General features: G+C 34.4%; 225 protein-coding genes and 2 tRNA genes (1 of these 227 cut by a window edge). 101 read left to right on the plus strand and 126 right to left on the minus strand.

The genetic code is table 11. The annotated features are described in order from the left end of the window. Positions 1-127 precede the first annotated feature (127 nt). Complete coding sequence (locus FVB9532_RS00005) at positions 128-2,857, plus strand: FIDD domain-containing protein (protein WP_150543161.1); 2,730 nt, start codon at positions 128-130, stop codon at positions 2,855-2,857. Positions 2,858-2,913: 56 nt separating this feature from the next. Here the strand turns inward: FVB9532_RS00005 and FVB9532_RS00010 are convergent, their stop codons facing one another. From FVB9532_RS00010 to FVB9532_RS00030, 5 genes are read right to left on the minus strand one after another with little or no spacing between them, the layout of a single operon-like run. Continuing rightward, positions 2,914-4,002 carry a glycosyltransferase family 9 protein gene (locus FVB9532_RS00010; RefSeq protein ID WP_317132278.1) on the minus strand — a complete coding sequence of 363 codons (1,089 nt, stop codon included), beginning with the start codon at positions 4,000-4,002 and terminating at the stop codon, positions 2,914-2,916. Positions 4,003-4,056: 54 nt separating this feature from the next. Further along, complete coding sequence (locus FVB9532_RS00015; RefSeq protein ID WP_150543162.1) at positions 4,057-4,668, minus strand: DUF4254 domain-containing protein; 612 nt, start codon at positions 4,666-4,668, stop codon at positions 4,057-4,059. 5 nt (positions 4,669-4,673) lie between these two features. Then, positions 4,674-5,672: a DNA adenine methylase gene (locus FVB9532_RS00020; RefSeq protein ID WP_150543163.1), complete on the minus strand. Its 999-nt coding sequence runs from the start codon at positions 5,670-5,672 to the stop codon at positions 4,674-4,676. Next, positions 5,669-6,307: a hypothetical protein gene (locus FVB9532_RS00025; protein WP_228482222.1), complete on the minus strand. Its 639-nt coding sequence runs from the start codon at positions 6,305-6,307 to the stop codon at positions 5,669-5,671. The genes FVB9532_RS00020 and FVB9532_RS00025 overlap by 4 nt, the downstream gene beginning before the upstream one ends. Then, a complete protein-coding gene (locus tag FVB9532_RS00030; protein ID WP_228482223.1) occupies positions 6,304-7,233 on the minus strand; it encodes a DUF6427 family protein in 930 nt (309 codons plus the stop codon). The genes FVB9532_RS00025 and FVB9532_RS00030 overlap by 4 nt, the downstream gene beginning before the upstream one ends. 48 nt (positions 7,234-7,281) lie before the next feature. Between FVB9532_RS00030 and FVB9532_RS00035 the strand changes: the two genes are divergently transcribed. Beyond that, on the plus strand, positions 7,282-7,512 hold the full coding sequence (locus FVB9532_RS00035) for a DUF6341 family protein (RefSeq protein WP_150543166.1): 231 nt from the start codon (positions 7,282-7,284) through the stop codon (positions 7,510-7,512). 3 nt (positions 7,513-7,515) lie between these two features. Here FVB9532_RS00035 and purD read toward each other — a convergent pair whose 3' ends face one another. Further along, on the minus strand, positions 7,516-8,790 hold the full coding sequence (gene purD, locus FVB9532_RS00040; RefSeq protein WP_150543167.1) for a phosphoribosylamine--glycine ligase: 1,275 nt from the start codon (positions 8,788-8,790) through the stop codon (positions 7,516-7,518). Between the two features lie 79 nt (positions 8,791-8,869). Here purD and FVB9532_RS00045 point away from each other — a divergent pair, with 79 nt between their 5' ends. Both FVB9532_RS00045 and FVB9532_RS00050 read left to right on the plus strand, forming a co-directional pair. Then, positions 8,870-10,177, plus strand: a complete 1,308-nt coding sequence (locus FVB9532_RS00045; protein WP_150543168.1) for a phenylacetate--CoA ligase family protein — start codon at positions 8,870-8,872, stop codon at positions 10,175-10,177. After that, positions 10,174-11,346, plus strand: coding sequence for a glycosyltransferase family 4 protein (locus FVB9532_RS00050; protein WP_150543169.1), 1,173 nt, complete (start codon positions 10,174-10,176; stop codon positions 11,344-11,346). Before FVB9532_RS00045 ends, FVB9532_RS00050 begins: the two co-directional genes overlap by 4 nt. On the opposite strand, the gene FVB9532_RS00055 is transcribed toward FVB9532_RS00050, so the two are convergent. The 29 genes from FVB9532_RS00055 to FVB9532_RS00195 form a co-directional block, all read right to left on the minus strand. After that, positions 11,343-12,692, minus strand: coding sequence for an undecaprenyl-phosphate glucose phosphotransferase (locus tag FVB9532_RS00055; protein WP_150543170.1), 1,350 nt, complete (start codon positions 12,690-12,692; stop codon positions 11,343-11,345). The genes FVB9532_RS00050 and FVB9532_RS00055 overlap by 4 nt on opposite strands. A gap of 3 nt (positions 12,693-12,695) precedes the next feature. After that, positions 12,696-13,688, minus strand: coding sequence for a UDP-glucuronic acid decarboxylase family protein (locus FVB9532_RS00060; RefSeq protein ID WP_150543171.1), 993 nt, complete (start codon positions 13,686-13,688; stop codon positions 12,696-12,698). 20 nt (positions 13,689-13,708) lie between these two features. Beyond that, entirely contained in the window at positions 13,709-15,127 is a 1,419-nt protein-coding gene (locus tag FVB9532_RS00065; RefSeq protein WP_150543172.1) for a UDP-glucose 6-dehydrogenase, read from the minus strand. 4 nt (positions 15,128-15,131) lie between these two features. Further along, positions 15,132-15,881 carry a WecB/TagA/CpsF family glycosyltransferase gene (locus FVB9532_RS00070; protein WP_150543173.1) on the minus strand — a complete coding sequence of 250 codons (750 nt, stop codon included), beginning with the start codon at positions 15,879-15,881 and terminating at the stop codon, positions 15,132-15,134. Further along, complete coding sequence (locus tag FVB9532_RS00075; RefSeq protein ID WP_150543174.1) at positions 15,871-17,046, minus strand: hypothetical protein; 1,176 nt, start codon at positions 17,044-17,046, stop codon at positions 15,871-15,873. Before FVB9532_RS00075 ends, FVB9532_RS00070 begins: the two co-directional genes overlap by 11 nt. Then, positions 17,024-18,283 (minus strand): O-antigen ligase family protein, encoded by a 1,260-nt coding sequence (locus tag FVB9532_RS00080; protein WP_150543175.1) that lies wholly within the window; start codon positions 18,281-18,283, stop codon positions 17,024-17,026. Before FVB9532_RS00080 ends, FVB9532_RS00075 begins: the two co-directional genes overlap by 23 nt. A 5-nt stretch (positions 18,284-18,288) precedes the next feature. Then, positions 18,289-19,275: a polysaccharide deacetylase family protein gene (locus tag FVB9532_RS00085; protein ID WP_150543176.1), complete on the minus strand. Its 987-nt coding sequence runs from the start codon at positions 19,273-19,275 to the stop codon at positions 18,289-18,291. Between the two features lies 1 nt (position 19,276). Continuing rightward, positions 19,277-20,143 carry a sulfotransferase gene (locus FVB9532_RS00090; protein WP_150543177.1) on the minus strand — a complete coding sequence of 289 codons (867 nt, stop codon included), beginning with the start codon at positions 20,141-20,143 and terminating at the stop codon, positions 19,277-19,279. Continuing rightward, positions 20,113-21,351: an O-antigen ligase family protein gene (locus FVB9532_RS00095; RefSeq protein WP_150543178.1), complete on the minus strand. Its 1,239-nt coding sequence runs from the start codon at positions 21,349-21,351 to the stop codon at positions 20,113-20,115. The genes FVB9532_RS00090 and FVB9532_RS00095 overlap by 31 nt, the downstream gene beginning before the upstream one ends. Before the next feature lies 1 nt (position 21,352). Continuing rightward, on the minus strand, positions 21,353-23,275 hold the full coding sequence (locus FVB9532_RS00100; RefSeq protein ID WP_150543179.1) for an alginate lyase family protein: 1,923 nt from the start codon (positions 23,273-23,275) through the stop codon (positions 21,353-21,355). A gap of 23 nt (positions 23,276-23,298) precedes the next feature. Further along, a complete protein-coding gene (locus tag FVB9532_RS00105; protein WP_150543180.1) occupies positions 23,299-24,549 on the minus strand; it encodes a phenylacetate--CoA ligase family protein in 1,251 nt (416 codons plus the stop codon). Positions 24,550-24,551: 2 nt separating this feature from the next. Then, positions 24,552-25,613, minus strand: coding sequence for a glycosyltransferase family 4 protein (locus FVB9532_RS00110; protein ID WP_194716448.1), 1,062 nt, complete (start codon positions 25,611-25,613; stop codon positions 24,552-24,554). An 11-nt stretch (positions 25,614-25,624) separates the two neighbouring features. After that, positions 25,625-26,845, minus strand: coding sequence for an O-antigen polymerase (locus tag FVB9532_RS00115; protein WP_150543182.1), 1,221 nt, complete (start codon positions 26,843-26,845; stop codon positions 25,625-25,627). Further along, complete coding sequence (locus FVB9532_RS00120; protein ID WP_150543183.1) at positions 26,842-28,155, minus strand: flippase; 1,314 nt, start codon at positions 28,153-28,155, stop codon at positions 26,842-26,844. The genes FVB9532_RS00115 and FVB9532_RS00120 overlap by 4 nt, the downstream gene beginning before the upstream one ends. Before the next feature lie 133 nt (positions 28,156-28,288). Then, on the minus strand, positions 28,289-29,050 hold the full coding sequence (cysQ, locus tag FVB9532_RS00125) for a 3'(2'),5'-bisphosphate nucleotidase CysQ (protein ID WP_150543184.1): 762 nt from the start codon (positions 29,048-29,050) through the stop codon (positions 28,289-28,291). 13 nt (positions 29,051-29,063) lie between these two features. After that, a complete protein-coding gene (locus FVB9532_RS00130) occupies positions 29,064-30,320 on the minus strand; it encodes a sulfate adenylyltransferase subunit CysN (protein WP_150543185.1) in 1,257 nt (418 codons plus the stop codon). A 142-nt stretch (positions 30,321-30,462) separates the two neighbouring features. Further along, positions 30,463-31,368 (minus strand): sulfate adenylyltransferase subunit CysD, encoded by a 906-nt coding sequence (cysD, locus tag FVB9532_RS00135; protein WP_150543186.1) that lies wholly within the window; start codon positions 31,366-31,368, stop codon positions 30,463-30,465. Continuing rightward, positions 31,361-31,966 (minus strand): adenylyl-sulfate kinase, encoded by a 606-nt coding sequence (gene cysC, locus FVB9532_RS00140; protein ID WP_150543187.1) that lies wholly within the window; start codon positions 31,964-31,966, stop codon positions 31,361-31,363. The genes cysD and cysC overlap by 8 nt, the downstream gene beginning before the upstream one ends. A 32-nt stretch (positions 31,967-31,998) precedes the next feature. Continuing rightward, complete coding sequence (locus tag FVB9532_RS00145) at positions 31,999-32,430, minus strand: DUF2061 domain-containing protein (protein ID WP_150543188.1); 432 nt, start codon at positions 32,428-32,430, stop codon at positions 31,999-32,001. A gap of 17 nt (positions 32,431-32,447) precedes the next feature. Then, entirely contained in the window at positions 32,448-33,656 is a 1,209-nt protein-coding gene (wecC, locus tag FVB9532_RS00150; RefSeq protein ID WP_150543189.1) for a UDP-N-acetyl-D-mannosamine dehydrogenase, read from the minus strand. A 45-nt stretch (positions 33,657-33,701) separates the two neighbouring features. Further along, positions 33,702-34,829, minus strand: a complete 1,128-nt coding sequence (gene wecB / locus FVB9532_RS00155) for a non-hydrolyzing UDP-N-acetylglucosamine 2-epimerase (RefSeq protein WP_150543190.1) — start codon at positions 34,827-34,829, stop codon at positions 33,702-33,704. Further along, the gene (gene rfbD / locus FVB9532_RS00160; RefSeq protein ID WP_150543191.1) at positions 34,830-35,681 is read right to left on the minus strand and encodes a dTDP-4-dehydrorhamnose reductase; all 852 of its coding nucleotides are present in this window, start codon (positions 35,679-35,681) and stop codon (positions 34,830-34,832) included. Further along, positions 35,678-36,226, minus strand: coding sequence for a dTDP-4-dehydrorhamnose 3,5-epimerase (gene rfbC / locus FVB9532_RS00165; RefSeq protein ID WP_150543192.1), 549 nt, complete (start codon positions 36,224-36,226; stop codon positions 35,678-35,680). The genes rfbD and rfbC overlap by 4 nt, the downstream gene beginning before the upstream one ends. 1 nt (position 36,227) lies before the next feature. Next, positions 36,228-37,079: a glucose-1-phosphate thymidylyltransferase RfbA gene (gene rfbA, locus FVB9532_RS00170; protein ID WP_150543193.1), complete on the minus strand. Its 852-nt coding sequence runs from the start codon at positions 37,077-37,079 to the stop codon at positions 36,228-36,230. A gap of 16 nt (positions 37,080-37,095) precedes the next feature. Then, entirely contained in the window at positions 37,096-38,106 is a 1,011-nt protein-coding gene (gene rfbB / locus FVB9532_RS00175; protein WP_150543194.1) for a dTDP-glucose 4,6-dehydratase, read from the minus strand. Beyond that, positions 38,107-39,081 carry a hypothetical protein gene (locus FVB9532_RS00180; RefSeq protein WP_150543195.1) on the minus strand — a complete coding sequence of 325 codons (975 nt, stop codon included), beginning with the start codon at positions 39,079-39,081 and terminating at the stop codon, positions 38,107-38,109. It abuts the gene before it with no gap. Next, on the minus strand, positions 39,082-40,761 hold the full coding sequence (locus FVB9532_RS00185) for a DUF6909 family protein (RefSeq protein ID WP_150543196.1): 1,680 nt from the start codon (positions 40,759-40,761) through the stop codon (positions 39,082-39,084). 24 nt (positions 40,762-40,785) lie between these two features. Then, positions 40,786-42,279: a GH3 auxin-responsive promoter family protein gene (locus FVB9532_RS00190; protein WP_150543197.1), complete on the minus strand. Its 1,494-nt coding sequence runs from the start codon at positions 42,277-42,279 to the stop codon at positions 40,786-40,788. A 1-nt stretch (position 42,280) separates the two neighbouring features. Next, positions 42,281-43,147: a M23 family metallopeptidase gene (locus tag FVB9532_RS00195; protein WP_150543198.1), complete on the minus strand. Its 867-nt coding sequence runs from the start codon at positions 43,145-43,147 to the stop codon at positions 42,281-42,283. Positions 43,148-43,267: 120 nt separating this feature from the next. Here FVB9532_RS00195 and FVB9532_RS00200 point away from each other — a divergent pair, with 120 nt between their 5' ends. Then, positions 43,268-43,465, plus strand: coding sequence for a twin-arginine translocase TatA/TatE family subunit (locus FVB9532_RS00200; protein ID WP_190324958.1), 198 nt, complete (start codon positions 43,268-43,270; stop codon positions 43,463-43,465). Between the two features lie 69 nt (positions 43,466-43,534). Here the strand turns inward: FVB9532_RS00200 and FVB9532_RS00205 are convergent, their stop codons facing one another. From FVB9532_RS00205 to FVB9532_RS00215, 3 genes are all read right to left on the minus strand, one after another. Continuing rightward, positions 43,535-44,515, minus strand: a complete 981-nt coding sequence (locus tag FVB9532_RS00205; protein WP_150543199.1) for a DUF4837 family protein — start codon at positions 44,513-44,515, stop codon at positions 43,535-43,537. An 18-nt stretch (positions 44,516-44,533) separates the two neighbouring features. After that, a complete protein-coding gene (locus tag FVB9532_RS00210) occupies positions 44,534-46,150 on the minus strand; it encodes a lytic transglycosylase domain-containing protein (RefSeq protein ID WP_228482224.1) in 1,617 nt (538 codons plus the stop codon). A gap of 107 nt (positions 46,151-46,257) precedes the next feature. Beyond that, positions 46,258-47,445, minus strand: a complete 1,188-nt coding sequence (locus tag FVB9532_RS00215; RefSeq protein WP_150543200.1) for a phosphoglycerate kinase — start codon at positions 47,443-47,445, stop codon at positions 46,258-46,260. 87 nt (positions 47,446-47,532) lie between these two features. On the opposite strand from FVB9532_RS00215, the gene FVB9532_RS00220 reads away from it, so the two are divergent. Further along, a complete protein-coding gene (locus FVB9532_RS00220) occupies positions 47,533-48,681 on the plus strand; it encodes a DNA polymerase III subunit (protein ID WP_150543201.1) in 1,149 nt (382 codons plus the stop codon). Between the two features lie 51 nt (positions 48,682-48,732). On the opposite strand, the gene FVB9532_RS00225 is transcribed toward FVB9532_RS00220, so the two are convergent. The 8 genes from FVB9532_RS00225 to FVB9532_RS00260 form a co-directional block, all read right to left on the minus strand. Continuing rightward, complete coding sequence (locus FVB9532_RS00225) at positions 48,733-49,287, minus strand: OmpH/Skp family outer membrane protein (RefSeq protein WP_150543202.1); 555 nt, start codon at positions 49,285-49,287, stop codon at positions 48,733-48,735. A gap of 217 nt (positions 49,288-49,504) precedes the next feature. Beyond that, positions 49,505-50,359, minus strand: a complete 855-nt coding sequence (locus FVB9532_RS00230) for a class I SAM-dependent methyltransferase (RefSeq protein WP_150543203.1) — start codon at positions 50,357-50,359, stop codon at positions 49,505-49,507. Next, positions 50,359-50,844: a hypothetical protein gene (locus FVB9532_RS00235; RefSeq protein WP_150543204.1), complete on the minus strand. Its 486-nt coding sequence runs from the start codon at positions 50,842-50,844 to the stop codon at positions 50,359-50,361. Before FVB9532_RS00235 ends, FVB9532_RS00230 begins: the two co-directional genes overlap by 1 nt. Positions 50,845-50,860: 16 nt before the next feature. Continuing rightward, positions 50,861-51,361, minus strand: coding sequence for a hypothetical protein (locus FVB9532_RS00240; RefSeq protein ID WP_150543205.1), 501 nt, complete (start codon positions 51,359-51,361; stop codon positions 50,861-50,863). A 32-nt stretch (positions 51,362-51,393) separates the two neighbouring features. After that, entirely contained in the window at positions 51,394-53,265 is a 1,872-nt protein-coding gene (gene mnmG / locus FVB9532_RS00245) for a tRNA uridine-5-carboxymethylaminomethyl(34) synthesis enzyme MnmG (RefSeq protein ID WP_150543206.1), read from the minus strand. A 14-nt stretch (positions 53,266-53,279) separates the two neighbouring features. After that, positions 53,280-53,699: an rRNA maturation RNase YbeY gene (gene ybeY / locus FVB9532_RS00250; protein WP_150543207.1), complete on the minus strand. Its 420-nt coding sequence runs from the start codon at positions 53,697-53,699 to the stop codon at positions 53,280-53,282. After that, positions 53,692-57,234, minus strand: a complete 3,543-nt coding sequence (locus tag FVB9532_RS00255; RefSeq protein ID WP_150543208.1) for a DUF4175 family protein — start codon at positions 57,232-57,234, stop codon at positions 53,692-53,694. The genes ybeY and FVB9532_RS00255 overlap by 8 nt, the downstream gene beginning before the upstream one ends. A 176-nt stretch (positions 57,235-57,410) precedes the next feature. Beyond that, positions 57,411-58,136 carry a class I SAM-dependent methyltransferase gene (locus FVB9532_RS00260; protein WP_150543209.1) on the minus strand — a complete coding sequence of 242 codons (726 nt, stop codon included), beginning with the start codon at positions 58,134-58,136 and terminating at the stop codon, positions 57,411-57,413. Positions 58,137-58,262: 126 nt separating this feature from the next. Here FVB9532_RS00260 and gltX point away from each other — a divergent pair, with 126 nt between their 5' ends. Next, positions 58,263-59,786: a glutamate--tRNA ligase gene (gene gltX, locus FVB9532_RS00265; RefSeq protein WP_150543210.1), complete on the plus strand. Its 1,524-nt coding sequence runs from the start codon at positions 58,263-58,265 to the stop codon at positions 59,784-59,786. 216 nt (positions 59,787-60,002) lie between these two features. Beyond that, complete coding sequence (locus FVB9532_RS00270; protein ID WP_150543211.1) at positions 60,003-61,010, plus strand: SPFH domain-containing protein; 1,008 nt, start codon at positions 60,003-60,005, stop codon at positions 61,008-61,010. A gap of 72 nt (positions 61,011-61,082) precedes the next feature. On the opposite strand, the gene FVB9532_RS00275 is transcribed toward FVB9532_RS00270, so the two are convergent. The 4 genes from FVB9532_RS00275 to FVB9532_RS00290 form a co-directional block, all read right to left on the minus strand. Next, the gene (locus FVB9532_RS00275) at positions 61,083-61,313 is read right to left on the minus strand and encodes a DUF6327 family protein (protein WP_150543212.1); all 231 of its coding nucleotides are present in this window, start codon (positions 61,311-61,313) and stop codon (positions 61,083-61,085) included. After that, entirely contained in the window at positions 61,310-61,714 is a 405-nt protein-coding gene (locus FVB9532_RS00280) for a phage holin family protein (protein ID WP_150543213.1), read from the minus strand. The genes FVB9532_RS00275 and FVB9532_RS00280 overlap by 4 nt, the downstream gene beginning before the upstream one ends. Before the next feature lie 3 nt (positions 61,715-61,717). After that, positions 61,718-62,095: a YtxH domain-containing protein gene (locus tag FVB9532_RS00285; protein WP_150543214.1), complete on the minus strand. Its 378-nt coding sequence runs from the start codon at positions 62,093-62,095 to the stop codon at positions 61,718-61,720. 196 nt (positions 62,096-62,291) lie between these two features. Further along, on the minus strand, positions 62,292-63,968 hold the full coding sequence (locus FVB9532_RS00290; protein WP_150543215.1) for a glutamine--tRNA ligase/YqeY domain fusion protein: 1,677 nt from the start codon (positions 63,966-63,968) through the stop codon (positions 62,292-62,294). Between the two features lie 234 nt (positions 63,969-64,202). Between FVB9532_RS00290 and FVB9532_RS00295 the strand changes: the two genes are divergently transcribed. The 4 genes from FVB9532_RS00295 to FVB9532_RS00310 all read left to right on the plus strand — a co-directional run bounded on the left by FVB9532_RS00295 (position 64,203) and on the right by FVB9532_RS00310 (position 66,750). Then, positions 64,203-65,495, plus strand: a complete 1,293-nt coding sequence (locus FVB9532_RS00295) for an APC family permease (protein ID WP_150543216.1) — start codon at positions 64,203-64,205, stop codon at positions 65,493-65,495. After that, positions 65,485-66,246 carry a DUF4397 domain-containing protein gene (locus tag FVB9532_RS00300; protein WP_150543217.1) on the plus strand — a complete coding sequence of 254 codons (762 nt, stop codon included), beginning with the start codon at positions 65,485-65,487 and terminating at the stop codon, positions 66,244-66,246. The genes FVB9532_RS00295 and FVB9532_RS00300 overlap by 11 nt, the downstream gene beginning before the upstream one ends. Before the next feature lie 25 nt (positions 66,247-66,271). Further along, positions 66,272-66,628 (plus strand): dihydroneopterin aldolase, encoded by a 357-nt coding sequence (folB, locus tag FVB9532_RS00305; RefSeq protein WP_150543218.1) that lies wholly within the window; start codon positions 66,272-66,274, stop codon positions 66,626-66,628. A gap of 51 nt (positions 66,629-66,679) precedes the next feature. Beyond that, positions 66,680-66,750: transfer RNA gene (locus tag FVB9532_RS00310), tRNA-Cys, on the plus strand. A gap of 35 nt (positions 66,751-66,785) precedes the next feature. Here the strand turns inward: FVB9532_RS00310 and FVB9532_RS00315 are convergent. The 3 genes from FVB9532_RS00315 to rnr all read right to left on the minus strand — a co-directional run bounded on the left by FVB9532_RS00315 (position 66,786) and on the right by rnr (position 70,631). Next, entirely contained in the window at positions 66,786-67,487 is a 702-nt protein-coding gene (locus FVB9532_RS00315; RefSeq protein WP_150543219.1) for a LysE family translocator, read from the minus strand. A gap of 52 nt (positions 67,488-67,539) precedes the next feature. Beyond that, positions 67,540-68,214, minus strand: a complete 675-nt coding sequence (locus FVB9532_RS00320; RefSeq protein ID WP_150543220.1) for a head GIN domain-containing protein — start codon at positions 68,212-68,214, stop codon at positions 67,540-67,542. Positions 68,215-68,426: 212 nt separating this feature from the next. Further along, positions 68,427-70,631 (minus strand): ribonuclease R, encoded by a 2,205-nt coding sequence (gene rnr, locus FVB9532_RS00325; RefSeq protein WP_150543221.1) that lies wholly within the window; start codon positions 70,629-70,631, stop codon positions 68,427-68,429. Between the two features lie 400 nt (positions 70,632-71,031). Between rnr and FVB9532_RS00330 the strand changes: the two genes are divergently transcribed. From FVB9532_RS00330 to FVB9532_RS00350, 5 genes are all read left to right on the plus strand, one after another. Further along, positions 71,032-71,271 (plus strand): putative signal transducing protein, encoded by a 240-nt coding sequence (locus FVB9532_RS00330; RefSeq protein ID WP_150543222.1) that lies wholly within the window; start codon positions 71,032-71,034, stop codon positions 71,269-71,271. A 530-nt stretch (positions 71,272-71,801) separates the two neighbouring features. Next, positions 71,802-72,233, plus strand: coding sequence for a ribose 5-phosphate isomerase B (rpiB, locus tag FVB9532_RS00335; protein ID WP_150543223.1), 432 nt, complete (start codon positions 71,802-71,804; stop codon positions 72,231-72,233). A gap of 4 nt (positions 72,234-72,237) precedes the next feature. Next, on the plus strand, positions 72,238-73,140 hold the full coding sequence (locus FVB9532_RS00340) for a cation diffusion facilitator family transporter (RefSeq protein ID WP_150543224.1): 903 nt from the start codon (positions 72,238-72,240) through the stop codon (positions 73,138-73,140). Between the two features lie 3 nt (positions 73,141-73,143). Further along, positions 73,144-73,587, plus strand: coding sequence for a GNAT family N-acetyltransferase (locus FVB9532_RS00345; protein ID WP_150543225.1), 444 nt, complete (start codon positions 73,144-73,146; stop codon positions 73,585-73,587). 79 nt (positions 73,588-73,666) lie between these two features. Next, positions 73,667-75,202 (plus strand): SulP family inorganic anion transporter, encoded by a 1,536-nt coding sequence (locus FVB9532_RS00350; protein WP_150543226.1) that lies wholly within the window; start codon positions 73,667-73,669, stop codon positions 75,200-75,202. Between the two features lie 342 nt (positions 75,203-75,544). Here FVB9532_RS00350 and FVB9532_RS00355 read toward each other — a convergent pair whose 3' ends face one another. Together FVB9532_RS00355 and FVB9532_RS00360 are read right to left on the minus strand one after the other, a co-directional pair. Continuing rightward, positions 75,545-76,216, minus strand: coding sequence for a TIGR04283 family arsenosugar biosynthesis glycosyltransferase (locus FVB9532_RS00355; RefSeq protein ID WP_150543227.1), 672 nt, complete (start codon positions 76,214-76,216; stop codon positions 75,545-75,547). 134 nt (positions 76,217-76,350) lie between these two features. Beyond that, positions 76,351-77,178, minus strand: a complete 828-nt coding sequence (locus FVB9532_RS00360) for a DUF547 domain-containing protein (protein ID WP_194716449.1) — start codon at positions 77,176-77,178, stop codon at positions 76,351-76,353. A 476-nt stretch (positions 77,179-77,654) separates the two neighbouring features. On the opposite strand from FVB9532_RS00360, the gene FVB9532_RS00365 reads away from it, so the two are divergent. Together FVB9532_RS00365 and FVB9532_RS00370 are read left to right on the plus strand one after the other, a co-directional pair. Next, positions 77,655-77,849: a helix-turn-helix transcriptional regulator gene (locus FVB9532_RS00365; RefSeq protein WP_150543229.1), complete on the plus strand. Its 195-nt coding sequence runs from the start codon at positions 77,655-77,657 to the stop codon at positions 77,847-77,849. Positions 77,850-78,054: 205 nt separating this feature from the next. Next, the gene (locus FVB9532_RS00370) at positions 78,055-78,267 is read left to right on the plus strand and encodes a helix-turn-helix transcriptional regulator (RefSeq protein WP_150543230.1); all 213 of its coding nucleotides are present in this window, start codon (positions 78,055-78,057) and stop codon (positions 78,265-78,267) included. A gap of 2 nt (positions 78,268-78,269) precedes the next feature. Here FVB9532_RS00370 and FVB9532_RS00375 read toward each other — a convergent pair whose 3' ends face one another. The 8 genes from FVB9532_RS00375 to FVB9532_RS00410 form a co-directional block, all read right to left on the minus strand. Continuing rightward, positions 78,270-79,094 (minus strand): DUF1853 family protein, encoded by an 825-nt coding sequence (locus tag FVB9532_RS00375; protein ID WP_150543231.1) that lies wholly within the window; start codon positions 79,092-79,094, stop codon positions 78,270-78,272. After that, positions 79,084-79,566: a nucleotidyl transferase AbiEii/AbiGii toxin family protein gene (locus tag FVB9532_RS00380; RefSeq protein WP_150543232.1), complete on the minus strand. Its 483-nt coding sequence runs from the start codon at positions 79,564-79,566 to the stop codon at positions 79,084-79,086. Before FVB9532_RS00380 ends, FVB9532_RS00375 begins: the two co-directional genes overlap by 11 nt. Further along, the gene (locus tag FVB9532_RS00385; protein ID WP_150543233.1) at positions 79,559-79,744 is read right to left on the minus strand and encodes a hypothetical protein; all 186 of its coding nucleotides are present in this window, start codon (positions 79,742-79,744) and stop codon (positions 79,559-79,561) included. Before FVB9532_RS00385 ends, FVB9532_RS00380 begins: the two co-directional genes overlap by 8 nt. Next, positions 79,741-81,369 carry a S41 family peptidase gene (locus FVB9532_RS00390; protein ID WP_150543234.1) on the minus strand — a complete coding sequence of 543 codons (1,629 nt, stop codon included), beginning with the start codon at positions 81,367-81,369 and terminating at the stop codon, positions 79,741-79,743. The genes FVB9532_RS00385 and FVB9532_RS00390 overlap by 4 nt, the downstream gene beginning before the upstream one ends. Positions 81,370-81,380: 11 nt before the next feature. Continuing rightward, entirely contained in the window at positions 81,381-81,743 is a 363-nt protein-coding gene (gene rnpA, locus FVB9532_RS00395; RefSeq protein ID WP_150543235.1) for a ribonuclease P protein component, read from the minus strand. Between the two features lie 289 nt (positions 81,744-82,032). Continuing rightward, the gene (locus FVB9532_RS00400) at positions 82,033-83,886 is read right to left on the minus strand and encodes a M1 family metallopeptidase (RefSeq protein WP_150543236.1); all 1,854 of its coding nucleotides are present in this window, start codon (positions 83,884-83,886) and stop codon (positions 82,033-82,035) included. Between the two features lie 93 nt (positions 83,887-83,979). Continuing rightward, a complete protein-coding gene (locus tag FVB9532_RS00405) occupies positions 83,980-85,653 on the minus strand; it encodes a S8 family peptidase (RefSeq protein ID WP_150543237.1) in 1,674 nt (557 codons plus the stop codon). A gap of 8 nt (positions 85,654-85,661) precedes the next feature. Further along, on the minus strand, positions 85,662-86,522 hold the full coding sequence (locus tag FVB9532_RS00410) for an MBL fold metallo-hydrolase (RefSeq protein WP_150543238.1): 861 nt from the start codon (positions 86,520-86,522) through the stop codon (positions 85,662-85,664). Between the two features lie 180 nt (positions 86,523-86,702). Between FVB9532_RS00410 and FVB9532_RS00415 the strand changes: the two genes are divergently transcribed. Continuing rightward, the gene (locus FVB9532_RS00415) at positions 86,703-88,595 is read left to right on the plus strand and encodes a cation:proton antiporter (protein WP_150543239.1); all 1,893 of its coding nucleotides are present in this window, start codon (positions 86,703-86,705) and stop codon (positions 88,593-88,595) included. Here the strand turns inward: FVB9532_RS00415 and FVB9532_RS00420 are convergent. Further along, entirely contained in the window at positions 88,592-89,353 is a 762-nt protein-coding gene (locus FVB9532_RS00420; RefSeq protein WP_150543240.1) for a YebC/PmpR family DNA-binding transcriptional regulator, read from the minus strand. The genes FVB9532_RS00415 and FVB9532_RS00420 overlap by 4 nt on opposite strands. 228 nt (positions 89,354-89,581) lie before the next feature. Here FVB9532_RS00420 and FVB9532_RS00425 point away from each other — a divergent pair, with 228 nt between their 5' ends. Further along, complete coding sequence (locus FVB9532_RS00425) at positions 89,582-90,160, plus strand: hypothetical protein (RefSeq protein WP_150543241.1); 579 nt, start codon at positions 89,582-89,584, stop codon at positions 90,158-90,160. A gap of 57 nt (positions 90,161-90,217) precedes the next feature. Here FVB9532_RS00425 and lepA read toward each other — a convergent pair whose 3' ends face one another. Further along, entirely contained in the window at positions 90,218-92,014 is a 1,797-nt protein-coding gene (gene lepA / locus FVB9532_RS00430; protein ID WP_150543242.1) for a translation elongation factor 4, read from the minus strand. Between the two features lie 163 nt (positions 92,015-92,177). Between lepA and FVB9532_RS00435 the strand changes: the two genes are divergently transcribed. After that, positions 92,178-94,580, plus strand: coding sequence for an outer membrane beta-barrel family protein (locus tag FVB9532_RS00435; protein ID WP_150543243.1), 2,403 nt, complete (start codon positions 92,178-92,180; stop codon positions 94,578-94,580). Between the two features lie 154 nt (positions 94,581-94,734). Then, complete coding sequence (gene dusB / locus FVB9532_RS00440) at positions 94,735-95,727, plus strand: tRNA dihydrouridine synthase DusB (protein WP_150543244.1); 993 nt, start codon at positions 94,735-94,737, stop codon at positions 95,725-95,727. On the opposite strand, the gene FVB9532_RS00445 is transcribed toward dusB, so the two are convergent. Together FVB9532_RS00445 and rbfA are read right to left on the minus strand one after the other, a co-directional pair. Further along, positions 95,724-96,926: an ABC transporter permease gene (locus FVB9532_RS00445; protein ID WP_150543245.1), complete on the minus strand. Its 1,203-nt coding sequence runs from the start codon at positions 96,924-96,926 to the stop codon at positions 95,724-95,726. The genes dusB and FVB9532_RS00445 overlap by 4 nt on opposite strands. A 1-nt stretch (position 96,927) precedes the next feature. Then, the gene (gene rbfA, locus FVB9532_RS00450) at positions 96,928-97,323 is read right to left on the minus strand and encodes a 30S ribosome-binding factor RbfA (protein ID WP_150543246.1); all 396 of its coding nucleotides are present in this window, start codon (positions 97,321-97,323) and stop codon (positions 96,928-96,930) included. 60 nt (positions 97,324-97,383) lie between these two features. On the opposite strand from rbfA, the gene mce reads away from it, so the two are divergent. The 3 genes from mce (at position 97,384) to FVB9532_RS00465 (ending at position 98,215) form a co-directional block, all read left to right on the plus strand. Beyond that, positions 97,384-97,788 carry a methylmalonyl-CoA epimerase gene (gene mce, locus FVB9532_RS00455; protein ID WP_150543247.1) on the plus strand — a complete coding sequence of 135 codons (405 nt, stop codon included), beginning with the start codon at positions 97,384-97,386 and terminating at the stop codon, positions 97,786-97,788. Positions 97,789-97,841: 53 nt separating this feature from the next. After that, a tRNA-Ile gene (locus FVB9532_RS00460) sits at positions 97,842-97,915 on the plus strand. A gap of 120 nt (positions 97,916-98,035) precedes the next feature. Then, positions 98,036-98,215: a hypothetical protein gene (locus FVB9532_RS00465; RefSeq protein ID WP_150543248.1), complete on the plus strand. Its 180-nt coding sequence runs from the start codon at positions 98,036-98,038 to the stop codon at positions 98,213-98,215. 2 nt (positions 98,216-98,217) lie between these two features. Here FVB9532_RS00465 and FVB9532_RS00470 read toward each other — a convergent pair whose 3' ends face one another. Further along, positions 98,218-98,805, minus strand: a complete 588-nt coding sequence (locus FVB9532_RS00470; RefSeq protein ID WP_150543249.1) for a riboflavin synthase — start codon at positions 98,803-98,805, stop codon at positions 98,218-98,220. A gap of 53 nt (positions 98,806-98,858) precedes the next feature. Between FVB9532_RS00470 and pdxA the strand changes: the two genes are divergently transcribed. The 9 genes from pdxA to FVB9532_RS00515 all read left to right on the plus strand — a co-directional run bounded on the left by pdxA (position 98,859) and on the right by FVB9532_RS00515 (position 106,724). Next, positions 98,859-99,908: a 4-hydroxythreonine-4-phosphate dehydrogenase PdxA gene (gene pdxA / locus FVB9532_RS00475; RefSeq protein ID WP_150543250.1), complete on the plus strand. Its 1,050-nt coding sequence runs from the start codon at positions 98,859-98,861 to the stop codon at positions 99,906-99,908. 71 nt (positions 99,909-99,979) lie between these two features. Continuing rightward, on the plus strand, positions 99,980-100,522 hold the full coding sequence (locus FVB9532_RS00480; protein ID WP_150543251.1) for a YceD family protein: 543 nt from the start codon (positions 99,980-99,982) through the stop codon (positions 100,520-100,522). Between the two features lie 11 nt (positions 100,523-100,533). After that, on the plus strand, positions 100,534-100,731 hold the full coding sequence (rpmF, locus tag FVB9532_RS00485; protein WP_027885726.1) for a 50S ribosomal protein L32: 198 nt from the start codon (positions 100,534-100,536) through the stop codon (positions 100,729-100,731). Between the two features lie 211 nt (positions 100,732-100,942). After that, a complete protein-coding gene (locus FVB9532_RS00490) occupies positions 100,943-101,947 on the plus strand; it encodes a beta-ketoacyl-ACP synthase III (RefSeq protein WP_150543252.1) in 1,005 nt (334 codons plus the stop codon). Positions 101,948-101,966: 19 nt separating this feature from the next. After that, positions 101,967-102,476: an acetyl-CoA carboxylase biotin carboxyl carrier protein gene (accB, locus tag FVB9532_RS00495; protein ID WP_150543253.1), complete on the plus strand. Its 510-nt coding sequence runs from the start codon at positions 101,967-101,969 to the stop codon at positions 102,474-102,476. An 87-nt stretch (positions 102,477-102,563) separates the two neighbouring features. Further along, on the plus strand, positions 102,564-103,922 hold the full coding sequence (accC, locus tag FVB9532_RS00500) for an acetyl-CoA carboxylase biotin carboxylase subunit (RefSeq protein ID WP_150543254.1): 1,359 nt from the start codon (positions 102,564-102,566) through the stop codon (positions 103,920-103,922). Between the two features lie 115 nt (positions 103,923-104,037). After that, the gene (locus FVB9532_RS00505; RefSeq protein WP_150543255.1) at positions 104,038-105,012 is read left to right on the plus strand and encodes a hypothetical protein; all 975 of its coding nucleotides are present in this window, start codon (positions 104,038-104,040) and stop codon (positions 105,010-105,012) included. A 570-nt stretch (positions 105,013-105,582) separates the two neighbouring features. Then, positions 105,583-106,278, plus strand: coding sequence for a monofunctional biosynthetic peptidoglycan transglycosylase (gene mtgA, locus FVB9532_RS00510; protein WP_150543256.1), 696 nt, complete (start codon positions 105,583-105,585; stop codon positions 106,276-106,278). Next, a complete protein-coding gene (locus FVB9532_RS00515; protein WP_228482225.1) occupies positions 106,275-106,724 on the plus strand; it encodes a GreA/GreB family elongation factor in 450 nt (149 codons plus the stop codon). Before mtgA ends, FVB9532_RS00515 begins: the two co-directional genes overlap by 4 nt. Here FVB9532_RS00515 and FVB9532_RS00520 read toward each other — a convergent pair. From FVB9532_RS00520 to FVB9532_RS00535, 4 genes are all read right to left on the minus strand, one after another. Continuing rightward, a complete protein-coding gene (locus FVB9532_RS00520; RefSeq protein ID WP_150543257.1) occupies positions 106,717-107,055 on the minus strand; it encodes a DUF6686 family protein in 339 nt (112 codons plus the stop codon). The genes FVB9532_RS00515 and FVB9532_RS00520 overlap by 8 nt on opposite strands. Before the next feature lie 62 nt (positions 107,056-107,117). Continuing rightward, a complete protein-coding gene (recJ, locus tag FVB9532_RS00525) occupies positions 107,118-108,809 on the minus strand; it encodes a single-stranded-DNA-specific exonuclease RecJ (protein WP_150543258.1) in 1,692 nt (563 codons plus the stop codon). 43 nt (positions 108,810-108,852) lie between these two features. Beyond that, positions 108,853-109,425, minus strand: a complete 573-nt coding sequence (locus FVB9532_RS00530; protein WP_150543259.1) for a uracil-DNA glycosylase family protein — start codon at positions 109,423-109,425, stop codon at positions 108,853-108,855. A 12-nt stretch (positions 109,426-109,437) separates the two neighbouring features. Then, the gene (locus FVB9532_RS00535; protein WP_150543260.1) at positions 109,438-109,710 is read right to left on the minus strand and encodes a hypothetical protein; all 273 of its coding nucleotides are present in this window, start codon (positions 109,708-109,710) and stop codon (positions 109,438-109,440) included. Positions 109,711-109,824: 114 nt separating this feature from the next. On the opposite strand from FVB9532_RS00535, the gene FVB9532_RS00540 reads away from it, so the two are divergent. Both FVB9532_RS00540 and FVB9532_RS00545 read left to right on the plus strand, forming a co-directional pair. Continuing rightward, positions 109,825-110,253 (plus strand): hypothetical protein, encoded by a 429-nt coding sequence (locus FVB9532_RS00540; RefSeq protein WP_150543261.1) that lies wholly within the window; start codon positions 109,825-109,827, stop codon positions 110,251-110,253. A 142-nt stretch (positions 110,254-110,395) separates the two neighbouring features. Then, positions 110,396-110,791, plus strand: coding sequence for an ankyrin repeat domain-containing protein (locus tag FVB9532_RS00545; RefSeq protein ID WP_150543262.1), 396 nt, complete (start codon positions 110,396-110,398; stop codon positions 110,789-110,791). A gap of 54 nt (positions 110,792-110,845) precedes the next feature. On the opposite strand, the gene rsmI is transcribed toward FVB9532_RS00545, so the two are convergent. Continuing rightward, entirely contained in the window at positions 110,846-111,517 is a 672-nt protein-coding gene (rsmI, locus tag FVB9532_RS00550) for a 16S rRNA (cytidine(1402)-2'-O)-methyltransferase (RefSeq protein ID WP_150543263.1), read from the minus strand. After that, on the minus strand, positions 111,517-112,611 hold the full coding sequence (locus tag FVB9532_RS00555) for a DUF8457 domain-containing protein (RefSeq protein ID WP_150543264.1): 1,095 nt from the start codon (positions 112,609-112,611) through the stop codon (positions 111,517-111,519). The genes rsmI and FVB9532_RS00555 overlap by 1 nt, the downstream gene beginning before the upstream one ends. Before the next feature lie 101 nt (positions 112,612-112,712). Here FVB9532_RS00555 and FVB9532_RS00560 point away from each other — a divergent pair, with 101 nt between their 5' ends. The 9 genes from FVB9532_RS00560 to FVB9532_RS00595 all read left to right on the plus strand — a co-directional run bounded on the left by FVB9532_RS00560 (position 112,713) and on the right by FVB9532_RS00595 (position 123,734). Next, positions 112,713-113,306, plus strand: coding sequence for a thymidine kinase (locus tag FVB9532_RS00560; protein WP_150543265.1), 594 nt, complete (start codon positions 112,713-112,715; stop codon positions 113,304-113,306). 43 nt (positions 113,307-113,349) lie between these two features. Further along, complete coding sequence (gene alr, locus FVB9532_RS00565; protein ID WP_150543266.1) at positions 113,350-114,456, plus strand: alanine racemase; 1,107 nt, start codon at positions 113,350-113,352, stop codon at positions 114,454-114,456. Between the two features lie 38 nt (positions 114,457-114,494). Next, positions 114,495-116,363 (plus strand): T9SS type B sorting domain-containing protein, encoded by a 1,869-nt coding sequence (locus FVB9532_RS00570; protein WP_150543267.1) that lies wholly within the window; start codon positions 114,495-114,497, stop codon positions 116,361-116,363. Positions 116,364-116,438: 75 nt separating this feature from the next. Further along, a complete protein-coding gene (mscL, locus tag FVB9532_RS00575; protein WP_150543268.1) occupies positions 116,439-116,873 on the plus strand; it encodes a large conductance mechanosensitive channel protein MscL in 435 nt (144 codons plus the stop codon). A gap of 189 nt (positions 116,874-117,062) precedes the next feature. Continuing rightward, entirely contained in the window at positions 117,063-118,049 is a 987-nt protein-coding gene (locus FVB9532_RS00580) for an aspartate-semialdehyde dehydrogenase (RefSeq protein ID WP_150543269.1), read from the plus strand. 181 nt (positions 118,050-118,230) lie between these two features. Then, on the plus strand, positions 118,231-118,512 hold the full coding sequence (locus FVB9532_RS19360; RefSeq protein WP_194716451.1) for a hypothetical protein: 282 nt from the start codon (positions 118,231-118,233) through the stop codon (positions 118,510-118,512). A 215-nt stretch (positions 118,513-118,727) separates the two neighbouring features. Further along, positions 118,728-121,115, plus strand: a complete 2,388-nt coding sequence (locus FVB9532_RS00585) for a TonB-dependent receptor (protein WP_150543270.1) — start codon at positions 118,728-118,730, stop codon at positions 121,113-121,115. A 394-nt stretch (positions 121,116-121,509) separates the two neighbouring features. After that, positions 121,510-122,628: a DUF4625 domain-containing protein gene (locus FVB9532_RS00590; protein WP_150543271.1), complete on the plus strand. Its 1,119-nt coding sequence runs from the start codon at positions 121,510-121,512 to the stop codon at positions 122,626-122,628. 68 nt (positions 122,629-122,696) lie between these two features. Next, the gene (locus tag FVB9532_RS00595; RefSeq protein WP_150543272.1) at positions 122,697-123,734 is read left to right on the plus strand and encodes a succinylglutamate desuccinylase/aspartoacylase family protein; all 1,038 of its coding nucleotides are present in this window, start codon (positions 122,697-122,699) and stop codon (positions 123,732-123,734) included. Positions 123,735-123,790: 56 nt separating this feature from the next. Here the strand turns inward: FVB9532_RS00595 and FVB9532_RS00600 are convergent, their stop codons facing one another. The 7 genes from FVB9532_RS00600 to FVB9532_RS00630 all read right to left on the minus strand — a co-directional run bounded on the left by FVB9532_RS00600 (position 123,791) and on the right by FVB9532_RS00630 (position 131,206). Further along, on the minus strand, positions 123,791-125,254 hold the full coding sequence (locus FVB9532_RS00600) for a sigma 54-interacting transcriptional regulator (RefSeq protein ID WP_150543273.1): 1,464 nt from the start codon (positions 125,252-125,254) through the stop codon (positions 123,791-123,793). 58 nt (positions 125,255-125,312) lie between these two features. Beyond that, positions 125,313-125,684, minus strand: a complete 372-nt coding sequence (locus FVB9532_RS00605; RefSeq protein ID WP_150543274.1) for an endonuclease domain-containing protein — start codon at positions 125,682-125,684, stop codon at positions 125,313-125,315. Positions 125,685-125,734: 50 nt separating this feature from the next. Then, positions 125,735-126,856, minus strand: a complete 1,122-nt coding sequence (locus FVB9532_RS00610; RefSeq protein WP_150543275.1) for a vWA domain-containing protein — start codon at positions 126,854-126,856, stop codon at positions 125,735-125,737. 64 nt (positions 126,857-126,920) lie between these two features. Beyond that, positions 126,921-128,075 (minus strand): Fic family protein, encoded by a 1,155-nt coding sequence (locus FVB9532_RS00615; protein ID WP_150543276.1) that lies wholly within the window; start codon positions 128,073-128,075, stop codon positions 126,921-126,923. Positions 128,076-128,270: 195 nt separating this feature from the next. After that, positions 128,271-129,599: an MATE family efflux transporter gene (locus FVB9532_RS00620; RefSeq protein ID WP_150543277.1), complete on the minus strand. Its 1,329-nt coding sequence runs from the start codon at positions 129,597-129,599 to the stop codon at positions 128,271-128,273. A gap of 14 nt (positions 129,600-129,613) precedes the next feature. Then, entirely contained in the window at positions 129,614-130,126 is a 513-nt protein-coding gene (locus FVB9532_RS00625; RefSeq protein ID WP_150543278.1) for an acyl-CoA thioesterase, read from the minus strand. A gap of 93 nt (positions 130,127-130,219) precedes the next feature. Then, positions 130,220-131,206, minus strand: a complete 987-nt coding sequence (locus FVB9532_RS00630) for an HU domain-containing protein (RefSeq protein ID WP_150543279.1) — start codon at positions 131,204-131,206, stop codon at positions 130,220-130,222. 99 nt (positions 131,207-131,305) lie between these two features. On the opposite strand from FVB9532_RS00630, the gene dprA reads away from it, so the two are divergent. After that, a complete protein-coding gene (dprA, locus tag FVB9532_RS00635) occupies positions 131,306-132,403 on the plus strand; it encodes a DNA-processing protein DprA (protein ID WP_150543280.1) in 1,098 nt (365 codons plus the stop codon). 80 nt (positions 132,404-132,483) lie between these two features. Here dprA and trpS read toward each other — a convergent pair whose 3' ends face one another. Further along, positions 132,484-133,455 carry a tryptophan--tRNA ligase gene (trpS, locus tag FVB9532_RS00640; protein ID WP_150543281.1) on the minus strand — a complete coding sequence of 324 codons (972 nt, stop codon included), beginning with the start codon at positions 133,453-133,455 and terminating at the stop codon, positions 132,484-132,486. Positions 133,456-133,528: 73 nt separating this feature from the next. Here trpS and FVB9532_RS00645 point away from each other — a divergent pair, with 73 nt between their 5' ends. Further along, on the plus strand, positions 133,529-134,275 hold the full coding sequence (locus FVB9532_RS00645) for a lysophospholipid acyltransferase family protein (protein ID WP_150543282.1): 747 nt from the start codon (positions 133,529-133,531) through the stop codon (positions 134,273-134,275). 73 nt (positions 134,276-134,348) lie between these two features. Here FVB9532_RS00645 and FVB9532_RS00650 read toward each other — a convergent pair whose 3' ends face one another. The 4 genes from FVB9532_RS00650 to recA form a co-directional block, all read right to left on the minus strand. Continuing rightward, positions 134,349-135,875 (minus strand): hypothetical protein, encoded by a 1,527-nt coding sequence (locus FVB9532_RS00650; RefSeq protein ID WP_150543283.1) that lies wholly within the window; start codon positions 135,873-135,875, stop codon positions 134,349-134,351. Beyond that, entirely contained in the window at positions 135,872-136,420 is a 549-nt protein-coding gene (locus FVB9532_RS00655; protein ID WP_150543284.1) for an RNA polymerase sigma factor, read from the minus strand. The genes FVB9532_RS00650 and FVB9532_RS00655 overlap by 4 nt, the downstream gene beginning before the upstream one ends. Positions 136,421-136,426: 6 nt before the next feature. Further along, positions 136,427-136,849, minus strand: coding sequence for a hypothetical protein (locus FVB9532_RS00660; protein WP_150543285.1), 423 nt, complete (start codon positions 136,847-136,849; stop codon positions 136,427-136,429). A gap of 120 nt (positions 136,850-136,969) precedes the next feature. Beyond that, entirely contained in the window at positions 136,970-137,983 is a 1,014-nt protein-coding gene (recA, locus tag FVB9532_RS00665) for a recombinase RecA (protein WP_150543532.1), read from the minus strand. A gap of 391 nt (positions 137,984-138,374) precedes the next feature. Here recA and trhO point away from each other — a divergent pair, with 391 nt between their 5' ends. The 7 genes from trhO to FVB9532_RS00700 all read left to right on the plus strand — a co-directional run bounded on the left by trhO (position 138,375) and on the right by FVB9532_RS00700 (position 145,450). Beyond that, entirely contained in the window at positions 138,375-139,406 is a 1,032-nt protein-coding gene (trhO, locus tag FVB9532_RS00670) for an oxygen-dependent tRNA uridine(34) hydroxylase TrhO (protein ID WP_150543286.1), read from the plus strand. A gap of 132 nt (positions 139,407-139,538) precedes the next feature. After that, positions 139,539-139,760 (plus strand): hypothetical protein, encoded by a 222-nt coding sequence (locus FVB9532_RS19365; protein ID WP_194716452.1) that lies wholly within the window; start codon positions 139,539-139,541, stop codon positions 139,758-139,760. A gap of 175 nt (positions 139,761-139,935) precedes the next feature. Then, positions 139,936-141,096, plus strand: a complete 1,161-nt coding sequence (locus tag FVB9532_RS00680) for a PSP1 domain-containing protein (RefSeq protein ID WP_150543288.1) — start codon at positions 139,936-139,938, stop codon at positions 141,094-141,096. Then, a complete protein-coding gene (locus tag FVB9532_RS00685) occupies positions 141,089-141,571 on the plus strand; it encodes a gliding motility lipoprotein GldH (RefSeq protein WP_150543289.1) in 483 nt (160 codons plus the stop codon). Before FVB9532_RS00680 ends, FVB9532_RS00685 begins: the two co-directional genes overlap by 8 nt. A gap of 19 nt (positions 141,572-141,590) precedes the next feature. After that, a complete protein-coding gene (locus FVB9532_RS00690) occupies positions 141,591-143,927 on the plus strand; it encodes a penicillin-binding protein 1A (protein ID WP_150543290.1) in 2,337 nt (778 codons plus the stop codon). A gap of 109 nt (positions 143,928-144,036) precedes the next feature. Further along, a complete protein-coding gene (locus FVB9532_RS00695) occupies positions 144,037-144,738 on the plus strand; it encodes a CoA transferase subunit A (protein WP_150543291.1) in 702 nt (233 codons plus the stop codon). A 58-nt stretch (positions 144,739-144,796) separates the two neighbouring features. Continuing rightward, positions 144,797-145,450, plus strand: a complete 654-nt coding sequence (locus FVB9532_RS00700) for a CoA transferase subunit B (protein ID WP_150543292.1) — start codon at positions 144,797-144,799, stop codon at positions 145,448-145,450. A 255-nt stretch (positions 145,451-145,705) separates the two neighbouring features. Here FVB9532_RS00700 and FVB9532_RS00705 read toward each other — a convergent pair whose 3' ends face one another. Further along, on the minus strand, positions 145,706-146,572 hold the full coding sequence (locus tag FVB9532_RS00705) for a sterol desaturase family protein (protein ID WP_150543293.1): 867 nt from the start codon (positions 146,570-146,572) through the stop codon (positions 145,706-145,708). A gap of 94 nt (positions 146,573-146,666) precedes the next feature. On the opposite strand from FVB9532_RS00705, the gene FVB9532_RS00710 reads away from it, so the two are divergent. Then, complete coding sequence (locus FVB9532_RS00710) at positions 146,667-147,167, plus strand: SRPBCC family protein (protein ID WP_150543294.1); 501 nt, start codon at positions 146,667-146,669, stop codon at positions 147,165-147,167. 26 nt (positions 147,168-147,193) lie between these two features. On the opposite strand, the gene FVB9532_RS00715 is transcribed toward FVB9532_RS00710, so the two are convergent. Next, entirely contained in the window at positions 147,194-148,879 is a 1,686-nt protein-coding gene (locus FVB9532_RS00715) for an ABC transporter ATP-binding protein (RefSeq protein WP_150543295.1), read from the minus strand. A 134-nt stretch (positions 148,880-149,013) separates the two neighbouring features. Here FVB9532_RS00715 and FVB9532_RS00720 point away from each other — a divergent pair, with 134 nt between their 5' ends. Beyond that, positions 149,014-149,229, plus strand: a complete 216-nt coding sequence (locus tag FVB9532_RS00720; protein ID WP_150543296.1) for a hypothetical protein — start codon at positions 149,014-149,016, stop codon at positions 149,227-149,229. An 85-nt stretch (positions 149,230-149,314) separates the two neighbouring features. Further along, entirely contained in the window at positions 149,315-152,413 is a 3,099-nt protein-coding gene (locus FVB9532_RS00725; RefSeq protein ID WP_150543297.1) for a GEVED domain-containing protein, read from the plus strand. Between the two features lie 49 nt (positions 152,414-152,462). Here the strand turns inward: FVB9532_RS00725 and FVB9532_RS00730 are convergent, their stop codons facing one another. From FVB9532_RS00730 to hemA, 15 genes are all read right to left on the minus strand, one after another. Continuing rightward, a complete protein-coding gene (locus FVB9532_RS00730; protein WP_150543298.1) occupies positions 152,463-153,176 on the minus strand; it encodes a 3'-5' exonuclease in 714 nt (237 codons plus the stop codon). 134 nt (positions 153,177-153,310) lie between these two features. Further along, the gene (locus tag FVB9532_RS00735; RefSeq protein WP_150543299.1) at positions 153,311-154,450 is read right to left on the minus strand and encodes a serine hydrolase domain-containing protein; all 1,140 of its coding nucleotides are present in this window, start codon (positions 154,448-154,450) and stop codon (positions 153,311-153,313) included. Between the two features lie 35 nt (positions 154,451-154,485). Then, the gene (locus FVB9532_RS00740; protein ID WP_150543300.1) at positions 154,486-154,959 is read right to left on the minus strand and encodes a methylated-DNA--[protein]-cysteine S-methyltransferase; all 474 of its coding nucleotides are present in this window, start codon (positions 154,957-154,959) and stop codon (positions 154,486-154,488) included. After that, complete coding sequence (locus FVB9532_RS00745; protein ID WP_150543301.1) at positions 154,940-156,052, minus strand: CNNM domain-containing protein; 1,113 nt, start codon at positions 156,050-156,052, stop codon at positions 154,940-154,942. The genes FVB9532_RS00740 and FVB9532_RS00745 overlap by 20 nt, the downstream gene beginning before the upstream one ends. A gap of 147 nt (positions 156,053-156,199) precedes the next feature. Further along, positions 156,200-157,192, minus strand: a complete 993-nt coding sequence (hemB, locus tag FVB9532_RS00750; RefSeq protein ID WP_150543302.1) for a porphobilinogen synthase — start codon at positions 157,190-157,192, stop codon at positions 156,200-156,202. Between the two features lie 106 nt (positions 157,193-157,298). Further along, on the minus strand, positions 157,299-158,201 hold the full coding sequence (hemF, locus tag FVB9532_RS00755) for an oxygen-dependent coproporphyrinogen oxidase (RefSeq protein ID WP_150543303.1): 903 nt from the start codon (positions 158,199-158,201) through the stop codon (positions 157,299-157,301). Then, the gene (locus FVB9532_RS00760) at positions 158,198-158,602 is read right to left on the minus strand and encodes a hypothetical protein (RefSeq protein ID WP_150543304.1); all 405 of its coding nucleotides are present in this window, start codon (positions 158,600-158,602) and stop codon (positions 158,198-158,200) included. Before FVB9532_RS00760 ends, hemF begins: the two co-directional genes overlap by 4 nt. Before the next feature lie 2 nt (positions 158,603-158,604). After that, positions 158,605-159,075, minus strand: a complete 471-nt coding sequence (locus FVB9532_RS00765; protein WP_228482226.1) for a DUF6973 domain-containing protein — start codon at positions 159,073-159,075, stop codon at positions 158,605-158,607. Between the two features lie 33 nt (positions 159,076-159,108). Beyond that, positions 159,109-160,137 carry a uroporphyrinogen decarboxylase gene (hemE, locus tag FVB9532_RS00770; RefSeq protein ID WP_150543306.1) on the minus strand — a complete coding sequence of 343 codons (1,029 nt, stop codon included), beginning with the start codon at positions 160,135-160,137 and terminating at the stop codon, positions 159,109-159,111. A 101-nt stretch (positions 160,138-160,238) separates the two neighbouring features. Next, complete coding sequence (locus tag FVB9532_RS00775; protein WP_150543307.1) at positions 160,239-160,790, minus strand: transposase; 552 nt, start codon at positions 160,788-160,790, stop codon at positions 160,239-160,241. A 416-nt stretch (positions 160,791-161,206) separates the two neighbouring features. Further along, on the minus strand, positions 161,207-161,854 hold the full coding sequence (locus FVB9532_RS00780; RefSeq protein ID WP_150543308.1) for a uroporphyrinogen-III synthase: 648 nt from the start codon (positions 161,852-161,854) through the stop codon (positions 161,207-161,209). Next, the gene (locus FVB9532_RS00785) at positions 161,832-162,536 is read right to left on the minus strand and encodes a potassium channel family protein (RefSeq protein ID WP_150543309.1); all 705 of its coding nucleotides are present in this window, start codon (positions 162,534-162,536) and stop codon (positions 161,832-161,834) included. Before FVB9532_RS00785 ends, FVB9532_RS00780 begins: the two co-directional genes overlap by 23 nt. A gap of 12 nt (positions 162,537-162,548) precedes the next feature. Continuing rightward, positions 162,549-164,294, minus strand: coding sequence for a TrkH family potassium uptake protein (locus FVB9532_RS00790; protein ID WP_150543310.1), 1,746 nt, complete (start codon positions 164,292-164,294; stop codon positions 162,549-162,551). Beyond that, on the minus strand, positions 164,294-165,208 hold the full coding sequence (hemC, locus tag FVB9532_RS00795) for a hydroxymethylbilane synthase (protein WP_150543311.1): 915 nt from the start codon (positions 165,206-165,208) through the stop codon (positions 164,294-164,296). Before hemC ends, FVB9532_RS00790 begins: the two co-directional genes overlap by 1 nt. A 1-nt stretch (position 165,209) precedes the next feature. After that, positions 165,210-166,466 (minus strand): glutamyl-tRNA reductase, encoded by a 1,257-nt coding sequence (gene hemA / locus FVB9532_RS00800; protein WP_150543533.1) that lies wholly within the window; start codon positions 166,464-166,466, stop codon positions 165,210-165,212. A 202-nt stretch (positions 166,467-166,668) separates the two neighbouring features. Here hemA and FVB9532_RS00805 point away from each other — a divergent pair, with 202 nt between their 5' ends. The 11 genes from FVB9532_RS00805 (at position 166,669) to FVB9532_RS00855 (ending at position 177,068) form a co-directional block, all read left to right on the plus strand. Then, positions 166,669-167,568, plus strand: coding sequence for an AraC family transcriptional regulator (locus tag FVB9532_RS00805; protein WP_150543312.1), 900 nt, complete (start codon positions 166,669-166,671; stop codon positions 167,566-167,568). Positions 167,569-167,575: 7 nt separating this feature from the next. Then, positions 167,576-168,289, plus strand: a complete 714-nt coding sequence (locus FVB9532_RS00810; RefSeq protein WP_150543313.1) for a ThuA domain-containing protein — start codon at positions 167,576-167,578, stop codon at positions 168,287-168,289. 65 nt (positions 168,290-168,354) lie between these two features. Continuing rightward, a complete protein-coding gene (hemH, locus tag FVB9532_RS00815; protein ID WP_150543314.1) occupies positions 168,355-169,392 on the plus strand; it encodes a ferrochelatase in 1,038 nt (345 codons plus the stop codon). After that, positions 169,392-170,771, plus strand: coding sequence for an MATE family efflux transporter (locus tag FVB9532_RS00820; RefSeq protein ID WP_150543315.1), 1,380 nt, complete (start codon positions 169,392-169,394; stop codon positions 170,769-170,771). Before hemH ends, FVB9532_RS00820 begins: the two co-directional genes overlap by 1 nt. Before the next feature lie 35 nt (positions 170,772-170,806). Next, positions 170,807-171,082 (plus strand): hypothetical protein, encoded by a 276-nt coding sequence (locus FVB9532_RS00825; RefSeq protein WP_150543316.1) that lies wholly within the window; start codon positions 170,807-170,809, stop codon positions 171,080-171,082. Then, positions 171,072-171,359 (plus strand): type II toxin-antitoxin system RelE/ParE family toxin, encoded by a 288-nt coding sequence (locus tag FVB9532_RS00830; protein ID WP_150543317.1) that lies wholly within the window; start codon positions 171,072-171,074, stop codon positions 171,357-171,359. The genes FVB9532_RS00825 and FVB9532_RS00830 overlap by 11 nt, the downstream gene beginning before the upstream one ends. Beyond that, positions 171,360-171,908, plus strand: a complete 549-nt coding sequence (locus FVB9532_RS00835) for a CopD family protein (RefSeq protein WP_150543318.1) — start codon at positions 171,360-171,362, stop codon at positions 171,906-171,908. A gap of 60 nt (positions 171,909-171,968) precedes the next feature. Continuing rightward, positions 171,969-173,423, plus strand: coding sequence for a sensor histidine kinase (locus tag FVB9532_RS00840; protein WP_150543319.1), 1,455 nt, complete (start codon positions 171,969-171,971; stop codon positions 173,421-173,423). A 4-nt stretch (positions 173,424-173,427) separates the two neighbouring features. Next, a complete protein-coding gene (locus FVB9532_RS00845) occupies positions 173,428-174,210 on the plus strand; it encodes an enoyl-CoA hydratase/isomerase family protein (RefSeq protein ID WP_150543320.1) in 783 nt (260 codons plus the stop codon). A gap of 122 nt (positions 174,211-174,332) precedes the next feature. Beyond that, a complete protein-coding gene (locus FVB9532_RS00850; protein ID WP_150543321.1) occupies positions 174,333-175,919 on the plus strand; it encodes a hypothetical protein in 1,587 nt (528 codons plus the stop codon). 75 nt (positions 175,920-175,994) lie between these two features. Beyond that, positions 175,995-177,068 carry a PA0069 family radical SAM protein gene (locus tag FVB9532_RS00855; RefSeq protein ID WP_150543322.1) on the plus strand — a complete coding sequence of 358 codons (1,074 nt, stop codon included), beginning with the start codon at positions 175,995-175,997 and terminating at the stop codon, positions 177,066-177,068. 2 nt (positions 177,069-177,070) lie between these two features. Here the strand turns inward: FVB9532_RS00855 and FVB9532_RS00860 are convergent, their stop codons facing one another. The 5 genes from FVB9532_RS00860 to FVB9532_RS00880 all read right to left on the minus strand — a co-directional run bounded on the left by FVB9532_RS00860 (position 177,071) and on the right by FVB9532_RS00880 (position 180,710). After that, positions 177,071-177,670 (minus strand): porin family protein, encoded by a 600-nt coding sequence (locus FVB9532_RS00860; protein ID WP_150543323.1) that lies wholly within the window; start codon positions 177,668-177,670, stop codon positions 177,071-177,073. 73 nt (positions 177,671-177,743) lie between these two features. Further along, entirely contained in the window at positions 177,744-178,397 is a 654-nt protein-coding gene (locus FVB9532_RS00865) for an HD domain-containing protein (protein WP_150543324.1), read from the minus strand. A gap of 4 nt (positions 178,398-178,401) precedes the next feature. Further along, entirely contained in the window at positions 178,402-179,394 is a 993-nt protein-coding gene (locus FVB9532_RS00870; protein WP_150543325.1) for an acyl-ACP desaturase, read from the minus strand. Positions 179,395-179,404: 10 nt separating this feature from the next. Next, entirely contained in the window at positions 179,405-180,142 is a 738-nt protein-coding gene (locus FVB9532_RS00875; RefSeq protein ID WP_150543326.1) for a lysophospholipid acyltransferase family protein, read from the minus strand. A gap of 157 nt (positions 180,143-180,299) precedes the next feature. Further along, entirely contained in the window at positions 180,300-180,710 is a 411-nt protein-coding gene (locus FVB9532_RS00880) for a BrxA/BrxB family bacilliredoxin (RefSeq protein WP_150315813.1), read from the minus strand. Positions 180,711-180,923: 213 nt separating this feature from the next. Between FVB9532_RS00880 and FVB9532_RS00885 the strand changes: the two genes are divergently transcribed. Together FVB9532_RS00885 and FVB9532_RS00890 are read left to right on the plus strand one after the other, a co-directional pair. Beyond that, positions 180,924-181,673 (plus strand): TerB family tellurite resistance protein, encoded by a 750-nt coding sequence (locus tag FVB9532_RS00885; RefSeq protein WP_150543327.1) that lies wholly within the window; start codon positions 180,924-180,926, stop codon positions 181,671-181,673. A 179-nt stretch (positions 181,674-181,852) separates the two neighbouring features. Further along, complete coding sequence (locus FVB9532_RS00890; protein WP_150543328.1) at positions 181,853-182,608, plus strand: UDP-2,3-diacylglucosamine diphosphatase; 756 nt, start codon at positions 181,853-181,855, stop codon at positions 182,606-182,608. A gap of 104 nt (positions 182,609-182,712) precedes the next feature. Here FVB9532_RS00890 and FVB9532_RS00895 read toward each other — a convergent pair whose 3' ends face one another. Further along, a complete protein-coding gene (locus FVB9532_RS00895) occupies positions 182,713-183,687 on the minus strand; it encodes an ABC transporter ATP-binding protein (RefSeq protein ID WP_150543329.1) in 975 nt (324 codons plus the stop codon). Positions 183,688-183,771: 84 nt separating this feature from the next. Between FVB9532_RS00895 and FVB9532_RS00900 the strand changes: the two genes are divergently transcribed. The 5 genes from FVB9532_RS00900 to FVB9532_RS00920 all read left to right on the plus strand — a co-directional run bounded on the left by FVB9532_RS00900 (position 183,772) and on the right by FVB9532_RS00920 (position 190,258). Further along, the gene (locus FVB9532_RS00900) at positions 183,772-184,674 is read left to right on the plus strand and encodes a M28 family metallopeptidase (protein WP_150543330.1); all 903 of its coding nucleotides are present in this window, start codon (positions 183,772-183,774) and stop codon (positions 184,672-184,674) included. Between the two features lie 259 nt (positions 184,675-184,933). Further along, positions 184,934-186,487, plus strand: a complete 1,554-nt coding sequence (gene amaB / locus FVB9532_RS00905; RefSeq protein ID WP_150543331.1) for an L-piperidine-6-carboxylate dehydrogenase — start codon at positions 184,934-184,936, stop codon at positions 186,485-186,487. Positions 186,488-186,587: 100 nt separating this feature from the next. After that, entirely contained in the window at positions 186,588-187,478 is an 891-nt protein-coding gene (locus FVB9532_RS00910) for a helix-turn-helix domain-containing protein (protein WP_150543332.1), read from the plus strand. A gap of 146 nt (positions 187,479-187,624) precedes the next feature. Continuing rightward, positions 187,625-189,109, plus strand: a complete 1,485-nt coding sequence (locus FVB9532_RS00915; RefSeq protein ID WP_150543333.1) for an alpha/beta hydrolase-fold protein — start codon at positions 187,625-187,627, stop codon at positions 189,107-189,109. A 282-nt stretch (positions 189,110-189,391) separates the two neighbouring features. Beyond that, complete coding sequence (locus FVB9532_RS00920) at positions 189,392-190,258, plus strand: tetratricopeptide repeat protein (RefSeq protein ID WP_150543334.1); 867 nt, start codon at positions 189,392-189,394, stop codon at positions 190,256-190,258. An 8-nt stretch (positions 190,259-190,266) separates the two neighbouring features. On the opposite strand, the gene FVB9532_RS00925 is transcribed toward FVB9532_RS00920, so the two are convergent. From FVB9532_RS00925 to FVB9532_RS00940, 4 genes are all read right to left on the minus strand, one after another. Next, a complete protein-coding gene (locus FVB9532_RS00925; RefSeq protein WP_150543335.1) occupies positions 190,267-190,851 on the minus strand; it encodes a PhnA domain-containing protein in 585 nt (194 codons plus the stop codon). A gap of 59 nt (positions 190,852-190,910) precedes the next feature. Continuing rightward, positions 190,911-191,462, minus strand: a complete 552-nt coding sequence (locus tag FVB9532_RS00930) for an autotransporter domain-containing protein (protein ID WP_150543336.1) — start codon at positions 191,460-191,462, stop codon at positions 190,911-190,913. Positions 191,463-191,475: 13 nt separating this feature from the next. Further along, complete coding sequence (locus tag FVB9532_RS00935) at positions 191,476-192,204, minus strand: metallophosphoesterase family protein (RefSeq protein ID WP_394349642.1); 729 nt, start codon at positions 192,202-192,204, stop codon at positions 191,476-191,478. Positions 192,205-192,339: 135 nt separating this feature from the next. Further along, the gene (locus tag FVB9532_RS00940) at positions 192,340-192,813 is read right to left on the minus strand and encodes a hypothetical protein (RefSeq protein WP_150543338.1); all 474 of its coding nucleotides are present in this window, start codon (positions 192,811-192,813) and stop codon (positions 192,340-192,342) included. 231 nt (positions 192,814-193,044) lie between these two features. Here FVB9532_RS00940 and FVB9532_RS00945 point away from each other — a divergent pair, with 231 nt between their 5' ends. Further along, a complete protein-coding gene (locus FVB9532_RS00945) occupies positions 193,045-195,009 on the plus strand; it encodes a peptide-N-glycosidase F-related protein (protein ID WP_150543339.1) in 1,965 nt (654 codons plus the stop codon). Positions 195,010-195,064: 55 nt separating this feature from the next. On the opposite strand, the gene FVB9532_RS00950 is transcribed toward FVB9532_RS00945, so the two are convergent. Further along, complete coding sequence (locus FVB9532_RS00950; protein ID WP_150543340.1) at positions 195,065-196,198, minus strand: ATP-binding protein; 1,134 nt, start codon at positions 196,196-196,198, stop codon at positions 195,065-195,067. A gap of 1 nt (position 196,199) precedes the next feature. After that, a complete protein-coding gene (locus FVB9532_RS00955; RefSeq protein WP_150543341.1) occupies positions 196,200-196,952 on the minus strand; it encodes an SDR family NAD(P)-dependent oxidoreductase in 753 nt (250 codons plus the stop codon). A gap of 173 nt (positions 196,953-197,125) precedes the next feature. Between FVB9532_RS00955 and FVB9532_RS00960 the strand changes: the two genes are divergently transcribed. The 12 genes from FVB9532_RS00960 to can all read left to right on the plus strand — a co-directional run bounded on the left by FVB9532_RS00960 (position 197,126) and on the right by can (position 209,863). Continuing rightward, a complete protein-coding gene (locus FVB9532_RS00960; RefSeq protein WP_228482227.1) occupies positions 197,126-197,932 on the plus strand; it encodes a DUF4382 domain-containing protein in 807 nt (268 codons plus the stop codon). Positions 197,933-198,202: 270 nt separating this feature from the next. Continuing rightward, positions 198,203-199,204, plus strand: a complete 1,002-nt coding sequence (locus FVB9532_RS00965) for an AAA family ATPase (RefSeq protein WP_150543342.1) — start codon at positions 198,203-198,205, stop codon at positions 199,202-199,204. 53 nt (positions 199,205-199,257) lie between these two features. Further along, positions 199,258-200,124, plus strand: coding sequence for a DUF58 domain-containing protein (locus FVB9532_RS00970; protein WP_150543343.1), 867 nt, complete (start codon positions 199,258-199,260; stop codon positions 200,122-200,124). Between the two features lies 1 nt (position 200,125). After that, positions 200,126-201,760, plus strand: a complete 1,635-nt coding sequence (locus tag FVB9532_RS00975) for a BatD family protein (RefSeq protein ID WP_150543344.1) — start codon at positions 200,126-200,128, stop codon at positions 201,758-201,760. Continuing rightward, positions 201,760-202,776: a vWA domain-containing protein gene (locus tag FVB9532_RS00980; protein ID WP_150543345.1), complete on the plus strand. Its 1,017-nt coding sequence runs from the start codon at positions 201,760-201,762 to the stop codon at positions 202,774-202,776. The genes FVB9532_RS00975 and FVB9532_RS00980 overlap by 1 nt, the downstream gene beginning before the upstream one ends. Continuing rightward, positions 202,777-203,826, plus strand: coding sequence for a vWA domain-containing protein (locus FVB9532_RS00985; RefSeq protein ID WP_150543346.1), 1,050 nt, complete (start codon positions 202,777-202,779; stop codon positions 203,824-203,826). It abuts the gene before it with no gap. Beyond that, the gene (locus FVB9532_RS00990; RefSeq protein WP_228482228.1) at positions 203,816-204,676 is read left to right on the plus strand and encodes a TPR repeat aerotolerance protein BatC; all 861 of its coding nucleotides are present in this window, start codon (positions 203,816-203,818) and stop codon (positions 204,674-204,676) included. The genes FVB9532_RS00985 and FVB9532_RS00990 overlap by 11 nt, the downstream gene beginning before the upstream one ends. Next, positions 204,676-206,445, plus strand: coding sequence for an aerotolerance protein BatD (locus FVB9532_RS00995; RefSeq protein ID WP_150543348.1), 1,770 nt, complete (start codon positions 204,676-204,678; stop codon positions 206,443-206,445). Before FVB9532_RS00990 ends, FVB9532_RS00995 begins: the two co-directional genes overlap by 1 nt. 1 nt (position 206,446) lies before the next feature. After that, positions 206,447-207,196, plus strand: coding sequence for a tetratricopeptide repeat protein (locus tag FVB9532_RS01000; protein ID WP_150543349.1), 750 nt, complete (start codon positions 206,447-206,449; stop codon positions 207,194-207,196). Between the two features lie 43 nt (positions 207,197-207,239). Then, entirely contained in the window at positions 207,240-207,539 is a 300-nt protein-coding gene (locus tag FVB9532_RS01005; protein WP_150543350.1) for a hypothetical protein, read from the plus strand. A 96-nt stretch (positions 207,540-207,635) separates the two neighbouring features. Further along, positions 207,636-209,219 carry a SulP family inorganic anion transporter gene (locus FVB9532_RS01010; RefSeq protein WP_150543351.1) on the plus strand — a complete coding sequence of 528 codons (1,584 nt, stop codon included), beginning with the start codon at positions 207,636-207,638 and terminating at the stop codon, positions 209,217-209,219. Between the two features lie 5 nt (positions 209,220-209,224). Continuing rightward, a complete protein-coding gene (gene can, locus FVB9532_RS01015) occupies positions 209,225-209,863 on the plus strand; it encodes a carbonate dehydratase (protein WP_194716453.1) in 639 nt (212 codons plus the stop codon). A gap of 47 nt (positions 209,864-209,910) precedes the next feature. Here can and FVB9532_RS01020 read toward each other — a convergent pair whose 3' ends face one another. Further along, entirely contained in the window at positions 209,911-210,432 is a 522-nt protein-coding gene (locus tag FVB9532_RS01020; RefSeq protein WP_150543352.1) for a CvpA family protein, read from the minus strand. Positions 210,433-210,478: 46 nt separating this feature from the next. On the opposite strand from FVB9532_RS01020, the gene FVB9532_RS01025 reads away from it, so the two are divergent. From FVB9532_RS01025 to FVB9532_RS01040, 5 genes are read left to right on the plus strand one after another with little or no spacing between them, the layout of a single operon-like run. After that, the gene (locus FVB9532_RS01025; protein ID WP_150543353.1) at positions 210,479-210,835 is read left to right on the plus strand and encodes a hypothetical protein; all 357 of its coding nucleotides are present in this window, start codon (positions 210,479-210,481) and stop codon (positions 210,833-210,835) included. Beyond that, positions 210,836-211,531 (plus strand): hypothetical protein, encoded by a 696-nt coding sequence (locus FVB9532_RS01030; RefSeq protein ID WP_150543354.1) that lies wholly within the window; start codon positions 210,836-210,838, stop codon positions 211,529-211,531. Positions 211,532-211,586: 55 nt separating this feature from the next. Beyond that, on the plus strand, positions 211,587-212,609 hold the full coding sequence (pheS, locus tag FVB9532_RS01035; protein ID WP_150543355.1) for a phenylalanine--tRNA ligase subunit alpha: 1,023 nt from the start codon (positions 211,587-211,589) through the stop codon (positions 212,607-212,609). 1 nt (position 212,610) lies between these two features. Beyond that, positions 212,611-212,781, plus strand: coding sequence for a hypothetical protein (locus FVB9532_RS19370; protein ID WP_194716454.1), 171 nt, complete (start codon positions 212,611-212,613; stop codon positions 212,779-212,781). 2 nt (positions 212,782-212,783) lie between these two features. Further along, positions 212,784-213,179, plus strand: coding sequence for a hypothetical protein (locus FVB9532_RS01040; protein ID WP_150543356.1), 396 nt, complete (start codon positions 212,784-212,786; stop codon positions 213,177-213,179). Here FVB9532_RS01040 and FVB9532_RS01045 read toward each other — a convergent pair whose 3' ends face one another. The 6 genes from FVB9532_RS01045 to FVB9532_RS01070 form a co-directional block, all read right to left on the minus strand. After that, positions 213,180-214,073 (minus strand): EamA family transporter, encoded by an 894-nt coding sequence (locus tag FVB9532_RS01045; RefSeq protein ID WP_150543357.1) that lies wholly within the window; start codon positions 214,071-214,073, stop codon positions 213,180-213,182. 9 nt (positions 214,074-214,082) lie between these two features. Continuing rightward, the gene (locus tag FVB9532_RS01050) at positions 214,083-215,087 is read right to left on the minus strand and encodes an NAD(P)H-dependent glycerol-3-phosphate dehydrogenase (protein WP_150543358.1); all 1,005 of its coding nucleotides are present in this window, start codon (positions 215,085-215,087) and stop codon (positions 214,083-214,085) included. Between the two features lie 181 nt (positions 215,088-215,268). Continuing rightward, positions 215,269-215,856: a nicotinate (nicotinamide) nucleotide adenylyltransferase gene (nadD, locus tag FVB9532_RS01055; RefSeq protein WP_150543359.1), complete on the minus strand. Its 588-nt coding sequence runs from the start codon at positions 215,854-215,856 to the stop codon at positions 215,269-215,271. Positions 215,857-215,859: 3 nt separating this feature from the next. Further along, positions 215,860-216,432, minus strand: coding sequence for a guanylate kinase (gene gmk / locus FVB9532_RS01060; protein ID WP_150543360.1), 573 nt, complete (start codon positions 216,430-216,432; stop codon positions 215,860-215,862). Then, a complete protein-coding gene (locus FVB9532_RS01065; RefSeq protein ID WP_150543361.1) occupies positions 216,433-217,299 on the minus strand; it encodes a YicC/YloC family endoribonuclease in 867 nt (288 codons plus the stop codon). A gap of 83 nt (positions 217,300-217,382) precedes the next feature. Next, complete coding sequence (locus FVB9532_RS01070; protein ID WP_150543362.1) at positions 217,383-219,497, minus strand: T9SS type A sorting domain-containing protein; 2,115 nt, start codon at positions 219,495-219,497, stop codon at positions 217,383-217,385. Positions 219,498-219,601: 104 nt separating this feature from the next. Here FVB9532_RS01070 and FVB9532_RS01075 point away from each other — a divergent pair, with 104 nt between their 5' ends. Next, positions 219,602-220,093, plus strand: coding sequence for an acyl-CoA thioesterase (locus FVB9532_RS01075; protein ID WP_150543363.1), 492 nt, complete (start codon positions 219,602-219,604; stop codon positions 220,091-220,093). Here the strand turns inward: FVB9532_RS01075 and FVB9532_RS01080 are convergent. From FVB9532_RS01080 to FVB9532_RS01090, 3 genes are read right to left on the minus strand one after another with little or no spacing between them, the layout of a single operon-like run. Next, complete coding sequence (locus FVB9532_RS01080; RefSeq protein WP_150543364.1) at positions 220,071-220,973, minus strand: DMT family transporter; 903 nt, start codon at positions 220,971-220,973, stop codon at positions 220,071-220,073. The two genes, FVB9532_RS01075 and FVB9532_RS01080, sit on opposite strands and share 23 nt — an antisense overlap. Beyond that, positions 220,966-221,319 (minus strand): arsenate reductase family protein, encoded by a 354-nt coding sequence (locus tag FVB9532_RS01085; protein WP_150543365.1) that lies wholly within the window; start codon positions 221,317-221,319, stop codon positions 220,966-220,968. The genes FVB9532_RS01080 and FVB9532_RS01085 overlap by 8 nt, the downstream gene beginning before the upstream one ends. 10 nt (positions 221,320-221,329) lie before the next feature. Then, positions 221,330-222,124 carry a PdaC/RsiV family protein gene (locus FVB9532_RS01090; protein ID WP_150543366.1) on the minus strand — a complete coding sequence of 265 codons (795 nt, stop codon included), beginning with the start codon at positions 222,122-222,124 and terminating at the stop codon, positions 221,330-221,332. 223 nt (positions 222,125-222,347) lie between these two features. Between FVB9532_RS01090 and FVB9532_RS01095 the strand changes: the two genes are divergently transcribed. Then, positions 222,348-223,490, plus strand: a complete 1,143-nt coding sequence (locus FVB9532_RS01095; RefSeq protein WP_150543367.1) for a cystathionine gamma-synthase — start codon at positions 222,348-222,350, stop codon at positions 223,488-223,490. 76 nt (positions 223,491-223,566) lie between these two features. Here the strand turns inward: FVB9532_RS01095 and FVB9532_RS01100 are convergent, their stop codons facing one another. Beyond that, a complete protein-coding gene (locus FVB9532_RS01100; protein WP_150543368.1) occupies positions 223,567-224,349 on the minus strand; it encodes a THC0290_0291 family protein in 783 nt (260 codons plus the stop codon). Positions 224,350-224,559: 210 nt separating this feature from the next. On the opposite strand from FVB9532_RS01100, the gene gdhA reads away from it, so the two are divergent. The 5 genes from gdhA to FVB9532_RS01125 all read left to right on the plus strand — a co-directional run. Next, positions 224,560-225,903 (plus strand): NADP-specific glutamate dehydrogenase, encoded by a 1,344-nt coding sequence (gdhA, locus tag FVB9532_RS01105; RefSeq protein WP_150543369.1) that lies wholly within the window; start codon positions 224,560-224,562, stop codon positions 225,901-225,903. A 136-nt stretch (positions 225,904-226,039) separates the two neighbouring features. Beyond that, a complete protein-coding gene (porZ, locus tag FVB9532_RS01110; RefSeq protein ID WP_150543370.1) occupies positions 226,040-228,346 on the plus strand; it encodes a type IX secretion system anionic LPS delivery protein PorZ in 2,307 nt (768 codons plus the stop codon). Then, the gene (gene recO / locus FVB9532_RS01115; RefSeq protein WP_150543371.1) at positions 228,346-229,062 is read left to right on the plus strand and encodes a DNA repair protein RecO; all 717 of its coding nucleotides are present in this window, start codon (positions 228,346-228,348) and stop codon (positions 229,060-229,062) included. The genes porZ and recO overlap by 1 nt, the downstream gene beginning before the upstream one ends. 221 nt (positions 229,063-229,283) lie before the next feature. Further along, entirely contained in the window at positions 229,284-230,303 is a 1,020-nt protein-coding gene (locus tag FVB9532_RS01120) for a ligase-associated DNA damage response exonuclease (RefSeq protein WP_150543372.1), read from the plus strand. Then, a protein-coding gene (locus FVB9532_RS01125; protein WP_150543373.1) for an ATP-dependent DNA ligase crosses the window boundary here: on the plus strand, positions 230,304-230,686 show its start. The gene runs 1,213 nt beyond the window's last position; only the first 383 of its 1,596 coding nucleotides appear in the window; it begins with the start codon at positions 230,304-230,306; the stop codon falls past the right edge of the window.

The following is a 230,686-nucleotide window of genomic DNA, read 5'->3' on the forward strand; positions in this document are numbered from 1 at the left end:
GTTCAGTGTGGAGTACCTCGAGCCCGGGGTGCCCACGGCAAGTGGGGCAATCGGCGTGCCCAGGCCTACGACCTTCAAGAACCATTTTACAATGAAAAGATGATAATAACTCAATAACTAATAACCGATGAAAAACAACTATTTTAAAATTGCATTACTGCTGTTTTGTATGGCTAGCTTGAATAGTTTTGCACAAAACACTTTACTCACAGAACTTACAGGAAACCCTGTGGTTACAGATGGATGGGTAGCCGAAACCAATACTCCAGGTGAAACCATAGAGGACCTCGTCGAAGGAGATGAAATTGTATTAACTCAAGCTCAAAACAGTGATCGTGCAGCTATCTATTATGAAGAACCTTATAGTTTAACTGAATGTGCTAATAAATGGAGGGTAGAATTTGATTTTAGGATGTATGACAGTGCTGGCGAACCTGCAGATGGTATAGCTTTTTGGTATATAGATGAACAGCCTGCACCCGGCGGAGAAGGTGGTGAAACTTTAAATATCCCTGACGATGCAAATGGACTAAAAGTTGCTTTTGATACTTATGATAATGATAATAACATAGGAGGAACAGATAACCCCGAAATTCAGGTAGGCTTTGGACCGGAATTTTCAGAGGCAGATCCTTTTAATTACCTTTTAAGATCTGAAGTGGTAGAAAGCCTGAGAAGTCCCGATTACCAGCATGCTACCATTATTTGGGACGATGGAAATGTAGAGGTTATCGTTGAAGGAACTACTTATATTAATGGTGTACCTCCCACTCAACCGGGAGCTGCTGATTTTGATACAGGATATTTTGGCTTTTCTGCCTCTACAGGAGGATTAAATGATAGACATAGCATTAAAAATGTTCAGGTATTTGTAAATGATGTGATTTTAGATTCTAATGATGAAACTATTGCACAATGTGATAATGATGGAGACGGTTTTGAAATTTTTGACTTAACTAGTGTTGAAGATAACATAACAACAAACCCTGAGCTATTTTTTATCTATTACAATACCTTAGAAGATGCAGAAGAAGGAAATAATTCAAATATAGATTTTGATATTATAGATTCTTATCCTAATTCAACCGCTTTTACAGACGAAACTATTTATGTAAGAGTAATAAATGTCTTTAATTGTTATGAAATAGCCGAAATTCAATTATTCTTACAAGATGTAAGTTTACTACAAGAAAGTATTGATATTTTAGGTGATTGCGATGATGACCAAGATCAACTAGTAAGTTTTAATTTAACTGATTATTCAACTTCATTTATAACTACGCCTACAGATTATAATATCACATTTTATACTGATTTAACAGGAGCACAGGATGAAGAACCATCAGCTTTAATTAATAATGCTACCGATTATTCTGTTACCGCAGGTTCAACAGAAATTGTTTTTATTAGAGTTGAAGATCCTACCACCGAATGTTTCGCTATAGGTGAAATAAACCTAGAGACGTCTGAAAGTCCACAAATTGTTAATTTACCAGATTTAAATGAATGCTTTAGTCCGGGAGAAACGTTAGTGTTTGATTTAACAGTGAACAATAGTGCGATTTTAGGATCTCAAGAAGCTAACAATTTTACAATTTCGTACTACCTCACGGAAACAGCCGCCACAAATGATGGTCCATCTATTACCTTCCCAAATCTCTTTACTTTAAACTCTACTGGATGTCAAACACTATATGCTAGAATCGAAAGTAATACAAATGAGTCTTGTTTTAGTGTAGGAAGCTTTGAAGTGTGTGGAAATTCAGTAGCTATAGGGAATTCTTCTAATTTGAACGCTTGTAACAATTCTATTGATTTAACTAGTAATGAAGCTGATTTATTAGATGGCGAAGACCCTAACGACTATAATATAACCTACTATAGCTCTCAAGAAAATGCTGATGACAGTACCAATGAGCTTACCGACGTTACTAATTTTAATGGTTGTCAAACGATTTATGTTAGGGTTGAAAGTGCTAACAATACTAGCTGTTATCAAACCACTACTTTTGAGGCTTGTGTAAAAGAGGTCAATGCAGGAACCGCTAATAATTTAACTGCTTGTACAGCTAATGATGATCTGACTAGTTTTGATTTAACCTTAACTGAAAATAGTATTCTTAATGGTGAGAATTATAGCCTTAGTTTTTATGAAAGTCAAACTGATGCTGAAAATTTTCAAAACGAAATTTCTACTCCCAATAACTATCAAGCTTTAAATGTTACACAAACTATTTATGTTAGGGTAGAAAACACGCCAAATAGTAACTGTTATGAAATTGTGAGTTTTGATATAGAGAACATTTCAGGAGTTTTTTCAAGTACTGAATTAAGCTTAGAAGTTTGTGAAAATGAATTTGACCAAATTGATTTAACTTCAACAGAAGCTGATTTAAATCTAACTCCAGAAGAAAGTATACAAGCTTATTATACCGATTTAAGCGATGCACAAAATCTTGAAAATGAAATTCCAAATCCATCTGCATATGCTGGAGCTAGTGAAAATGATGAATTCTTTGTAAGAATTGAAAATTCTATTGAAGATGTATGTTATACCATTGTTCAAATAAATTTAGCCCCTAAAATTTGTGATTTAATAATTCCTGATGGGTTTTCTCCTAATGCTGATGGAATGAATGACAAATTTAATATCTCAGGACTTTATGAAAACTATAATTTTAACCTTAAAATTTATTCTCTTTACGGAAGAGTAGTTTATGAGGGAAATAATAATAAACTCCCTTGGGACGGAAGTACTGGAGGAGACCTCTTACCTGTAGGAACATACTTTTATGTGTTGGATATTTCTGCTCCAGACAGAGAAGTACGTAAAGGTTGGGTTTATTTAAATTATTAAGAATTTTTCAGCAATAATAAAAAAGGGAAATAAATCAATTTATTTCCCTTTTACTTTTATAAAACTTCTTCAATTCTATTTAAAATTTCTGTCGGGGAAATACTTTGCATCACTTCTTCATAACCTTCTACATGCTTGTTTCCATAAATAGAAGTTGGTAATAAAGGATATTTTTCTAAGTCAGGTAAAAGCTGATTTTCTTTTGGTTGCTGGAAAGGAGCAAAACCAGCAAAGGGATGTGTAGCTCCCCAAACTGTTATTACGGGAATACCAAACATCGCGGCTAAATGTCCGTTTCCGCTATCCATAGACAACATTACATCCAAATTAGAAACGGTTTGCAGTTCTTCTTTAAAAGTTAATTTTCCAACCATGCTAATTACATTTTTATAGTTAGAGGCTAGCTTATTAAGCTGTGCTTCTTCGTGTTTGCCGCCCCCAAATAAAAGAATATCATATTTATTTTCTGCATCTAACTTAGCAATCACTTCTTCCATTTTTGAAAGCGGATACATTTTAGCCTTATGAGCTGCAAAGGGAGCAATACCAATCCATTTTCTGGGTTGCGTAAGTTTTTCTTTGATGAATTGCGGAATAGGATGCTTTTTCACCTCAACAGATACATTCAAATCTATTGGCAAACCTAACTCAGCAAAAACTTTGGCGTAGCGTTGATGTGTTGTCTTTAGTGGCTGAATATTTTTAGGGTGAAGTTTTGTTAATTCTTTTTTCTCTGCCCTACCCTTATCAATCACAGCAGATTTAATTCCGAAGAAAAAGAAAAAAAAACGTAGAATTTTAGTTCTTAGCACATTGTGCAAATCGGCTACTGCGTGTAATCGAAGAGATTGAAGTTCTCTAGCTAACTTCCAAAGCCCAAAAATTCCTTTATGCTTTGTATTAACTTCAGCAGAAACAATAGTTACACCGGGAACTTCTTCAAAAATAGGATGAAAAAAGGGCTTGGTTAAAACGGTAATTTTCAATCGAGGATAGGTTTTTACCAGCCTTTGTAAAACAGGCACTGTCATCGCCACATCTCCCATGGCCGAAAGCCTAATGACTAATAGCTGAAAATCCTCTTCTGCCTTCGGCATTTCAGCAGATAGGGAAGAAATAGTTTTGTCTTTTGAAGTTTTCCCCATTTGATTGAGCAAACCTCACCGATTTAGAAAACCAGTGAGGTTTATTTACCTATCTTATTTCTTTTTACCACGAAGAACAGGATTCAATTCATCGTCATTGTACATTTTCATTTGCTTATACACTTTCATGTATTTATCTCCATTTTCAATATCTTCCAATAATTGATTAATAGCAGAAGATAAATCTACTCTTTGTTCTAATAATATATCAAGTTTTGCCTGACAAGCCATTTGATGTTCTTGAGAAGCATCATCACGGGTCGCTTCTTCATTCATATGATAAATCTTCAATGCCAAAATAGAAAGCCTGTCTATAGCCCACGCAGGACTTTCTGTGTTGATGGTAGCAGTTTCTTTAACGCCTACATCTTTGTATTTATCTAAAAAATAACTATCGATGTATTCTACCATATCTGTTCTATCTTGGTTAGAAGCATCAATCTGACGTTTCAATTTTAAAGCAGAAACAGGATCTATTTCCGGGTCGCGAATAATATCTTCATAATGCCATTGTACGGTGTCTATCCAACATTTTCTGTATAATAAATGCTGAATAAGGTCTTTTGTTTCATCGTAAGGATTTTCAAAAGCTTGGTCTACCGTGTTGAGCACATGATATTTTTCGATTACCTCTTCAAAAATGTGATTTGCTTTATCTGAAAACATATATTTTATTTTTCTAAAATGTGTAAATATTCTATTGTTTGATTGGCTTTATGGTTACGGTTTTCTGTTTTATCGGCTTTAAAACGTTGATAGTTTTTGCTAGCCAAACTATATTTACCGTATTTGCTCATAATTGTTTGTATTACTTCCGGTGGCATTAAACCTTCATTATTGTAACTTAAAAAAATATAAGAAAATTTTGCTTGCTTGATTAATTCTTCAAACTCGATAGCTACTTCTTTTTTCTTACAATATACCGATTTATAATAACCCCGTAAACCGGTTTTACCTTTGGGTGCAAAGGTATCATATTTTGCAATAGTAGTAAGCAAATGATAATTAGCTCCATACTGCCGGGCATTATAGGGCGGGTCTAAATACAATATATCTCCTTCTATCTGCTGTATTAATTTATTGGCATCTTCCTGAAATACTTGATGAGTATTTTTCGTTTTTACAAATCCTGCGGGTTGAATAACTAATTCTTTTGCTGCGGAAGTTTTTATTTTTTTTAGAAAAGCTCCGTAAACCGAAGCGGTATTGGCCACCTTATCGGCACTCTCTAATAAGGAAGCTAGAAGAAAATAATAAAGATTTTCTGAAATTTCTGTGGAAGCTTTCCAGGTTTCAATTTGTTGTCTGCAAGCATCGATTTTTTCAGCATTCTTTTTAGAGAAAAACAAACGATCGGCCTTTCCGTTTTCTCCGTATTCTTCAGCGATGAATCCTTTTTTGGTTTCTAATTCATTCAACTGTTGAATATAGTTTTCTGCATAAGGAATTTCTCGATGGTTTTCAATGTAATTTTTTAGTAATACAAAGCTGTAGAATTCAATATCATTGGCAATTACTTGTTTTACGAGAGGTTTGAAAGTTCTTCCTACAATTCCTGTTCCTGCAAAAAGGTCACAAAAAACAAGTTGGGAAAGCGGCTGTTGAATGGTGTTTTCGACAACTTCCAGAATCCAAGAAGAGAGTTTGTTTTTAGACCCGATGTAATTCATTTAACCGCCCAAATTATATCTGAATAGATGGTTTTATTATTCAGTTGAAGTTGTTCTAATGTTGAAGCATCAAAGGTAGAAACATATTTTTGAATGCATTGTTTTAAAAGACTGATTTCTGCTTTTAATTTCCAATGTTCCCCATCTTCTGCATAGGTCACAATAAATAATCGGTTTTCTAAATGTTTGCGTTGTTGTTGACTTTGATTTTTATACAACCAATACAATAAATCTTCGTGGTGATGTTGGGCATAATAGAGGGTTTGCTTATAAGCTTCAGGAAAAACAGAAGTTTTATGGTCAAAATCAATTCCTCGTAAATTAAAATCGACCAACCGGTCTTTGTGATTTAAAGATGGTGTTACTCCATCAATTTCAGTAAAAATTTGTTCAACAGCCATCGCACTCCAAAAGTTAAACCACCTATTGGCTGCATAATTAAAGAGTTCTCTCTTGTTTAACCCATAAGCTTCAGTAGTGGCTTTCATTGCCTCAACTACTGCTTCCCAAGAAGGAAAGTCGTAGATAAAATTGGTATAATTATCCCATTTATCGGTTTGCTTTTTACCCCATTGATATGGATAGGGCAAACGCTGTTTTAATTGACTCTCAATGTAAACTAAATCTAAACTCAAAAGGCTATAAAAGGCACTAAAACGGTTAATAATACTAAGGATACCAATAATACTTCTTTAAAGATATATTCTCCTTTTTGCTCAAAATAATTGGCTCCCATAATACAAACCGGCAAAATAAAAAAAAGTAGTTCAGAACCATTTTTATGTGGTGAAAGAATAATGACCAAGATAGAAACTAACCAAGCTGCAAGTACTAAATAAAGTGTTGCCTTTAATCTTCTAGTAGCATTTTGCAAGCTTTTTAAAAAGTAAAATAACGCCCATATATTAAAGGTTAAGAGTACGCTTATCGGCACTATTATCTTTGCTGAATGATAATTTGAAAAACTTAATACAGGAACACTAAATGAAGATAATGGAAGAAAAAAACTTTCGTAAACAAGCAAACTGAAACAGGTTTCTATAATATATACAGCCATTAAGGCTACAAATGGAATTAACCAATTTTTAAAATCGGTATTGGCATAGAGTAGAATCCCGAAAAATGGTAAGATGATGAATAAGATACTTTCAGGATAAAACAGATAAGCAAAACCCACCCAAAAAGAGGCATCAAAGAGTTTCTTTTTAATATGAATTCCCGATCGTAAACTTACTACCCTTCTTAGGCTTAATAAGATAAACAGTCCAGAAATTAAAACATTACTTGATTTTAAAATGGGTAAAAACATCATGCTAAAAACCGCAAAGAAGAAAATGGTGTAAGTATTTCTTTTGGTTACCCTATTTCTTTTAACGATAAAGTTGATAAGTACCATTAAAAATAAATAAACCAATAAGAGGCCTACCTTTTTTAAGGTATATGACACAGAAATTGTTTTATCTACAATAAAGAAATTAACAAACAAAAAATAAAACACCATTAAAAAGCCTACTAATAAGAAATTGATAGGTTTAGATTTATTAAAAAAGCTTGTTAACATTGTGTAATTTATTACTTTTGTATCTAAATTATATTAAAGTTTCTTCTAATGAAAGATTTTTTTGAATTTATAGAATATATTTTTGTAGATATTCTTTTTAAACCATTAGATTGGTTGAGAGAACTTCAATTAGATAGTTGGGCAGCAGCAAATGCTTTAAACTGGATATTTATAATTATAGGAATCATTGCCTTTTGTTACTGGTTAAAGCAATTACGTGGTTTTGCTGATGAGGAGCACAAAAGACAAGAAAAATACTTTGGCAAGTACTGGAACTAAAAATTAGTTCAAGTCCTTACCTAAGTCTTTACGATAATACATCTTATCAAAATGAAGTTTTTCTACATTTTGATAAGATTTTTTTAGTGCTTTATTGTAATCTTCTCCAAAGGAAGTAATAGCAATCACTCGACCTCCATTGGTCACTACTTTGCCATTTTCTTCTTTAGTACCAGCGTGAAACACGATAGAATCTTTGATGTTTTCTATTCCGGTGATTTCTTTTCCTTTTTCATAGGCTTCAGGATAACCCCCAGAAACCGTCATTACCGTTGTTGCAGCTCTTTCATCTATTTCTAAAGAAGCTTCATCTAATTTTCCTTCAGCTACTTTATCTAACAATGCTACTAAATCAGTTTTGATTCTTGGTAAAACCACTTCGGTTTCAGGATCGCCCATCCGCACGTTATATTCAATTACATACGGATTGTCTTCTACTTTAATTAATCCTATAAACACAAATCCTTTATACTCTATATTTTCTTGTTGTAAACCATTGATGGTAGGTTTTACGATTCGGTCTTCTATTTTTTGCATCAACTCTTCATTAGCAAATGGGACCGGGGAAATGGCTCCCATCCCTCCTGTATTTAAACCTGTATCACCTTCGCCAATTCGTTTATAATCTTTTGCAGTGGGAAGGATTTTATAGTTTTTCCCGTCGGTAAGTACAAAAACACTTAGTTCTATCCCATCTAAAAACTCTTCAATAACTACGGTTTTACTCGCTTCACCAAATTTTTCGTTGGTTAGCATATTTTCCAGCTCCTGCTTGGCTTCTTCTAAGTTATCTAAAATTAAAACTCCTTTTCCTGCCGCTAATCCATCGGCTTTTAAAACGTAAGGGGCTTTTAGGGTTTCTAAGAATTTTTTTCCGGCCTCTACACTTTTCACCGTAAAACTTTCATAAGCTGCAGTGGGAATATTATACATGGCCATAAATTCTTTTGCCCGTTCTTTACTTCCCTCTAATAAAGCTCCTTTTTTAGAAGGACCAATAACTTTTACATTTTTTAAAGCTGAATCTTGCTGAAAGAAATCGTAAATACCCTCTACTAAAGGATCTTCTGGACCAACAACTACCATATGAATATCTTTTTCGAGAACTGTTTGTTTTACAGCTTCAAAATCGGTCACACTTAGGGGAATATTTTCTGCTATTTCACTTGTTCCTGCATTCCCTGGCGCAACATACAACTTTTCGCATTGTTCGCTTTGGGCTATTTTATAAGTGAAGGTATGTTCTCTTCCGCCAGAACCTAATACAAGAATATTCATATTTTAAATTTTTATTAGAAGCCCCAAAAATAAATGTTTGTAAATTGACGCCCTAATGTTTTTATAAAAAATAAGGAGATTGAATTGGTTTGATTTTACGCTAAAATTAAAAGGTTTTCCCATTGAGGAAGCAAAAGTTCATTTAGATAAAATTCAAGCTATTCCAGAAGAAAATTATGCCGATTATATCGAAGCAAAAAAACAAGAAATTTTAGAATTTCATCTTCAGCATAATTCATTCTACAAAAATTTAGTAATAGATAAAAAGATTGAAAAGTGGGAAGATTTACCAATTCTCACCAAAAAAGATCTTCAACAGCCACTGCAAGACAGACTAAGTGAAGGTTATTCTACAAAAAATGTATATATCAATAAAACCTCGGGTTCTAGCGGGCATCCGTTTGTTTTTGCTAAAGACAAGTTTTCTCATGCGTTAACATGGTCTGTTATATTTAATAGGTTTGGTTGGTTTGGACTCGACTTTAATTCGTCCTTTCAAGCTAGGTTTTACGGTATTCCGCTAGATAAATTCGGCTATTACAAAGAGCGTTTAAAAGACAAAATGGCCACTCGTTATCGCTTCCCTATTTTTAATTTAAACGATGAAAAACTAAAAGGTTTTTTAGCTGAATTTTATAAGAAGAAATTTAATTATATTAATGGTTATACCAGTTCTATTGAATTGTTTGCCAAATATCTACGAAAGAAAAATATTATTTTGAAAGATGTTTGCCCTACTCTAAAAGTCTGCATCGTAACCAGTGAAATGCTTTTTCCCGAGACCAAAAAACTTTTAGAGAACCAATTTGGTATTCCTGTTGTTAATGAATATGGTGCAAGCGAATTAGATTTATTGGCTTTTCAAAACCCTAAAGATGAATGGGTATTGAATAATGAAAGTCTTTATATAGAGGTAGTAAATAAAAATAACCAACCTCTCCCTTATGGAAGTGAAGGGAAAATTATCGTTACTTCTCTATACAATAAAGCGCATCCATTTATAAGGTATGAGCTTGGAGATTTGGGCGTTATTAGTGAAAAAAGTACGGCCAAACATCAGTTCCTGCAAAAGCTCACCGGTAGAACCAATGATGTGGCCAAACTTCCAAGTGGGAAAATAGTTCCTGGGCTTACTTTTTACTATGTTACCAAAAGCATTATTGAAGATGGTAGCGAAGTGAAAGAGTTTGTGATCAAGCAAAAAGAAAAAGATACATTTGAAATCACCTATGTTTCTTCCGAAGAAATTTCAGCAGAAAAAGAAAACGAAATTAAAGCTTCTATTGAAAAGTATCTTGAAAAAGGGCTAACACTTCAACTAAATAGAGTTGATGTTTTAAAACGTAAGAAAAGTGGCAAACTAAAGCAATTTGAATCTTTAATATGAAGGAAATTACCATTATAACAAATTACTTTCCTCCAGAAACCGGTGCAGCCTCTAACCGAATTGCAAAAATGGCTTTAGGACTTCAGGAACGTGGTTTTGAAGTTTCTGTGGTTTGTCCATTACCAAATTATCCTAAAGGAAAAATTTTTAAGGAATATCAAGGAAAAATTGCTGTTACAGAAACTTACGAAGGAATTGAGGTAAATAGATTATGGGTTTATGCTAACAACTCAGGTAATAAGTTTAAACGCTTATTAGGGATGGTCTCTTTCTCTATAAGTTTCTTTTTCTTTTCTATTTTCAGAAACCGTAAAATTGCCCGAATGGTTATTATTCAAAGTCCTCCTCTAATAATTGCTCACGCCGCGTTACGGTTTTTATCTAAAAAGAAACGAAAGTTGATCTTAAATGTTTCTGACTTATGGCCATCTGCAGGATATGAACTTGGAGCTATTAAAAAAGGTAAAACCTACAATCTTTTAGAAAAAATAGAAAAATTCAATTATCAAAAACCTCAACTTGTTTTAGGTCAATCTAAAGAAATTTTAGAACGTATAAAAAGCATTGTCCCACAGCAAGACACTTTATTATATCGAAATTTTCCGCAAGCTTCCTATAAACCTCAACCTGCGAAAGTTTCAGCAAAAAAGCCTGTAAAAATTATTTACGCAGGACTTCTAGGTATTGCCCAAGGAATTTTGAAACTCTGTCAGCAAATTGAACTTCAAGAAGCAGAATTGCATATTTATGGAGCCGGAGCAGAGCAAGAAGCTATTGAAGATTTTATAGCTATTACGCAAAAGCCAATTATTTATCACGGAGAAGTTAAACGTGAAAAACTTCTTCAGTTATTAAATGATTTTGATTTGGCTATTGTTCCTTTAGTTAAAAGTATTTATGGCTCTACCCCTTCTAAAATATACGAGATGGCCCACAATAAGCTTCCAATAATTTATTTTGCAGGGGGAGAAGGAGAAGAAATAGTTAACAACCATAACTTAGGCTATGTGATTGAGCCTGGAAATTTCTTAGCATTAAATAGACTTATAAAAAAATTAAACTTAACCGAAGTATATCAGTTGAAAAAACATATAGAAGAAACGGCTATTTCCAGTTTTAATATTGAACTACAGCTCGATATACTAAGTGAAAAATTAGAGAAAACCTAATAGGCTTTATCTTCTCCTTTTAAAGTATTAAAAACTGTTTGAAAAATTATTTTTATATCTAGAAGTAGAGACCAATTTTCTAAGTAAAAAATATCATACTTTACGCGGTTAATAATATCATTTTCTGTTTCAACTTCCCCACGGTAACCACTAACCTGCGCTAAACCTGTAATACCGGGTTTCACAAAATGCCTTACCATAAATTTATCGATACGCTCTGCATACATATGGGTATGACTTACCATATGAGGCCTAGGGCCAACTATAGACATATCCCCAAACAGAACATTAATAAACTGAGGAAGTTCGTCTATACTGGTTTTCCTTAAAAACTTACCAACATTAGTTATTCTTTTGTCATTTCTACTTACTTGATGGATATTCGCATCAGGATTAATGCGCATAGATCTATACTTGTAGCAATAAAATTCTTTATAATCAAGTCCGTTTCTTTTTTGTCTAAAAAATACGGGCCCTTTAGACTCTAATTTAATAAGAATTGCCAAAATTGGGCTAAGCCATGACAAGATACCTATAATCACGAGTAACGATAATACAATATCAAAACTTCTTTTAATAAATTGGTTTAAAGGATCTTCTATTGGAATATCACGTAACGATAAGATAGGTAAATATCCATAGTATTCCATTTTCATGCGACGGGTATAGATTTCTTTATTATCCGGAAGAAATTTTAAGACTTTAAGATTATTATCTGCAAAATCAATTAAATCACTTATTTCTTTATTGGTAAGGGAAGTTACTGAGCAATATATTTCATCTATTTTCTCTTCTATAATAAATTCAAAACAATTTTCTAAAGTGTCATTTTTCTTTAGGTCAAATATAGCTTTGCATTGATAACCATATTCTTGGTTAGTTTGAAAGAAATCTATTAATCTCTTCGTTCTTATTGTTTTTCCTATTACTACCGTACGTCTATAATTACCTCCTAAATTTTTTCTATATCTTTTTAATAAATAAAAAATTGAGAGTTTGACTATAAGAATGACCGATAAAACTTTAACTGAATAAACAAGTATTCTTGAGGCCGGTCTGCTTAATTCTTCAAAAAAACCGAAAAAGGCAAAAACTAAAAGTATAAATAGACCTGCCTGTAAAAATGCTAATGAAAATATCCGAATGACTTTGGTAAATCTATAAATTTCGTAGAATTGAGATTTAATAGAGAGTATTAACCATCCAATAGATATGAAAATTGCATAGTTAAAATAATCAATAATTTCAAACTGAAACTGAAGGGCAAAAAGCAAAATAATAGCTAAATCTATAAGATAAGCCATTGGTCTTAGATAACCCGAATACCTACCCTGCTTTATTACCATATATTATTTTCTTATATGACTTGAAAAATCTTTGTGTTCTTTTTTTTGAAGCTCTTCTTTGGATAAACCTTTAAAATATTCATAGGTAATTTTCATCCCTTCTGAACGCTTCACTTTTGGTTCCCAATTAAGAATTTCTTTTGCTCTCGTAATATCCGGTTGACGTTGCATAGGATCATCCTTAGGCAATGGTCTGTATACTACCTTTTGATTAGTTTGAGTAAGTTTAATTATTTCTTCAGCAAAATCTTTAATGGTAATTTCGTGAGGGTTACCAATATTTACAGGATTGGAATAATCACTAAATAATAATTTGTAAATTCCCTCCACCTGATCATCTACAAAACAAAAAGATCTTGTTTGTAAACCATTGCCAAACACAGTTAAATCTTCTCCTCTTAGCGCTTGTCCAATAAAAGCAGGAATAACCCTCCCATCATTTAAGCGCATTCTAGGGCCATAAGTATTAAATATCCTTACTATTCTAGTTTCTATCCCATGAAAACGATGATAAGCCATCGTTATCGATTCTTGAAAACGTTTAGCTTCATCATAAACACCCCGTGGACCAATAGTATTTACATTTCCGTAATAATCTTCATTTTGAGGATGCTCCAATGGGTCTCCATAAACTTCAGAAGTACTCGCTATTAATATTCTAGCATTTTTTTCTTTCGCTAAACCCAAAAGGTTATGTGTTCCCAAACTTCCTACTTTTAAAGTCTGAATTGGAATCTTTAAATAATCTATAGGACTTGCTGGAGACGCAAAGTGTAAGATATAATCTAATTTACCTGCTACATGAACAAATTTACTTACATCATGATGATAAAACTCAAAATCTTCCCTCTTAAAAAGATGTTCTATATTTTTTAGATCTCCGGTAATTAGGTTATCCATTGCTAATACAGAAAAGCCTTCATCTATAAATTTATCACATAGATGAGACCCTAAAAACCCGGCAGCTCCTGTTATTAAAACTCTCTTTTTATTCATGGAAAATATGCTTGTATTAATTATATTTCAGGGTTTTTTCCGCTCCCTATTTTGTAACAAACAAATCCTATTTTTTCTAAAGCATCAGTGTCTAAAATCCCTCTTCCATCAAAAAGGAAAGCCGGCTTTTGCATTTGATCGTATAGTTTTTGCCAATCGTAAGTTTTAAACTCATCCCATTCTGTTAAAACCGCAATAGCATGCGCATCTTTACAAGCCTCATAAGGGTTGTTAAAAACGCTTACTCCTTCTCTGTTTTCTTCAGAAGATCGGGTATTTAAATAATCTAAATCGGCATACATTTGTTCTTCAGATACCTTAGGATCATAAACAGCAACTTTAGATTGTTCATTTAATAATTCATCTGCCACATAAATAGCGGCAGATTCACGGGTATCATTCGTATCTTTTTTAAAGGCCCAACCTAAAAATGCTATCTTTTTTCCTGAAACCGTATTAAATAATGTGCTAATTATATTATGGGCAAATCTTCTTTTTTGATGATCGTTCATAATAATCACCTGCTCCCAATAATCGGCTACTTCATTTAAACCATAGGTTTTGGCAATATAAACGAGATTTAATATGTCTTTTTGAAAACAAGATCCTCCAAAACCAACGGAAGCTTTCAAGAATTTTGATCCTATTCTTGAATCCATTCCAATAGCTTTTGCTACTTCATTTACATCGGCTTCTGTTTTTTCACACAATTCTGAAAGCGAATTAATAGAAGAAACCCTTTGTGCTAAAAATGCATTGGCCGTAAGTTTAGATAATTCTGAAGACCAAACATTTGTAGTTAATATTTGCTTTTGGGGCACCCAATTTGCATATACACTTGCTAATGCTTGAATTGCTTTTTTGCCTTCAGCCGTTGAAGTATCGCCACCTATAAGTACACGATCCGGATCTAATAAATCTTCAATGGCGGTACCTTCTGCTAAAAACTCTGGATTGGATAAAATTTGGAACTTAACCTCACTACCATTCCCGGTATTGTCTAAAATACTTTTAATGGCTGAAGCAGTTCTTACAGGTAAGGTAGATTTTTCAATGACAATTTTATCTGAAGTGGCTACTCTAGCAATTTGCCTTGCACAAAGTTCAATGTATTTTAAATCAGCTGCCATCCCTTTACCTTTACCATAGGTTTTGGTAGGTGTATTTACAGAAATAAAAATCATATCAGCAGCATCAATAGCTTTGTCTACTTCTGTGGAGAAGAATAAGTTTCTTCCTCTTGCTTCTTCTACCACTTTATCTAAACCGGGTTCATAAACAGGAAGCTTACTCAAATCTTCATCGTTCCAAGCAGCTATTCTTTTTTCATTAATATCTACTACAGTCACATTAATATGCGGACATTTTTGAGCGATAACTGCCATTGTTGGACCTCCTACGTATCCTGCTCCAATACAACAAATATGTTTAATATCCATTATTTTATTTTCTGCTTAACTTCAATTTTTCTTTAATCACCAAATATATAAACTTTATATTTCCCAAAAGGTACCTTCTCCACATTCGTCTTGGTTCTTGTATAAACCTATAAAACCACTCCAAACCTACATTTTGCATCCACTTAGGAGCTCGCTTTGTTTTTCCTGCCAAAACATCAAAACTGCCCCCGACTCCCATTATAAAATTTAAAGCGCTTAATTTTACTTTGTATTTATTTAAAAAAATCTCTTTTTTTGGAGAACTCATGGCTACAAATAACATTTGGGCTCCGCTATTAGCTATTTCATTTACAATTGCTTGCTCTTGATCTTTGCGAAAATAGCCGTGGTGAGCACCTGCAACAATATTAGAAGAATATTCGGTTTCTATTTTATATATCAACTTTGTAACAACTTCATCTTTTGCTCCTAATAAGTAAATTTTATAGTCGTTACGGTAAGCAAATTCAATAAGATTGGAAAATAAGTCGATTCCTGCTACTCTTTCTTTTAATGGTTTATTTAAAATTTTAGAAGCCCATATCACCGCTTGTCCATCGGCATTAATAATATCGGCCTCATTTACTCCCTTTTTTAATTCTTCATCTGTTTGGAGGGCAACGATTTTACCTGCGTTGACCACCGTATGGTGAAGCAATTTTTTATTGTGAATTGCCTTAGAAACTTCATTTAAAGTTTCTTTCATCGTGAGGTTGTCTATTTGCGTGTTGAGAATATGGATTCTATTTGCCATTAGTTTTAGTTATCTCCATTAGTTCTTTCTTATTAGTTTTTAGAATTGAAAGCTTTAAAACAATCAAATAAATGGGAACACTGGCATTATAAAAAAAATTTCCCGCTACAAAAGTAACAGCAAATAATAAAAGAAACATTTTTAGAAGTAATGAATTAACTTTAAAGGTGAAAAAACTTTTTATGAATGTGTACGCAAAAACTATCACTCCAATAATTCCAAAAAATAAAAACAAATCTATGTATTCAAGTTGCGGTCTAATTCCAGGGCTATCTATACCTCCAACAAAATAGTTGAAAATACTCCAGTTTTGTTCAATGTAAGGCAAAGTGTATTCTTGAAGAGCTTGGTTTCTATGCGATAAAATAGCAGTAACCCAACCATCTTCTTTTACAATAGTTTTGAAAATTCCTGAGGAAAGAAAAATATATCCTCCAATTATAACCAACAATACCAATAATATAGTTAATAAAATTTTTGTTCTTCTATTTCTTATAAACGTAAAGCCCAGATAACCAAAAATAAAAAACAAACTCAAGTAAACAGATTTGGTACCTATAAAACAACTCGCAGCAATAGCTAGCCACCAATCTATTCTGGAAAGAACCTGTAATTTATATTTATTTAAGTAATATATGAATGCAGTAATATAAAAATAGGTGCTAATAGAGCTAGCCATAAAAAGTCCATTATAACCAAATCTACCGCCATGGTAAGTAGATAAATAATCTAACTGAAATATTAACCCTAAAATTATAATAATACTATTAATCACTATTAAGGTTTCAAATATTTTTTCAATCCTACTTATGGTTGCTATATTAACAATTGGTTTTGACGAAAAAATTATTAATAGAATAAAGAAAAAGTATCTAGAATAGGCAATTAATGAAATTTTAGTAAATGATTCTTCTAAAAAAAATTGTCCTATCACAAAACATAAAAATAAAATTAGTAGTGATATTAATTTTTTAGGGCTATTTATTAGCAGATAAAACCCTGCTATAAAAAAGATCAAAAACTTAGTTAATTTTTGTAAGAAAAATGTTTCTCCCTGAGTAAAAAAAAATATCTTATTAAAGCCTTCTACAACAAAAAACATTAATAGAAAATACAAGATTAAAGAAGAAGCCTGTAGACTTTTAAATTTTTGAAGTAGAATCATCCCGATGCTTTAAGTAAAAGTTTTCCATAGACATAATTGTTCCGAAAATAGCAATAAAGTTAATTCCCATATTCCTGTCTAAGACATTTTCTACAAGAAAAACCCAAAAAACCATCATCAAGAAAGATAACGATAATAAATTCTGAAATTTAAATGAGTAATATATATTCCTGAAAAAGTATATGAGTAAGGCCATTGTGCCTATTATTCCAAATTTAATTGCGTAGCTCAAAAACTGATTATGGATGTTATAATTTTTTCTTATCGACTCTTTTAAATTATATTTTTTATATAATTTAAGTAATTGAACGGTTTCTTGTCCAGTACCTACTCCCAATAGTGGATGATCTTTTATAAGCGAAACACCTAATTTCCATCTTGCCAGACGACTATCGCTCAAATTTTCATTTTTATCCTGTTTTCTCTGATTACTAAGCTCCCATTTAACTCCATCAATGGTTTTTTTATAAATCAAGGTTCCATCTAATTCCGGTAGGATGAGCATTATAAAAATTAATAGAAGTGTAATGATTGAAACAAAAACTTTAAATGCAGTACTATTAATGAGGTAAAGAAGAATTAATAGGATAGATGACCAATAAACTATTCTTGAAGCTAAAAAAACAATAGCGATTACTAATAACGCAAAGGTTATTATTTTAAAGCTTTTGGATGTGCTTATGTTATTATTAAACAATAATATAGCTAATCCCATATTATAATAAAGACCTAAGTATATAGGATGAAAATCTAATGGGGCAGTAAAATTTTCACCCGTAAAATTTATATTTAAAATTTCTAAGAATTCTTTTTCAACTAAAAAAAAATTATAAAAGTTATTGATAATTAAAAATAATGCGCTTAAAGCAGCTCCGATCAATAATCCTTCGCTTGCGGTTTTTTTAAGTTTTTCAATATTTATATCTTTTCTAAGTCCTAAGAAAGGTAACAACCCTAAAAAAGCATATTTATAAACTTCTGCGAAACCTTGACTAAAATTTGCTGAATAGACCAGCCCAATAATCAACGGGATAAAAAGAATTAGTGGTGAAAAACTAATAAAGGGAATAATTCTTTGTTTAAGCTTTGAACCGTATAAAATTAAAGAAATACAATTCGTGATTATTATTCCTATAATCCCAACATTGCTAAGTCCCGTTTTAAAAGGAAGGAAAAAGCATCCTAAAAAAAGACAGGTGTAAGTAATCCATTTTATATATGCTCCAATTCCTAGCAAAATGATTAAAAGGTTTTAAAATGATGATTTTCTTTATAATGTTTTAATAGAAATTTTTTGAGTTTTTCTAATGAGTATCTAGTAAATGCTTTAGGGTGACCAATAATCACAAAGTTTCCCTTGTTTTGAGTTTCTCTTTTATAAAGATAAAATGCTTGTTCTACTAGAGAAGATTTATACCCATCTATAGAAACCACACTATACGAAGAAGATGTCATTAGGCGTAAGGTATCATTTTTTGTTTTTGCTATTGCTTGTCCATCTCCAAATGCCTGATGTTTTTCTTGTTTAAGAAGTTTATGATAAGCAAACTTCCAAAAAAAATAGGGTTTTACTTTTACAGAACTTATAGGTATTTCTGTAAAAAAACCTTCTTGATTTTCTTGAGTTAAATTATCGGAAAATCTATATTCAGTTAAATATTGAGGAACATTTCTAAAATTGTAGTATTGGTCTTTAGAGTTATAATATCCTTTAGGAAATACCGTACTATCAATATAAATATCTTGATTTTTTAAAGCTTTTGCTATTTTGTTAAAAGGCTGTGCACTCCAACCACCGGCTCTATAAGCTTTAGGCTTGCTACCAGTTATTTTATATAATATCCCTGCATACTTTTCTACAATAGTATTAATTTCTTCTTCCAAAAAATCGGAAAGCTTATAGCGTTTGGTATCAAATATCCAATTGTTCCCATCGTAATAGGAATCTTCCCAGTGTGGATGAATATGCAACTCAATAGAATGACCATCTTGAGCTAATTTTTTTATTTGTTGAGTGACCTTTTGATAATCCTTCTTTAATTGCGGATGTTCATTACTTAACATTTCTAAATTCACTAAATAACCCGCATCCACAAAAAAGTTAGCCTTTATATTTAAAGAATCTATTATTTCTAATAATTCTTCAGTAGGCTTTATAATACTATTATCTAAAGTTCCGCTACTTTTACCAAAAAACAATTCATAATCTAATGTTATATATATATTCATCTCAAAGCTTATAATTGTTTAGTTTCATAAAAGGGAATGCGCAGAAATAATAGATAATTTGCTTCTTTCTGGATATATTTTTTTTCCAAGCATTATCTTCAGAAATCTTAATCATTTTATTTCTTTTCATCCTATTTCCTCCAATTATGTGAGGGATCGCATGGCTTTCAGGCAGTTTTACAGACTTTTGTTCTCCTAAATGGTTAAATATTCTTTGTAAAATTTTTTCTGGATTTTGGGTAAAATCTTCATACTTCACCTTAATAACATTTTTATCTAAACGATAAACAACTTCTGAAAAAAAATTAATCACTAAATAATATAAAATTGCACTTAGTGGTTTTTTAGGGGTTTGTACTTTTTTATGAAATGAGTTGATAACTCCTCTCACATCCCTCGTTAAATAAATTCCTTTTACGTTGAATTCTTTTTGCTGTTTTAAACGAAGGTATCTAGCAATGTATTTAGAAGAGTCTACTTTCCATTTTTCTTTTGAAAAGCTTTTTATATTATTAAATATCTTTTTTTGTAGTATAGAATAACTCTTGTTTTCTTTATTTGTAATTAGCAACAAAGGAATATGATGATGCTCCTCCAGATTTTCAGATAAATTTCTATAGTAATCTAATTCAAAATCCTTCTCTACTAAATTTGAAATAATATCGCTCCAATATGGACATCTCTCAAGTTTTTTACCACAAGAACATTCTTTTTCGTCCTGTAAATGCTCTAAAAACTGATGCATTTCCCCTAATGTACAGATATTAGAAAAATTATCCAATACGGTAGCTAATAGAGTGGTTCCGCTTCTTCCGGGACCTAAAAGATATATAATATTTATTTTTTTTGAGCTTTCGGCCTTCTGCATGTTTCATAAATAATTAAACCAGCAACCAAGCTAAAGAATTTTATCCCTAATTCACGTTCTAAAAAACTTTCGGTAACACATGCAAACATACACAAAGCGAGTAATATTGTTAAAAAATATTCTTGATTTATCCAAGCATTTCTAAAAAGCCATACCAAAACTATTATAAAAGCAGAAAAACCTATAACACCAAATGTGCTTAGGTATTCTAGGTATTGATTGTGAGAATTAAAATTATTTTCTATTGCTCTTTTATCATTCATTTTTACGTACTCTTTGTACCTTTCTACACCTACTTTTCCCATTCCTGCTCCAATAATAGGATGATTTTTAAAAACAATATAGGAAGCCTCCAATCTATCAAATCGTTTATCTCCTAGTTTTTCATCTGAAAAATCGAGCATTTTATAATATTTTCTTTTTAAATAATGATTACCATTATTAATAATCATAAATGCACCTCCTCCTATTAGAACCACTCCTATTAAAAATGCTTTCCATTTTCTGTGATAAGCTATATAACCTAAACTGATTATTAGGAAAAAGAGAATTGAGTTTCTAACCACTAGATGAAACAAAAAGAAAGCAAAAATTAAGATGAGAAGAATTGGAAAAAATAAATTTTTTGAAAGCTTCTGTTTATGCACATAGAAACTGTAAAGAAAAATAATAACACTTAACACCAATGCTCCTAAGTAGGGTGGATGAATTTTTATTACTTCCGTTAAATAGGCATTGCTTTTTTTCCAAGTAAATAATTGTGTAAATGGTTCATGGTTTTCGATAACTTTATTGATTACACTACCCCAACAAATAATCGCAGCAAGCAAACAACCTATTGTTAGTGACCAAAATATAATTTTTTTAATGAAAGTTGAATTTGCTTTTATTCTTGAAATAATAAGAAAGCTATAAGGAATAAACACAAAGGACAATGCCCTTGTACTTTCTTTGAACCCTATGGAAATATCGCTGGCATAAAATATTCCTATTATTCTTATCATTAATAATAATGCGGGAATAAGCAATAAGTGATAATTTTCTTTTAAAAAAAACCACAATTTATCCCTAATAGTCTTATAGAGACTTAGTACAACCAAGGTAATAAGTAACCAGGTATTTACCTTTTCTTGCAAAGGCAACAAGAAAGAAAATGCCGCTAATACCCCTAAAATGATTGTGTCTAAATTAATTTTCTGTTTAATCATTTTATTCGCTTACGTTTTTATAAGACATTCTAGTAGTTAAACTAAATGTATTTTTTCTTTTAACCTTTAAACGTACTAAATTAGAAGGGATTTTTGTTCCGAATTTTCCCGAATACCAAGCTAACGGACTTTGCTCTTCTCCTGAAATAATTTCAGCATTTTTAATGAAATCATTTTCAAGTTTTAAGATAGTACTATTCCTTAAAGCTAAAATTTTTTGATTTTCCTTTTTCAGTTGTACTTCCGGATGAAAGTTCCAAAATAATTCAATAGTTACTTCTTGTTCACGAGCAAAAACCAATTCATCTTCAATAACTAGTTTTTTTTCTGATTTTTTCCAAAGAAAACTTCTATTATGCTCAACTATTCCTTCTTTTTTAAATGCATTTGTAGAAGCCTTACAAAGGTTTCCTATCTCATTTTCTATGTATTCATTCACATTTATTTGAGGTCTATTTAACCAACTCATCCTTCCACTATTCTCTGCATGATTGAAACCATTCACCGAAAGGGTGTTATGAGCAGAAATCCCTTTAAAATAATTACGCCAAAAAATGTCTTTTGTATGGTATTGATAGGTTCCGCTATCTATTAAAAAATCTAATCCATTTATTGTTAAATTAAAATGAAAAATATCTGAATGTCCATGGGCTGCCAAAAGGTGATCTCCTATCTTACCAACATCTATAGATAATTTAGAACTGGTTGATTGATCGTACCAAAAAATATATCCTGAACTTTTAAAGAAAGTATTTTCTTCAACGCTTTGTTTTTCTTCAACTTTAAATTGATCTCCAAATAACAAGTAATTTCTAAAATCTAGTTCTTCTTTAACTTTAAAGTTCGTGTTATAAATAAAATTAGAGGTTGCTAATTGCGACTCATAAAGACTGGTTTTCTTCCAATATGGGTATACTACCGCTCCTTCATCATTATCGCCAAATATAGTTTTGGTTTTTTCAAATTCTATATGCTCAATAAAATTGAACATTTTTTTTATGGATGTTTCCGCTTTATTTGAAAATTTTCTTCCTGATGCTTCTATAAAAAGTTTACTAACTAAAAACTGATCGACTACTTCTGCGTGATAATGGGTACATAATTCCATATGAACTCCATCTTCTAATACCTGTCTATCTATTTGTTCTTCTAATAATTTTTTCCACTTTTTTCTCTCTTTTTCCTTACCATTAAAGTAAGATGAGATAACGTTTAATCCCATCAATTCTGCAGTAAGGTGATTATTAGCAGAAGAGTAAAAGGATAAATGGTTTTTTAAAAAGTGGTAACTATTGGTGAGTTGCTTAATAAAATTTTCTTCAAACACTTTAGATACGCAATCAAATTGTTGAAGTATAATATGTGTGTAAATTAAATTTACACTTCTAATGGCCACTTCAATCCCTGAAGTCCAATTAATGGAATACAAATAAGGGTTTTGCGTATTCCAATCATTCAGAATATTTTCCAGTAAGTTTAAATAACAATTACTTTTACCCTCATCTTCGGCAGATTTAAAAGCCAAAAAGGGCATAAAATGAAATCTGGAAAGTTCTGCTATGTATTTTACATCACCATTTACAGCAAAGTCTTGTTTGGCTATATTCCCATAATAATTTAATGGAGAAGTCTTATTATTGGCAAAATCTTTCCGCCAATCGTTAATTTCATTTAGATTTATTTCGACATCAAAAATCGGGTATTCTAGAGTAAATGGACTATTCTTAAAAAATTCCTTTAAGTCTTCCCGTGAATAAGTAGGAACCGTAAACGATTGACTAATGCTAAGTAAAGAAGTTGTATGTTTTGCTTGTAACTTCCCAAGAAATTTTGTTTGATAAACCTGTGGTATTCTATAATTAATTACCTCAGCCACACTCATATTCTTGAGTCGGTTATAGTACCATTTGAGTTTATTCAACATTGTCTAATTTTTTTACCATAATCTTAAAGAGCCCTATTAATCACTAACTTGTATTTTCCTTTTTTTGTTTTGATAAGGTCTTTCTCTTGTACAAAATTTAGCTTAAATTGAGATAACTCACCTATTCGGTTAATTATATTTTGTTCAATATTATTTTTATCTTTTATTGAGAAATTTTTCGCTTTCACCAAGTTTACGGTAAAAAAACCTATTCTCTCCTGAATAATCTGAGCATATAAAACATTCTCTACTCCTTTAAAAACTAAATCCATCCGTCCTATTTGGGTACCGTCTTCTAACAAAAGAACATCATCTATTCTGCCGGTAATCTCTTTTATAGAAACCTCATCACTATCTTTTCGTAGTTGAACCAAATCATCAACTTGATAACGTATTAAAGGAAAGGTAGGGCTAATTAAATTTGTGGTAATTATACAGTCTTTTTTATATTCATTAATAGAATATAATGGAGCTTCCTTATAATCTCCCTGATGTTTTTTTTGAATTAAAGAAATTGTTCGTTCTGCATTACCATAACGATCGTAAACCTTAGTATTAAAGTAACGCTCTATTTTTTCGCGCTGAAAATCATATAAAGTTTCTGAAGAGGTAAAAATCACAGGGACATGTAATTCCAATCCATTTTTTTGAAGGTAATTAGATAAAATTTCCAAAGAACTAGGGTAGGCTAAAATAGTATTGGGCTGAAAGTTTTTAATTTCGTTATAATAAAACTGAAAGTTTTTTTCGTTTAAATTATAACTCGAAAGAAACAAGGTGTTAGCAAAACGATCATACGATTTTAATTGTGAACGTCCTAAAACCCCTCGCAAGGAAACTACTTTTTGACCAAGCTGATGACCTCCATTATTTCTAAAAACTTCGTTATAAGAGGCCTCATTTAAAACACAATCTAGACTATAATAAACTTTTAAAGGTGAACCTGATGTTCCACTTGTGTATGCTGTATGTTTAAAAGGTTTTCCAAAATAAATTTCATCTACTTTATGCTTAATATCTTGTTTGGTAATTACAGGAAGTATCTTGAGGTCTTCTCTATTTTGAACCTGTGAAAGATTGACTCCATATTGGTCATATAAATTTTTATAAAAAGAAGATTTTTGATAGGCTAATTTTAATAATTGCTGAAGTTTTTCTGATTCAATGATCAATCGTTTATCTTCAGAAAATTCATGAAATTCACGTATTTTTCTTAATCGCTTTTTAAATAATGGACCGTATTTTAATTGGTGGTTAATAAACGCCTTTAACATATTTAAATTAAATTTCTATAAATCCCTTCAAGTTCATTGATCACTTTTGATGGGAAAAAGTTTTTAGCTTGTTGGTAAGAAGCTTTTCCATGTTCTACTAATTTTTCAGTGTTCTCTATGTAAAACTTTATCGCCTCTGCAAGTTGTTTTTTATCTCCAGGAGCTACAGAAATACCGTTAATATTATGCTTCAATATTTGTGGAATTCCTCCAACATTGGTAGCAATAATTGGCATAGAATAACTCATTCCCTCTAAAAGAGAAATTGGCAAACCTTCGTTATAGGAAGGCAAGACTAAAATATTAGAGGTTGCTAATAATTCTTCTTTTTTTCTTCCATCAACCCAACCTATATAAGTTACTATATCTTGAATATTACTCTCCCCTATTTTTTGTTTTAATTCATATATAGCTCCATCACCTCCTATCACTAATCTTAATTTATCTTCAAAATAGCTTTTATGCTCAGCAATTACATCTATCAAATCAAATGTTCCTTTTCGTTCACCTATTCTACCTAAAAATAGTAATTGTAAAAATTTCTTTGGTATATTTTGCTCCTGCTCTTTTCGGTAAGCAACAATGTTATTTAAGACAACAAGTTTTTTTGGAGAAAAGTTTTTTTTAAAAAAAATGCTCCATTCTTCTGATAAAGCAATAATCAGATCAGCATTATTAATCATTCTTTGAATATGCTTTTTTACTTTCTTAGAAGCATTTTCATAAAAAACATGATACTCTGCGCCATGAACATGATAGATCAATTTTTTTTTAAAAACTTTTTTAGAAATTAAGAAAAATAGATATTTTCTGTAAAAACTACCTCTTGATGCACCATGGATATGTACTATTTTTATTTTTTTTCCTAAAAAAAACAGCTTTAATAGAAAACCAAAGCACAAAAAGGGAAGTAATAAAAAATTAAGCTTTGTATTTTGAAAATATGCTGATGGATAAAAATTAAATTCTTTTATATTTTCTGCATATAGCCTAAGTACGCTGGCAATTCCGCCTTTTCTTTTTTTATAATTTGGTCCTACAAAAAGTACATTTTTAGTATGCATAAGTCTTTTTTCTACCATCTAATTAAAAGCGCTATAAAACTTACAGCAAGAGTCCCTATAAAGATTAAACGTAATAACGTAATTATTTCATTATTGATACGTTTGTGAAAGTGTGGATTAAAAACAAATATTAAAACCAACAAATAGTATATAAACTTTGGTTCTATAGGAAAATTACCAGAACGAACGCTCCAAAGCAAACCAAAAAAGTAAGTTGGATATAAAATATTATAAAACGGAGAATTTAAAGTTTTAAATTTCAGATAAATGTACCTTGATATCATCCCTATAATCAGAGGAAAAATTAAACTTAAATAACCAAAATCCATAAAGTAACTATATGGAATGGCTGCAGATTGAGCAGTTCTTTTTTCTGTAAATTCTTTTTGTAGGTATTCTGCTCCATGTTCTTCAAAATTGGGTACAAAAACAGCTAAATAAGTTCCAAAAGTGTATTTCCCATATAGATAATTTTCATGAAGCTTATCTACTACATAGGCTCCAAACTTTTGGGATCCTGTTAAGTCCCCTTGGATAACCCAAGCTCCCACTTCTAAAGCAGATTTTTTTCCAGACCTATCTAAATTGTTTTTCCCTCCTAAACGAACAATTTGAACCCATCCTATAAAAAAAAGCATAAGTAACCCTAGGAAAAGAACAATTCCAAACGTTTTTAAACTAACTTTATGATACTGCACATACAATATTAAAGCTCCAACAAGCGTAAAGACAATTAATGAACGCTCAGCGAAAAGAATATTTAAAACTATTGAAATTATAAATTGAAATATATAAAGTGAGTTTTTACGGGAGATATAAAAATAATACGCCACGATACCAAGTAATGAAATAGCTTTGGTGGGGTAATCTACAAAGCCTCCTAATTTACCCATTTTTGTGCGTAAAAAGGGAGAATCACTAATTAGAGGGATACCTCCTACATAAATAAATTTAATGATAAAAAAGCCTAAAAGAATAAAGTAGGTTATGTGAAAAAAGTTAATCATAGAAATACTTATTTCACGTTTTTCTGGTTTTTTTGTTCCCAAAGGAATATAATAACCCAAAAGATAAAATATCACATAAAACACGGTTAATCCTATATATTCTTGTGGATAATCTTCCATATCAATACGCCAACCTAATCCATTAGGAATTAAGGCCAGTAAGCTTATTACTATGAAAAACAGAATGTAAGCGTGTGGATGCGCTATATTTTTAATCCATTTCATCTACTAAAATTTATCCAAGTAACTAACTTTCGCTTCTTCTTTAAATAAATCGCTCCTAGAAGATTCCAACATATCATCCCTAAAGCACTACCAATAGCAACGCCTTCTAGTTTAAGAGGATATACTAAAGCAATACTAAAAATTAAATTTACCATTAGGGATAAAACTAAAAAGCGTTGTAAAGTATGCTGTAAACCTGTCATTTGAAATATTGGTCCTACTGGACCTGTAATTACATTTGTAAATTGTGCCAATAGTAAAATTTTTAAAACTAGACTTCCTTCTTTATAAACTTCACCAAAAATACTTAGAAAAAATTCTGAAAAAACAAATAGGACTAAGAATATCGGTAAGCTGCATAAAAACATCAATTTACTTGAAAAAGCTATAGTTGCTTTAAAATCTTGATGATTATTCATGTGAAAATATTCTGCAATTTTGGGAGTCATAATTGCTACAATTGCAGTGTAGGTAAAAGACACCAAGGTAGCAATTCTAACTGCAGTACTATAAATACCGATATCGGCTTCATCAACAAAAAACCCCAAAATAAATACATCGCTCCATCCCATAATCATCACAATAGAAGATGCCATCAGCATAGGATAGGAATCTTTTAGCATCTTTTTTACAGGTAGAAATGTTACTTGTCCTTTTTTTGAAATAAAAATCTTAAATCGTAATTGCAGATGAATTAATATAATAATAAGTAATAGTGAATAACCTGCTAGATAAGAAAATATAGGTAACTCTATTACACTAACACTAAAAACAAAGTACAATATAGAAAATACAACAGCAGGTAATAGAAATTTTAAAAAGTCGAAATAAATAGAAAATATAGCTAATTGCTTAGTTCCTTTAAAAACCGCACTTCCTATTTCAATTATACTAAAAATAGGAATAGTAATGGCAGCAATTTTTATACTTGTTACAATTTCCGGTTTTTTGTAAAAAAAAGCGATTGTTGTTGAACCAAAAAATATAACCAAAGCTAAAACCGCCGAAAATAAAAAAACAATTCCTAAGCATTTTATAATAATTATTCTTCTTTCTTCGAAATTAGGATGGCTTGCGATCCATTTTACAATTGCAGTAGATAAACCAAACTTCCCTACCATAGAACCTACCGAAAGAAATAAAAAAGCGATAGCAAATATACCCTGTATAGAAGCCCCAAGATTTTGAGCGATTAGCCATATAAATAAAAAGCCGAACCCATAGCCTCCTCCTCTTAAAAATAAAGAAACTAATGCTTTTAAAATGATCTCCCTTTGATTAGGGTTATTGAAGATTTTCTTTAAAAACATATTTTTAATTACCGTTAAATCGTTGGTAAAATTATAAATATTTAATTTAGGTATATAGCTTATGTCTATAATATTAAAACAAAAAAGGAAACCAATTGGGTTTCCTTTATAATAATTGATATGTTATAACTAACTATCGCTTCACCAAAAAGTGTGGATTCAGCAAATTCTCTTTATTATATCTTAATGGTTGATCGTCTTCCATATTGATTACTTCTAACTCTAAACCTTTTAAAACAGCATGCGCTGCAGCGGTATCCCACTCCATAGTTGGGGCAAAACGCGGGTAAATATCGGCTTCGCTATCAGCAATCAACATAAATTTTAAGGAGCTTCCCATCGATACGGTTTGCGCATTATCAAACTTCTTGATATAATTAGCTGTCTCGTCGTTTAAATGAGATCTGGAGGCAACTATTCTCACTACATCTGTTTCGTTCTTTATAAGCTCTAATTTGTGCTGTGGATCCATATTCTCTCCCATAAAAGCCCCTATGTTTTTTCCTCCAAAATAAAGCTTGTCTAAAACAGGTGCGTAAACCACCCCTAAAATAGGCTCATTTTTATGAATTAAAGCGATGTTTACGGTAAATTCTCCATTTTGTTTAATGAACTCTTTGGTACCGTCTAAAGGATCGACCATCCAAAAATATTCCCAATCTTTACGCTCTCCGTAAGGGATATCTCTTCCTTCTTCCGATAAAATTGGAAACTCGGTATGTTCTTTTAATTTCTTGACAATCACTTCATGGGCTAATCGATCTGCTTTAGTTAATGGGCTATCGTCCCCTTTTTTTTCCACATCAAAATCATCAGAATTATAAACTTCTAAGATTTCTATTCCTGCATCCCTTGCTGCATCTATTATTGTTGGTAGATATTCTTTTAATTCCATAGCTTTTTTTGTTTTATAAAATCATTCCGGCAGCCACTGTTTCATTAGTGCTTTCATCAATTAAAATAATGCTTCCGGTATTTCTGTTTTCTCTGTAATCATCAGTCATTAACGGCTTGGTGGTTCGTAATTTCACGCGGCTGATATCATTCATTTTTAATGACTTATCTTCAGTATTTCTAGTATACGTATTGATATCAATTTTATACACTACTTCTTTTATCATCGCTCTTTGCTCATTAGAAGTATGCATAATCGTGTATTTTGCCCTTGGCTTAGCCTCATCTGTATTCAACCAACAGAGCATCGCATCTATATCTTGTTTAGGCTCAGGTTGATTATTGGTTTTAACAATCATATCACCTCGGCTAATATCGATATCATCTTCCAAAGTAATAGCTACCGACATCGGTGCAAAAGCTTCTTCTAAATCTCCATCTTCTGTGTGAATGCCTTTTATGGTTGAAGTAAAGCCTGAAGGTAAAATAGTCACCTCATCTTTAGGTCTAAAGATTCCGCTAGCTACTCTTCCTGCATACCCTCTAAAATCTATAAATCCTTCACGTTGTGGTCGTAATACAGTTTGTACTGGGAAACGGGCATCTATTTTATTAATATCACTACTAATATGAAGGGTTTCCAGTTCGTATAATAACGGAGAACCTTGATACCATTTCATATTTTCTGAACGATTCACTACATTATCTCCTAACAATGCACTAATAGGGATATAGCGGACATCTTTAATCAACAATTTTGAGGAAAACTCTTCAAATTGACTTACAATATCATTATATACTTCTTCTGAATAATCAATCAAATCCATTTTGTTAATGCAAACAATAATATGCGGAATTTGAAGTAAAGAAGCGATAAAAGTGTGACGCTTTGTTTGCTCGATTACCCCATGACGTGCATCGATTAAAATAATGGCCGCATTTGCGGTGGAAGCTCCCGTTACCATATTTCTGGTATATTGAATATGGCCCGGAGTGTCTGCAATAATAAATTTACGTTTGGGAGTCGTAAAATAACGATACGCTACATCAATAGTAATCCCTTGCTCCCGCTCGTCTTTTAAACCATCAGTAAACATGGCCAAATCTACGCCTTCGTGACCTTTTTTCTTACTAGAATTTTCTACTGCTTCGATCTGATCTTCAAAAATTGATTTCGAATCGTATAAAAGTCGACCGATTAAGGTACTTTTCCCATCATCTACACTTCCGGCAGTAGTAAATCTTAGTAATTGGTTTTTATCTATTTGCATTGGTTTAAAATTTTAAGCTTACCAATTTTGCAATTAGTTCGAATTTATAATTTCTCTAAAAGCTATTGGTAAACAGATGTTTTTTTTTGAAAAACTTTATCAATTAATCATAATATATTCACAAAAGGAAAAAGGTGATTTTCTAGAAATAACCTTCTCTTTTTCTATCTTCCATTGCGGTTTCAGAACGTTTATCGTCAGAACGGTTACCTCGCTCGGTTTGGCGCATGGTCGAAACTTCTAAAGCTACTTTTTCTAAGGTATCGGCATCGCTTTCAATTCCACCGGTAATCGTAATATCTCCTAACGTTCTAAATCTTATTTTCTTAGTAACGATTTCTTCGTGCTCTTCTAGCTTTAAAAATTCGGAATTCGGAATCCAAGAACCATTTCTTTTGACTACTTCTCGTTCGTGTGCTAAATACAAGGAAGGAATTTCAATATTCTCTCGCTTAATGTAGTTCCACACATCCATCTCCGTCCAATTACTAATTGGAAATGCTCTAAAATGCTCTCCTTCAAAATGCTTTCCATTTAACAAATTCCAAAGTTCCGGACGTTGGTTCTTAGGATCCCATTGTCCAAAATCGTCACGGTGAGAAAAGAAACGCTCTTTTGCTCTTGCTTTTTCTTCATCTCGACGCCCACCGCCAATGGCACAATCTACTTTGTTTTCTTCTATAGCATCTAAAAGTGTAGTTATTTGTAATGCGTTACGGGTAGCGTTTTTTCCTTTTTCTTCTTGCACACGCCCTTTATCTATAGATTCTTGTACCGAACCTACGATTAGTCTTGCTCCTAGACTTTCAATTAAATCATCCCTAAATTGAATAGTTTCAGGGAAATTATGTCCGGTATCTACGTGCATTAAAGCAAATGGAACTTTACACGGGTAAAAAGCCTTCTTTGCCAAGTGGGTTACTAAAATGGAATCTTTCCCTCCGGAAAAAAGGATGACCGGATTTTGAAATTGAGCATAAACTTCTCGCAATATATAGATTGCTTCCGATTCTAATTCGTCTAAATAATTTAAATAGTATTTACTCATGACTTGGCAATTCTAATTTTGTTTTAATTTGATCCATAATAATTTGAATGGATTCTGCTATTGTTTGTTTTTCAGAATTTACAACTACATCAGGATTTTTAGGCTCTTCGTAAGGAGCACTAATTCCTGTAAAATTCTTGATTTCTCCATCTCTGGCTTTTTGATAAAGTCCCTTTACATCACGCTTTTCACAAGCTTCTACACTTGCTTTTACGTAAATTTCAATAAAGTTATCTTCTCCTACAATTTGCTTAATATTTTCTCGGTCTTTTTGTAATGGAGAAATGAAAGCCGCTAAGGTAACAACTCCTGCATCAATAAACAATTTTGCGGTTTCCGCAATTCTTCTCAGATTTTCTTTTCTTCCCTCTGGAGTAAAGTCTAAATCGGTATTCAAACCTCTTCTAATGTTGTCTCCATCCAACACATAAGTTCTTAAGCCATGCTCGTGTAAAGCTACTTCTACCTGATTGGCTAAAGTAGATTTACCTGAACCTGAAAGCCCTGTAAACCAAATTAATAAACTGTTATGTTTATTTTGTTGACGTCGCTCGTTTACTGTAATATTATAATTTTGCTGAATAACATTTTTATTCATTTTTTATATTTTTTTGAAGGTTCTACTTCTTCTTAATACGTAATTCCAAAATTGGTTTTGTACCATAAACGTTCGTGTAAGTAGTATAAAATCATTTTAGTTATTACTTCGGTAACTCCAATTTTTAAACCTATATAAGGATCCCCAGAGATTAACCAGCCTAGAAGAGTCGTATCTAAGGTTCCTATAATTCGCCAAGTAATAGTTTTGGCAATATGTCTTTTTCTACTGTTTAAAAGTTCTTTTTTCTTGTTAAGATCTGCCTTTGCCCAAACACGTTCGTGAAAGTAATACAGCACCGGTTTGGTGACTAACTCAGCAGTACCTAACATCATTCCGGTTTCAGAATTATCAATAACAGAGCCTAGTAAAATAGTATCTAACGTACCCAAAGTTCGCCAGGTGATTGCTTTAGCAATATGACGCTTCTGTGCTATTTTTACCTTTCTGTTTCTCCCTTCCATCAATCTCGATCAAAGAACTACTTACGAATTCCGCAGAAATCTAATACTACTTTCTCTTCTGAAATTTCTAAATCTTTGAACTCTTTATGCGCCACAAGGAATACCACAATATCGGCTTTTTCTGCAGCCTCTTGATAATCGGTAAGTTTAAAAACTTGATGGCTTTTTACATTCGGTTCAACAATATAGTAATCTTCATCTTGGGCATCTTGCAATACTTTTTGCACGATATACTTTGCCGGTGATTCACGTAAATCATCTATATTGGGTTTAAATGCCAAGCCCATTAAGGCAATGGCCGGTTTTCTTCCATGTTTTAATTGAAATTCATGCTTCCCTTTTTTAATCTGCTCTGCACACCAAAAGCTCTTATAATTATTGATTTCACGTGCCTTACCTATGATTTGTGATTCCATTGGAAACTCTGAAGTAATAAAATAGGGATCTACGGCAATACAATGACCGCCAACGCCACAACCGGGTTGTAAAATGTTTACACGTGGATGCTTATTGGCTAGTTTTATTAATTCCCATACGTTAATATCAGCTTTATCACAGATTAGGGAAAGTTCATTGGCAAAAGCTATTTGAACATCCCGAGAAGAGTTTTCGGTAAGCTTGCACATCTCTGCCGTTCGGGCATTCGTGGCGTGCAATTCACCTTTTACAAAATCTTTATAGAATGCGATTGCTTTTTGTGTCGAGGCTTCATCTACTCCGCCAATCACTCGGTCGTTATGCACCAGTTCGTGCATCACATTACCTGGTAAGACGCGCTCCGGACAATAGGCAATGTGAATTTTATTTTCTAATTCAGGCCTTTTCGAATAAATATAATTGCGCATTTTTTCGGTAGTCCCTACTGGTGAAGTTGACTCAATAATATATAAATCACCTTCTTTTAAATGCGGGATAATTTCTTTGGTAGCCGCTTCCACATAAGATATATCAGGCTCGTGGTTCCCTTTAAAGGGTGTTGGTACCACCACTAAATAGGTTGATGCCGCTTTTATTTTTGTTCCTGCTTTTAAGTAACCTTTTTCCACCGCTTGAGCTACTGCATCTTCCAAATCAGGCTCTATAATATGTATTTTCCCTTGGTTAATGGTTTCAACTACTTCTGGATTAATATCTACTCCAAATACTTCAATGCCATTACTGGCTATCAATGCGGAAGTGGGCAACCCTATATATCCTAAACCTACGGTGGTTACTTTTGGTATCATACATTTATTTGATTAAGCAATCTGCAAAAATACGATTTTCAACAACTACGCCTTAGCCTTCATAAAAGAAATTATGCGTTCACTCGCTTTACCATCACCATAAGGATTGTGTAGTCTACTCAAACTTTGATAATAGCTTTTATCGTCTACTAATTTCTGAGTTTCTGTAATTATTTTTTCTGTATTTGTTCCTACCAAAATTACGGTTCCTGCTTTTACTGCTTCAGGACGTTCAGTAATTTCTCGCATTACCAATACTGGTTTCCCCAAACTTGGCGCTTCTTCCTGAACTCCGCCACTATCGGTAATAATGAGATAAGATTTCTCCATCAACCAAACAAAAGCCGGGTAATTAAGCGGAGCTATAAGCTTTATATTTTCCACTTTTGAAAGTAAATCGTAGACCGGTTTTTGCACATTTGGGTTTAAATGTACCGGATATACCAATTGGCAGTCTGGATTCTTCTCTGCAATTTCTTTTAAGGCCTTGCAAATATTAATAAAACCTTCGCCGTGATTCTCTCGACGGTGGCCCGTCACCAATATTATTTTCTTTGAAATATCAACTTCTTTCTGAACACTTTCAATTTCTGTATCTGAATAGTTTTGCTGCTGAAGTTTATCTACACTAAATAACAAGGCGTCGATTACTGTATTACCGGTAACCTTGATATTTTCTTCTAAAATGGCTTCGTTGAGCAAATTCTCTCTTGATCTATCTGTCGGCGAAAAATGATAATCTGCCAACCTCCCGGCAATCGATCTATTAATTTCTTCCGGAAAAGGAGCTCGTTTATTAAAGGTGCGTAAGCCTGCTTCTACGTGGCAAACCTCAGCTCCACTATAAAAAGCAGCTAAAGCAGCAGCCATTGTCGTAGAGGTATCACCATGAACATATACATAATCGGGCTGAAAGCTTTCCAGCACCGGCTTCATATTTTCAATAATCCCAGCGGTTAACGAATAAAGATTTTGGTTGGGCTTCATTAAGTCCAGATCGTAATCGGGCGTAATCTCAAAAAAATCCAGTACCTGATCGAGCATTTCCCTGTGCTGAGCAGTAATACAGACCTTGGTTTCAAAAGCATCTTGATGATCCTCAAAAGCCTTCACCAAAGGAGCCATCTTTATAGCTTCAGGACGGGTGCCAAATACAATCAGGTTTTTCTTCATTTAAATACTTTTTTGTAATTCTGCTAAACTCTCTTGCCAAGTAGGAATCTTAAACCCTAAATCATTCTTCATTTTTTTTTTTGATAAAATGCTGTTTGAAGGACGTTTAGCTTGAGTTTTATATTCATTAGAGGCTATTAATTCAACCTTATCTAAATGGGTAGCATTAGTAAATATGCTTTTAGCAAAATCATACCAAGTAGCTTGCCCCTCATTACTGAAATGATAAATACCGTAGGCTGTTTTTTCTTTTGAAATAATCTGAAGCACTCCCTCTGCTAAATCGTTCGCATTGGTAGGTGTTCCTTTTTGTTCGGTAGTTATTTTTAAGACACAATTTTCTTCATTTGCTTTTCGAAGCATCGTATTGAAGAAATTATGTCCAAATTCTGAATATAACCAAGAGGTACGTAAAATAAAATATTCTGCTAAAGTTTGCTGAATATATTCTTCGCCTTTTAATTTGGACGCTCCGTAAACATTAATGGGATTTACTTTATCTTCTTCCACATAAGCCGAAGGTTTCTCTCCGTCAAAAACATAATCGGTACTAATATGAATGAGTTTCACTCCATTAGAAGAACATGCTTCGGCAATATTTTTTGCACCTTTAGCATTCACTAAAAAGGCTTTCTCTTTTTCTATTTCGGCTTTTTCAACATTGGTGTACGCCGCACAATTAATACACCACTCGTAATTTCCATCTTTAAAAATTTCATTTACTTTTTCTGAATTGGTAATATCTAATTCAGCAGAAGAAAAAAATTGCAGTTTTAATTCTGGAAACTTAGCAGATTGCTTTTTAAGACACTGTCCTAACTGTCCGTTTGCTCCGGTAACTAGGGTTTTCATGAGTTGGTAAATTCTTTAAAGCTTGGCAACTCTTTATCTTTTTCTGAAAGGATTAATTGTTCTTTTGGAAGATGCCAATCAATGTCTAATTGCTCGTCATTATAAATAATTCCCGCTTCAGATTCTTTGTTATAATAATTATCACATTTATAAGCGAAAATTGTTTCCTCTGAGAGGGTGATAAATGCATGGCCAAAACCTCTGGGTATAAATAATTGGAAATTGTTTTGTTCGTTTAAAATAACGCTAAAAGTTTCTCCAAAGGTATCTGAATCTTCCCGAAGATCTACCACGACATCCATCACTTCTCCTTTAACGACACGCACTAATTTTGCTTGCGCATGTTCTCCTGTTTGTAAATGAAAGCCTCTTAAGGTTCCTTTTTTAGAAATAGACTGATTATCCTGAACAAAATTTACTTGTAAACCGGTTTCTTTCTGGAAAGTTTCTTCATTAAAGCTTTCAAAAAAAGTTCCCCGATTATCCTCAAAAATTCGAGGTTTTATAATTAAGCAGTCTTTTAAAGGTGTTTTTTTTATCTGCATCTTAGTATTGTAAATTTTTAGCGTAACCACTTTTTAAAAGTGATTTTACTTGCTTTTTCATTTCTTCTTTGGTGATGTAACCCATTTTATAAGCTACTTCTTCTATAGCACCTACTTTTAAGCCTTGACGTTCTTCAATGGCTTCTACAAAATTAGATGCTTGCATTAACGACTTAAAAGTGCCTGTGTCTAACCAAGCTGTTCCTTTATCGAGAATGCTTACGCTTAATTTTCCTTTTGTAAGGTAAGCGTTATTCACATCGGTGATTTCTAATTCTCCGCGATCACTGGGCTTTATATTTTTAGCGATTTCAACTACTTCATTATCGTAAAAATAAATACCGGGAACGGCATACCTGGATTTAGGCTTTTTTGGTTTTTCTTCAATAGAAATGGCTTTACCGTTTTCATCAAACTCTACCACTCCATAGCGTTCAGGATCATGAACGTGATAAGCATAAATAACTCCTCCATCAGGATCATTATTGCTTTGCAAAAGTTCGTCCAATCCCGATCCGTAAAAAATATTATCTCCTAAAATTAGAGCTACTTTATCATCACCAATAAAATCTTCTCCAATAATAAAGGCTTCTGCCAAACCATTTGGGTTTTCTTGAATAGCATATTGAAAATTACAGCCTAAATTTTTACCATTCCCCAATAATTGTTCAAAAAGGGGTAAATCTTTAGCCGTAGAAATAATAAGAATATCTTTAATTCCTGCTGACATTAAGGTTGAAAGCGGATAATAAATCATAGGTTTATCATACACCGGCATGAGTTGTTTACTTACCGCAATAGTAAGCGGATGTAACCTTGTACCTGAACCTCCTGCGAGAATGATACCTTTCATAACAATTCTGTTTGGGTTAGTTAGTGTATTTTTCCAAATACCATTGAATGGTTTTCTTTATACCGGTCTCAAAGGTTTCTTCTGCTTTCCAACCTAAGTTATCTTCAATTTTCGAAGCATCAATAGCATACCTAAAGTCATGACCAGGGCGATCTTTTACAAACGTAATTAATTCACTATAGCTTTTGCGGTTAGAACGAGGTTTTTCTTCATCTAAAATCGTACAAATCTTTTCTGCTATATACAGGTTTTTACGTTCGTTTCGTCCTCCAATATTATAAGTTTCTCCTAATTTTCCTTTCGCAACGGCTAATTCAATTCCTTTACAGTGATCTAAAACATATAGCCAATCACGAATGTTAGTTCCTTTACCATAAATAGGAATGTTTTCTTCTCGAATAGCCTTTCTAATAATGGTCGGAATTAATTTTTCGTCATGCTGATGTGGACCGTAATTATTAGAACAGTTAGTAGTGACTACCGGCATTCCATAGGTATGAAAATAACTTCTTACCAGCATATCTGAAGAAGCTTTTGAAGCACTATAGGGACTGTTAGGGGCATACGGAGTTTCTTCTGTAAATAGCCCTTCATCTCCTAATGTACCATAAACCTCATCTGTAGAAACGTGTAAAAAGCGAGCCTTTTTAAATTCATCTTTCATTTGAAAAGGTTCCTTCATCCAAAGTTTATAGGCTGTTTGTAGAAGATTGAAAGTTCCATTGATATTGGTTTCAATAAAAGCTGAAGGGTCCGAAATAGAATTATCCACGTGAGATTCTGCCGCAAAATGAACTACTTGATCAAACTCATATTTTGCGAATAAATCCTGAATAAACTTTAAGTCGCAAATATCGCCTTCTACAAATGTATAATTTCCTGCTTTTGGATTTTCTATATTAGTTAAATCACCGGCATAAGTAAGTTTATCTAAGTTAATAATATGGCTTTCTCCTTTTTTAACTTGATAATTGATATAGTTACTTCCTATAAATCCTGCCCCTCCGGTTACTAAAATTTTTTTCATTTACCGATCCAATTTTTTTGCTTTTTGAACAACTCTTACAAAAATGATTAACCCAAAATAAGCAAGTACTAATAAGAATGGAATTAGGATGATTTTATAAGAAGTGATGCTCTTTTCTTCAATTTCAGAAGGATACCCTAAATCTACTAATCTAAAAAGCTCTTCATTGGCAACTTTCTTTTTATACAATCCATCTAACTCTTCCACTACACTTCTCCTATTTCCAATCATTACTCCTAAATCTAGAGCACTATTGGTATTGTAAATCGTAGATGAGTTTAATGGTGTATTCTTTAAACTATTGGAATAATTAACCATTAACGAATCCATTTGTGAAATCAAGGATTCATCTGCTTTAATAAGAAAATCTATTTTCTTAGAATTAAGAGCATAAACTTTTCTATAATAATCATTGTCTCGTAATATTTCTATCACATTTTTTAGAAGTTTTCTTGAGTCCAGATCATGAGGATGATACAAGATAATTTCATAAAATCTAGATATCTTTTTCATCAATCCTTCTTTTTCTTCCTTCTCTAAAAAGTCTGACTCATTTAATAACTCTAAATAATTTTCCTCTTCCCTTGTTAACTCATCTAAATCTATAATAGGTTTTACAGCTAAAGATATAGATGCCTTTGTACCTTCTAAACCTAACTTTTCTATAGTTGCTTTATCTTTTATTTTCAATTTATATTGAAGCTCCTTCACCGACTTAAAAAGGTATTCTGCACTACCAAAATCTGAAGCTACAATCATTTCGGTTTTTACTACATTAGAAGCTTTCTTCTGCAGAAAATATCCTGCTACAGCTCCAATAATGATAAGGATAATAAGCACAATGGCATTTCTCAATAAAAAACCTATAAACCTCAACAAAAGGTTGCCTAGCTTTTCAAAACCTTTTTTAACAAGCCTAAACAGATCACCAATATCTATTTCTTCATTATTTTTATTTCTAGAATTCTCGTTCATTTAACTTGTAAGTATTTGTTCTAAAATTTTCTCGGTAATTAGATAAGTGGGCTTCACACCTGTAGTTCCTAAGCCACCTGATGCTAAAGTACTCCCGGTTTCTAGCGGATTATCACTGGCATAATAAGCATACCTAACTTTCACTTTAGGTTTAATATTTCCGCGTAGTTTAGCCGCGGCTTGTATGGCTTTTTGGTAATGCGCTCCTTCCATTTCCAGCCCGATTACATTCCAAGTAGAATCATGGAAAAAGGCGAGAATATCTTTATTCTGAAGTGATGTTCCCAAGACGGTAATCATCGCGCCTTCATAAATATCGATTCCGTTTCCTTCCAAGTCTTTTTTCTTGAGTTTATTTTTGAAAGGGTAATTATCTGCAGTTCCTTCAAATAAATGGGCAGAAGGAATCATAATATCTCCTTTTTTTCCTTCTAAAATTCCGGCTTTACCCATAATGGAAATCGATTCTACACCTAGATGAAATTGCTTTTCGCCAAGTTGAAACGGTTTTAATAACTCATCCATCGTTTCATAAGCTTGCTCTCCAAAAGCATAATCCATCACGATAATGACAGGATCGGTTTCATCTTGATTCACTTTAAAGTTTTCATAAGAATGATTAATCTTGGAAGTATCAAAAACCTGAACGTTTATATTGGCGCCACTTTTATCTTCAATGTAAAACATACCATTATCCAAGGCTGTTTTAGTGACCTTTTGACGGAGCTTTATATTAGCGCTATTGCTCAAATCTTCATAAATAGCATTAATCGGTTTCTTTTTCAACTCTGTTTTTAGAGCTAGCGGAGCGTAAAGCGTATTCATCACACTATGCATATTGGCGCTAATGATATGAATAGGCCTTTGTAACAATCCGTTTTCAGAAAGGGTTTGTTTGATTTTATTAGCCCAAACCTCTCCATGAAGGTGATGCCCTAAACGTTCCCTTAGCACTGGGCTAAAGGTAACAATCCGTTTATTATTGGTAATCGCTTCATCAATAGCCAACTTTCCTAAGTTGTAAACGATATGTAAAAACCGATCAGGATTTTCTGAAGTGGCAAATAATGGATGCACCCGAGAAATCTCGTTAAATGTTCTTCCTAAAATATTAGCAGTATGCGTTAAAGCAACTTCCCGTTCTATCTGAGAAAGTTCTTTTTGTTGAACCGCTTTTTGCAGCTTTTCCCAGTCTCTGTTTACGTTTCCTTCTTCATCAATAATTACTCTTCTCATGATTTTATGAGATTCAATAAAAAGAAAAGTAAGGTGAGTAAGAATGTCATAAATTTCAGACCGTCCCCGAGTAATTTCAATATTCATTTGCTCTTCGTCTATGCGATAGCAATTTCTTCTTCTTTTAGGCGGAACAATAGGTGTAAAATGAGAATTCCCGTAACCTTCGTCACTGGTGAGGTTAATAAAGCGGCATTCTTCTATTCCTATGGGTAAGCGGTCTATTACATAGAGTAAACCATTTAATTCTAATTTATCTTCTGCAACAGATCCATATATTTCCGGTCTTAGAATTAATAATGCTTCCCGTAAGGTTTCACCGGAAACACCCATGGGCTTATAAAAACCACGATTAAAAAGATGTCGCATAGTGATATACATTCTTTCTATCGCATTAGAGCTTTCTTGTGCTCTTGTTCTTCCTCTGTCTGTAAAATTACTCATCAAACGCTAAATATATAGATTTTTTTATTTCTGAAACTTTTCAAGCTCATTAGCTATTTTTCTATCGTTGGCTAAACGGGGTATTTTATTCTGTCCTCCCAATTTTCCTATAGATTTCATATAATTTTGAAAACCTCCTCTTTCAATAGAAGTAATCACCAAAGGTTTTAAAATTTTCCCTTCTATCAAATCTTTATAATAACTATTTTGTTGCTGAAGGTTTTTATCGATTTCTGCGGCAAAATTTTCTAAAGATTCCGGTTGTTTTTCAAACTCTACAAACCATTCATGATAAGGAAGTCCTTCTGTGGTATTGGTTTGCGGGGCTACGGTAAATTCAGCAATTTCTACATTCAACTTTTTAGCTGCTTCACTCAAAGAAACTTCTACTTCTTTGGCAATAACGTGTTCTCCAAAGGCGGATGTAAAATGCTTAATCCTTCCAGAAACAAGTACTCGATAAGGTTGGGTTGAGGTAAACATAACAGTATCTCCCAAATTATAGGCCCAAAGTCCGGCATTGGTAGAAATGATCATGACATAGTTCACTTCTGTTTCTACTTCAGCAATTGTAAGGCGTTTCGGATTTTCGTTAAAAAATTCATCGGCTTTTACGAATTCATAAAAGATACCGGCATCCAACCTGAGCAACATTCCTTTTTCATTTTGTTGATCCTGAAAAGCAAAAAAACCTTCGGAAGCGGGGAAAAGTTCAATACTAGAGACTTTTCTCCCTATCAAGCTTTCAAACTTTGCTCGGTAAGGTTCAAAGTTGACCCCTCCGTAAATAAATAAGTTAAATTCAGGAAAAACCTCTCCGATCTTTTTTCCGGTTTTTGCGTAAATTCTTTCAAAATACATTTGTACCCAAGACGGAATTCCGCTAATGACCGTCATATTCTCGGCTAGGGTTTCCTCAATAATAGCTTCTACTTTATCTTCCCAATCTTCGATGCAATTGGTATCCCAACTGGGCAAACGGTTTTTCTGTAAATAGGAAGGTACAAAATGTGCTACAATACCTGATAGGCGACCAAGTTTAACTCCGTTTTTATTATCCAATTGAGGACTTCCTTGTAAAAAAATCATTTTACCGTCTACAAAATCTGCCCTTCCGGTTTCTTCAATGTAATTGAGAATCGCATTTCTGGCTCCATTAATATGCGTAGGCATGGATTCTTTGGTTAACGGAATGTATTTAGCCCCACTCGTAGTTCCTGAAGTTTTTGCAAAATATAAAGGTTTCCCCGGCCAAAGTACATTTTCTTTCCCTTCGACTACTTGATTCACGTAGGGTTTTAATTCTTCATAATCACGAATGGGAACTCTCTTTACAAAATCTTCATGGGTTTTGATGTGTTGAAAATGGTGGTCGCTTCCAAACTGAGTGTCTTTCGCGCTTTTTAGTAATTGCTGAAATACTTTTTGCTGTGTTTCCACAGGCTTTTTAGCCCAACTATTTAGTTGATGTTTGACCACCTTGGCAAATATTTTAGCCGCAAAAGATTTGATACTCATATTATTGAAATTCTAAAAAATCGGTTGGGTTCACAGGATGGCCATTGCTCCATAATTCAAAATGCAAATGAGGCCCGGTTGTTAATTCTCCGGTAGAACCTACGGTGGCAATTACTTCACCTTTCTTTACCAATTCTCCTTGCTCTTTAGCTAAGGAAGCATTGTGCTTGTATACAGAAATTAATCCGTAGCGATGTTCTATAATGATCACGTAGCCGGTTTCTGAAGTCCATTCAGAAAAAATCACGGTACCATCTGCCGTGGCTTTTACAGGCGTATTTTTAGGCGTAACAATATCTACGGCATAATGTTTTTCTTTCAAATTATATTCAGATGTAATTTCTCCCTTTACCGGAGGAAACAATTTGAAATCTGTTCTATCTACCGCAGCATCAATTACATTGTATTTATCTTCTTGCTCTACTTCTTTTCGTAAAATAGAATCGGTTTTAGAAGGTTGTAAAATAGCTGGGTTGATGGTTTCTCTATTGGTAATTACTGAATCTTTATTAAATTCTTCTGAAGAAATTTTCCCTGTGAGCACATTTCTAATAGATGCATAATACTGATTTTGTTTATGGATTACATTTTGCAAGGAATCTGTTTTCAGCATTAATTGGGTGGCCGTACTTTTTAAACGTGCAGACGAATAGCCTGGAATATATTCTCTCAATGGAGTGAAGGCAATAAGCAAAGTGGTTAAGATAATTAACACCAATGCAGAAATTCCGGTTGCCACAAAAACATTTAGACGAGTGAGTTTGAAAGCAAACCTCTCTTCAAAGGTATCTTCGTTTAAAACTACTAAACGATACTTATGAAGTAGCTTTTTTGCTAACTTTTTTTCTTTTTTCTTCTTTTTGGCCATTCGCAACAATTACTAGTACAAATATAGAATAATCTATTATTGTAGATTGATTTATTACAATGTTAACGCAAGGTTTAAATATTAATTATTAAGTTTGTAGCCTATTAAAACAACAAAATTATGTCATTAGGTATTTTTTTAGTAATTGGAGCATGGCAGTACATCATTATTGGTGTAGTGATTTTACTTTTATTTGGAGGAAAGAAAATTCCTGAACTAATGAAAGGTTTAGGAAGTGGAATAAAAGAATTTAAGGATGCTTCCAAGGAAGATGAAGAACCAACGACTAACAAAAAAGTGGAAGACAATAAACAGTAATTGTTTATATTTTTCAATAAAAAATCCGATAATTTTAAATTATCGGATTTTTTTATGCTTTATTTTTTCTTAGTCAATTTTAGCTGACTTCAAAATAGACTCCAGCTCAAACATATGATCCCGTTTGGTATTGGAAGGTCTAAATACAAAACCTTCTAAAATCACATAGCGATTGTTCTTTTCATCCCTTACTGCATAGTTAATGAACGGTCCGGCCATAAAAGCTCCTTTTACTTCCCAAGTCCCTTTAGTTTCGTAAGCAAATTTTCCATCAATTTCTGTTTCAAATAAATAAGGGGCATAAGCTTCTTCGGTAATCATAAAAGTTCCTTCGTTAGGACCTGGAATATATTGCTTCCCAATGGAATCACGCATTTTAATGATATTTCCAATTACATTGGTATCACTATCGATAGCTTTTAAGGGCACTTCGTACACTAAAATTTCCATGCTTCCGTGTGGAATATCTTTTCTAATCCAGAAAAAATTATTTTCGTTTTTGGCATAACGATACGCTGTGGGAAACTTCATTTTTACTCCTAAAGACTCTTTAAGCTTTTCATCATCTTTTAACGATTTCCCAATACGCCGTTGCTGTTCGGTGATTTCTGTATTTTTTAAAGTAGAAATGATCTTATCGATATTGTCGTTAATAAGTTTATTAATTCCGCTTTCCGTAGGTGCCATAACGTAAATTCCTGTTTGTGGCCTGGCAAAAGAATCTTTCACGATTTTTAGCTGAGGTTCGTTGGCTTCTTTTACATAAAGAAAAGTACGGTTCCTGGTTACAAAGCCATCAAAAGCTTTGGGAGGAATTTGGTTCAGCGAAAACAGCGGTTCTTGCTGTGGTAAACCATCTACGGGAGCAGCAAGTTTTTTACGTATGTTTTCCCCTACATTGCCTTCCCAAAGGGTATTGCTTATCACTACAGAAAGATTATTTAACCTCCCATTAGATTCAACTACAACTCTTTCATTTTTACCATTTCCAGAATCTTTACAAGCAGCTAAAATTGCTATGGTAAGGAATAGAACAGCTAATTTTTTCATCGTTTTAATTTTAGTTAGTTACCCGTTGGAAACTTTAAGCTTCATTCCCGGTTTTAATTTATTCCCACGAATATCATTCCACTTTTGAATATTTTGCACTGTAACTCCCGGAAATTTTCTGGAGATGCTCCATAAAGAATCTCCTTGTCTAACGGTATAGTATTGTTCTGAAGATTTTCTAGCTTCTTGCTTTTTATCGCTTCCTTTAGGTTTTTGAATTTGAACCGGATTACTTGCCACTGGTTTTCTAGGGTAAATGGTTAAATATTGTCCTACTCGAATATTATTGCTTCGTAAATGATTCCAGCCTCTAATTTTACTTACCCCAACGCCATAACGTTCAGCGATTTTACCTAAATAATCTCCCGGTCTTACCCGATACCTTATTTTATCGTCAGCTTCATAATATTTAGGAAGTACTTGTTTATTGGCAAGAATAGCTTCTTCAGCATAATTGTAAATCAGGTTTTCATTAGCTACGAAAATTCCAGTTTCCACTAAAGGTAAACGGATATAGTATTCTTCATCCTTAATAAACGGAATAATATTCAGTTTATAACTGGGGTTTAAAAACTCCAGCAATTCTTCATCTATATTGGTTACTCGGGTAATTTGATCAAATTTAATTAACTGTTTTACCTTGATGGTATCGGTTTCAAAATAAGTGATCTCCGGTTGATAGGGTTGGTAACCGTGTTCCTTTGCGTATTCAAATAAATACATCGTTGCTAAAAAAGCCGGAACATAGCCTGCGGTTTCCCGAGGTAAATGCCTTCTTAATTCCCAATAATCGGTTTTACCTCCGCTTCTGCGAATAGCCTTCGAAACATTTCCCGGTCCTGAATTATAGGAGGCCAAGACTAAATCCCAATCGCCAAAACTATCGTAAAGGTTAGAAAGGTATTTACAAGCAGCTTCAGTAGCTAATACAGGATCCATACGTTCATCTACGTAGCTACTTACATCTAAGCCGTGCATTTTTCCGGTAGCGAACATAAATTGCCAAAGTCCCGTAGCTCCTACTCTTGATTTTGCCCGCGGATTTAAAGCAGACTCTACAATCGCTAAATATTTAATTTCTAAAGGAATATCGTATTTGTCGAGCTTTTCTTCAAACATCGGGAAGTAATAATAGCTTAACGACATTAGCCGTTCCATCACTTCTTTATCCCGTCTTAAATAGTATTGAATTACACTTTCTAAAGATTCATTGTAAGTAACGTTAAATGGAGTTTTAGCATTAAGTTTTGCTAACCTTGCTTTTAATGTATCGGTAGGAATTGACTTATGAACGGTATCGTTGTACGGAGTGTTTTTAATGGTTTCCTGCATTTCTGCATAAAGCTGGGAATCTAATAATGTATTTTGCCAAATAGAATCGATTAATGCAGGTTGATGGTAATCCCGTAAACCAAATAAAACTTCTTCGTTCACTAAGGTCGAAGAAGGAGAAAAAGCAGTAAATTGAGCTTCGATAACTTTATCAAAACCAGAGGTTTGAACCGCTTTTTGAGTATAATCTATTTCTTCTTGTGTTTTTTGAATTTCAATAGAATCAACTTTTTGAGTGGGGGTTTGTGAAAAACCCAATCCGGAACAAAAAACCATTCCCAATACAACATTCTTTATCTTCATATACGTTCTTTCTCTATTTTAATGGATATAACAGGTTCTGTACTAAAACTCAAACTATTTTGAACTTTAGTACAGAACATTTTTATTAAATGAAACAAGAATTATGCCTAAGCATTCTCTATTGCTGCAATACCCGGTAATGATTTGCCTTCTAATAATTCTAACATAGCTCCTCCTCCAGTAGAAACATAGCTTACTTTATCTTCAAAACCAAACTGTTTTACGGCAGCAACGCTGTCACCTCCACCAACTAAAGAAAAGGCTCCATTTTTGGTTGCTTCAGCCACATAATTTCCAACCTCAATGGTTCCTTTAGCAAATGGCTCCATTTCGAAAACCCCTAGTGGACCGTTCCACAGGATAATTTTAGAGTCCAGAATAACTTGCTTTAAGTTTTCTAAAGATTTTGGCCCGGCATCTAATCCCATCCAACCATCAGGAATACTGTCGATCGCTGAAGTATCTTTTTGGGCGTCTTCTGCAAATTTATCGGCAATCACACAGTCTACCGGAAGTACGATATTGGTATTTTGTTCTTTTGCCTTTTTCAAAATAGAAAGTGCTAATTCTTGCTTATCATCTTCTACTAATGAGTCACCAATTTTTCCGCCTTGCGCTTTAATAAAGGTATAAGCCATTCCTCCACCAATAATTAAGTTATCTACTTTTGGAAGAATATTTTCAATTACTGTAATTTTAGAAGAAACTTTGGCCCCTCCTAAAATCGCTGTTACTGGTTTTTCTTTAGAGTGAAGTACTTTATTTAAACTTTTAATTTCTTTTGCGAGTAAATAACCGAAGCATTTTTCATCAAAAAATTGTGCCACAATCGTCGTAGATGCATGAGCTCTGTGTGCAGTACCAAAAGCATCATTAATGTATATATCTCCGTGTTTCGCCAATTTTTTTGCAAAATCTTCATCTCCTTTTTTCTCTTCAGCATAAAAACGAAGGTTTTCAAGCAGCAATACTTCTCCATTCTGAAGATTTTCTGACATTTTAAAAGCTTCATCACTTACACAATCAGAAGCAAACTTTACTTGTACGCCAATAATTTCGGAAACTTTATTCACTATATGCTTCAACGAAAATTCTTCTTGCACTCCCTCCGGTCTTCCTAAATGCGACATTAACACCACAGAACCACCATCTTCCAAAACTTTGGTAATACTTGGTTTGGCGGCTTCAATTCTTGTCGCGTCGGTTACTTCATGCTGATCGTTAAGCGGGACGTTAAAATCTACCCGGATTAATGCTTGTTTATCTTTAAAATTAAAATCTTCAATAGTTTTCATAAATAGGTTTTTTTCAAATTTAATTATTTCTTCCTTTGTGGGGTAAATTCAATTGAAATAAATCAAAAATAACTATTTTCGCTCGGCATGTTATTTTCAGATATACTAGGACTAACGCATTTAAAAAAGCACCTTACCGGAACCGCCGATAATGGTAGAATACCACACGCACAATTATTTGTAGGCGCAACGGGAAGTGGAACTTTACCTATGGCTATTGCCTATGCGCAATATGTGTTGTGTAAAAACACCAATGGTGAAAACCAAGAAGGCAACCAAGCATGTAATTTAAAATTCCAGAATTTTTCGCATCCCGATTTGCATTTTGCCTATCCGGTAACTTCCCGAAAAGGGATTACCAAACCAAAAGCGGCCGATTTCTTAACGGAATGGCGAGAGTTTATTACAAAATCCCCGTACGGAAATTTATACGACTGGTACCAACTTTTAGGAGTTGAAAACCAACAAGGGGAAATTAGGGTACAGGAAGCTGCTGAAATTTTAAAAAAGCTATCGCTTAAATCTTATGAAGGCGGATTTAAGGTTTCGATTATTTGGGGAGCAGATAAAATGAATACTGAATGCTCCAATAAGTTGCTAAAGCTTATTGAAGAACCACCCAATAAAACACTATTGATTTTAGTTGCTGAAACCGAAGAAGATATTTTACAAACCATCCGTTCTCGATGTCAAATCTTACATTTTCCGCCATTGGGTGAAAAAGTAATTGTTGATGCACTTGTTGAAAAAGAAAATTTAAGCCAAGCGGAAGCTATAAAAATCGCTCATCGCGCCAACGGAAATTATAATGATGCGCTTCATTTATTGCATCAAGATAACGACGACGATCAATTTGAAAAATGGTTTATTAGTTGGGTGAGAACCGCTTTTAAGGCTAAAGGAAATAAGGCTTCCATAAGGGAGTTGATAGATTGGAGCGAAGAAATAGCCAAACACGGAAGAGAAAGCCAAAAACGCTTTTTGCTATACTGTCAGAACTTTTTTCGGCAAGCCCTAATGCAAAATTATACACAAGGAAAATTAGTTTACATGGAACCGGCTACGGAAGGATTTCAGTTAGCGAAATTTGCTCCATTTATTCACGGGAATAATATTATGGAAATTAGCGAAGAGTTAGAAGATGCTATTTTTCATATTGAAAGAAACGTGAACCCCAAATTGGTTTTTACCGATTTATCGATAAAACTTACTCGCTTATTGCATAGTAAGAAATAAAAAATCCGCTGAGCATTTCAGCGGATTTTTTGTGGTGAATTAAAAACTCTTTTATTTTATAGAGTCTTTTTCGGTAGTTTCTTTAGAAGAAGTTTCCTTTCCTCCGTATTTTTTATTCAAAGCTTTTAAGACTTCTTGAGTAATATCTTTCCCCTCTTTAGCATACATAATATTTGCTGATTCGTTAGAACCAAAAATATAAGTATACCCATTTTCTTTTCCATAACCGGAAACAAAATCTTTTACCTTGGTTACAAGCGAGTCGATAATTTTATCACTTTCTTCGCGAAGCATCTGACCCTGCATTTGTTGTTGCTGAGAAAGCATTTGATTTTTCTGCATTAACTCTTGACGCTTTTGCTCTAGCTCTGCATCTGAATATTTATCTTGGTTCTCACGGAACTCCTGTACTTCCTGCTGAAATGCTCTTGCAACCGAATCCAATCCTTTTTGAAGTTGTTCCGATCTTTTATTAAATTGAGCTTCGGTTTCTTTCATTTCTTTAAAATCCTGAATTAAAACCGTATTATCTACATAAGCTGTTTTTTCTTGATTACAAGAAGTCAATATCGCTGCACCAAAGATTACCAATGCAATTTTTTTCATTTTTAACAATTTTAAATTTGTGCTGCTAAAGTAAGAAGTATTTTAAGAAAATAGTAGAATTTCTAAGGAATTGAATAAATCTATTTAATAATCTAGAACTATAATTACAGACTATCAAAAACAACTCTAAATTAAGCGCTTATAAAGCGTTTTAATTAATTACCGGGCAAAACTTGTTCTCAGCCTAAAAACGGCTTAAATCGTCTCTAATGGAGTATTATTGCTTTTTAAACACATAAATATGGCTAGAATACTCTTTAGTAGATTTTGCCTTTAAATTACTCTTTAAACCAATCTTAAAAGCTTTTATAAAATTAGATTTTCCGGTTTTATATTTTTCGGAAAGTAAACTCACGTAATAGGAATCGAAAATAAGGGGTAAAGTTTCTTGAAGTTGAAATTGATGTTTTTTCATTAAGCTTTGAATTCCTTCTTTTGAAAAATGCCAAAGATGTCTAGGCACATCATAAGCTGCCCAAAATTCTTTATAATAATTGGCATCGTAACTTTTAAAATTGGGAACCGCTATAATTAGATATCCATCCTTATTTAATAAGGAATAGAATTTTTTAATTTGAAATTCTAAATCTGGAAGGTGTTCTAATACATGCCAAAGTGTAATTATATCAAATTTTTCGGAAGAATCTATCAAAGAAATTTCTTGTACTAATGTAATGTGTTTTTGTTGAGCTAGATTTCGAGCTTGAGCATTTGGCTCCACTCCCCTAACTTTCCAATTTTTTTTCTTGGCCGTTTTTAGAAAATCTCCGGTTCCTGCTCCTACATCTAATAATGATTTGGTTGAAGAGTCTGCCAAAGATTCTATTAATTTCAACTTCTTCTGCAGCATGAAGTTTTTCACACCTTGATAAAGTTTATCTGAAAGCTTTTTTGTAGAATCTGTATGAGAAATATAATCTTCACTTTCATAATAGTTGGGAAGCTTTTCTGGTGAAGGCTGTGGTTGGGTAATTAAAATCTCGTTTTTCTCATTCCAAACCAATTTAAATTCTTCCCCAGAAACGGTATGATCCTTACAAGTCAAAAAAGTTTTATTCTGCTTATTCTCCATTAATCTATAATTCTTTGATAAAACCGAAGTTTTTCCATTACCGCTTTATTGCGAAAACTTTCTTCTTTTAGCACATCATTGCCTTCTTGATCGGTTACTTGAATAGAAATATAATGATGAAGTGTTTTCTTTACGGTTGGTTCTTCTTTTTGGTCGCGTGTTCCTAGAAAATCTGATATGGTGACCAACTGAAGCATTTTCTCATTATCTTCAAAAGGATAAACAAAAACGGATAATGTATCATTGGGAAAGAGTGATGTTGTTGAAAAGCTATAAGGAAAATAGGTCTCTTTAAGTTTAAAATATTCAAGAGATTTTTTTTCGAAGCGTTCCATATTTCCATCAAATTCAAATGTAAATGAAAGATTTGCATCGTTATCGGGAGCATCTATTTCATTTACATCAATTTTTCTAGCTTGTTTGACATGAAAGCATGAAAAGAAGAGATTCATTAAAATAATAAAAACCGTAATTTTTTTCAGCATAATAACTTATCAAATTCTAATTGAGAAAAGCTCGAAATTCGTTTAATTTTTCAATTACAGCTTGTTTACGATCTCCTTCTTTAGTAAAAACATCATTACCTTTTAAATCTTTTACCTTCACATATACATAGTTATAAATCTCGTCACCTTTTTGGGAAATTTGCTCTCCTTTTAATCCATCTTGAGACCCTATAATAGATTTGAAGGTTCCCGTAAAAAAATCTAGATATTTATCTCTATCTGAAGTAACGTAAAAACTCACCTCTAATTCTTCTTTCGGATAAAGTTCTTTAGTGATGAAAGAATCTGGCAAATAATCCCCTTCTACTTTAAAGAATCTTTTAGCATTAGGATAAAAAGAAATCCTACTTGCTTTTAAACGAAAACCATAAGAAGTAGTACTGTTTTTTAGTTTAGATTCATATAATTTATATTCATCAATTCTTCTAGCTTTATGAACTCTAAAACAAGACTGAAAGCTAAAAACAAGTATAAAAAGTACTATTATTTTCTTCAAAACACAGATTGTTCCACGTGGAACAATTAAAATTATCTTCCCATATACACCAAAAGAACCGAAATATCTGCCGGGCTTACACCACTTACCCTTGAAGCCTGTGAAACGGTTTTTGGTTGAATTTTATTTAATTTCTCTCTTGCTTCCATCGACATTGATTTCAATTTCATATAATCAAAATCTGAAGGAATTTTTAAATTTTCTAAACGATGAAGTTTGTCGGCATTATTCTTTTCTTTTTCGATATACCCAGAATATTTAACCTGAATTTCTGTTTGCTCTAAAACCTCATGATCAAATTGATGTTCTTGAATATAATTTTCGACAGTTTCCACCTTTCGCATATCTTCCATCGTCATATTAGGACGTGCAAATATTTTGAACATTTTTCCGCTTTGTTTAACCGTCGCTGAATTATTAGCTTCCAGAATTGGATTTATTTCTTCAGGATTCACACTAGTTTCCCTAAAGAAAGAAACAAAAGCATCAGCGGCATCTTTTTTAGATTCCATTCTTGCCATTCGCTTCTGAGAGGCTAAACCAAGCTTATAGGATTTCTCGGTCAATCTAAAATCAGCATTGTCCTGTCTAAGCAGCGTTCTATACTCTGCACGGGACGTAAACATTCGATAGGGCTCTTCTGTACCTTTTGTGATTAAATCGTCTATTAAAACGCCTATATATGCCTCATCCCTACTCAATACAAATTCTTCACGCTCTTGAACCTTTAATGCTGCATTAATTCCAGCCATTAAACCTTGACAAGCAGCCTCTTCATAACCGGTGGTCCCATTAATTTGACCAGCAAAATATAAACCTTCGATTAATTTGGTTTCTAGGGTATGTTGCAATTGTGTTGGCGGAAAATAATCGTATTCAATGGCATAACCTGGCCTAAAAAACTTTACATTCTCAAATCCGGCTACAGATTTTAAAGCTCTAAATTGAACATCTTCCGGTAACGAAGTAGAAAATCCATTTACATAATATTCAACCGTATTCCAACCTTCCGGTTCTACAAATAGTTGGTGACGGTCTTTATCTGCAAATCGATTAATTTTGTCCTCAATACTTGGGCAATATCTTGGACCAACACTTTCTATTCTTCCATTAAACATCGGAGAACGATCAAAACCTTCTTTTAATAAATTATGTACTTCCGGAGAAGTATAGGTCATATGGCAAGAACGTTGTTTACTTAAAGGTTTTGTTACATCCAAATAAGAAAATTTCGCTGGAACTTCATCTCCTGGTTGCTCAACCATCTTTGAAAAATCTAAGGAACGACCATCTACTCTTGGTGGTGTTCCGGTTTTCATTCTTCCAGATTCAAAACCTAGATCAACAAGATCTGCCGTAATTCCGGTAGCCGCTCTTTCGCCTGAACGACCTCCACCAAAATTCTTTTCGCCAATATGAATTAAACCATTTAAAAAAGTACCGTTGGTTAATACGACACTTTTGGCTTTTATTTCTAATCCAAGAGAAGTTCTAACTCCTGTAATTTTTCCATTTTCAGAAAGAATCCCAGCAACCATTTCTTGATAAAAATCTAAATTAGGAGTTTGCTCTAACATCATTCTCCAATCTTCAGCAAACCGCATACGGTCACTTTGCACCCGCGGACTCCACATAGCAGGTCCTTTAGATTTATTCAACATTTTAAATTGAATAGCACTGGTGTCACTTACAATTCCGCTGTAACCACCCATTGCATCAATTTCACGTACAATTTGTCCTTTTGCAATTCCACCCATAGCTGGATTACAAGACATTTGCGCGATATTCTGCAGGTTCATGGTTACCAATAAGGTTTTACTTCCCATATTCGCAGCAGCAGCAGCAGCTTCACTTCCTGCGTGTCCTCCTCCTACTACAATTACATCGTACTCTTTCTCAAACATTACCCTATAAATTTCTATTGTTCCACGTGGAACATTTTAATTTTTTCATCTTCTTTTTTACGCATTAATTGCGCATCATCATCTGTTTTATCTTTATAACCGCAAAAGTGTAACATCCCGTGAGCAATTACTCGCTTCAATTCTTCGTCAAAAGAAACCTCAAATTTTTCAGCATTTTCTGCAACACGTTCTGTACTTATAAAAATATCTCCGTGTAAAATATTTCCTACTGCATTATCAAAACTGATGATATCCGTATAGTCGTCATGATTTAAATACTTTACATTTATTTCATGTAAATAATCATCATCACAAAAAATATAATTGATTTCTCCTTCTTTTTTTTCTTCTGAAATTAGAACGTTACGCAACCAATTTTCATAGTTTTCTTTCTGTTCTAACTCGAAATTATTTTCACTGAAAAAATTAATCATTTGACTTAAAATATTCTTGTACTTTAATTTTATAATTTTGCTGCAAAGGTAAGCTTTGTCTGTTTAAAATTTCAGTAGTGTTGAAATATTCTTTCGCCTTATCTAATTGATGTTGAGTTGGGTTCTGGTAATTTTTTCTATTGGTCTCAGACTCCCTTTTATTGTCTTGACCTTGTTGCAAGGAAGCTTCTTCAAGTTTTAATAATTGATGTTGAATATTCTTCATCTGTGATTCGGTACGTTCAGTAACCCCACTACGCAATAATTCATCTTCCACTTTTTTCATTTGTCGAGCAAGATTCTTGGCTTTTTCATCTAAACCTTCTTTACGAATCATATCTTCTAATTGGTTTCGCAGTTCTTGTTGGCGTTTATAAATCTCATAGATTTCACCACTTAATTGTTCAGAAGATTTAGTACCCTTTTTTCCTTGTTGGCTTCCATTTCCTTCTCCTCCATTTTGACCACCTTTACCACTTTCCCCTTTTTCTCCTTGCTCACCAGGTTTTCCAGATTGATTACCTTTTCCTGATTTTTGGCCTTCCCCAGATTCACCACTTTTACCAGATCCCGGTGAACCTGATTCACCTTCCTTTTTTCCTTTTCCTTGACCTATTTGCTCCCCTAATTCTCCTTGCTTTTGAATAATATCCTGAAGTTGAAATCCTCTACCCTCACCTTGTCCTTGTCCGGGACTTGGTTGTCCCTTTCCTTGGCCTTGTCCTGAACCCATCGCCATAGCTTGCATTTGTTGTAAAGATTCGTTCAACATATTCGCTAAATCATTAGCTCCTTTAAAAACGTACTGCTGACTGGCAACCCCTGTTCTTGCTTGATTTTCTGATAATCTTTCAAGGGATTTATCAATATTAAATTCTATGTCTGTAAGTTGAGAAGTTATTTGATCTCCAATCATTGGATTACGTAAGGCCAAAGCATAAAGGCTATCATCTACATGTTTAAAGTTTTCCTTCAATACATATTGATGTCGAAGTTTCTTAGCATATTGTGGACTATTTTCTTCAATAGATTTGAAGTCTTGCATTAAATCTTCTTGCTGAAATGAAAACGTGATTAAATTGTCTAAAATTTGACGAAGCATTTCAGCATCTTCCTTATTTTGTTCAGCACTTCCTTGCATCATCATACTCATCATTTGCTGTCCCATTTCCTGCATTTTCTCTCCGGCAGATTTTTGTTTTTGTTTTGCATTTTGAGAAGGTGATGATTCTTGCGGTTCATTTTGAGCATCTTGCTTTTCTTGATTTTGATCTGAATTTTCCTGCTCTCCTTGATCGTTTTCTTCAGAAGATTCTTTCGGATCTTGATCTTCAGATTTAGTTAATTCTTCACTGGCCTCTTGCTGATCCTTTTTAACACTGTTTTCTTTTTGATTATCCCGAGCTAAATCCATCGGGGTTTTTAGATCTTGGTTTTCTTTATCCAAATCATCCATTTGCTTTTGTAATTCATCAAAAGCTTTATTCATTTTTTCTTGTTCTTCTACAGAATTTAAAGAATCATTTTTAGCTAATTTTTCTTGCTCTTTCCCTAGTTCGTTCATTTCCTTAGCAACTTGTTCTGCCTTCTTTTGAACATAATAACGCTTGGTTAATTCTAAAAGCTGTTCTAAACTTTTTTGTTCATTTTGGTTTTGCTTGCTAAGCTTTTCAATTTTTTCGTTAAGTTCTTCCTTATTGATTTTATCTTGGTACTTTTCTAACTCTTTCAGCAATTCTTCATTCTGTTCAATACGTTCTTCATTTTTTTCTAAGCGTTCTTTCAGCTGTTCTTTAAAATCGTCTTCTTTTTCCGGTTGAAATTTTTCTAAGTTTTCTTTCATTTGCTTAGAATACTCTTTCATTAATTCCTCCTGTTGTTGCTGCCGCTGAATATAATTTTCAAGCTTCTTACGGTCGTTGTAATTCAGTTGTTTTTTTTCTTTTTGAAGCTGATCTAATTCTTGTAACTCTTTATTTGCTTCTTTCATTTTCTCCAAAGAACTGTCCATGTCTTTGATGGTTTTCTCTTGGTTATTGAGTTGTTCTTGGCTTTCTTCATCTTCAGTGAATTTTCGATAAGAAAAGGTTTCACTCTTCGTCCGTTTATTACCGTTTACCTGATCGTTATCAAAAACCTGAAAGTAAAACTCATAAGCTTTTCCTCGCTCTAATTCTAAATTATTAGGAAAGGTGTATACAAAATCATCAAAAGTAGAAGCACTCACTTTTAAATTGATTTTCTTGATGTTTGAAGGATCTTCGGAAGGAAAATACACCAACTGCAAATTGGTTAATCCATAATCATCGGCTACTTTTCCGTAGAAATACATCAACTGATGATCTAAAGAATCACGTTTCATTTCTATAGCTAATTCCGGATATTCGTCACGAACTACTTTTAATTGATATGACAAACGTTCGTAATCTTTTAATTGCTCATTGGAAGTTGAAATTTGATAAGCAGTATTTCTAAATATTTGCTCTTGAATAGTAAAGTTACTTTCCGATTGCTGAAAAGTCTCAATCGTATCAGGTAAATTCAATTGAATTTGATTAGTTGATTTTGCGGTTAAATTCCACGAAACTTTAGTGCCTTCAGGAATGGTAGCATTTCCTGTTCCTTTAATACGTTCATCTTTCTTTCCCACATAAGAAGGATAATCTAATTGCATTTCAAAATTAACCAAGGTAGGAACGTTAATCACTTCTAGTTGATAAGGTCGGGAAGTGACTTCATTAGAACTTAAATAGAATTCAGTGTTTTTAGATACTCGATCAAAGGTATATTCAAAAACTCCCGGAGTAACTTTCTTTAAAAAATAAGTTTCTCCATTGTAATGAATACTTGCATCTTCCGGCATTATACTTCCATTGGTCTGAATTCTTAAGGTGAAACTTTCATTTTCCTTTACCTGAAGCTGATTTTGATTCAATTGAAAAGAAAAAGGAGCTGGTGGCTCATAAGCTTGATCGTAATTGACTACACGCGTATAACTTTCTGAAAATAAACTGCTATTCCCTGAAATGTAAATAGCCAAGAAAATTAGCACCGGAATGATCGCGTATTTAACATACTTGAGGTTCGATTTAAAATTCACCGCAATCTGAAACGGAACTGGTTTTAATTCTAACGATTTCTGATCGATACTTGCTAGCAATAATTCAGAATCTGTAGTTTTAGCATTTTTATGAAGCTGAAGGATGTTCAGCAACTTATCATTTACTTCTGGAAAGTGCTCTCCAATAATTCGGGAAGCTTGTTCATAATCTATCCCTTTGGAAAGTTTGAATAGTTTAGCAAGTGGATATAAAATAAAACGGGCAAACAATGCCACCTCTACTCCAACAAAAAGCCAGAATAAAATTTTTCTTCCAAAGGAATTCAGCCAGAAAAAATATTCAAAAGAAACGGTAATTAGAAAATATAGAAACCCAATAGCAAAAAATAATAGGGTTCCTTTTAGAAGTTCATTGAGGTAATATTTTCTAATAAAAGCTTCTAACTTATGCTTGATAAGTTGGTAATTGTTCATCTGCAAGAGGTTTGCTTATTCATTAACTTCTAAAACTACAATAAAAATTTAAGCTATCTAAATAGCTTAAGTAGTTTAACATCAGTACCTCAACAAAATTCTTACCAGTTTTATCTATAAAAATTGGTTAAGTTTCTCGCATTTATATTCAGAAATATAATCCTTAAAGAGAAAAACTATATGGATTTTTTCAACACAATATGGGCATAACTCGTTAAGGATGTAACAGGGTTTTTAACCAAATAGTTTGCTTTTTGTTGTTCCAAATAATGTAAAAAAGGTAATCGTTTTTTATAATAACCATGCCCAAAATAACCTACATACTCGATCACTTCAAAGCCAATGGATTCAAACTTATTAATCGATTTTTTAGAAGGCCCCCTACTCCAACTATAATAAGCAGGAAATTTTTCATGCTGATGACGGTCCCTAGAATTAAAAATATCCAGTAATTTATCGGAAAGTGTTTCGGGAATTACTTTATTGGTTAAAAATGGAAAAGCATATAATGTAGAAAAACAATGAGCGGTTATTCCTCCGGGAGAAAGCAATTCAAATATATTTTTATAATACTGTTTTCCATCTTTTACATGCTCATTCACCATTCGGCTAAATATCAAATCGTATTTTTTAGAATGGTTTTTTACGGTTTCTTCATTACATAAATCAGCTTGCCAAGTGGCAAACTCTTTCGGGGCTTTTTCCAACTCTTCTGCCGATAAATCGTTAGTGGTATAATGGATCCCTAATGCCATAATTGTTTCAGCATCGAGCGTAGGATTGGCTCCAGAACCTACTTCTAAAACATTTTTGATATTGTTTGAAGTAATTAACTGACTTAAAAACTGAGGGGCTTGTTCCCAACCAGGAAACGCTGTTTTATTCCGAAAATCAATTAGCATAGTAAAAATGTACAAAAAATGATTTCTACGAAAGTACACTATTCTACTTTAGCTTCCACTTATCTTTTTTGCTTCATTTGAATATTCCCTAACAATCATTGTATCTTTGCCAAAAAACAGAAGAAAATGTCTCAGAAAGTACGGGTGCGTTTTGCACCAAGCCCAACAGGACCTCTACATATTGGTGGTGTAAGAACTGCATTATTTAACTACCTTTTTGCCAAGAAACACGATGGTGATTTTGTATTACGAATTGAAGATACAGATCAAACCCGTTATGTGAAAGGCGCCGAAGATTATATTATTGAAGCTTTGAACTGGTTGAACATTCCTTATGATGAAGGTCCAGAAAAAGAAGCTCATGCCGGCCCTTACCGCCAAAGTGAACGCAAAGGCTTGTACCGAGAATATGCCGATCAATTATTAGCGAGTGGAAATGCTTATTATGCTTTTGATACTGCAGAAGAATTAGCCGAAAAAAGAGCAGCTCACGAAGCTAAAGGAGAAACTTTTATTTACAATTGGCATAACCGAAATGAGTTGAATAACTCCTTAGCTCTTTCTGAAGAAGAAGTAAAACAGAAAATTGAAAGCGGTGAGCCTTACGTAATTCGGTTTAAAGCTCCTGAAAATGAAGAGCTCGATTTACAAGATGAAATTCGAGGCGATATTCAGGTTAATACCAAAGTAATCGATGATAAGGTGTTATTTAAAAGTGATGGAATGCCTACGTATCACTTAGCTAATATTGTTGATGATCATTTAATGAAAATCACCCACGTCATTCGTGGTGAAGAATGGTTACCATCCTTAGCTTTACACATTTTATTATACCGTGCATTTGATTGGAAAGCTCCCAAATTTGCGCATTTACCCCTTATTTTAAAACCAACCGGTAAAGGAAAATTAAGCAAACGTGATGGCGATAAAATGGGATTCCCAGTGTTCCCGTTGGAGTGGAAAGATCCTAAAACCGGAGACCTAGCATCTGGTTATCGCGAAGAGGGATATTTACCGCAAACCGTCGTAAATATGTTGGTTTTTCTTGGATGGAATGAAGGCGAAGGTTCTGAAAAAGAAATATATACTTTAGAAGAATTGGTGAATGCGTTTAGTTTAGCACACGTTTCTAAAGGAGGTTCTAAATTTGATCCTGAAAAAACGAAATGGTTTCAGCACCATTATTTACAAGAACAAGATAATGTAGCTTTAGCTGAACAATATTTACCTATACTGAAAGAAAAAAATATTGATCCTGCCCTTACCTATGTAGGAGAAGTGGTCAAAACCATTAAAGAACGTGCTACGTTTGTAAGTGATTTTTGGGAACTTTCTTCCTTCTATTTTATTGCTCCTACTGAATTTGAAGCAAAAGCTTCTAAAAAAGCTTGGAAAGAAGGAACTTCAGAAATTATGGAACATGTAAAAAAGCTAATTGCTGAAGTAGATGAGTTTACTCAAGAAAATCTTCAAGATCATGTAAAAGGCTGGATTACCGATCAAGGAATTGGCTTTGGAAAAGTAATGCAACCGCTTCGACTTTCACTGGTTGGAGAAATGAAAGGTCCAGATTTATTTCACATTATGACTTCCATTGGAAAAGAAGAAACTTTAAAGCGAATAGATTTTGCTATTGAAAAATTAAAGTAATTTTCAACCTGTAAGTCCTCATAGGACCTTTGTAGGTTTTTTCATAAAAACTTATTCATACCTAAAAGGTTTTGGAAACCTTACAGGAAAATACGTTGGACAAGTTTTCTATCATATAAAAAGCAGTTTGAATCTTCAAGCTGCTTTTTTGTTATTCATCCCTAAAAATATAACGCTTAATCTTGTATCTTTAGAGGATTAAACAACTTAACAATTATGGGACTATTTCTAACAGGATTTATTATTTTCTTGGCTATTATTCTTGTACTTTCAGGAATATTCACGGTAAAACAACAAACTGCAGCTATTGTAGAGCGCTTCGGAAAATTCAACAGTATTCGAAATTCGGGACTTCAAATTAAAATTCCGATCATCGATAGAATTGCGGGAAGAATCAATTTAAAGATTCAACAATTAGATGTAATTGTAGAAACCAAAACCAAAGATGATGTGTTTGTCCGTTTAAAAATTTCGGTTCAGTTTCAAGTGATCAAAACCAAAGTCTATGATGCCTTCTATAAGCTTGAAAGTCCGCACGACCAGATTACCTCTTATGTTTTTGATGTAGTGCGTGCAGAAGTGCCTAAAATGAAGCTAGACGACGTATTTGAACGTAAAGACGATATCGCAAACGCTGTAAAATTAGAATTGAATGATGCGATGGTGGATTATGGATACGACATTATTAAAACTTTGGTGACCGATATTGATCCTGATGTACAAGTGAAAGCGGCCATGAACCGAATTAACGCTTCAGAAAGAGAAAAAGTAGCTGCTGAATACGAAGCGGAAGCCGAACGTATCAAGATTGTAGCAAAAGCAAGAGCCGAAGCAGAAAGTAAACGTTTACAAGGGCAAGGTATTGCCGATCAGCGTCGTGAAATTGCAAGAGGGCTGGAAGAATCGGTAGATGTATTAAACAATGTAGGGATCAATTCTCAAGAAGCTTCTGCATTAATTGTCGTAACGCAACATTACGATACCTTACAATCATTAGGGGAAGAAACCAATACCAATTTAATCTTACTCCCCAATTCACCTCAAGCCGGAAGCGATATGCTGAATAATATGATTGCTTCGTTTGTAGCGTCTAACCAGATTGGTGAAAAGATGAAGGAAGAAAATCAGTTAAAAGGAATTACTTCAGACAGCAAAACCAAAAAGGAAAAACCGAAGAAGCAAAACCCTCCTTTTGATGATGATGAATACCGTAGCGAAGAGTAATCTTAAATTATTTACACATAAGAAATCCCGATAAAATTATCGGGATTTCTTTATTTCTATCTTAGCAATTTTTTATTTATTCACAATCTTCGCTTTCTGAATACCAATAAGTTTTGAAACAGCCTTTAAAATAAAGGCTTTTTTAGCGATTTTGGTAGCAATGCCGGTAGCAACACTAATAGGGCTAAAATCTTCTTTAATATCGTTTACAGAGAGCTTAATCCGTTCTTTATCAATATGATTTTGAAGTTTTAAAATCTTCAAGTCATTATTAATTTCGTCGTATGAGTCGTAAATTTTCATTCGTTATCTACTTCAGTTTGTAAAGGTTCATCTAATACTTCATCTATCGTACTTTCATTAAAAAACATTTTCGAGAATTTGGTTAGAATAAATCCATCGAAAATATGCCTTCCAAACAAAAGGAAAAGAATAAACACCAATAGGTAAAATCCAGCAACAATAAAAAATCCTGCAGCATAACTTTCCAAAGCTGTACCAATTAGAAAAGCCACCCCAAACGACAGAAAACCAAGAAATATAATAAATATACTTCCGGCTACAAGCATAGAAACCAACATGGACGAACTCTCTGTTAGCTTTTTAAAGGCAAACAGTTTATAATACTCAAAGCTACTTTCTACATACGCTTGAGTATGTTTATATAAATCGTCAATGTGGTTCGTGATCTTGTTTAGAGGCATAGACTACGCTGTGGCGTTTTTAATATTCGTCTTTACTTCTTCCTTTTTTACTTCTTTTTGAAACTTAGCATTTTTCTCTCTCAACGCTTCAAGTTTTTCTTCCATAGCAGAAAGAATATCATCGGCTTTATAACTTGCTGAAGAAAGTGTTTCTTCCAATTTGGATTCAAAATTTAACTTTGCACTTTTTGCAGATTCCGATAAATGTGAGGAAGTCTCTTTTACTTGTTTATCTAATCTCTTTTTTGCATTTTTTGCTTCTTTATTTAGCTTTTTGCGGGTATTTTCCCCTTTATCTGGAGCATATAGTAAACCTACTCCTGCTCCAATAGCAGCACCGGTTAATAAAGCTAAGATGGTAGTTCCTGTATTATTTGCCATAACATTTGTTTTAAAGGTTAATTAATATTTCCTCCAAATTTAACATTTATACCGACCGCTTGTTGTTAATAACCGGTTAATATCCTGAAATCCAATGCTAAAATTATCTTAATGGATGAGTAGAAGTTTTATACACAAAAAAAGCGCATTCAACTTTATTTGCTGAATACGCTATCACACTTAAATAATGATCATATTATTTCTTCTTTGCCCAAGAATCACGAAGGGTGACTGTTCTGTTGAAGACTAATTTCTCGGAAGAACTGGTCTTATCAATGCAGAAATAACCAATACGCTGAAACTGAAAATGTTCCAACTCTTTAGCGTCTTTTAAACTTGGTTCTACGTAACCGGTAATTACTTCTAACGAGTTAGGGTTTACAAACTCTAGATAGTCTTTTTCTTTATCGGCATCGGGAGCTTCCACCGTAAATAAACGATCGTATAAGCGTACTTCTGCAGCAACCGCATGTTTTGTAGAAACCCAGTGCAACGTTCCTTTTACTTTGCGTTGAGATTCTTCAGTACCGCTTCCACTTTTACTTAAAGGGTCATACGTACAATGAATTTCAGTAATATTTCCTTCTTCATCTTTTACAACATCTTCTCCTTTGATGATATAAGCATTCTTCAATCGTACTTCTTTTCCTAAAGTTAACCTAAAGAATTTACGGTTGGCACTTTCTTTAAAATCTTCCCGTTCAATATATAATTCTTTCGAAAAGGGAACTTGCCTACTTCCTGCTGCTTCATCTTCCGGATTGTTTTCTGCCTCTAACCACTCCTCTTCTTTCTCGTAATTCGTAATCACTAATTTAACCGGATCTAAAACGCCCATTACTCTTGGGGCAATTTTATTTAAATCTTCCCGGGCACAAAATTCCAAATGTGAAAGATCAATGATATTTTCACGCTTTCCTACACCAATGGATTCTGCAAATTTTCTAATGGAATTTGGCGTATATCCTCTTCTGCGTAATCCGGAAATAGTAGGCATGCGTGGATCGTCCCACGAATCTACCAATCCTTTTTCTACCAATTGCGCTAATTTACGTTTACTAACTACGGTATGACTTAAATTACGACGTGCAAACTCTCGCTGTTTAGGTTGAAAATCTTCAGGTTTGCTTACTTTATTCACAAACCAATTGTATAACTCTCTGTGCGGAAGAAACTCCAATGTACAAAAGGAATGCGAAATCGATTCGATAAAATCACTCTCTCCATGAGCCCAATCGTACATCGGGTAAATTTTCCATTCTTGATTGGTTCTATGGTGAGCTTTATGTACACAACGATACATAATTGGGTCACGCATTAACATATTGGAAGAAGTCATATCTATTTTAGCACGGAGTACATGAGCTCCTTCTGGCGTATCGCCGTTTTTCATTTCTTCAAAAAGAGCTAAGTTTTCTTCTACAGAACGCTCACGATACGGACTTTCTTTACCAGGCTCTGTGGGTGTTCCTTTTTGGTTGGCAATGGCTTCCGAAGTTTGGCTATCTACATAGGCATCTCCATTTTTAATCATTTCTACCGCCCAATCATAGAGCTGCTGGAAGTAGTCTGAAGCATAACATTCTTTCGCCCATTTAAAGCCTAACCATGCTACATCGCGTTTAATAGAATCTACAAACTCCCGCTCTTCTTTAATAGGATTGGTATCGTCAAAACGAAGATTTACAGGCGCATTGTAGCGTAATCCTAAGCCAAAATTTAAGTTGATCGATGAGGCATGACCAATGTGTAAATAACCATTAGGCTCTGGGGGAAATCTAAATTTTAAATCTTCCTTTTTGTAGCCTCCGCTCGCTAAATCGTCTTCTATAATTTGTTCTATAAAATTGAGTGACTTATTTTCTTCTGCCATAATTTTTCATATAAAAACGCAAAGTTATCAAAAATAAAATCGCACGGCATAGGAAAGCAATTAGAAAGCAAATTATTTTTAAATCCTTACTGCTTAGGGTTAAAATAAAGCTAAACTAAAGTATATTACGAGGGAAAACTTCAGCATTTATTAATTTTAAATTGAATTAAATTCAGTTACTTATGAAAAATTACAACTCCTCTCCTATTGTTGAATTTTTAGAAGTTCTGAGCCATGGCTAAAAATTCCTCTAAATTAAATCCGTTATCCGTTTGGGCACTTGCTGCCGGAGGAATGGTAGGTGGCGGTATTTATACAGTTCTTGGTGTCGTCATTGCTGTTTCTGCACAATGGACCTGGTTAGCTTTTGTTCTTACTGGACTTATCGCTATTCCATCAGCCTATAGTTATGTATTTCTCACCAATAAATTTCACGAAGAAGGGGGTGCCTTTGTATTTCTTGAAAAGGTAGATGATAAAAAAATGGCCGGTAACCTCAGCTGGTTATTAATTATTGGCTATGTCTTAACCATATCGGTTTACGCTTATGCTTTTGGACATTACCTTTCCTTTGCTTTTCACGGTGATCCTTTATTAATGCGTTTGCTCGCTGCAGGCATTGTCATCGCTTTAATTTTATTGAATTTAGCAGGAGTAGGAAAACTGACCAATGTGGAGATTATTATCGTTTCCGTTAACCTTCTCGTATTATTGGCTTTAGGTATTTACGGACTAGCCCATTGGGACACCTCTCAACTTACCGCGGGGATCAGTCCGCGGCCCATTTGGTCCAGTTTAATTGGAGGAGCTTCCATATTTATGGCTTATGAAGGCTTTCAGCTACTTACCTACGAATACGATAAAATTAAAAATCCCGAAAAAAGCTTTATGCCAACATTAATGAGCGCGGTCATTTTTGTGGTCATCCTTTATGCGGTAGTAGCGCTTGGAGCAACCATGGTTGGTGGTGCCACTTCTATGATTAGTTTTAAAGAAATTGCTTTGTCCATTTCGGCTGAATCGGCTTTTGGGAAAACCGGACTTATCGTCATGACCGTTGCTGCAGGTTTTGCCACGGCAGCTGCCATTAATTCAACTTTATTTTCTACAGCCAATTTATCCAAACGTATTGCCTCTCAAAACGAACTTCCTTCTTGGTTTAATCACACCAATAAAAACGATGTTCCCGATCGATCGATTATTGTTCTAGGTACTTTAGCCGGGACCTTAGCTATTGTCGGCTCATTGAGTTCATTGGTGGAAGCAGCAAGTTTAGCCTTCTTATTTACCTTCGGAATTGTGAATTGGATTGCTTACCGCGAATCTGAAAAACGAAAATGGATCCCCTTAATGGGAATTATTATTGGAATCTTAGTAGGCTTGGCATTGATTTTTAGGTTAGTGATTTCTAAACCCATTGCCCTAGGTGGAATTTTAGCCTTGGTCTTACTCATCATTATGGGGAGACCCTACTTATTAAAGAAAAAAGAAAAAACACAACAAAAAGCCCAAGAAGATGAACACTAAATTTATAACGTTATTGATGGGAATGCTACTGCTTTTTAGTTGTCATTCATCCGAGGAAAAACCCTCAAAACTGCGTATAGGACAGTTTATGTTCACCGATCTTCCAGTGGAAATTACCTTTACGAAAAAAGGAAAACCTTCCCTTCAGCAACAAATGAAGTATACCGAATTATCAGATTATCAACCTATAAATTCAGGAACTTATACAGTAGAAGTAAAAGCTGAAAATCAATTACTACTAAAGAAAAAAATAGGCATTGGGACCAGTGGAGTTTATACCTTGATGCTTTATGGAATTTTACAGGAAAACCCCACTACCAATGAAAAAACCACCAAAACAAAATTACACGAAATTGTGGAAGGTGAAGAAGCAACCACGCCCAACGGAAATTTACCGCAACTAAAAGTGTTAAATGATGAATTTGAATGCGGTAAAGACGAAGCAAAAATAAGATGGGTTCATTTAGCAGCCGGAGTAGAAGAGATTTCAGCAGAAGTTTTTTCAAATCAAGAAACAATTACCAAAAAACTACCTTCACTTACCTATCCCAAGCTATCCCAAACTAAAGCACTTTCAACCTTTCAATATAGCGTAAATTGGAAATTGAAAGGAAGTAAAGTAAATGTAGCCCAAGAACAACTAACTATTGAATCCCAAAAATTATATACTTGTTTTGTAGTAGGAATCGAAGGAAAATATATTGATAGTTTAAAAGTTGTTACGGGAGAAACAGCTAAGAAAAAATTTTAAACCTTATTTTTACAAAAAATATTTTATGGGAATTATTAAGCTGAATAACATACGGGTATTTGCACATCACGGTTGTTTAACCGAAGAAGGAAAAATAGGTAGCGATTACCGGGTAGATGTAGAGATTCATGCCGCTTTGGAAACTTCTTCCGTTTCAGATGAATTAAAAGATACCGTTGATTATGTGCACCTTAACCGCATTGTAAAAGAAGAAATGGCGCAGCGTTCGAAACTCTTGGAACATGTGGCTAAACGCATCATTGACCGTATTTTTCATGACTTGGAAATGGTAGAACAAGCAGAAGTAACAGTTTCTAAAATCAATCCGCCCCTGGGAGGAGATGTAGAAAATGTATCAATTATATTATCTAAAGCAAGATAAATATTTGCTTTTAGCTAAAATTTATTACATTTGCAGTCCTTAAATGTAAAGGGTGCCGTGGCCGAGTGGCTAGGCAGTGGTCTGCAAAACCATGTACAGCGGTTCGAATCCGCTCGGCACCTCAAGAAAAAAGCCTTTCCAAATGGAAAGGCTTTTTTTATAAATCGTCGTTATCGTTATTAGGAATCACGTTTTCTACTCTGTTTTCCAATTGTTCCATTTCTGAAGGAAAAATTCCGCGGGAAACCAATACCAGACCAAAGATAACAATCACCACACTAATTCCCCTTTTTAAGCGGTAAATTCGAGTAGGGGTTAATTTATGATTTAAGCGTTTAGCCAATAATATCTTCAATAAGTCAATCACAAAATAAGTGGCGATTACGGTGGTAAAAAACACTAATAAGCGTTCTGGATCCATTTCTAATTGCGGACCAAATATAATAATCAAGCCTAACCAAAAACCTAATACACCAATATTTACAAAATTGAGTAGAAACCCTTTAATGGCGAGTTGAAATAAAGCACTTTTCTTTAGTTTTCTAATCCCTTCTTCTTCATCTGGATGCGGAATAGCTTTTTTCTCTTTTACAAACGTAATTACCCCGTAAGTAGCCATGATACAACCACCAAATATAAACAAGGCGGGATCGTCTTTGATGCTGTTCAATAATTTGCTAGTCCCTAAATAAGCTATTGATAGAAAGAAAATATCGGCTATAATCACACCAATATCAAAAAAAACTGCTGCCCGAAATCCTTTGATGGCAGCAGTTTCCAATAAAACAAAAAATACAGGACCTAACAAGAAGGCCAAAAAAAAGCCTAACGGAATTCCTGCAAAAATGTCTTGTAGCATAAAATTGTTTTCTAAACTCGTTTACACAAAGGTAAGCAATAGCAATTTAATTTTACCTAAGCTTAATGGTTCCTCCCAAAGTGGTCTTTTTATCTACTTTTTCTGGTTGACCGTAAATATGAATGTCACCACCGGCTTGTACTTTTGCTTTACAGTATTTAGAAGCGTTTACATCTGCCTCTCCTCCAGCCTGTACTTTTACTTCGGTTGTATCGGTTTTTAAATCTTCCCCATCATAATTACCTCCGGTTTTTACTTCAACCGTCTGATTAATAGCTTTCCCGGAAGTTTGGATTACTCCTCCCGTAACACTTTTTATTTCTAAATTGTCTATAGTTAAAGAACCGGCGATGATTTGAGCACCTTCTTGTACTTTTAAATTTAGGAAGCTTTGTTCGATACTTCCTTCAATTTCTATATAAGAACCTTCGTTGGCATCAATCACCTCTGCCGTTTTGTAATAGACTTTAATTTTGGTATCGGTTTCGCTCCAAATATTATCTAAACCGAGTTTTATTTTTAAAACACCGTTTTTTACTTTCGCTTCGATTTCATCGTTATCGAAACCGGTAGCGACAATTTTATTTTCGTTGGAGGGAATCAAAGTCGCCTGAATTTTACTATAAATCTTGATTTCTGAAAAATCTTCTGCAAGGTCTATTTCTGTTTTTTGTGCAAAGCCAGCACAACTAACACTTACTAAGAATAAAAAAAATAACTTTTTCATAAGGATTTGATTTAAATGAATGATACCTACAAATTTACAAAGGAATCTTACTTAATTTTCTGAAAATGATGTTAATTGAAGCTGAAAAGGAAACTTAGAACTAAAGTAACTCTATAAGCATTTTATAATTTAATAGGATAGCATCACTTTAAAATTTATTCTTCTTACTTAATAATTAGATACTGAGAATAAGATTTCTGCCTTCGCAGGAATTACACCTCTACTTCTTGCCTTGCCCCCACTAAATTAAAATCTAAATGACGTTTTACTAAATCGGCATTTTTTACAGTAACATAAACCTCATCGCCTAATTGATACACCTTTTTGGTTTTTTTACCTACAATGGCAAAATTCTCCTGATCAAATTCAAAATGGTCTTCTTTAATATCACGTAAACGCACCATTCCTTCACATTTATTTTGCTCGATTTCTACATAAATTCCCCATTCTGTCACACCGGAAATAACCCCTAAAAACTGTTCGTTTTGATGGTCCTGCATAAACTTTACTTGCATGTATTTGATGGAATCCCGTTCTGCATTGGTAGCAAACATTTCCATATCACTACAATGGTTACAACGGCCTTCGTATTCTTCTTCGTTGGCCGAATTTTTTCCATCGATATAACGTTGCAATAAACGATGGGCCATCACATCGGGATAACGGCGAATAGGTGAGGTAAAATGTGAATAATAATCAAACGCCAAGCCATAATGACCAATATTGTTTGTACTGTAATAGGCTTTACTCATCGTACGAATGGTCAAGGTATCGACCATATTTTGTTCTTTTTTACCCTGAACATCTTTTAAAAGACCGTTTAAAGAACGGCTGACCGATTTTCTATCTTTCAGGTTAAGCTTATATCCAAATTTACCAACAACGTTCTCTAAAGCGGCTAATTTATCATCATTTGGTTCGTCATGGCAACGGTACACAAATGTTTTTTGTGGTTCTTGCTTTCCGATGAACTCAGATACTTTTTTATTGGCCAAGAGCATAAACTCTTCAATGAGCTTATTGGCATCTTGGGAGGTTTTAAAATAAACGCCAATAGGATCGTTATGTTCATCTAAATTAAATTTCACTTCCACCTTATCAAAAGAAATGGCACCGCTTGACATTCGTTTGGCACGCATTTTTTTAGCTAAACTATCCAAGGTCAAGACCGCTTCTACAATCTCCGGAGTGGTATCGTAAAGCTTTCCGGTAAGTGAAATTTCATTGGGAATACTTCCCTTTTTGGTTTCAATAATATGCTGAGCTTCTTCATAAGCAAAACGGGCATCACTATAGGTGACCGTTCTTCCGAACCAATTCTTCACAACTTCCGCTTTTTTATTGATTTCAAAAACGGCAGAAAAGGTATATTTCTCTTCATGAGGTCGTAAGGAACAAGCATTATTCGATAACACTTCCGGTAACATCGGTACTACTCTATCTACTAAATAGATTGAAGTACCCCGTTCATAAGCTTCATCATCTAAGATGGTTCCCGGTTCTACATAATGCGAAACATCGGCAATGTGAATACCAATCTCATAATTTCCGTTTTCCAGGATTTTAAAACTCAGCGCATCGTCAAAATCTTTCGCATCTTTCGGGTCGATAGTGAACGTAAGCGTATCCCGCATATCGCGACGCTTTTTAATTTCTTTTTCTTGAATCGAAGTATCTAATTGATTGGCAAATTCTTCCACTTCTTTCGGGAAATCATGCGGTAAACCATTTTCTATTAAAATAGTTTGCATTTCGGTTTCATGACTACCAGGTTCTCCCAAGACTTCCATCACACTTCCGGTTGGCGAATCTTTATCGTCCCATTTTTCAAATTTAACCGTCACCACCAATCCGTTTTTGGCTTCTTTGGGCAATTTGTCTTTGGGTACAAAAATATCGGTATACATCTTTGGATTTTGTATTTCTACAAATCCAAATTTATCGTTGAGGTGAAGTATTCCCACAAAATTCAATTTCTTGCGTTCGATTACTTCCACGACTTCGCCTTCGTTCTTTTTATTGGTTCTTTTTCGGTACACATAAATTTTTACGCGGTCCCCATCAAAAGCTTTATTTATATTTTTCTGCGGAATGTATACATCTTCTTCCAGCTCTTCTACAATCACATAACCGTCCTTACGGGTAGTCATATCTAAAACGCCTTCGTAATAATTAACTTCTTCGTTAATTTTAAACTTCCCACGCTCTGCTTGTGCTATCTGTTTGCTTTTTACCAAGGTTGCCAGCTTTTTAATAATCTGGTTTCTACCATTGGCATTGGTAATATCCAATACGTCAGCTAATTGCTTGTAATTAAAAGTTTGATTGGGATGATTGCGAAGTACCTTCAATATTTTTTTTGAAAGTCCGGGTATATTTTTTGATGTTCTTTTACGCTTACTTGATCTCTTTGCCATCTACTATCTTCTTCTCTTCTTTATTTGTTAAAAATTAAAAATACATTTAAAAATTAAGAATGCGATTCTTTTAAATTAAAGTTTTGTTAAGTGACTACTCAATTGAAATATAGAGGACTAAATGAAAAAATTAAAGATAAAATAACTTTGAAATGTTAATCGTATCTTAAAATTTATTAACTTTGTAGTATATATATTAAAAATTATGTACAAACAAAAGCGTTTATACTTACTTTTTTTTCTTATTTTTCTAATAGGCTTCACCTATTTATTGATAACCATCAATACTTACTTAAGTTCTAAAAATGAACCTGAAGTTATTCATAGAACTTCCACAACTTCAGTACATTTCAGAAAATATTAAGATATAAAAGCTTATTTTAGTCTTTTATAAATTTTCATGAGAGACTATTTGCATTTAGCTACTTTTAGCAATCCATTTCAATATGCCGTTTTAAAATCTATCTTAGAACGGGAAGAAATTCGATTTTTCTTTCAAAATGAAACCGTTCTAGGCATCATGCCTTTTCATTCTTCCCCCAACGGAGGCATTCATTTAAAAATTCATCCCGAAGACTTTCAAGAAGCAAAACTCCTTTTAGAAGAATTCAATTACACTTCTCATTTAAAAATAATCTAAAGCTTAGTTGTTATTAACAGTACTAATAATAATTATTTTTTTTTTTAAATTTTAAAATCTAAATGATGGTATATTATTGCTTGTGAATAGCGGTAAATTTTGTTGAAATTAAATTTTGATTTCTCACTATTGAATAATACTCAACAACAATTTATGCGTATTGTTAATTTTAAGTACTTGGAAATGAAATAAGCTTCACACTTTATTAACAATTATTAAAGCTTGTGTTGATATTGAAAAAGTGAATTGTTTAGTATAAAAAATGATGTTGATAACCTGTTTTTGACTATGAATAACTTTTTGTTAGAAACTGAAAAACTTATTTGGTAAATCCGAAAAATTGTGCTGATTGATTTTTTTCTGGGATAATCAAAAAAACTTTGTCAGATTTCATTTATAGTTATTCACATTTGTTGTTAATTTTTAAAATTGTGGAAACAAGCGCTTTAAAAAATTTAATTAACAAGCATAATTCTTCCTGTTAATAAGCGATTATTTACCTTTGTAGCCTAACTTTTAAACCTAATCTCATGAAAATTGCCATCGGTAATGACCACGCTGGTACAGATTATAAAAACCAAATCGTAAAATACCTTGAAAGTAGGGATATTGAAGTAATAAATTACGGTACTAATGAAGCCGATAGCGTAGATTATCCGGATTTTGTTCATCCGGTTGCCAATGATGTAGAAAATGAAAAAGTACATTTAGGAATTATTATCTGCGGAAGTGGTAACGGTGCCGCTATGACCGCTAATAAACATCAAGGTATTAGGGCTGCTTTATGTTGGACGAAAGAATTGGCACAATTGGCTCGTGAACATAACGATGCCAATGTATTGAGTATTCCTGCAAGATTTACTTCCTTACCACAAGCGGTAGAAATGGTAAAAACCTTTTTAGATACGCCTTTTGAAGGAGGGAGACATCAACGCCGTGTAGATAAAATTGCTTGCCAGTAAACCTATGCATCAACATTCGGGACATAGCCACCAAGCGGTAAAAGGCAAAAACCTTTGGTATTCCATTTTATTAAATATAGGGATTACCGTTGCCCAAGTAGTGGGTGGCTTGGTAAGTGGAAGTTTATCTTTACTATCTGATGCTTTACATAATTTTAGCGATGTAGTTTCGTTAATTATCAGCTACATCGCTAATAAAATTGCTGGTAAAGAGGCTTCTTATCAAAAGACTTTTGGTTATAAACGAGCTGAAATTATAGCCGCATTCGTCAATGCGCTTTCTTTAATTGTGATTGCGATTATTTTAATTAAAGAAGCAGTGATTCGTTTTTTTCATCCGGAACCTATTGAATCAACGATGGTGATTTGGTTAGCGATTCTAGCCATTGCCGGGAATGGTTTGAGTGTCTTATTAATGAAGAAAGACAGCAAAACCAATATGAACATGCGTTCGGCTTACTTGCATTTATTAACCGATATGCTTGCTTCTGTAGCTGTGCTTATAGGTGGATTGCTTATGAAATTCTATCAAATTTATTGGATAGATAGTTTACTAACCGCTGCCATTGCTTTATACTTAATATTTGTAGGTTGGGATTTATTACGGGATAGTTTTAAGGTATTAATGCTATTTACTCCACAAGAAATTCCCTTGAAGACCATTGCTTCTAAAGTTGGTGAAATTAAAGAAATAAAAAACATGCACCATATTCATGTATGGCAACTAAACGAAAATGAAGTACACTTAGAAGCGCACGTAGATTTTAACGAAAATATTACCCTTTCTGAATTTGATGAAATTCTGGTGAAAATTGAAAAACAAATTAACGAATTTGGGATCAATCATATTAATATTCAACCGGAATTTAATAAGCCTGATAATAAATCAATCATCGTTCAAGATTAAAGTATGTTTCAAGTAGCCACCAAGATTTTTGAAGAATTAACCACTACAGAATTATATGAGATCCTTCAATTACGTTCTGAAGTTTTTGTGGTGGAACAAGATTGTGTATATCAGGATATTGATGGAAAAGACGATCAAGCCCTTCACGTTTTAGGAAAAAAAGAAGGAAAAGTAGTCGCCTATACCCGCTGTTTTGCTCCCCATATTTATTTTGAAGAAGCAGCTATTGGTCGGGTGGTCGTGAAAGACTCAGAACGAAAATTTGGTTATGGCCATCAAATTTTAAAAGCTTCTATTGAAGAAATTCAACAGCGCTATCAAACCACCACGATTAAACTTTCTGCACAACAGTACCTTACCCATTTTTACGAGGCTCATAATTTTCATCAAATAGGCGAAGGATATTTAGAAGATGGTATTCCACACATTGCCATGATAAAAAATTAATTTACACAAAGTTAAAGACATAGCCTTTGGTAGAGAGGCCATTTATAATTACTTTTGCCCGCTTAAAATTTTAGCGGCTATGAAGAAAGTGCTCAATCTTTTTGACTTTAAACAAAAAGTAAATTATAAAACCGAAATATTAGCTGGTTTAACGGTAGCGATGACGATGATTCCTGAATCATTATCTTTTGCTATTTTAGCCGGTTTTCCTCCCTTGGTAGGGCTTTATGCCTCTTTTATTATGGGCTTAATTACGGCGGTTTTAGGAGGTCGTCCAGGACTAGTTTCCGGGGGAGCCGGAGCTACTACTGTGGTTCTTATCGCGCTTATGGTTTCTCACGGACTTGACTACGTCTTTGGTGCCGTGATTATTGCAGGGATTATCCAAATTATTGTGGGCTTGTTCAAGCTAGGGAAGTTTATTCGACTTGTTCCCCAACCGGTGATGTTTGGTTTTGTGAATGGTCTTGCCGTTATTATTTTCATGTCACAACTTGAACAGTTTAAGGTAAGAACAGGTGATGGGTTTGAATGGATGACGGGAACACCATTTTTAATTATGGCCGGTTTAGTGGCATTAACCATTGGGATTATTGTTATTTTACCCAGGTTTACAAAGGCTATTCCTTCTTCATTAGTGGCCATTATTGTGGTTTTTGCTATTGTTTATTTTTTTGGGATAGATACCAAACAAGTGGTAGATATTGCTTCTGTTAGTGGAAGTTTGCCTCCGTTTCATATTCCAGATATTCCTTTTACCTATGAAGCTTTTAAAACCATACTTCCTTATGGATTAATTATGGCAGCGGTAGGTTTAACCGAAGGTTTATTAACCCTGAATTTGGTGGATGAAATTACAGGAACCAAAGGGCAAAGTAACCGTGAGTGTGTTGCTCAAGGAACCGCTAATATCGCTAATGGCTTTTTCTTTGGGATGGGTGGTTGCCCTATGATTGCACAAACCTTAGTGAATTTATCTTCCGGCTCTCGCGCTAGACTCTCTGGGATTATTGCTGCACTTACCATTCTAACTATTATTTTGGTAGGTGCTCCGGTTATTGAATTATTACCTATGGCAGCGTTAGTTGGGGTAATGATTATGGTAGCTTTTGGTACCTTTGAGTGGGCAAGTTTTAGGGTATTTACCAAAATGCCAAAACACGATATTTTTGTCATGCTATTGGTAACCCTAATTACGGTTTTCTTACATAATTTAGCCTTAGCAGTATTAATTGGGGTTATTATTTCTGCCTTGGTTTTTGCTTGGGATAACGCCAAACGCATTCGTGCCAGAAAGCATATTGATGAAAACGGAATCAAGCATTACGAGATTTACGGTCCGCTATTCTTCGGTTCAACCACCACCTTTATGACCAAGTTTGATGCATTAAATGACCCTCAAGAAATTATCGTCGATTTTACCGAAAGTAGAATTGTAGATATGTCGGCTATCGAATCCCTTAATAAACTTACGGAACTTTATGCCAAGCAGGGAAAAAAGGTTCATTTAAAACATTTAAGTGGCGACTGTAGAAAGTTATTGAGAAATGCCGAGGCAGTTATCGATGTGAATATTATCGAAGATCCTACTTATCGAGTAGTAACCGATAAATAATTAAAATAAAGGAAATTGTATATCATCCATTAAGTATCAATTGGTAAATTCTCGTCATCCTTTTGTCACATTGAGCGGAGTCGAAATGTTGATTCAGAATCTCATCCTGCTTTTATTTAGTGATGAGATTCCAAAACAAGCCTGCCTGCCGAATGGCAGGTCTGGAATGATGTAAATTTCGATATTTTACCATAATATATTAAGAAATTAAAATTAGTCGGTTCGAGTGATTTTGCGCAGTGAAACGAAGCAAAATTGTATCAAGAACAAATTTTATATTCACTATTCTCGATACCAAAATCGTAAAAGATTTTCATTCGAATTGACGTTCCTGAAATTTACCTACTTCAACCAAAACTTTGCAAATTTTAATAATTGGTCTTGGGGTATTCCTCTAAAAAAGCCAAACATTACAAGTGCATACACCAATTGTGTTTTAAAATTTCCGTGGTAGTCGTATGTTCGGGTACTCACCAACACATCTTGTTGGATCACTTGATAATCTGAAACTTGAGAAGCACGTTTTATAAAATCGTATTCTTCCATTAGTTGGAGCGATTCATCGTAACCTTTTAAGCGGTTAAATAATTCCTTAGTAATCCACAAGGTTTGTCCACCGCCACGAAACATCAATCCTTTAAAACGTGAAAAATAGCTATTGAAAAGCAGAAACTTATTTTTGGTATCGAATAACGAACGAAAACAACCAAATTGAACAGTTTCATTTAAATGATTTAAAATAGCAGAAGAAAAGCTTTTGGGCGGTAAACTATCGGCGTGTACAAAATAGAGAAGATCACCATTTGCAGCTTTAGCACCGGCATTCATTTGTTTTGCCCTCCCTTTGGCTGAAGAAATTAGGGTTACTTGAAATTTTTTAGCTACTTCCCTACTTTTATCGGTACTTCCCCCATCCACAACAATAATTTCTTCAGCCTTATTTTCTTGCAAATACGGTAGCAATTTTTCAAGATTTTCTTCTTCATTAATTACCGGAATTATAATACTAATCATGGCTGAAGTTGCTATAAAAATTTTTGTTATTGGACATAGCGTGAATTTTCAGGGAAAATTTGTATCGAAATGTCTGTTAAATAGAAGTTTCAATATAAAATTCTTATCAAGATTTCAATTGGTCATGGAGTTTTTTAATTCGAATTATTACTATAATTATCTAAATCCAATTCCCAATTATAATCTAAGAATTCAACCTCGGGATCAGATGATGTTGGAATAAGCTGATAGTTTTTCAAAATTTTGATGATGCCATCTTTCCCCTCGAAATCTGCCCGAAACCAATCCATTAATCTTGGTACGTAAACCTTATTTTCTTTTTGATTGAATTTCACTTCCCGTTTTAAATAAGCTTGTGCCGATTTTTCCAATTGCTCATCTAAAGTCTCCACTTTATAAAAGCTTACTGGCGGACAACTTTTCGCTCCGCAATTCAAAGCAAAATGAATACGCCAATCCACTTCAGAGACACGGAATTTCTTTTCAAATTTAGAAGCAAAGGGATCTTTTAAATGCCCATACGAAAGTTTTACGCGAGAATCCCGAATCATTCCATGTTCCACATCATCTAAACTCATTTTTTCTCCGGCAATCGTGAAACGCTCGTCTTTAAAAAAGCTGGAACGGTCTTTATATAAATCAGGATTTTCCTTCAATAAATATTGCACATACGTGTTATAAATATTCAACCAAAAAGCTTTCTTTTTCGTATTGTTGGTCAGTTGATTTTCTAAGCTTTCTTTAGAAATATGGTTGAGCTGTTCGATATATTTTCCTGCTGAATTTCCCTTTTTTACAGCATTATAGAAATTTTTGGAAAGCTGAAATAGATCTACTTTTTCTGCTGAAGAAGTTACATGTGGTGGAGTTTTTTTCTTGTTTGCACAAGCGGTAAAAGTCACTGAAACACTTAGCAAAAGCAAGAGAAATAATTTTCTAGAATCATGGATAAAAAACTTCATTTCCATTTTTTCTAAAATATACGAAAAATTGTTGGCTTGGTTTTCTGAAGGATAACTTTAGCGAACTTATTGTTGGAAAGTTTTGGGGTAGTAAGGAGTTCTATTTTGATTTCGAAGTCTCCTACTCCTTTATCAATTTAAGATTTTGAAGTTCGTCGGGTGGAATAGGTAAATTTCTTTTCTTTAAATTGACTGATTTCTTCGCGAAGTGTTTTATTGATATTTTGAATTGTAGTTTCATAATGGCCAATAAATCGCGCATGGCATTTAAGTTTTCTAACTATGTATAAACAATTTCTTCTAAATGGGCTTTGGTATATCACTTTTCAAGGTACTTATTTTGTAGTATATATTATTTTAAAATACTTTTTAGTATTGTAATTTCACATACTATTAAAAAGTGATTAACATACGGTATGAATTCATAGGGTTGAGCCGTATGTAAAACTTCAGAACAGCATACGCGAATGGTTAAAATGAACCGAATTAAGGAAGTATTAAAAGAACAAGGAAGAACACAAACCTGGTTAGCAGAACAAATTGAAAAGAGTTATGTGATTGTCACCAACTATTGTAATAACAACGCACAGCCAAGTATTGAGACCCTTCGAAAGATTGCAAATATTCTAGATGTTGACGTTAGAGTTTTATTGGTACCTACAAAAGAGTAGTTTCATCCCTAAACCTCTTATTTCTTAAAGTTTGCTTCCAGTCGTGCAGGCTTTTAGAAAGCTTGTAGGTTTTGTTACAATTGAAAAATACACCTACAAGGTCAGAAAAGAGACCTTGCAGGATTTTTTTAATTTTAATCATTTATCAATCCATATTTAAAATGAATTATTTTATTGATTTATAGTTAATTATAAATTCAATGGCATGAGGGAGAAAATAAATTATAATCGAATAAAAGCGGTTTTGGCTGAAAAGAGTGTCTCCTCCAAAGAACTTGCTAAACATCTTAGCAAAACAGAGTCAACTGTTTCAAGATGGTGTACCAATGATGTTCAACCTTCGGTAGAAGTATTTTATCAGATTGCTAAATTTTTAGAAGTTGACATCCGAGAATTGTTTGTCTCAACGAAGGATTAATTTTACCACCAAACCACAAAAAAGCGTTCAAACGTATGTTCGTCTTTTTTCATCCAGATCAGTGCTGCCTTTTGATGCTGAAGTAAGTAATTCACTTCCGCTAAAATTTCGGGAAACGATTTCCAGTCTTGGTGATGTTGAGGTTGGATGGGCCAATCGGGTTTTTTAGGCGAATAAAATTGAAATTCGCCATATTCAGTTTCTGTAAATTCATATCCGTGCAACCAATAGCCGGAAATACAATGCTTATTGACCAATTCAAATTGCTGATGGAATAAGGACTTAGGTACAAATAGATGGGCTAAAAAACAGACTCGTTGCTGAATTTTTTCCAATTCAATTGCTTGTTGTTGAAGTAATTCTTGACTTTCTTCCCGAAACAATAAGGGAAATTGGTGTGACTTTATATGTTCAATTTTTTTAAGTAAGCTGTCTTTTCGGTTAGGGCCAATCCATCGGTCGAGTTGCTGCTTAAAACTAGAATCGTACACATAAAACTTATAGACCAATTCCACATGAAGACTTTGTTGCGTATTTTGTTCTTTTAGAAAAAAATCGAATTCTCCTAGCGTTTGTTTGTTGTGAATGAGCTGGAGGTTCTGAGCGATTAAATCATAATGAGAAGATTGCCGAATGGCTTCAGCAAAAAAAATTTCTGCTCGTTTTCCCAATACCAAATTCGGCGGAATTTCTAATTCTTTTGCAAGTGAAGTGGAACTTTTAGGGATTTTAAATTGTGGTAAATCAAATAATTCTTTGCCTTCCCAAAGCGGAAAAGTGGCTAAAAACCCTTGGTATTGAAGTTGGAGTCGATTTTTAATTTTTATTCTCTTTTATTTCTTTTAATTGTTGAATATCTAGCAAGTCTTTAGGTCGTTGTGACCTTAATTTAGAAGCAATAAGATCCTCATAAGAAAGGACCCGCCATTTTAAAACCTGAGATTTATTAATTTCAACTAATTCGCTATTTTGGTAGGCTTCATCAAAAGTTTTAAAACTAGAAAAATTGGTAATTAATTCTAGGTTTAAATCTTCAGGAGAAAATTTTACAGAAATGTTTTTTTTCTTGTTCTTAACTTCTTTTGGAAAACTATCTATTTCATATCCCATTTCATTGAAAACTTTACAGAGCTTATCAAAATTGTTTTCAGAAGTTTCAATCCAGAAATCTACATCGGCAGAATGACGCTGATAGCCGTGAAAGTTAACAGCCCCTCCTCCAACCATGAGCATTTTAACTTCATATTTATAAGCTAAATAAATAAAATTATCTATCTGTTTTTTCCACAGACTATTCATACTTTATCTCAATTACAAAATTATCTGAAGGAGGTTTTTTGTTCTCTTGGTGAGGAAAATCTTTTAACCGGTAACTCAAGTCCAAAAAAGCATAAAAACGTTCTGCAGGGGAGAGTTTTAAAAATTCTTCCTGCTGTTGGCGATTGCTTTCTTCTTTGGTTAAAAATTCTATTTTCACGACTTCCCTAAAATTTTGTTGTATTGGTTGGTATTGTTCAATACTTCTTTCGCTTTTATGATCTCTGGATTTTCTTCAATATAATAATCGTATAAACCTTCTTGATAGAAATAACGCTTGATAATTTCATCGGTCAATAAACTTACGATTTCCGGTTTTTTATCTTCTAGATCTTGAGCTTTTGCTTTTTCAATCTCTTTTAAAAGTTTTTGGTACTGATTTTTAATATCTTCATTAAAGCCTTCTTCTTTTGCGGTTTTAAAGGTTTCTTTTAATTCTTTTTCGGTTTTGGTGGTATAATCAAAATCGGTTGAACTCAAGAACTTTTTAAAATCTTCGTAATCGGCATCGGTAAATTTAAACTGTTCCGGTTGCGCTAATTGGTGATTATAATAATAGTTGGTGGCATAATCGAAAATGGCATTTTTTTCCATTAAAGCTTGCGTCACACCGCTATATTCAGAAGTTTCTAATAGAATATCGGGTAAAATTCCACCACCGTCGTACACTTTTCTTCCATTACGGGTGGTAAATTCATTGTAATCTTCTGCTTTAGTTCTTACCGCATTGCCTTCTTTATCCCTGTGCCAATAATCTAAGGCTTGAATACATCTTCCACTTGGCGTAAAATAGCGGGAGATAGTCACTTTCATCTGAGTATTGTAAGTGAGTTTTTTTGGACGTTGTACCAAACCTTTTCCAAAACTTCGGGCACCAATCACCACGGCCCGGTCTAAATCTTGTAAACCCCCCGAAACAATTTCACTGGCAGAAGCACTTCTTCCGTTGATCAACACGGCTAACGGAATTTCTTTATCCATTGGGTCGCGTTGGGTTTTGTAAGTTTTGTTATATTTTTCAATCACCGATTTGGTGGTCGTGATGACTTCCTCTTTATCTACAAAAATATTGGTGGTGTTCACCGCTTCTGTTAATAAACCGCCGGGATTTCCACGCAAGTCTAAAATAATTTTCTTCGCTCCTTGCTCTTTTAATTCCTTTATAGCGGTAGCTACTTCAGAAGAAGCTTTTCTATTGAATTTGGAAAGCACGATATAGCCAATATCGCCATCGATTAATTTAGAATAAGGCACGGCATGTAATTCTACCGCTTCCCGATTCAACTCGGTCGTTTTAATTTTCCCTTGACGTTTAAAGGTAAGTTGAACGGAAGTTCCCGGAGAGCCTTTCAGCAATTCTCCTGCATCATTTGCAAATTCAGATAAATCTACATCACCAATCTTTATAATCTCATCTCCGGCTTTTAAACCGGCTTTATCGGCGGGATAACCTTTATAAGGTTCTATAATGGTGATTTTATGATCCCTGGTTTGTACCGAAGCTCCAATCCCGGTATATTCCCCGGAATTCTGAATTCTTGCCTGTTCTACTTCTTGTTCGTTCCAATACACGGTATAGGGATCTAACTCTTCCAACATTGCAGTAATGGCGGTATCCATTAATTCTGCCGGATTGGTTTCATCCACATAATTCATATTGATTTCTTTGAAAAGCGTCGTGAAAATTTCAATTTGCTTGGCGATTTCAAAAAAATCTGATTTATAAGAAGTCGTCGTGAAAAAGATCAATAGGGCGACCATCGGTAAAATAATACGTTTCTTCATCTTCGTGCGGTTTATTCTTGCTCTCTAAATTTAGTCAATAATTTTTGAATAGATTTTTCTAGTTCCGGTAAACTGAATTTTTTTCTTCCTAAATAAATAAACATCAAGGCGTACGGCGTTTCTTCTTCTCCTAAAACAGGTTTATTTTTACGGTAAGCTTCCCGCAATAATCGTTTTAAATAATTGCGATCTACCGCCAGTTTAAAACTACGTTTAGGTACTGAAAATGCCACTTGATGATCTTGGCTGTTGTTGGTTAACGGCAGATATACCAATTTGAGTGGAAAACTTTTTAGAATTCTCCCTTCTTCAAAAAGTTTTGAAATAACAATTTTGCTCTTTAGTTTTTCGGCTTTTCCTAAGCTTTGCTTCATTTATTGGCCTTTGATTTAGCAGCTTTATGAGATGCTGAAACAACACTTCGACTCGGCTCAGTGTGACAGTTCAGCATGACGTTCATAAAAAATATTCAGATTAATTATAATCAAAAAAAAACCTTTCAACTTGAAATTGAAAGGTTTTTATGATGTTTTTCATGTATTCTAAAAGTTACCGTCACCCTGAGTGTTGTTCAAGGTCTTATCCACAAAGCTTTATTTTTCCATTTTGTAGGAGATTCCGTGTCAGGCACGGAATGACGAAAACCTTAATCATTTAAAAAATTTAATTTTCCCACACATTATTGTCGCGATCAATATCGGCCATTAATTGACCGGAGTCGACTTCTATTTTCTTGATTCCGGCTTTTGATTTTTCAATTTCAAAAGAATAGGTAGGATGTCCCCAACCCCAATCTTCTAATTGTTTGCCATTATCGGATTGCTCCCAACGCATCATCTCTAAAGGAATATAGTATTTTTGAGTGGAATTATCCTTGAAAGTAACTTCCACTTCAATAGGCATCGGCATTAAACCGATTCGTTTTAAGGTAATTTCGGTATTTCTTCCTTTAGCTTCCACCTTTTCGATAGCGTAGTCAATGGTGTTAATGGTTCTGGTAAAATCATTTAAGTACCAACTTAGTTCAGCTCCACTTACTTTTTCGGCTACACGAATAAAATCGTTGGGTGTTGGATGTTTAAATTTCCATTCTTGGAAGTAACGTTTTAAGGTTTTTGCTAAGTTTTCTTCACCAATAATATAGCCTAATTGTGCTAAGAAAACAGAGCCTTTACTGTAAGCGCCAATTCCGTAATTCATATTGGTGCGGTAACGGTCGGCGTGCGTAGTAAGCGGTTGTTCTTGTCCAGAATTTGCTATATAATTATAATTTCTATAAGAACTACTTAAAGGATGATCGCTGTTTTTATTGAGGATTTTATCTTCTGCAAGCACAGAGATATAAGTGGTAAAACCTTCATCCATCCATTCGTTTTGAGATTCGTTGGTAGCCAAAACAAACTGAAACCAAGAATGTGCAAATTCGTGAGCGGTGACGCCTACTAAACTTTCATAATTTCTTTCACCGGTAATTAAGGTACACATCGCGTATTCCATACCACCGTCGCCACCTTGAATTACAGAATATTGATCGTAAGGATACGGACCAATATGCTCATTGTAATAGGCTAATAATTCAGCAGTCTTCGGTTGTAATTTTTTCCAAGCGTCTTTATATTCATCGTTGTCTTTGTATAAAAAATGAAGCATTGTTCCGTCTTCAGCTTTTAATTTGTCGTGAATAAAGTTTGGATCGGCAGCCCACGTAAAATCATGTACATTAGGGGCTTTAAAATGCCAAGTTAATTTTCGGCCTTTTTGTTTTACTTTTTGTCCTTCTTCTTCGTACCCATGCCCGATTTCTTCAGGGTTCTGTAAGTAACCGGTACCGCCTAAAGTGTAATCTTTATCAATGGTGATTTTAACATCAAAATCTCCCCAAACACCGTGAAATTCACGAGCAATGTAAGGATCGGCATGCCAACCTTCAAAATCGTATTCCGCTAATTTTGGATACCATTGTGTCATGGAAAGTGCCACTCCTTCTGCATTATTTCTACCGGAACGTCTAATTTGAACAGGAACTTGTCCTTCAAAATCCATACTGAATTGAGTAGATTTTCCCGGAAGTAAAGGTTTGTTGAGTTGAACTTCTAAAACCGTTCCTATGGTTTGATAGTTTAGTTTTTTTCCGTTTTGTTTTAAAGATGTTACTTTTAGGTATCCAATTTCATCTTCCTTAAGCTTGCTAATTCTACTTTCGTAGTTAGGATTTTCACGAGTTCCTAAGTTGTTTACCATTCTGCCATCCGGATCTTGAATGTCTTGTAAGCGGGCATCCATTTGGCTTCCGGGTTGAAAAGCATTAAAGTATAAATGATAAAAAACCTTGGTTAGGGTATCGGGTGAATTATTGGTATAGGTAAGTTCTTGCGCTCCATCGTATTGATAGTTTTTAACATTCATCTCTACCTCCATTTGGTAGTCTACTTTTTGTTGCCAATAACAGGATTGTTGAGCACTTACCCATCCTGTAGTGAAGAGGGAAAACAATAAAATTTGAAAATTAAATTTCATAGGTTTTAAAAATTTAAATTAAAAAACAAAGGGCGTTACTTTGCTAAGATAAGCTAGTTGACGCCCTTATTAAAATACTTCTAAAAAAGAAGATTACATTTTGCTTGCCATAATTAAGGCGTTGTATAGGTTCACCATTTTTCCTGAAACAGATAATTCAGCAAAAGGTCTGATGTCTTTTGAGTTACCCCCTACCATTACTTTTTGAGGAGAAGCTAAACCGCTTTTCATAATCACTTCTTTTACTTGAGCGGCACTTAGTTTTGGATATAAAGAACGAATCATTGCTGCTACTCCTGCTACTGCCGGAGAAGCCATAGAAGTTCCTTGTAAAAACTCATATTCGTTATTAGGGGTGGTTGACCAAATTTTAGTTCCAGGCGCAAAAACGTCTACGTTGGTTTGTCCGTAATTAGAGAATCTTGCCACTAAATCTGAACCATAATCGAAGTTAGAAGCTCCTACGGTGAGGAAGTTGTCGGCAATTTCTTCTTCATTTTCTGGTGTTTGGTCGTTAGGATAAATACGGGTTACATCCATATCTAAGGCGTCGTTTCCTGCTGCATTTACAATTAATACATCGTTTTTAGCCGCGTATTTAATGGCGTCCATGACCCATTCTGGATGAGTAGAGTAATATTTACCGAAACTTGTGTTAATTACTTTTGCACCATTATCTACGGCATATCTAATTCCTAACGCGATATCTTTATCGTATTCATCACCATCGGGAACTGCACGTACTGCCATAATTTTTACATTATCGGCAACTCCATTAATTCCAATACCGTTATTGCGTTCTGCAGCAATAATTCCGGCTACGTGTGTACCGTGTTTGGCATCTTCTTTTTTAGGATCGGGTCCATCTACATCATTATTTCCATAGTTGATATCGGTAAGATCATCAGGATCATCACCGGTTTTTCTACCGTCTAATTCCATATTTAGATGAGACTCTAATCTTCCTTGGTAATAATCTACCGCTCCTTGAATTTCTTTTTCTACTGCAGCTATATCATCACCCGCACTACTCATAATATTCACTAGCAATGCTTTGTGTTGCTGAAGTTCAGGGGTATCTGCCTCCATGGCTTCTAATTCTTCTAAAGAGAATTTTTCTTTCCCTATTTTTTCTGCGGCAGCTGCTTGTGCTGAAGTTATCTGTTGAAGAATTTGCTGGTAACGGTTAATATTTCTAGTTACTTCTGCATATTCTTCGTCATATTCTTTCTTAGCTCTTTCGTAAAGCGCAAATTCTTCTTTATCAGCAGCACTGATGTCTGAAGCAGATTTTCCTTCATATTTTGGTTTAAGCTTTCTTAGGATTCTTACAAACTCCATGTTTTCTTCTACCGTGTCTCCTAAGAAGTTCCAACCGTGGATATCATCGATGTAACCGTTGTTGTCGTCGTCAATGCCGTTACCCGGAATTTCATCTTCATTGGTCCAGATAACGTTTTTAAGGTCTTCGTGATCAATATCTACCCCACTATCAACTACTCCTACAATTACGGTTTTGCCTTTGTAGTCTTTGATAATTTCCTCATAAGCTTTTCGAACACTCATTCCGGGAATAGTATCAGAAACTAAGTCTGATCCTCCCCAACCTTTCAATTCAATTTCACTTAATTCTGAATTTTTAAGGGGTTGCTGATCTATACTCTCAATGGGAGTTGAAATAATTTTTGGTCCAGTAGTACCACAACTAACGGCAAAAAATGCAGCCATCGCAACTGCTAAAGTAGGTTTAATATATGCTCTTTTCATTTGAAATATTATGAATTAAAAAGTTCGTTAAAGGTATAAGTTTTATCTAAACGAACGCCTTTTTCGGTTCGTTTAAGGGTAATTATTTCGTTATGTGCGTCGTGTTCCATAAATAAGTAAAAGCCTTCATCGGCAGCTTTTTCCAGAAAAGCTTCTTTTTCACTTAAGGTAAGTAAAGGTCTGGTATCGTAGCCCATGACATAAGGTAATGGAATATGACCAGCTGTAGGCAATAAATCTGCCATAAAAACCAATGTTTTACCTTGATATTGAATATGTGGAATCATTTGTTTATCGGTATGACCATCTACAAATAAGACGCCAAAGTTTAACTGATCGTAAAAATGAGAGCCTTGGGTACGTTCTAGAAAGTGAAGTTGGCCGCTTTCTTCCATGGGTAGTAAGTTTTCTTTTAAGAAGGAAGCTTTTTCCCTTGGGTTGGGGTTAATAGCCCAGTCCCAGTGTTCTTTGTTGGTCCAGAATTTGGCATTTTTAAAGGCAGGTTCGTAACCTGTTCGCTCTTTATTCCATTGAACACTTCCACCACAATGGTCAAAATGGAGATGAGTTAAAAAAACATCGGTAATATCATCCCGATGAAATCCGTGTTTTTTTAAGGAAGAATCTAAATCGAATTCTCCCCAAGGATAATAATAGCTAAAAAACTTTTCACTTTGTTTATCACCAAGTCCGTTGTCGATGAGCGTAAGCTGATTTCCTTCTTCAATTAATAAACAACGAGCACCAATATCGATCATATTATTACTATCGGCCGGATTGGTTCTAGACCATAATGATTTGGGAACTACGCCAAACATAGCTCCACCATCAAGTTTAAAATTTCCGGCTTCAATGGGATATAATTTCATAAAAAGGATTTTTGAGCTAAAAAGGAGTCGCAAAATAATAAAATAGAAAATTTTAAGCTAATATTTTACAAATGAATTAACGCAAGGGGCTTCTAAACAGAAAATTTACAACTTTTAAAAAGAGGGTGTTTTTTCTTTATAAAAATCTTATTTTGCAGGAAAATTATTTTAAAATAAGCGATGTTAGAATTAGCAGGTTTAATCATATTCGGAATTTTAGCACAGTGGGTTGCCTGGAAATTTAAAATTCCTGCAATTCTTCCGTTAATATTAATTGGTTTAGCTGTAGGACCAATTGCCACACTTTATACAGAAGATGGTACAAAATTAATAGAACCTATTTGGAATGGGGAGTATGGTTTATTTCCCGGGGAGAGTTTGTTCTATTTCGTATCCTTGGCCATTAGTATTATCCTGTTTGAAGGAGGCTTAACCCTACGACGGGGGGAAGTTTTAAATGTAGGCCCAGTGATTGTCAAATTGATTACCGTAGCGGTAATTATCACCTTTTTTGGAGCAGGCATTGCGGCACATTTTATTTTTGGTTTATCTTGGCAAATCTCCTTTTTATTTGCGGCATTGATTATCGTCACCGGGCCAACCGTTATTACTCCCATTCTTAGAAATATTCCTTTAAAAAAAGATGTTTCAGCGATTTTAAAGTGGGAGGGGATTCTTATTGACCCTATTGGAGCTTTGGTGGCCGTATTGGTTTTTGAATTTATAAGTGCGGGTGAAGGGCATGAGTTTACCCAAGTAGCCTTGGCTGAATTTGGTAAAATTGTACTTTTTGGTTTTACTTTTGGATTTACTTTTGCCCATGCTTTAGGTTTTTGTATCAAGAAAAATATTATACCACATTACTTATTGAATGTGTTTACATTAGCTACCGTATTAGGGGTTTTTGTATTGGCCGATTTATTTGCACACGAAAGCGGTTTATTGGCTGTGGTAGTGATGGGAATGGTACTTGGAAATATAAATTTACCGAACATTAAAGAGTTGCTCTACTTCAAAGAATCTTTAAGTGTTTTATTGATTTCGATTTTATTTATTCTTCTTTCTGCAAATATAAATATTGATGATTTATTATTGATTTACAATTGGGATGCACTATTTCTTTTTGTAGCGGTAGTGTTCTTGGTAAGACCTATGGGAGTTTTCTTGAGTAGTTTTAGGTCTTCCTTAAAATTCAATGAAAAACTGTTTATTAGTTGGGTGGGACCACGTGGTATTGTTGCTGCGGGTATTGCTTCTTTATTTGGGTTAAAATTGGCCAGTCAAGGAATAGAAGGTGCTCAGTATATCACTCCGCTGGTGTTTATGATTGTGTTGGGAACAGTACTTTTAAATGCTACTACGGCGAGAGGATTTGCAAAATTGGTAGGGGTATTTTTAACTAGTTCTGAAGGAATTTTAATTATTGGCGCTTCCTCGATTTCAAGGTTGATTGGTGCTTATTTGAAGAAAAATAATCGCCATGTGGTGTTAGTAGATAATAACCGCATTAACGTAAGAAAAGCGAAAGAATTGGGATTGGAAGCCATCGAAGGAAGTGTGTATGCCGATGATTTAGGAAATAATATAGAATTAAATGATGTGGGTTATTTGATGGCTTTAACAGGCAACACCGATATTAATAAAACAGCTATTTCTAAATTTCAGAAGCATTTTGGAGAAAATGGTTCGTTTAGAGTGGTTTCTTCTGATGAAATGTCAGATCCTGAAAACAACCCACAGGAAGGATTATTCTCACATACCGATGATTACATCAAGTTAACTGAAGTTGCTAGAAAATTCCCTCAAATTCAAGAAATTGAACTGAATTCTCAAGAACATTATAGTGGTTTAATTGAAATTACAAAAGCAGATGATGATATCATTCCGCTATTCGTAAAAGACAATGAAGGAGATTTAAGTATTATTCCATCAAATAGTCAAGAAGTACAAATTGAAGCAGGGAATATGCTTGTTTATTTAGGAAAGACCATTGAAACTGAAATACTAAAAGAAAGTACAGATTTAGGAGAAATAGTTTCTAAAGATGACAAAGATGAAGAAGATAAAAATTAATCTTCTTCATCTAAGGCCTCTGCAAGTTCATCGGTTATTTCCAGCGTGTGAAAAACGTTTTGTACATCATCGTCTTCTTCAAACTTATCTACTAAACTCATTATCTTTTTTCCGTCCTCAATATTTAATTCATTGGTATTGGTAGGGATTCGTTGTAATTCTGAATTTTTCACTTCAATATTTAATTTCTCCAACGTCTCCGACATTTTTCCGAAGTCAACAAAATCAGTGTAAATTGTGATAAAATCGTCACTTTCTTCAAAATCTTCAGCGCCACCTTCGATAAGCTCAAGTTCTAATTCTTCTAAAGTCATTTCAATTTTACCTCGTTCAATGGTAAAAACGCCTTTTCTATCGAAAAGAAATTCTAGTGAACCATTAGTGCCTAAACTTCCCCCATTTTTGGTAAAAATAGAACGTACGGAAGCAACAGTGCGGTTAGTATTATCGGTAGTACATTCAATAAAAAATGCGATTCCGTTAGGGCCATAGCCTTCAAAAGTTACTGTTTCATAATTATCGGCATCCGTACCACTTGCTTTTTTTATAGCTCGTTCGATGGTATCTTTGGGCATATTTACCCCTTTGGCATTAGCAATTGCATTTCTTAAAGTGGGATTCGCTTCTGGATCTGGGCCGCCACCTTCTTTTACCGCTACGGTTATTTCTTTTATTGCACGGGTAAATTGCTTAGCTCTTTTTTTATCTTGAGCGCCTTTACGATGTTTTATATTCGCCCATTTACTATGTCCTGCCATAATTCTCTTTCATTTAATTTTCAATAGGTATAACATACTAAAATTCTTGAATTTTCAAAATATTTATAAAACGGGCAGTTAGTAGAAGTAAAAATGTTAAAAATTATATCCGAAAAATGGAAGTTTAATTATTTCATCTATTTAGATATAGTATTTGTTAATAAAATTTTAATTTTAATATATAATTAGATATATTGCGTCGATAACTATCAAAAATTATATATAATTATGAGAAAAATTACATTTTTTTGCTTTTTACTTACTTCGTTTTTATTGGTTTCTTGTGATGAGGAGGAAGATGATACAAATGAAGTTAACAATCCTGGTTTAGAAGAAAATGTTAGTATTGTTGATGCTTGGGAGCCCACCAATTTGTATTACGAAGGAACAGTAACTATGGATTTACAGGGACAGTCTTTTAGCATGAACCACAGTGCACAATCTGTATCTTTTGATGACTTTGTAATTAATATTAATGAAGATAACACTTATAACAGCTCTGGTTCTTATACTGTTAATATAACTATCGAAGCGATGGGACAAGAAATTACTCAGCAACAAACGTTAGAAAATTTCTTTGGTACAGGAACTTGGTCTCAGGATGGTTCTACTTTTACATCTACAGATGATGAATCTGGTATTTCAAGTGAAGCTACGATAGAGGTTCTAAATGAAACTACCTTAAAGCTAGTGATACCAAATTACGAGATGGATCTTTCTAATGCTGAAACTCCAGTAGGATTTCCTCCAATGGAAGGAACTTCTTCTGTTATGGATGTAGAGATGACATTAGTTAGAATTCAATAAAATAAAGTTAAAGAATAAACAAAAAACCCTCTGAAATTTTCAGAGGGTTTTTTGTTTCTAATCATTAAGTTTTAAAACGGCCATAAAGGCTTCTTGTGGGATTTCTACGTTCCCTACGGCACGCATTCTTTTCTTTCCTTTTTTCTGTTTTTCCAAGAGTTTACGTTTACGGGAGATATCACCTCCATAACATTTAGCGGTTACATCTTTACGTAATGCTTTTACCGTTTCACGGGCAATAATTTTAGCACCGATAGCAGCTTGTATAGGAATATCAAACTGTTGTCTTGGGATTAATTCTTTTAATTTCTCACACATTTTTTTCCCAATATCATAAGCATTATCTACGTGTAATAATGCAGAAAGGGCATCGACTGTGTTTCCATTGAGCAGCACATCTACTTTTACCAATTTAGAAGGTTTTAATCCAATTGGAGCATAATCAAATGAAGCATAACCTTTAGAAACAGTTTTTAACCGATCATAAAAATCGAAAACAATTTCAGCTAAAGGCATGTTGAAGCTTAGCTCTACCCGTTCAGGGGTTAAGTAAGTTTGGTTGACTATTTCTCCGCGTTTTTCAATACACAGAGACATCACCGGTCCTACGAAATCTGCTTTGGTGATAATGGTTGCTTTGATAAAAGGTTCTTCTACCCGATCTAATTTGGAAGGTTCGGGTAAATCTGAAGGATTATTCACCAAAATAATTTCGTCAGGCTCTTTATTGGTAAAGGCATGATAGGATACGTTAGGAACGGTAGTAATGACCGTCATATCAAATTCACGTTCTAAGCGTTCCTGTATAATTTCTAGATGAAGCATTCCTAAAAATCCGCAACGGAAACCAAATCCTAATGCGGCAGAACTTTCCGGTTGAAAAACTAAAGAAGCATCATTTAATTGAAGTTTTTCCATGCACGAACGAAGCTCTTCATAATCTTCGGTATCAACGGGATAAATCCCTGCAAAAACCATAGGTTTTACATCTTCAAAACCCGCAACAGCTTCTGTAGTCGGGTTTTCGGCATCGGTAATGGTATCTCCTACTTTTACTTCTCGGGCGTCTTTAATCCCGGTAATTAGATAACCTACATCTCCGGTTTTTATTTCTTTCTGAGGAAATTGTTTTAGCTTTAAGGTACCCACTTCGTCAGCACCATATTTTTTATTGGTATTCACAAACTTAATTTGTTGTCCCTTTTTTATAGATCCGTTAATTACTCTAAAAAAAGTTTCTACTCCACGGAATGGATTGTAAACGGAATCGAAAATTAAAGCTCTTAATGGAGCATCTGGTTTTCCTGTTGGAGCAGGAATACGCTCAATAATAGCTTTTAGAATTTCTTCAATTCCTAGTCCGGTCTTGGCACTGGCAGGGATTACTTCAGAACGATCACAACCTAAAAGATCAACGATATCGTCGGTTACTTCTTCTGGATTAGCACTAGGTAAATCGACTTTATTTAAAACCGGAATAATTTCTAAGTCGTTTTCTAAGGCTAGGTATAAATTAGAAATAGTTTGTGCTTGAATGCTTTGGGCAGCATCTACTACCAATAATGCTCCTTCACAAGCGGCAATAGATCGTGATACTTCGTAAGAGAAATCTACGTGACCGGGAGTATCAATTAAATTAAGTACATATTCTTCTCCGTTGTAAGGAAAATTCATTTGTATGGCATGACTTTTAATAGTGATTCCACGTTCCCGTTCTAAATCCATACTATCCAAAAGTTGCTCTTGTTTTTCTCTTTCGGTTACAGAGCCGGTAAAGTCTAAAAGCCTGTCTGCCAATGTACTTTTACCGTGATCTATATGTGCAATAATGCAAAAGTTTCTAAAGTTCTTCATAAATCATTATCAAATTGAAAATCGAGAATTATAAAATTTTAATACATTTCTAAAAAAAAATATTAGATTTGATTCTCAATAACATGTTGCAAATATAGTTTTTTAAAAATCGAAAAAAGAAAGTTATAACTTTTCAGCAAAGAATAATCTAATTTTCCACCTATTGAAGTTTATTAACCCCATTATTTTCAGTTTTCTGATAGGAATTAACGTTTGTGCCCAACATACAATTGATGGAAAGGTTACTCATGCTAATGGTGAAGCTCTTGCGTATGTAAATGTAGTATTATATCAACAAGCGGATTCTAGTTTTGTAGAAGGTACTATTTCTGAAGAAGATGGTCATTTTCATTTTGAAAATATTGAAAAGGGAAAATATTTTATTGAAGCAAGTTATGTGGGATATCTAAATTCTAAATTAAGTTTTCTATTAGAAGAGGATAAAAATCTGCCAGCATTGGTTTTAAAAGAAGGAGAGGAGTATTTAGATGAAGTCAATATAAGAATTAAAAACCCTGAAATAAGAAAGGAAAGTGATCGGATTATTTTTGATATTGAAAACACCAGTCTTTCTAGTGGAGACACATGGGAAGCTTTAAAGAAAACTCCCGGTGTAATTAACATCCAGAATGATTTGAAAGTTAGAAATACTTCAGCAACGATTTATATTAATGATAGAAAAGTAGATATTACCAAGGATGAACTTCAGCAATTATTGCAAAGTTATTCAGCAGAAAATGTAAAACAAATAGAGGTATTAAGAAATCCCCCTGCAAAATATGATGCCGGTGATGGTCCTATTATTAATATAGTAACCACAAAAATTTTGGTTCCCGGTTATAAAGGGAGTCTTCATGGGAGTTATACGCAGGCTATTTATGCTAAATATAATTTAGGAACGAGTCACTATTACAAAAAAGGGAATCTTAATATTTTTGGTAATTATAGCTTCTCTCCTTCCAAGAGCATAAAACAAGACCAAAGTTATATTAATTATATCAACGAAGACAATGAGGTTTTTCAGTCTTGGAGAACAGATTTTGATAGAACAACCAAAGAAGAAAACCATAATGCCAATTTGATGGTAGACTATGAATTGAATGAAGAAAATACCCTGAGTTTTAGGGCAACAAGCTTATATACTCCAAATAAAACTTATGATAATCAAGGAATAACCAATATTTATAATCAAGCGTTTGAGTTAGATTCACTTTTTACCACAAAAAGTCATTTAAACAACGATTTATTAAATGTTGCTTACGACCTTTCCTATCAACATACTTTTAATTCTTCTACTAATCTAAGTGCAAATTTCCACTCCACTTATTATAATGAAGAAAAAGATCAGATCATATTTACTGATTATATTAATGCTGAAAACGAACTGCTCAATCAAAATAGTTTTGCGACCGATGCAGATCAGAAAATAAATATTTATTCAGGTCAATTGGATTTTGAGACTAAATTTGGTGAGTTTGATTTTTTAAGCGGAATTAAATATGCTGATATTAACTCCAGTAGTTTAATTAATTTTTATAGCGTAGAAAGTAATTCCCGTCTTCTGGATAACGCTTATTTATCAGATAGATACCAATACGATGAATCTGTCTATGCTGGGTACTCCAGTATTTCTAAAAACTGGAAAAAATTTAAAACTAAGTTAGGTTTACGAGTAGAACATACCGATAGAGAAGGCTATTCTATTACTTTAAAAGAATTTAATCAACGATCATATACAAGATTTTTTCCTTCTCTTTATGTAAGTTACGAAGCTTCAGAAGAACATAATTTTTCCTTTGATTACGGTAGAAAAATTAACCGCCCTAAATACGGAAGCCTCAACCCTTTCTTTTATTTTATCACCGAAAAAAGTTTCCGTTTCGGGAACCCTACGCTAAGAGCTTCCATTAGTAACGAATTCAATTTAAATTATACCTTTAAGAGCAAGTATTCATTTGATTTTTATTACCGAGATAACGGTGAAAATGTTAATCAATTGGCTTTTCAGAACAATACTAATTTATTTCTAAGTTTTGTTCAAGTAAACGTTTTGAGAAGTAAATCTTATGGCATCGATTTTCTGCATGGACGATCTATAAAGAATTGGTGGTATGCACAGGCCTATCTTTCAGCTTATCATGAAGAAGAAACTTTTGTAGCTTTAGAAAGTAATAATGCCGAAGTAACTAATGATGTGAATGGTTTGTATGCGTCAATTTATAATAGCTTGACATTCTCTAAAGATGGAACTTTTACGGGTGATATTACTTTGTTTTATATGTCTTCTTTTATCTCGGGATCTTATCAAGTAGGAGGTAGATCAAACTTATCGTTTGGACTAACAAAGAAAATTTGGAAGAACCGTGCTGAAGTCTCGCTTCATGTGGCCGATATTTTTAATGATTTTGCTCCTCAGTTTAATTCTACTTACTTAAACCAAGATAACGGTTATTATGCATTGCCCGAAAATAGATATGTACGAATAGGTTTTAAGTATAATTTTGGGAATTTCGGTTTGAAGGATAATAGTCGATCTATAAATGCTGAAGAAAGAGATCGGTTATAACTTTAATTTTCTGTATTTTCATTTCTAACATAAAAAATAGCAGTTCAATCTTATTTATTATTTTTGCGTGAAAATTCAACTTCGCTAGTATTTGTATTTAACGAATAATGGAATAAAAGTTGAAAATCATAAAACAACTAAATAAAATTCAGTTTTGGCAAAGATAGGCGACATAGATGTAGGAGAATTTCCGTTGTTATTAGCACCCATGGAAGATGTGAGCGACCCTCCATTTAGGGCTTTGTGTAAAGAACAAGGTGCAGATGTGGTATATACTGAATTTATTTCTTCAGAAGGCTTGATTCGTGACGCGGCAAAAAGCGTGATGAAACTGGATATTTATGAAAAAGAACGTCCCGTTGGTATTCAAATTTTTGGGTCTAACTTAGACTCCATGCTCGAATCAGTAGAGATTGTAGAAAAATCAGGGCCTGATATTATCGACATCAATTTTGGATGCCCGGTAAAAAAAGTAGTTTCTAAAGGAGCTGGTGCCGGTATTTTAAAAGATATAGACTTAATGGTTTCGCTTACCGAAGCGATGGTGAAGCATACTCAATTGCCTATTACCGTAAAAACCCGTTTGGGTTGGGATCACGATTCCATTAAAATTGTAGAAGTTGCCGAGCGCTTACAGGATGTTGGCTGTAAAGCTATTTCTATTCACGGAAGAACGCGAGCACAGATGTATAAAGGAGATGCCGATTGGAAACCGATTGCTGAAGTAAAAAACAATCCTCGAATGCATATTCCTGTTTTTGGAAATGGTGACGTAAATACTCCTGAACGTGCCGTTGAAATGCGAGATCAATATGGATTGGATGGAGCGATGATTGGTCGTGCCTGTATTGGTTATCCTTGGTTTTACAGAGAAGTAAAGCATTACATAAAAACCGGCGAACATTTACCGCCACCTACGATGAAAGAGCGTATTGAAGCTGCCAGAAGGCATTTACAAATGGCCATTGATTGGAAAGGTGAAAAATTAGGTGTTTTTGAAACCCGTCGTCATTATACCAACTACTTTAGAGGCATACCGCATTTTAAAGACTACCGAATGAAAATGGTCACCAGTGATGCCGCTGAAGATGTATTTGCTGCTTTTGATGAGGTAGAACGCGATTTTGGTGATTATCAGTTTGCTTAAGCTTCAAGTAGCTTTTTAATTCTTGTCGAGCCAATGTAAGAAGCGGTGATGCCTAAAATCGTAATCGTTAAGAATACAATAAGTATATTTTTCAATTCAAATAAAACAGGGTAAGGTAAGCTTGGGGTGATCATCACTAAATTAAATTGCTGTTGAAGATAAATAATCATAAATCCAACCAATAGGCCAAAAACCCCGCCTATTACAGTGAGCAAAGCTCCTTGCAAAAAGAAAACCCTACGTATTTGATGAATATTTGCACCTAAACTATAAAAGGTTTTAATGTTGGTTTGTTTATCGAGTATGGCCATGACAATCGCTCCACCTACATTAAAAAGAGCGATAATGATAATTAAAGTGAAAATAAGGTAAACTGCCAAGTTTTCCGTATTCAGCATTTTGTATAATTTATCGTTTAGTTGAATACGATCTTTAATGACCACGTCATCATTGAATAACTGTTGAATTTTATCGCGTACCTCTGCGTCATCTGCATTTTTAGTTAAATCAATTTCAATAGCAGAAATTTCATTTTCCTTTAGTTCAAGTAATTTTTTGGCCAACGAAAAAGGAGCATAAACGTATTTATTATCCAGTTCTTCATTAATACTATAAATACCAATAACCACGGAAGAAACCGAATTAAAAGCTTCAGCAGGATTGGAAACCTGTCCTTTTCCAGGCTTGGGAACGAAAATCTTTAAAATATCACCATATCCCGCTACTCCCAACGAAAGTTTACGGGAGATACTATTGCCAATAACTACTTGGTTTTCATTTTGATGAAGCCAAGTTCCTGCAATAATCGCACTATCTACCGCATTTACCTGTAAATAGTTTTCATCAACACCTTTTATGTAAGAAGAAGGAACATTTTTATCTCGAAAATTGAGCAACACCCGTTCTTCAATCACTTTAGAAGAAACTTTAATCCCTTCAATTTTATTTAATTTTTCTTGTTGCTCGTCTTGATAGAGGAAATATTTTCCGGTTTTAGGAAGAACTTTTAAATCGGGATCAAACTTATTGGAAAAAGATAAACTGAATTCTTTTAGTCCCGAAAAACCTGAAAGTACAATAAATAAAGCCATCGCCCCGGCAAAAACACCAATAGCAGCAATAAGCGTAATAATATTTATCGCATTATTCTTGCTTTTGGTAAATAAGTAGCGTTTGGCAATGTAGTAGGAAAAATTCAACTTAAGATTTTTTACGCTTGTCTAATAGGTCTGGATTTTCAATTGGATTTTCTTCCCCTTTTACGGCCTCTTCAATTTTTTCAATATATTCTAATGAATCGTCTAAATACAAGTTTAGATCAGGCATTTTTCGCAACTGGTTTTTGGTTCGTTGCGCTAGTTGATGCTTTAACTGGGGAGCAATACTTTTTAATTCTTCGAGTAAGCCTTTGGCATCTTTAGCAGGAAAGATGCTAATGTAGGCTTTTGCAATCGATAAATCTGTAGTCACTTTTACCTTAGAAACCGAAACAATAATCCCGGTTAGATTATTTCTTTTTAATTCTTGCTGAATAACATCGGCAAGATCACGTTGTAAAACGCCGCCAATTTTTTTCTGTCTATTTGTCTCTTCCATAGCACAAAAATAGATTATTTAAAAGGATTTATTATTTTGCTGCTATAAAATTTACTAAAAATGAAGAAAATAGAACATATAGGGATTGCGGTAAAAGATTTGGAACAAGCCAATCAATTGTATTCAACTTTATTAAACACACAACCTTATAAAGAAGAAAAGGTAGAAAGTGAAGGAGTAGTCACCTCTTTTTTTAAAACCGGTGAAAGTAAAATAGAATTATTAGCGGCTACTAATGAAAACAGTCCGATTGCCAAATACATAAATAAAAGGGGAGAAGGAATCCATCACATTGCTTTTTACGTAGATCATATAGAAGAGGAAATAGAACGACTTCAAAAAGAAGGTTTCGTGCTTTTAAATGAACAACCCAAGAAAGGAGCAGATCATAAAAAAGTGGCTTTTTTGCATCCAAAATCTGCAAATGGCGTATTGGTAGAGCTTTGCGAAGAAATTAAGAATTAGATAAAATAAATTTGTTTGGTTTAATTCTATTACATATTTTTGCGCTCTGTTCGGGACCCATAGCTCAGCTGGTTAGAGCACCTGACTCATAATCAGGGGGTCGATGGTTCGAGCCCATCTGGGTCCACATTTTTATGAGGAGTTCTTTTTTAAATTATTGATGAATTTTTGTTTAAAAACTTTGTTTGAGTTTTTTTAATAATAAATTAACCTGTACACAAAGAAAAACTTATAATTTAGCATTCCTATGAGAAATAAGAATTTACAACTATTTTTAACGGTACTACTTTTACTTTTAGTAGTACATCCTGCTCTAGCATTTCAACCTGCTCCAGGTTTACAAATGCCTATTGATGGCTTTATTTCTTTTTTTATAGCCATTGGCGCACTATTAGGCTTTAGATTTTTTAATAGAAAAGAAAAATAAGCTTACTTTACTTCAGTAAGTCTTTTTACATATTTTCCAATTACATCAAATTCTAAATTTACTTTATCATTAACCTGTAGGTTTCTAAAAGTAGTATGTTCTAAAGTATAAGGGATAATGGCTACGCTAAATTTATTTATTTGGCTGTTCACCACCGTTAGACTTACGCCATTTACCGTAATAGAACCTTTTTCAATAGTTACATTTTTGAGTTTAGACTCGTATTCAAACGTAAAAAGATGGCTTCCATTTTGTTCTTCAATCCCAATACAAATAGCAGTTTGATCTACGTGGCCTTGCACCAAATGTCCGTCCAATCTTTCCCCTAAAATCATTCCGCGTTCTAAATTAATTGGGTTGCCTACTTTTAATTCACCTAAATTGGTTTTCGCTAAGGTTTCTTTAATAGCAGTTACCGTAAATAAATTCTCCTTTAAATCTACCACTGTTAAACAAACCCCATTATGCGCAACACTTTGATCTATTTTTAATTCTGAAGAAAAATTTGCTTCTACCGTGATATGTAAATTTTCATCTTCTCTTTTTAAATCGATTACCTTTCCTACTTCTTCTATAATTCCCGTAAACATAGTTGCCAATAATTTAATTACCTTTGTATGGAGCAAAAATAGGCATTAATTATATGAAAAAAGCAGAAAAAGTAAGAGTAGGAATAAGCATTGGAGATTTAAATGGGATAGGAAGCGAAATCATTCTTAAAACGTTTGAAGATCCTAGAATGTTAGAATTCTGTACCCCTGTAGTTTTTGCCAACACCAAGATTTTATCGTTTTTTAAAAAGCACTACAAAATGTCCGGTATTAGCTTTCAAGGAGTAGATGATGCTTCTAAGGCAATCGAGGGTAAATTTAATGTAGTGAATATTTGGAAGGAAAACCCACGCATAAATTTTGGCAAAGAAGATAAAGATTTAGCAAAATATACCCTCAAATCTTTAGCGGCAGCTACCGAAGCTTTATTAGAAAATAAAATAGATACGTTGGTGACCGCACCAATTAATAAGAATGTAATACAATCTGATGAGTTTAAATTCCCAGGCCATACCGATTATTTAGCTCAGCAAATGAAAGGTGATAGTCTTATGCTTATGTTGTGCAAAAACTTAAGGATAGGCTTGCTTACCGATCATGTAGCGGTAAAAGATGTAGCTGAAAAAATTACTCCGGAATTAATTCAGAAAAAAGTATCTATCATTCACGATACGTTAAAGAAAGATTTTCGCATACAAAAACCAAAAATTGCTATTTTAGGAATTAATCCGCATAGTGGTGATAATGGGGTTATTGGTAAGGAAGATGAAGAAATTTTGAAACCTACCATTCAAAAAATAAATGATAAAGGAACATTAGTATATGGACCCTATTCGGCCGATAGTTTCTTCGGAACAAAAAACTATAAAAATTTCGATGCGATAATTGCTGCTTATCACGACCAAGGTTTAATTCCTTTTAAAACATTATCTTTTGGAAGAGGGGTAAACTTTACCGCAGGGCTTTCCGGGATCAGAACTTCACCCGATCATGGAACTGCTTATGAGATTGCCGGAAAAGGTGAAGCAGATTTTACTTCCTTTAAAGAAGCTGTATTTACCTCCATAGAAATTTATAAATGCAGAAAAGAGTATTTGAAACTTACCAAAAACCAGCTTCAGAAGCAGTCTAAAAAATTGTAAACATTTTTTGTTAATAAATATAGCTAATTAATTATATTTTATATATTTGCACGCTCGAAATGGATGATGGAATGAAGAAGTTAAAAGAGTATACAATCCAATTCGTTGGGTTAAAGACCGGGATACATCATTATGACTATCAGATTAATGATGAGTTCTTTGAATTTTTTGAGTACGACGATTTTAATCACGTAGATGTAAAGGCAAATCTAGAATTAGAGAAAAAGCCTAATATGTTAGATCTGCGTTTTGATATTAAGGGAAGCATCAATATCAATTGTGATGTTACCAACGAACCTTTTGATCAACCTATTGAAAATTCATTGGAGTTGGTGGTAAAGTTTGGTGAAGAATACAATGATGAATATGAAGATCTTTTAATATTACCTCACGGAGAATATGAATTGGAATTACAACAATACATTTACGAAGCTATTGTATTGGCAATTCCTTACAAAAGAGTTCATCCTGGAGTAGAAGACGGAAGTTTAAAATCTGAAATGCTCGATAAATTAGAAGAGCTTCAACCCAAACAAAAAGAAACAAAAGAAGAGGAAGAAGAAATAGATCCTCGTTGGAATAAACTAAAAAAATTACTGAACGATAATAAATAATTAGTAGAGCTATGGCACATCCTAAGAGAAAAATATCTAAAACAAGAAGAGATAAAAGAAGAACTCACTATAAAGCTACAGCACCTCAAATTGCTAAAGATCCAACTACAGGAGAAGCTCATTTATACCACAGAGCTCACTGGCACGAAGGAAAACTTTACTACAGAGGTCAAGTTTTAATAGATAATACAGAAGAAGTAGAAGCTTAATAAAGCATTTGCTAAACACATAAAAACCCCACACCGGTAATGCGGATGTGGGTTTTGTTTTTTACAATAATTTATGATAATTGTAAGCTTAAAATAACCTGATATTCAATACATTTTTATCAAACAAAAAAGCCAATTAAGATAAAAATTTATGATATTTCGAACGTAATTTGTAGGTTTACATTTATTTTGGTGATATAAACCCTATTATATGAACAAAATTAGCGCAGCAATAACTGCTGTAGGATCTTATGTGCCTGACCATATTCTAACCAACAAGATGTTAGAAAATATGGTTGAAACCAATGATGAGTGGATAACTACCAGAACAGGAATCAAAGAAAGGCGTATTTTAAACGATCCCGATAAAGGTTCTTCTTACTTAGGAATACAAGCAGCGAAAAACCTTATTGAAAAAAATAATATTGATCCCGCAGAAATCGATTTATTAATTTTTGCAACCGCAACTCCCGATATGCCGGTAGCCTCTACAGGAGCGTATACTGCTTCTGAAATTGGTGCCGTAAATGCTTTCTCTTACGATTTGCAAGCAGCATGTTCCAGTTTCTTATATGGAATGTCTACTGCAGCAAGTTATATTGAATCAGGACGCTATAAAAAAGTATTGGTCATTGGGGCAGATAAAATGTCCTCAATTATAGATTACACAGACAGGGCAACCTGCATTATCTTTGGAGATGGTGCAGGTGCCGTTCTTTTTGAGCCTAATGAAGAAGGCTTTGGTTTACAAGATGAGTTTTTAAGAAGTGATGGTGTAGGCAGAAATTTCTTAAAGATTGATGCCGGAGGTTCCTTATTACCTGCTTCAGAAGAGACCGTGGCAAATCGTCAGCATTACGTTCATCAAGATGGGAAAACGGTATTTAAATTTGCTGTTTCCAATATGGCTGAAGTTAGTGCTAAAATTATGGAAAGAAATAATTTAATGGAAACCGACGTAGATTGGTTAATAGCGCATCAAGCCAATAAACGCATCATCGATGCGACAGCAAAAAGAATGGGGTTACCAGACCATAAAGTACTTATGAATATTCATAGATACGGGAACACCACTTCAGCCACGCTACCTTTACTATTAAGCGATTACGAAGAGAAATTAAAAAAAGGAGATAATATAGTGTTCGCTTCTTTCGGAGGCGGGTTCACTTGGGGCTCTATCTATTTAAAATGGGCTTACGACACAAATAAGTCATAAAGATTTTAAAACTATCATTATGGAATTAAAAGAAATTCAAAATTTAATAAAGTTTGTAGCTAAATCTGGAGCTAGTGAAGTAAAACTAGAAATGGAAGATGTAAAAATCACCATTAAAACTTCCTCTTCAGAAGAAAAAGAAACTACAACAGTAGTTCAACATGTGCCTATGGGTAATATGCAACAGCAAATGCCTATGCAACAAATGCCTCCACAACAGGCAGCACCACAAGAGCAACAAGCTTCAGGAGGATCGGAAACTACTTCAAAAGAAGAAGACGATTCTAAATATATTACTGTAAAATCACCAATCATTGGTACTTTTTACCGTAAACCATCTCCAGATAAACCTGTATTTATTGAGGTAGGAGATGCTGTAAAAGAAGGAGACGTGGTTTGTGTGATTGAAGCGATGAAGCTTTTCAACGAAATTGAAAGTGAAGTAAGCGGTAAAGTCGTTAAAGTATTGGTAGACGATGCTTCACCGGTAGAATTCGATCAGCCACTATTCTTAATAGATCCATCATAAGAAATTTTAAATCGTAAATTTTGAATGTTGCCCCGCTTCATTTGAAACAATTTAAAATTCAGATTTAAAAATTTAAAATTTCAAGAGATGTTTAAAAAAATATTAATTGCCAATAGGGGAGAGATTGCCTTACGCGTAATTAGAACATGTAAAGAAATGGGCATCAAAACCGTTGCTGTGTACTCTAAAGCAGATGCAGAGAGTTTACACGTACGTTTTGCAGACGAAGCGGTTTGTATTGGTCCTGCCCCAAGTAGTGAATCTTATTTAAAGATCCCGAACATCATATCGGCTGCAGAAATTACCAATGCAGACGCCATCCATCCCGGTTACGGATTTCTATCAGAAAATGCTAAATTTTCTAAAATCTGCGAAGAGCACGAAATAAAATTTATTGGTGCCAGTGCAGAAATGATTGAAAAAATGGGCGATAAAGCCACTGCAAAAGCAACGATGAAAGCTGCGGGTGTGCCTTGTGTTCCCGGTTCTGAAGGAATCATTGAAGATTACGATGAATGCTTGAAGCTAGCTAAAGATATGGGCTTTCCCGTCATGTTGAAAGCTACTGCCGGAGGTGGTGGTAAAGGAATGCGTGCCGTTTGGAAAGAAGAAGACCTTGAAGCTGCTTGGAGTTCTGCTCGACATGAAGCTGGAGCTGCTTTTGGTAACGATGGCATGTATATGGAAAAACTTATTGAAGAGCCTCGTCATATCGAAATTCAAATTGTAGGAGATAGCCGAGGAAAAGCGTGCCATTTATCTGAGAGAGATTGTTCCGTACAGCGTCGTCATCAAAAACTAACAGAAGAAACCCCTTCTCCTTTTATGACTGACGATCTTCGTAAGAAAATGGGAGAAGCAGCCGTAAAAGCTGCGGAATACATAAAATATGAAGGAGCTGGAACCGTTGAATTTCTAGTAGATAAACATCGTAATTTCTACTTTATGGAGATGAATACCCGTATCCAAGTAGAACATCCCATAACGGAACAGGTAATCGATTATGATTTAATTAGAGAACAAATTTTAGTGGCTGCAGGAGTTCCTATTTCAGGAAAAAATTACTTTCCTAAATTACACTCTATCGAATGCCGTATCAACGCAGAAGATCCATACAATGCGTTTAGACCATCACCGGGAGTAATTACCAATTTACACGCACCGGGAGGTCATGGAGTTAGAATAGATACCCACGTTTACAGTGGTTATGCAATTCCGCCTAACTACGATTCGATGATTGCTAAACTGATCACCACGGCACAAACCCGTGAAGAAGCCATCAACAAAATGAAACGTGCCTTGGATGAATTTGTTATTGAAGGAGTAAAAACGACCATTCCGTTTCACCGTCAATTAATGGAAGACCAACGCTATACTTCCGGTAACTATACTACTAAATTGATGGAAGACTTTGTGATGGATGAAAAATATAAAGACGAAGAATAAACTTTATTTTTAAATAAAAATAAACCCTCGATTTTTATCGGGGGTTTTTTGTTAAATATTATATCATAACAGTTGTATTTTTAAAAGAAATAATTTTTTGAAGAAATATTTTTAGATGAGTGAAAATTTCTTAGAAGTCAGGTTTAATTTTTTTGATTTTTGGTTTAAACCTTATAAAGGTTCTAAATCTTTAAATTCATCAGAAAAAATTTTAAAAGCATGTATAGAAGAGATTAACCATCAAAAATTACATGAAGGAAAGGCTATTGTAATTGATAAATATGAAGGTAGAAAAGGAAAGGAAAGAAGAAATCTTTTTATCAGTAGTGCAGCATATAGTCACACAGAGAAAAGATATAAGTGTAGAATAAATCTAATAAGAGATAGTAAATTACCTCACGTATTAAATAAAAGTAATTTTAGCTTAACACCATTACAAAATTTAGGTCATAATGCTATTGCTGAAACAACAAATTTTTACATTGATATTTCTCAAAAGATGCCAATTGTATGTTGTGAATTTAATTACGATGGACCACGAATAACAGACATTGAGTATTATTTTCGGCAGATAGCTAGTAAAAACCTTAAAATAGCTACCGCTTGTCGTGCAAGAGTACATATGAAAATGCCTGTTAATGATGTATTGGAATCTATATCAGATGTTTTGAAGTTTGAGATTAAAGTAAAACCGAATAGGTTGGCATTTTTAAATCATCAAGTAAATGATGCATTTGTAGGTAATATGAGTGCTTTAGCAAATTCGGTTGATCCTCAATCAATAAAAGTAGATGCTTTTTTCAGAGAAAGAGGGAATAGTAGCACGAGTAAACGAAATCTGAAAGCCTTATCTTTTATAAAAAGAGCATTGAAAGCTATTAAAGCTGATAATAATATAATAGAGGACTTTGATGATTTTACTTTAGAATTTGAAAAAACTGATGGAACTGAAGATACATTCAATTTAATAAAGGGAAAAGAGGAGATAGTAATAGAATGCCCAACAAAAAAATCAGGAGCATTAGATACAAAAAAATTATATGAATTGATATCTCTAAAATTTGATGAATACCTCGAGCTTAACAAGTGATGATTGAATCATATTTCAAAAGACCAATCCTATACGATTATATAGTTGCATTTATAATAATAGCAATAATATTGACTATTGACTATACTAATGTAATTATTAATAATTCTATTATTATTAAGTCCTATGACTTTTCTTCAGATATTGGTGCTATTGGTTTGACTATATCAGGTTTTATTTTAACACTAGTTACAATTCTAATTACATTGAAATCTGGTCAAATTATTTCTGACGAAGAGTTGAAAAATGATAGTTCGCTATTTAAAATATTTTTAGCTTCAAATCTTTATTTTAAAAGTCTTAGAATTTTGAAGAATGGTGTGCTATCTCTAATAGCAATTTGTTTTTTAATATATGTATTGAAGCTTATTCTTACTCGGTCATACTATATAATTTTATTTTATACCAATTTAGTTGCGTTATTGATAATAATCACAACTTTTCTTAGGTGCTTTTATGTATTAAATTTAATAATGAAAATGCAGAAAAAATAAATTACTAATTTTATTTGGTTACTATACAAATTTGCGTTTCATTTTATCTGAAATTATAGAAGCATAAGTATTTTAAATGAAAAAACTTTTCAGATTTATAGTTAAAACCATCGGCTGGTTATTTATTATTTCTATTCTGTTAGTGCTTATTTTTAAATGGGTTCCTGTTCCTGTTACTCCGTTAATGGTGATTCGTTATTTTGAAACTCCTTCAGAAAAAAGAGAATTCTGGAAACACGATTGGGAAGCTTTAGAGGATATTTCAACCAACCTTCAAAAAGCAGTGATTTGTAGTGAAGATCAAAACTTTGTAAAGCATCATGGTTTTGATATTGAAGCCATAAAAAAAGCGATGGAAAGCAATCAAAAAGGAAAACGCATTCGGGGAGCAAGTACCATAAGCCAACAAACCGCTAAAAACGTTTTTCTATGGCCTAATAGAAGCTGGCTAAGGAAAGGCCTAGAAACTTATTTTACCTTTCTTATAGAGCTTATTTGGAGCAAAGAACGAATTCTTGAAGTATATTTAAATAGTATAGAAATGGGCAATGGCGTATATGGTGCTCAAGCGGCTTCAGCCTATTGGTTTCAAAAACCGGCCAGTCAATTAACCGCTTATGAAGCAGCAGCGATTGCCGCTATTTTACCAAATCCACAACATTTTCGAGCAAATCCTGCGAGTAGTTATATACAAGGAAGAAAAGCCTGGATTGTAAAACAAATGGGTTATTACGGTAAATTAAACCTTGCTAAAGAAGAACAAAAGAAATGAGCATACGAGCAGCATTAACCCAACAGTGCAAAGATTACCTTCAGCATAGAATTCAACGTTTAAAAAAATCAATTCAAGAACTTGAAAGTGATTTAGAGGGAGAAACCAAAAGCAGTGCCGGTGATAAATATGAAACTTCCCGTGAAATGATGAATGCTGAAATCAATAAACTTCAACAACAACTACAGGAGTTTAGGAAGCTGGAAGAAGTGTTGGCAGTTGCAAGTCAGCGAAAAGTTTCAGAAAATATACAATTGGGAAGCATTGTAACAACCAATCTAGCTAATTATTTTTTAGCCATTCCTGTAGGAGAACTAAAATTCCAAACCGAAAGTTATTACGGAATAGGTATCAATTCACCTATAGGAAAATTAATGTTAGGAAAAACAAAAGGAGATACGGTATTTTTTCAGCAACAGGAAATAAAAATTGAGTCGGTTAATTAGATGAGAGTTCTATATAGCTTAACAACTCCAATTTAAATATAGTAGCCCCTAATAATTCATTAATTTGTTCCAATTCATCAGCACTAACCGCCAAGTCAATTTTTTCTGATGGAGTTGGCAATAACAAGTTTTTACAAGCTCTAGCATGTGTACAGTTTTCACAACATGTTTCAGTTTCTAAAGCAAGTACATTGCGCTGAAAAAGTTTTACTTCTTGTAGATTTAATAGAAAGCCGGTATCTCTAAATACTACTTGTACCCTATCTTTTTTCTCTTTCCAGTGAAAAGAAATTCCGTAGTCGTTTTTAAAAATAATTTCAATATCTTCCATAAGCAAACATTCTTATTCAAAGATATTAATTATTTAGAATAATTCTAAACTAAAATCAAAAATTATCTAATATCCCTGAGCTTCAGCTGAAGCGATACATTCCCGTTCCATTCATTTTCATCTATAGAATAAACTGCATCAAAAGGTTTTTTATGCTGAATGAGGGAGAATTTTTCTCCTAAATTAAATCCAATGGCTCCTATAAATTTAGGTTCCGGCAATTGTTGAACGCTGCATTTTAGATGATCTCCGGTTTGTCCGACAGGTTTTCCGTAACCGGTATCAGTTAAGTTTTTGGTTAAGAAGACAGGACTCATATTTCCTGGGCCAAAGGGAGCGAATTGTTTGAGGATTCGGTAAAACTTGGGCGTAATTTCATTTAAATTTAATTCTAAATCAGCATTGATTTCCGGGGTTAACAAATGTTTATCTATGCTTTGACTCACGACTTCTTCAAACTTATTTTTGAACGCTTCGTAACAGCTTTCATTTAAAGTTAATCCCGCTGCATATTTATGTCCACCAAACTGTTCAATATGCTCCGTACAAGCTTCTAATGCATTATAAACATCAAAACCTTTTACCGATCGTGCAGAAGCCGCCAATTTATCTCCGCTCTTGGTAAAAACCAAGGTAGGTCGGTAGTAAGTTTCGGTAAGACGGGAAGCTACAATCCCAATCACGCCTTTATGCCAATGTTCACCATAAACGACGGTGGTGAATCGTTCTTGTTCTTTTAATTCTTCAATTAATTGTAGCGCTTCTTCCGTAATGGTTTTATCGGCATCTTTACGTTCGGCGTTATAAGCTTCAATTTCTGCAGCATATTTTTCCGCTAACTTTTCATCTTCTTCCACTAACAATTGTACCGCGTGTAAGCCGTGTTTCATTCTTCCTGCAGCGTTGATTCGTGGAGCGATGATAAAAACCACATCGGTAATGGTAAGGGTTTCTTTTTTTAGATGATTTAAAATAGCTTTAAACCCGTTTCTTGGTAAGGTATTAATCACATGTAAGCCGTGATAAGCCAATACCCTGTTTTCTCCTGTAATAGGGACGATATCAGCACCTATGGCGGTGGCTACCAAATCTAAATAGGGTAATAAAGTTTCAATGGTATTTCCTTGTTTTTCTTCTAAAGCTTGAACGAGCTTAAAACCAACTCCGCAACCACATAATTCTTTATAAGGATATTTGCAATCTTCCCTTTTAGGATCTAATACTGCTACCGCTTTTGGAATTTCACTACCCGGACGGTGGTGATCACAAATAATAAAATCGACTCCTTTTTCTTTAGCATAAGCTACTTTATCGATAGCTTTAATCCCACAGTCTAAAGCGACTATTAAGCTAATATCGTTATCTGCGGCAAAATCGATACCTTGATAAGAAACGCCATAACCTTCGGCATAACGATCGGGAATGTAAGTGGCAATTTGCGAAGTTCTAGTTTTTAAGTAAGAACTCATCAGAGCAACACTGGTGGTACCATCAACATCATAATCGCCATAAACCATGATATTCTCACCTTCTGCTAAAGCTTGTTCAATTCTAATGACCGCCTTTTCCATATCTTTCATCAGAAACGGATCGTGTAAGTCGGTTAAACTTGGTCGAAAGAATTTTTTAGCAGCTTCAAAAGTTTCAATTCCTCGCTGAACCAATAAATGAGCAATCGCTTTTTCTACTCCTAAAGCTTTTTGAAGTTGTTGTACTTTTTCAGGATTAGGTAATGGTTTTAAGGTCCAGCGCATCGTTTTATTTTTGTGCAAATATAATTGGGATTGGTGAGGCGAATCAAGATTTTTCTAAAATCTCTTTTACCTTTTTCTGTAATTGTGGTACGACCTCATCTTCAAACCACGGATTCTTAATTCGCCAAAATCGATTCACGGGTGAAGGATGTGGTAACGGGAAATACTTAGGTAAAAATTCTTGATAGTTTTCTACCAAAGTCGTTAACTTTTCATTTTTAGAAAGGTAATATTTATTCGCATAAGCACCGATTAAAACAAATAATTCAGCTTTTTTAAAGTGATCGATAATGGTTTTATGCCATAAAGGAGCGCATTCTTTTCTGGGAGGCAAATCGCCGGTTTTGGCTTTTCCGGGATAACAAAAACCCATGGGTAACACCGCAAAGTTATCTTCGTTGTAAAACACAGAAGTAGTTACACCCAACCATTTTCGCAATTGTTTTCCGCTTTGATCTTGCCATGCAATTCCCGATTCGTGAACGACTCGCCCCGGCGCTTGACTTATTAAAATAATTTTTGAATGCTCATTTCCGCTTACAATAGGCCTAGCTCCCAAAGGTAAATGGGGTTCACAAAAACGACACTGTCTAACTTCTTGCAATAAATCTTTCAAGAATACTTCGGTTTAAAAGAATAAAAAATAAACGGCAGCAGAAATCATTATTACCAACAGCACGGTGAATATAACCATCACTTTTTGCTCATCGCGTTTGTTTTCAGCAATGAGTTGGTCTCGCATTGCTTTGCGTTTTTCTTCAGAAATTTTAATCACAGGAATACCTGTACTTTTTCCTGAAGTTTTATGGTGACCTTTTTCAAAATAATTAGTTCGATGACCACGTCTTGAATTATTTTTCAAAGAGGTAATCATGGCTTGTACCACTCCGCCGAATGACATTTTAGTAAAAATTTGATTAAACTATTAATTTACGAAATTTTCCTGAATTTTGCCAATTTGTATCACGAGCAATAGAAGCTTTTCTGTACTTTCGTGTCGGCAAAACGAATGAAAATGGAACAAAAACTCAACATTAAATACAAAAACACCTTACAGAACCTTATTATTCTATTGGTAGGTATTCTTTTACTCATTATAGGTTTTGTGGCTTATTTCTGGACGGAAGAGTTTTCCTATTTCTATCTTATCGTTTTGGCCAATATGTTAGTGTTATACGTGTTAATTACCAGTCAGGTAAGGAAAAATCATGTGGTTTACGATGCTGTTTTTGTAAAATACAGGTTGAACTCTGGTCCCGTGAAACGATTAAAAGTAGATGAAATTAACGGAGTAGAAGAGGAGAACCCTCATTTAAAAATTCAACTTAAAGAAGAGCGACAAGCTGAAATTGATTTAGAAGGTTACGCAGAACCTTCTGTTGAAGAATTTAAAGACTTACTCCAAAGAATGGCCGATTTTAATTCTGAAAAATCTGCTGACTAAACTTTTAAGCATCATTTAAATACTAGGTTCTTGCTGTTTTTTTTAAATTTTGAATGTTTTGTGTAACAAAAATACTTTTGATTAGTCTATTATAATAGAGCAAGTTGCTTAAAACTAATTCATTAATCAAAAATCATTCATCATGAAAAAAACAATCATTACCGTAGCATTAGCGTTCATCAGCTGTGTTACATTTGCCAACAACAGTTATGAAACAACCCCAGAAAATTTATCTTCTGAAGTACATTGGGAAACCAGTGCAGACTTAAATTCTTTCTGCAAAGCCATTATGAAAGGAAATCTTGAAATGGTAAAACAGTTAATCGACTTTGGAGAAGATGTAAATGAAAAATCTCTAGGAAAAACTCCGGCCATGTATGCAGCGCGTTACAATAAAGTAGAAGTTTTAAAACTTCTTGTACAAAAAGGTGCTGACTTATCTGTTAAATCTGATGTTGAAAAATACACCGCCAAAAAGTTTGCTGAACTTTCTAATGCAAAAGAAACTTTAGCTTACTTAAACTCTTTAGAGAAGTAAATTTTCTGAACAATATGTTGAAAATAAGTGGTTTGTCTATTCAAGATAAACCACTTATTTTTTTCCTTCTACAATCACCACGATTTCCCCTTTGGGAGCTTTCTTTTGAAAATGCGCTAAAACTTCTTCCGTTGTCCCTCGTACTGTTTCTTCGTGAAGTTTACTTATTTCCCGAGAAACCGAAACTTTTCTATCTGTCCCAAAATATTCAATAAAATGTCCCAGTGTTTTGATGAGTTTATGTGGCGATTCATAAAAAATCATCGTTCGGTTTTCTTCCGCTAATAAATTCAATCGGGTTTGCCTTCCTTTTTTTACTGGTAAAAAACCTTCAAATATAAATTTATCATTAGGCAAACCACTGTTTACCAAAGCGGGTACAAAGGCAGTTGCTCCCGGTAAACAATCTACCTCAATATGATGATCTACGCAAGCTCTAGTGAGTAAAAACCCTGGATCGGAAATCGCCGGTGTCCCAGCATCGCTAATTAACGCGGCAGTTTCTCCATTTTGAATGCGCTTAATAATTAAATCGACCGTTTTGTGTTCGTTATGCATATGGTGACTATGCATTGGCGTATTAATTTCAAAATGTTTAAGCAGTTTTCCGCTAGTTCGGGTGTCTTCAGCCAAAATAAAATCTACTTCGTTTAGCACTTTTACCGCTCTAAAAGTCATATCTTCTAAATTACCAATAGGTGTTGGAACTAAAAATAGCTTTGCCATTAGTCGTATTTATTTTTGATGGCATGTAAAAACCTGGCTTCGTAAACATCTTTATTTTCCCAGTTGTTATAATCAGGTTTTATTTGTTGCTGAATAAATTGATGTGCTTCCATAAAGCTTTCAAGGGTGTTTAATTGGGAAAGCACGCGGTTGTAATCGGCAGCATTGCCATCAAAAAGATGCTTGATATATGCCAATCTATCGTTTAAACCAATATTAATTCCTTTTTTAAGTCGGTCATTTAATGATTTTCGTTCACCACCCAAATCATTTTTTGTTGCCGATGGTTCTTTGGGTTCAAATTCTGGAGTTTCGTAATTCTGAAATAAATCGTTTGCCGTAGGAATTTCTTTTTCCTGAGGAAGTTCTTCCTTCGTTTTCGCTTTCGGTTCTTCAGGTGTTTCCGGTGGCACTTGCGAAATTTCAGGTTCAGGTTTTACTTCTTCCTGTTTCGGTTCTTCTTTTGGTGGTTGTGGAGCTTCCTTTTTTTGCACAGGCTCAAATTGTGGTAAATCGTCATAACTTACCCCAAAATTCTGTTCCGGCCTTTCCTCTTTTGGTGTTTCCTGCTGTTCTTCTTTTTTGTGTTGCGGAATAATTTCTTCTAATACTTGATCTATCTCTTCATCTTCCGGAAACATATGAGCGACCATATCTTTAATCTTTTCTGTATTGGGTACTGTAATCGCTTCCTTATTATAGGCTAAGCCATCGGGACGTGCTTTTTCTTTAATGGCCTGTATTTTTTCCATCGGCATTTCAGCTAAAATACTTTTCAGGATATTGGTATTCAGTTCGATAATTTCTTCTGTATTGTGTTCTAATCCTGAAGGGACACTTGCTTCTTCTTGTTCGATACTTTTTTCAACAACTTCTTCTTTCTTTTCTGATGTCTCTGCCATTTTTTCTTTTACATCCTTTAATCCAATGGTAGGTTGTGCACCGGCAAAGTGTTTTTCTGCAAAAGACAACACGCTTAATTTTTCGTATAAAACCCCGGTTATGGTTTTTAGTTCGTGTATATCTTCTTTGTTTTTTAGCTGTAATATTCTGTGTGCTATGCTAATTAGTTCGGCTTCCAGGGACTTCTTCATAACTTTATGATTAACTTTTTTTGTGAGGATGTATTTTTAGTAATTTTACCTTGCTTAAATTTAAACAAGAATATTCTTGTTTTAGTGCTGAAAATTACAAAATGTTTCTCGAAAATACCGTAAATCACGAAGAGCAATTTGGATGGATTGAAGTAATTTGTGGAAGTATGTTCTCCGGCAAAACCGAAGAGCTTATCCGCCGCTTAAAACGTGCCCAATTTGCCAAACAAAAAGTAGAAATTTTTAAACCTGCGCTCGATAAACGCTACGATGAAGAAATGGTGGTTTCTCACGATGCCAATGAGATTAGGTCTACTCCTGTTCCTGCCGCAGCTAATATTAGATTGTTGGCAGACGATTGTGATGTGGTGGGAGTTGATGAAGCGCAATTTTTTGATGAAGAAATTGTAAGTGTTTGTAACGATTTGGCCAATAAAGGTATTCGTGTAATTGTTGCCGGGTTGGATATGGATTTTAAAGGAAACCCGTTTGGGCCAATGCCTAACCTGATGGCGACCGCAGAATATGTGACCAAAGTTCATGCGGTGTGTACGCGCACCGGTAATTTAGCACAATTCAGTTTTAGAAAATCGGCTAACCGGGATTTGGTTTTACTGGGAGAAACGGAAGAATATGAACCTTTAAGCAGAGGTGCGTATTACAAAGCAATGTTGAATGAAAAAGTAAAAAAATAGATGTTGAGGAGATGAAAGAAATTTCCCCCAACAAGAAATAGTTATGTCACAAACTTCAGAAACGGTACTAGAAATAGATTTATCGGCCTTAGAACACAATTATAATTATTTGCGATCCAAGTTATCGCCCGAGACCAAAATGTTAGGTGTGGTAAAAGCTTTTGCCTATGGAAATGATTCTGTTGAAATTGCTAAACGATTATCTAAAATAGGAATCGATTATTTTGCCGTGGCTTACACCCGGGAAGGTATTTCATTAAGAGAAGGCGGAATTCAAAAACCTATTTTGGTGCTTCATCCGCAATCTACCAATTTTGAAGAAGTTATAGAAAACGATTTAATCCCGAATATTTACAGTAAATTTACGTTGGAGGCTTTTGTGAAAACGGCGGAAAAACTTCAACTGAAAAATTATCCCATTCATTTAAAAATTAATACCGGTTTAAACCGATTGGGTTTTGATCCTGAAGATGCAGCCTGGCTTAACCATAAATTAGCAGAAACGAAAGCGATAAAAGTAGAAGGGATTTTCTCTCATTTAGCCGCTAGTGAAGATGAAGCAGAACGGGAATTTACTTTGTATCAAATAGAAAACTATCAAAAAACCCTTGATAAAATTCTGCCGAAATTAGATGATCAACCTATTCGGCACCTTTGTAATACTTCTGGGATCATCAATTATCCAGAAGCCCATTACGATATGGTAAGAACGGGAATTGGATTGTACGGTTTTGGAAACTCGGCGGCAGAAGACAAAAAACTAAAACCTGTAGGAACGCTAAAAACCATCATTTCTCAAATTCATCACATTAAAGAAGGAGAAAGTGTAGGTTATAATCGAGTATTTAAAGCTCCTTTAGCAACCAAAACGGCCACGCTTCCTCTAGGTCATGCCGATGGGATTAACCGAATTTACGGAAAACAAAAAACCGGAGTTTTGGTAAACGGTCAAATTGCACCCATCATTGGGAATGTTTGTATGGATATGTTGATGATTGATATTAGCGGAATTGATTGTCAAGAAGGCGATGAGGTAATCCTCTTCGGAAAAGATAAAAGTGCTGAAGAATTTGCGCATAATGCCGGCACGATTTCTTATGAATTAATTACTTCCATTTCACAGCGCGTAAAAAGAAAAATCATTAATTAACTATCGCGATAAACTTTTCTTATACCATCAAACTCTTTGTGAGCTTTTGCATTTTTGTTTTCTTCACTAAAACGATTAATGCACAGTTAGGTTTTTGTAGCGGAAGTAAGGGCGACCCTATTTTTCATGAAGATTTTGGGAGTGGTTCTGGAACGGGAAATCCTTTAGCTGCGGGAATCACCAATTATACGTATGTGGTGGGTGACCCTCAAGACGGGCAATACACAATTTCTGACCAGATTTCACAGCAAATAGGCTCTTGGCATAATTCTTTACCCAGCACCACAGTATCTAATGGTCGGGCTTTAATCGTGAATGCCGACTATACTGCCGGCTTGTTCTACCAAACTCCAATTTCAGGTTTGTGTGAAAATGCTTCCTATGAATTTTCTGCCTACTTAATGAATATTTTTAATGCTGCCAGTGGAGTTTGTGAGGGAAGTGGAATCCCCATTAACGTTCGGTTTGAAATCTGGAATGCCAACGATACACAACTTTTAAAACAAGGAAGCACGGGAGATATAGCAGGAAGTTCTACCGCTTTTTGGGAACAATACGCCATGACCTTTCAGTCGCAACCGGGACAAAATTCAATTATCTTAAAAATGTTTAATAATTCGGAAGGTGGCTGCGGAAATGACTTAGCCATTGATGATATTATTTTTAGTTCTTGTGGCGATTTAACTACGATTTCACCTTCCAATTCAACTGAAAACGAGATCAGCCTTTGTGAAGAGAGTTTGCCGCAAACCATAAGCTTAGAAGCCAATCCCGATTTTTCTGTTTACTCCGACCATTATTACCAATGGCAACGAAGCCCGGACGGACAAACTTGGAATGATATTCCTGGTGCGACACAAGAACAGTTTTCAACCACTAGTATTGCTACTGATACTTATTTTCGAGTGCAAGTAGCCGAAGATCCCGTTAACTTAGCCGATAATTTATGCAGTACTTTTTCTGAAGTTTTTTATGTAGAAGTAATTCCAATTCCGCCAATACCAACGAGTAATGGAGATGTATTTAGTTGCGATGATGGAACACCTCCACAACTTTCGGTTAGCGTTTCTTCACCTTATGAAGTCAATTGGTTTGACTCAGCAACTTCAATCACACCAATAGCTACCAATACTGAAACGTTTACCCCTTCAGAAAACGGCACTTATTTCGCAGAGGCCTATTTACCAAATTCAGCATGTAATCCCGGAGCTAAAATTCAACTGAATTATAACTTATATGAAAGTCCGCAGCTTTCTGCAGATGAACTAATTGAAATCTGTGCAGGAGATAGTCTAGAGCTTTCAACAGCTATTAGTGATGTGATGTACGATTGGTCTACCGGAGCAACAACTCCCAGCATTACGGTTTTTGAAGAAGGAAGTTACAGCTTGACGGTAACCAATAGCGATGGTTGTACGGCTACAAAAACGTTTACCGTAAATTTTATTCAAGAACCGGAGATTACTGAAATCTTAGTTGATAATGGATTCATTAAAATCCTGACGCTACAAGAAGGAAATTTTCTATATTCTTTAGACGGAAATACCTTTCAAACTTCCAATAAATTTCAAGTGAAGGAAGGTGGCGTTTATACCGCTTACGTAAAAGATTCAGAAGCTTGTGGAGTTTCAGCAAGAGAATTTCCGGTATTACTTTACCCTAAATTTATTACTCCCAATCAAGATGGTGCTAACGATATTTTTCAACTAAAAGGAACCGAGTATTTTTCATCTTCAGAATTATTAATTTTTGATCGTTTCGGAAAGTTATTATTTCGACAAAACGGAAAACGTTTCTTATGGGATGGCTCTTATAACGGTAAATATTTACCTTCTAATGAATATTGGTTTATGGTAACAATTGAAGGGATGCCAAGTGTAAAAGGTCATTTTTCCTTAATTAAATAAATCAAAAAATAATATCCTTTTCAAAAAGAACAATTTATTACCTTTAGAAGCTATTAATCAACCTATTTATAGATTATGAGTTTCTTTTCAGATTTTAAAAAGTTTTTAATGAAGGGTGATATTGTTGCCCTCGCTACTGCAGTTGTTATTGGGGCCGCTTTTAAAAGCATAGTGGATTCTGTTGTGAAAGATGTGATTACACCCATTATTGGTTTATTAACCGGCGGAGTAGATTTTACCAAGAAGTTTATTGCTTTAGACGGACATACTTACGCAAGTTTAGATGCCGCTAGAGAAGCAAAAGCCGCTGTGATTACCTACGGAAATTTAATTCAAGCACTTATTAATTTTGTAATTGTGGGCTTATTTATATTTTTGTTTTTACGGGCTTACGAAAAAACGAAGCAAAAAGAAGATCCCAAACCAGTTGCTGCTCCAAAAGGTCCTACGCAAGAAGAATTGCTTGCTGAAATTAGAGATGAACTAAAGAAGCAAAATACCGCTTCATAAAATACGTAGTAACCGCTACACTATTCAATTTAATAATTCAACCCTGCTCTAAAGGCAGGGTATTTTTTTCTGTGTACTTTACTTTCTGAAGCTAAACGGCCCACCGTTTAAAATTCTCTACCTATCTTTGCCGTTAGCCAAAAATAAGGCTGTAAAGTAGTAATATTAAATTTTTAGATCTCAGTAAAAATGAAAGTAGCTGTTGTTGGAGCCACCGGGATGGTTGGCCAAGTAATGCTAAAGGTATTAGCAGAAAGAAATTTTCCTATCACCGAATTAATTCCTGTCGCCTCAGAAAAATCTGTTGGAAAAAAAATTGAATTCAACGGAGTGAAATATGAAGTAGTAAATCTAGATACAGCAGTAAAACGAAAACCTGAGATCGCTTTGTTTTCTGCCGGAGGAAATACTTCTTTAGAATGGGCACCAAAATTTGCTGAAGCAGGAACAACTGTTATCGATAATTCTTCTGCTTGGCGAATGGATCCCTCCAAAAAACTTGTAGTACCTGAAATTAACGCCGATAGTTTAACAGAAGAAGACAAAATTATAGCGAACCCCAATTGTTCCACCATTCAGTTAGTGATGGCTTTAAAACCGCTTCACGATAAATTTGGAATTAAACGAGTTGTTGTTTCTACTTACCAATCTATTACCGGAACGGGAGTAAAAGCAGTACAACAACTAGAAAATGAATACAAAGGGGAAAAAGGGGAAATGGCGTATCCTTACCCTATTCATAAAAACGCCATTCCGCATTGCGATGTTTTCTTAGAGAATGATTATACCAAAGAAGAAATGAAATTAACGCACGAAACCAAGAAGATTTTGAATGATGATTCTGTGTTGGTTTCTGCAACTGCAGTAAGAATTCCAGTGGTTGGCGGGCATAGTGAGTCGGTAAATATTGAGTTTGAAAAAGATTTTGAAATTGATGAGGTGAAAAAGATTTTAAATGATTTTCCGGGAATCACTTTACAGGATAATCCTGATGTAAATACCTACCCGATGCCCATTTATGCAGAAGGAAAAAATGATGTATTTGTAGGAAGAATCCGGAAAGACCATTCACATCCACGAGCTTTAAACATGTGGATTGTTGCCGATAACCTAAGAAAAGGAGCGGCAACTAATGCGGTACAAATTGCTGAACATTTAATAAAAGTAAACGATTAATCACCATCTCTTGCAAGGTACTTAATGCCTTGAAGGTTTGGATATATATTAAAAGGTTTCAGAAAACTTCCAAAGAAATAAGATGAACCTCAACCATGTTTTAGAAATTTTAACATGGGGTTGAGGTTTTCTTTCTTAGTTTTGCAGATTAATGATGTTGTCTAATCGAGTAAAATATAGTTTGTCGTGGTTTTTTCTCGTTGCTTTTATGCTGATAAAAGTTTCGGGACTTCATGATATTACTCATAAAGATGATGTTAACGATGACAAGGATTGTGTTTGGTGTCATCTATCTGGAACAGATAAGAATATCCCGTTAATTGCAGCGGAAGAAGCTTTCGAGTTGCAGGAAATCCCTTCTCAGGAATCTAGTATAGTTATTAATAACTATACCTCGTTGGCAACAGAGAAAACACCTGTTTGCCTTATCTTCAATAAACCTCCCCCTTTTTATACAGTTTAATTAGTAGTGTTGAATGTAGTCTTCTATTGGAAGTCTTCTATTCAGTATCATATCATTTCGTAATTAAGCATTCTAAACGTTTGGTTGAAAACATCAATCAAGCTTAGAGTGATTTATTTTTAAACGATTACTTCTTTCTACTTTCAAGGATAAAGATTCTTTAAAAGAGTTGAAGAAAATCGATTGAAAATCTTAACTGTATAAAATTATATTTAATGAAAACTCTTTCATTGGTCTTTATATTCATTTTGGCTAACCTCTCTTTGTCTGCACAAAATTGTGATCATACCTTAAAAGGAAAAATAGTAGATGATCATACGGGTGAACCACTTATCAATGCTGTAATTGAGATTATTGATAGTGATATTGAAGTGTATTCAGATTTTTACGGAAATTTCGAAATCCCTAACTTATGTGATGGGAAAATCGAATTGAAAATCACACATCCTGAATGCCAAGACTTGATTTATCCTGTGTTAATAGAAGGAGATACGTTTGAAGAAATTAAACTAGAGCACCATTGGAAAGAACTTCAACAGGTTTTATTACATGGGAAAACTGTTGAAACTTCAGTACTCAACCGGGAAATCGTAAATAAAAACTATATAGAAAAAGAATATACAGGCTCACTCTCTACGAGTTTAGAAAAGCTTCCAGGAGTAAATGCTATGGAAGTAGGTTCTGGAATCTCTAAACCTATTATTCGTGGTTTAGGATTAAACAGAGTGGTAGTAAGCGAAAATGGAATTAATCAAGCCGGACAACAATGGGGGGCAGATCATGGCTTAGAGTTAGATGCTCTTTCTGTAGAGAAGTTAGAGGTGATTAAAGGAGTTTCTGCTATTGAATATGGAAGTGATGCGATTGGAGGGGTTTTAAAAATTGATAACGATCAAGCGCCTATGGATGAAGGTATTTCAGGTAGCGCGATGACCATTGCTAAATCTGTAAATAATACACTTGGCGGATCTTTTAATTTAAATTATAAATCGAATAAATTTTTTGCAAAAGCCAGACTTACCGGTTTATCTTATGCCGATTATAAGCTTCCGGCAGATACAATTAATTACCTTAACTTTAATCTTCCTGTATATGATGAAGAGTTAAAAAATACGGCAGGGAAGGAATTAGATTGGTATTTTCAGGCAGGGTACTTAGGTGATAATTTTAAGAGTACTGTTAGTGTAAGTAATGTTTATCAAAAATCCGGATTTTTCCCAGGAGCTCACGGGATTCCTTCTGTAGGTCGAGTTCAACCTGATGGTGATCGAAGGAATATTGATTTCCCTTATCAACGAGTAAATCATTTCAAATTAATTAATAACAATACATTTTTCGTTAATGATAATGCTAAGCTGATAGTTAATTTAGGGTATCAGAAAAACCATCGTCAAGAATGGAGTTTATTTCATACGCATTATGGAAACCAAGCCCCTCCCGAAAAAAACCCTAATCTAGAACTGGATTTTAATTTAGAAACTTATGATGTTAAAGTAAAATGGGAGCAAAAATTTTCTGCACAGCACACTACTAACCTCGGCTTGGAAGGAAGATGGCAAGAAAATGATATTGCAGGTTTCAACTTTTTACTTCCTCAGTATGATGCGCAAAATTATGCTGCTTTTTTAACACATGAATACAAAGTTTCAAATACTACGTTATGGAGTTTAGGCATTCGTTACGATTTTGGGAAAGTTCATTTAAATCAATTTAATGATAATTACTTGTATGATTACCTTATTCAAAATGGTGAAAGTGAAGAAACGGCTAATAACTATGCAGAAAGAAGCCCTAACTTAAATCGGGATTTTGGAAATTTGAATGTAATGTTTGGGGGGCTATTTAATTGGAATAAATGGACTTTGAATGCCAATATAGGGACAAACTTTAGATTACCAACCCCGATTGAATTAGGAGCTAATGGAATACATCATGGTTCATTTAGGCATGAACAAGGTGATCCTGATTTAGATCCAGAAAAAGGTTATGTAGGAGATGTTGAATTAACCTATGAAGAAAACAGTTTTATAGCGAGCGTAAACCCCTACATTTATTACTTCGACAATTATATTTTTCTGCAACCCACTAAAACTTTTTCATTATTACCACATTCGGGACAATTGTATCGATATAGCCAATCAAGAGCATTACTAAGCGGTGTGGAGGTGAGTTTACAAAAAACATTTTTTGATCAGTTAAAAACACAGGTGGTTGCTGAGTATTTATACAATCAACAACTTACTTCGGATAGTTCTAGGGATTACCCTTTACCTTTTACTCCGGCAAATAATCTCTTCGCTGAAGTAGGTTACACTTTTAACACACAACACCTTATTCTTAAAGAAACAGAAATATATGCCAATACTAGAATGACCATGGAACAAGACCGAATTGCACAAGGAGAAATGATTACTCCGGGGTATGCATTATTTGGTTTAGGCGTAAAAAAAGGCTTTAACTTATTTAAAAAGCAAAGTACAGTTCATTTACAGGTCTCTAATCTTTTTAATAAAAAGTACTTTAAACATACCAGTTTTTATAGAAGATTAGAAATTCCTGAACTTTCGAGAAATATTCAGTTAACCCTTCAAGTCCCTTTTTAATTGAGAGGTTTCCGCTTACATATTAGCATTTTATTAATAGCTGTTTTCATAAGCTCTCAGCTTTATGTGCCTTTTCATTTCTTGTTGATTAAGCATGAATATGACGTATCTATTACTACCCAAGAAACCTATCAATATCAGTTAAAAAAGACAAATTTAAAAAATCATGAATGCAGCATTTTTCATTTGTGGAAGGATAATTGGTTTCTATTAAATAGAGAAATTAACTATCAACAACATTTTACTTTACAAAAAGGACTTTTATCACTTATTGAAAGTAACCCCACAGAAAGTCTATTTGTATATTATTATTTAAGAGGACCTCCGGAAAAGGTAGAATTATCTCAAAAATATTTATACAAAAAAGCAATCAAAACAATTTAATTTTAGAATTATGAAAATTTATAATAAAAATATATTTTATTTATTAACCCTAATTAGTATTTTAGGATTAACCTCTTGTAGTGACGACGATGACTCAAGCAATGGTCTTGATAATCAAGCTCCGGTAATTACCATTAATGAACCAACCCTAGATGAAGTTTTTGCAGTAGGAGGAGAGGTTCATTTAGATGTAGATTTAGAAGATGATGTAGAATTAGCTTCTTATAAAATTGAAGTTCATAACAACTTTGATGGTCATACCCACGGGAGACCTTCAGGAATTGTAGAAACCATCCCTTGGTCTTTCAACCATACCGAAGAATTAGAACCTGGTCAAACCAACCATCATCTTCATGAGCATTTAGAAGTGCCTGAAAATGCTGCAGAAGGAGCTTATCACTTAGGTATAATTGCATTAGACCAAGCCGGAAACCAAACAGAAGCTTACGTAGAAATAATCATAGGAGAAGATCATAGTGGAGAGGAACACGGCATCACGATCACAAATATTAATGTGGAAGATGCAAATAAAGGAGGTGAAGTACACGCTGAGGCAGCTATTACTGCTGAACACGGAATTGAAAGTGTTTCTGTAAATATTCATGGTCATGATCTTACTCCAGAAGGTAATGAGGAAGATTGGACTTTTGATGAGACCTTCTCTAACTATTCTGGAAATTCAGCAGAATTTCACGAGCATATTGATGTTCCAGCAAATGCAACTCCTGGTGAATATCATATGACTATTATCGTGATCGATACAGAAGGGCATACCCATGCAGAAGGAGTACATTTTCACGTAACTAATGCAGATAACAATGCAGATGCAATTGTTATCTCAGCACTAGATATTCCTGCTAACGTAAACGCAGGTTCAGAAATGCATGCGGAAACCACCATCAATGCAGAACACGGTGTGCAACATGTTCATGTTCATATTCACGCCGAAGGCTTTGAAGGTTGGAGTTTTGAAGAAGAATATGAGTATAATGGAGAAACTACTGTGAATTTTCACAAGCATATTGATGTACCTTCTAGCGCAGCCGCTGGAGAGTATCACTTTGAGTTAGAAGTGGAAGATACAGAAGGAAATGTAAATTCAGATTCAGGACATTTCGATATCAATTAATCAATAACACATAATAAGTTTTAAAACCAAGGTTGGTTCACTAACCTTGGTTTTAATTTTTTATAGCTATGAAAAAGTTTGTATTTACAGTATTTATATTAGTAAGTTTTTCTGCATTTTCCCAAAAGAGTTTTGAATTTGAAGGGAAATATATAGATCCGGGGAGTAAAGAGAGGTTTAATATTCAAGTTCCCTATGAAAATGATCAAACGACCTCTATTCCCGTAACAGTAATCCACGGTAAAGAAGATGGTCCTGTTTTAGGAATTACAGCCGGTGTCCATGGTTCTGAATACGTACCGATTGTTGCCGCACAAGAGTTTGCTAATAAAATAGACCCCAATCAAATTTCAGGAACTATTATCGTAGTTAATATTACCAATTTAGCTTCATTTTTAGAACGTAGTGTAAGGGTAAATCCTATTGATAGAAAAAATATAAATAGGATTTTTCCAGGGAACATGGAAGGTTCTGTTGCAGAAAAAATAGCTGCAATCATTTCTTCAAAAATTATAGCAAGGTCTGATTACTTTTTAGATTTACATGCCGGTGATACCAATAATGATTTAATCGCTTATGCAGGTTATTATAATTATGGATACCAAAAAGAAGTTTCTAAAAAATCTTTCGAACTTGCTAAAGCATTGGGCTTTGATATTATTGTGCAATTCGGAAATAAATATAAAATAGAAGATAAATCAACTTACTGTTCTAGGGAAGCTTATATGAGAGGTATTCCTGCTGCAGATATTGAATGTGGCAGAAGAGGAATAATAGAACCACGAGAAGTAGAAAGGGTGAAATTTGCACTGTTTAATGTTCTAAAACATTTAAAAATGGCTACAGGTGAACCTTTTTATCCAAAAGAAAATCTCATTGTAAATGAGCGAAAAAGTGTAAATAGCCAAAATGATGGTTTTTTCCATAGTCATATAAAACCTGGTCAATACATTAAAAAAGGAATGAAAATAGGATATGTTACTGATTTTTTTGGGGAAACCTTAGAAGAAATTTATTCACCTTGCGACGGATTTGTACTTTATAAAAGTTACAACCCTCCCATAAAAAAAGATCAAATTTTATTTAGTATAGCAGTAATTAAATAAACAGAAAAAGCTCTTTCGATGGAAAGAGCTTTTTTTATTAATTTGAAACGATGAGTTTACAGGTTATTAATGTAATTCCCATAGAGATCTTGAAACTGAATTCCTTTAGAGAATCGGTGTTTACTTAATTTGTTATAAGCGGTTAATCCCCACAACAAAAACTCGGTTAAGAAATAACGATCTTCCTCGCTGGTTTCCGGTTGATATTTATCGATGAGGTTTTGTAGAGGTTTGATGTCTTTTAGTGTTTCTTGGTATTCCTTTTCATTTAAATCGTCGGGTAACTCAACTCCGCTCGATTCAAAAAACCATTGTGTAACTTCATCATAAGGATTGTCTTCGTTCTGTTTTTCGAGTTTTTCAATCTTTGGAAATAATGTTGGAAAAATGCTTTTAATTGAATTTTCAATTAAATGTTGAGCAACAAACGCTGCACCTTCTTGTTCTCCTTCGTAAACCAATTCAACTTTCCCGGTAATCGATGGAATGACCCCCATAAAATCACCTAAACGAAGGGTTGTTTCAGTATCCCCATTTTTTAGAGTACGACGTTCTGCTGTACTCAATAAATTCTGAAATGCGGTAATACTCATCCGAGCACTAATTCCGCTTTTTTCATCTACATATTCGCTTTCCCGTGCTTCAAAACTAATTTGCTCTAAGATTTCCCGAGCTAAACCGGGTACTTTCACGTGATCTTTTTGATTAGCTTCCAAATTCGCTTCTTGCTCTGTAATGGTTTTTGCAATTTCTACGGTTTTCGGATAGTGCGTTAAAATTTGCGAACCAATTCTATCTTTTAACGGCGTGACAATACTACCACGATTGGTATAATCTTCGGGATTGGCAGTAAATATAAATTGAAGGTCTAACGGCATTCTTAATTTAAAGCCTCGAATTTGAATATCGCCTTCTTGCAAAATATTGAACAATGCCACCTGAATTCTTGCCTGTAAATCGGGTAATTCGTTGATCACAAAAATCCCACGATTTGCCCGTGGAATCATCCCAAAATGAATTACACGATCATCGGCATAACTCAGTTTTAAATTGGCAGCTTTAATGGGATCTACATCACCAATTAAATCGGCTACCGTTACATCGGGAGTCGCCAGTTTTTCTGAAAAACGCTCTTCGCGATGTAACCAAGAAATAGGTGTGTTATCTCCTTTTTCTTTTAAAGTTTCTTGGGCATATCTTGAAATGGGATGAAAAGGGTCATCGTTTATTTCTGAGCCTTCTACTACCGGAATATATTCATCCAATAATTTAACCATCAGTCGAGCTAAACGGGTTTTTGCCTGTCCTCGTAAACCTAGTAAGTTGATATTATGTTTGGAAAGAATAGCACGTTCTAATTCAGGAATTACGGTATCTTCATATCCATGAACACCTTCAAAAACTGTTTCGTTATTCTTTATTTTTTCAATTAAATTTTCACGAAGCTCTTCTTTGATGCTCTTACTTTGGTAACCTGCTTCTTTAAGTTCGCCAAAGGTTTTTATTTCTGTTAAATTCATAGTATTTTTTATTTTACATCCCTCCCCGGCCCTCCCTTCGAAGGGAGGGAGGAACATTTTATGTGTTTTGATTTAATTCTTCTATGTAGTTAAGTATTCTTTGTTTTACAGAAGTTATCTTACTAAAAACTTCTTCATTAGTGAATCTTAAAAAAGAAACTCCATGTTTTTCAATTTCTCCTTGTCTTTTAGCGTCTTCTATAAAATTATATTTATGAATTTTTCCATCTATTTCTATAGCTAGCCCGATTTCATGGCAATAAAAATCAACAATATAATTTAGCAGAGGAACTTGTCGGTGAAATTCTACTCCCAAAGATTTTTTACGAATATGTTGCCATACTAAATCTTCAGCAGGAGTCATATTTTTTCTCAGCTCTCTAGCTCTAATTTTAAGATTTTTATTATATGGTATTATTTTATTCGCCATCAAAATTTAATTTAGCCCCTCTTTTGAAGAGGGGTTGGGGAGATGTTAATTTATCGTATTCTCTTTTTCCTATTCGATTCATAATCTTCAAAAATCATTTCTCCTAAACCACCTAAGCCCGTATAGTAGGCTTTTCCTTGATTAGACTCGGTAAACTCATCTACAAATTGCTGTAAATACGGGTCGGAAGTAATCATAAACGTGGTGATGGGAATATTCAGTTTTCGAGCTTGTGCCGCCATATTGTAACATTTGTTCGTGATGTACGGGTCAAGTCCCATCGAGTTTTTATAATAAGTTCCATCAGGCATTCTTAGGCAGCTTGGCTTTCCATCGGTAATCATAAAAATTTGCTTGTTGGCGTTTCTCTTTCGGCGTAAAATATCCATCGCCAATTGCATTCCGGCGACTGTATTGGTATGAAAAGGGCCGACTTGCAAATACGGTAAATCCTTAATTTGTATAGGCCACGCGTCATTTCCGAAGACAATAATATCGAGGGTGTCTTTAGGGTAACGTGTTAAAATTAATTCTGAAAGTGCCATTGCCACTTTCTTGGCCGGCGTAATACGATCTTCACCATACAAAATCATACTGTGACTAATATCAATCATTAACACCGTACTCATTTGTGATTTAAACTGACTGTCTTCTACAACCAAATCGTTTTCAGATAAGTTGAAATTACCGATACCGTGATTAATTTGGGCGTTTTTCAAACTTTCGGTCATCGAAATTCGGTCTAAACCATCACCATATTGATAATCCCTTAATTCACCGGTACTGTCATCACTATTTCCGCTATGCTTGGTTTTGTGGTTCCCGGAATTTCCCTTTCGCATTTTTCCAAAAATTTGGTTCAATGCACGTTGCCGAATGGCTTTTTCGGTTTTTGAGGTAATTTCCATCGCGCCTTTACCATCAGGCTTTATTCGTTCTTGGATATAGCCTTTCGCCTTTAGATCTTCAATAAAATCATCTATGGTATAATCGGGCGTGGTCAGTTCATATTCCTTATCCAATTGTCGTAACCAGTCGATGGCTTCATCAAAATCTCCCGAAGTATAGGTAATAAGCTCTTTAAAAATTTCAAAAAGCTTTTCAAAAGGAGTTTGGTGCGGTGCTTGGTAAGTTTTAAATATAAATCCTCTGCTAACTTCATCTCTTTTCATAGCTTAAAATTACGACATTTTTAAGGCAATTCTAAGTGCACAGGTGTTAAACTGATTTTAATAATTATTCTTTTAAAGGTATAAAAGACTCTTTAGCTAACATTTTTATTATTCCCCTAATTAGAAAATTATTTGCGAAGTTTATGTAATATTTTCTAGAATTATTTTTCTCAGATTGTAACATATTCTTTTGTTTTAATTCTCTAATCATCCTAGAAATAGCTGGTGATAATTTTTTAGGAAAAATTTCTTGAATATCAGAATTTTGAAATGATTGTAATTCAATTGCTTTATTTAAAATTTTGGATTCTTGCCTATTAATGTATTTCATTTCTAATGAATATTTAATTGCTGGAACTAAAATTTTATCTTTCAGATAAGAATAGTCACTTAGATTATCAATTTTATCAATTTCATTTTTTAAACCTTCTAATACATATGTACACCATTTCTCAACATCTTTATAATTACCTGAATCTGCTAAAGAGAGGTTAGTGTTATATAAGTTCCTATCAAAGCAAAATACAGCAGTTGGATTAAGAATTCTGCCTATATTTACATTGAACCCTTGTTTTAATAGCATTGCATAGGTAAATAATCTTCCTGTTCTACCATTACCATTACTAAATGGATGAATCCACATAAACCTATGGTGGGCTAAAGCCACTTTTAATAAATCATACTTCGGAGGATCATCATTATTTACAAAGTCTATTAAATTTTCCATATATTCTTTTACTTGAAAGTTTGTTTCTGGAGGAATATGTTTAGCTCCTTTTATGTAAACTTTACAGTCTCTGTAAGTACCGGGTGTCGAGTCTCCTTCTCCTTTAGGTGGAGGAGAAAGCTTATCAACAATTTTTGAATGAATATCTTTAATTAAATCGAGCGTAACACCTCTTTCTTTTACATATTCATCTACATATTGCATTGCTAATTCTATATTTCTAATCTCTTGGATATTTTCATTAGCAATAGGTCTATTTTCAATTTTAGTTTCAATAAATTCAGAAATTGTGGTATTATTTCCTTCAATTCTTGCAGAACCTATACTTTCTAGGGTGTGAAATATATTTTTTAATTGGAAGAATATTTCTGGGTGTGTTGAGCCCGATAGGGTTTTTCTTCTTAAATGTTCTAATTCAACTACCAAATCTATCAAAGGGGAGTCAAATGTTGGCTCGATAATTTTTAATTCTAAATGTTTAAAATCAGCCATGTTTATTAACATAAGTTGTTGGGAAAATATAACAAGTGATGCTTGGTAAATGTAACAAAAAAAATATAAAGAGTTGTTATCTATTAATATATAAAGTTTTAATGTTTTAATAAAGTAACAATTGTAAAATTTATGAAGTAACAATTATTGTTTTGAAAATATAACATGGGGAAAATATTTTCTTCGGTAAAACGTTTAGTTTTTCAAATATTTTCTTCGGAATTTAATAACCAAAGTAGAACTTCTAATGAGCATCCAAACTAGGAAACCGAGCCAAATGGCATAGAGTTTTAAACCGAAATAATCAGCAATCAACAAAGTAGGAGTAAAGCCTAAAAAGGTAGCAGCAAGCAAAACATTTCGAAGGTATTTGGCTTCCCCCAAACCTTTAAAAATTCCATCAAACATAAAAGCAATCGCATTGATAGGTTGCATTAAAAGTACCAACCAAAAAACGGAAGAAAATAAGGCAAGTACGGTGGCTTCTTTATTAAAAATGAGTCCAATTTCGTTGTAGAAAAGTCCGCATATCGCCACTAAAATTAAAGCGATAAATACGGCATATTTACAAATATCTTTACTTAGGTTCCACAGTCTAACATAATCTTTTGCACCAAGTAAACGACCACCAATTGCATTTCCCGCATTGGCATAACCATCGATAAAGAAAGAGAAAAACAACCAAATATTCATCAAAATACTCTGTGCCGCGATATAGTTTTTTCCATAGTCGGTTGCGTAAGCATTGGCTAAATAAATAGCGAAATTAAGGGCTGCTGTTCTTACAAAAAGATTAGCTGCCATGACTAAGAGCGGTTTCATCTGCGGATTCAGATTGAAACTAAGTTTTAGGTGAAAAGGTGTTTTTTTGAAAAAGAAATAAAAAGCCATCATCAACATTGTAGCCTGTGCAGCAAGACTTGCATAAGCTGCTCCTTTGAGATGAAGCGGAGGAATAAAGCCTTCAATTCCATAGACGAGCACATAATCTAATCCAATATTTACGGCAGCTCCTGCCAAGCTGCATTTCATCGCCCAAAGTGTATTTTGTAAACCACGGAAAACTCCAAAAATGGCAAAGGTCACCAATGTTAACGGATAACCCATAGCACGAATTGTATAATAATCTTCGGTATAGGTTAAGATTAAACCTTCTGCATTATAGGCACTAAAAATACTTTCAGCAAAAAAAGCAGTAGTAGCATAAATTACTAAACTTAAAATGAGGTTGAAAATAATTGCTTGCGGAATTAAAGTCTTCACTGCATGAACCCGATTAGCACCCAAATGCTGAGAAACAATTGCAGAAATAGCCGTTTTAGTTTGGGCGACAATCCAAATAATAGCCGAAAGAAAAGAACCCACAATTCCTGCGGCCGCTAATGCTTCCACCGAATTTTCTCTAATATTACCAATTACAGCTATATCGGTTAAAGAAATAAGCGGTTCGGCAATTCCCGCAATAATGGCCGGGATTGCAATTTTATTAATTTCTTTAAAAGAAACTTTAGGAGTTGTGGCCATAGAGCATGGCTTTTTTAGTCTTCAAATAGAGCTTTCAGTTCGGTGGCTTCACTAGGTTTTAATTTTCCGGCAAGTACCAAACTTAGTTGTTTTCTTCGTAAGGCAGCGTCGTACCGTTCTTTTTCAATTTCGGTTTCCGGTTCAATCGCAGGAACAGGAACGGGCATACCAGAATCATCTACAGCTACAAATGTATAAATGGCATCGTTGGCTTTGGAACGCAATCCACTTTCACGGTCTTCTATCCATACATCGATCACTACTTCCATCGAGCTTTTAAAAGCACGGGAAAGTTTCGCTTCTACGGTTACCACACTTCCTAAGGGAATCATTTTTTTAAACGCCACGTGATTTACCGAAGCAGTTACTACAATTCTTCGGCTATGACGACGTGCGGCTATACTTGCAGCACGGTCCATACGGGCTAACAATTCGCCACCAAAAAGATTGTTTAACGGATTGGTTTCACTGGGCAAAACCAGGTCGGTTAAAATAGTATGGGATTCTTGGGGATGTTTTGGCTGCATTTTTTTCTGCAAAGGTAATCTTTTGTGCTAAAACAAAAATTGATGCTCAGTAAAAGCATCAATTTTAAAGAAATTTTATAAGTATAGAAAAATTTACAATTCTTGGACCAATAACCAAGCTTCTTGATTTTCGGTATTTTTTATGTTTTTCAATGCTTTTAAAGCTTCGAGGCGGTTTTTGTGACTACTATAAATTACTTGATGTAATCCATATTTATTAGTCCCAATTTCACGGGCATTAAATCCTTTTTCCTGTAATTGATTTACTTTTTTGGTAGCATTTTCTTGTTCTCTAAAAGCACCGGCTACAATATGATAGTTTCCAGACTCGTGGGCTACTTTAAAAGTTACTTCGGGCAACGGATTACTAATTACAAAGGTTGCTTCTTGTATTTGAGATTCAATTTGCTTTTCAGCTTTTTGCTGTTCTGCAATATTGTGTTCTTTAATATCGTTGCTGTAATAATTGGCTCCTAAAAAGCCGGCTAAACCAATGGCTATTGCTCCAACCGCAGCATATCTCCAAACCGGAGATTTTGTTTTTCGGTTTTCTTCTGAGGTAGAAATTTTTTCTGAAACAGTAGCGGAAGCAACTTCATCTTGAGAAGTATCCTCTTCAACCTTAGAAAGTATAGTATTTTTTTCTTCAACGATTTCTTCTTCTCTTTCAATGAGATTAGAAGTAAAGGTAGAAAGACCAAAAGATTCAGCTAAATAGTTGTTATGGTAGAAAGGTTGAAATAGTACTTTTTCTTCTTCTAAAGAGAATGTTCCTATCTCATCTAAAATTACTTCTTTGTAATTTTCTAGGGTATGAGAAAGGTTTTCTACAAATTCGGTTACTTTCTGGTTGGCTTCACTGTAAGAAATCTCTTCCGCTTTAGCAATATAATTAGCTAACACACCATCGTTTTCAGAAAGTTGTTTGTTGAAAGAAATTGCTTTTTTAGGAGGATAAAACGCATGGGTAGATTCATGAACCTCTGCAGGTTTACGTTTAGCCAAAAATGCTCCAAAACCGGGCATCACTACGCATTCGTAACGATAAAGTAATTCTTTTAAATACAGCTCTACTCTCATAATTTCAAAGTTAGTTTATTTTCAGTTTTTATGAAATATGGAGAGTGAATTTTATTAACAAATCTTTTTCTTTATTTTTAGACTTATATTTTCTTCATAATGAGTGAATCAGAGTTAATTTATTTATTAGCGCTGCAACGAATTCCAAATATCGGAGACGTTACAGCAAAAAAATTAGTGCATCATTTTGGTTCTGCCAAAGCAATTTTTGAAACAAAGAAGTCAAAGATAATGGCAGTAGAAGGTATTGGAGAACGGACTGCAGCTTTGTTGGATTTTTCCTCTTATGAAAGGGAAGTCATGCAAGAACTGGAATTTATAAATACAGCCGATATTAAGGTAAAGTATTTTCAGGATAATGATTATCCGCAGCGGCTCAAACATTGTATTGATGCCCCTATTTTACTTTTTGAAAAAGGAACTATAGACCTTCAGCAGAAAAAGATCATTAGTATTGTGGGAACACGAAAAGCGACCACCCATGGAACTGCTTTTTGCGAGCAACTCATTGAAGACTTAGCTCCATTAAATCCGGTGATTGTTTCGGGATTTGCGTACGGAATTGATATTTGTGCTCATAAAGCAGCTTTGGCCAATAATTTACAGACCATAGGGTGTATGGCGCATGGATTGAATCAAATTTATCCGAAAGCGCATAAAAAGTATGAAAAAGAAGTGTTGAAAAACGGCGGCTTTATTTCTGATTTTTGGAGCGACAAAACCTTTGACCGAAAAAACTTTTTAAAACGTAACCGAATCATTGCCGGTTTAAGTGAAGCTACCATTGTGATTGAAAGCGCTGAAAAAGGAGGTTCTCTAGTGACGGCAGACATAGCCAACTCTTATAATCGAGAAGTTTTTGCATTGCCCGGAAGGCCTACAGATATTTTAAGCAAAGGTTGTAATGAACTTATTAAGCATCAAAAAGCGCAAATGATTACTTCTGCTACAGATTTGATTTTTTATTTGGGATGGGAATTAGAACCACAGCAGCCAAAACAAACCCAACTTTTTGTTGAGCTTTCTCCCGAAGAAGAAAAAGTTTTAAGTCAGCTCAAAGATTTAGGAAAAACAGAATTAGATGTGTTAGCTCTAGCTTGCCAAATGCCCACGTTTGAAATTACCACCTATCTTTTAAACCTTGAATTAAATGGTTTGGTAAGACCTTTACCTGGTAAGATGTTTGAAGCGATTTAAGTTATAGTTTGTAAAAAAACCGCAACAAGTAGTACATAATTACTATATGTTGCGGTTTTTTTAATTATAAAGAGATAGGTTTAATATCCCAATTTAGTCCTTACCCTATCCAAGACTTCGTTGGCTATTTTTCTAGCTTTTTCAGCTCCTTTTTCTAAAGCTGCATCAACTTCGTTAAGGTTATTCATATAATAATGATAAGCTTCCCTTTCTTTCGCATATTTTTCAACTAAAAGTTCGTATAAAGCTTGCTTGGCGTGACCATAGCCGTAATTACCACCTAAATAGTTTTTACGCATTTCTGCGGTTTGCTCTTCTGAAGCAATAATTTTATAAAGGTTGAAAACGTTACAAGTGTCGGGATCTTTAGGCTCTTCAAGCGGTGTGCTATCGGTTTGAATAGCCATCACTTGTTTTCTAAGCTTTTTATCTGGTAAAAATAAATTGATGTAATTATCTGCAGATTTACTCATTTTATTACCGTCGGTGCCTGGGATATACTTGGAGTTTTCTTCAATCTTAGCTTCAGGCAAGACAAAAACATCTTCCCCCATTTGTGCGTGAAAACGAGAAGCTACATCACGTGTCATTTCAATATGTTGAAGTTGGTCTTTACCTACCGGAACAAACTCAGCATCGTAGGCCAAAATATCGGCGGCCATTAACATGGGATACGTAAAGAGTCCTGAATTTACATCGGCCAAACGATCGGCTTTGTCTTTAAATGAATGTGCTAAAGTCAAACGTTGGTAAGGGAAAAAGCAACTTAAATACCAAGAAAGTTCAGTCACTTGTGGTATATCACTTTGTCTATAAAAGACTGTTTTTTCAATATCTAAACCAAAAGCCAGCCATGTAGCTGCCACAGAATAGGTGTTTTCTCGTAAAGTAGGAGCGTCTTTTATTTGCGTAAGGGTATGTAAATTCGCAATAAATAAAAAAGAATCGTTGTTAGAATCGTTTGCCAAATTGATGGCAGGAATAATAGCTCCTAGTAAGTTTCCTAAATGTGGAGTCCCTGTACTTTGTACTCCGGTTAGTATTCTTGACATTTTGAATAATTTTTTTGTAAAGGTAAATGTTTTATCATTTTCAATGCATACAATTTAGTACTTTTGAAGGTATATGAGCTTTTTTAGAAAAATTCTAATCACTATTTGGCGCATTTGGTTTTATATCCTTATTGCCGTACCTATTATTGTGATGTTTCCTTTTTTGTTGTTATTTACTTCAAAGGAAAAATACTATCCGCAGTTTTTCTTTTTAGCTCGTATTTGGGCAAATATTATTTTATACGGAATGGGTTTTTACCCAATCGTGAAAAAGCTTGAAAGTCCGCAAAAAGGAAAAAGCTACATGTTTGTAGCCAATCATACTTCGATGATCGATATTATGCTCATGTTGAGTATTGTTAAAAATCCGTTTGTTTTTGTGGGGAAGAAAGAGTTGGCAAAGTTTCCGGTGTTTGGGTTTTTCTATAAGCGTACCTGTATTTTAGTAGATCGCGGAAATGTAAAAAGTAGAAATGAAGTTTTTCAGCAAGCGCAACGAAGATTGAAACAAGGCGTTAGTATTTGTATTTTCCCGGAAGGAGGCGTACCCGATGATGAGTCTGTTTTACTGGATACATTTAAGGATGGAGCTTTTCGATTAGCTATCGATCATCAAATACCGATTGTGCCTTTGGTATTTTACGATAATAAAAAGCGTTTTTCATATACTTTTTTTAGTGGTTCTTTAGGGAAGATGAGAGCCAAAATATTACCATTCTTCTCTACTGAAAACTTAAATCAAACACATAAAAAGCAGTTAAAAGAAAATGTGTGGGAAGCGATTTATACAGAACTTAAAAATGAAGAAACTTCAGCATAAAAAAGAAAAGGAGCCAAAACCACTTGACTCCCTTTGCTCATCATTGCAATTTTAAAAAACTAACTAAAAAAACTTAAAATTTAAAACTAAAGCCTGTATATACTCCAAAATAGTATGGCTTAAAGTTGTTGATGTTATTATTAAATCCGTTGAGTTGATATTTAAAAGTAGGCTCTAAATTCAAGTCAAACTGTTTACTCAAATTATAATTTAAGCCTAGCCCCACATTCGTGGTGAAACTTACATTGTTGAGGTTATTGGCTTCGCCAAGGGATAGTTGACCTTCTCCAGAGTTAATAACGACGGCATTATTGTCTAGAAATAATGTGCTTGCGCCCCCGATCAAGTTGATACCAAATTTTTTATTTAATAAGGCATATTCTATTTCTAGAGGAACTTCGATATATCCCAGTTGTTGGTTAATAGTTCCTTGGGAGAAATTATTAAATTGTTCCTGCCCGAATTCATTGGTAATTGCATCTGAATTTGTTTGGGGCCTTGCCGTAGAAACCACTTCAATACTTTCGTTAGATGGAGAATTAATTCCTTCCAATTGTATGGCATTTACCGCTGGGGAAAAAGCAATATTATTTACATTGTAACTCATATTAACTTTGCTAACACCAGAACGAACCTTTAATTTTTCAGAAATGCTATAAGCAAAGTTTACACCGTAAGCCATGCTAAGTTCTCCACTAGAACTATTGTTGGCCAAGCTTTTATCTAAACTGTTACCTCCGTTTAAACTTCCGTAGTAAATAGGGGAGACATTAGGTTTAATTAACCATTTAGATAAATTTTGTTGTTCGTTTTCTTTTTCTTCGCTGTTTTTTTCCTCATCCTTGGTTTCTTCAATTTCTTTAGCAGCAGCTACTAGAGATTTTTTATCCTCTTCGTTTTCTTCAGTTATGGTTTTATTTTTATCAATAAAGTTATTTTCTTCTGTAGAATTATTTTCTGCTAGACTGTTTTTTTCAGAAGAAGTTGTAGCCGGTTCTAAGTTTGATTTATTGGGGGAGTTGTTAGGATGAATTTCTGAAGTGTTTTGTTTTTCGGAAACAATCCCGTTTGAGTTTTTATTCGTAGAATTTCTAGTTCCAGTTGAAGCCACCTTCCCAGAATTAGGGAAGGAACTGCTTGTAACTGAAGAATTCTTTTCAACAAGACGATTTGAATTAGCCTTTACCTTTGGAGTGTTTGTGATATCTTGCTGAAAATTCTTAGGGTTTTGGGTTTGGGGTTGTATGGTATTTTCTGTTTTTTCAATTACATTTTCACCGCTAGCATAAGTATTTGTAGTTTTACTTTTTGCTGGCTGAAAGGGCTCATTGGTTTTTTGATTATCGTTTTCCTTAACCTTTTCTGTAGCGTTAACTACATTATTTTTATTACTATCTAACCAAAAGTTTCCTGCCAAAAAAACAAGGGCGAGAACGGCAGCAGCTCCTGCAATTCTGTACCACCAGATAGGGATTACTTTGCGGTCCTTTTCTTTTTCAAGTTCACTTTTGATGTTTTTCCATACGTTTTCACTAGGAACTGCTTCAAAATCTTTGAACTTCTCTTGAAAAAGCCGGTCTATGTTTTTATTTTCCTTCATTTTACAGAAGTTGCGCTATTATTTTCATTATTAAAATTTTCAACCTTGATTTTTAAAATTTGTCTTGCTCTTGCCAAGTTAGATTTAGATGTTCCTACAGAAATATTCATTGTTTTAGCTATTTCTTTATGGGAAAAACCATCTAAAGCATAGAGGTTAAAAACCATTCGGTAACGATCGGGTAACTCTTGTATTATTTTTAATAAAAAAGGTAACGGGAGTTGATCGTTATCTATTTCTACTTCGGGTTCTTTTAATGCCTGTTCATCTATAATTTGAAAAACGTCTTGTTTTCTATACCGTTGTAATGCTGTATTAATTACAATTCGTTTTAGCCAACCTTCAAAAGAACCTTTGTTTTTATATTGAGCTATTTTTTTAAAAATGGTTAAAAAAGCATCTTGAAGATTATCTTCTGCTTCTTGAAAATTTCGAGAATACTTTATACTTACCGCAAACAATTTCTGAGCATAAAGCTTATATAATTGTTCTTGCGATTTTAAATCTTGCTTTTTACATTTTTGTATGAGTTGCTCAATACTCAATTTATACTATTCTATTTTAACAGGAATTCGCTTTGTTAAAAAAATATCCTCTTCGTTTGCATTGATGCCTTGCCAGAACTTAAATATATAATAATCTTGTCTAATTACTTCAAACGGAAGCTTTTTGGTGGCTAGTTCATCTTCTAAATCTTCACAGTTATTTTCATTTAAATAAACTCGATTAACTACATAAATTTTTCTCTCATTGGTGTCTTTAGTGTATTCAAACCATTCAAAGGTGTGACAATCAGACGCTCTTTCATAAGTTATTTCAAAATCATAAGTATGTCCATAGGTAAGTGTGTCAGGTAGGCTAACACTATCTATAGGAGCAAGTTCAAAAGCATAAGTGGGGTTAACCTCATCATCCAGCGAGCAGCTAAAAATACTGCCCAAAATTACTAATAAAACTAAAAAATTCCTCTTCATCGTTCAGGGGTAAAATAGGGTTTATATTAGGTAGATACAATTAAAATGGAATGGTTGCGTAAAGCACAAAAAAATCCCGTGATTACGGGATTTTAATTAATTTTTATGAATTCTTATTGATTAAGATTTTGCTAATTTAATGGCATCTGTAATTTTAGTCTCCAGTTCTTCCATTAATTCAGGATTGTCTTTCAGTAAAGTTTTAACCGCATCACGGCCCTGTCCTAATTTAGTATCTTCGTAACTAAACCAAGAACCACTTTTCTTGACAATTTCATAATCTACACCAATATCAATTACTTCTCCTACTTTAGAGATACCTTCACCGTACATGATGTCGAATTCAGCAGTTTTAAAAGGAGGGGCAACTTTATTTTTTACAACTTTTACCCGTGTTTTATTACCCAACACATCGCTATTGCTGTTTTTTATTTGTGTAGATCTTCTAATATCTAACCTCACAGAAGCGTAAAATTTAAGGGCATTACCTCCTGTCGTTGTTTCGGGATTTCCAAACATTACTCCAATTTTTTCCCTTAATTGGTTAATGAAAATAACGGTACAATTGGTTTTGCTAATGGAAGAAGTAAGTTTTCTTAATGCTTGAGACATTAACCGGGCGTGAAGGCCCATTTTAGAATCTCCCATTTCTCCTTCAATTTCACTTTTAGGAGTTAATGCCGCTACAGAATCGATCACAATAATATCGATAGCACCAGATCTAATTAGGTTGTCTGCAATTTCTAGCGCTTGTTCACCGTGGTCTGGCTGAGAGATGATTAAGTTTTCAATATCAATACCAAGCTTTTCCGCATAAGTACGGTCAAAAGCGTGTTCTGCATCTATAAAAGCAGCAATACCTCCGGATTTTTGCGCTTCAGCAATTGCATGTAGGGTTAAGGTAGTTTTACCAGAAGATTCTGGACCGTAAATTTCAATTACTCGACCTCTAGGGTAACCGCCTACGCCAAGAGCTAAATCTAACCCTAAAGATCCTGAAGGAATGGCATCTACATCCTGTACGGCTTGGTCACTCATTTTCATGACCGTACCTTTACCGTAAGTTTTATCTAATTTATCTAGCGTTAGTTTTAACGCCTTTAATTTTGCATCTTTCTCGTTGTCTTTACTCATAATCTTTTTAAAAGGCTTTGTATTTTTCTCTGATTGAAGAAATGCTAAAATACTATAAGTTTTTGTGATTACCATTTGCCACGCAACCTTTTTTAATTTTTTGTATCTATGAAGTAAAGCAAGAGAACATAAATGAAATTTCTCAAAAGAAATATTCTTTTAAATTCTGTTGGCCAAGCAATTACAGTTTTTTATATCTGTAATTGTAAGGTCGATGGAGGTTAACGTTCATAATTAAATTTTGAAACAATGTTAAAATTGAATTTAAGAAATTTATTAATAACGAATTAGCCATAAAAACGCCCTGAAAATTGACTTTTTCAGGGCGTTTTTAATTGAAAACAATTACTTTTGCAGCTTAACTTTTGTTTAACTTATAAAAAGGTATAGCATGCAACTGTACAACAAATTAAGTGCAAAAGAAAGAGAAGCCTTGCTCGAAGAGGCCGGAGAAGATAGGCTAACCATCTCTTTCTACCAATATGCAAAAATCGGTAACCCAGAGCTTTTTAGAAATCATTTATTTGTCGCTTGGGATCAAATGGAGGTCTTAGGACGTATTTACGTTGCTCACGAAGGAATTAATGCTCAGCTTTCTGTTCCTGCTAAAAAATTCAATACATTTAAAGCATTTATCGATGATATCTATTTTTTAAAGGATATTCGGTTAAATATCGCTATTGAGCAAGATCTAAAATCGTTCTTGAAATTAAAGATAAAAGTAAGATCTAAAATCTTGGCAGACGGTCTTAATGATGAAACTTTTGATGTTACCAAGAAAGGAGAACATGTAGATGCTGAGAAATTTAACCAGTTAATAAGCGATCCCAATACCATATTGGTAGATATGCGTAATCACTACGAAAGTGAGATAGGTCATTTTCAAGGAGCAATCACTCCAGATGTAGATACCTTTAGGGATTCTTTAGATATAATTGAAGAAGATTTAAAAGAACATAAAGAAGATAAAAACTTAGTCATGTACTGTACAGGAGGGATCCGCTGTGAAAAAGCAAGTGCATACTATAAGCATAAAGGATTTAAAAAGGTTTTTCAATTAGAAGGAGGTATTATTGAATATACCAGACAGGTTCGTGAGAAAGAGATAGAGAATAAGTTTATTGGAAAAAACTTTGTGTTCGACCATCGTCGTGCTGAAAAAATTTCAGAAGATGTAATTGCGCAATGTCACCAATGCGGAAAGCCTTGTGATACTCATGTAAACTGTGCAAATGAAGCCTGTCATTTACTGTTTATTCAATGTGAAGAATGTGCCGAAAAAATGGATGATTGCTGCTCAGACCATTGTAAAGAAATACATGCATTGCCTTACGAAGAACAAAAAGCCTTGCGAAGAGGAAAGCACAATAGCAATAAGATTTTTAAAAAAGGAAGATCCGAGGTTTTAAAATTCAAACACTAAGGCTTGATAAATAGCTATCATATATCAGAAAGGCAAAAAAGTAAAATAAGGCTACTCTCTTTTTTAGTGGGTAGCTTTATTTTAATTCTTGGTTTATTTAATCTGACGGTCTGGTTTTATAAGTTTGATAACTTGGGTTCTTTTATTGAAGCCAAAAAAAGTTATTTACGGCATTTTCCAGAAATTATACATTATCCTTCCTATATTAATGCAGCAGCAATGACAGCTATTGTGTTCTCTATTTTCTTCTTCAGGATTGCTGCCCATCAAGATCAACTTCGTTTTTTAAGTATTATAGGAATTTTAGGAAATGTTGTTCTTTGGAGTGCAAGTATTTGGTTGATGTTTAGCTAACAAAACTTCGGTGAGCTCTTTCTTATGAAATTTTAAGCTTAAAAATTCTCTTCCAAACATCATTTTTCTTTCTCCTCACAATAAATTGGTATATTTACCATTTAAAAATAAATAATAATCATTATCAATACGGAAGCTTTGTAGTTTCTAGTATTTCAATATATAACATAAGTTTATGGCGTGTGGAAGTTGCTCGACCAAAGATGGTCAGCCAAAAGGATGTAAGAATAACGGAACGTGTGGAACCGATAGTTGCAATAAACTTGCGGTTTTCGATTGGCTCTCCAATATGTCCCTTCCGGGAGGTATAGAGCCTTTTAACTGTGTAGAAGTACGTTTTAAAAACGGAAGAAAGCATTTTTATAAAAATACAGAGGGATTAAGTTTAACCATGGGAGATGTGGTGGCTACGGAAGCTTCGCCGGGTCACGATGTAGGTGTTGTTTCTTTAACCGGGGAACTGGTGAAAGTACAAATGAAGAAAAAACGTGTAAAGTTAGATAGTCCTGAAGTCAACAAAATATATAGAAAAGCCAGTCAAAAAGATATAGATGTTTGGCAGTCTTCTAGAGAACGGGAAGAAGCTATGAAAGTCCGTGCTAGGGAAATTGCGATTAAGCTCAATTTAAAAATGAAAATTAGCGATATCGAATTTCAAGGAGATGGTTCAAAAGCTACTTTTTATTATACTGCAGAAGACCGTGTAGATTTTAGACAGTTAATTAAAGAATTTGCCAAAGAATTTAAAACACGTATAGAAATGCGTCAAATTGGTTTCCGTCAGGAAGCGGCACGATTGGGCGGTATTGGTTCTTGCGGTCGGGAGCTATGTTGTTCTACTTGGTTAACAGATTTTAGATCGGTTACTACTTCCGCAGCAAGATATCAGCAACTTTCTTTAAATCCTCAAAAATTAGCGGGGCAATGTGGTAAATTAAAATGCTGTCTTAACTATGAGCTAGATGCTTATTTAGACGCACTCAAAGATTTCCCCAAACAAGACGTGAAGTTACAAACCCAAAAAGGCACTGCGGTTTGTCAGAAAATAGATATTTTTAAAGGAAGCCTTTGGTACGCTTACGAAGGAGAATGGATGAACTGGTTTGAGCTTACGAAAGACCAGGTGAAAGAGATTATAAAAGCAGCCCAAAAGAAAAATCCCGTAGCAAGTTTAGAAGAATTTTCTGCGGAATTGGAAAAAGATGTTACCAATGACTTTAGCAATGTGGTGGGGCAAGACAGTTTAACGCGTTTTGATAAACCTAAAAAAGCGAGTCATAAAAAAAGAAGAAATAATAAGAAGCGGAGACGCAAAAAGCCTAGAAATAATGCGTAAAGCTTTGGTATGTTCTTTGGTAGCAATTGTATGCTTGGTCGCTTGCGATTCTAAGCGGGTTTACGATGAATATCAATCAGTGCCGGAAAGAGGTTGGGATAAAGATTCTATGATTACTTTTAAAGTTGAAAAAATAGATACGCTCAAACCTTATAATTTATTCATTAACCTAAGAAATAATAATAATTATAACTATAACAACATATTTTTAATTACGGAGATGAACTTCCCGAATGGAAAAGTAATTTCAGATACTTTAGAATATGAAATGGCTTACCCTAATGGTGATTGGATGGGGCAAGGTTTTGGCGATGTTTACGAAAGTAAACTCTGGTACAAAGAAAATGTACGCTTTCCCGAAACCGGAACTTATCAGTTTAAAATTAGGCAAGCCATGCGAAAAAACGGAAATGTAAACGGTATTTCAGAATTACAAGGGATTACCGATGTAGGTTTCAGAATAGAAAAACCATAACCTTTAATTCAACTTTAAAGTGACTTCAAAAAAATCGACAAATAAAACTTCCTTTAAAAAATTCATCCTTTGGTTTTGGGGATTATTCTTAGGAGGTGTTCTTATCGTTATCTTATTGTTTTTAATGGCCGGATGGGGCGTATTTGGTAAAATGCCAACTTTTGAAGAATTAGAAAACCCAGAGACCAATTTGGCTACAGAGGTTTTCTCTTCCGACGGAAAAACTTTAGGTAAATATTACAATGAAAACAGAACTCCTGTAAAATATGAAGATTTACCCAACAATTTAGTAAACGCTTTGGTGGCTACCGAAGATGAGCGTTATTACGATCATTCCGGAGTAGATGCCCGTGGAACTTTAAGAGCAGTAGCTTATTTAGGTTCTAAAGGAGGTGCAAGTACGATTACACAGCAGTTATCAAAACTTTTATTTTCCAGTACTCCCGATAATAAGATAGAAAGGGTTTTTCAGAAAATTAAAGAATGGGTTATCGCTGTAAGGTTAGAACGTCAATATACCAAGCAAGAAATTATTACCATGTATTTTAATAAGTACGATTTCTTGTATCAAGCGGTAGGTGTACGTTCAGCATCTCGAATTTATTTTGGTAAAGAACCCAAAGATTTAAAAACAGAAGAAGCCGCGGTATTGGTGGCGATGCTCAAAAACCCTATTTATTTTAATCCTGCCAAAGAAAAATTTAAAGATAATTCGCTAGCGAGAAGAAATCAAGTTCTAAAGCAAATGGAGAAAAATGGTTATTTAACTACTGAAGAAAAAGATTCACTTCAGAAATTACCTTTAAAAATAAATTTCTCTCCAGAAGGCCATGATGAAGGAGTTGCCACTTATTTTAGAGCTTATCTACAAGGGTTTCTGAAAGATTGGATAGAAAAGAACCCGAAACCTGACGGAGAAAAATATAATATTTACCGTGATGGGTTAAAAGTATATACGAGCATCGATTCCCGTATGCAAAAATATGCAGAAGAAGCGGTAAAAGAACACATGAAAAATCTTCAAGCAGAATTTGATAGTCAAAATAAAAAAAATAAAATTGCACCTTTTAGAGGAATTGGAGAAAAAGACATTCAAAAAATTGTAGATCGAGCTATGAGAAATAGTGATCGTTGGCGCGAAATGAAAGAAAAGGGCATAGATGAAGATAAAATTTTGGCTTCTTTCGACAAAAAAGCAGAAATGCGGATTTTCTCTTGGGAAAATGAGCAGGATATTGACACCCTCATGACGCCAAGAGATTCTATTTTATATTACAAGTCTTTCTTAAATGCAGGAATGATGTCTATGGAACCACAAACCGGAGAAGTTAAAGCTTGGGTGGGTGGTATTAACTTTAAGCATTTTAAATACGAACATGTAAAGCAAGCTAGAAGACAAGTAGGTTCAACATTTAAACCATTTGTGTACGCTACAGCCATAGATCAGCTTCACCTATCACCTTGTTATAAGCTACCTAATACTATTCATACCATTCCCGCAGGAAAACACGGCGTAACCCAAGATTGGTCACCAAGGAATTCAGGAGGAGAATACGGCGGAATGGTCACTTTAAAAAATGCATTGGCAAGATCTTTAAATACAGTAACTTCCCGAGTAATTGATAAAGTAGGGCCTGAACCAGTGATAGATTTACTGAGTAAATTGGGAGTAAATACAGAAAATATTCAACCTGTTGCCGCTATTGCTTTGGGAACGGTAGATTTGAGTGTTTTTGAAATGGTTTCAGCCTATAGCACTTTTGCCAATAAAGGAGTTTATGTAAAACCCGTTATCGTTAATCGTATTGAAGATAAAAATGGAACAGTACTTTACCAACACGTTCCTGAAAGTCGGGATGTGATGAGTGAAGAAGCCGCGTATGTAACCATTAATTTAATGGAAGGGGTAACTCAAGGAGGTTCTGGTACACGATTAAGAACTACTTGGTCTCCACCTTATTATAAAAATGTAGTTACCGGCCACCCTTACGAATTTAAAAATGCTATTGCCGGAAAAACAGGAACCACTCAAAATCAAAGTGACGGTTGGTTTATGGGGATTGTTCCCAATCTAGTAACCGGCGTTTGGGTAGGTGGTGAAGATCGGGCGGTACATTTTCCTTCCATTCGATATGGGCAAGGAGCTACCATGGCTTTACCTATTTGGGGCCTTTATATGAAAAAAGTTTATGCCGATAAAGATTTAGGAATTTCAAAAGAAGAATTTGAACGTCCAGAAAATTTAAGCATTGAAGTAGATTGTAGCGGCTATGAAGAAGGAGGTGGTGAAAAAAGCGATCAAGAATTATTAAAAGAAAAACAAGAAAAAGAAATAAGTGATGATTTAGATTTTTAAATCATTACCATCCTTTAGTTAAATAAACCCATTATTAAATTATTGATAATGGGTTCTTTTATTGTGGCAATCTTGTAATTTTCCTATTTTTAAAGAAAATTTTTAGCAAATGATTAAAAAAACGGTCAATAATGTTCAAGAAGCAATAGAAGGCGTTCAAGATGGAATGACGTTTATGTTAGGAGGCTTTGGTCTCTGCGGAATTCCAGAAAATGCTATTGCAGAACTTGTACAACAAAACATAAGAGACATTACCTGTATCTCTAACAATGCAGGAGTAGACGATTTTGGATTAGGCTTATTGCTTCAGAAAAAGCAAATCAAAAAAATGATCTCCTCTTACGTAGGTGAAAATGCCGAGTTTGAACGGCAAATGCTCAGTGAAGAATTAGAAGTTGAATTAACACCGCAAGGAACTTTAGCTGCAAAATGCCAAGCCGCCCAACAAGGCTTTCCTGCCATTTACACACCCGCAGGCTACGGAACAGAAGTTTCCATGGGCAAAGAAACCCGTGAATTTGAAGGTAAAATGTATGTCTTGGAAGAAGCCTATAAAGCCGATTTTGCTTTCGTAAAAGCTTGGAAAGGGGACGAAGCAGGAAATCTTATTTTTAAAGGAACCGCCAGAAACTTTAATCCCTGTATGTGTGGCGCTGCAAAAATTACTGTTGCAGAGGTAGAGGAGTTAGTTCCTGCAGGAGAATTAGACCCTAATCAAATTCATATTCCGGGAATTTTTGTACAACGAATCTTCCAAGGAAAAAATTATGAAAAGCGAATAGAACAAAGAACGGTAAAAGCTAAAAATTAGCAGTAGGCCGTGAACGGTAAGCAGTATTTTTCGCAATTTAAAATTTTAAATCAACAACATGTTAGATAAAAACGGAATAGCACAACGCATCGCCAAAGAAGTAAAAGATGGCTATTATGTGAATCTGGGAATCGGGATTCCTACTTTAGTGGCCAACTTTGTGAGGGACGATATAGAAGTAGAATTTCAAAGTGAAAACGGTATTTTAGGAATGGGACCTTTTCCTGTGGAAGGCGAAGAAGATGCCGATCTCATCAATGCCGGAAAACAAACCATAACCGCATTACCGGGTGCAAGTTTCTTCGATTCTGCCACCAGTTTTGGGATGATTCGCGGTAAGCACGTAGATTTAACCATACTTGGCGCAATGGAAGTTGCCGAAAACGGAGACATTGCCAATTGGAAAATCCCCGGTAAAATGGTAAAAGGAATGGGTGGCGCGATGGATTTGGTTGCTTCCGCAGAAAATATCATTGTCGCCATGATGCACACCAATAAAGCCGGTGACTCTAAATTACTTAAAAAATGTAGCTTGCCCTTAACTGGAGTCGGTTGTGTGACAAAAATAGTAACCAATCTTGCCGTGATTGAAGTTGTCGAAGAAGGTTTTAAACTTTTAGAACGTGCGCCAGGTGTAAGTGTAGAAGAAATACAGAAAGCCACCGAAGGGAAATTGATCGTCGAAGGCGATATTCCCGAAATGATTTTATAAAATGATGATGGCGTTTCCCGATTTGAAAAAATCGGGAACGCGCTATCCGTTAAATCTTTTTTTGCCACTTATCAAAGCAAAAAAAGGATATCACTCCTATCGCTAACGCATTTTTAGCTGAAATTTTAAGTCAGCATCTCATCAAGCGTCATTAAAAGTGGTAGAATAGAACTTGATATCAGAAATTCAAAGGATTTCATCGAATTCAGCTAGCTAAAAATTTTCTTGAAACCGTTTTTTCAGCAATAACAAGGCTTAGTCCACCTTTTTATCTTCATACAAAGCCTCGGGTGGCTGAAACAATAATTGAACGGCTTTAACCGGGTTTTTTGATTTTCTCATTTTCTTAAAAATGTCCCCCCAAACGTGAAACACTAATTTCACCGGATTATAATGCTTCGGCTGATCCAAAATACCGTAAATGGCCTGTTCATCTTCCGGCTGAAAAGTTCCAAACATTCGATCCCAAATAATAAAGGTAGAACCATAATTTTTATCAAGGTAATGCGCATTTTTTCCGTGATGAACGCGATGATGAGAAGGTGTTACAAAAACATAACTAAACCAGCTTGGAAGCTTTCTAATATATTCCGTATGAATCCAGAATTGATACAATACTGCAATTTGATGGCAGATAAAAAACACTACCGGATGAAAGCCCATTAAACTAATGGGTAAGAAAAACACCACTTTAATTTGTTGCGTCCAAGAAAGACGAAAGGAGGTAGATAAATTATATTTTTCAGAATTATGATGCGTTACGTGTGTAGCCCAAAATAAGCTCGTTTCGTGTCCAAAACGATGCGCCCAATACCGGCAAAAATCTAAAGCAATAAAGCAAAGAATAGAAGTCCACCACGTAACAGGAATACTCCATGGCACGATATTATAAAACCAAATCACCGAGCCAAATAAAATAGATTTAATTAGCAAGTTTTGAAAAACAGAAACCAACCCAATACTTAAGGAAGCAAAAAAATCTTTTTTTTCGTAGAGTTCCTTTTTTTGTTTCCAACTAAAATAAAACTCAAGTAGGGCCAAGCCAATCATAATAGGTGCCGCGTATAGTATTAAATCGGGAGCATTAGATAGGACGTCGTCGAGGGAGATCTTTTGTTTCATAAGTAATCAATATAACGTAAATCAAGCGGATAGAAAAAATATGGAGTATTAATTTTTAATTATTAAATTAGAAAAATTTATAAGGATTAAAAAATTGCCGGTAATTTTACTCCAAACTAAGATTCAAGCTCAAAGAGAAAGGGTTTTCGATTTATCGAGAAGTTTAGCTATTCATATAGCTTCAACATCAAAAACAAATGAAAAAGTAATCTCTGCAAAGAAAACAGGTTTGTTAGAGTTAGATGAAGAAGTTACTTGGCGAGCAAAACATTTGGGAATTTATCAAAACCTCACTTCAAAAATAACTAGCTTAAATTACCCTAATGCTTTTGTAGATGAAATGCAAAAAGGCATTTTTAAAAGCTTTACCCACAAGCATATTTTTAAGAAGATTTCAGCGCGAGAAACCTTGATGATAGATGAATTTAATTATGAATCACCTTTAGGGTTTTTAGGTAAGCTTGCAGACTTACTTTTTCTTAAAAAGTATATGGAAAGATTTTTAAAAGAAAGAAACCAAGTCATTAAAGAAGTGGCAGAATCTGGAGAGTGGGAAAATTATATAAATGATTCAAAAGGCCTCACAGGTTTTTAAAATCTGTGAGGCCTTGAAAGGTAAAATTAAATCCCTTTTGGGATCGCGTCAATCAACTTTTGGGTATATTCTTTTTCAGGATGAGCATAAATTTCATCAGCATCGCCTTGCTCTACAATTTTACCTTGGTTCATCACCAGTAACTGGTCGGCCATATATTTTACGACCGCCAAATCGTGCGAAATAAAAATATAAGTAAAACCGAAATTCTCTTTCAGTTCGTTTAATAAATTCAACACTTGCGCCTGTACAGAAATATCTAAGGCAGAAACCGACTCGTCGCAAACAATTAATTGAGGCTCTACAGCAATCGTTCTTGCAATCCCGATACGTTGTCGTTGACCGCCGCTAAATTCGTGCGGATAACGATTAAAATGAGTTTCATCTAACCCAACACGCTTTAATAATTCTAAGGTTTTCTTTTTTCGTTCTTTATTGTTCTTGTGGAGGTTGTGCACTTCCATCGGTTCCATAATAGCTTTCCCAACAGGAATACGCGGATTTAAGGAAGAAAACGGATCCTGAAAAATTAACTGAATTTCTTTACGAAGTTTTCTCAATTCAGACGTAGAGATTTTTGTAATATCCCTTCCATGGTAAAAAACTTTTCCGGCAGTAGCTTTGTCGAGTTGTAGGATTACATTTCCCAAAGTCGATTTTCCACAGCCCGATTCGCCCACCAAACCTAAAGTTTCTCCCTCATAAATTTTAAAACTTACATCGTTTACCGCTTTTACCGAAGTTTTTTGTTGAAATAACCCGGGATTGCTCACAAATTCTTTTTCAACATTTATAACTTCCAATAAAGGCTCTTTTCCATAAATTTTTTGATGGCGTTTTTCCCGTTCCGTTTTCGTTTCTACTTCTTTAGAAATGGTGTTTTCTAAGAAGTTTTTTACCGTAGGAAGTTTTTTTAATCGCTCGGTAGTAGAAGGCTTTGAAGCTAAAAGAGCTTGGGTGTAGGTTTCTTTTGGCTGAAGAAATAATTCGGCAGCCGAATTCTGTTCTACAATTTCGCCTTGATAAATTACCACAACCCGGTCTGAAATTTCTGAAACTAATGCCAAATCATGTGAAATAAAGATGATGCTCATTTCAGTTTCCTGCTGAAGTGATTTTAGCAATAATAAAATTTCTTTTTGTACAGTAACATCGAGTGCAGTAGTAGGCTCGTCGGCTATAAGAATTTTGGGTTTACAAGCAATTGCCATGGCAATCATTACCCGCTGTTTTTGTCCACCACTAATTTGATGCGGATAAACTTCGTAAATGCTTTCCGGTCTTGGAAGTTTTACTTTTTTAAATAAGCATAGGGTTTCCGCTTTAGCTTCTTTTTTTGTGAGTTGGTGATGTTCCAATAAAATTTCGGAGACCTGTGGTCCGCATTTCATGGAAGGATTAAGCGAACTCATCGGTTCTTGGAAAATCATAGAAATCTCACCACCTCTAATTTTTCTGAATTCTTTAGCAGAAAATGGAAGTAGATTATTCTCTTGAAATATAATTTCACCATTAGTAATTTTTGCCGAAGCGGGGAGTAAACCTAAAACCGCTAAACTGGTAAGGGATTTTCCCGATCCTGATTCCCCAACAATTCCAAGAATTTCATTTTTAAATAATTGAAAATCAATGTTTTTTAAGGTTTCTTTAAAATTGTTATCAATAGAAAAACCAAGCGTTAAGTTTTTTATATGTAGAAGAGGAGAACTCATGAAATGTTAAAATTTTGTGCGTTTCATCGATAAATTGACATTTAATCTGTAAAAAGCTTGTTTTTAACGATTATATTGTATTATTTAGATAAAAATTACATATAGTTTATTATTGAAAACTAAAATCGCCCATTATGACATTAATTTACAGAAATGTTTACGATTTCATCAAAGATGAAAAGCGTAATGTTAAACAACCACCAAAGCTGAAAGGTTTAAAAGTAACCAAAAAATTTCTACAGTATTATCATTTTGACTTCCTTTCTTCTATTTTTAAGCGATATAAAGCTTTCCCACTAGCTTCGCTATTCTACCCCACTACTTTATATCATCGCTTTTATTGGCGTTAGTTACTTTGTTTATTTCTATATAAAATATTTCTAGGGGATTTTACACCCTTTTTTCAACCAATTTTTAACTCTAAAACTTTTATCGATGATTAAAAATTATTTCGATAAAAAGAGAGTACTCTTCTATTCTCTTTTTCTAACGGCTGGTTTTGTTTTTTCTCAAACCGATAGTCAACAACAACAAATAAAAAGTAAATATAACCAACAAAAGTTGAGTTCGATTCAAGAACGCTTAGATACCAAAAACAAACTTCAACAGGAAGAGCTTAAAGTATTAGCCATTCAACGAGGGCTTAAAAAAAGAATTGTACTTCCGGATGGTGGAGTAGCAGAACTCCAATACATCGCAGAAGATGGAAGCCCGATCTATTACCGAACTTTTAATGTAAATGCAGCAAAATCTACCCGTGCTAATTACTTAAATTCCGGAGGAGGTCTTGGTTTGAATATCGATGGACAAAACATGATTGCTTATGTATGGGATGGCGGTCACGCAAGGGTTTCTCATCAAGAATATGATGGTGCAGGTGGAAGTAATCGTGTAAGCGTTGAAGATGCTTCTTCTGAAGTAGGAACGCAACTTAATTTTCACGCAGCTCACGTGACCGGTACTATTGCGGCTTCCGGAGTTCAAGCAAACGCAAAGGGAATGGCACCTCAATCAAGGGTGCGTGGATATATGTGGAATAATGATGTGGCAGAAGCTACTTCAGCAGCAGCGAATGGAATGCTGCTTTCTAACCATAGCTATGGTTATAGATCTGACTTGGTTCCAGACTATTATTTTGGAGCTTATATTGATGAATCAAGAGATTGGGATGAACTTATGTATAATGCTCCCTATTACTTGATGGTAACGGCTGCAGGAAACGACGGTAATAATAATAGTTACAATGGTTCTCCTTTAAACGGTAATTCTTCTTACGATAAACTTACGGGACATGCTACGTCTAAAAATAATTTAGTAGTTGCCAATGCGCAAGATGCCAATATAGATTCAAACGGGAATTTAGTAAGTGTAAGTATTAATAGTTCAAGTAGTGAAGGTCCTACCGATGATTTACGTATTAAACCTGATATTACCGGTAATGGTACTTCGGTAACTTCAACTTACGAATCTAGTGATTCTGCTTACGGAACCATCAGCGGGACGTCCATGGCTTCGCCTAATGTTACAGGAACATTATTGCTGCTTCAACAACATTACAATAACATAAATGGAAGTTTTATGCGTGCTTCTACCTTAAAAGGATTAGCCTTACATACCGCAGATGATGCCGGACCTAATGGACCTGATGCAGTATTTGGTTGGGGACTTTTAAATGCAAAACGCGCTGCAGAAGCGATTACGGAGGAAGGTTCTTCTACTAAAATTGAAGAATTAGTACTTAATAACGGTGAAACTTACGAAATTACTGTAAATGCAAACGGAATTGAAGATTTAATAGCTTCTGTTTCATGGACAGATTTACCAGGAACGGCCACCACACAAACCAACTCTTCTACTCCTAGATTGGTCAACGATTTAGACATTAGGGTAACAAAAAATGGAACTACTTATTTTCCTTACCGATTAACCTCCATCACCTCTAATGGAACGGGAGATAATAAAGTAGATCCTTACGAAAGGATAAATGTTAATAATGCTTCCGGGACATACACCATCACCGTTTCTCATAAAGGATCTTTAAGTGGAGGAAGTCAAAATTTTAGTTTGATAATTACTGGAATTACAGAAGAACCTGCGGTTTGTGAGGCAACGACACCAACAAATCTAAGTATCTCCAGTATTAATGCTACTTCAGCTACCGTTAATTACGATGCGGTGACAGGAGCAACTTATGATGTGCGTTATCGAGAAAGTGGAGCTTCTTCTTGGATAGTACAAAGTACCTCAGGAACTTCGGTTAACCTTACTAATTTAACAGCAGAAACTTCTTATGAAGTTCAAGTAAGAAGTAAATGTGATACTTCTACTTCAAATTATTCTTCAACAGAAAGCTTCACTACAACCAATACTCAGTTAAGCTATTGCGCTTCACAAGGAAATAATGTAAACGACGAATATATAGGTAGGGTTCAAATAGGAACTATTGATAATAGCTCGGGATCAGGCAATGGATATTCAGATTTTACCAACTTAAGTACCGGTTTAGATAAAGATGCTTCAGCAACAATTACCATTACTCCTACTTGGACGGGAACCCAGTATAATGAAGGTTATTCTGTTTGGGTTGATTATAATCAAAATGGTGATTTTACCGATGCAGGAGAACAAGTGTTTACGCAAACAGCAACACAAACTTCACCCGTTAGTGGCAGTTTTACTGTGCCCACTTCAGCATTGGAAGGAAGCACAAGAATGCGTGTTTCTATGAAATACAATGGCGTTGCTACTTCTTGTGAAAGTTTTTCTTATGGAGAAGTGGAAGATTACACGATTATAATTAATGCAAGCGCTTCTGTTTCTTATTGCTCAAGTGGAGGAAACGATTCTTCATATGAATGGATAGATAATGTTTCTTTAAACGGAATGAGTAATTCTACAGGAGATGATGGGGGGTATGCTGATTACACTTCTCGTGTAGCGAACTTATCTTATGGTGAAAATACTATTCAATTTAGTGCAGGTTTTGCCAGTTCCAGTTATACTGAATACTGGAAAATCTGGGTAGATTACAATAAAAATGGAACTTTTGAATCTAGTGAATTAATGGTAAGCGGCTCAAGCAGTAGTAGTAATAATTTGAGTGCTAGCTTTACCGTTCCCACTTCTGCTTTAACAGGAACTACGAGAATGCGTGTTTCGATGAAGTATAATTCAGAGCAAACGGCTTGTGAAAGTTTTTCTTATGGAGAAGTAGAAGATTATACAGTAAACATTGGTCAATCTGTAACTTCGATGACTGCTTATGATGCAGTTGGAGAACAGTTGGGCAATGCAGAAGCTTCTTTTGAAGCGAGTTTATATCCAAACCCGGTTAGCGGAAGTAGATTGAATGTACGAATGAATGATGCAAGGGAAACTACTTATCAAGTATTTGATATGATGGGAAAAAAAGTATTACAAGGAGATTTATCTGCTAGTAATGCAATTAATGTTTATGGCTTATCAAGCGGCGTTTATATGCTTAAGTTAAATGACGGACAAAAAGATATTGTCAAGAAGTTTATTAAGCAGTAAGCATTTATTTTTTCATTGGGGTTAGCCCGGGAGGAGTCCCGGGCTTTTTTTATACTGAAATAATTTCATTCTTTTCTAAGAGTTTTTCTTGCCTAAATTTTAAAATAATTTGAGCCACGGCAACAACATCCCTTTCACAATAATTTACAATTCTTTGGATGTTTTTCTCTTCGTAAAAAACATCCCGCACTTCTGAACCATCAATATCTTCTTTGGGGGAAGGAACTCCCAAGATATTAGTTAGCAGCTTTAAAGAAGTGAAATGTTTATAATCGCCAAACTTCCATAATTCTAAGGTGTCCAGATGCGGAACTTCCCAAGGTTTTTTGCCAAAAAGGTTGAGTTTTTCGGGTAATTCAATTCCGTGAATGAGCATGCGGCGCGCAATAAAAGGAAAATCAAATTCTTTACCGTTATGAGCGCATAACAAATGATAGGGTTTATTAAAATACTCGTGGAGAAGCTTTTTAAATTCCATTAATAAATCGTGCTCTTTACCTTGAAAAGAAGTGGTTCTAAAAGTCCTTTCTTTATTTTTAAAGGTGAAATAACCCACAGAAATACAAACAATTTTTCCGAATTCTGCCCAAATCCCAGCACGATCGTAGAATTCTTCAGCAGTAAATTCTTCTTTTCGTTGGTACTGGGTTTTGTCTTCCCAAAGCAGTTTTTTATCATCACTTAATTCTTGGAACGACTCAAACTCAGGAACGGTTTCTATATCTAGAAATAATATATTCTCTAATTTCAGTTTTTTAAGCATGGTTTTTACTTTTTGCGTTAGGATGGCAGTGCCATTCTTTTTTAGTTCTTGTGATAAGCAGGAATCAAAAAAGACCTGTCTGCTGACAGGCAGGTATAACAAACAGTCCGACCCGCTAGGGGAACGCCCAACTGCTAATTGTTCAGCATCTTGTAACTCTCTCTAATATAAGTATAAAAATCTTGAGTGAATTTCTTGTCTTCTAATTTTTTTCCTCGTTGGCGACCCAAGCGAACAATTATCAGCTGATCTTCAGGAATGCTTATCACGTATTGTCCTAAAATACCACGCATGGCAAAGATTTTCTTTTTCATAAAATTACTGAGCCAAAAACCGTAACCATAGAAAGGTGTTTCTTTAAACCTAGGCAGGATGGACTTTTGTATAAAACTGGAATCAAGCAATTGCTTTCCTTCAAAATTTCCTTGGTTGGAATATAGTTTTCCAAACTTTGCAAAATCCCTGGCGTTACTGGCAATACAACAATAGGCCTTTTCCATACCGCTTTCTTCGCTATCGAGTTGCCAAAGCGCACTTTCGTGCATTCCCAAAGGTTTCCAAAAACTTTCTGAAAGGTATTGAGATAGGTTTTTCCCGGTAGCTTTTTCAATAACCATCCCCAGTAATTCGGTGTTTCCGCTGAGGTATTTAAATTCTTTTCCCGGTTCTTCTATAACTTTTAAATTAAGAATTTGCTCCCGAATATTTTCATCTAAATAAGCGCGAGCCGTCATTCCAAATGGGTTGTAATAATCTTCTTGCCAATTGAGTCCGCTAGCCATAGAAGAGAGATCGCCCACGGTTAAACGTTTATCAAATTGAGAATAGAAATCGGCAACGGGTTGATCTAGGTTTTCAATAAACCCATCCCGAATGGCTTTTCCTAAAAGTGCTGAAGTAATACTTTTTGCCATGGAAAAGGAATTGGTTTTAGAATCTGCCGAATAACCTTCTGCATAATCTTCATACCAAATGCTGTCATTTTTGATGATGAGAAAAGCCACCGTACCTAATTTTTGATTGATTTGCTGAAGTTTTTTTGTGGCTTTTACAGAATTATAAGCGGTATGTTCAGGCCAAGTTTGTGGTTGACCGGCTTCAATTTTTCGGTTATCAAATTCAGGGTAATCATCAATATAAGCGGTTGTATATCCCTTTAAATAAGTTATTCTAATACCTTTAAGTAAATATTCTTTATTGAAAAGGTATAACAAGCCTACGCAAAGAATAATAAATCCTAAAAGAACGAAGAGAATTCTTTTTATAATTTTCATGTAACTAATTTAGTGCTTCTAAATTAATCAATTCACTAGAAAAGTGCTTGTTGTGGGGAAGGATTTTCGTGTTCTAAAAGCCATTTTTTTCGCCAAAGTCCGCCGGCATAACCGGTAAGTGATCCGTCACTTCCTATTACCCGATGGCAAGGAACAACAATCCATAGCGGGTTTTTACCATTGGCAGAGGCTACTGCCCGAATCGCTTTTACATCGCCCAGTTTTTTAGAAAGCTCGAGGTATGAAGTGGTTTTTCCGTAAGGGATTTCTAACAAGGCTTGCCAAACTTTTTGTTGAAATTCAGTTCCTTTTGGGTTCATTTTGAAGTTGAATTCTTTTCGCTTTCCTTCAAAATATTCTTGTAGTTGAAGGCTTGCTTCTTTTAATTCAGAAGGGGTTTCGATAGAAATATCTTCGGTATCGTTTTCTACAGAAATTTTAGTAATTCCGTTTTCGTCACCTTCAATTTCAGCAATTCCCAGTGGAGTTTTAATCCTTGCTTTTTTCATCTAAATCGGTTGAAGTTTCTTCTTTCTTTTCTTCGGGATGAGAAATGATCCCTAATTGTTTGGCACGGCGTTCCCAATTTCTGCGGGCTAAATGTTGCATGTCTGCAATGCTATCGCTTTCGTCCATAATCTCCAGTCCCAGTAATGTTTCTATAACATCTTCCATCGTAATGACCCCTACGGTGTTTCCAAATTCGTCGGTAACCACGGCAAGATGTGCTCTTTTTTCAAGAAAGAAATCAAAAAGATGTGGAATAGGGGTTTCGGATTGGGTGATTAACAAATCACGTTTAATGGTAGCTAAAGCTTGACCGCCATTGTTGTTAATGATTTCTTCCAAAAAATCGTCTTTTAAAATAAATCCGGTAATATTATTGGGGCGATCTTTAAAAATGGGAATTCTAGAAAATTTTAGGTTTTTATGCTGACGATAAAACTCTTCGATAGAGGTATTTTCTTCTGCTGTGACTGCTACAGAAAAAGGGGTCATCACATCTTTTGCCAAGATAGATTTGTACACCATCAGGTTTTTAATGAATTTAGATTCATTTTTTTCAAAAACCCCTTCTTTTTCGGCAGCTTCGGTTAAAGTTATAAATTCTTCTTTGCTCATTTGATTGGCATGTGTGGAACCTCCAATGAGTTTGGTGAATAGCATTAATACCCACAAAATACCGGTATATCTAAGCGGAATAAGTATAAAGGTTAATATCTTAGCCGTGAAATTACCGAGTCTTTTCCAGTATTTGGCACCAATGGTTTTAGGAATGATTTCTGAAAGTACCAGAATTAAAATGGTCATTATGGTCGAGACAATTCCTACAGCGTTGCTGCCATCTCCAAAAGTTTTTTCTGCCTGAACCCCTACTAAAATGGCGCCCACGGTGTGTGCAATGGTATTTAGTGATAAAATAGCGATAAGCGGCTTATCGATATCTTGTTTGAATTTTGCTAAGGTTTTCGCATACGATTTTCCTTCTTTGGTCTTAATTTTTATGTAAGTTGGAGTTACACTTAGCAGCGCGGCCTCTAACACCGAACATAAAAAAGAGATACCAATAGAAAGTAAGGCGTAAAGGATTAAAAGGGTCATCGGGTTAGCTTAGTTTATTAGGACAAGTTATAAATTAAATGAGAACCCTTCTCTTAAAAAGAAACTAAAATTTGAAACAACAAAACCCTAGCAATTCTCATAGAGTATATTTGAGAGTTGCTAGGGGTTAAAAATTTTCTTGACTTTCTAGGAAATTAACTGAGCAGCATACTTTGCAAAATACGTTGAAATAATACTAGCTCCTGCTCTTTTTATGGCAGTTAATTGTTCTAGTAAAACGGCATCATGGTCTATCCATCCTTTTTCTGAAGCAGCTTTAATCATAGCATATTCTCCAGAAACTTGATAAACGGCAACAGGTACATTTACAGCATTTTTAACTTCTCTTACTACATCTAAATAGCATAAACCGGGTTTTACCATGACGATATCTGCACCTTCTTCTACATCGTGAATGGCTTCTTTGATGGCTTCGGTACGATTGGCAAAATCCATTTGATAGGTTCTTTTGTCTTTAGGTACTTCTACGGTGCTGTCTTTAGGAGCAGAATCTAACGCATCACGAAACGGACCGTAAAATGCAGAGGCATATTTGGCGCTGTAACTCATAATACCTACGTTATGAAACCCATTTTCTTCTAAGCCATTTCTAATGGCTAAAATTCTGCCATCCATCATGTCGCTAGGTGCGATAAAATCTGCTCCTGCTTCTGCATGGCTAATGCTCATTTTCGTTAAAGCATCAACAGTAGGATCGTTAGCAACCTGACCTTGTTCTATAATGCCATCGTGGCCGTAAATAGAATAAGGATCTAGCGCAACATCGGGCATCACAATCATTTCTGGAACGGCATCTTTTATGGCTTTAATGGTTTGCTGCATAAGACCATCTTTGTTCCAAGCTTCTTTACCGGTATTGTCTTTTAAATTTTCACTTACCTTCGCATAAAGATTTACAGCTTTTACGCCTAAAGACCATAATTCTTTTACTTCTTTTACAGTACCATCTAAAGATTGGCGATAAACTCCGGGCATAGAAGGAACTTCTGTTTTTACTCCTTTTCCTTCAGTAACAAACATGGGGCACATAAAATCTTGTGGACTCACACTTGTTTCTCTTACTAAACTTCGTATAGATTCGTTGGTACGTAATCTTCTATTTCTTTGTAATGGGAACATATCTTAGTATTTAGTTGCCAGTAAGTAGGTTTAAGTGTCCTTAAAATGAAGCTTACTGGAAATTTTTATTTTTTGAATTTTTTTCGATTTACTGCCTACTGCCTAATTAAACCCAATCTACCGGTTTCTTCAATACTTCTAGCAGTTTTTCTTCTTCGCTTCCTTTTTCAGGATGGTGGTCGTATTTCCATTGTACGTGTGGCGGTAAACTCATTAAGATGCTTTCTATTCTTCCGTTTGTTTTTAAGCCGAATAAAGTGCCTTTATCGTGTACAAGATTAAACTCTACGTAACGTCCTCTTCGTACTTCTTGCCAATCACGATGGTTTTGATGGTAGTTTAAATCTTTGCGTCTTTCGACAATTGGGACATAAGCATCAAGAAAACTATTACCTACTTCGGTAACAAAATTATACCAGTCTTCAATACTTTTTTCTTCCGTGCTTTTTAAATAATCAAAGAACAACCCACCAATTCCACGAGCTTCGTGACGGTGAGCATTCCAAAAATACTCGTCACACTTCTTTTTATATTCAACATAAAAACTAGCATCGTGTTTGTCACAAGCATTCTTAGATACTTGATGAAAGTGTTTGGCATCTTCTTCAAACAAATAATAAGGTGTTAGGTCCTGTCCGCCCCCAAACCATTGATCGATGGTGTTCCCTTCTGGGTCGTACATTTCAAAATAACGCCAATTGGCATGTACTGTGGGAACCATCGGATTTTTGGGGTGAATTACTAAACTCAAGCCACATGCGAAAAAATTCACCTCGCCCACATTAAAATATTTTTGCATAGCCGGAGCTAACGGACCGTGAACTGCTGAAATATTCACTCCGCCTTTTTCAAAAACATTTCCATTTTCAATTACACGGGTTTTTCCGCCACCACCTTCTTCTCGATTCCAGAGGTCTTCTTGAAACTTCGCTTTGCCATCAATTTCTTCCAGCTTTTGAGTAATCGTGTCTTGAAGCGTTTCTATGTATTGATAAAATTGCTCTTTCATGAATTACTGAGGTATTTTTTTGTTGCGTTTATTTTCTGCACGAGCTCAAAAGAAAAAGTTTTGCTTTCTTCTTGAGCTACTTGATAAATAAAAATAATTTTTTCTGCTATTAGCGCTCGATTTTTAGCAGGCTCTAAATCGATAATTTGCTCAAGCACTTCACCTAATTTGAGGTATAGTTCAAAATCAAAGTGTTTTTGAATTAACTTGTCTTTTAAATCTCTTTTTTCTACGGAAATAAGCTCGTTTAAGCTGTAATCTAGTTGTTGTTTAAGGTATAAACTATATTTTTCCCGATCTTGTTTTTGCCATTCTTCGGGAATATATTCCCAACTTAACAATGCATTAAAGGCTTTATTAACTTGTTCCTTTTCTTCGTCCCTAAGTCCTTTGCTTAACATAACTAACTTATTTTAGAATGTTTGTTCTTTTCTATATAAACCAATCTATTGGTATGGTTAGAAACTTGTTCAGCTTGATTTATTTGCTTGGCATCTTTCATCATTTCTCGTAGCTTTTCAATAATTTCTTCAGAAGGGATTTCTTGTTGAAATAGGTTTCTTCCTATTTGATTATTGTGTAAATCCATCGCACGTGGCAATGCCGGATTGGGAGAAAGTTTTTCGTGCAAATCGGTAATTTCTTTTGCCCAAGCTATCGCTTTGCTTTTTTCTTTTAACTGCGGAAGTGATTCTTCAGCAATCAAAAAATTCCATAGCGCATGCCGAAAAGCATTGGTTTCATTGTCTTTATGATGGGCTTTACCAAATAACCGATTACATATTCCAACCGTTTTTTTAGTTGCTCGATAAGTGGGAAAAAGTAAGCCGGGCCGAAATAAAAAGGTTTTACCTAAAATGAAGGCTTGCTTCAAATTGAGCTGTTTTATTTTGGCCCAGATTGCCATTTATCGAGGCTGATATTCTTTTACAGCTTCTACAAAAGCCTTGGCATTTTCAACCGGAATATTCGGTAAAATTCCGTGACCAAGGTTGACGATGTAGCGGTCTTTCCCAAACTCATCGATCATTTGATGTACCATCGATTTAATTTCCCTAGGAGGCGAAAATAATCGTGAAGGATCAAAGTTCCCTTGTAAAGTTATTTGTCCGCCACTTAAGTATCGGGCATTTCTTGCCGAACATGTCCAGTCAACACCTAATGCTGAAGCGCCTGATTCACTCATTTCTTTTAATGCAAACCAGCAACCTTTCCCAAAAGCAATCACAGGAACTTCGTCTTTCAATGCATCAATGATCTGTTGGATATATTTCCAAGAAAATTCTTGATAATCGGTAGGGGAAAGCATGCCGCCCCAAGAATCAAAAATTTGAAGCGCATCTACTCCCGCTTCTACTTTTCCTTTTAAGTAGGCAATAGTCGTATCGGTAATTTTTTGAAGTAAAATGTGTGCTGCCATTGGACGCTTAAAGCAAAATTCTTTCGCTTTATCAAAGTTTTTAGAACCTTGTCCCTGCACTAAATAGCAAAGAATCGTCCACGGAGAACCAGCAAAACCAATCAGTGGAACTTCATCGTTTAATTCTTGTTTGGTCATTTTAATGGCCTTGTACACATAACCTAATTCTTCGTACACATCGGGAATAACAATATCATTCACTTGTACCGGCGTTCTTACCGGATTGGGAAGCCAAGGACCAACACCTGGTTTCATTTCTATTTCGATACCCATCGCTTGAGGAACTACCAAAATATCACTGAATAAAATCGCTGCGTCAGTGCCTACTTGATGAATAGGCATCACTGTAATTTCGGTGGCTAATTCTGGAGTTCGACAACGAGTAAAGAAGTCGTATTTTTCTTTCAGCTTCATAAAATCGGGTAAATACCTACCTGCTTGGCGCATCATCCAAACGGGTGGTCGCTCTACCGTTTCTCCTTTTAAAGCTTTTAAAAATAAATCGTTTTTAATCATCTTTCGTTAATTTTATATCTACAAGGTTTTTAAATCTTGCAGGAGTTTCCTTTTTATCCTGCAAGGTCTCGATGACCTTGTAGGTATAAGTTTTTCTATGACTATTCTAATTTAAACTTTTCTTCAATTTCTAAATTTCTCTGCTGATGAACATATTTAAAATTTTCTTTTCCATCGAACAATTGCAGCACATCATTTCTCTTTAATGTGGTTGGTTTATTTGATAAAATAGAAGGATAAGAAGAATATTTATAATTTTCAAAATCAATATTGAAATGCTTCATTGGGTTTAGATGAATATAAATTATAAGATTTTGAAGATATTTTTCGTTTTTCAGTTCTATTCTTTTGAAATGTTTTTCAAATAAACTTCCAGTTCTCTCTTGTTGTTTATTAATAGCTTTTGCATACGCATTGAAAAGATTAGATAAAGACTGAGAGGCTACTGAAGGCTCTGAAATTATTTTTACGATAAGATGAAAATGATTGTTCAGTAAACAGTAAGCCAATATCTCAACTTTATTTTCAAGGTACATTTTAAGTTTTGATAAAAAATAAAATTTATTGTCATCCGAAAAGAAAATAGTACCTCCATTTATTCCACGGTTATAAATGTGATAGTATTTTTCTTGTTCTATGGCTTCTAATTTCATTCTTGTTTTCTATCTAATTACTATACCTACAAGGTCTTGATGACCTTGTAGGTTTTTATTCTGCAATAATTCGTTTTTCGAAACAATTTTTCATTTTTTCATTCTGCAAAATTCCTCTAACTGACGAATTTTAATTATTTCATAGATTACAGGCTTACTATTTTGTTTTTCCGTCATCTTTCATTTTTAATCATCCTTGTCTATTCATACCTACAAGGTTTTATAAACCTTGCAGGAAGCCTGTTTTTCATTCTGCAAAATTACTCGACCTGACTAATTTTAATTATTTCATAGATTACAGGTTTACTATATTGTTTTTCCCGTCATCTTTCATTTTTAATCATCCTTGTCTATTATTCATACCTACAGGGTTTTTAAACCTTGCAGGAAACCTGTTTTTCATATTGCCTTTAGCATTATTTTATAAATTCTTTCACCACTTGTACGATTACATTTTCGATCGTGGGTTGATTTGCAATTATAATTTTGTTTGTATATTTTTTAGCTTCATTAGCAGTGGTATTACCTATGCAAAAAGCAACTTCACCTTTACTTTTATTGACTTGAAAAAAACTTTGAACTGCACTTGGACTAAAAAAAAGAATCCCATCAAACTCTTGTTGAAATTCCTTGGGGTTTAATTTAGTTTTATATACTTCAATTTCATTTAATTTTATCTGATGTTGTTGAAGCATTTTGGGTAGCTCATTTCTTCTTTTGTTTCCGCAGAGAAAAGTAAATGATTTTTCGGCATGCTTTTGTATAATTTGATCTGCTAATTCTTTGGCATTATCAGCTTTTTCGATGATTGCAATATTCGCTTCGTTTAGTATTTTTTCAGTCTTGCTTCCAACCACAAAAGCACTTTCAATTTTCGTATTTCCTTTTACCGCTAACCAAGCATTTTTACTCGTTATAATAGCATTTTCTATTGTTGCTGGTATGATTATATTTTTATTGAATTCAATTTGAATGGCACTATAATTCACCCAAGAAATTCCTGCGTTAAACAACAAAGATTCTTGACTTTTAGTCAGTTTTTTAGTTGTTAGAACGCTTGGCATCTTTTTCTAAATATTTTTCAATATCACTTTTTTTCCCAAACACCACCAATACATCGTTTTGCTGAAAAACGGTCTCTGGTTTTGGCATCCCTATAACTTCTTTTTTACTGGATTTTCTCCCAATAATATTCGTGTATTCCTTTTTACGTAAAATGGTAATAATATTCAGATTGTATTTACTTCTAAAATTAGATTCAATTAAATCTTTTCCGACCAGTTCATCACAAACCGAAACTTCTGATACTAAATAATCATCATCAATTTCAAAGTTATCGATACTTCCCTTTAAGTTGATTTTTTTAGTAAGCCGCTCAGCAAACTCTTGCTCTGGATGAATTATATTATCTACGCCCATCGCTTCTAAAATGGTATCTTGAATGGGTGAGGAAGAACGAGCTACAACGCGTGCATTGGTGATTTTTTTAATAATAGCGGTACTCATCATCGCAGCACCATCTTTTTCTCCAATGGCAACAATTGCTAGATCGGTACTTTTTAATGGTAGCGAGTGATAAGCGTTCTCGTTGGTGGCGTCTAAAGCAACCGCATGCGAAACTTTATCTTTTATGAGTTCTATTTTTTCAATATCCCGATCTGCAGCAATTACTTCATTTCCGGAGTCTGCCAGATGAATGGCGAGTGACATTCCGAAATTTCCTAAACCAATGACTACTATCTTCATAGCTGCTAACTTTTAGTTGATTAAAATATTCTCTTTAGGATAGGTATATTCTGTAGTGTTTACATTTTTTAGAATACCTATCATTAGGTTGATTAAACCTATTCTTCCAAAAAACATCAAGAAAACGACCACATATTTACTGGGATCACTAAGTTCTGAAGTAATTCCCAAGGAAAGTCCGACCGTGCTAAAGGCAGAAAAGACTTCGAAAGCAATTTCCAAAAGCGTAAATTCTGGATTAAAAATAAGCAATAATAAAATACCTAAGCCTATTGAAGCTAAAGAGATAGACATAATGGCAAAAGCTCTTTGTACCGATTCTTTAGAAACTCTTCGTGTGCCTATTTCAATATTGGATTTGTCTTTTGCGATAGAAAAAATATTAAGGGTGGCTAAGGCAAAAGTCGTTGTTTTAATTCCACCTCCTGTAGATGCGGGGGAAGCTCCAATCCACATCAAAAAGATCATAAATAATATACCGGGAACGGTGAAATTTCGCATATCAATGGTATTGAAACCTGCCGTTCTTGAGGTAACAGAAGAAAACATAGCGGTAGTAAATTTACCAAAGATGGTTTTGTGTTCATTCAAGAATGTTTCTTGTTCTGAAACTAGGAAAAAAGCAGTTCCGGCAACAATCAAAATAATGGTGGTGTAGATCACTATTTTGGTGTTAAGTGTAATCACCCGAGAAATAAACTTCTTCCTTTTTCTGTTGAATAAATTGATAAAAAATTGTTTTACATATTGAATGAAATTGGAAGCAATATTATATCCTAAACCTCCCAATACAATCAAACTCATCACCACCCATTGCATGTAATAATTGTAGCGAAGCGATTCGTCATAAAGCCCGGAGGAAGAAATGGAAAATCCGGCATTACAATAGGCTGAAATCGCATGAAAAACCGCAAAAAAACCACGATCCTTAAAACTTTCGATATCCTGAAGGGAGAAATAGATGAACAAAGCTCCCATTGCTTCTAAAAACAAAGAAAAAACGACTATGCTCATGGCTACTTGCATGATGCTATTGAGGTTTTCTTGCCCTAAAATATCTTTCATATACAAGCTTTCCTTAAAAGAAGCTCCACTTTTAAAGAAATAAGCGAAAAAAGAAGTAAAGGTTAGCATTCCTAAGCCTCCAACTTGAAAAAGTGCCATGATTACCGTTTGCCCAAAGGGGGTAAAATCTTTGGCGGTGTCTAAGACAATAAGTCCGGTAACGGCCGTCGCACTAGTTGCAGTAAATAAAGCATCGATAAAATTAATACCGTGGGTAGTGGCTGCAGGAAGCATTAGCAAAAAAGTTCCCGCCAAGGCAATGAGTGCGAAACTCCCCACAAATAAAATCGCCGGATTAAAGTAAATACTGTAAATACGGCGCATTAAAAAGGTTAATCTTATAAAGAAATAGAATAATAAACCGTATTCAATAATATATCTTTCCTGAAAAAAAGTATCTAAAAACGAACCTTGATAATTGGTGATAATAGAAATTACTTCAAGTACAATCAAGACCGAAAGCAAGATAAGGTTAATTCTAGCTGTTTTTTTTATTTTAAGGTTAGCTTTAAAACTCCTGTATTTATGGATGTTAAAAGCAATAAGGGAGAGTAATAAAACGGGAAGGACAATAATCTTATACTCTCTAAAATCTTTAAAGCTCTGAAACCCGAAATCAAAGACTAAAAAAGCTAATAAGAAGAGGTCTAAGAACCAAACAATAATATTAGATCGGGTAAACTTTTTTTGCATTAATTATTTAATTTAGCCTTGATGTCCCGCATCAATTCTTTTCCACCGTTTGAAAGTATAGATTTTGCCGCTTTTTCTCCTTGGTTTTTGTAATTTTTTAAGGAAAAGGAAGCTTTTTCTTCTAATTTTATTTTTCCGTCTAAGCTAAATAAAGCTCCGTTAAATTCTACCGTTTCCTCTTTGATCGTTGCTAAAGCACCAATCGGTGCCGTGCAGCCTCCTTCTAAAACTTGAAGAAATTCCCGTTCTATTTCCACACAGATTTCCGTATGTTCATCATTCAGCTTGGCTACGGCTTCTTTAGAGAATTCATCATTTTCTTTTGCTACAATCAGCATCGCCCCTTGGGCAGGAGCAGGAATCATCCAATCAAGGTTGATAAAATTTTCGGGCTTTAAATTAATACGTTCCAATCCGGCAGCGGCAAAAATAGCTCCGTTCCAATCGTTATCTTCCAATTTTTGTAGACGCGTGTTTACATTTCCACGTAAATTTTCAACTTGATGATTTGGATAGCGGTTTAGCCATTGTGCTTTTCTACGCAGACTTCCGGTAGCAATAGTTCCTTCTCCCGAAAGAAATTCTAAGCCTTTATGAATAAGAATATCGCTTACGTTCGCTCTCGGTAAAACCGCTCCTTGAACAATTCCGTGAGGTAATTTGGTAGGAACATCTTTCATCGAATGTACAGCAATATCAATTTGATCTTTCACCATCGCCACATCTAGGGTTTTGGTAAAAATTCCGGTGATGCCCATTTCGTAAAGCGGTTGGTCTAAATTTAAATCGCCGGTCGATTTTACCGGAAGTAATTCCGTTTGATAACCCAAAGCTTCTAATTTAGATTTCACGGTATTGGCTTGCCATAATGCCAATTCACTATCGCGGGTTCCTATGCGTATTGTCTTGCTCATTTTATTTGGAAAAATCGTCTAATTGAAACACCTTCTGAATAAGTTCAAGGCTTTCATCGGTAGAGTCTGAACCATTTTTTAAGTGGCTCGCAAATTGGTTCATGATTTTTTGAATAATGCGGTTGCTTACAATTTCAGCATGTTCATTATTAAAATCATTTATTTTTTTACGCTGAAAATCTAACTCGGCATCTTTCATTTCACCAAGTTTCTTTTTAAGCGCTTTTATGGTAGGCGCAAATTTTCGGGTTTCTAACCAAGCATTAAAATCTGCTTTTACTTCTTCTATAATTTCTTCGGCTTGCGGAATGTGCTTTTTACGATTTTCCAACGTCTGATCGGTCATTTTAGAAAGGTCATCTAAATGAACAAGCGTCACATTTTCTAAATCGGCTACATCGTCGGCCACATTTTTAGGGATCGAAAGGTCTAAAATCAATAACTCTTTCTTACAGTAGATAAGTTCTTTAGAAATAGTTGGGTTTTGTGCTCCCGTGGCGACAATTAAAATATCGGTATTTCTAATTTCTGCCTGAAGCTCTGCGTGATCTTTTACAATTAAATTGAATTTTCCCGCAACTTTTTCTGCTTTATCTTTTGTACGGTTAATGAGCGTGATGTGCTCGTTTTTGGTGTGTTTAATAAGGTTTTCGCAAGTATTTCTTCCTATTTTTCCGGTTCCAAAAAGAAGAATGTTTTTTTTGGAAACATTGTTCACTTCATTTAAAATATATTGAACTGAGGCAAAAGAAACTGAAGTCGCCCCGGAAGAAATTTCCGTTTCATTTTTGATGCGCTTACTGGCTTGAATCACAGAATTAAGCAAACGCTCTAAAAGCGGAGTGGCCATCCCTGCATTTTTAGAAATGGCAAATGCATATTTTAACTGACTTATAATCTCAAAATCTCCTAAAATTTGACTGTCTAAACCAGTACCTACTTTAAAAATATGAGAAATAGCTTCTTTTGATTTATAGACATAAGCTACTTTTTCAAACTCTTCCACCGTTCCTCGGGTATGTTGGCAAAGCAATTTGATAAGCTGAAAAGGGTGTTGTGCAAATCCGTAAATTTCCGTTCGATTACAAGTGGAAGTTACTAAAATTCCAGTAATCCCTTCTTTTTTCGCATCAGCAATCAGAGCGTGTTTTTGCTCTTCGTCTAAGCTAAAATGACCTCTAATTTCGGCATCTGCTTTTTGGTAACTTAAACCAATTGCGTAAAAAGTTGTATGTTTAGATGTATGTCCGTTTAGCATTAATAAAAAGCCGTGATTCGGTTGCAAATTTAATAGTTAAGAAATTCTAAAAATAACGGCAGAAGTACTTTTATTGTCGATAGAAGTTATTTTCTGTTATAAAAGTCTATTTTTGTAGTAATTAGCTTAATTTTGAAGCTATAGCAGATGTTTCGAAAACTTTATTTTAGAACGATTCTAAATAAAAACAAGAATTAGAGAGATGAATTCAACTGAAAAAAATAACGCTGAAAGTGCTTTTCAAAAAGTAACGATAGAAGATAGTTTTAAGATTTTAACGCATCAAAATAATACCGATAAGGTTGAAGTTTTAACGGAAGAAACCCATCGTGATTTTATTCAATTTCACTTTTGTTTAAAGGGAAGTGCGAAGTTTAATTTTAACGAAGGTGGTTACTCCTTGAGTCTTGGAGATGAAAAAGCTTTGTTGCTGTATAACCCCTTAAAAGACTTGCCTTTAAATGTAGAGATTTCTTCGAAATCTTGGTTGGTGAGTGTGTTGGTTTCCATTAAAAAATTACATTCCTTATTTTCTGAAGAAGCGGATTATATCCATTTTCTGACGGAAGAAAATATGGGTAAAAAATATTACCAAGAGTTAAATATAAGTCCGTCGATGGCGGTCGTCTTAAGTCAGATTTTAAACTTCAACTTGCATCCTTCGGTAAAGAAAATTTATTTGAAAGGAAAAGCTTATGAGTTAATAGGTCTATATTTTAACCGACCGGAAGAAGCAGATATTGAGCAGTGTCCATTTTTGGTAGATGAAGAGAACGTACGAAAAATAAGAAAAGCCAAAGAAATTGTCATTAATAGAATGGCAGAACCACCTTCTTTACAAGAACTTTCTGATGAAATTGGGTTGAGCTTAAAAAAGCTAAAAGAAGGTTTTAAAGAAATTTATGGGGAAACAGTGTTTGGTTTTCATTTCGATTACAAAATGGACTATGCGAGAAAACTCTTGGAAACCGGACAACATAATGTTAACGAAGTTGGATTGCGGGTAGGTTACAGCACTGCAAGTCATTTTATTGCTGCCTTTAAAAAGAAATTTGGGACCACCCCAAAAAAGTATATTATGTCTTTGCCTATTTCAAATTAATAGGGTTATGCGAATTATTTTATTTCTGATCTGCCTTTTGGTGTTGAGTTCTATTCAAGCTCAAAACTCGGTGCTGGTTTTTCATAAAACCGATGGCTTTCATCATGAATCCATAAAGGCCGGGTGTGAGTTTTTTCAACAATTAGGAAAAGAAAATAATTTTCAGGTTACAATAACTGATGATGCTTCCATTTTCAATAAAAAAGAATTGAAAAATTTTAAGCTGGTTGTTTTTTTGAATACCACAGGAAACATTCTTAACCGAAAACAAGAAAAGGCATTTGAAAAATTTATGACAAATGGTGGGAATTTTTTAGGAATTCATTCTGCAGCAGATACCGAATACGATTGGGAATGGTACGGGCAATTGGTAGGTGCTTATTTTGTAAGTCACCCTAAAGCTTGCGAAGCCGAAATTCAGTTAAATCAATCGAAGCATCCAGCCGTAAGTCATTTACCAGAAGTTTGGAAACGAACCGACGAATGGTACAATTACAAATTTGTAAATGAAGATATTGAGGTTCTCTTGAATTTAGATGAAACCACTTATGAAGGTGGAGAAAACGGAAAAGAGCATCCCATTGCTTGGTATCACAAGTTGGGAAATGATAATGTAGCTATGTATACCGGTGGTGGACACACAACGGAGGCTTACCAAGAACCACTTTTTAAAGAGCATCTCTTGCAGTGTGTTTTGTGGGCTTTTTCAGAAAATAAATAAAATCGATAGCGCTTTAATTAGAGAGAAGTTAATAGTTGTATTTTTGTGATTGAAAAAGAAAAAATATGAGCAAAGGAGTTTTATTGGTGAATTTAGGTTCTCCAAAAAGTACCGATCCTAAAGACGTAAAAAAATACCTCGACCAGTTTTTAATGGACGAACGCGTGATAGATGTTCCTTATCTGTTACGTGCTTTTATCGTAAAGGGAATTGTACTTAATACAAGGCCAAAAAAATCTGCCGCAGCCTATCAGCGCATTTGGTGGGATGAGGGTTCTCCGTTAATTGTGCTTTCTGAGCGTTTGCAAGAAAAAGTAGATAGTTATACCGGCGTGCCCATTGCATTGGCCATGCGTTATGGACAACCCTCCATTAAACAAGGCTTGCAAGAATTAGTTGATAAAGGTGTAGATGAGGTATTGTTAATGCCACTTTATCCACAGTTTGCGATGGCAACTACCGAGACCATTTTAGTACTAGCAGAACAATTGCAGAAAGAATTTTTTCCGCAGATAAAATTTACGACTGTTCCTCCATTTTATAATCATCCCGACTATATCAATGTGCTTTCCAGAAGTATTGCTGAAAAACTGGAAGGTGTAGATTACGAGCATTTGTTATTTAGTTATCACGGAGTTCCGGAGCGACATATTAAAAAGAGCGATGTTACCAATTCGCATTGTAAAATAGATGGTTCTTGTTGCCAAACACCATCACCCGCGCATCAGTTTTGTTACCGTCATCAATGTTTAGAAACTACAAAACAAGTAGCGGCAACACTTCAACTTAAAGAAGGAACTTATAGTACTTCGTTTCAGTCTAGATTAGGATTTGACCCATGGTTAAAACCATATACCGATAGAACTATTGAGCAATTTGGTTTAAACGGAATGAAGAAAATGGCGATTGTTTCTCCTGCTTTCGTTTCTGACTGTTTGGAAACTTTGGAGGAATTAGGAATGGAAGGAAAAGAGATTTTCGAAGAAAACGGAGGGGAAGAATTTACCTTAATTCCTTGTTTAAACGATCGTGAAGATTGGGTAAAAACCTTAAGCCGTTGGATAGACGAGTGGGCTACACAACCTGAAACGCAAAAAGCTTAATGCCAAAAGTAGATTCGGCCACGCTAGGCAAAGAACCCATTAGTAAACTGTTAATCAAACAATCGGTTCCTGCGTCTATTGGTATTTTGGTGATGTCTTTAAACATCTTGGTCGATACCATTTTTGTAGGAAATTGGATTGGCCCCATTGGGATTGCAGCAATTAATGTGGTTTTACCCATTTCCTTTTTCATTGCAGCCTTAGGAATGGCCATTGGGATTGGTGGGTCTTCTATTATTTCCCGAGCATTGGGAGCTAACAATAACGAGAAAGCATTAAAAACTTTTGGCAATCAAATAACCTTAACCATCTTACTGACGGTTTCTTTTGTGATTGTCGGTTTATGGTTTATCAATGATTTAATTCCGGCTTTTGGTGGCAAAGGGGAAATTTTTGAGCCTGCCAAAATTTATTATAAAGTGGTATTGTACGGCGTTCCCATTCTTGCTTTGAGTATGATGGGCAATAATGTAATTAGGGCAGAAGGAAAGCCTAATTTTGCCATGATTGCCATGATTATTCCTTCTGTGGGAAATTTGATAGCCGATTACTTTTTAATCAATGTTTTTGATATGGGAATGTTGGGAGCCGCTTGGGCCACTACCGGTTCTTACATGGTCTGTTTTCTGTATGTACTTTGGTTCTTCTTATCTAAAAATTCTGAATTAAGAATTTCTCTCCATCATTTCGGATTGAATAAAAAAATATTGGGGGAAATAGGTGCCTTGGGTTTTGTTACTTTGGCCAGACAAGCCGTAGTGAGTTTAACCTATTTATTAATGAATAATATCCTCTTTAAATTAGGAGGGGAATCATCTGTAGCTGTTTATGCCATTATTGGTAGAATGCTAATGTTTGCTTTGTTCCCTGTGTTGGGTGTCACACAAGGCTTTCTTCCTATTGCCGGTTATAATCACGGAGCAGGAAACCCTCACCGAGTGAGGGAAAGCATTAATAAAGCGATTTTATATGCTAGTATTCTAGCACTCTTTGTCTTCGCAATTATTATGATATTCCCTAAAGAAATTGTTTCCGTGTTTACGCAAGATAAAACTATCCTCAAAGAAACTCCTGGAGCAATGCGTTGGGTATTCGCTGCGATTCCCATTATTGCATTGCAATTAATAGGCTCAGCTTACTTTCAGGCAATAGGGAAAGCTCTTCCCGCGCTTTTGCTAACCTTAACCCGGCAGGGTTTTTTCTTTATTCCCTTAATTTTAATTCTTCCGAAGTATTTTGGAGAATTTGGTGTTTGGATTTCCTTTCCTCTTGCCGATGTGATTTCAACTATTGTTACCGGATTTTTCCTAAACAGGGAAATTCGACATCATTTAAAACCTGAAGAAATGGAAGAACAAGCAAGCCCTCAAAAATTTTAAAAGCTTAATCTTTATATTTGTAAAAACGGGTGGTTATGAATGAAGAAAAATTAAATACTTTCAAAATTGAACTTTTACAAGCAATTATTGCTTGTAATGATGTTGAAAAGCTCAAACAAGTTAAACTTTTATTAGCAAGGGAAAGTATGAATATGGTAAGAGAGGAAAAAATTGCTTATGAAAAAGATGTTTTATCTGAAAAGCAAACACAAGAGCTAGAAAAACGTATAAAGTTATTAAGAGAAGGGAAAGCTGAAAAATTCTCTTACGAAGAAGTAAAAAAAAGAATTGAGAAAAAATATGGAATATAGTATTCAGTTTTTATCGGATGCCATTTCTGATATTGAAGATGCTATCGATTATTATGAATCTCAACAAAAAGGACTTGGAAAACGATTTACAATTTCGTTAAATGAAACTATTTCTTATTTGCTCAAATCGCCTGATGCTTTTCCGTTTCACGCTAGAGAAATTAGAAAAATACCTTTTAAAAAGTTCCCTTACTTGCTCTTTTATGAAGTTTTAAATAAAGAAATTACAGTTGTTGCTATTTTCAACACCCATCAAAACCCTTCAAAGAAACCCTAAATGGAATATTACAATTACATTAAATCGCTTCACCTTATTTTTGTGATTACTTGGTTTGCCGGTTTATTTTATATTCCGCGATTGTTTGTTTATCAAATTGAAGCTTTTCACAAAGCTTCACCCGAAAAAGAAATTCTTGGTAAACAACTAAAACTGATGGCTAAACGGCTTTGGTTCATCATTACATGGCCATCAGCAATTTTAGCGACTATTTTTGCCGTGTTGTTATTGGTTATTCAGCCGTTTTGGTTAGAACAAGGTTGGATGCATGTAAAACTCACCTTTGTCGTTCTATTGTTTGCTTACCATTTTAAAACCCATCATATTTTTAAGCAATTGCAAAACGATGTCGTGAAATGGACCTCTAATCAAATGCGTTTATGGAATGAAGGTTCTACGCTTATTCTCTTTTCAGTAGTATTTTTAGTAATTTTAAAAAATTCCATCAACTGGATTTTTGGAGTGATTGGAGTTTTTGCTCTAGCAATTATTTTAATGCTTGGATTTAAAATTTATAAACGCTATCGGGCTAAAAAAAACGAAGAGTAATTTGGCTCTAATTTTGTTGCTTCTCGGTGATATTCGAGATAAATGCTTTAATAACTGGCTATGAAATTTTTTACACGTTCCTTACGAACCCGTATCTTTTTTAGTATGATATTTTTGGTGTTGGGAGCTTCTATTCTCATTGCCGGGGTTACTATTATTCAGTATAAAGATGAAGCAAGGGCTTATCAAAAAGATAAATTAAAGCGAAAAGAAGCTTCCATTCGGGCAAGTATTAATTACGAAATAAAAAACACGACCTATCCGGTAGATACAGAGCATATTCCGTTAATTTTTAAAGACAAAATCTACGAACTACAGAATATTCACGGAACCGAAATTAATATCTATGATCTTAAAGGAAATCTGCTAAAGTCTTCTAAAGCTACATTTTTTCGGGATAGTTTAAGCACTCGAATGTCAAAGGAAGCTTTAGAAGGGCTCGAAAACTCACAGAGTAATCGTTTTGTCCAATATCATTTTGGAGGAGAAGGAGGAGACTACCAATCATCGTATAGTTATATCACAGATCAATATTTTAAACCACTTGCGATTTTAAATTTACCTCATATTGAAGATGATGGTTTTGTAGATACTCAACTAAAGAGTTTCCTTTCTATATTGGGACAGGTATATATCGTGATGATTATCGCTGCTATTTTACTTTCCTATTTTCTTTCGAAATACATTACTTCTTCATTAAAGGCAGTCAGTGAAAAAATTCTTGCCACCCGATTAGATCGAAAAAATAAGAAGATAAAACTAAAAGACACCTCTGTTGAAATTCGTTCGTTGATAAAAGCCTACAATTCCATGATTGATGAACTGGAAGAAAGTGCCGTAAAACTCGCTAGGAGTGAGCGTGAGCAAGCTTGGAGGGAAATGGCTAAGCAAGTAGCGCACGAAATTAAAAATCCGTTGACGCCTATGCGTTTAAGTGTACAGAGTTTTGAAAGAAGGTTTGATCCGGATGATCCAGACTTTAAACAAAAGCTGAAAGAGTTCAGTTCTACTTTAATTCAGCAAATCGATACGATGAGTTCTATCGCCTCGGCTTTCTCTAATTTTGCTAAAATGCCCGCCCAACAAAATGAAGAATTGAACGTTCCGAAAATTGTAAAACTTGGGTTGGATATTTTCAATGAAGATTATATTTATTTTGAAACCGAAAGAGACGAAATTCTTGCCAAGTTCGATAGAACGCAACTCATACGTGTAGTTACCAATTTAGTAAAAAATGCCATTCAGGCTTCTGAAGAAAAAGAAAATCCAAAAATTGAAGTAGCCGTAAAAACGGATGGGAGTAATGTAGTTATTTTGGTGAAAGACAACGGTCACGGAATTTCAGAAGAAAATAAACCTCGGATTTTTGAACCCAAGTTTACCACCAAATCTAGCGGAATGGGATTAGGTTTAGGAATTATAAAAACCATTATAGAAGCTTTTCAAGGGAGTATAAATTTTACTTCTGAAGAAGGCGAAGGCACCACATTTATTGTTAAATTTCCAAAAAAATAAAACCATGAGTTACCAAAATATTTTAGTTGAAACCGAAAATTATATTACTACGTTAACTATTAACCGACCTAAAAAGTTAAACGCCTTAAATAGGGAAACCCTAAGCGAGATTCACGATGCTTTTGTGGAGTTAGAAAGCGATGAAGAAACCAAAGTAATTATCCTGACAGGAAGTGGAGAAAAAGCCTTTGTAGCCGGAGCTGATATTTCAGAATTTGCCGATTATTCTGTTGAAGAAGGAAAAGATCTTGCTGCTCGAGGTCATAAAGAAGTATTCGATGTTATTGCTAATTTTAAAAAGCCCGTGATCGCTGCTGTTAATGGCTTTGCCTTAGGTGGCGGACTCGAATTGGCGATGGCTGCCCATTTTAGGATTGCCAGTGAAAATGCCAAATTAGGATTACCGGAAACTTCATTAGGAGTGATCCCCGGTTATGGTGGTACGCAACGTTTACCGCAATTAGTAGGAAAAGGCCGTGCGATGGAAATGATTATGACCGCCGGAATGATTGATGCTAATCAAGCCTTACAATACAATTTGGTAAACCATGTGACTCCCCTAGAGGATTTAATGGAATTAGCTGAAAAACTTGCCGGTAAAATCATGAAAAACTCGACAGTTGCTATCGCTCAGGCAATCGAAGCCATAAATGCTAATTATGAAGATGGAGTTAATGGCTTTGAAAAGGAAATCGAAGGCTTCGGTAAGAGTTTTGGTACCGAAGATTTTAAAGAAGGAACTTCCGCATTTTTACAAAAGCGAAAAGCAGAGTTTCCAGGAGAGTAAATATTTGAATTTAATACAATCTAGAAAGCCGCCGATACTCATAAAGTATCGGCTTTTTTATCAAAAAAAATGTTAATATTTTTAACAAAAGTGTCTATATTGCCACAACTAAAAAATTTATCATGAAATTTAAACTATTCTTATTGGTAATGTTATGTCTTAATATTACTCTTCAGGCACAAATTAGTCCAATTCAAGTAACTAAAAGTAAAATTGAAAAAGACAAAAAGAAAGATACAGAGCTTATGTTCACTGCCGATGACGGCAAAGGAGGTTTTATCTCGGCAAGGCTTTACCGTGCAGGGCTTATAAAGATGCCTAAGGGTTATTATATTGAGCACTATGATGCTTCGTTAAACTTAGTAAGTGAGTACGAGTATAAGATTGATGATAGCAGTATTAAAAGTCTATTTGTAAAAGATGGTCAATTAAATTTAATAGAATACAAGCTTAACCGTGAAGCCAATACCAACGATTATAATTTGCTTACTTCTTCTTTATCTAAGCTTGACTTTAGCGGCGAAGGGAAAAAGATTTTTTCAGTTTCTAGAGATGATGTGAAAAAGCCATTTTTCTTTTCAGTAGGATTTATTCCTATTAGTAATTTAGGTCAGGTAGATCACGATCCTACAGGAGAAGTTTATTTATCTAAGAATAGAAATTATATTGCTTTTAATTTCGATATTAAAGACGATAAAGAAGAAACACATTTGGTAAAGGTCTATGATAATGATTTCAACCTTGTTTTTGAAAATCAATTTAAACAAGAAGGTGTGAGAGACAATTTGTTTCATTATAACTCCATTACTATTGACGATAGCAATGGAGATGCTTATTTCTTAGGAAAATTGTATGAAAGTAAAAGAATGAAGAAAAAAGGAAAGTCTAACTATGTGTATAAATTGTATCAACTTAATGCTAGCGGAAGTAAAGAGCTTTCATTTGATACCGCAGAAAACTTTGTGGGTTCGATGGAGTTAATAAATGATGATAACAATTTAGTATGTGTAGGTTTCTATTCTGAAAAAAATGACTTTCGTTATAAAGGAACAGTATATTATAATATAGATAAAGAAAACTTCAGCATAAAAGCATCGTCATTCAACCCTTTTACAGAGCAGTTTATGATTGATAAATATGGAGAGAAACGCGGTAAAAGAAAAGCTGGAAAAGGAAAAGAGCTTTCTAATTTAACTTATAGGGGAACACATATTGATAATCAGGGGAATGTATTTTTTACTGCAGAAGAATATTATATTGTGACACATACCAACTACAAAACAGGAGCTACCAGTTATACTTATTATTATAATGATATTTTTGCTTGTAAAATCAATACAAAGGGTAAAATGGAATGGGCTAGAAATATTAATAAAAGGCAAGTTACTAAAGGAAACGCAATAGATTATTTTTCTTACTTATCTACTGTTAAAGATGATCGTATTATCATCTTATTGAATGGCTCTGATAAAGTAAAAAAAATGAGAGATGACAGAATTCGTTTTGACGATAAACGTATAAAAAAATTAAGCCTTTATGCAATTGAAATTTTACCTACAGGAGAATTTAACTATGAACAAGTAATTAATAATGATGAGTCAAAAGTAACCTATAAAGTTGCTGAAGGTGTAATTAGCGATAATTATGATGCAGTAATTTTAGAAGGCAATAAAGGAAAGAAAAAACGTGTAGTAAAACTTACACTTTAAGGAAATAATCCTTTTTTAAGGAATAAATCCAATTAAATAAATTAACTTTGGTTCTATAAAGAGCCAAAGTTTTTTATGCCTACTAATTACATTAAAGGTCGTGGAGCACAACAAAATGTGCCTAATAAGTTTGAAGAATTAAAGCATATCACCGATGCCGAATTCTTAGAATACTGCCATAAAGAAGGAGAAGAAGCTAGCGATATAAAAACTAGATTTCAAGAGGTTTTTCCCAAAACCATCGTGAATAAAGTAAATAGCCCGGATGTGGGGATGGAGTATTCATTAAACCCTTATCAAGGCTGCGAACACGGTTGTATTTATTGCTATGCCAGAAATTCTCATGAGTATTGGGGCTATAGTGCCGGATTGGATTTTGAGAAGCAAATCTTGGTCAAGAAAAATTCTCCGGAATTATTAGCAAAAAAACTTCAGCAAAAAAACTGGGAACCCCATACCATTGTTTTTTCAGGAAATACCGATTGTTACCAACCTATTGAAAAGAAACTTCAATTGACCAGAAAATGCTTAGAGGTGATGTTAAAGTATAAACATCCTACGGGGATTATAACTAAAAACAGTTTAATTCTACGGGATTTAGATCTATTAAAAGAATTAGCAAAGCTGAATGTAATTCGGGTAAATATTTCTATTACTTCCTTAGAAGAAGAAACTCGACGCATCTTAGAACCGAGAACGGCGAGTGTTAAGCAACGTCTAAAAACAGTTGAAAAGCTTGCTGAAAATGGGATTCCTGTAAATGTGATGGTAGCTCCTATTATTCCATTTATTAATAGTCACGAAATCTTACCCATTGTAAAAGCAGTAAGTGAAGCAGGAGCTTCTTCGGTGGGATATACGGTAGTAAGGTTAAATGGAGCGATTGCAGAAATATTTAGCGATTGGATAAAGAAAACCTTACCTGATCGCGCAGCAAAAGTCTTACATCAAATTGAAGCTTGTCACGGAGGCAATTTAAATGATAGTAGATTTGGTACCCGAATGAAAGGAGAAGGAGAATTTTCTAAACAAATCGCTCAACAATTTGCCATTGCCAAGAAGAAATACTTGAAAAATAAAAAAGTACCCAAAATGGATACTTTTCATTATTTGCAGCTTAAAAATCCACAGTATAAACTTTTCGGCTAAACTTATCTAAAAGTATAACCAACACTTAGGGTTAACCAATTTTTTTTGAGTTTAGGTCCATTAATATCTTTATTGATATTGGTGACACCCAAATTGTATCTGATATTTACATCTATCGTATCAAAGAATATTTTTCCTGCGCCTATAATAATGCTTGCGTCAAAGGATGTAAATTGATCACTGAATTCAAAGCTATTATCAAATGTATCTTCACTTTCATAAGCGGGTAATTGTCCAAAGAAGTTAGTGCCTAGTTCCCCACCCGCAAAAACCTGAAAACTATATTTATATTGATAGTGTAAACTCAAAGGGAAGCCAATAGAGTGAATTACTAGGGGGTTTTCGTACCCATCTACTTCCGCACCAATATTACTATAAGAAGTACCTGCCCTTAGTGCAAAATCATCACTTAAGTAAGCGAATTGATAAAAACCAATATAAAAACCTGCTTTTGGAGAAGCACCTTCTAGTCCTGAGATATTAGAATAGACTACGCCAGCTTCAATACTGCTTTCGCAGTCAAAACAGAAGCCACCATAAAATTGAGCATTAGCAAAAAAAGAACAGAAAATCAGTAAAAAGGAAAGTAGTATTTTTTTCATTCAAAAGTAATTAGGTGAATAATTATAAAACGTTAAAAATATCATTATTGATTGAATTATAAAATAATTGACTTTAAACCCTTCCTTCCCATTCAGCATAAAACTGGTCGAGAAAAGTTTCCATAAATTGGTGACGCTCTTCGGCCAGTTTTTTTCCTTTTTCGGTATTCATTTTATCTTTAAGTAGAAGCAGCTTTTCGTAAAAATGATTGATCGTAGGATTAAGTCCTTTTTTATATTCTTCCTTCGACATATTTAGTTGAGGTGGAATATTGGGATCGTAAATTTTTCGGTTTTTAAAGCCTCCGTAATTAAATGTTCGCGCAATTCCAATAGCGCCAATCGCATCTAATCGATCGGCATCTTGAACGATAGCTAATTCTTTAGAATGGAATTCTGAATCTTTACCGCTTCTATACGAAATGTTCTCAATAATTTTAATGACGTGATTAATGACGCTTTCTTCAGCCTTTGCTTGTTCAAGAAATTCTTTAGCTTTTTTAGGGCCAATAGTTTCATCTCCATCGTGAAACTTAGCATCGGCAATATCATGCAGTAAAGCTCCCAGTGCGATAACCTCTAGGTTAACAGCTTCATTTTTAGCTATTAATAGTGCATTTTTATAAACACGTTCTATATGAAACCAATCGTGACCGCCTTCAGCATTTTCTAATTCTTCCTTTACAAAAGCCTTGGTGGCTAAAATCAGTTTACTTTCTTCTATCATCAATTTATTTCGTCATCGCCGGATTTACCCATTTAAAATGAGTTATTTTTTCAGAAATTCTAATACGTTGATTAATCCGTTCCATTCGAGCAGGAAGCTTAGTAACAAAATCACGCGCTTTTTCGGCTTCTTCAGATAATCCGCGAATATTTTCAATATCCCAACGAACAATCAGTTTTTTCATAATATCGATGTAATCTTGACCGGTATATACTCCAATACGCTGTGCAGCATTAGAAAACTCATCAAAAGCAGCTCCAATACTATCCCCAGATTCTCTTAAAAACATCGCTGGCATCACAATTTTATGCTTCATCATATCTTTAAAAGCAATCATCATTTGGCTGGGATCTATGCTAAAAATCTCTTTTACAAATGTGCTATAGGCATTGTAATGTCTCATTTCGTCCCCAGAAATGATCTTACACATTTTGGCTAATGACTTATTGCCGTGTTGTCTTGCTAATTTAGCCACGCGGTTATGGGAAATATAGGTCGCTAATTCTTGGAAACTAGTGTAGACAAAGTTTTTATAAGGATCACGATCGGTACCAATATCAAAACCATCATTAATTAAGTGCTGTGTTGTACGTTCTACCTCAATCATATTTACACGACCAGAAAGGTAGAGGTATTTGTTAAGGACATCGCCGTGACGGTTTTCTTCTCCCGTCCAATAGCGTACCCAACGTGACCAAGCAGTGCCACCATCGTGTTGATTTACCCCTTCTACATCCATCAACCAAGATTCGTAGGTAGGTAAAGCTTCTTCGGTAACGGTATCGCCCACGAGAACTATCCAAAAATCGTAAGGAAGTTCTTTGGCTAATTCTCTTATTTCAGTTACTTCCTCAAAAAAAGTTTCCTGTTGTGAATTAGGTAAAAAATCGGTGGGTTGCCAAATTTTTTCCACAGGAATTAAAAATTCATCAATAAAGCCATCAACCTTAGGTTCCAGCTGCTCCATTACTTCCAGTCTAACATTCTTTTCAGGCATAATTTATAGTTTATTGATTAATAATGTCTTTTATAATTTCTTGTTCTACTTTTTCAATTAGTGTTTCCGTATCAAATTGATGAACCAAAATAGGATCCTGAACGGTAAACTTCACTTTTACTCCTAGCTCTAAAGGAAATGCCCCGTGTTTTACTATTTTCCAAGAATTGTTAATAGTTACCGGCACAATTACTGCTTTAGGGCAAAATTTAAAGAGCATTTTTAGACCGTTAGGTGAAAACTTTCTAGGCATTCCCGTTTTACTACGGGTTCCTTCAGGAAATATTACTGCAGATCTATTAGTATTATTCAAATATTGTGCAAACTTTTTAATTTCCGGCAAAGATTGGCGAGGATTTTTTCTATCTATCAAAATAGAGCCTCCTTTTCTTAGGTTATAAGAAACACTTGGGATACCTCTTCCTAGCTCTTTTTTGCTGATAAATTTGGGGTGTATTTTTCTTAAATACCAGATAATTGGCGGAATATCATAAGGACTTTGATGGTTCGCCACAATAATATGCGGGATTCCTTCCGGTAAATCATGTTTATTTTCAAACTCAATCCTTGTCCCTAAAATATTTAGGCACCTAATTAACCCTAAGTTTAAATAATCTACACTTTTTTTATGAGCCTGGTAGCCAAAAACATTATAACAAACCCATTGAATAGGATGAAAAATGCATAAGGTTAAACCGAAGAATAAGTAATAGATTACTGAAACGGGGTATGAGATAATCTTCTTCATTCAACTTAAAATTGAAAACGCAAAAATAACTTTAAATAGCCATTATTTTCAATATTTGGATTAAAACAAGTATGCGCGCATAATAAATAATCGGAATATTAAATAAAAAAGCCGACTTTACATAAAGCCGGCCAAGCATATTTTAGTTTACTCGTAATTAGCAGTATTGGTTATAAGCACCTCTTAGGTTTTCTGCAATCATTTCAGCAGGTCTTCCTTCAATATGGTGGCGTTCTAACATATGTACTAATTCTCCATCTTTAAACAAAGCCATAGAAGGCGAACTTGGTGGGAAAGGCACCATATGCGCTCTTGCCTTATCGGTAGCTTCTTTATCTACGCCTGCAAAAACCGTTACCAGATGGTCTGGTTTTTTACTGTTGTCTAAAGACATTCTCGCTCCCGGACGCGCATTTGCTGCAGCACAACCACAAACCGAATTTACAACAACTAGTGTTGTTCCTTCCTTTGCAATGGCTTTATCTACCGCTTCCACATTCTGTAATTCTTCAAAACCAACTGCAGTAAGTTCCTCACGCATTGGTTTTACTAAATCTGCTGGATACATATCTGTAATTTTCTGTATTTAAGTTTATAAAATTTTTTCAAAGATACCAAAATCCGTTTGCCCTAAAGGTTTTAACCTCATAGACTTTTTAAAAGTAAAATTGGTAAACTCTATCATAACAGTCGAAAAATTAAAATAAGCATTACAAAGCCACGTTTATAATTCTTATAACTTCCGCAAGCTTTATATATTTGCATTTCAATTTCTATAAGTATGATTAAATGGATAGCAGCAGTAATTGGGTTAATGTATATGCGAATACCCGGTGCTGTTATAGGTTTCTTGGTAGGTAGTTTCATAGAAATGTACCTACGGCAATCAGGAACTATTCAGAAAAATGTTTCTGGAATGTTCAAGGATTCCAAAGAAGTTTCTCCCGGTGATTTTGAGTTAAACCTGCTTTCACTTTCAACAATTATTGTAAAAGCTGATGGACAAATCAACCAAAAAGAACTTGATTACGTCAGAAGTTATTTTGTACAATCTTACGGAAAAGAACGTGCCAACGCCACTTTTAGAACTTTTAACGATGTGATAAAACACCGTCAGGTAGATGCCAGTAGAATTTGTGCATACCTGAATATGCGCACAAGGTACGAGGTGAGATTGCAAATTCTTCACTTTTTGTTTGGTATTGCTCAAGCCGATGGCAATGTTTCTCCCAGCGAACTTAATCAGCTTACTAAAATAGCAGGATATTTACGTCTTTCAATGTCAGATTTTGAAAGTATCAAGGCTATGTTCGCGGTTTCCCGTGCAGATGCTAGTTATGCTTATAAAATTCTAGAAATTGAAAAAGCCGCTAGCGAAGCCGAAATTAAAAAGGCTTACCGGAAAATGGTTAAAAAATACCATCCCGATAAACTTCAACATATGGATGAAGCCTATCAAAAAGGAGCTCGCGAAAAATTTAATAAAGTACAAGAAGCTTACGAGCATATACAAAAAGAGCGTGGTTTTTAAGTAGGGCGTTGCCTAGCGGCCGGGCTTTCGGCAGTCGCTTTTTTGTTTTTCATTTAGGGCGTGTCTGTCGTAGGAAGGCGGAGTCGAGACACAAAACAAAAAGAGCTCCAACAGAGCCTCCATCCCTAACGCAAATCAATCTTTAGAAAATAAGTATATTTATCCCCATAAAATCAAGTATGCAAATCCCAGTAGCAAAAAAGGTTTACTTCTCCAGCGATAATCATTTAGGAGCTCCAACCAACGAAGCCAGCAAACCCCGTGAGCTGAAATTTGTAAAATGGTTGGATGAGGTAAAAGAAGATGCCGCTGCTATATTTCTATTGGGAGATTTATTCGATTTTTGGTTTGAATATAAACACGTGGTTCCCAAAGGATTTGTACGTGTTTTAGGAAAATTGGCAGAAATTCGTGATAGTGGCATTCCCGTTTACTTCTTTGTTGGCAATCATGACCTCTGGATGAATGATTATTTTGAAAAAGAATTAGATATTCCAGTTTACCACCGTCCTAAGGAATTTAGCTTCAACAATAAAAAATTTCTCATCGGTCATGGTGACGGATTAGGGCCTGGAGATAAAGGTTACAAGCGGATGAAAAAAGTATTTACCAATCCGTTTTCCCAATGGCTATACCGTTGGCTGCACCCTGATCTGGGCGTTCCTTTGGCGAAGCATCTTTCTGTAAAAAACAAACTCATTTCCGGTGATGAGGATGCCAAGTTTTTGGGCGAAGAAAATGAATGGCTTGTGCAATATGCCAAACGCAAATTAGAAACACAACACTACGATTATTTTATTTTTGGGCATCGCCATTTACCAATGAGTATTAACGTAGGAGAAAATTCAACCTATCATAATCTAGGCGACTGGATTAATTACTATACCTATGGTGTTTTTGATGGGGAAACTTTTGAGCTAAAAGAATATAAATAAATCACTTCGAGTAGTTGTTGGTGTAATTTTCGATAAATAAATTTTCCAGCAAGGTCTTTCTCGACCTTGTAGGTCTTTTTAGTCTAGGTGACTTATGAAAAATACTATTCCACCAACCTTTTTTTCAATAATTCTTTAGGAAGGCATAACTGTACTTTTTCCTTTTCTTTTATAGCATGACTTTCTAAAAAGAAAATCGATTCCCCTTGCTTAAGTTGGGCTTTAATAAAATGATTGGTACCGTTAAAGTAGCTCTGAATAACAGTAGCTGATAACTGACCTTTTTCATCAATTTTAATTTCCGAAGGGTAAATGAGGAAATATCCTGTAGAGGAAAATCCTTCGAAATATTTTGCTGAAATCTGATTGACTTCCTGAAAAAGCGAAGCTATATAGAAGCTTTTCGGTTCATTAAAAAGTTGCTCCGGACTTGCATTGGCTAGAATTTTTCCTTCTTTCATCACCAGAGCTTGATCGGCAAAGCCCAACATATCTGTACTGTCGTGTGTGGCAAAAATACAGGTGATTTGCTGTTTCTTTAAATAATTAAAAAGATTTCTGCGGAGCTTATTTTTTCGGAAGTTATCAATAAAATTAAAAGGTTCGTCCAATAAAAGAAGTTCCGGTTCTTTTGCTAACACCTGAGCTAAAGCCACCCGCTGTTTTTGTCCGCCACTTAAGTTTTTCACTTTAGTGTCCGCAAAAGAAGTCATATCAATTACCTCTAATAATTCCTCAGTTCGCTGCTGACTCCATTGGGCTTCTTGCCGACTCAAAAACTTTTTGATGTTTTCAGATACTGTTGTGTAAGGCATCAGGTGATCTTCCTGTGCCAAATACTTCATCTTATCATGTCCAGGAACTAAGTTGAAGGCGGGTCCCAAAACTTGCTCCCCGTTCCAGAAAACTTTCCCTTCATCTAAATCCAATAACCCATAGATGGCTTTGAGCAGCGTACTTTTTCCGCAGCCACTTTCTCCAATAATACAAGTATGTGCACCCCGATTAACAGAAAAGCTAATATTTTTTAAGGTGTTTTTATGTTGATAGGCAAAAGTTACTTCTTGGACGTCGAGCATTAATAAAACTAATTTTCTTCAAAGATAATCCATAAAGTTGGCAATGGACTTCAATTTGTATATTTGAAATAAATACTCGTATCAATGAAATCTCTTCTCTTTTTCTTTCTCCTTATTTTAAGTTCAACGGTTTTTGCACAAGAAGAAATTACCGAGCAAGAATTAAAAAAACATATTGAATTTTTGACGGCAGATGAATTAAAAGGTCGTTATCCCGGAACATCGGAAAACGATAGTGTGGTAAATTATTTGGTCAATGATTTTAGAAAAAATCAAATCTCTGTTTTAATACAGGAGTTTGAAGCCTTAATGCGAAAAGATAGCTCAAAAGCGAAAACGTATAATGTGCTGGGCTTAATACAGGGACAAGATTCTATTCTAAAAAATGAAGTGCTGGTATTGGGAGCACATTACGATCATTTAGGGATGAAAGGGGATAGTATTTATCATGGAGCAGATGACAACGCGAGCGGAATTGCTGCTTTATTGGAAATTGCTGAAAAAATAAAAGCACATCAACAAGACCTAAAAAGAAGCGTGATTTTTATAGCTTTTGGAGCAGAAGAACAAGGATTGTTGGGGAGTCAATTTTTTGTGGAAAACCCGATTGTTCCTATTGAGCAAATCAAATTGATGGTGAACATGGATATGGTGGGACATTTAAATAAAGAAAAACATGTATATATGGGAGGTGCAGGAACTTTTCCAAATGGAGTGGAACTCATGGAAAGTTTAGGCGAACCCAATCAAGTAACTCCGATTGTGCACGCTGGTTCAGTAGGTGGTTCTGATCATGTCTCGTTTTATCAAAAAGGAATTTCGGTTTTAGGAATCCATACCGGAGGTCACGATCATTATCACCAACCTACCGACACGATTGAACACCTTAACCTTCCCGGGGAAGTAAAAGTCGCTAACTATATTTATCAAGCCTTGATGGAAATCGCAAGCTCGGAACGGGAACTAAAGTTTATTAAGCAGGATTAGTATTTTAGAAAACTATATATTGCCTAAGCTCTTCATCGATTTTACTCGATATTACAGGAATAAAAAATTAAAGGTTAGATGATAACAAAAAAATAATTCTATTTTAAAAAAATTGATTTTTTAGTTTAACAATAACTTTTAGTGTTATCTAGCTAATTTCGGATTTAAATTTTTAATTTTAGGCGAAATTTAAAGAATTTTTAATTTTGCCAGTAAAAACAAAGCAATAATTACCAATAAACTAAAATTTAAAACAAAAATGAGTCAAATCGCAAAAGATTTTGGAATTGATAAAGCCTTAGAAGAATTAGGGCTACAAGAAATAAATAATGGAACTTCTACTGGAAAAGATTTTTTCTCTAATGGAGAAATTATCGAATCTTACTCTCCGGTAGATGGAGCATTGATAGGAAAAGTAAAAGCAACTACGGCAGATGATTACGAGAAAGTAATTACTACTGCTACGGAAGGTTTCAAAGAATGGAGAAGAATGCCGGCACCACAGCGTGGTGAAATCGTTAGAAAATTTAATGACGAATTGCGTCGCTTAAAAGCCCCATTAGGAAAATTGGTTTCTTATGAAATGGGAAAATCTTACCAAGAAGGTCTAGGGGAAGTTCAAGAAATGATTGATATCTGTGATTTCGCAGTAGGTCTTTCCCGACAATTGCACGGATTAACTATGCATTCAGAACGTCCCGGACACAGAATGTATGAACAATATCATCCATTAGGTGTGGTGGGAATTATTTCTGCTTTTAACTTTCCAGTAGCGGTTTGGTCTTGGAATACTGCTTTAGCTTGGGTTTGTGGTGATGCTTGTATCTGGAAAGGTTCAGAGAAAACTCCACTTACTTCTGTAGCTTGTCAAAACATTGCGGCACGTGTATTTTCTGAAAATGGAGTGCCAGAAGGAATTTCTTGTTTGATCACAGGAAATTATACGGTAGGAGAAATGATGACCAAAGATGAGCGAATTCCGCTAATTTCAGCAACCGGTTCAACCAGAATGGGGAAAACTGTTGCCAAAGAAGTAGCCGGTCGTTTAGGAAAAACTTTATTGGAGCTTGGCGGAAATAACGCCATTATTGTTACTCCAGATGCGAATATTAAAAATACGGTAATCGGTGCTGTTTTTGGTGCGGTAGGAACTTGTGGACAACGTTGTACTTCTACACGTCGATTAATCGTTCACGAAGATATATATGATAAAGTAAAAGATGCGGTTGTTGATGCTTATCAACAAATTAAGATTGGTAACCCATTAGATGAAAACAATCACGTTGGACCGCTTATCGATAAAGATGCCGTTAAGAATTACCAAAACGCTTTAGAAAAAGTAGTTGAAGAAGGAGGAAAAGTATTAGTTGAAGGAGGCATTTTAGAAGGTGAAGGCTATGAAAGCGGTTGTTATGTAAAACCAGCAATTGCTGAAGCTGAAAATCATTTTGAAATCGTGCAACACGAGACTTTTGCTCCGGTATTATACATTATGAAGTATAAAGGCGATGTTGGCAATGCATTGGATTTACAAAACGGCGTTCGCCAAGGACTTTCTTCAGCCATTATGACCAATAATTTACGAGAAGCAGAGCGTTTCTTATCGGTAGAAGGTTCAGATTGTGGAATTGCCAATGTGAATATTGGAACTTCCGGAGCTGAAATTGGTGGTGCTTTTGGAGGTGAAAAAGAAACCGGTGGCGGTCGTGAAAGTGGTTCTGATGCTTGGAAAATCTATATGCGTAGACAAACCAATACCATCAATTATACTACTGAATTGCCGTTAGCGCAGGGTATTAAATTTGATTTGTAAAATCTCAATCAATAGAGTAAAGATTTTCAAATATAAATATCTACAAGGGTCTTGAAATCCTTGTAGGAAATCATCTAAACCTCACAGCTTGTAAAAATCTGTGAGGTTTTTTAATTTGGCTATATTTGTACTTCTTATGTTTGTTGGAGTTATGGCTAAAGCTACTTTTTTCACTTGTAAACCTTCAACAAAACTTCAACCATACATTTCCTATTATTATTTTCATCAATCTGATGATGAAGATTTTCAGCAATCGTTCACTTATTATCCGCATTATAAAAATGCCCTTACCATATATAAAAATGTGGATTATAATATTTTGCCAGATTTTTCTGTTGAGGTTTCTTCAGCTAAGAAAGATTCTTTGAAACTTATTTATTCTAAAGTGTATCAGAATTTAGGACGGGTGAACTTAAATGGAAAGTTTTCAAAAATCGGAGTGGCTTTTCAAGCCTTAGGAATACAACATTTTATAAGCAAAAACTATAGTGAAGTTTTTCCAGAACCTATCAATTTAATTAACCCGTTCGGAGCTGAATTTGGTCAAGTTTTAAATCGTGTATTTTTAACTGCATCTATTTCAGAAAAAGCGAATTTGTTAGATAAATTTTTTCAACAACAATACCTTGGTTTTGAAGAAGAAAGAATGATTGGAGCTGTGAATAAAATTATAGAAAGCAAAGGTGTGATTTCTGTTTCAGCACTGGCTTCAAGTTTAAATTTTCATCGTAAAACTTTACTTCGATTATTTCAAAAGCATCTCGATTGCTCGGTTGAAGAATATCGGAAATTAGTCCGATTTCGATTTGCATTAGAGAAAATCAAACAAAGCAGTGATGTAAATCTTACTGCAATTTCTGCCGATTATTACTATGATCAATCAGATTTTATTAAGCAATTTAAAAAGCTTACGCAATTATCCCCCAAAAAGTTTATGACTGCTGTAACTAAACTGGGCGACGAAGATACTTTTTGGAATTTTAATGGCTAGGTGTCCCAATACTACAATTTTTTAAAACCAGCTACTTCTATTTTTGTTGAAAAGTAATCTGATGAGTTCTTGTTCTAGTTACAAGCTTTATTGAGGATATGAAAATAATGTAACTATTTAAATATCAACTCTTATTTGTTGTAAATATGAAAAACCTTATTCACATATTATTATTTGTTTTAACAGCTAATTTCTCGTTTTCACAAATAACAAAAACTGAAAAAATTTTTTCTAACGTCATTCATGATTCAATAAAATTATCAATATATCTTCCTGAAAATTGGAATGAAAATAAAAAATATCCAGTAATATACGATTTTGAAATGTTGAGCATTACTGATATGAATTCTAAAATTTTTTCAGATAATATTTTAGTTTATAGTAAATATTTACGACTTATTCCACAAACTATTTTGGTGTCTATTGATCTGAAAAATGGAGATGAATTAGGTTATTCTTATCAATCTGCAACAATAAACGAAAAGGGGGAAAAGTTTTTATCAGCAATAAACGAAAATGTTTTTCCATTTATAGAAAGTAATTATAATGCAACATCTGGATTCAGAGGTTATTTTGGTCACTCATATGGTGCAAGCTTTGGTAATTATCTTTTTTTAAATAAACCCTCTTTTTTCAATTCATATATTTTAATTGCTCCAGAGCAATTGGACGAGTCCAATCCTCAATTTGAAATTAATAGAGGTTTAATAAATTTTTATAACAACAGGTATACAACTTATTATGTAGCTGGAGGAGGAAAAGATATGGAAAGAAGACAAAATTACGTGAGAGGTATCTCCCAGGAGATAAAGAAATTGGGCACAGACAAATTCAACTTCGAATCGAAAATCTTCTCTAATGCTAATCATTTAACGATAATTCCTAAGTCTATTCCAGATGCTCTAGAAAAAACCTTTGAATTATTTTATTCATTCAAAAATATAGATTTTGAAAGTATTGAAAATTCAATTGAATATTTCAATAAAATAAATTCAAAGCTTAACGATAATTTTGAAATTTCTATAGAGAAAAATAATTCCAATTCGGTTTTTTTTATGCAATTAGCCGTGGCTAAACAGGATTCTTCAGCATTAGAATTTTTCGCAAATTACTTTCTTTCAGAAAATAGTAGAGGTCTTGATTACTACAATTTTGCATATAGCTTTAATACAATTAACGCTAAGAAAAAAGCAATAGACTATTTTCAAAAAGCAATTCAACGAGCAAAAAGAGATGAAAAAGAAAAACATTCATCACAAAATGCTATTGATATTTATCAATCATATCGTTCTATCGCTTTAAATGTGTATGATGATAATCCAACAATGGCATTGATGAGTTTAAACGAAGCATATGAGGATATTCATGATATTCGATTGAAATATTTTATGGGAAAAATAGGTATTCAAAATAATATGAAACTTAAAGAAAGTGTAGAGTATTTGAAAGATTATATAGATGACGGGAATAACAATGACCTGTGGGGTTATGTAAGTGATGATGCGTATTACCAGTTGGGTAAAGGTTACAAACTTTTTAATAAAAAGGAAAAATCAAAAAAAGCTTTTCAGAAATCTTTAGAATACAATCCAGAAAACGAATCTGCAAGAAAAGCGCTAAACGAGTTATAAATACTACTGCTTGTATTTTTATTCTGCTTTTCACCATAAGTTGTTTAGCTACTGCGCAAAACTATGAGGAAAAGTTCCATTTAGCCGATAGTTTGTTGTACGATCAAAAAAGTTATTATGATAGAAAGTTGATGATAACTAATTTCGAGAAACATTACGATCGTAAAGCAATTTGGGTAGAAGAGACAAAGATTGAATTATAAACGTTTTCTTCTCTTGAAATATTTTGCAACACTTGATTATTCTGATCGTATTTTAATTACACCATTAAAACCTAAAAAGATGAATAAAATTTACATCAGCTTAATTTTACTATTAACAATGATTAGTAGTGGTTTTGCGCAAACCAATCCGGAATTACAAAAAATGGCAGATGCCGATCAACAGGATCGATTTTCTGGGGAAAATTGGGATACGGTTATGAAAAACGATAGTATCCGATTAGCAAAAGCCACAAAGCTTTTTAAAGAGGGCGAATTAAATACAGCAAAAGATTATTATAATGCTGGGATTATTTTTCAGCACGGTAACGATACCATCGCATCAAAAATGGCAGTAGAAAGTTTTAAAACAGCGATTGAAATGGATTCTACTCTCAACCGATGGTGGTATGCCGCAGCGGTAGATCGTGATTTGATGAGACGAGGAGAACCGCAAATTTACGGTACACAATATATTGTCGATGGTTCAGGAAAACAAAAACAGTATAAGATGGATACTACCCAAGTCACCGATAAGGAAAGAACTTACTACCAAGTACCTACTTTAGCTCAACAAAAAGAGAATGAAAAAATGTTTGATTTAAAGAGTATAGGCTCTTTTTATGTTGAAACCAATTCTATTGAGAAAACCATTGATTTAATTAAAAGTGAATTCAAAAAAGGGAAAGAAAGTGATTACTATATAACAGAAAAAGGAATCAATGATTTCGGTTATCAATTAATGTGGAAAAATAAATTAGAGGAGTCTTTAAAAGTTTTAAAATTGAATACAGAATTATATCCTAAAGCCGCTAACACTTGGGATAGTTACGGCGAAATCTTGTTGAAGTTGGACCAAAAAGAAGCCGCCATAAAAGCCTATAAAAAATCTTTAGCATTAGACCCAAATAACGAAAATGCGATAAATATAATTGCAGAACATAAGTAGCCTTTTGGCTACTTTGTTTTCTTAACGTATTGGGTAAGAATAACGATATGCTGGCCATCTACACGTCCTTCAATTTGCTCAGCATTATCGTGTACTAAAGAAATTCTATGCACGGGCGCACCACGCTTCGCCGTAAAATTAGCTCCTTTTACATCTAAATCTTTAATAAGTACCACCGAGTCGCCATTGGCAAGAATATTTCCGTTGCTGTCTTTATGAACGATCTTTTCCGCTTCATCTTCTGTTTCTACACCATCTTTTGCCCAAGTCAAAGCTTCTTCATCCAGGTACATCATTTCCAGTAAATCCTGTGGCCAGCCTTCGCCTCTTAAACGGTTAAGCATTCTCCAGGCTACAATTTGCACCGGTAAATGTTCACTCCACATACTGTCATTTAAACATCGCCAATGGTTGGGGTCTACTTTTTCGGGATCTTCAATTTGTTCAAGACAAGTTTTAGAAATTAATATTGAGTTTTCTAAACTGGCTTCTGAAGTTGGAGGTACTTGATATACTAATAAATCTTCTTGAGAACCAGATAGTTCACATTTATTACCACTACGCTTCATTAATTGTTGTTCAAGTACGCTCATTGTATGAATTTTTTTTGCAAAAATAAATTTTTATATAAAATAGAGCGACAAAAAATTAATTAAAACCGATAGCCTACCTGAAATCCTGCGTTAAACTCAATAGCAGAAAAACGTTCTTTTACTTCTTCGCTAAAATTGCGGGCAATATTTACAAAAGGGCCTAAAACGAATTTGTTCCCAAAATTCCATTTGTAACCTGCTCCCAAGCCCACCATAAAAGTATCCATATCGGTTTCTACGTTTACAGTTTGACCTTCAAAGGTTCTATCTTGTGAAAAATCCCCAAAGCGGTATTTTACAAATGGATTGGCATAAATTCCTGATCCAGCATTTTCTTGATTGAAATAATAATTGTAACCCAATTTAATACTGTTTGTGTTAAATTCTCTGGAACCGCTTTCACTATGGTAGTTAATACGATCGTTGATAAGTCCAATAATTTCTATCGATTGGTTAAAACCTATAAAGCGTTCGTAGCCAACCTCTACGGAAGCAATGGCGATGGTATTGGCAATATTGAGTTTTACTTCGTTTTTCGGGAATTCTTCTTGTTGCGCTTTTACTAGAGAGCTAATTAAAAGTAAGCTGAATAAAAAGTATGCTTTTTTCATGATTTGGTGTTTTTTAATTTCTACCTGATTCGTTAGGGTAAAGTTGATGAACGGGGTCACTTTGTATGATTTCTTTTGTCTCAACATTTAACATCGTAAGTGGCCCTTTAAAAGCTGCACCGGTATCTACATTCCAAATATTGGCGGCATTTACCGGTTGCGTTTTATTGATTCGGGTTACGGGAGTGTGACCAATAAAGATTTCATGGAATAGTTTTAATCTTTTGGGATAAAACAAGTCGTCGGGGTTTAAGCTCTTATCTAGCGCAAGGGCCATTTCCCAAAGCGTTCTGTCCCAATAAACCATATAAGGTTCATATTCATTTTGTGGGCCGTGCATATTGGCAAAGCCTGCATGGACAAAAAGGTTATTATTCTGGTCTATGTAATAATTTTCAAGGCTGCTAAAGAAATTTTTATGGGCTTCTATTTCAGCTTTGTTCAATTTAGCATAAGAATCTTTACTGGATTGTCCACCGTGCTGTAACCAGTTTTCGTTTTGTTCATCTGTTTTTAGCCAGTGATGAACCAAATCGTCATGATTGCCACGAATAAAAATACAATTGTGAGTTTGTGCAAGATCCATAAGAAATGTGATGACGTTGGCAGAATCGCTCCACCCGTCAACATAATCCCCTAAAAATATCAATTGGTCTTGCGGGGTAACTTTCGCTCTATCTAAAACTTGTTGTAAAGCTTTAAGTCCACCGTGAATATCTCCTATTGCAAATCTTCTCATCAAGGGTAAAATTACAACTTCCAAGCTTAGTTTGCTCGGAAGTGTTTTAGATTAACAAAGATTTAAATTTATTCTATAATAAATTTTCGGACAATAGTCTTCTTGTTTGCAGTTTAAACTTTTAAAAAATACACTCCTTTAGATAAGTTGAATATGTTTATGTTTTTTAGAATTTAAACTTTGAACTTTCTGTTCTAGTATAGAATACACTTCAATCTTGTTGGCGGAGAAATCATTCTCTAAGAAAATGACATCACTCGCAGGATTGGGATGAATAGAGAATTTTGTATTCACGTATTTCTTATTCGATAAATAAAAATTGGTAAGGTTGCAGTTGTCATCTACTTCTGCAGTCCAACTTTTTTTAGATTGACATCCAGAAAAACAATCGTTAGAATATAAGGTAAAAATAAAATTGTTATCGTTTACTTCGATGTCAGCGATTTCTACGTCCCAGCCTTCTACTTCGTAATCAACTCCAGAATAGTTGAATCCATCATCCATGTCAATCTTTGCCTCCACATTATCGATATCGTTTATGGTAGAAAAGTCATCTATAAGAGAAAGTACGTTTAAAATATCTGATGAGGTTAAAGTAAAAAAATATAACATGTATTTAGATTCATAGAATTGGTTATTGAGAAATTATAACAGTTTTAGATTACTGATATTCATTTTTAAAACAACCATTTTTTTAGTAGATAAAATTTTTTTAACCGTTTTTCATACTAATTTTTGAATAAAAGCTTAGAAAGCAGTTAAGGTGCTGATCTTGTTTTGTTTTTGGTCAAATAGTGGTATATTGCAAAAAAATTAACAATTTAAATGGTTAACCCTTAAATTATGAGGAAAATTACTTTTTTATTTTTTACATTATTGATCTGTACGTTATCTAATGCGCAGAACACTTCGTATGTAACAACAGATCAGGTGAATTTAAATTACTATGGAGATTTTGATTCTTCGGTAACTTTCCCTGATGGAACAGATTCTTATCGTGAAATATTATTAACCTGTAAATTGGGTCAGTATGATTGTCCTTCTGAAGAACAATATTGTCATGAGTGGGATTATACGGTGAAAATTGAATTGTTGACTGAGGATGGATCAATAGAATTGGGACGTTTTATAACACCATTTGCTACTTCAGGTTGGCCTAGATTTGGTAGTGACTGGGAACAGCCTTATGTTTTTGATGTTACAGATTTTTACCCATTACTTCAAGGTGATCAAGATATTCGTATACATTATTCAGGGTATTCAGGTGGTTTTACAGCAGAATTAGAGTTTGCTTTTGTTGAGGGAATCCCACCTCATAATGTAGTAGGTATTGAGCAGGCTTATCAAGTAGAGCATACTTATGGGGATAGTAATGACCCATATAATGATTACTTGTCTACATTTACGGGTAATGCTCCGCAAGGTACAGAAAGAGCTAGAATGAAAGTTATAATTACTGGTCATGGAAATGACGATAATGGATGTTGTGAATTTGCAAATCATTATTATAACGTATTATTGAATAATTCAACAATTGCAGAACAGGAAATTTGGAGAAGTGATTGCGGAGAAAATGACCTTTATCCTCAAGGGGGAACTTGGATTTATAATCGTAGTAACTGGTGTCCAGGTTTAGAGGTATCTCCCATTTATCATGATTTGTCAAATATTTCTGCCGGAGATAGTTTCAATTTAGATGTTGAATTTGAAAATTATAATGGAAGCGGAAGCTTAGGAAGTTACGATTATAATGGAATTGTATTTTATTATGGTGAAACGAATAGTTCTATAGATGCAGAAGTTTCCGCGATTATAGCACCTAGCAATGACCCTCATTATTTCCGTGATAATCCATCTGGAAGTATACCAAAAATAGAAGTAAGAAATACTGGTGAAGAGCCAATTACAGCAATTAATTTTAGCTATGGCGTTCAAGATTCTATTCAACAAAATTTTGCTTGGACGGGAAATATACTTCCTTTAGAAAAAGAAGTGATAGAATTTCCGAATTTGACAACCTTAACGAACATTTCTATAGAGCAATTAGAAGGTTTACAGCAATTTAACGTTGAAATTTTAACGGTGAATGGGCAAACAGATGGTAATTCTGAAAATAACTTAAAAAGCAGTGAGTTTGAAACGGCTCCAAATTGGCCATCCAATTTAGTTGCAAGATTACAAACAAGCAATTTAGGGGCAAATGGTTATTTAGACCAAAGCCCAACAGATGTTTCTTGGGAAATTACAGATATGGATGGAAATGTTATCGCTAGCAGAACTAATGCAGATGTCAGTACTTTATATAATGATGAAGTAGAGATTACAGAGCCGGGATTCTATAAGTTAAAACTAAATGCACTGTTTTGTTATGGTCTTAATTGGTGGGTATTAGGAAATTATCCCGAATATCAAGCAGGATACTTTAGAATGACAGATCAAAATGACACGAACTTACCATTGAATAATTATACGTATAGCGGAACTCCTCACGATGATTGGGGGTGTTCATATACGCAGTATTTTAGTGTTGGGGAAGAAACTTTAGAAATAGAAAAACAAGAGTTGATGACTTTTAATATTTATCCAAACCCAGCCAAAAATTTTATTAATGTTAACTTCCCTGAAAATTTAGGAGAAGCTTATAAAATTGAATTAGTGGACATTCATGGAAGAAAAGTTTATGAATCTTCAACTCAAACACAAAATAACGAAATACCTGTTGCTCAGCTTGCAAATGGTTTGTATGTTTTAGTATTGAAAAATGAAAGCGGAGCAAAACGAATAGAGAAAGTAATGATTTCTCATTAATTTAAATAGCATTTAATACATAAAAAGCTTCAAGTGATACCTACTTGAAGCTTTTTTAATTATACCTTACTTTTCTTAATATTCTCAAATTATCCTTTAATCGTTGATAAGCAATGGGATATTTTTTTAGCAATAATTTTGCCTGATCAAGCTTTTCGTAGGCATCTTCAATACCATTTAGATAACACAATAACAAAGTGTCGGGCAAACGTTTGATATCTTTTTCTTCATGGGGTAGTAAGTTCAGGTTTTTGGATAATTTATCGATTAATGCTGAATTACTGTTATAAATATGATATAAGGTTTTCTTCGGGAATTGAGGTGCTTCAAATAAAATTTTACTTTCAATCTCGTAACTCATATTATTTTTAAACCTTATTTTTACTTCTTCTAGCGGATAATATTGATAACTTTCATACAGTCCTAGATACACATATTCAATAATCTTGAATTCATCGGGGGCAAAAAAAATACTGATTTCATCTAAATCTGAATAAAATAACTTTACCTGCTCATTAATCAATTCAATATTTACCCTACTGTAGTATTTTTGATCCTTAACAACTTTTTCTTTTCCTGCCCAACAGACCACAAAATATTCTTGAAACACTTTATAGGAAGGGTTGTAATCTCTGTTTTTGCGCATAAAATCGAAAACACCATCGAGTGTGTACTCGATGGTGTTTTGCGAATGACTTTCTATAGAAGCTACAATTTGAGAGTTTCTATCGGTTAAATCTATTCCGAAATCTTTTGGCATGCTTATACTCCCATCTCTAAAAAAGACAGCACCTCCGTAATATTTCCAGATATTTTTCCGCAGGCTGCAAACCTTACCTTGGTTTGCCCGGATAATCACTAGACCAACTACCTTATCATTAGGTAAGTGCGGAAAAAGGATGTTTTCGTAAGTGATGTTGGGCGGATTGGTGAGATAGGCATTTACCAAATTCTGAATTTTACTATCATCAAAAAAATCGACTCCCACAATACTATTGTCTCGGTCTTCCACACCAACTACAATGTAACTGTTGTTAAATGAATTGCTATTAGAAAGTGCACAAACATGTTTTAAAAATTTTGCTTTCCCTTCTTTATCACCCAAATTCAACTTACGCTTTTTGTCATAAAAACTGTTCTCATCGTTATGAGCCAATAGATTTTTTATGAGCAAGCGCTTGTTAATCATATTAGTTTTTATCTACGATAGTGGAGGAAGCTTGCGAAGTGCACATGACAATTAAGTCGGCAATATTTACATGGTAAGGTCGGGTAACAACAAACCTGATGATATCAGCAACATCTTCAGGTTGTAGAGGTTCAAAACCTTGATAAACTTTGGAAGCTTTTTCGCTATCTCCTTTAAACCTTACTTCACTAAATTCAGTTTCTACCATTCCAGGATTAATCGCACCAACCCTTATTCCCGTGCCGTTAAGGTCAATTCGCATTCCTTGGTTAATTGCATTAACGGCATGTTTACTAGCGCAGTACACATTTCCATTAGGATAAACTTCTTTTCCGGCAGTAGAACCGATATTGATAATATGTCCGCTACCGCGTTTTACCATCTGTGGAATAATTTGCTTGCTCACATAGAGTAAGCCTTTTACGTTAATATCAATCATCGCATCCCAATCATCAATACTTCCATCTTGAATAGGATCTAACCCGTGCGCGTTTCCGGCATTATTAATTAGGATATCAATTTGCTTAAATTCTTCCGGTAACGAAGCAATTGCTTGTTTCACTTCATCTCTATTTCTAATATCAAAACTTAGCGTATAAACTTTTACATTACTGGAAAGTTCATTTTTCAATTCATCCAAACGCTGTTTTCTTCTTCCACAGAGAATTAAATTCATATTTTCTTTTGCCAGTTCAATGGCTGTGGCTTTTCCTATTCCACTCGTTGCTCCCGTTATAAAGGCTGTTTTGCTCATTAAAATTTACTTTTTGTTTAAAAGTAATTCAATTTAAATATTATAAAAAAGGAATTGGTTATTTATCTGAAATTCTTTAAGTAATTGTTAACCTATTCGTTAAAGAGCGTTAATATTGATTGTTGAATAGAAACCATCATCTAAAATAGCGGAAAATTTTAAAAAGCAATTAGATGAAAAAAATGAATTTAAAATCGATTTTAGCCCTATTTATGGGAGTTGTATTATTTGCTTCTTGTAGCGATGATGATGATAACAACGATAATTCTGCAGAAGCAACTTCGAGAATGTCTGTAAAATTAGTTGATGCTCCAGGTGATTATGATGCGGTGAATATTGATGTGCAAGATGTAGTGATAAAATACGAAGGTGATGAAACCGAATACCATGTAGGTGAAGTGGATGCAGGTATTTACGATTTATTAGAACTTACCGGAGGGCAAAGTGCTAATCTAGCTATTAATGAAGAGATCCCAGCAGGAGATATTTCTCAAATTAGATTGGTATTAGGGACAGAAAATACAGTTGTAATTGATGGTGAAACCATGAATTTACAAACCCCAAGTGCTCAACAATCAGGTTTAAAAATCAATTTGAATGAAACCTTAGAAGAGGGAATTTTATATGAATATGTTTTAGACTTTGATGTCGAAGCATCGATTGTAGAGCAAGGAAATGGAGGTTATTTATTAAAACCGGTAATTAGAGCTAGTAAATTAGCTGTATCAGGAATTATTTCAGGAACTGTAATTCCTAGTGCTACGCAAACTTTAGTAACTGCAACAAGTGCAGATGGTAATGTAGTAGTTTCTACATATACCGATACCAATGGTAATTATACATTATATGGATTGCCAGAAGGTTCTTATACCTTAACTTTCACCCCTGAAATAAGCCTTGGTTTAGAGGTTCAGGTGCTTGAAGGTATTGATGTAGATATTGAACAGACTACTGCGGTGGAAGTGGTGACTTTTCAATAGTACACAATAAACACATAAAAGCTTAGTTATAAAGGGTGAGGAAATTATTTTTTCTCACTCTTTTTTATTTTTCTTTAAAAAAATTGCAACACTCGATTCTTCATGAAGTCTTTTGAACAAAAGACTTAAAAATTGCTTGATTTTAACAATTCAGTTATCTTTGATGCTTTTGGCATTTTTAACCCAATATTAACAATATTGAATGAATATTTTTGAACTTTGCCAAGTCTTAGAAAGAGAATAGAAAGAATTTAACTTTAGTTATAAATTATGGAAGAAAACACATCCGTAGATATTGCAGGTTTAAATGAAAAAATACAACGAGAGAGTTCGTTTGTAGATTTGTTAACCAATGAGATGAACAAAGTAATCGTCGGTCAAAAACACATGGTCGAGCGGTTGTTAATTGGGCTATTGGGGCAAGGACATATTTTGTTGGAAGGTGTTCCCGGTTTGGCAAAAACCTTGGCGATTAATACTCTTTCCAAAGCTGTTAAAGGAAGTTTTAGCAGGATTCAGTTTACGCCAGATTTACTTCCTGCCGATGTAGTAGGGACGATGATTTATAATATGAAGGTGAATGACTTCAGCATCAAAAAAGGTCCCATTTTTGCCAATTTTGTACTAGCAGATGAGATTAACCGTGCGCCGGCCAAAGTACAATCGGCTTTGCTGGAAGCGATGCAAGAAAAACAAGTAACCATTGGGGAGCAAACCTTTGTGTTAGACAAACCTTTCTTGGTTATGGCTACACAAAACCCAGTAGAACAAGAAGGAACCTATCCGTTGCCTGAAGCGCAAGTTGACCGTTTTATGCTAAAAACTGTGATTGACTATCCTAAGATTGAAGAAGAACAATTAGTCGTAAGAGCTAACTTAAAAGGTTCTTTTGAGAAGGTAAATCCGGTAGTCTCATTAGAGCAAATATTGACCGCTCAACAAGCGGTGCGTGAAGTCTATATGGATGAAAAAATTGAAAAATATATTCTTGATATCATTTTTGCTACACGTTACCCGGAGAGGTATAAATTAGAATCTCTAAAACCATTAATATCTTTTGGAGCTTCACCAAGGGGTAGTATTAACTTAGCAACGGCGGCTAAATGTTATGCCTTTATCAAAAGAAGAGGTTATGTGATTCCTGAAGATGTAAGAGCCGTAGTACTCGATATTTTACGCCACAGGATTGGTATTACCTATGAAGCGGAAGCTGAAAATATTACTTCAGAAGATATCGTAGGTAAAATTGTTAATGAAATTGAAGTACCATAGAATAGAGGAAGCTGGTTGAATTTTTTCAGTTTAATCTAATCTGATGCGGAATAATGAACACGAAAGAACTCCTTAAAAAAGTAAGAAAAATAGAAATTAAAACACGTCGGTTAAGCAATCACGTGTTTGGTGGCGAATATCATTCTACCTTTAAAGGTCGCGGGATGACCTTTAGTGAAGTGCGTCAATACCAATTTGGGGACGATGTACGAAGCATCGACTGGAATGTAACAGCACGTTATAACGAGCCTTTTGTAAAAGTGTTTGAAGAAGAACGTGAACTCACCATGATGTTGATAGCCGATGTTTCCGGCTCTGAGTTTTTTGGTTCTACCGAAACCTTCAAAAAAGATATCATCACTGAAATCGCTGCAACCTTAGCTTTTTCAGCAACCCAGAATAATGACAAAATAGGTTTGTTGCTGTTTTCAGATGAGGTGGAGTTGTATATTCCTCCTAAAAAGGGACGTTCTCACGTCTTAAGGATTATTCGGGAATTATTGGAATTTCAGCCTAAAAACAAGCAAACAGACCTTGCTAAAGCATTAAAATTTCTTCAGAATATGATGAAGAAAAAAGCGATCGTGTTTATTCTTTCAGATTTTCTAACCGATGATTATCAGCACACGCTCAAAATTATGGGTAATAAACATGATGTTACCGGTATTCGGGTTTACGATAAAAGGGAAGAAGAAATGCCTAATGTGGGAATGGTGCAAATGCAAGATGAAGAAACCGGTGAACTTATTTGGGTAAATACCTGTTCTAAATCAGTTAGAACAGGTTATGCCAAATATTTTAGGGACCGCGCAGATTATTTCCAGTCCAGTTTTAGGCTCAGCGGTTCAGGAAGTATCAACACTAGAACCGATGAAAGTTACGTGAAAAAATTGTTGGGCTATTTTAAACAAAGAGGTTAACATGAAGCAATTACTAAAGCAAATATTAGTCAGCAAGCTTCTATTTTTGGCGGTATTCGGAGTGCTTTTTCTTCAGCAAACTTCAGCACAGGAAATTTCATCTTCTGTAGATACCACCCAAATAAAAATAGGTGAGCAGATTCACTACAAAATAAAAGTAGAAGCAGATACCACTTCCATCATTGTATTTCCAGAAGGACAAACATTTATGCCTCTGGAAATGGTAGAAGCTTATAAAATAGACACCACCAAACTTAAAGCGGGTAAAAATTGGCAGTTAAGCAGAGAATATGCTTTAACCCAATGGGATTCGGGAGCCTATACTATTCCTAGGCAGAAAATTCTAGTGAATAACCAACCCTTTTTTACCGATTCCGTAAAAGTAGAAGTGGCTACTGTTGCCGTAGATACTACGAAGCAAGAAATTTTTCCCATCAAGCCTACCATAGAAATTGAAAAACCTATGCAATTTCCCTTATGGATAGTATGGTTGCTAATAGGCTTATTGGTGATAGCAGGAATTGTGTTTTTGATTATCAAACTTCGGAAACGAAAATTGGAAAAAGAAAAACAACTGCCACCTTACGAGCAAGCAATACAAACGCTTCATAAGTTAGATGAAAGTAAGACCTTGGAGCATGGGGAAATGAAAGCTTACTATTCAACTCTAACCACTGCCATAAAAAGGTATATTGATGAAGAAATTGACGAGCGAGCATTAGAGAGTACTACCGATGAGTTAATCACAAGGTTAAATAGATTAAAGGAAAATCAAAAGATTTACCTTGATCAAAAAGTGATTGATGAATTAGCTGAAATTCTAAGAAGGGCAGATTTAATAAAGTTTGCCGGTGGAGGGATGGATAAACTTACCGCTAAAAATGATCGGAAGCTTATAGAAGAAGACATTAATAGTATTAAAGAATCGAAACCTGAGCCTACCGAAGAAGAGCGTTTACAAGACGAAGCTTATCGAGAAGAAAAACGCCAAAAGAAAAAGAAAAGGACAATTATTTTTTCTATTGTGGGAGGAGTTTTTCTACTTCTTGCAGTGATCGTAGGTTTTGTAGCTGTAAAAGGTTATAATACTGTAAAAGATCAGGTTTTTGGTACCCCTACCAAAGAATTATTGAAAGGCGAATGGGTCACTAGTGAATACGGTAATCCGTCCATTAAGGTTTCAACCCCGGAAGTTTTAAGAAGAACTTCAGATTCACTTAGTTTACCGGCTCAAAGCAAAGCTGCAAAACCAGAAATGTTTAGTTATGGAGCTTTAATGGGTAATTTTCATATCACGATAACTACGGTTCCTTTTCCTCCTAATACTAAATTTGATTTTGATAAAGCCGTAGATGGGATTTATAATCAAATGGAAAAAAATGGTGCCCGTAATATTTTAATGAAAGATCAAAAATTTACGATTCCTTCAGGACAGGAAGGTGTAAAAGTTTTTGGAAGTGCGGTTTATAAAAATCCGTTGACACAAAAAGATGAAGAAAAAAGTTATACAATTCTCAACTTGTTTGAAAAAGGAGGATTGGAGCAGGTTACCATCATTTATAATAAAAATGATGAATATGCTGAAGAAATTGCGAATAGGGTAATTAATTCTGTTGAATTTAATAGCGAAAATTAATGTTCGATTTTAATATTAATAACATCACTTTTGAAAATCCACAATGGTTTTGGCTGTTTTTGCTTTTCCCAGTTCTTATTGCTTGGTATATATGGAAGAGAAATAAGCAAACTCCAGAAGTAAAAATATCCAGTATTAAAGGTTTTAAGGTAAAACAAGATTTATTGCCTAAGTTAAGACCTGTTTTGCTATTCCTTCGTTTGTTATGCTTAGCATTACTCATTACGGCAATGTCAAGACCAAGAACGGTAGATGTAACCTCAAGGACAAAAAAAACACAGGGGATAGATATTGTTATGGCGATAGATGTTTCGCCAAGTATGTTAGCGAGGGATTTAAAGCCTAACCGTTTGGAAGCTTTAAAAAAAGTAGCTTCAGATTTTATTAACGACCGTCCCAACGATCGTATTGGTTTAGTAGTCTATTCTGGGGAAAGTTTTACCAAAACCCCAATTACCAGTGACAAAAGTATCGTTCAGAGTGCCTTACGTGATGTTAAGTATAGCGATTTATTAGAAAACGGAACAGCTATTGGGATGGGGTTGGCTACCTCCGTTAATCGTTTAAAAGAAAGTAAAGCCAAGAGTAAAGTGATTATTTTACTTTCAGATGGGGTAAACAATGCCGGATTTATTGACCCGAAAATCGCTACCGAATTAGCCGAAGAATATAATATTAAAGTCTATACCATTGGTCTTGGCTCAAACGGAACGGCAATGGGACCTATTGGAATATCCCCTAACGGACAATTGAGATACGGTCCTACAAAGGTGCAAATAGACGAAGACTTATTAAAACAAATTGCCAACCAGACTGGAGGAAAATACTTCCGAGCTACGAATAATGAAAAGCTGGAAGCAATTTATAAAGAGATCAATAAATTAGAAAAAACCGAAGTAGAAGAATCTAAGTTTTATAATTACGAAGAGAAATACAGACCCTTGGTAATTTTAGCTGGAATTCTATTTCTATTGGAAATTTTATTAAGAAACACTGTATTTAGAAGCTTTGTATAAATGGTAGTATTAGAAGAAAAAATATTCTTTTGGCTGTTACTGGCAATACCAGTGGTTTTGCTGTTGTATTTTCTAAATATTCTTTGGAAACGAAGAACACAGAAAAAATTTGCTACCGCTGTATCGTTAGAACGTTTAAGTCCGAATAAATCTAAGTTTAAACCGGTTTTAAAAGTGATTTTGTGGAGTTTAGCTATTGCCTTTTTAACCATGGCGATGGTCAACCCTAAAATTGGTTCTAAGATGGAAACCGTTAAACGGGAAGGGATTGATATTGTTTTTGCAATAGACGTTAGTAAAAGTATGCTAGCCGAAGATATTGCACCCAATCGTTTAGAAAAGTCGAAACAATTGGTCACTCAAATCATTAACAATTTAACCAGTGACCGTATTGGGATAATTGCTTATGCGGGATCAGCATTTCCGCAGTTACCCATCACTACAGATTACGGTTCAGCTAAACTGTTTCTACAAGCCATGAATACCGATATGGTTTCAAGTCAAGGAACGGCCATTAATGAAGCTATTGAATTGGCGCAAACCTATTACAATGATGAATCTGAAACCAACCGTGTATTGTTTCTTATTAGTGATGGAGAAGATCACGGAGGTGATATTGCCGATATTGCTGAACAAGCCGCAGAAAAAGGCATTCGTATTTTTACCATTGGTGTAGGAACTGCTAAAGGCGGGCCTATTCCTATCAAGAGAAATAATGTTATTCAATCTTATAAAAAAGACCGAAATGGTGAAACTGTAATTACGCGTTTAGATGAAGCGACCTTAAAACAAATTTCAGATGAAACTAATGGTGAATACATTGACGGTACAAATACCAAGGAGGTAATAGATAAGGTGAACGATATTTTGGCAAATATTGAAAAAACCGAATTCGAGAGTAAACAATTTGCAGATTATAAAGATCAGTTTCAATGGTTTTTAGGTTTTGGCATACTTTTTATAGTATTAGATGTGTTTGTTTTAGAAAGGAAAACGGCTTGGATTACACGCCTTAACCTGTTTAATGAAAAGAAAGAAGATGAAATGTAAGCTTATTATATTTTTACTTATTGGTTTGACAGCTTTTCAGCTTCAGGCACAAGATAAAAAAGAAGAAAAAAGAAAGCGAGAAGCTAAGTTTCTTGCTGCTGAAGCTCAAGAAGACTTGGCAGAAAATAACTTTATTGATGCCGAGGCCAACTACCGAAAAGCAATCTCTAGGGATCCCGATAATGCTGAATTGAAGTATAATCTGGGAACCGTTTATTTTAACAAAGAAAAAAATCAGGAAGCTTTTTCCCGATTGAACCAATCTGTCAAAATAGCAGAAAGTAAAGCTTTAAAACACAGAGCTTATCACAATCAAGGAAATACTTTTATGAAAGAAGAAAAGTATGAAGAGGCCGTACAAGCATATAAAAATGCTTTGCGCAATGACCCAACTGATGATGAAACCCGTTATAATCTGGCTGTAGCCAAAGAAAAGGCGAAGAAAAAACAGCAAGATCAAGAGAAGCAAAAAGATAAGGATAAAGAAGATAATAAAGAAAAAGACAAGAACAACGAAGGAAATCAGGACGGGGAAGACCAGAATAAAGAAAACAAAAATCAAGATAACCAAGGAGAAGAAGGCAAGAAGGAAGAAGATAAAGAAAAGGAGAACCAACAGCAGAAAAAAGAAGGCGAAGGCGACCAAAAGAAAGAGCAACAGCAACAGCAAGACAGTGGAGAAAAAGGTGATGAAAAGAGTGAGCAGCCGCAACCGCAAGAAGGTAAAATGTCTCCGCAGCAAATAAAGAACTTGCTGGAAGCGATGGAAAATCAAGAAAAAGAAGTTCAAGATAAAATCAATGCTCAAAGAGTTAAAGGGCAACGAAGTAATACAGATAAAGATTGGTAATGAAGCTGAAACAAATTTTATTCATACTTACATTATTTGTTTCCTTTACAGGATTGGCACAAGTAGAATTTGAAGCCAAAGCCAGTAGAGAAAAACTAGGCGTGAACGAGCGTTTGCGTATAGATTTTACAATGAATCAAGATGGGGATAATTTTAATCCCCCAGATTTTCGTGGATTCGAAGTAATCGGTGGCCCCAATCAATCTATCAGTCAGAGTTTTGTGAATGGAAAACGTTCCTTTCAGAAAAAGTACAGTTACTATTTACAACCTAACGGAAGAGGAAAATTTACCATTGGTCAGGCAACGATTGAAATAGAAGGGCAAACCTACAAAACCCCTCCTATTGATGTGGAAGTTACTGCAGCGGTAGATAAACCCACAGATGGTAGCAATGCTGAAATTATTGCGGCAGATAATATTCATCTTGTGGTAAATGTATCTAATAGAAATCCATATTTAAACGAAGGAATTTCCATAGAATACAGATTGTATTTCAGTCAAGAAATAAATGTTCGTCAATGGTATCCTAAAGACGTTCCTCAATATACCGATTTTTGGAGTCAAGATATCAATATATCTCAGTATAGTGTAAAGGAAGATCTGTATAAAGGCGATCCGTATCAATACGTGACCGTTAAGAAAACCGTATTGTATCCGCAGAAGACAGGAGAGTTAAAAATAGATCCCTTGACTTTTACGGTTCCTGTAAATGTCCCTTCAGACCGTCGTGATATTTTTGGAAGAAGGTTGTACGAAACAGTAGAAAGAACCGTAGCATCTCCAAGCACTACAATTAACGTAAAAGCATTGCCTACCAAAGGCAAACCGGCTAATTTTACAGGAGCAGTAGGAAGTTTTGATTTTAAAGTAACCAGTAGTAAAGACCAGTTAAATGCTAATGAATCTTTACAGGTGAAACTTCAAGTAAACGGAAATGGTAATTTAAAACTTTTTCAACTTCCGAAGTTAAATTTACCTTCTTCTTTGGAAGTTTATGAACCGGAACATCAAGAAAATGTAAATACCAATATGAATGGGATGTACGGGAATATTTCAGATAGTTATACCGTAGTTCCACAATCTAAAGGGAAATACCCTATTAATCCCGTAAGTTTCTCTTATTTCGATCCTAGAAGCGAAACTTATAAAACTTTGACCTCCAAAGAAATATTGATTAATGTAGAAAATGGTCCGGCAAGGGTAAATGCACCAGTTGCTACTACAGATTCTAACCATATTGCAAAACTACCGGTTGCTTCTGCGGGAAAACAATTTAGGTATATAGATTTAAAACCAAATTTAAAACCTAAAAATAGCGGTGAGTTTTTTAAAAGCGCAGGATTTTGGACTGCTTTGGTCGCTCCATTGTTGTTAATTCCTATTGGAATAGTTACCGGAAGAAGACGTGAAAACTCGATGAGTGATGTAGAAGGAAAACGTTCTAAAAAGGCAGATAAACTCGCAAGAAAATATTTATCTGAAGCAAGGAAAAACTTGGGAGACCAAAAGCAATTTTATGAGTCTTTAGAACGGGCCTTGCACAATTATTTAAAAGCGAAACTTTCTATCCAAACCGGTGAAATGAGTAAAGAAAAAATAAAAACATTACTCGCCCAAAAAGGAGTGGGAGAGGAAACTGTAAATGATTTTATTGGGATTTTAGAAAGTTGTGAATTTGCCCGTTACACCCCAACTTCCAATGTGGCAATGCAGCAAGATTACGATAAAGCCAAAAAAACAATTTCAGAATTAGATAAGCAGTTGTAAGATGAAAAAGTTATTGATTGTTTTTTTATTAGTAAGTGATTGTCTTTTTGCTCAAGATAATAAAAGTTTGTTTCAGCAAGCTTCACAGGACTATGCCAATGGAAATTATGAAGCCGCGATTAATAAATATGAATCTATTTTAAAAAGCGGTGAAGTTTCGGCAAGTCTGTATTATAATTTAGGAAATGCACATTATAAGTTAGACCATATTGCACCAAGTATTTATAATTACGAAAAGGCTTTACAATTAGACCCTGGTTACAAAGATGCCGAAAATAACTTGGCCTTTGCACAAAATATGACCTTAGACGCTATAGATGATTTGCCTAAAAGCAGTCTTTCTAAAATTTTTAATGGTATTATTTCTAAGCTTAGTTTTAATGGCTGGGCGTGGTTAGCGGTGGTTTTTTCTATTGTTTTAAGTGTTTGTTTCTTATTGTATTACCTTTCTGCTTCCGTGCTTAAAAAACGAATTTTCTTTACCGGATTTGTAGTGGGGATTATAGTGATGATAGCTTCTGTAAGTTTTGCCTATATGCAATATGGAATTCAGCAAAGTAAGAAATATGCGATAGTTTTTGCTGAAGAATCTACTGTACGTTCAGAGCCCAATCCACAATCGTCCAATGCTTTCTTACTTCATGAAGGGACAAAAATTAAAATTCTTGATAATTTCAACGGGTTTTATAAAATTGAACTGGCCGATGGAAGACAAGGTTGGGTAAAGGAAAATGATTTAAAAACGCTTTAATTTATAATTTTCATTATCTTAGTGTCGGTTAAATCTCAATCCTTTGAAGTTACTGGCATTTACATTTCTTTTATTATTTGTTACTTTTTTGGTGACCCCAACGGTAATTACACTAATTAAGCAAGATGCCGATATATCTTGTGCTTTTAGTTATAATGAAGAAGAACAACATCGGTTATATGCTAAGAAGAGAATGGATGAGTTTCAATTCAGGATGACTTCAGACCTTGAATTGAATTCTTTTCTTTCAGAAGAAAAAACAATTCCCATTAGTGATTATTCTGTGAATTGTTTACCAGTTATTTACTATGATTTATTATCTCCACCACCAGAATTGGCTTAATTACTTTTATAGTTTTTCATAAAATTTTATTTAGAAATCTAAATAATGCTTCTCTCACAGGATATGTAGAAGAAAAGCATTGTAAACTTAATAAGTATGTTTAAGCATTTAAATAAGGATATTCCTGCAAGTGTTGTCGTATTTTTTGTGGCTTTACCACTTTGTTTAGGAATTGCTTTAGCAAGTGGAGCTCCCGCTTTTTCAGGATTAATAGCAGGGATTATAGGCGGTATTTTAGTAGGGGCTATTAGTGATTCTCAATTGGGAGTAAGTGGCCCAGCGGCAGGCTTGGCAGTAATTGTGCTGGGAGCAATCGCTACGCTAGGTTTCGAGCAGTTTTTAGTGGCAGTAGTTATTGGTGGGGTAATTCAAATTTTATTGGGTGTTCTAAAAGCTGGGGTGATTGGTTATTATTTTCCGTCATCGGTAATTAAAGGAATGTTGGCCGGTATCGGGATAATTATTTTCTTGAAACAGATTCCCCACGCCTTTGGTTACGATAAGGATTACGAAGGCGATTTAGATTTTTTTCAAGCAGATGGTGAAAATACCTTTTCAGAACTTTTCAATATGATTGACTATGTTTCGCCGGGAGCTATTATTGTAACTCTTATTTCGTTGGCCATTTTATTACTGTGGGAAAATGTACTTTCTTCAAAACATAAAATATTTACTATTATTCCCGGGCCTTTAGTTGCCGTGGTGGCTGGAGTGATTTATTATTTAGTTATGCAAGGCAGTAACTTGGCAATTGCAGAAGTTCATTTAGTAAAAGTTCCGGTACCAGAAAGTTTTAAAGATTTTACAACACAATTTACTTTTCCTGATTTCGGGGCCATTTCTAATATTCAAGTTTGGATTACTGGGATAACCATTGCTATTGTGGCCAGTTTGGAGACACTTTTATGTGTAGAAGCAGCAGATAAGTTGGATCCTCAAAAAAGGGTAACACCAACCAATCGTGAATTGCTGGCTCAAGGAACAGGGAATATAATCTCAGGTTTAATAGGAGGTTTACCTATCACCCAAGTAATTGTACGAAGTTCTGCTAATGTTCAGTCAGGTGCAAAAACAAAAATTTCAGCAATTCTACACGGTATTCTCCTATTGATTTCTGTGGTGACTATTCCGGTATTCCTAAATAAAATACCACTTGCAGTATTGGCAGCCATTCTTTTGGTTGTGGGGTATAAATTAGCAAAACCGTCACTGTTCAAGCATATGTATAGTTTAGGGAAAGCACAATTTATTCCATTTTTTATTACCATTATTGGAATTGTTTTTACCGATTTATTAATTGGGATAGGTTTAGGTTTGGCAGTAGGAATTATTACTATCTTGCTCAACAGTTATAAAAACTCACATTTTTTGCATAAAGAAGGATTTGAGACCAATGACAATAAATTTAAAATGCACTTAGCTGAAGAAGTAACTTTTTTGAATAAAGGAGCAATTAATCGAGAATTGAATAATTTGCCGAAAGGCGCTTATTTAGAACTTGATGTGACCAAAACAAAATCCTTAGATTATGATATTGTAGAGATTTTTGATGAATTTGCTATTCGGGCCAAAGAAAGAAACATAAGTATTAAATTAATTTCTGAAAGGGGAGTAGTAGAAAATCCTAATAGCTACAAAGAATTTTTTGAAAAAGAGAAAAACCAACCACTTAAAAACTAATGATCATGGGAAAAGAATTTTACAAGAAAATTCTAGATAAAAATAAAACATGGGTAGAAAGTCAATTAAAACAAGACCCTGAATTTTTTAAAAGATTAGAAAATGGCCAACAGCCTCCCCTATTATGGATTGGATGCGCTGATAGCCGTGTTCCGGCAAACGAAATTATTGGAGCACCTCCAGGAGAAGTTTTTGTACATAGGAATATTGCTAATATGGTGGTGCATACCGATATGAATATGCTTAGCGTGCTTGATTATGCCGTGAATGCGTTAAAAATCACACACATTATTGTATGTGGTCATTATGGTTGTGGTGGTGTGAAAGCAGCTATGGAAAACCAATCTATTGGGTTAATCGATAACTGGATCAGACATATTAAAGATGTTTACAAAATTCATAAACTTGAATTGGAAAATATTGAAGATAAAAAAGAACGCTGGGACAGATTTGTAGAATTAAATGTAATAGAACAGGTTTTTGATCTTGCAGAAACTTCTATTGTACAAAATGCTTGGAAAAACAACCGGGATTTAACCGTTCATGGTTGGGCTTATGGCGTGGGAACCGGTATCGTTAATGATCTTGGTGTGAATTTAAGTAATAATGAAGAATTAGATGAGGTATATAGACTCAACTTTTAAAAATGAAGGTTTTAAAATGAAAAAGAGCTGATATTTCAGCTCTTTTTCTATGAATTTAATTCTTGTTCGGTTTTATTATTTTCTTCAAATTCCTTTAAGATTGGAGGTAAAATCAATGGAGCAATTCTTTTTACGGGTTGAAATAATATCGAAGTCTTAAATTTTCCTTCTTGAATAAAAGTGATGTTTTTATTGAAACCTTCAATAAACATTAAAATGACACTTAGTACGAAGGCAAATTTAATCAGTCCAAAAACCCCTCCTAAAATTCTATTTACCATCCCCAAGGCCATTAAGCCAGCAAGCTCCGTTAGTACTTTTCCTATAAAAAAGATACAAACTGCTATAAAAAGAAACGTAATTGCAAAACCGGCAAGTTGGATGTATTTCTCGTCCCAAGAAACACTTTTTGCTAAAAAATCAATAGCAAAATAAGAGAAATGAATAGCTCCGTAGATTCCAGCAACTATTGCGACAAGAGAAGCAAGTTCTACAATGAGTCCTCGCATAGCACCACGTACAAATCCTAGGATGAGGACGACCACAATAATTACGTCGATAATATTCATTTAACAAATATAGTTAAAAATGAGAAGTTAACTATCTTTGCATCTTATGGCAAGAGATGAAGATTTAAAAAGAAAATGGGAAGACGTTCAACAAAAACTGTCTTCTCAATTTGGAGAGGGGGAAATGTTGGAATTAGATGCAATTATTTATTTAATTGGAGTGCAAGAACTAGGGCAATTACACCGACGCTTTAAAAAAGACCAAAAAGTAGATTTAATGCACATAGCCATTTGCCGCTTGTTGGAACCTTATGGGTATTATGAGTTTGATTATGTAGATGAAGATGGCTGGCCACATTATAAGATGTTGGAGCAGTTGCCTAGTTTAAAAGCGGGAGAACAATCTATTATGATGAAAGAAGCAATTGTGCAGTATTTTGTAGAAAAAGAATATATTAGCTAAATGATTTTTTTGCTTACTGCGCTTAGTTTTCCAAACGATAGCGGTCCTATTTATAAAGAAACCCTAGAAGGCAGGTTTCCGGTTGAACCTTTCAACACCCTTAGTAATTTGCTGTTTTTAGCAATTGTTTTATATTTTTCGGTCAAGGTTTATAAAAACGCTAAGCAACAAGCTTTTTTAGCTTACGCCTTACCTATTTTATTTATTGGTTTCGTGGGAGGAACAGTTTATCACGCTACTAGAAGTCACGAAATTTGGTTGCTCATGGATTGGGTTCCTATTGTAATTCTGTGCCTTTCAGCATCAATTTACTTCACCTTTAAAGACGGGGAGAATTCTTTTCAAAAATACGGGTTATTAGCCTTGGTTTTACTGTTGCTTTTTGGAGTAAAATTTATTGATTGGCCCCATAAATTAGCTACTTCCATTGGTTATATTTCTACTGCTTTAGGACTTTTGTTACCGATGTGTATTTATTTGGTTAAGACAAAATTTCTCTTCGGAAAATATATTTTGTTTGCTTTTTTATCTTTTAGCGGAGCGATTACCTTCAGGATTTTAGATAAACGTTCAGATCTTTTCGATATAGGAACGCATTGGTTGTGGCATAGTTTCGGAGCCATTTCAGTCTTCTTTTTAATGATGTATATTTATAAAGACAGGCTACGTTTATCTTCAAAAAATATAGCCAGTTAAAAAGCTTCAATTAGTTTTCTATTTTCTTAACTTTGCCGCTCTAATTGACGAACACATGATAGATAAGATTAAAAATTATATTGCTGAAGTTGAAAAGTTTAGTGCTTCTTCTCAAGAGGAAATCGAAAATTTCAGAATTAAATTTTTAGGAAAAAAAGGGATTTTAAACGAGTTTTTTGCTGAATTTAGAAATGTTCCCAATGAATCTAAAAAAGAATTTGGGCAAACCATTAATCAGCTAAAAAATGCTGCTCAGGATAAAGTTAACCAGCTAAAAGAAGATGTAGAAAGTAAGCAGGAAGAAAAAGGCGTTTATGGTGATTTAACCCGTCCAGGAGAACCTATTGAAATTGGTTCGCGCCATCCTATATCTATCGTTAAAAATCAGATGATTGAAATTTTTTCAAACATAGGTTTCAATGTTTCTGAAGGTCCGGAGATTGAAGACGATTGGCATAATTTTACCGCATTGAACCTACCGGAATATCATCCGGCACGTGATATGCAGGATACGTTTTTTATTCAAACCGATCCTGAAGAAATTTTGCTAAGAACACATACTTCTAGCGTTCAGGTAAGGTATATGGAAAACAATAAGCCGCCTATTAGAACTATTTCACCAGGTAGGGTTTTCAGAAATGAAGCTATTTCTGCACGATCACATTGTATTTTCCACCAAGTAGAAGGTCTATATATTGATAAAGGTGTTTCGTTTGCAGATTTAAAGCAAACCTTATTGTATTTCACCAAACAACTTTTTGGTAAATCTAAAATAAGACTTCGTCCTTCTTATTTTCCATTTACAGAGCCTAGTGCCGAGATTGATATTTATTGGGGATTGGAAAACGAAACCGATTACCGAATCACCAAAGGAACCGGTTGGCTAGAAATTGGAGGTTGCGGAATGGTAGATCCCAACGTCCTAAAAAATTGTAATATCGATCCAACAGAATATTCCGGTTTTGCTTTTGGAATGGGGATTGAACGTATTGCCATGTTGTTGTATCAAATTGGTGATATAAGAATGTTTTACGAGAACGATGTTCGTTTCTTGGATCAATTTAAATCAGTTTTATAATATGAAAAAGATAGGCTTCTTTGTTTTCGCAATCATTGTGATTGGTGTTATTCTTTATGTCACTTTCATTATTGCACTTTTAAAAATTACCATTGGTTTAATTTTGCTAGCAGTGGCTGTGATTTTGTTTGCGATCGCCTATCAAAAAATCAAACATCGTTTAGAAGATTAGTTTTGAAGAAAGATATTGAAATTCCTGAAGTAGAAGGTGTTCATCTCGTCGCGGTGAATCAATTTAATAAAGATCATCGTACGCACGATTGGTATGCTTACCTTATCAATGAAAATAACTATCCATTAGAGACTGTTTTAATTGTTTCTAATGGCTATGATAAGAAAGATAAAACTTCTACGATGCGCCATACTTTAAAAGTCTTAGGCGCTAAATCTTTTGCTAAAGTTGAGTATTTAGAACCTAATGTTTTAAAACTGAATAACGAATTTTCAGTAAGTTTTTTTGCTGAAGGAAAAATGCTTCATAGAAACTTCATTTTTAAAAAGAATAGCATTGCAGCATCGAATGCAAAAAAAGTTCCTCTGATGAAAGAAGAAGGGATTCTCGCAAGTTAATTATTGCTGTAGTTTTCTACTATTCATCACCACTATCGCTGCTAATATTAGGATAATACCTATCCATTGAAGAAAGATTACATTTTCATTTAATAGTAAGTAAGCAGCAGTTACAGCCACAGGTAATTCAATAGATGTTATAATTACTCCTAGGCCTACATTTATCTTTGGCATTCCCTGTGTCATTAACAGTGGAGGTAAAATGGTCCCAAAAAGCGCTAAGATTGGTCCCCATTTGGCAAATACCTCCCAGTTAAAGCTTTTATTTAGGTAAGGAATAGATATTAAAGTAACAATTACAAGTCCGCCTAGCATCATCCACTTACTTCTAGTAATAGCTGGTAAATGCTTGGCAACCGTGTTTGAAGTGTAAATAGTTACGGTATATGATAATGCTGCCAGTAAACCAAATAATATTCCGAGAGGACTAATAGTCACTTTATCAAAAAGAATATTTGTAGCCAATACAGTTCCTGTAAGGATTAGTATAACGGCCAATATTTTTAAAAAAGACGGTTTTTCTTTAGTTAAAATAGAATTGAACACAACTCCCATCCATACACTTTGCATAAGTAATACAATGCCTATTGATACTGATACGTATTGTACTGCTAAATAATAAAAAGTACTGGTTAGCCCTAGAGAAGTACCAGCAAGGATTAGGTGAAGAATATTTTTTTTTGAAGCCTTTTCAGGAGCTTTTTTCTTGGTATTTCCTTTGTAGAAAAAATTTAAAATCAACAAACAAGCAAAACCAACTAGCATTTGAGAGAAAGTAACTTCGTAAATACTGTAACCTTCACTATAAGCTAATTTTACAAAAGTGGTTAAGATGCCGTAGCTTGCCGCACCTAAACCTACCAGAATACCGCCTAATAATATTTTATTTTTCAAGACCTTGGCTTAATCTAGTTTATCGACCAATTTTAAAAATACCTTTTTGGGATTTTTATGATCGTAAAGAATGTGATAAACCGCATTAATGATGGGTGTTTTGGCTTTCTTTTTTCCTTTGTCTTTGTTTATATGGTAAGCGCTTTTTGTAGCATAATAACCTTCAGCTACCATACTCATTTCCATCTGAGCACTTTTTACGGTATAGCCTTTCCCAATCATATTCCCAAACATTCTGTTTCTACTGAATACAGAATAACCGGTCACTAGTAAATCGCCTAAATAAGCAGAATCGTTAATGTTACGCTTCATCTTATAGGTTTTTTTAATGAATCGTTTCATCTCTCGAATAGCGTTACTCATTAAAACACTTTGGAAGTTATCCCCATAACCCAATCCGTGAGCAATCCCGGCGGCGATAGCATAAATATTTTTTAGCATTGCGGCATATTCGGTACCTACTACATCTTCGCTAGTCGTACATTTAATATATTCACTACTTATGTGTTCTGCCAAGAAATTAGCATGGTCTTCGTTGGCACAAGCAATAGTAAGATAAGAGAGACGCTCTAAGGCTACTTCTTCTGCGTGGCAAGGTCCTGTAATTACCCCAATATTTTCAAAAGGAATATTATACATCTGATGGAAGTGTTCTCCAACAATTAAACTTGTTTCTGGAACAATACCTTTAATAGCACTAAAAACAATTTTATCCTTTAAAGAAGCGGTGAGTTCATCTAATTCGGTTTTTAGAAATGCTGAAGGAATTACAAATATTAAATAATCTGCATTTTCTACTGCTTCATTAATATTGCTGGTTAAGTGCAATTGAGCCGTGTCGAATTCAACAGAACTTAAATAATTAGGGTTGTGCTCTTCTTTACGTATATGCTCAATGGCTGCTTCGTTACGCATATACCAGTAAATTTCATTTACATTTTCGCATAACATTTTAGCGATGGCTGTTGCCCAGCTACCGCCACCAATTACCGCAAATTTTGCGTTTTTGTCCATACCTAAAATTTAAATCCTATTCAAAGTTAAAAGCTAATCTTCTATTAACGATAAAAGCAAGATATTTTTAACATTCAAATAGCTGAATTCATGCAATTATATAGAAAACCCTCCGTTATACAAATAGATTTTTTGGTTGGTTATTTAGTAAAGCCGTTTTGTGATAAGTTGCAGAGCGGCTTTACGATTTATAAAAATTCATTTCATCAATGTACTTCCAAACCTTAGAGGGGAGTAGTGGAGTTATTCTCTTCCCTGCTTTTATCGATTTTCTAATAAACGTACTGGAGATTTCCATGATAGGAGCATCTACTTTGGTAATCTTAGGATGATGCTGAAACTTTTCTTTTAATTGGGTTGAAGTCATTCGTGGATAGACAAAAATTTCAAATCGCTCTAGGATTACATCATAATTTCTCCATTTATGCAGCGTATTGAGGTTATCTTCGCCCATAATTAAGGCAAACGCATAATCAGGATATTTTTCTTCTAAATGAGCAAGCGTATTTACCGTATAATTGGGTTGGGGTAACGTAAATTCAATTTTACTGGGTTTTAGCTTATCGTATCCTTCGGTAGCTTGGTAAACCATTTCATACCGGTGATGGTCTTCTAAAAGTGTTCGCTTTTTCTTTAAAGGATTATGTGGTGTCACAACCAACCAGACTTCATCAAGTGGAGTGAACTCAACCATATGGTTGGCAATGGCCAAATGACCAATATGGATGGGATTAAACGTACCGAAATATAAACCTATTTTCTTTTTCAAAACTTATTGCTGAAGAAAGTTTTTGACTAAACTATAAGATTCATTCAATGCTTTTTGCAAATCGTTATTTACAATAATAAAGTCAAATTGAGGAGCTGTAGCCATCTCGATAGAAGCTTTGGCAACGCGCATATTTATCCTGTCTTCGGTTTCGGTTTTACGTTTTTTTAACCTGATTTTCAGCTCTTCAATACTTGGCGGCTCTACAAAAACTGCCAAGGTACGTTCTGGGTAAATATGTTTAATGTCTAACCCACCAACTACATCAATATCAAAAACCACGTGTTTGCCTTGTTCCCAAATACGCTCAACTTCCTTTTTTAAGGTACCGTAAAAATTATCGCGGTAGACTTCTTCCCACTCTAAAAAATCTTCTTTTTTAATATGGGTTTTAAACTCCTCCAACGACATAAAGTAATAATCTTTTCCGTTTATTTCTCCTTCACGGGGTTCTCTAGAGGTTGCTGAAATCGAAAAATCCAGGTTTAAGTCTTTTTGCTTTAATAAATGCTGAACAATGGTAGTTTTACCCGAGCCTGATGGAGCTGAAAAGACAATGAGTTTACCTTCTATCATTTAAAGTACGTTTAAAAGTTGTTCTTTTATTTTTTCGAGTTCGTCTTTCATTTGTACGACGAGTTTTTGCATTGGTGCAAAGTTAGATTTACTACCAATTGTATTGATTTCCCTACCAATTTCTTGACCAATAAAACCTAATTTTTTACCGTTGGAATCGGAAGAATTTAGCGTTTCCATAAAATAGCTTAAATGGTTTTCTAGGCGCGTTTTCTCTTCTGTGATATCATATTTTTCAATGTAATAAACCAGTTCTTGTTCAAAACGGTTTTCATCTACATTTTCTTTTAATTCTTCTATACCTTTCTGTAAACGTTCTTTTACCGCAGCTATACGTTGCGGATCGATTTCTATGACCTCTTTTAATAACTGCTGAAGTGTATCTATTCTTAAGAGAAAATCTTTTTCAAGTGCTTTACCTTCAGAATTTCTAAAATCATTAATCTCTTCTAAGGCTTCTTCTAAACCTTGATCAATAGCGTTAAATTCAGATTCATCAATTTCATCACGTTCCGTTTTTAACGTATCGGGTAAACGCATGGCAATTTCTAACAAAGCAGCATCATTAGTTATTCCTGATGAAGGAATTTCTTTTAATTGCTGAATGTATTTTTTTACGACCTCAGCATTGACAGAAGCCGAAGTAGCTTCACCGGTAATTTCAACATACAATGAAAAATCTACCTTTCCACGAGAAAGTGATTTGGCAATTTTGCTTCTTAAATCTAATTCGCGTTCTCGGTATTGAGAAGGCATACGAGCATTTAAATCTAAATTTTTACTGTTTAAAGACTTTAGCTCGATAGTGATTTTTTTATTGGGAAGCTCGACAATACTTTTCCCAAAACCCGTCATTGATTGAATCATGCGCTCATTTTAAAAGTTGCGCAAAGTTAGTAAAAACAAAATCTTTAACTAATTTATAAGTTGGATTATCTATTGGGCAGGTCTCAATTTTTAATCAGTTTCTTTATAATGTGATTATCTCCGGTAGAAATTTTTATAATATAGGTTCCCGAAGACAATTCTGAAATATATATTGGTTGATCGTTTTTATAGTTGTTTAGATTTATTTCTTTAATCTTTTTACCTTTTAAATCAAAAAGTTTTAAAGTTAAAGGGAATCTGTTTGGTTGAGCTTTTATTTTAAAATAGGAGGAACTAGGGTTAGGGTAAATATTAATGCTTGCCTTATTTTCATACTCTTCATTGCTCAGGGAAGTTTCTATTATAAGGTTAGTGTCGCAGATCGCACTATTTCCATTAGGGTAAGTAGTTATAAAGCTAATAGTATATTCTCCTAAATTTAGTAGGGTTCCTGGTATTGGATATTGACTATATTCAATATTATTTTGTTCACCACAAATACTTTCCATCTCTATATCACCGTTAGCATAAAAGTCTGGTACTACGTAATAAGAGTTTCCGTTTTCAGTATAAACAGTCATATTTTCTGGGCAAGCTATAGTCGGATCTGAATTGTCAATAACGGTGACCACTGAGTTACAGTAGACGCTGTTATACATATCTGAAATCGTTAAAATAACTTCATTTTCTCCAATATCTGAGCAATTGAATTCGGAAATATTTATATCAAGATTTATGTCGCTTTCGATTGAATAGGAGCCGTTGTTAATATCCTCTGCGGAGATAGAAATATTACCATCTTCATTAAGATAGACGGTAATATCTTGACATATTACCGTAGGGAGCTCTATTTTTTTTAGAATATATGCCATTCCAGAATTATCAAGGCTATTTTCGTTGTTTGAATCTTGATCTTGATTTATAGCTCCACTAATAAAATAATCTCCATCAGCATCAACACTATAGCCGTAGTAATCTCCTAAATCCCTGTCTGTAGCCACAATTTTTTGTTTCATTTGCCAGTCGCCTTGGCTGTTTTTTTTATATACATAGGCTGAGCCACTAGAATTAATAGTGTTTTGTTCGTTTTCATCTTCATCTTCTGAGAAAGCTCCGATAATTACAAAATTACTATTGATACCCACAGAATAACCTAGCCTATCTAATGTGTTTCTTTCTGGAGCAATTATTTTTTGAGATTGATACCAAATTTCATTTTCATCTAGTTTAAAAATATAAGAGGCTCCTGCATCTTGAAGAGAGTTTTCTCCATTTAAATCATGATCTTCATTAAGAGAGCCTATAATTACTTCATCATTAAAAATATCACAGGACCAGCCAAAATAATCAATTTCATTTCTGTCTTCAGCTATGATTTTTTGATTTTCTACCCAATTTTCTGTCTGGTCATTGTAAGAGAAAATATAAGCAGAACCACCAAGTTCTGTATAATTAGTTCCATTAATACCATTACTATCAAAAGGTGCAGTAATAATAGCTTTATTGCTGTCTACACTTAATGCTCTTCCAAAAGCGTCTCCAAAAGACCTATCTTGGGGTACTAGTTTTTGTGTTTCTTGCCAAATTCCAGAAATATCTTTTTGAAAATAATAAACTGCTCCGCTTGATGCTAAAGGGTTTTCTTCATTTTCATCTTTATCTTCTTGCGGAGCGCCGATTAAAATTTTATCATTTTGTACAGCTACATCATATCCGAATTTTGTATTACTATTGCTGGAAACTGATACTGTTAATTTTTGAGTTTGTATCCAGTTTTCATTTTCAGATAATTCAAAGACATAGGCACTAGGAGCAGATAATTCAGTTTCTGTAGGACATCCTACGATAATTGTATTTTCATATATATCTATTGAGCTGCCAAATAGTTTTTGAGGTTCTCTATCATTAGGGATGATCTTTTGGTGTTGTTGCCATTGATTATTCTCGTCACGTTTAAAGATATATACTGCTCCTGAATTTTCCATAAAGTTTTCTCCATTTATATTATAGTCTTGAAAAGGAGCAGCAACAATTGCAAAATCACCAGACATCGCGACTTTATATCCTAATTGATCTGCAAGAGCACGATCTGTAGCAGAAAGACGATTAATCTCTTGAATAATGGTTTGGCTATAAGGTTTTATTGATAAGAGAAAAAAAGCAAAAAATAAAAGATAGTTCAAGTAAAAATTTTTCATGAGCAATTATTTAGCATATACAATTTACAAAATTCTTATAAACCATTGCTAAAGTTATGCCTGCATAATAAGTTTTATTAATTTTACTTCAAAAATTTGATAAGATGTACCATAAAGAATTTGAAATTAGATGGAGTGATATTGATGCGAATCGTCATTTAGCAAATTCAGCATATATGAATTTTATGAGTCATACCCGTATGGCTTTTCTCATGGAAAATGGATTTGGACAAAAACAGTTGGCCGAGTTAAATATTGGTCCAGTAGTTTTTTATGAACACATCTATTATTTTAAAGAGGTGATGGCAGGAAAACCGGTAACTGTAACCTTGGAATTAAAAGGTTTATCGGAAGACGGGATGTTCTTTGAATTTTTGCATAACATCTATAACTACAAAGGAGAACATTGTGCCAGTTGCGAAATGTTAGGTTCTTGGATAGATTTAAAAGAACGTAGCTTAACAAAATTACCGGACTATTTAATTGAAAATCTAGACCATTTAGAAAAAACAGAGGATTTTAAGGTATTGACCAAGGAAGATACCCGACGTCATGGTAAAAAGCCACAAAGCATTAATCTTTCTGAGCTGTCGTAGTCGGGTTTTTAGAAACCATATAAACACCTACAAAAACTAAAATTGCAGCAACTATTTTTATCGTATTTAAGGTATCTGCTCCAGTGGTAATCGAATAAAAAATAGCAATAAGTGGCTGTAAATAAATAAATGCACTTAGGGTAGAGGCCGATAAGTATTTTAAAGCGTATAAGTTGAGTAAATAGGTGAAAAAAGTGGTTCCTACTACAACAAAACCCATTTTCCAAATTGCTTCAAAAGGTAAGCTTTGCCATTGCACTTCTTGAAATTCTGAAAAAGTAATGGGGAAATTGATGATGACAGCAATACTGAAAATCCATTTCATTAAAGTAATGGTATCGTATTTTCTTGCCAGGGGTTTAACAATGATGAGATAAACACCAAATGAAAGTGCGTTTACGATAAAAAATAAATTTCCCAACGGAATATTAGCAGCAGTTTGATTACTGTTTTTACTAAAAAAGACTAAAAATAAAGCTCCGGCTAAGCCCACAATAATCCCTGATATTTTTAATAAAGTTATTCTTTCTTTTAGTAAAAAAGCAGAAAGAATAATGACCATTACCGGTGATAAAGTGGTAATCACAGAGCTATTAATAGGAGTAGACATATTTAGTCCTTGAAAGAAAAACAGCATATTAATCACCATGCCGAAAATAGCACAAGCAACAAGTCGGGGCCAATCTTTTCTTTCAATCTTTTCCCAAGGTTTAAAAATGCTTACCAACCAAAATAGAATGGCAGCTCCTGTAACCCGTAATAAAATGAAGCCAAAAGGTTGAATATAAGTGGGCATTACTCCTTTGGCTACCGTGTGGTTTATTCCGTAAATGGTACTTGCACCAATAGCTGCGAGAATAGCGAGAATGCGTTTATCCATGAAGTTGCTCCTTCACGGCTTGTACCGTTTTTTTACTGTTGCCAATAAAAATTTCTCCACCCAAGATAAAAACAGGACGCTTTAAAAAAGTATAATGTTCTAAAATTAAATCTTTAAAATCGTTCTCTTGTAAATCTTTATTTTTTAAATCACGTTGGCGGTAAAGTTGTGCCCGCTTACTAAATAAACTCTCATAACTTCCGGAGAGCGAATGCATTTCTTCTAACTGAGAAGCAGTAATAGCATCGGTTTTAATGTCTTGTTTTTCGACTTCTTCCGGTAAGTTTACTTCGTTAAAAATTCGTTTACAAGTATCGCAGGTAGATAAATAATATACTTTTTTCAAGATATCGCGTTTAATAGTTTAAAAATTGCTGAACTTCATTTTTATTCAAAATCAATTCTAATTGTCCTTCAGAATAACTTGCGGCTTCGTAAGGATTGTAAATGAGTAAAACTTCGTCTTCAGTAATAGCAATATTTTCGGGTAATTTATAGGTGTCGTCTTCAAAGAAAAATCCTTTTGAATTGATATTTTCTGAAGTGATTTTAAACTTTTCCCTAAATTTCTTTTCCGCATAGTCTGTAAACGCTTTTTCATCAGAAAATAAATCAGCATTCGACAAACGTTCCCCATTTTTCGGGTTGAAGTTTAAAAACCGTGTCGCTCCATAACCATGTGCGCCACCGGTAAATAAATAAAACTTAGTTTTGTAAGTAAGTAAGCTATCATTTTTTACCAATTCTTCTTGAGAAATTTCAGCTTCGTAAGTAGCTGGCGATTCGGGAAATTCATTTTTGAATTTAAAATAGTCTTCAATAAACTTCTCAGCAGCTTCTTCTAGGGTCAATACTGAAGTGGAATCGGGTGTAGAGTTAAAAATTTCTATTAAATAGGATTCATTTTGCTCATTGATCTTTTCTGCATTTTCCCCTTTTGCCACTAAATAATCCAACTGAACTTTTGGACATTCGTTTTCTTTGCAAACTTCAAATTGATTACTTTGAATAGTAGCAGAATTTAGCTGAAGCATTTTTTCTTTAGAAGTCTCTGCTTTATCAGAAACTTCAATTTCTTCCTTTTTAGGATCGCTTTTACAAGCAGAAAGTAATACTGCCAATAATAGGCTTAAGCCGAAGAATTTTTTCATAGTTAATTTAAATTACTCATCAAAATTAAAGATACTGCCTTTTTGTTTAAACACAAACGGAATGGTACATTTGCTATGATAAAACAAAAATAAAAAATTGATTATGAAATGCGCGTAAACAAGTTTTATCATTAACTCTCTAAATGGTGAATTGTTTATGCAAATTTTTGAAAGTGAAAAATTAATTTTTTCACTTTTCAGTTAATTACAAAATTTTAAACAAATGAAATTTAACACGAAAACAATTCATGGCGGACAAGAAAATACAGATCCTGCATACGGTTCTGTAATGCCCCCTATATATCAAACATCTACTTATTCTCAGGATACTCCGGGAGGTCACAAAGGCTTCGAGTATTCACGAAGCGGAAACCCAACACGTAGTGCTTTGGAGAATTCATTGGCAAGTATAGAAAACGGCAAATACGGTTTAGCATTCGGTTCTGGATTAGCCGCAATCGATGCTGTTTTAAAATTATTGAAGCCGGGAGATGAAGTAGTTTCGACCAATGATTTATATGGTGGTACTTACCGATTATTTACCAGTATTTTTAAAGATTTCGGAATTAAATTCAACTTTATCGGCATGCAAAATGCTGAAGATATTGAAAAATATATTACTGAAAATACGAAGCTTATTTGGATAGAGACACCAACCAACCCTATGATGAATATTATCGATATTGAAGCAGCTGCGAAAATTGCTAAAAAGCACGGTGTTTTGTTAGGGGTAGATAACACTTTTGCGACTCCTTACTTACAACAACCTTTAGATTTAGGAGCCGATTTAGTGATGCATAGTGCCACAAAATATTTAGGTGGGCATAGTGATGTAGTGATGGGAGCTTTGGTGGTGAAAGATAAAGAACTGGCAGATAAATTGTATTTCATTCAAAATGCGAGCGGAGCTGTAGCCGGACCGCAAGATAGCTTCTTAGTGCTACGTGGTATTAAAACGCTGCATTTACGAGTTCAGCGTCATTGCGAAAATGGTAAAGCGGTTGCTGAATTTTTAAGCAGTCATCCAAAAGTAGATAAAGTGTATTGGCCGGGCTTGGAAAATCACCCTAATCACGAAATTGCCAAAAAGCAAATGAAAGATTTTGGGGGAATGGTTTCATTTACCACAAAAAATAATTCTCTAGAAGAAGCGGTAAGTTTTGTTGAAAAATTAAAAGTATTCACGCTCGCTGAATCATTGGGTGGAGTTGAGTCTTTGGCGGGACATCCGGCAAGTATGACGCATGCATCAATCCCAAAAGAAGAAAGAGAAAAAACCGGGGTCGTAGATTCTCTAATCAGATTAAGCGTTGGCGTTGAAGATGAAGAAGATTTAATTGAAGATTTAAAGCAGGCTTTAGGGTAAAATTTATAAAGCCTGAATAAACTAAAAAGCTTCCAGTTTTTATCGGAAGCTTTTTTATTCTAAAAATTATAGTAATTTAATTTAAATAGAAAATGTAACCAACATTTAACCAAAACATCCAATCGTTACTTTTGTTTTCTGGGTTATCGTGATCAAGGCCGTCAACAAAGTCCGATCCATAATAGTGCCAACGAGCCTCTACAAATAAATCTCCTACATCATTTAACCGATAACGTGAACCGGCACTAAAGGCAATGGAATAAGTGGATCCGTCATCTGTATTAATATAAGGATTAGAAGGGTCAGGGCTTAAAAATTTAGGATAAGTAGTTGCCACTTCACCAAGCGGACCTAAATCACTACTTGCTTCAGGAGAAAAATATACATAATGTATCCCCAAGCTCACATAAGGAGAAAAATTTAGCGAAGCTGAATCAAAATCACGTATACTAAAAATATGCCATTCTAGTAAAGAACCCAATTCTACAACATTGGCTGCTCCATGCATGGATCTTAATTGTAATCCGCGGAGGTTATTTTTCTCTGCATATTTTCCGTAGTGATTAAGTTCTGTTTTATGGTATAATAATTCGTTTCTTAATTTAAAATGATCATTAAAATAGGTGTCTTTGGTATATCCTCCATTTGGGCTGTAAGAAAAGTTGATAAAGTACATTAAACCAATCCCAAAACCAATATTTCCAAAGTTCGTTTTAGAGTTGTTTTCAAGGCCATAATCAGATTTAAAAGCAACAGGGCCAAGCGTCACACCTAGTTCGGAGGAAAAGTTTTGGGCCAGAGAATTAAAACCAATCAGAAAGGTGGCTAAAAATACAGTTATTAGATGATTGGTTCTCATATATATAGGGTATTTTTTTTAAGCAAATATAAAAAAACATTGTTTAGGAAGAAATTATTCGTTTACTATAATGATGTAATTTTAAAATCTTTAAAAAACCTTAAAATTTCTAAGAATAAGTAAAAAATAAATCCCTTTTGTTTAATAAAATATATATTTGTAATGATATTTTACTTTTAATTTATAGAAACCATATTTTAGAAAAAAATTATGAAAAAAAACATACAGGAATTTCTAGATAAAGTAAAGAAAAGAAATCCGAACGAACCTGAGTTTATGCAAGCAGTTGAAGAAGTTGCAGAAACTATTATCCCTTTTATTGAAGAAAACGAAAAGTATCAAAATAAGATGTTGTTAGAAAGAATGGTAGAACCTGAAAGAGCTATCATTTTTAGAGTGCCGTGGACTGATGATAATGGCAATATTCAAGTAAATAGGGGGTTTAGAATACAAATGAATTCTGCTATTGGGCCTTATAAAGGAGGACTAAGATTTCACCCTTCTGTGAACCTAAGTATTTTGAAGTTTTTAGCATTTGAACAGGTTTTTAAGAATAGTTTGACAACTTTGCCCATGGGTGGAGGTAAAGGAGGATCTGATTTTGATCCTAAAGGAAAATCTGATAATGAAGTAATGCGTTTTTGCCAAAGCTTTATGACAGAACTTTCAAAACATATTGGAGCAAATACTGATGTACCTGCCGGTGATATTGGAGTTGGAGGTAGAGAAATTGGTTATATGTTTGGACAGTACAAAAGATTGCAAAATGAATTTACCGGAATCCTTACAGGAAAAGGACTTTCTTACGGAGGTTCTTTAATTAGACCAGAAGCAACCGGTTATGGTAACGTTTATTTTGCACAGAATATGCTTAAAACTAAAGGAGATTCTTTAGAAGGAAAGACAGTTGTGGTTTCAGGTTCTGGTAATGTCGCTCAATATGCGGTAGAAAAAGCATTACAGTTAGGGGCAAAAATTGTTACCATGTCTGATTCTGGCGGATATATTTATGATGAAGAAGGTATAAATGAAGAAAAACTTGCTTTCATCATGGAGCTTAAAAATGAAAAAAGAGGGCGCATTAAAGAATACCTGGAAAAATATTCAGGTGCTAAATATCATGAAGGAAAAACTCCTTGGGGAGAGAAATGTGATGTAGCCTTACCTTGCGCCACACAAAATGAATTGCAGAAAGAAGATGCTAAAAAATTAGTAGATAACGGATGTAGGTTAGTAGGAGAAGGAGCGAATATGCCTTGTACTCCAGAAGCAGTAGAAGTTTTCCAGAAAGCTAAAATTTTATTCTCTCCGGGTAAAGCTTCAAATGCGGGAGGTGTTGCAACTTCTGGATTAGAAATGTCTCAAAACTCTTTAAGGTATAGCTGGACCGCAGAAGAAGTAGATAACAAACTTCACGAAATCATGAACGATATTCACGATGCTTGTGTGAAATACGGAAGCGAAAAAGACGGACATGTCGATTATGTAAAAGGAGCAAATATTGCAGGTTTTGTTAAAGTTGCTGATGCAATGTTAGCACAAGGAGCAGTATAATCTAATTTTAATTATCATATCAAAACCACGATTTGTTCAAATCGTGGTTTTTTTATACCCAAGCATAAAATTATATTTGTAAATAATTCAACAATAAACCATAAAATAATGGGTTAATTGGTTATAAGCTTAGTTAATGAAAATTCAATATATATTTCTTTTAATCCTATTAACTTTTTCTTCAGTAAATGGGCAAGACTATAGTAATAATTGGGAAGATTTTTTTTCGTACTATAATATCAGAGCTCTTCATACAGAAGGGAATACCGTTTTTGCCGCCGCAGAAAATGCTGTTTTTACTTATAAAAAAAGTACAGGAGAGGTAAAAAAAATCACTTCGGTACAGGGAATTGCGGGAGATAAAATTTCAGCCATACATTATTCTTCTAATTATAATGTTTTGGCAATAGGTTACCAAACAGGCTTAATAAATATTTATCAATTTTCTTCAGGAAATGCACTTCAAGTAATTGATATTACCGAAAAAGAGACCGTATCTCCTGATAAAAGAAGAATAAATGATTTTTATGAATATCAAGGACGTCTTTTAGTTTCTACTAACTACGGAATTTCAGAATATAACTTAGCCAACTTAGAATTTGGTGATACTTATTTTATAGGAAATGCGGGAGAACAACTTCAAGTGAATGAAATTACTGTTCGTAATAATACAATTTTTGCTGCTACACAAGGAGGAAGTGTGAAATATGCCGGTATAGATAACCCTAACTTAATAGATTTTAATCAATGGCAGCAGACCAATCAAACACCATCTAGCATAAAAAACATTTTCAATTTTAATAATGCAGTATATGCTATAGGGAGCAATAATAATCTTTATAAAGTTTCAGGGAATAATAGTGCTCAAATAGAAAACTTTAATATTAATATAAGGGATGCGAGTGTTTCTAATAATCAGTTGGTTATCACATTTTCTACAGGGATTAGAGTCTATAATGAAAACCTAAATTTAACTTTTAATTTAAATAATATCCAAGACTTCCAACCTGACTTTTCTTCCGCAGTATTACTGGAAGATCAATTATTTGTAGGAGATAACAAAGAAGGCTTAGTAGGCTTTTTTATAAACGCTACTACAGAACCTCGATATTTGAGTCCAATAGGCCCCTTAAGAAATAATGTTTTTCACATGGAAGCAATTCCTAATGAATTGTGGGTTGTTTATGGAGACTATGATTTATTTTATAATCCTTATCCTTTAGATAGTTATGGTATTAGCCATTTGGAAAATGGCGAATGGATAAATATTCCTTTTGAAGAAGTTAATGCAGAGAGTTTAGTAAACATTGCCATAAATCCTAATAATATTAATCAAGTGTTCATTAGCTCCTATATTGATGGATTGCTTCAAATTCAAGATAATGAAGTTGTAAATTTATACAATCAAGATAATTCACCTATTGAAGAATTAATTGACGGTGGAGCTCCTCTTTCCAATGATACTCGTGTAAATGGAATTTCGTTTGACAGGAACGGGATATTATGGGGGAATGTATCTAGGGTTCAACACGCACTTTTTAATTTTTCTCCCGCAAATAGCACTTTTAATATATTTGATATATCAGAAGCTATCCCAGAGCCAGAGTATTATTCTGAAAATTTAGGGTATAGTGATATCGTAATCGATAACTCAGGAAATGTTTATTTCGGAAGCTATGAGTACGGTGTGATTGGCTATCAACCTTCTTCCAATACATTTGCCAAAGTAGTTGGCGGGGAGAACCAGGGAAACTTATCTGATGATTACATAACAACCTTAGCCCTAGATAATAATAATCAATTATGGATAGGAACCTTACGAGGACTTCGCGTACTTTATAGTCCATCATCGATGTTTACCAATCCAAATACCCAAGCCCAAGAAATTATTATTTTAGATGACGATGGAGTTGCTCAAGAACTGCTAGCAGGAGCAAGTATTGCAGATATAGAAGTCGATGGAAACAATAACAAATGGATTGCCACTGAAAGTGGAGCCTTTTACCTTTCTTCTAATGGACAAGAAACCATTTACAACTTTACCACAAAAAATTCACCTCTACCCACCAATACAGTAACCGATATTGAAGTGGATGGTTCTTCCGGAAGAGTTTATTTTGGAACGCCACAAGGAATTGTAGCTTTCAACGGTACTGCCACAAGCTCCCAAGAAACTTTAGAAAATGTCCGCGCTTTCCCCAATCCAGTACGGCCAAATTATTCAGGAATGGTTACTATCGATGGCCTGATGGAAAATGCCAATGTGAAAATTACTGATATTGAAGGAAATTTGGTTTACGAAGAAGTTTCCCAAGGAGGAAGCATACAATGGGATACGCGCGCTTTTGGAAAGCACAAAGTAGCTTCTGGAGTGTATATGGTGTTAATCACTTCAGCAGATCAATTAGAAACCCAGGTTACTAAAATTATGGTCATTCGTTAATGCTGGTAAAAACAAGAGCAATCATCATTCATTCCCTTCGCTATCGTGAAGCAGATTTAATAGTAAAGGCATACACTCAAAGTAGCGGACTCAAATCTTACCTAGTTCGAGGCGTGCTAAAATCGAAAAAAGGAAAACTTCGTGCCTCCATGTTCCAGCCGCTTACGTTATTAGACTTAGAAGCAAACCATAAAGATAAAGGCACCTTAGAAAGCATTCGAGAAGCCAAAGTAAATCCGGCATACCAAACTCTAACCGCAAATATTTACAAGTCTTCTATTGCCATGTTTTTAGCAGAAGTTTTAAACCAAGCCATTCAAGAAGAAGAGCAGAATGCAGCCCTTTTTCAGTTCTTAGAAAACTCCTTTCTATGGTTAGATAAAAACGAAAAATATGCTAATTTTCATTTGCTATTTATGGTGAAACTCAGTTCATTTTTAGGCTTTTACCCTCATCAATATGATCCAGATTTACCCTATTTTAATTTACTTGATGGTGAATATCAGTTAGATGATACTAACAAATATTGTATTCAAAATGAAAATTCAGAATTACTCAAACAATTTTTATCAATCAATTATGAAGAAGTATCAACCATCAAGCTCAACCAATCCAAAAGGAAAAACTTTTTAGAAATGCTTATTCTCTATTTCGAACTGCATTTACACGGTTTTAAAAAACCACGTTCGTTAGATATTTTGCACCAACTATTTTAATTTAGGTATGTTCCTCCAGATCGGGCTATTTGGTATACTTGCCTTTTGGAAGGTCTGTCAATTCGAGCGGAGTCGATAAGTTTTTCATAAAGCAAAAAAGATAAGTTTATCCTCAGGGAAAGTCGAAGGGGCTGTTATCCCTCACGCAAACACCTCTTAAAATTCCGCTAAGATTTAAGCGTTTTTCAAAATCTGAGAAGGCTTTTTGCTACCTTCAAAATATGAAAACACCCTTACTCGTTTTTAATCAAAAAGGAATCTATTGTGAAGTCGCCGATGTGTATCTTGATCCTTGGAAACCCGTCAAAAAAGCTATCATTTCCCATGGTCACGCAGATCACTCTAGGTGGGGGCATCAGCAATACATCACGCATCATACCAATGTGCCCATTATCAAACATCGTTTGGGGGATATTTCGGTCACCGGAAAAGCGTGGAATGAGACTTTTACCATCAATGGAGTAAAATTTTCATTACATCCGGCGGGTCATATTATAGGTTCGTCACAAATTCGAGTAGAATACAAAGGAGAAGTTTGGGTGTTTACCGGTGATTATAAAACAGAAGACGATGGTTTGGCAGTACCTTATGAAGTAATAAAATGCCATACGTTTATTACCGAATGCACTTTTGGTTTGCCTGCTTTTAAATGGGTGCCGCAAGAACAAGTCTTTCATGATATTAATACTTGGTGGCAACAAAATCAAGATGATGGTAGAACTTCAGTTCTATTCGGCTATTCTTTAGGTAAAGCTCAACGTTTGCTAAAGCATTTAGATACTTCCGTCGGTAAGATTTATACGCACGGAGCCATCGAAAATATGACCGAAGTAATACGTGAAATAGCAGATTTACCACCCACCGAAAAAATAACAAGAGATACAAAAAAAGAAGACCTCAAAGGGAATATTGTTATCGCACCGCCAAGCGCTCACGGTTCTCCGTGGATCAAGAAAATGGTACCTTATGTCACGGCTTCTGCAAGCGGATGGATGACCTTTCGCGGCGCAAGGCGACGCAGAGCTATTGATAAAGGTTTTGTACTTTCCGATCATTGCGATTGGCAGGGATTACTAAATTCTATAAAAGCCACCGGTGCAGAAAAGATAATTTGTACCCACGGCTATACTGATATTTTTTCCCGCTTTTTAGCTGAACAGGGATATGATGCCAGAACAGAGCAAACCCAATATGAAGAAGAAAGTTCAGAAGAGAATAGCAAAGAAAAACAAGAAAGTTAGATGAAGCAGTTTGCAGAATTAATACGAACCTTAGATAGCACCAACAAAACTACGCTTAAAGTGGAAGCGCTTTCGCATTATTTTAAAACTGCTAGCGATAAAGATAAAGTGTGGACCATTGCTATTCTTTCACATCGTAGACCACCACGTCCTGTAAATACAAACTTAATGCGGCAGTGGGCATCGACTTTTGCTAAAATTCCGTTGTGGTTATTTGAAGAATCTTACCATATTGTAGGCGATTTAGCCGAAACCATTGCGCTAGTGATTCCGCCTTCTTCCGCATCTTCAGAGAAAAGCCTTAATCAATTTCTACAAGAAATGATTGAACTAAAACCTCGTTCTGAAGAAGAGAAAAAAGAATATTTATACGAGAATTGGTT

Source organism: Mesonia oceanica (genome assembly GCF_902499555.1).
Taxonomy (GTDB): Bacteria; Bacteroidota; Bacteroidia; order Flavobacteriales; family Flavobacteriaceae; genus Mesonia; species Mesonia oceanica.

Coding starts and splice junctions, on each gene's coding strand:
- FVB9532_RS00990 (WP_228482228.1), top strand. CDS start 203,816: ATGAAATGTAAGCTTATTATATTTTTACTTATTGGTTTGACAGCTTTT.
- FVB9532_RS01070 (WP_150543362.1), bottom strand. CDS start 219,497: ATGAAAAATTTTTACTTGAACTATCTTTTATTTTTTGCTTTTTTTCTC.
- FVB9532_RS00620 (WP_150543277.1), bottom strand. CDS start 129,599: ATGGCCACAACTCCTAAAGTTTCTTTTAAAGAAATTAATAAAATTGCA.
- FVB9532_RS00405 (WP_150543237.1), bottom strand. CDS start 85,653: ATGAAAAGAGCATATATTAAACCTACTTTAGCAGTTGCGATGGCTGCA.
- dprA (WP_150543280.1), top strand. CDS start 131,306: ATGAGTGAATCAGAGTTAATTTATTTATTAGCGCTGCAACGAATTCCA.
- FVB9532_RS00945 (WP_150543339.1), top strand. CDS start 193,045: ATGAGGAAAATTACTTTTTTATTTTTTACATTATTGATCTGTACGTTA.
- FVB9532_RS00875 (WP_150543326.1), bottom strand. CDS start 180,142: ATGAAGAAGATTATCTCATACCCCGTTTCAGTAATCTATTACTTATTC.
- folB (WP_150543218.1), top strand. CDS start 66,272: ATGGGAATTATTAAGCTGAATAACATACGGGTATTTGCACATCACGGT.
- FVB9532_RS00340 (WP_150543224.1), top strand. CDS start 72,238: ATGCATCAACATTCGGGACATAGCCACCAAGCGGTAAAAGGCAAAAAC.
- FVB9532_RS00790 (WP_150543310.1), bottom strand. CDS start 164,294: ATGCAAAAAAAGTTTACCCGATCTAATATTATTGTTTGGTTCTTAGAC.
- FVB9532_RS00050 (WP_150543169.1), top strand. CDS start 10,174: ATGAAGGAAATTACCATTATAACAAATTACTTTCCTCCAGAAACCGGT.
- FVB9532_RS00415 (WP_150543239.1), top strand. CDS start 86,703: ATGTTAGAATTAGCAGGTTTAATCATATTCGGAATTTTAGCACAGTGG.
- FVB9532_RS00355 (WP_150543227.1), bottom strand. CDS start 76,216: ATGATTAGTATTATAATTCCGGTAATTAATGAAGAAGAAAATCTTGAA.
- cysQ (WP_150543184.1), bottom strand. CDS start 29,050: ATGGAATTAAAAGAATATCTACCAACAATAATAGATGCAGCAAGGGAT.
- FVB9532_RS00020 (WP_150543163.1), bottom strand. CDS start 5,672: ATGAATTACATCGGGTCTAAAAACAAACTCTCTTCTTGGATTCTGGAA.
- FVB9532_RS00925 (WP_150543335.1), bottom strand. CDS start 190,851: ATGAGCGTACTTGAACAACAATTAATGAAGCGTAGTGGTAATAAATGT.
- FVB9532_RS00400 (WP_150543236.1), bottom strand. CDS start 83,886: ATGAAATTTAATTTTCAAATTTTATTGTTTTCCCTCTTCACTACAGGA.
- FVB9532_RS00615 (WP_150543276.1), bottom strand. CDS start 128,075: ATGGCTGATTTTAAACATTTAGAATTAAAAATTATCGAGCCAACATTT.
- FVB9532_RS00595 (WP_150543272.1), top strand. CDS start 122,697: ATGAAAAAGTTTGTATTTACAGTATTTATATTAGTAAGTTTTTCTGCA.
- FVB9532_RS00850 (WP_150543321.1), top strand. CDS start 174,333: ATGAAATTTAAACTATTCTTATTGGTAATGTTATGTCTTAATATTACT.
- FVB9532_RS00115 (WP_150543182.1), bottom strand. CDS start 26,845: ATGAAATGGATTAAAAATATAGCGCATCCACACGCTTACATTCTGTTT.
- FVB9532_RS00205 (WP_150543199.1), bottom strand. CDS start 44,515: ATGAAAAAATTAGCTGTTCTATTCCTTACCATAGCAATTTTAGCTGCT.
- FVB9532_RS01100 (WP_150543368.1), bottom strand. CDS start 224,349: ATGAGAACCAATCATCTAATAACTGTATTTTTAGCCACCTTTCTGATT.
- FVB9532_RS00360 (WP_194716449.1), bottom strand. CDS start 77,178: ATGAAGTTTTTTATCCATGATTCTAGAAAATTATTTCTCTTGCTTTTG.
- mscL (WP_150543268.1), top strand. CDS start 116,439: ATGAGTTTCTTTTCAGATTTTAAAAAGTTTTTAATGAAGGGTGATATT.
- lepA (WP_150543242.1), bottom strand. CDS start 92,014: ATGAAGAACTTTAGAAACTTTTGCATTATTGCACATATAGATCACGGT.
- FVB9532_RS01050 (WP_150543358.1), bottom strand. CDS start 215,087: ATGGACAAAAACGCAAAATTTGCGGTAATTGGTGGCGGTAGCTGGGCA.
- FVB9532_RS00070 (WP_150543173.1), bottom strand. CDS start 15,881: ATGGCAAATAGAATCCATATTCTCAACACGCAAATAGACAACCTCACG.
- FVB9532_RS00880 (WP_150315813.1), bottom strand. CDS start 180,710: ATGTATCCAGCAGATTTAGTAAAACCAATGCGTGAGGAACTTACTGCA.
- FVB9532_RS00145 (WP_150543188.1), bottom strand. CDS start 32,430: ATGGAAGGGAGAAACAGAAAGGTAAAAATAGCACAGAAGCGTCATATT.
- FVB9532_RS00235 (WP_150543204.1), bottom strand. CDS start 50,844: ATGCTGAAAAAAATTACGGTTTTTATTATTTTAATGAATCTCTTCTTT.
- FVB9532_RS00560 (WP_150543265.1), top strand. CDS start 112,713: ATGTTTCTCGAAAATACCGTAAATCACGAAGAGCAATTTGGATGGATT.
- FVB9532_RS00740 (WP_150543300.1), bottom strand. CDS start 154,959: ATGAAAAAAGCAAGGATTAAAACTCCACTGGGAATTGCTGAAATTGAA.
- hemF (WP_150543303.1), bottom strand. CDS start 158,201: ATGAAAGAGCAATTTTATCAATACATAGAAACGCTTCAAGACACGATT.
- FVB9532_RS00225 (WP_150543202.1), bottom strand. CDS start 49,287: ATGAAAAAAATTGCATTGGTAATCTTTGGTGCAGCGATATTGACTTCT.
- FVB9532_RS00215 (WP_150543200.1), bottom strand. CDS start 47,445: ATGAAAACTATTGAAGATTTTAATTTTAAAGATAAACAAGCATTAATC.
- FVB9532_RS00895 (WP_150543329.1), bottom strand. CDS start 183,687: ATGCTCGACGTCCAAGAAGTAACTTTTGCCTATCAACATAAAAACACC.
- FVB9532_RS00275 (WP_150543212.1), bottom strand. CDS start 61,313: ATGAAAATTTACGACTCATACGACGAAATTAATAATGACTTGAAGATT.
- rfbC (WP_150543192.1), bottom strand. CDS start 36,226: ATGCAGATAAAAAAAACACCTTTAAAAGACTGCTTAATTATAAAACCT.
- FVB9532_RS00840 (WP_150543319.1), top strand. CDS start 171,969: ATGAAATTTTTTACACGTTCCTTACGAACCCGTATCTTTTTTAGTATG.
- FVB9532_RS01080 (WP_150543364.1), bottom strand. CDS start 220,973: ATGGATAAACGCATTCTCGCTATTCTCGCAGCTATTGGTGCAAGTACC.
- FVB9532_RS00985 (WP_150543346.1), top strand. CDS start 202,777: ATGGTAGTATTAGAAGAAAAAATATTCTTTTGGCTGTTACTGGCAATA.
- wecC (WP_150543189.1), bottom strand. CDS start 33,656: ATGATACCAAAAGTAACCACCGTAGGTTTAGGATATATAGGGTTGCCC.
- FVB9532_RS00805 (WP_150543312.1), top strand. CDS start 166,669: ATGAATTCAACTGAAAAAAATAACGCTGAAAGTGCTTTTCAAAAAGTA.
- FVB9532_RS00555 (WP_150543264.1), bottom strand. CDS start 112,611: ATGAAGAAGTCCCTGGAAGCCGAACTAATTAGCATAGCACACAGAATA.
- FVB9532_RS00410 (WP_150543238.1), bottom strand. CDS start 86,522: ATGAAATTATATCCCATTGAAGCCGGAAATTTTAAACTTGATGGTGGA.
- trhO (WP_150543286.1), top strand. CDS start 138,375: ATGCAACTGTACAACAAATTAAGTGCAAAAGAAAGAGAAGCCTTGCTC.
- FVB9532_RS00890 (WP_150543328.1), top strand. CDS start 181,853: ATGCAAATCCCAGTAGCAAAAAAGGTTTACTTCTCCAGCGATAATCAT.
- FVB9532_RS00715 (WP_150543295.1), bottom strand. CDS start 148,879: ATGAGTTCTCCTCTTCTACATATAAAAAACTTAACGCTTGGTTTTTCT.
- FVB9532_RS00180 (WP_150543195.1), bottom strand. CDS start 39,081: ATGAACGAGAATTCTAGAAATAAAAATAATGAAGAAATAGATATTGGT.
- mnmG (WP_150543206.1), bottom strand. CDS start 53,265: ATGTTTGAGAAAGAGTACGATGTAATTGTAGTAGGAGGAGGACACGCA.
- FVB9532_RS00535 (WP_150543260.1), bottom strand. CDS start 109,710: ATGTCATTCGGCGGAGTGGTACAAGCCATGATTACCTCTTTGAAAAAT.
- FVB9532_RS00350 (WP_150543226.1), top strand. CDS start 73,667: ATGAAGAAAGTGCTCAATCTTTTTGACTTTAAACAAAAAGTAAATTAT.
- amaB (WP_150543331.1), top strand. CDS start 184,934: ATGAGTCAAATCGCAAAAGATTTTGGAATTGATAAAGCCTTAGAAGAA.
- FVB9532_RS00760 (WP_150543304.1), bottom strand. CDS start 158,602: ATGTTAAGCAAAGGACTTAGGGACGAAGAAAAGGAACAAGTTAATAAA.
- ybeY (WP_150543207.1), bottom strand. CDS start 53,699: ATGATTAATTTTTTCAGTGAAAATAATTTCGAGTTAGAACAGAAAGAA.
- FVB9532_RS01020 (WP_150543352.1), bottom strand. CDS start 210,432: ATGAATATTATCGACGTAATTATTGTGGTCGTCCTCATCCTAGGATTT.
- FVB9532_RS01120 (WP_150543372.1), top strand. CDS start 229,284: ATGAAAACACCCTTACTCGTTTTTAATCAAAAAGGAATCTATTGTGAA.
- FVB9532_RS00230 (WP_150543203.1), bottom strand. CDS start 50,359: ATGGAGAATAAGCAGAATAAAACTTTTTTGACTTGTAAGGATCATACC.
- hemA (WP_150543533.1), bottom strand. CDS start 166,466: ATGCTAAACGGACATACATCTAAACATACAACTTTTTACGCAATTGGT.
- FVB9532_RS00700 (WP_150543292.1), top strand. CDS start 144,797: ATGTTAGATAAAAACGGAATAGCACAACGCATCGCCAAAGAAGTAAAA.
- rfbA (WP_150543193.1), bottom strand. CDS start 37,079: ATGAAAGGTATCATTCTCGCAGGAGGTTCAGGTACAAGGTTACATCCG.
- FVB9532_RS00820 (WP_150543315.1), top strand. CDS start 169,392: ATGCCAAAAGTAGATTCGGCCACGCTAGGCAAAGAACCCATTAGTAAA.
- mtgA (WP_150543256.1), top strand. CDS start 105,583: ATGAAAAAACTTTTCAGATTTATAGTTAAAACCATCGGCTGGTTATTT.
- FVB9532_RS01075 (WP_150543363.1), top strand. CDS start 219,602: ATGTACCATAAAGAATTTGAAATTAGATGGAGTGATATTGATGCGAAT.
- rbfA (WP_150543246.1), bottom strand. CDS start 97,323: ATGGAAGAGACAAATAGACAGAAAAAAATTGGCGGCGTTTTACAACGT.
- rsmI (WP_150543263.1), bottom strand. CDS start 111,517: ATGGCAAAGCTATTTTTAGTTCCAACACCTATTGGTAATTTAGAAGAT.
- FVB9532_RS00110 (WP_194716448.1), bottom strand. CDS start 25,613: ATGCATACTAAAAATGTACTTTTTGTAGGACCAAATTATAAAAAAAGA.
- FVB9532_RS00300 (WP_150543217.1), top strand. CDS start 65,485: ATGAACACTAAATTTATAACGTTATTGATGGGAATGCTACTGCTTTTT.
- FVB9532_RS00345 (WP_150543225.1), top strand. CDS start 73,144: ATGTTTCAAGTAGCCACCAAGATTTTTGAAGAATTAACCACTACAGAA.
- rnr (WP_150543221.1), bottom strand. CDS start 70,631: ATGGCAAAGAGATCAAGTAAGCGTAAAAGAACATCAAAAAATATACCC.
- FVB9532_RS01025 (WP_150543353.1), top strand. CDS start 210,479: ATGGCAAGAGATGAAGATTTAAAAAGAAAATGGGAAGACGTTCAACAA.
- FVB9532_RS00220 (WP_150543201.1), top strand. CDS start 47,533: ATGTTATTTTCAGATATACTAGGACTAACGCATTTAAAAAAGCACCTT.
- FVB9532_RS00965 (WP_150543342.1), top strand. CDS start 198,203: ATGGAAGAAAACACATCCGTAGATATTGCAGGTTTAAATGAAAAAATA.
- FVB9532_RS00685 (WP_150543289.1), top strand. CDS start 141,089: ATGCGTAAAGCTTTGGTATGTTCTTTGGTAGCAATTGTATGCTTGGTC.
- FVB9532_RS00955 (WP_150543341.1), bottom strand. CDS start 196,952: ATGAGCAAAACAGCCTTTATAACGGGAGCAACGAGTGGAATAGGAAAA.
- FVB9532_RS00085 (WP_150543176.1), bottom strand. CDS start 19,275: ATGAATATATATATAACATTAGATTATGAATTGTTTTTTGGTAAAAGT.
- FVB9532_RS00030 (WP_228482223.1), bottom strand. CDS start 7,233: ATGTTAACAAGCTTTTTTAATAAATCTAAACCTATCAATTTCTTATTA.
- FVB9532_RS00315 (WP_150543219.1), bottom strand. CDS start 67,487: ATGCTACAAGACATTTTTGCAGGAATTCCGTTAGGCTTTTTTTTGGCC.
- FVB9532_RS00865 (WP_150543324.1), bottom strand. CDS start 178,397: ATGATAGAAGAAAGTAAACTGATTTTAGCCACCAAGGCTTTTGTAAAG.
- FVB9532_RS00055 (WP_150543170.1), bottom strand. CDS start 12,692: ATGGTAATAAAGCAGGGTAGGTATTCGGGTTATCTAAGACCAATGGCT.
- FVB9532_RS00545 (WP_150543262.1), top strand. CDS start 110,396: ATGAAAAAAACAATCATTACCGTAGCATTAGCGTTCATCAGCTGTGTT.
- FVB9532_RS00425 (WP_150543241.1), top strand. CDS start 89,582: ATGAGAAAAATTACATTTTTTTGCTTTTTACTTACTTCGTTTTTATTG.
- FVB9532_RS00625 (WP_150543278.1), bottom strand. CDS start 130,126: ATGCAGCCAAAACATCCCCAAGAATCCCATACTATTTTAACCGACCTG.
- FVB9532_RS00780 (WP_150543308.1), bottom strand. CDS start 161,854: ATGCCAAGCGTTCTAACAACTAAAAAACTGACTAAAAGTCAAGAATCT.
- FVB9532_RS00270 (WP_150543211.1), top strand. CDS start 60,003: ATGGGACTATTTCTAACAGGATTTATTATTTTCTTGGCTATTATTCTT.
- FVB9532_RS00630 (WP_150543279.1), bottom strand. CDS start 131,206: ATGAGAGTAGAGCTGTATTTAAAAGAATTACTTTATCGTTACGAATGC.
- FVB9532_RS00185 (WP_150543196.1), bottom strand. CDS start 40,761: ATGAGTAATTTTACAGACAGAGGAAGAACAAGAGCACAAGAAAGCTCT.
- gdhA (WP_150543369.1), top strand. CDS start 224,560: ATGAAAAAAAACATACAGGAATTTCTAGATAAAGTAAAGAAAAGAAAT.
- FVB9532_RS00095 (WP_150543178.1), bottom strand. CDS start 21,351: ATGATTAAACAGAAAATTAATTTAGACACAATCATTTTAGGGGTATTA.
- FVB9532_RS00960 (WP_228482227.1), top strand. CDS start 197,126: ATGAAAAAAATGAATTTAAAATCGATTTTAGCCCTATTTATGGGAGTT.
- FVB9532_RS00610 (WP_150543275.1), bottom strand. CDS start 126,856: ATGAAAAGAGATGAAGTTAGCAGAGGATTTATATTTAAAACTTACCAA.
- FVB9532_RS00650 (WP_150543283.1), bottom strand. CDS start 135,875: ATGAAGGAAAATAAAAACATAGACCGGCTTTTTCAAGAGAAGTTCAAA.
- purD (WP_150543167.1), bottom strand. CDS start 8,790: ATGAATATTCTTGTATTAGGTTCTGGCGGAAGAGAACATACCTTCACT.
- FVB9532_RS00590 (WP_150543271.1), top strand. CDS start 121,510: ATGAAAATTTATAATAAAAATATATTTTATTTATTAACCCTAATTAGT.
- can (WP_194716453.1), top strand. CDS start 209,225: ATGGGAAAAGAATTTTACAAGAAAATTCTAGATAAAAATAAAACATGG.
- FVB9532_RS00520 (WP_150543257.1), bottom strand. CDS start 107,055: ATGGAAGATATTGAAATTATTTTTAAAAACGACTACGGAATTTCTTTT.
- FVB9532_RS00810 (WP_150543313.1), top strand. CDS start 167,576: ATGCGAATTATTTTATTTCTGATCTGCCTTTTGGTGTTGAGTTCTATT.
- FVB9532_RS00120 (WP_150543183.1), bottom strand. CDS start 28,155: ATGTTTTTAAAGAAAATCTTCAATAACCCTAATCAAAGGGAGATCATT.
- FVB9532_RS00870 (WP_150543325.1), bottom strand. CDS start 179,394: ATGCCTGAAAAGAATGTTAGACTGGAAGTAATGGAGCAGCTGGAACCT.
- FVB9532_RS00585 (WP_150543270.1), top strand. CDS start 118,728: ATGAAAACTCTTTCATTGGTCTTTATATTCATTTTGGCTAACCTCTCT.
- FVB9532_RS00200 (WP_190324958.1), top strand. CDS start 43,268: ATGTCATTAGGTATTTTTTTAGTAATTGGAGCATGGCAGTACATCATT.
- FVB9532_RS00260 (WP_150543209.1), bottom strand. CDS start 58,136: ATGCTAATTGATTTTCGGAATAAAACAGCGTTTCCTGGTTGGGAACAA.
- accB (WP_150543253.1), top strand. CDS start 101,967: ATGGAATTAAAAGAAATTCAAAATTTAATAAAGTTTGTAGCTAAATCT.
- FVB9532_RS00370 (WP_150543230.1), top strand. CDS start 78,055: ATGAGGGAGAAAATAAATTATAATCGAATAAAAGCGGTTTTGGCTGAA.
- FVB9532_RS00900 (WP_150543330.1), top strand. CDS start 183,772: ATGAAATCTCTTCTCTTTTTCTTTCTCCTTATTTTAAGTTCAACGGTT.
- rpiB (WP_150543223.1), top strand. CDS start 71,802: ATGAAAATTGCCATCGGTAATGACCACGCTGGTACAGATTATAAAAAC.
- pheS (WP_150543355.1), top strand. CDS start 211,587: ATGATAGATAAGATTAAAAATTATATTGCTGAAGTTGAAAAGTTTAGT.
- FVB9532_RS00470 (WP_150543249.1), bottom strand. CDS start 98,805: ATGTTTACGGGAATTATAGAAGAAGTAGGAAAGGTAATCGATTTAAAA.
- FVB9532_RS00730 (WP_150543298.1), bottom strand. CDS start 153,176: ATGCTTAAAAAACTGAAATTAGAGAATATATTATTTCTAGATATAGAA.
- FVB9532_RS00825 (WP_150543316.1), top strand. CDS start 170,807: ATGAATGAAGAAAAATTAAATACTTTCAAAATTGAACTTTTACAAGCA.
- FVB9532_RS00695 (WP_150543291.1), top strand. CDS start 144,037: ATGATTAAAAAAACGGTCAATAATGTTCAAGAAGCAATAGAAGGCGTT.
- FVB9532_RS00915 (WP_150543333.1), top strand. CDS start 187,625: ATGAAAAACCTTATTCACATATTATTATTTGTTTTAACAGCTAATTTC.
- FVB9532_RS00330 (WP_150543222.1), top strand. CDS start 71,032: ATGAGAGACTATTTGCATTTAGCTACTTTTAGCAATCCATTTCAATAT.
- recJ (WP_150543258.1), bottom strand. CDS start 108,809: ATGCGCTGGACCTTAAAACCATTACCTAATCCTGAAAAAGTACAACAA.
- FVB9532_RS00075 (WP_150543174.1), bottom strand. CDS start 17,046: ATGATTCTACTTCAAAAATTTAAAAGTCTACAGGCTTCTTCTTTAATC.
- FVB9532_RS00995 (WP_150543348.1), top strand. CDS start 204,676: ATGAAGCTGAAACAAATTTTATTCATACTTACATTATTTGTTTCCTTT.
- FVB9532_RS00380 (WP_150543232.1), bottom strand. CDS start 79,566: ATGAATAGTCTGTGGAAAAAACAGATAGATAATTTTATTTATTTAGCT.
- FVB9532_RS00505 (WP_150543255.1), top strand. CDS start 104,038: ATGAGTGAAAATTTCTTAGAAGTCAGGTTTAATTTTTTTGATTTTTGG.
- FVB9532_RS01010 (WP_150543351.1), top strand. CDS start 207,636: ATGTTTAAGCATTTAAATAAGGATATTCCTGCAAGTGTTGTCGTATTT.
- hemC (WP_150543311.1), bottom strand. CDS start 165,208: ATGAGCAAGACAATACGCATAGGAACCCGCGATAGTGAATTGGCATTA.
- accC (WP_150543254.1), top strand. CDS start 102,564: ATGTTTAAAAAAATATTAATTGCCAATAGGGGAGAGATTGCCTTACGC.
- FVB9532_RS00280 (WP_150543213.1), bottom strand. CDS start 61,714: ATGCCTCTAAACAAGATCACGAACCACATTGACGATTTATATAAACAT.
- FVB9532_RS00490 (WP_150543252.1), top strand. CDS start 100,943: ATGAACAAAATTAGCGCAGCAATAACTGCTGTAGGATCTTATGTGCCT.
- FVB9532_RS00540 (WP_150543261.1), top strand. CDS start 109,825: ATGGAACAAAAACTCAACATTAAATACAAAAACACCTTACAGAACCTT.
- FVB9532_RS00970 (WP_150543343.1), top strand. CDS start 199,258: ATGAACACGAAAGAACTCCTTAAAAAAGTAAGAAAAATAGAAATTAAA.
- FVB9532_RS00035 (WP_150543166.1), top strand. CDS start 7,282: ATGAAAGATTTTTTTGAATTTATAGAATATATTTTTGTAGATATTCTT.
- FVB9532_RS01095 (WP_150543367.1), top strand. CDS start 222,348: ATGAAATTTAACACGAAAACAATTCATGGCGGACAAGAAAATACAGAT.
- FVB9532_RS00725 (WP_150543297.1), top strand. CDS start 149,315: ATGATTAAAAATTATTTCGATAAAAAGAGAGTACTCTTCTATTCTCTT.
- FVB9532_RS01090 (WP_150543366.1), bottom strand. CDS start 222,124: ATGAAAAAATTCTTCGGCTTAAGCCTATTATTGGCAGTATTACTTTCT.
- FVB9532_RS00105 (WP_150543180.1), bottom strand. CDS start 24,549: ATGTTAAAGGCGTTTATTAACCACCAATTAAAATACGGTCCATTATTT.
- rnpA (WP_150543235.1), bottom strand. CDS start 81,743: ATGAAGCAAAGCTTAGGAAAAGCCGAAAAACTAAAGAGCAAAATTGTT.
- porZ (WP_150543370.1), top strand. CDS start 226,040: ATGAAAATTCAATATATATTTCTTTTAATCCTATTAACTTTTTCTTCA.
- FVB9532_RS00190 (WP_150543197.1), bottom strand. CDS start 42,279: ATGAGTATCAAATCTTTTGCGGCTAAAATATTTGCCAAGGTGGTCAAA.
- FVB9532_RS01000 (WP_150543349.1), top strand. CDS start 206,447: ATGAAAAAGTTATTGATTGTTTTTTTATTAGTAAGTGATTGTCTTTTT.
- FVB9532_RS00060 (WP_150543171.1), bottom strand. CDS start 13,688: ATGAATAAAAAGAGAGTTTTAATAACAGGAGCTGCCGGGTTTTTAGGG.
- FVB9532_RS00465 (WP_150543248.1), top strand. CDS start 98,036: ATGAGAAATAAGAATTTACAACTATTTTTAACGGTACTACTTTTACTT.
- FVB9532_RS00195 (WP_150543198.1), bottom strand. CDS start 43,147: ATGGCCAAAAAGAAGAAAAAAGAAAAAAAGTTAGCAAAAAAGCTACTT.
- FVB9532_RS19370 (WP_194716454.1), top strand. CDS start 212,611: ATGAAAAAGATAGGCTTCTTTGTTTTCGCAATCATTGTGATTGGTGTT.
- pdxA (WP_150543250.1), top strand. CDS start 98,859: ATGAAAAAAGCAGAAAAAGTAAGAGTAGGAATAAGCATTGGAGATTTA.
- FVB9532_RS00645 (WP_150543282.1), top strand. CDS start 133,529: ATGAGCTTTTTTAGAAAAATTCTAATCACTATTTGGCGCATTTGGTTT.
- FVB9532_RS00940 (WP_150543338.1), bottom strand. CDS start 192,813: ATGTTATATTTTTTTACTTTAACCTCATCAGATATTTTAAACGTACTT.
- FVB9532_RS00010 (WP_317132278.1), bottom strand. CDS start 4,002: ATGGGGAAAACTTCAAAAGACAAAACTATTTCTTCCCTATCTGCTGAA.
- FVB9532_RS00920 (WP_150543334.1), top strand. CDS start 189,392: ATGAATAAAATTTACATCAGCTTAATTTTACTATTAACAATGATTAGT.
- FVB9532_RS00735 (WP_150543299.1), bottom strand. CDS start 154,450: ATGAAAATTATAAAAAGAATTCTCTTCGTTCTTTTAGGATTTATTATT.
- gmk (WP_150543360.1), bottom strand. CDS start 216,432: ATGATAGAAGGTAAACTCATTGTCTTTTCAGCTCCATCAGGCTCGGGT.
- hemB (WP_150543302.1), bottom strand. CDS start 157,192: ATGTTCCCATTACAAAGAAATAGAAGATTACGTACCAACGAATCTATA.
- FVB9532_RS00290 (WP_150543215.1), bottom strand. CDS start 63,968: ATGGCAGAAGAAAATAAGTCACTCAATTTTATAGAACAAATTATAGAA.
- FVB9532_RS01065 (WP_150543361.1), bottom strand. CDS start 217,299: ATGATTCAATCAATGACGGGTTTTGGGAAAAGTATTGTCGAGCTTCCC.
- FVB9532_RS00295 (WP_150543216.1), top strand. CDS start 64,203: ATGGCTAAAAATTCCTCTAAATTAAATCCGTTATCCGTTTGGGCACTT.
- FVB9532_RS00210 (WP_228482224.1), bottom strand. CDS start 46,150: ATGAAGATAAAGAATGTTGTATTGGGAATGGTTTTTTGTTCCGGATTG.
- FVB9532_RS00705 (WP_150543293.1), bottom strand. CDS start 146,572: ATGAAACAAAAGATCTCCCTCGACGACGTCCTATCTAATGCTCCCGAT.
- FVB9532_RS00785 (WP_150543309.1), bottom strand. CDS start 162,536: ATGAAGATAGTAGTCATTGGTTTAGGAAATTTCGGAATGTCACTCGCC.
- FVB9532_RS00015 (WP_150543162.1), bottom strand. CDS start 4,668: ATGTTTTCAGATAAAGCAAATCACATTTTTGAAGAGGTAATCGAAAAA.
- trpS (WP_150543281.1), bottom strand. CDS start 133,455: ATGTCAAGAATACTAACCGGAGTACAAAGTACAGGGACTCCACATTTA.
- FVB9532_RS00005 (WP_150543161.1), top strand. CDS start 128: ATGAAAAACAACTATTTTAAAATTGCATTACTGCTGTTTTGTATGGCT.
- alr (WP_150543266.1), top strand. CDS start 113,350: ATGTCACAAACTTCAGAAACGGTACTAGAAATAGATTTATCGGCCTTA.
- FVB9532_RS00950 (WP_150543340.1), bottom strand. CDS start 196,198: ATGATTAACAAGCGCTTGCTCATAAAAAATCTATTGGCTCATAACGAT.
- wecB (WP_150543190.1), bottom strand. CDS start 34,829: ATGAAGAAAAACCTGATTGTATTTGGCACCCGTCCTGAAGCTATAAAG.
- mce (WP_150543247.1), top strand. CDS start 97,384: ATGAAGAAAATAGAACATATAGGGATTGCGGTAAAAGATTTGGAACAA.
- cysD (WP_150543186.1), bottom strand. CDS start 31,368: ATGAGTAAATACTATTTAAATTATTTAGACGAATTAGAATCGGAAGCA.
- FVB9532_RS00365 (WP_150543229.1), top strand. CDS start 77,655: ATGAACCGAATTAAGGAAGTATTAAAAGAACAAGGAAGAACACAAACC.
- gltX (WP_150543210.1), top strand. CDS start 58,263: ATGTCTCAGAAAGTACGGGTGCGTTTTGCACCAAGCCCAACAGGACCT.
- FVB9532_RS00390 (WP_150543234.1), bottom strand. CDS start 81,369: ATGAAGAAACGTATTATTTTACCGATGGTCGCCCTATTGATCTTTTTC.
- rpmF (WP_027885726.1), top strand. CDS start 100,534: ATGGCACATCCTAAGAGAAAAATATCTAAAACAAGAAGAGATAAAAGA.
- hemH (WP_150543314.1), top strand. CDS start 168,355: ATGAGCAAAGGAGTTTTATTGGTGAATTTAGGTTCTCCAAAAAGTACC.
- FVB9532_RS00745 (WP_150543301.1), bottom strand. CDS start 156,052: ATGACCCTTTTAATCCTTTACGCCTTACTTTCTATTGGTATCTCTTTT.
- FVB9532_RS00855 (WP_150543322.1), top strand. CDS start 175,995: ATGCCTACTAATTACATTAAAGGTCGTGGAGCACAACAAAATGTGCCT.
- FVB9532_RS00065 (WP_150543172.1), bottom strand. CDS start 15,127: ATGGATATTAAACATATTTGTTGTATTGGAGCAGGATACGTAGGAGGT.
- FVB9532_RS01030 (WP_150543354.1), top strand. CDS start 210,836: ATGATTTTTTTGCTTACTGCGCTTAGTTTTCCAAACGATAGCGGTCCT.
- FVB9532_RS00600 (WP_150543273.1), bottom strand. CDS start 125,254: ATGAATTTAACAGAAATAAAAACCTTTGGCGAACTTAAAGAAGCAGGT.
- FVB9532_RS00775 (WP_150543307.1), bottom strand. CDS start 160,790: ATGAAATTAGAAGCCATAGAACAAGAAAAATACTATCACATTTATAAC.
- FVB9532_RS00975 (WP_150543344.1), top strand. CDS start 200,126: ATGAAGCAATTACTAAAGCAAATATTAGTCAGCAAGCTTCTATTTTTG.
- recO (WP_150543371.1), top strand. CDS start 228,346: ATGCTGGTAAAAACAAGAGCAATCATCATTCATTCCCTTCGCTATCGT.
- FVB9532_RS00720 (WP_150543296.1), top strand. CDS start 149,014: ATGACATTAATTTACAGAAATGTTTACGATTTCATCAAAGATGAAAAG.
- FVB9532_RS00980 (WP_150543345.1), top strand. CDS start 201,760: ATGTTCGATTTTAATATTAATAACATCACTTTTGAAAATCCACAATGG.
- FVB9532_RS00580 (WP_150543269.1), top strand. CDS start 117,063: ATGAAAGTAGCTGTTGTTGGAGCCACCGGGATGGTTGGCCAAGTAATG.
- FVB9532_RS00830 (WP_150543317.1), top strand. CDS start 171,072: ATGGAATATAGTATTCAGTTTTTATCGGATGCCATTTCTGATATTGAA.
- FVB9532_RS00885 (WP_150543327.1), top strand. CDS start 180,924: ATGATTAAATGGATAGCAGCAGTAATTGGGTTAATGTATATGCGAATA.
- FVB9532_RS00090 (WP_150543177.1), bottom strand. CDS start 20,143: ATGCAGAAGGCCGAAAGCTCAAAAAAAATAAATATTATATATCTTTTA.
- FVB9532_RS00130 (WP_150543185.1), bottom strand. CDS start 30,320: ATGCAAATAGATAAAAACCAATTACTAAGATTTACTACTGCCGGAAGT.
- recA (WP_150543532.1), bottom strand. CDS start 137,983: ATGAGTAAAGACAACGAGAAAGATGCAAAATTAAAGGCGTTAAAACTA.
- FVB9532_RS00660 (WP_150543285.1), bottom strand. CDS start 136,849: ATGAAGAGGAATTTTTTAGTTTTATTAGTAATTTTGGGCAGTATTTTT.
- FVB9532_RS00255 (WP_150543208.1), bottom strand. CDS start 57,234: ATGAACAATTACCAACTTATCAAGCATAAGTTAGAAGCTTTTATTAGA.
- FVB9532_RS00835 (WP_150543318.1), top strand. CDS start 171,360: ATGGAATATTACAATTACATTAAATCGCTTCACCTTATTTTTGTGATT.
- FVB9532_RS00605 (WP_150543274.1), bottom strand. CDS start 125,684: ATGGCGAATAAAATAATACCATATAATAAAAATCTTAAAATTAGAGCT.
- FVB9532_RS00480 (WP_150543251.1), top strand. CDS start 99,980: ATGAAGAAGTTAAAAGAGTATACAATCCAATTCGTTGGGTTAAAGACC.
- rfbD (WP_150543191.1), bottom strand. CDS start 35,681: ATGAAAACCCTAGTTACCGGAGCAAACGGACAGTTAGGACAGTGTCTT.
- cysC (WP_150543187.1), bottom strand. CDS start 31,966: ATGAATAAAAATGTTATTCAGCAAAATTATAATATTACAGTAAACGAG.
- hemE (WP_150543306.1), bottom strand. CDS start 160,137: ATGATTAAAAACGATTTATTTTTAAAAGCTTTAAAAGGAGAAACGGTA.
- FVB9532_RS00420 (WP_150543240.1), bottom strand. CDS start 89,353: ATGGCAGGACATAGTAAATGGGCGAATATAAAACATCGTAAAGGCGCT.
- FVB9532_RS00930 (WP_150543336.1), bottom strand. CDS start 191,462: ATGAAAAAAGCATACTTTTTATTCAGCTTACTTTTAATTAGCTCTCTA.
- FVB9532_RS00845 (WP_150543320.1), top strand. CDS start 173,428: ATGAGTTACCAAAATATTTTAGTTGAAACCGAAAATTATATTACTACG.
- FVB9532_RS00320 (WP_150543220.1), bottom strand. CDS start 68,214: ATGAAAAAGTTATTTTTTTTATTCTTAGTAAGTGTTAGTTGTGCTGGC.
- rfbB (WP_150543194.1), bottom strand. CDS start 38,106: ATGAAAAAAATTTTAGTAACCGGAGGGGCAGGATTTATAGGAAGTAAC.
- FVB9532_RS00860 (WP_150543323.1), bottom strand. CDS start 177,670: ATGAAAAAAATACTACTTTCCTTTTTACTGATTTTCTGTTCTTTTTTT.
- FVB9532_RS00100 (WP_150543179.1), bottom strand. CDS start 23,275: ATGTTGAATAAACTCAAATGGTACTATAACCGACTCAAGAATATGAGT.
- FVB9532_RS00680 (WP_150543288.1), top strand. CDS start 139,936: ATGGCGTGTGGAAGTTGCTCGACCAAAGATGGTCAGCCAAAAGGATGT.
- FVB9532_RS00285 (WP_150543214.1), bottom strand. CDS start 62,095: ATGGCAAATAATACAGGAACTACCATCTTAGCTTTATTAACCGGTGCT.
- FVB9532_RS00515 (WP_228482225.1), top strand. CDS start 106,275: ATGAGCATACGAGCAGCATTAACCCAACAGTGCAAAGATTACCTTCAG.